This window comes from Stappia sp. WLB 29 (assembly GCF_023507705.1).
GTDB lineage: Bacteria > Pseudomonadota > Alphaproteobacteria > Rhizobiales > Stappiaceae > Stappia.
The window spans coordinates 112,828-337,827 of sequence record NZ_JALBGD010000001.1 but is presented as its reverse complement, the minus strand read 5'-3'; the positions used below and the strand labels follow the sequence as shown (position 1 = coordinate 337,827).

Genomic DNA, 225,000 nt, shown 5'->3' with positions numbered 1-225,000 from the left:
GCACCCGGCTGATCATCGACAATGCGCTGACCGTCGCGCAGGCCTATCTGCAGGAGCACGCCCGCGTGCTGCGCGGCGACCTGATCGCCATGGCCAACGACATCGACCGGGCCAAGACGGTCTATGATTTCGAACCGACCCGCTTCGACAGCTTCTTTCAGACGCAAACGACCCTGCGTGCGCTCGGCGGGGCCTATCTGATGAAGCCGGACGGTACGGTGATCACCCGGGTCGTTGTCAATCCGGACGTGGAGGTCATCCTGCCGCCGGTGGAGGCGTTCGGGCAGGCGGCGGCCGGCGAACCGGTGCTGATCGCGCCGGGCGTCTCCAACCTCGTCGGCGGCGTGATGAAACTCTCCGCCTATGACGACATGTATCTCTATGTCACCCGCGCGATGGACAAGCGCGTGGTCGACTACATGCGTCTGGCCGAGGACGGGGCCAGCCAGTACGGCCGGATGGAGCAAAGCCGGTTCGGCGTACAGGTGGCCTTCGCGCTCGTCTATACCGGCGTCACCCTGGTGCTGCTGCTGTCGTCGATCTGGATCGGCTTCGGCTTCGCCAATCAGCTGGTCTCGCCGATCCGCCGGCTCATCGGCGCAGCCGACCAGGTCTCCAAGGGCAATCTCTATGTTCAGGTGGAGACCGACAAGTCGGCAGGCGACCTTGCCAATCTCGGCACCACCTTCAACAACATGACGGCGCAGCTGCGCGGCCAGCGCGATGCGCTGCTGGCGGCGAACGACCAGATCGACCGTCGCCGCCGCTTCACCGAGGCGGTGCTGTCGGGCGTCACCGCCGGCGTCATCGGCATCGACGACACCGGGCGCATCACGCTGGTGAACCGCTCCGCCTTGTCGCTGCTCGACGTCAGCGAGAGCGCGCTTCTGGACGAGCCGCTCGGCCGCGTGGTGCCGGAGCTCGCCTCTGTCGTGGAGGACGTGCTGGCGCGCGCCGACGACCGGATGACCGAGACGCAGGTGTCGCTGCACCGGCACGGACGCGAGCGCAGCGTCAATGTGCGCGTCACCAGCGAGCAGTCGACCCGCAGCGAGCACGGCTTCGTGGTCACGTTGGACGACATCACCGATCTCGTCACTGCCCAGCGGACCTCGGCCTGGGCGGACGTTGCGCGCCGTATCGCCCACGAGATCAAGAACCCGCTGACGCCGATCCAGCTGTCGGCGGAGCGCATCCGCCGGCGTTACGGCAAGACGATCGTCGACGACGACCGCACCGTGTTCGACCAGTGCATCGATACGATCATCCGCCAAGTCGGCGACATCGGCCGCATGGTCGACGAGTTCTCGTCCTTCGCGCGCATGCCGAAGCCGACAATGAGCAGCAGCGATCTGCGCACCACCGTGCGCGAGGCCGCCTTCCTGCAGAGCGTCGCCAATCCGAACATTTCGATCCGCACCGATCTCCCGGAGACGGCGGTGAAGGCGCGGTTCGACCAGAGACTGGTCGGGCAGGCGCTGACCAACGTCATCAAGAACGCGACGGAATCGGTGTTGGCGGTGCCGGCCGACAGCGGCAGCAAGGGCCGCATCGACGTCACCGTACACCAGGACGGCGAGACCATCGCCATCGAGGTGGTGGACAATGGCATCGGCCTGCCGGTGGAGAACCGCCAGCGGTTGCTGGAGCCCTATATGACGACACGGGAGAAGGGCACCGGCCTCGGTCTCGCAATCGTCAAGAAGATCATGGAAGAGCATGGCGGCGGCATCGAACTTCTCGATGCGCCGGTGCGGGACGAGAGCGTCGGAGGCGGGCGAGGGGCCATGGTCCGCCTGACGATGGTAAGAAACACGGCGGATCTTCCGTCAGACACAGGCGAGGCGTCCGTGACCCCGGAGACGGTTGCTACAGATGGCGTATGATATCCTGATCGTCGACGACGAGGCCGACATTCGCGACCTCATCGCCGGCATCCTCGACGACGAGGGCTACAAGACGCGCACGGCCGGCGACAGCGACAGTGCGCTCGCTGCCATCCAGGAACGCCGTCCATCCATGGTCGTGCTGGACATCTGGCTCCAGGGCAGCCGGCTGGACGGGCTCGAACTGCTGGACGCGATCAAGGCGCAGGATCCCGAGCTGCCGGTGGTCATTATTTCCGGCCACGGCAATGTCGAGACGGCGGTTTCGGCCATCAAGCGCGGCGCCTACGACTATATCGAGAAGCCGTTCAAGGCCGATCGGCTGGTGCTGATCACCGAGCGCGCGCTGGAGGCGTCCTCGCTCAAGCGCGAGATCAAGCAGTTGCGTCAGCGCAGCGGCGATGCGCCGGAGCTGCTGGGCGCCAGCAGCGCGATGAACAACCTGCGCCACATGATCGAGCGCGTTGCGCCGACCAACAGCCGGGTGCTGATCATCGGCCCCTCAGGCGCCGGCAAGGAGCTGACCGCCCGCACCATCCATGCGATGTCGCAGCGCGCGCGCAATCCCTTCGTGGTGATCAACGCGGCGACGATTACGCCGGAGCGCATGGAGGAGGAGCTTTTCGGGATCGAGGATTCCGAGGGGCGCATCCGCAAGGTCGGCGCGATGGAAGAGGCCCATGGCGGCACGCTCTACATCGACGAAGTCGCCGATATGCCCTACGAGACCCAAGGCAAGATCCTGCGCGTGCTGGTCGACCAGACCTTCACTCGTGTCGGCGGCGTCGGCAAGGTCAGCGTCGACATCCGCATCCTGTCGTCGAGTGCCCGCAATCTCGAGGGCGAGATCTCCGAGGCGCGCTTCCGCGAGGATCTGTTCCACCGGCTCGGCGTGGTGCCGCTGCAGGTGCCGCCGCTGGCCGAGCGGCGCGACGACATTCCCGACCTGGTCCATTTCTTCATGGAGCAGATTTCGGCTGCGTCCGGCCTGCCGATCCGCAAGATCGGCGAGGATGCGATGGCGGTTTTGCAGGCACATGACTGGCCGGGCAACGTGCGTCAGCTGCGCAACAACGTGGAGCGGCTGATGATCCTCACCCGCGGCGATCCGGAAGCGGTGATCACCGCCGACCTGCTGCCGGGCGAGATCGGCGCGGACGTGCCGAGCCTGCCGACCAATGGCGGCGGCGAGCATCTGATGGCGCTGCCGCTGAGGGATGCGCGCGAGATGTTCGAGCGGGACTATCTGCAGGCCCAGATCAAGCGGTTCGGCGGCAACGTGTCCCGCACGGCGGAGTTCGTCGGCATGGAGCGTTCCGCCCTGCACCGGAAGCTGAAGTCGCTCGGACTTTCATAGGCGCGGCGACGTGATAGGTTCCAGGCAGACGGGACACCTTGAAGGGACTTCGATCCGATGAGAGTGGTGATTTGCGGCGCCGGCCAGGTGGGCTACGGCATTGCCGAGAAGCTTGCGGCCGAACAGAACGATGTCTCCGTCATCGATTCCTCGCCGCGGCTGATCAACGCGATCCGCGACACGCTCGACGTACGCGGTTTCGTCGGGCATGGCGCGCATCCGGACGTGCTGGCGCAGGCCGGCGCCGATCAGGCCGACATGCTGATCGCCGTCACGCTTTATGACGAGGTCAACATGGTCGCCTGCCAGGTGGCCCATTCCCTGTTCAAGGTGCCGACCAAGGTGGCGCGCGTGCGCGCGCAAAGCTATCTGAAGCCGCATTGGAGCGACCTCTTCTCCCGGGACAACATGCCCATCGACGTGATCATCTCGCCGGAGATTGAGGTGGGCGAGATGGTGCTGCGCCGTCTGGCGCTGCCGGGTGCGGTGGAGACCGTGCGCTTTGCCGATGATCAGGTGGTGGTGGTCGGCCTGATCTGCCGGGAGGATTGCCCGGTGGTCAACACGCCGCTGCGCCAGTTGACCGAGCTGTTTCCCGATCTTGGCGCCGTGGTCACCGGTGTCTTTCGGGGCAATCATCTCTTCGTGCCCAAGAGCTCAGACACGCTGTTCGTCGACGATCTCGTTTATGTGGTCGCGCGGCGCGACCAGGTGCGGCGCACGCTGGCGATCTTCGGTCATGAGGAGCCGGAGGCGACAAGGGTCGTCATCGCGGGCGGCGGCAATATCGGCCACTATGTGGCGCGCACGCTGGAGCAGCGCCAGTCAGCCGCCAAGGTCAAGATCATCGAGCATTCGCGCGAGCGGGCGCTCAGCATTGCCGACACCTTGAAGCGTGCCGTGATCCTGCATGGCAGCGCGCTCGACCAGACCATCCTCAAGGAAGCCGACATCCAGGACGCGGACACGCTGATCGCGCTGACCAATGAGGACGAGGTCAATATCCTCTCCTGCGTTATGGCCAAGAAGCTCGGCTGCAAGCGCAATCTGGCGCTGCTCAACAATCCGAGCTATCCGACCTTCGCCCATGCGCTCGGCATTGACGCCTTCGTCAATCCGAGGCAAGTGACGATCTCCAAGATCCTGCAGCATGTGCGGCGCGGCCGTATCCGCGGCGTCCATGCCCTGCAGAACGGCGCGGCCGAGGTCATCGAGGCCGAGGCGCTGGAAACTTCGCCGCTTGTCGGCAAGCCCTTGCGGGAGGTCGAACTGCCCGACGGCATTCGCGTCGGTGCAGTCTTCCGCGACGGGACCGTCATCACGCCGGACGGCTCGACCGTGATCCGCGCCCATGACCGCTGCGTGCTTTTCGCCATCGCGGAGCGGGTGCGGCAGGTGGAGCAGATGTTCCGCGTCAGCCTGGAATTCTTCTGATACGCGGCCGGGCTGCCGCGTTCCGCAATCGACTGGAGGAAGCATGAGCCGCATCGCATATGTGAACGGACGCTATGTCCGGCACGCGGAGGCCGCCATTCATATCGAGGACCGGGGCTACCAGTTCGCCGATGGCGTTTACGAGGTCTGCGAGATCTGGCACGGCCATCTCGTCGATGAGCGGCGTCATCTCGACCGCCTCGAGCGCTCCTTGAACGAACTCTCGATCCGCATGCCGATGGGCCGGGCGGCCCTGTCGCAGGTGCTGCACGAGGTGGTTCGCCGCAACAAGGTGCGCGATGGCCTCGTCTACATGCAGGTGACGCGCGGCGTGTCGCGCCGCGACCACGTCTTCCCGCCGGCCTCCGTCGAGCCCGCGCTGGTGGTGACGGCGCGTTCGTCTCAGCCGGCGGCGGCTTCTGCCCTCGCGGAAAAGGGCGTGTCGGTGATTTCCGTGCCCGAGAACCGCTGGGAGCGCGTCGACATCAAGACCGTTGGCCTGCTGCCGAACGTCTTGGCCAAGCAGAAGGCGAAAGAAGCCGGTGCCAAGGAAGCCTGGTTCGTCGATCGCGACGGCATGGTGACCGAGGGCGGCTCGACCAATGCCTGGATCGTCACCAAGGACAACTGCCTGGTGACGCGGCCGGCCACGAGCGGCATCCTGAAGGGCATCACCCGCCAGGTCGTGCTCGACATGATCGAGCGCAACGGCCTCACCTTCGAGGAGCGGGCCTTCAGCCTGGAAGAGGCGAAGCAGGCCAAGGAAGCCTTCATGACTGCGGCGACGACCGTGGTGATGCCGGTGGTGCGGATCGACGATCAGGCAATCGGCAATGGGCATCCCGGCGAGATGACGCGAGAGTTGCGGCGCATGTTCCATGAAACGGCCGAAGTCAGTGCGGTGTGACTTGAGGCAGGCTGTGTCATATAAACGGGCAGAAATGGCAACGAGGATGCGCTAGACTGGCATCGTGCGCCCGAGGGTCTTCCTCCGGGCTCTTGACGTCGGGTCTGCCGGGCGCAATGCTGCGGGCAGCAAGACTGCATGGCGGCAGTTTTTGTTTCCGGCTGGGCGCACCAATAAACGACAATGCGAATGCAGGAAAAAATAAAACATGGCTGACCGCGCTCAAAACCTTCAGGATACTTTCCTCAACCATGTACGTAAGCAGAAGACCCCACTGACGATCTTTCTGATCAACGGTGTGAAACTGCAAGGCGTCGTGACCTGGTTCGACAACTTCTGCGTTCTTCTGCGCCGTGACGGACATTCACAGCTTGTCTACAAGCACGCAATCTCCACCGTGATGCCGAACGCTCCGGTTCAGCTGTTCGAGCCGGATGAGACCGGCGAAAAGACGGCGGGCTGATTGAAGAACCAACCCCGCTCGAATCGGAAAGACAAACCCGCGCAGGAACCGGACAATCCGTTCGAGGGCCCGCGCGGGGCTGCCGGCGCGCGCGCAGCCGTGGTCGTTCCTGTGCTCACCGGCCGCCATCGCGATGAGAGCGGCGCCCAGCTTCGTCGCTCGCCCGAAGCGCGGCTTGAGGAGGCGATCGGCCTTGCCGCGGCCATCGACCTCGAGATCGTCTCCAGCGGCATCGTCACGGTCGCCACGCCCAAGCCGGGCACGCTGTTCGGCAGCGGCAAGGTCGAGGAACTCGCCGCCATCGTGAAGGCGGAGGAGATCGAGCTCGTCGTCGTCGACCATCCGCTGACGCCGATCCAGCAACGCAACCTGGAAAAGGCGCTGCATTGCAAGGTGCTCGACCGCACCGGCCTCATTCTCGAGATCTTCGGCGATCGCGCCAGCACGGCGGAAGGCACGCTGCAGGTGGAGCTTGCCCACCTCAAGTGGCAGAAAAGCCGTCTGGTGCGCTCCTGGACCCACCTGGAGCGCCAGCGCGGCGGCCTCGGTTTCGTCGGCGGTCCCGGCGAAACCCAGATCGAGGCCGACCGGCGCCTGATCCAGGAGCGGATCAATCGGCTGGAAAAGGATCTGGGACAGGTCACCCGAACCCGCGAGCTGCACCGGGCCAAGCGCAAGAAGGTGCCGCAGCCCGTCGTGGCGCTGGTCGGCTACACCAATGCCGGCAAATCGACCCTGTTCAATCGGCTGACCGAAGCCGAGGTCTTCGCCAAGGATCTCCTGTTCGCGACGCTCGATCCGACGCTGCGGCGCGTGACGCTGCCGCATGGGCGCGATGTCATTCTGTCGGATACGGTCGGCTTCATCTCCGACCTGCCGACCCACCTGATCGCTGCCTTCCGGGCGACGCTGGAGGAGGTGACGGAGGCCGACCTGATCCTGCATGTGCGCGACATTTCGCACGAGGATACAGAGGCCCAGGCCGCCGATGTCGCCGCCACGCTGAATGCCCTGGGCTTGGAACAGGCGCAAAGCAGCCGCCTGATCGAGGTCTGGAACAAGGTCGACAAGCTGTCCGACGAACACCGGCAGACGCTGCTTGCCGCCAACCGCATCGACGAGGGCCCTGTTGCCGTCTCCGCCGTGACCGGCGAGGGCGTTGCGGACCTTCTGGCGCGGGTGGAGCTACGGCTCGCCGAGGACAGTCTCGTCTACGAGATGACGCTGGCGCCGGAAGACGGAGAGGGTCTCGCCTGGCTCTATCGCAACACGGACGTGCTGCGGCGGACGGATGGCGAGGAGGGCATCTCCTTGCGCGTGCGCGTCGGCGAGCGTCGCAAGGGCGAGTTCACCACCCGCTATCGCGGCGCCTTTACCGAGATCGACGAGGACGCGGCGGGCTGAAGTCCGTCGCCGCGGCCTCAGGTGTCGTTCGTCTTCGCCGCCTGCCAGACCGTTTCCATCTCGTCGAGGTTCATGTCGGCCAGCGTGCGGCCTTCGCCTTCGGCGGCGTCCTCGATGGCCGCGAAACGGCGGCGGAACTTGCGGTTGGTGCGCTTCAGCGCTTCCTCCGGGTCGATGTCGAGATGCCGCGCAAGGTTCGCCACGGCGAAGATCAGGTCGCCGATTTCGCCGGCGATGCATTCGCGGTCGGGCGTCGTGCCGTCGTCCGCTGCGATTTCGCTCGCCAGTTCCTCGGTCTCTTCGCGGATCTTGTCGAGGACGGGACCGGCGCTGCCCCAGTCGAAGCCGACGCGCGCAGCGCGGCGCTGCAGCTTTTCCGCCTCGGTCAGGGCCGGGAAGATTGCCGGAACGTCGTCGAGGAATCGCCGGCGCTCTTCGCCAAGGCCTGCCGCCGCCCGGGCGCTGGCGCGCTCCAGCTTTTCCTGCTGCTTGATCTTCTCCCACATGCCCTTGGCGATGCCGGCCGAGCGGGCATCGTCGTCGCCGAAGACATGCGGATGCCGGCGGATCATCTTGGCGGTGATCGCCTCCACCACGTCGGGAAAGGCGAAAGCCCCCTGTTCCTCGGAAAGGCGGGCGTGATAGACCACCTGCAGGAGCAGGTCGCCCAGTTCTTCGCGCAGGTCGACCATGTCGCCGCGCTGGATCGCGTCGGCGACCTCGTAGGCTTCCTCGATCGTGTAAGGGGCGATCGTTGCGAAGTCCTGCTCCAGATCCCAGGGGCAGCCGGTACCGGGCGTGCGCAAGGCGGCCATGATCTCGATCAGTCGCTTGATGTCGCGGTCCGGTGTCACGCTGGCGCCCCTCATATCTGGTCCTGGCGACCGACATAGCATTGCACCGGGGGCGTTCCAAGCGCACGCCCCGCGGCGACAGACAAACGGAACGAAACGGCGATGGCGTCAGTGGCGGACATGGATCTGGAGGTGGCGCCGGGGGTGAGAATCCCGGCCGGCGACCTGTCGGAGAGCTTCGTGCGCGCTTCCGGACCGGGCGGGCAGAACGTCAACAAGGTCGCCACCGCCGTGCAGCTGCGTTTCGACCTTTCGGGCAACCGGACCCTCGCCGAGGACGTCAAGGAGCGGCTTGCCCGTCTTGCCGGCAGCCGGCTGACGCTGGCCGGCGAGATTCTCATCCAGGCCGACCGGTTCCGCACCCAGGAGCGCAACCGCCTGGATGCGCTGGAGCGTCTCGCCGCGCTGGTGCGCAAGGCGCTGGAGCGGCCGAAGCCGCGCAAGGCGACGCGGCCGACAAAGGCCTCCAAGGAGCGCCGGCTCGCGGCCAAGAAGCAGCGCTCGGCGATCAAGCGGATGCGTTCCGGCCCCGACGACTGATCACCCAGCCGGGGACTTCTCGGCAGAGCTTGCGGCAGGCGCCGCCATTGCTGCCGCGGTCGCCTCGTCGGCCGGAAAGAAGCACTCGATGGTCAGTTCCGACAGGAAGATGTCGAGCGCGGTGCCGAAGACCGTCGTCGTGCTCAGGAACGAAAGGACGGTATCGCCGACCAGCAGTTCCAGCGGCACGGCGATGCCTGCATGTCTGTCTCGTCCGGTCACCGGCTGCGGTTTTGCGCCCGTCGGCACCGGATAGGCTCCCAATTCCTCGACCAGGGCGGTAATCTCCGCATCGCCGGACATCTCGGCCTGCCGGCCTAGCCGCTCCAACAGATGGGCGCGCCATTCGCGGTAGTTGCGGATGCGCGGGGCAAGTCCGTCCGGGTGCAGGCTGACCTTCAGCACGTTGACCGGAGGGGCGAGCAGGTGCGGGGCGATACCGGTGAGCAGCGCCAGCGCCGGGGCATTGGCGAGGATCAGGTTCCAGTTGCGGTCGACGGCAAGCGCCGGGCGAGGGGCGTGACCATCGAGGATACGCCCGACCACCTCCATCGCGGCGGCAAGATCGGGATGGTCCGGCGCGCGTTCCTGTGTCTGCGGCGAGAAGCCGGCCGCCACCAGCATCGCGTTGCGTTCGCGCAGCGGCAGGGCGAGCTGGTCGGCCAGCCGCGACACCATTTCCCGGCTCGGCTGCGCCTTGCCGCATTCCAGGAAGCTGAGATGGCGCTGCGACAAGCCCGCCTCGGCGGCCAGCGCCAGTTGGCTCAGGCGCCGGCGGCCGCGCCACTGGCGCAGAAGATCGGGAAAGCTCGCGGACGGCATCTTCATCATGGTCTGATCGTGCCCGCGATCTTTTCTGACTTCAATGACCTTGGAGGTAATCGCCTCGATGACCTCATGCTGGTTCTCTCTCCTCATCCAGTCCGGCACCCGGCCGGCCTGCCAGCCAAGGAGAGTTCCCATGTTGCAAATCTTCGATCGCCTGTCCCTTCGCGCCATTCTCGGTCTCGATGCCGTCACCTGCCTGGCCATGGGCGGCCTGCTGCTTGCTGCGGGTGGCCTTCTGGCGTCGCCGCTCGGCCTTCCGGAGGCTCTCCTGTTTTATGCAGGGCTCGTGCTGCTGCCGGTCGCGCTCTGCATGCTGGCGGTCGCAGTCCCGTCGGCTCCGCCGGCGGCGGGCGTCTTCGTGGTCGTTGCGGGCAACTGGCTGTGGGTGGCGGCAAGTATCGCCCTGCCGCTGTTCGGTCTCGTCTCGCCGACGGCGCTCGGTTACGCTTTTCTCGCCGTGCAGGCGACCGCGGTGACCGTGCTTGCCCTTGCCGAGCAGCGGGCCATGGCGCGTGCGTCGGCATCGACCGCTGCTGCATGACCGTTCGTTCCAGACCCGGCATCAACGGCGGCGCGATCCAATCGCGCCGCCGCTTTTCATCGAGCCTCTTTATTTCCTCGCGCCATGGTATATTTTGGTATCGAAAATAATATGAACAGCCGCCATGAGGGGGCGCGGGAGGACGCGTGTATCTGGGAATCGACATCGGCACGTCCGGGGTCAAGACCGTGCTCATGGACGAGACGGACGCGATCCTTGCCTCCGCCTCCAGCGCGCTGACCGTCTCGCGGCCGCATCCCGGCTGGTCGGAGCAGGACCCGCATGCCTGGTGGGGCGCGGTTGTCGCAACGCTCGACGAGCTCTCCCGCAGCCATCCGTCCGAAATGTCGGCCGTCGCCGGCATCGGCCTTTCGGGACAGATGCACGGCGCGACCCTGCTGGACGCCGCGCACGAGGTGCTGCGTCCGGCGATCCTGTGGAACGACGGTCGCTCGGAAGCCGAATGCGCGGCGCTGGACGAGCGGGCGGACTTTCGCGGCATCGGCGGCAACCTCGTCATGCCCGGCTTCACCGCGCCGAAGCTCGAATGGGTCGCCCGCCACGAGCCCGAGATCTTCGCGAAAACTGCCTTGGTGCTGCTGCCGAAGGACTATGTCCGCCTGCGCCTGACCGGCACGGCCGCCTCGGACATGTCGGATGCCGCCGGCACCCTCTGGCTCGACGTTGCCCGCCGCGATTGGTCGGACGAACTGCTCGCCGCAACCGGCCTCACGCGCGCCAACATGCCGGCGCTTGCGGAAGGGACCGACGCTACCGGCACGGTGCTGCCGGAACTTTCTTCCCGCTGGGGCTTTGCCCGCCCGCCGGTGGTGGCGGGAGGTGCCGGCGACAACGCCGCCAGCGCCTGCGGCATCGGCGCGGTGCGGCCGGGCGAGGCCTTCCTGTCGCTCGGCACCTCCGGCGTGCTCTTCGTCGCGACCGACCGTTTCCGGCCGAACACCGCCGGTGCCGTCCATGCCTTCTGTCACGCGCTGCCCGACACCTGGCACCAGATGGGGGTCATCCTGTCGGCGACCGACAGCCTCAACTGGCTGGCGCGCGTGGCGGGCTGCGATGTCGCGACGCTTGAGGCGGAAGCCGCCGCGCGCCAGCGCTCCCGGCGCGACGGGCCCCCGGTGTTGTTCCTGCCGTATCTGTCCGGCGAGCGTACGCCGCACAACGATGCCTCGGCGCGCGGCAGCTTCGTCGGCCTGTCGCAGGCGCATGACCGGGCCGATCTCGCGCTCGCCGTGCTGGAAGGGGTCGCCTATGCCTTCCGCGATTGCCTCGACGTGCTGTCGGCCGCCGGCACCCGCGTGGAGCGGGCCACCGCCATCGGCGGCGGCGCCCGCTCGCGCAACTGGCTGGAGATCCTGGCGACAGTGCTGGGCATCGAGATCGACGTGCCCGGCAATGGGGATTTCGGTGCGGCCTTCGGCGCGGCGCGGCTCGGCCGGGCGGCGGCCACCGGCGCCTGCGGTGCGGACCGCTTCACCCCGCCGCCCACGGCGCATTCCATCGGCCCCGACGGGGCCTTGCGTTCCTTCCATGAGGAAGGGCTCGCCCGCTACCGGGCCCTTTATCCGGCACTGAAAGAGGTTCTGCGATGACTGCGTTTTTCGACGGCATTCCCGCCATCCGCTATGAGGGGCCGGAGAGCGAAAATCCCTTTGCCTATCGCTGGTACGATGCCGACCGACTCGTGCTGGGCAAGCGGATGGAGGATCATCTGCGCTTTGCCGTCGCCTACTGGCACAGCTTCTGCTGGCCGGGCGGCGATCCCTTCGGCGGTCAGACCTTCGAGCGGCCCTGGTTCGGCGAGACGATGGAGATGGCGCGCCTGAAGGCCGATGTCGCCTTCGAGATGTTCGACCTGCTCGGCGTGCCGTTCTTCTGTTTTCACGACCGGGACGCGGTGCCGGAGGGTGCGACGCTGGCCGAGAGCAACCGCAACCTGCAGGAGATCGCCGAGGTCTTCGCCCGCAAGATGGAGACCTCGAAGACGCGGCTCCTGTGGGGTACGGCCAATCTCTTCTCGCACCGCCGCTACATGGCGGGCGCGGCGACCAATCCGGATCCGGACGTTTTCGCCTATGCGGCGGGACAGGTGAAGGCCTGCATGGACGTGACGCACCAGCTCGGCGGCCAGAACTACGTGTTGTGGGGCGGACGCGAGGGCTACGAGACGCTGCTCAACACCGACCTGCGCCAGGAGCTCGACCAGATGGGCCGTTTCCTGTCGATGGTCGTCGACTACAAGCACAAGATCGGCTTTCCCGGCACGATCCTGATCGAGCCGAAGCCGCAGGAGCCGACCAAGCACCAGTACGACTACGATGTCGCCACCGTCTACGGCTTCCTCAAGGCCTATGGCCTGGAGAACGAGGTGAAGGTGAACATCGAGGTCGGCCACGCGGTGCTCGCCGGCCATTCCTTCGAGCACGAGGTGGCGCTCGCCTCCGCGCTGGGGATCTTCGGGTCCATCGACATGAACCGCAACGACTACCAGTCCGGCTGGGACACTGACCAGTTCCCGATGAACGTGCCGGAAGTGGCGCTGGCGCTCTACTACATCCTGAAGGCGGGCGGCTTCACCACCGGCGGCCTCAACTTCGATGCCAAGCTTCGCCGCCAGTCGCTGGACGCGGCCGACCTGATCCACGGCCATATCGGCGGCATGGACACCTGCGCCCGCGGGCTTCTGGCCGCGGCCGAGCTCATGGAAAAGGGCGACCTGTCGGACGAGGTGGCCAGGCGCTACGCCGGATGGCAGGCGCCGGAGGCGGCCGCCATGCTGAAGGGCGAGCGCACGCTGGAGGAGATCGCCGCGCGCGTCGAGCGCGATGGCCTCGACCCGCGTCCCGTGTCGGGCCGCCAGGAATATCTGGAGAACCTCGTCAACCGCCGCCTTTGAGCGGCAATCTCCGGGCTTCCCCGCACAAACGAAAACCGCCGAAGCGTGAGCTTCGGCGGTTTGTCGTTACAGCGGATCGATACGGTCGGTGGGCCGGCGGGGAGGCGTGCTCAGCGACCGTTCAGTCCGAGGCGGGCAGCGTTCGACGCACCGGGCTCGCCGGCGCGGAACGACTGGAAACGGGCCTGCTTCGCCGCATCGCCCGACATGCCGAGATCGGCAAGGGTGCGCGGGTCGGTGTCGGCGACCGAAAGCGCATGGACGCGCGTCGCGATGCCGAAAGTGTTGCCGAGTACCCGGGTCAGGTAGGACATGTCGCTCTCCATGTGCTCGAGTTGCGTGTGTCGTGGCGGCAGGGCGGTTCGCGCGCGGGCGAACTGTCATGCCGCTCTGACCGGGGATATGGTCGCATTCGTGCTATCAGGCAAACCAAAAGAAATCATGTATATGATCAATTTCATTGAACTGAACCACTAGGAGGCCGAGCCATGGACCTGGTGCCGGGAAAAGGCACGCCGCTGATCGAGACGGACCTGTACAGGACCTTCCTCGTCATCGCGGAAACCGGAAGTTTTTCAAAGGCTTCTGAGGTGATCGGCCGCACGCCGTCGGCGGTCTCCATGCAGGTGAAAAAGCTGGAGACGCTGCTCGGCACTGCGGTTTTTGCAAGGGAGGGGCGCAGTGTCCGCATGACTGCGGAGGGCGAGGCGCTGCTCGGTTACGCGCGGCGCATCCTGCTGCTCAACGAGGAGGCGGTGGCGATGTTTCGCTCGCCCTCCATCGAGGGCGAGGTGCGCTTCGGCGCGCCGTCCGATTTCGGCACGCGATTTCTTCCCAACATCCTGACGCGCTTCGCCCGCTCGCATCCGGCGGTCAATGTGGACGTGCATCTCGACGGTAGCCCGCCGCTGCTACAGAAGCTGAAGGACGGTCAGCTCGACCTGATCCTCTACACGGCGCGGCCCGATAGCGACCTCGCCCGCGGCGGGGAGATCGTCTACACCGAGCCGCTCGCCTGGGCCGGGCTGGAAGGGGGCGTTGCCTATAGCCGCAACCCATTGCCGCTGGCGCTGTCGGTGTCCGGCTGCCCCTGGCGCAAGGCCGCGCGCATCGCCCTCGACAAGGCCGAGCATCCCTACCGCATCGCCTATCAGAGCTTTCACAGCGCGGGGCAGGAGGCGGCGCTGCTGGCCGACCTCGCCGTTGCGCCGTTCCCGACCAGCGTCATCACGCCGCCGCTGCAGAAGCTGGACGCGCGCCACGGCCTGCCGGAAATCGGCGACTACCACCTGATCCTCAAGGAGGCGGGCAATGCCGGCAAGGCGAGCGATGCCTTCGCCAGCCATGTGATCGCCTGCTTCCGGGAGATGAATCCCGGAAGCTGATGCGCGCCGCGCGGCCTACATGCGCATGCGTTCGGCGCGCGGGTCGAACAGCGGTTCCGTTATGATGCGGGCCTTCACCCGCTCGCCGATGATCTCGATCTCGAAGGCGCCGTCGGGGCCAAGACTTGCGAGCTCCTTCGGCAGGTAGCCCTGCGCCAGCGAGGCGTCGACGAAGTGGCCGTAGCCGCCGGAGGTGACCCAGCCGACCACCTTTCCGTCATGCCAGATCGGTTCGTCGCCGATCACGTCGGCATCGCCGGCCTCGACGACGAAGCTCATCCGGCGCAGCGTGCCGCCGGTTTCCTTCTCCCGCAAGGCGGCCTCGCGGCCGATGAAGTCGCCCTTGTTCAGCGCGATGAAACGGCCGAGATCGGCCTCATAGGGCCCGTAGATCGGGCGGAACTCGCGGAACCAGGTGCCGAAATTCTTTTCCAGCCGCAGGCAGAGCAGGGCGCGCATACCGAAGTCGCGCAGGCCGAGATCGGCGCCCGCTTCCTTCAAGGCATCATAGACCCGGCGCTCGTAATGCGGCGCCATCCAGATCTCGTAGCCGAGATCGCCGGTATAGCTGATGCGGCTGACATGGCAGGGCGCCGCGGCGACGTCCATCGCCCGGCTGGCCATGAAGGGGAAGGCGGCGTTCGACACGTCGTCGCCGGTGACGCGCGCCAGCAGGTCGCGCGCCTTGGGACCTGCGATCGACAGGCCGACCCAACCGAGATTGATCGGCGTCACGCGCACCGAGCCGTCCTGCGGCAGATGCCGCTCGAACCAGCGCATGTGGTAGATCTCGGCCTGCGACGAGCCCCACATCAGGAAGCGGTCGTCGGCGATGCGGGCGATGGTGAAGTCGCCGATCAGCTTGCCGGTCTCGTTGAGCATCGGCGTCAGCACCATGCGGCCGAGTGCGGGCATGCGATTGGTCATCAGCCGGTCGAGGAAGGCCTCGGCGCCGGGGCCTGCGATCTCGTACTTGGCGAAATTGGCGATCTCGGTGATGCCGACGCCGTTGCGCACCGCCTGGCACTCGGCCTTGACGTGCTCGAAGTCGTTGGAGCGGCGGAAGGAGACGATGTCGCGCGGCTCGGTGCCCTCGGGCGCGAACCAGAGAGGGGTTTCCAGCGCCCAGCTGTCGCCCATCACGGCTCCTTGTGCGCGCATGCGGTCGTAGAGCGGCGTCGTCTGGTGCGGGCGGGCGGCCGGCAGCTCCTCGTTGGGATAGCGGATGCGGAAGCGGCGGGAATAGTTCTCGCGTACCTTGGCGTTGGTATAGGCGAGGGTGGCCCAGGGGCCGAAGCGGGCGACATCCATGCCCCAGATGTCGAAGCCGGGATCGCCGTCGACCATCCAGTTGGAGAGGGCAAGGCCGACGCCGCCGCCCTGGCTGAAGCCGGCCATCACTGCGCAGGCGCACCAGAAATTGGTGAGGCCGCGCACCGGGCCGACCAGCGGATTGCCGTCGGGGGCGAAGGTGAAGGGGCCGTTGACGAACTGCTTGATGCCGGTGTGCTTGAGCGCGGGGAAGTGCTCGAAACCGATCTCCAGCGAGGGGGCGATGCGCTCCAGGTTCGGGGCCAGCAGTTCCTGGCCGAAGTCCCAGGGCGTCTGGCGCGGACTCCAGGGCGTCGCCGCGCGCTCATAGGTGCCGAGCAGCATGCCGCCGCGCTCCTGGCGGGTATAGATCTCGCCGGAAAAGTCGATGGCGTGCACCATCTCCTTACCGGTCGAGGCGACGATCTCGGCGATCTCCGGCATGTCTTCGGTCAGCAGGTAGTGATGCTCCATGGCAAGGACAGGGAGTTCCAGCCCGACCATGCGCCCGACCTCGCGCGCCCAAAGGCCGCCGGCATTGACCACATGTTCGGCCTCCACCGTGCCCTGCTCGGTGACGACGAGCCAGGTGCCGTCCGGCTTCTGGGCGAGCTCCACAACGCGGTTGCGCAGCGAGATCTCGGCGCCGGCCTTGCGCGCCGCCTTGGCATAGGCATGGGTGGTACCGGAGGGGTCGAGATGGCCTTCGATCGGGTCCCAGATGGCGCCGACGAAATGCCGCTCGTCGATCAGCGGCAGCAGTTCCTTGGCCTCTTTCGCCGAGATGATTTCGGTTTCCATGCCGAGATAGCGGCCGCGGGCATGCGCCATCTTCAGCCAGTCGAGCCGTTCCGGCGTGTCGGCCAGCTGCAGGCCGCCGGTCAGGTGCAGGCCGCAGGACTGGCCGGAAATCTCCTCGATCTCCTTGTAGAGCGAGACGGTATAGGCCTGCAGCTTGGCGACGTTCGGATCGCCGTTCAGGGTGTGGAAGCCGCCGGCCGCATGCCAGGTCGAGCCGGAGGTGAGCTCCGAGCGCTCGATCAGCAGCACGTCGGTCCAGCCCCTCCGGGTCAGGTGATAAAGGACGCTGCAGCCGACGACGCCGCCGCCGATCACCACCACGCGAGCCTGGGATTTCATTCGTCTGCTTCCCTGCTTGTCTGGAAAAATGAGTTGGAATGCCGGCCGTCGCCGGCCGCGTCAGAAGTCGGTGGGTGCGCCGCCTTCGGCCTTTCGCCGGGCGACAAAATCCGCCAGTTCCTCGGCGATGGCCGCATCGAGGGGCGGAGCCTCGTATTCGGCGAGCGCCTTCCTGCAGACCACCTGCGCCTTGTCGTAGGCGGTCGGCGAGCCCGCGTCGCGCCAGGTCTCGAAGTTCCGCCAGTCGGAGATGATAGGCGGATAGAACGCGGTCTTGTAGCGGGCCTGCGTATGGGCGGTGCCGAAGAAGTGGCCGCCGGGTCCGACATCGCGGATAGCCTCGACCGCGAGCGCGTCCGGCGAAGTGTCGAGCGGCTGCAGGAAGGCGTCCATCATCTGCAGAAGGTCGATGTCGATGACGAATTTCTCGAAGCCGGCCGTCAGCCCGCCTTCGAGCCAACCGGCGGCATGCTTGATGTAGTTGGCGCCGCCCATCAAGGCGCCCCAGAGCGAGAACACCGTCTCCCAGGCGGCTTGGGCGTCGGGCGAGTTGGCCGCGCAGACGGCGGAGGAGCGGTAGGGCAGCCTATAGCGGCGCGCCAACTGGCCGCCGACAAGGGCCGCCTGCATGTATTCCGGCGTGCCGAAGGCGGGGGCGCCGGACTTCATGTCGACGTTGGAGGTGAAGCCGCCATAGACCACGGGCGCACCTGGGCGCACGATCTGGGCGAAGGCGAGCCCGGCCAGCGCCTCGGCATTCTGCTGCACCAGGGCGCCCGCGACCGTGACCGGTGCCATCGCGCCGGCGAGGGTGAACGGGGTGAGCACGATCGGCTGCCCGCGCCGCGACATCTCGATGATGCCCTGGAGCATGGGCGTGTCGAGGCGCAGCGGTGATGACGAGTTGATAATCGATATGACAGAAGGGGTTCTTTCGAATTCTTCATGCGTCAGTCCAAGTGCGATCCGGGCGATCTCCATGCCGTCCAGATTGCGCTCGCGGCCGAGCGAGTAGATGTGGAAGGCCTTGTCGGTCAGCGTCACGAAGTCCGAGACGCAGTCGAGATGGCGGACCGAGGCGTGGATGTCGACCGGCTCGACCGGGTAGCCGCCGTTCAGGTCGATGACGTTGAAGACCTGGCTGAGGCGGAGAAAATCGCGATAGTCCTGCTGGCTGCCGGGGCGCCGGCCGCGCTCAGCGTCGGCGCAATTGGGGGCGCTGGCGACGCCGCTCCAGATGACGCTGTCGCCGCCGACCTTCAGGTTCCGCTCCGGGTTGCGGGCGTGGAGGACGAACTCCTCCGGCGCGCTGGCGAGCGCCTCCAGAACCAGGCCGCGATCCAGCCTGATTCGGTCGGACGAGGCGGAAACATCGGCCCCGGCGGCCTTCAAAAGGGCCTTCGCCTCGCTATTGATAAAATCGACACCGATATTTTCCAGGACGTCGAGCGAAGCGGAATGGATCGCCTCAAGTTGATCTTCTGAGACCGCCTGGACCGGTGCGAAGGGATTGCGGCGAGCCCGGAAGGGCTTCTGCTCGATGGCATCCGAATGGCCCTGAACGTCGCGGCGGCCCCTGCGTCCGCGGCGGCGGCCGGCGGTCTCGTCGTCGCCAGGAGCGACACCCTCGATTTCGTCCGTTTCGGCCATGCGAACCCGGCTCCCCGCTGCGGTTGCGGACGTCTAGTTTCGTATACGTCTTAGTAAAGCCCAACCGTTTCCGAAAACGACAAGCACAGGGCCAGTTGTTTCGGAAGCGTTCGCGTTTCAATACGCGCGATATGTCAGGAGCCTAGCGCCGGCAACGAGGGAAAGGCGATATCGATTATGCGACGATCTGTTGTTCGATACCGACACGCCCGAGCCGGATCTCAAAAAAATGGCTTCAAGGCTTTGCCAAGGCACCATGATTGCATGTTAGGCTGACGCGATCCGATCCGCGGCAGCTGCCTTGCCGGACGCTGCGGCATCGGAAAAGACCATCGGTTCGCACATCCGGCGAGAGGCCGGAACGGCGACCGGCCGACACGGAGGATCTCCAGGGCAGGTCCGCAGTCGGACCTCGCGGGCGCGACAGCGCGGGTGAGGTGCGGCAAGGCCAGGAACGACATTCGACAGCGGGCTCCGGCCCGTATCGACAGCGAAAAACATCAAGCACAGCAATCGGTTGGAGGGGAGACAGGGTATGTCGACCAACGAAACGTCAAGCAAGATGCATCCGAAAGTCAGGGAAGCGCAGGAACAGATGGACAGCGGCCGGCTGAGCCGCCGCGAGTTCGTCCGCTACGCAGCGCTTCTGGGCGTCAGTGCCGGTGCGGCCTATGCGATGGCCGGCCTGCCGAGCCCGGCGGTCGCGCAGGACGCGGCCAACCTGCCGTTCCCGGCGGACGACCCGAACGCCAAGGCCGGCGGCATCCTGAAGGTGGCGATGCAGGTCCAGAAGATCGACGATCCGGCGACCTTCTCGTGGACGCAGGCCTCCAACCAGACGCGCCACATGCTGGAATACCTGGCGATGACCGGCCCGGACAACGTGACCCGGCCGATGCTGGCCGAGCGCTGGGAGGCGTCCGAGGATTTGAAGACCTGGACCTTCTACCTGCGTAAGGGCGTAAAGTGGCACAACGGCGACGATTTCACCGCCGAGGACGTCAAGTTCAACTTCGAGCGCTGGACCAATCCGGACCTCGGCTCGTCGAATATCGGCCTCTCGTCGGTCTCGGCGATGGTCGAGGATAAAGACGGCAAGAAGAGCCTCATCGACGGCGCCATCGAGATCGTCGACGATCACACGATCCGCTTCAACCTGACCAAGCCGGTGCTGTCCTTCCCCGAGGATATGTACAACTACCCGACCGCCATCGTGCATCGCGACTTCAAGCCGCCGCTCGACAACGCGATCAACGGCACGGGCGCCTATACGATCGTGGAGAACGTGGTCGGCGACCGCTGCATCCTGAAGAAGGTGACCGAGGCCGGCGGCCAGCCCTTCGAATATTGGGGCGGCACGGTGTTTCTCGACGAGATCCACTACTACAATTTCGACGCCGACAACCAGCTGACCGCCTTTGCCGGCCAGAGCGTCGATGCGATCTACGACTTCGGCGTCGAGCAGATGGAACTGGCCAAGGCCATCGACGGCAACATCATCGCCGCCCGCACGGCCCAGTGCCTGTGCTGCCGCATGCGCGTCGACGCCGAGCCGTTCACCGACGAGCGCGTGCGCAAGGCCGTGACCATGGCCATCGACAACGCCGCGATCAAGCCGCTGGTCTATCCGGAAGGCGGCGATGTGGGCGAGAACCACCACGTGGCCCCGGTGCATCCGGACTACCAGGCGCTGGCGCCGCTGACCCGCGACGTGGAGGGCGCCAAGGCGCTGCTCGCCGAGGCCGGGCACCCCAACGGCATCACGATCACGATCGATGTCGGCAACACGGACGGCCCGTGGCACCAGACGGCCGCCGAGGCCATGCGCGACCAGCTCAAGGATGCCGGCATCACGCTGAACATCAACGTCATTCCGGCCTCCAAATACTGGGAGATCTGGACCAAGACGCCGTTCGGCGCCACCGCGTGGACCCACCGCCCGCTCGGCACGATGGTGATGTCGCTCGGCTACCGCACGGGCGTGCCGTGGAACGAGTCCGGCTTCGCCTCGCCCGAGTTCGACGCGGCGCTGGATGCGGCCGAGGCGACGCTCGACGTGGAGGCCCGCAAGGGGCTGCTCGCCAAGGCCGCGCAGATCCTGCAGGATGCTTCGGTGATGGTCATGCCGATCTGGCGGCCGGTCTACTCGATGGCTTCCAAGTCGGTGAACGGCTATCCGGGCCACCCGACCCAGTACCACCAGTTCAACAAGGTCTGGATGAGCTGACGCCGACAACCGATTGCCGCGCCGGGATATTTCCGGCGCGGCGGTCTTTTGCCGAGGTCAGGGGGAGGGCCCGCATGCCGCGCTTGAGGCATGATCGAGGGGCCGACACGGTGGGCGCCACATGCTGAAACTGATCCTGAGACGCCTGGTTCAGATGGTTCTGATCATGGCGGTCTCCTCGTTGCTGCTGTTCGCTATCTTCGACACGCCGGAGTTCAAGAAACGGCTGGCGGTGCAGGAACTTGGCGGCTTCGCCGTCTCGGCCCTAACCGAGGAGAGCTACAAGAGCTGGCTCGCCGCACGCGGTCTCGACGTGCCATTCTACCAGCGCTATGCCAACTGGGTGGGCAACATCCTGAGCGGCGATCTCGGCTTCTCCTACGAAAAGAACCGTCCGGTCGGACCGCTGCTGGCGGATCGGCTGGCCAATACCGGGATCCTGGCCTTTTTCGTCTTCGCGCTGATGATCCCGCTGTCGCTGATCCTCGGGATCCTGGCCGGCATGAAGGAGGGGTCGCTGCAGGACCGGAGCATCTCGTTCATATCGGTCTTGACGACCAGCATCCCGGAGATCGCCAGCGCCATCCTGCTGACGGTCATCTTCGCCCTCGGCCTCGGCTGGCTGCCGGTGAAATCGGCGATGATCGGCGGGTTCAGCTTCCGCGAACTGATCCTGCCGGTGCTGACGCTGGTGATCTACGACTTCGGCTATGTGGCACGCATGACCCGTGCCTCGATGGCCGAGGTGATGACCTCGCAATACATCCGCACCGCGATCCTGAAGGGATTGCCGTACCGCCGGGTGGTGATGCGGCACGCGCTGCGCAACGCGCTGATCGCACCGTTCACGCTGATCGTGCTGCAGCTCAACTGGCTGCTGTCGGGCGTCGTCGTGGTGGAGGTCTTCTTCGAATACGACGGCTTCGGAAAACTGCTGCTCGAGGCGGCGCTGTTTCCCGACGTCGAGGTGGTGCAGGCCTGCACGCTGGTCGCCGTCGCCGTCGCCGTTCTGTCGCAGATCATCTCCGACATCGGCTACACCTTCCTGAACCCACGCATTCGTTTTGCGTAAGGACCGGAGACGCACTCAATGGCAGTGACCGAGATCCCGTCCGGCCCCTCCGCCCTCGACCGCCTGTCGCGGCCCAAGCCCGTCATCGTGCTGTTTTTGCTGATGTGGGTGCCGCTGACGGCCTATGTGATGTTCGGCCAGCGGATCGGGCCGAACGCCCAGACGCTGCTCCTGCCGGCGATTCCGGCGACGCTGGCGCTCTACGTGCTGGGCGTCCGCGCCTTCCGCGAAAGCCGGGTCGCGGTGATCGGGCTGACGCTGGTGTTCTTCTGGCTGCTGATGGCGGTGAGCGCGCCGTACCTGCCCCTGATGGATCCGAACAAGCCGGTCGCGCCCTTTGCGACACCCTTCAGCGAGCGGGGCGGCCTGTTCTTCTGGCTCGGCACCGACTTCAAGGGCCGGGACATGCTGTCGCGCATGATCTGGGGCTGCCAGCGGGTGCTGGTCTGGGGCGTCACGGCGACCATGGTCGCCTATGTGGTCGGCGCCATGTTCGGCCTGATCTCCGGCTATCTGGCCGGGTGGTGGGACGAGATCATTTCGTTCGTCGCCAACGTGCTGCTGTCGTTCCCGGTGATGGTGCTGTTCATCGTCATCCTGAACTATCTGGGTCCGTCGGGCTTCAACATCGTGGTGGCGGTGACCTTCGCCTCGGCACCGGCGATCATGCGCATCGTCCGGGGATTGGCGCTCGACATCAAGACGCGGGACTACGTCTACGCGGCGCAGACGCGCGGCGAGCATCCGCTCTACATCATGATCTTCGAGCTGCTGCCGAACGTGCGCGGGCCGATCATCGTCGATGCCTGCCTGCGGCTCGGCTACACGACGGTGGCGATCACCACGCTGACCTTCCTGGGCCTCGGCCTGCAGCCGCCCGACCCGGACTGGGGATTGATGATCCGCGAGAGCGCCAAGACGGCGATGCTGTGGAAGTTCTCCTACATGCTGCTCGTGCCGGCGCTGGCCGTTTCGAGCCTGATCCTCGGCTTCAACCTGATGGCCGACGGCCTTCGGGAAATGAGCCTGCGCGACTGAGGGGGACAGAATGAGCGATCACGCCGCCGAACAGGTTCCCGTTCTCGAATGCCGGAACCTTTGCATCTCCTACTACACGCGCGCCGGCGAGATCCCGGCGGTGGTGGACTTCAACCTGAAGCTCATGCCGGGCGAGGCGCACGGCATCGTCGGCGAAAGCGGTTGCGGCAAGTCGACCGTGGCGCTCGCCATCATGCAGTATATGGGCAAGAACGGCGCCATCGTCGGCGGGGAGATCCTGTTCGAGGGCCGCGACATGCGGCAGATGAGCGAGGAGGAGCTGCGGCAGATCCGCGGCTCGCGCATCGCCATGGTCTACCAGGAGCCGATGGCCTCGCTGAACCCGTCGATGACCATCGGCGACCAGCTGGTCGAGGTGCCGATCTATCATGACGGGTTGAGCGAACAGGAGGCATTGGCGCGGGCCGAGGAGATGCTGGCCAAGGTGCGCCTGCCGGACCCCAAGCGCATCCTGGCGTCCTACCCGCACCAGATTTCCGGCGGCCAGCAGCAGCGCGTGGTGATCGCCATGGCGCTGCTGTCGAACCCCAGGCTGCTGCTGCTCGACGAGCCGACGACGGCACTGGACGTGACGGTGGAGGCGGGCATCGTCGATCTGATCAACGAGATCGCCGAGGAGTTCGGCACCTCGATGATCTACATCTCGCACAATCTCGGGCTGATCCTGGAGACCTGCGACCGGCTGACCGTGATGTATTCCGGCGAGGCGGTGGAGGTCGGGGACATCCATGACGTCTTCGAGGAGATGCGCCATCCCTACACGCGGGGACTTTTCGGCTCGATTCCGTTGCCCGGCGCCGACAAGAACGCCCATCCGCTGGTGGCAATTCCGGGCCAGCTGCCGCTGCCGCACGAGCGCCCCGAGGGGTGCAACTTCGGGCCGCGCTGCACCTTCTTCCGCGACGGGCTGTGCAATGTCGGTCGTCTGCCGATGCATGCGGTGCCGGGCGACGACGATCACAAGGTGCGCTGCGAACGGTTCCAGGAGATCGACTGGGACCGCGACCTGCCGAAGGGCGAGGCGAAGCCGCCGGTCGAGGCCGGCGGCACCGTGCTGTCCGTCGAGGACATGACCAAGCATTATCTGATCGAGGACGGCGGGCTGTTCGTCCGGGGCGGCGAGCGGGTGGTGAAGGCCAACGAGAAGCTGAGCTTCACCGCGCGGGAGGCCGAGACGGTGGCCATCGTCGGCGAGAGCGGCTGCGGCAAGTCGACCTTCGCCAAAGTGCTGATGGGGCTGGAGGATGCGACCGACGGCAAAGTGATGCTGGGCAATGTCGAGCTCGGCGACCTGCCGGTGGAGCGGCGCAATGCCGAGACGATCTCGAAGCTGCAGATGGTGTTCCAGAACCCGTTCGACACGCTGAACCCGTCGCATTCGGTCGGCAGCCAGATCGCCCGGGTGATCCGCAAGTTCGGGGTCGCCAGCAAGGACGAGGAGGTGGAGGAGATCGTCTTCCGGCTGCTCGATACGGTGAAGCTGCCGCGCGATTTCGCAAGGCGGAAACCGCGCCAGCTGTCCGGCGGGCAGAAGCAGCGGGTGGGCATCGCCAGGGCCTTCGCCGGCAATCCGAAGGTGGTGATCGCCGACGAGCCGGTGTCGGCGCTGGACGTTTCCGTGCAGGCGGCGGTGACCGAACTGCTGATGGACATCCAGCGCCAGAACCGCACGACGATGCTGTTCATCAGCCACGATCTGTCGGTGGTGCGCTACCTGGCCGACCGGGTGGTGGTGATGTATCTCGGCCGGATCATGGAGCAGGGCACGACCGAGGATATCTTCGCGCCGCCCTACCATCCCTACACCGAGGCGCTGCTGGCCGCCGTGCCGATCGCGGATACGCGGATCGAGAAGCGGCATATCGTCTTGAAGGGGGAAATCCCGTCGCCGACCAACCCGCCGAAGGGTTGCCCGTTCTCCACGCGCTGCCCCTACATGATGCCGGGCACCTGCGATGTCGAGCTGCCGCCGCTGCGCAGCTTCGGCGGGGGGCACAGGATCCTGTGCCATCTCGATCCGGCCGAGCTGACCGCGATGGAGCCGGTGATAAAGCCGAAGACCGAGGCCGCCGAACGGCTTTGAAAATTTCGAGACGGATTTTGCAAAATTCCGTCTCGAAATCGCGAAATTTTGATGTTGGTCGTCTCAATCTCGCGAAATCGCCGGCGCTGCGGGGAGGTACGCCCTGCGGCACTTGTCCCCGTCCGTCCGCGGCGCTTATCCCCGCCGGCGCGCGCCCCGCACTTTCCGACTTGTCCCCGTGCCTGTCCGCTTGAGGTAGAGTGCGGTCATGAGATGCCGTCCGGGAGAGGCCGGGCGGCGAGAGGCGAAGGCAAGAATGGCCGGGCTCGATCCGTTTCCAAGGTCCTATGCGAAGGGCGTGCGGCTGCGCCGGCGCTCGCAACGCGTGCCGGGAGAGGCGACCGGAGCCGCAGGGACGCTCGCCGAGCTCGAGGCCTGGCTGCTCGGCGAGGCGCTGGCGGTCGGCGACGTGCTGGATTTCTTCGAGGCGTTCTGCTGGCGCATGGTGCGTGCGATGCCGGCCTTCGAGCGGGCGAGCCTGCATGTCGGCACGCTGCACCCGCAGATCTACGGCTTTGCCTGGAACTGGGAGGCGGGCGACGGGATCTGCGACGAGATCCAGGTGGCCGAGGAGATCCTGGCGACGGATGCCTATCGGCGCAGCCCGATCTTTGCGGTGATCGAGCGGGGCGAGGCGTTCGACCGGACGATCGACGAGGAGACCTCGGCGCACTACCCCTTGCTGCGGGACCTCGGGCGCCTCGGCTACAGCCATTACATGGCGCTGCCGCTGACGGCTGCCGGGAGCGGCGGGCAGCACAACCTGGTGTCGCTGGCGACGCGCCAGCCGGGCGGCTTCACCAGGAGCGAGCGGGCGGGCATCGACCGGCTGCTGTCGATCCTGGCGCTGCATGTCGCCCGGCACATCGACCGGCGGATCTCGGCGAACCTGCTCGACGCCTATCTGGGGCCGGCGGCAGGGGGCAAGGTGCTGCAGGGCAGCATCCGGCGCGGCGTCGGCGAGGAAATCGATGCCGTGATCTGGATGTCGGACCTGCGCGGCTTCACCGATCTGTCGGCGCGGCTGCCGGGGCCGGCGATGACGGCGCTGCTCAACGCCTATTTCGAGCGGCTGGCCGGGGCGGTGATCGCGGAAGGCGGCGAGATCCTGAAATTCATGGGCGACGGGGTGCTGGCAGTGTTTCCGCAAGGCAAGGGGGCGGCCAGCGCGGCCCTGCGCGCGGCGCGGGGGGCGCTGGCCGGGATCGCGGAACTGAACGAGGCACCGCCGGAGGCGGTCGCGAACCTGCGGGATGTGTGGGCGCCGCTGCGCACCGGCATCGCGCTGCACGAGGGCACGGTGTTCTTCGGCAATGTCGGCTCGGCCGGGCGGCTCGACTTCACGGTGATCGGCCGGGCGGTGAACGCGGCAAGCCGCATCGAAGCGCTGACCAAGGAGCTCGGCCGCGAGATCCTGATCTCGCAGGCGGCCGCGCGCGGGCTCGACATGCCGCTGGACGATCTCGGCGAGCACCGGCTGCGCGGCGTCGCCGAGCCGGTGCATCTGTTCAGCCCCAAGGGGTGAGGTGGGCGTGATGGGAAAGGGCGAACGCAACGTGCCATCGCTAATGCTCTGGGAACGAATGGGCCCCGGATCTCCGGCTTCGCCTTCGTCCGGGGTGACGTCGGAGGTTGGGCTGACGGCGGTGGGCTGACGGCCGAGGTGGGATCTCCGGTGGTGGGGTGCGAGATGGTGCCTCCCTCTCGGAGGTCATCCCGGCCGCAGGCGAAGCCGGAGAGCCGGGAACCATTGGCACCCTCGGGCAGGTGTGGGGCAGAGCGTCGTGCGGCTTGTGGAGGCGAGCCGGGGGCGGTTCGGTGCGCAATCGCTGGCGCTCTGGCAACGAATAGGCCCCGGATCTCCGGCTTCGCCTGCGGCCGGGGTGACGTCGGAGGTTGGGGTGACGGCGGTGGAGTGACGGCCGAGGTTGGGATGACGACAACGGGATGACGGCCGAGGGAAGGAGAGGAGGCTGCGCAAGCGAAGGCGCCCTCCTGCAAACAAAAGGGCCGCAGGAGTGTCCTGCGGCCCGTGATGGTGTCTTGAGGCGGTGAGGCGGGATCAGGCGTCGTCGCCGGGAGCCTCGTCCTCGCCACTCTCGCCGTCGCCGGCATCGCCCGACATGTCGGAGCCGGAGGCCGGGGTCTCGCCGTCGGACGCTGCTGCGGCCTCGTCGAGCACCGCGTCTTCGGCGTCCTCCTCGTCGGAGACGCGGCCGACCGAGACGACTTCCTCGCCTTCGGCGGTGTTGAAGACGATGACGCCCTGGGTGGCGCGGCCAGCGATGCGGATGCCGTCGACCGGGCAGCGGATCAGCTGGCCGCCATTGGTGACGAGCATGATCTGGTCGCTGTCTTCCACCGGGAAGGAGGCGACGAGCGGGCCGTTGCGCTTGGTCACCGCCATGGCGGTGATACCCTTGCCGCCGCGGCCCGTGACCCGGTACTCGAAGGACGAGGACCGCTTGCCGTAGCCGTTTTCCGAGATGGTGAGGATCACCTGCTCGGTGGCGCTCATGGCCGCGTAGCGCTCCTGCGTCAGCTCGCCCGCCGGCACGCCCTCGTCTTCGCCACCGGCTTCGCCGTTGGTCTCGTCGGCCTCGCCGCGCATCAGCCGGCGCAGGCGCAGATAGGCGCTGCGCTCGTCCGCCGTGCAGTCAAAGTGACGCAGGATCGACATGGAGATGACGCGGTCGTTGTCGGCAAGGTTGATGCCGCGCACGCCGACCGAGTTGCGGCCCGCGAAGACGCGCACATCGGTGACGGCGAAGCGGATGCACTGGCCGAGCGCCGTGGTCAGCATGACGTCGTCATGCTCGGTGCAGGTGAAGACGCCGACGATGCCGTCGCCATCCTCGAGCTTCATAGCGATCTTGCCGTTCTTGTTGATCTGCGTGAAGTCGGAGAGCTTGTTGCGGCGGACGGTGCCGCGCGTGGTGGCGAACATCACGTCGAGATCGCCCCAGGTCTCCTCGTTCTCCGGCAGCGGCATGATCGAGGTGATCTGCTCGCCCTGCTCGAGCGGCAGCATGTTGACCAGGGCCTTGCCGCGCGAGGTCGGGCCGCCGAGCGGCAGGCGCCAGACCTTCAGCTTGTAGGCGATGCCGCGCGAGGAGAAGAACAGCACCGGCGTGTGCGTGTTGGCCACGAACAGTCGGGTGACGAAATCCTCGTCCTTGGTCGACATGCCCGAGCGGCCCTTGCCGCCGCGCCGCTGCGCCCGGTAGGTGTCGAGCGGAACGCGCTTGATGTAGCCGGCATGGCTGACCGTGACGACCATCTCCTCGCGCTGGATGAGATCCTCGTCCTCGAGATCGGCGCCGCCGTCCATGATCTCGGTCCGGCGGGGCGTTGCGAACTCCTCGCGGATGTCCGTCAGCTCCTGGCGGATGATGTCGAGGATGCGGACGCGCGAGCGCAGGATGTCGAGATAGTCGCGGATCTCCTCGCCGATCTTGTTGAGCTCGTCGGCGATCTCGTCACGGCCGAGCGCGGTGAGGCGCTGCAGGCGCAGGTCGAGAATGGCGCGGGCCTGCTCCTCGGACAGCTTGTAGGTGCCGTCCTCGTTGACCATGTGGCGCGGATCGTCGATCAGGCGGATCAAAGGCTCCACGTCGTGGGCCGGCCAGTTGCGCTCCATCAGCTGGGCGCGGGCAGTGGCCGGATCCGGCGCGGTGCGGATCAGCGCGATGACCTCGTCGATATTGGCGACGGCAATGGCGAGGCCGACGAGGACATGGGCGCGGTCGCGCGCCTTCTTGAGCAGGAAGCGGGTGCGCCGGCCGATCACCTCCTCGCGGAAGGCGATGAAGGCGCTCAGCATGTCCTTGAGGCCGAGCTGCTCCGGCCGGCCGCCGTTCAGCGCCACCATGTTGGCGCCGAAGGTCGATTGCAGCGCCGAGTAGCGGTAGAGCTGGTTCAGCACCACGTCGCCGACCGCATCGCGCTTGAGCTCGACGACGACGCGCATGCCGGACCGGTCCGACTCGTCGCGGATGTCGGAAATGCCCTCGATGCGCTTTTCGCGCACATGCTCGGCGATCTTCTCGATCATCGCCGCCTTGTTCACCTGATACGGGATCTCGGTGATGACGATGGCGTAGCGGTCCTTGCGGATCTCCTCGATCTCGGCGCGGCCGCGCATGACGATGGAGCCGCGCGCGCTCTCATAGGCCGAGCGGATGCCCGAGCGGCCGAGGATGATGCCGCCGGTCGGGAAGTCGGGACCGGGGACGATCTCCATGAGCTCGGCCGTGGTCATCGCCGGATTTTCCATCAGGGCGATGGCGGCGTCGATGACCTCGCCGAGATTGTGCGGCGGGATGTTGGTGGCCATGCCGACGGCGATGCCGCCGGCGCCGTTGACCAGCAGGTTCGGGAACTTTGCCGGCAAAACGACCGGCTCGCTCTCCGAATTGTCGTAGTTTTCCTGGAAGTTGACGGTCTCCTTGTCGATGTCGTCAAGGAGGCGCGCCGAGACCTTCTGCAGCCGGCACTCGGTGTATCGCATGGCCGCGGCGGGATCGCCGTCGACCGAGCCGAAATTGCCCTGGCCGTCGATCAGCGGCAGGCGCAGCGAGAAATTCTGCGCCATGCGCACGAGCGCGTCGTAGATCGCGCTGTCGCCATGGGGGTGGTATTTACCCATCACGTCGCCGACCACGCGGGCGGACTTGCGGTAGGGCTTGTTCCACTCGTAGCCGTTCTCGTGCATCGAATAGAGGATGCGCCGGTGCACCGGCTTCAACCCGTCGCGCACATCCGGCAGGGCACGGCTGACGATCACGCTCATGGCGTAATCGAGGTAGCTGCGCTTCATCTCGTCGGTGATGGAAACGGGTCGTATATCGGACGGCAGGCCGCCCGTAGGTGCGTTCGTGTCCCGATCGGTCAAGGGATCTCTCACACTTGTTGAATCTGTCCCGATCTTATAGCCGATTCCGCGCCTCCAGCCAAATCGGCCAGGGCATTTTGCGGCGCGAAAACATAAGCCAAAACAGTAGTTTGTCAGTTTCCCAAGGGAAAGTTCGGACAAGGGGTGCCGCCCGCATGCCCACACGCCGTATTTTGGCTGATATAACGGGGTCGGACGAGTCGCGCGGGGGGCTTGCGCAATGCTGGCAGACTATTTCATCAACGCCTTCGCGACGCTGTTCGTGACCATCGATCCGGTGGGCCTTGCGCCCATGTTCCTGGCGGTCACGGCGGGCGCCACGGCCGCCACGCGCCGGCGCATCGCCGTGCGCGCGACGCTGATCGGCGGTGCGATCCTGTTCCTCTTCCTGGTCGCCGGGCGCGGCGTTCTGGGCGTGCTGGGCATCTCCGTGCCGGCCTTCCAGATCGCCGGCGGGCTGCTGCTGCTGATCATCGCCATCGAGATGGTGTTCGAAAAGCGCAACCGGCGCAAATCCGAGACGGCGGAAAAGGCGGTGTCGCAGCACGCGGCGCATCAGGAGGAACTGCACGACGTCGCCGTGTTTCCGCTGGCGATCCCGCTGATCGCGGGTCCGGCGGCGATCTCGGCCGTGATCCTGCTGTCCTCGCAGGCAAGAGACACGGTGTCCTATCTCGGCCTTGCGCTGGTGATCCTGGTGATCATCGGCGCCTGCTTCGTCTCGTTCCTGCTGGCCGACCGCATCGAGCGGATGATGGGCGACACCGCCGCAGTGGTGGTGACGCGGCTGCTCGGCGTGCTGCTGGCGGCGCTGTCGATCCAGTTCATCGCCGACGGCATCCGGGCAATGATCGCCGTCAGCTAGGCGCTCTCAGCCCGTCGGGGCCTGCTACGGCCTATTGCAGCAGGCGGTAGACGGTCGGATCGTCCGGGCAGCTGTCGAAGCCGCACTCGACGAGCGTGCTCGCCGTGTTGAGCGCGGCCATCGCCAGCACCAGCAGCACCGCAACGAGGGACAGGCCGGTGAGGCGGACGGCCGGGCGGGCCTCCTCGCCGGGCGCGCGCAGCACCAGCATCAGCCCACAGGCGGCGACGGCCGCGACGAAGACGACAAAGGCCCAGGTGTAGAAATGCAGGCCGAGGAAGGGCGCGCCGTAGCCCGCATCGCCCGGCTCGATATGCAGCAGCACCTGGCGCATGGCAAAACCCGCCCCCACGAGCCCTGCCAGGATCGTCACGCCGTAATGGGCGGGCCGGGGGCCGCGCGCCACGTTCAGCACCGGACCGATGGCCAGCAGCAGGAAGCCGGCGCGCTGCAGCAGACAGAGCGGGCAGGGCAGCTCGTCCTTGGCGAACTGGTCGAGGAAAGCGACGCCGAGCACGGCCGAGACGGCGAGGAGGGCAAGGGCGTTGAGGGTGGTCTCGAGAGATCTGGAGATCATGGCGCGCCCCTTCAGAACGACAGCGGCAGCGGATCGGTCGCGTGGTGCAGGTAGACCAGCACGGCGGCGAGGAAGCTGGCGACGATCAGGATGCCCGCGAGGCGCATGGGGCCGAAGGCGGCGGCGGCGAGAGCCGCAAGCAGCAGGGCGAAGAGGGCGGCGAGATACATCGGGCAGAGCCTTTGCGGATCCGGGTTGCGACGGAACGCAGAAGACTAAGCGATTCTGGGCGATGACGGAGCCGTGATTGTCGGCGAGGCGGGGTTGGTCGGCGCGGGAGGCGCGCCTGAAACGGCAAAGGCGACGCCTGCGGAATGCAGTGCGTCGCCTTTTGCAGCATCGGCTCGCCGGCATGCGGCGCCCGGATCAGGAGCTGGACGGAACGCGCTCCAGAACCGAGGTGTTGGCGGTCGGCTGGCGGGTCTCGACGGTGGTGAACTGCACCTGGCGCATGCCCTTGTTGCCGCTCAGCGCCGAGGCGCAGCTTGCCGTCCAGTGACCCCAGGTCTGGCCCTGGCACTCCGCGGGGAGGGCGGAAGCGCCGCGGTCGGTCTTGGGGGCTGCCATCTCGCTCTGCATCCCGCCGGCCGAAGCCGTCTGGACGGTGTGGGCGATGCTCACGATGCCGCCGAAGACGGCCAGGGCCGCAACGGTGGCAATCGCCAGATCCCGGATGCGATGAGCATGCTGTTCGCCATGATCGTGAATGAAGGTCATTGTCGTCACGTCCCTGCTTAGTACCGTTCTTCGATGGCCCCACATTGAGGCATAACGGGCAAGGAAACCGTGACGGGGATCACGATCCGGAGGGTTGCGTCGGCAGCGCCTGGTTGCCCGTCGCCGGCTCGGCGATCACCGGATGCGTCTGCGGCGGGGTGCCGGCGAAGCAATCGGGATCCTCTTCCCGGAAGATGATGCCGCCGCAGACCGCCTCGACGGTTTGCGCAACGGCACGTTTGTCCTTGCCTGGAAAGACAACGCGCTCATGGACGGAAGGTTGCAACTTGGCGGCGGTCTCCGCCGCGGCGTCGACGTCCGAGGCGGCCAATCCGGCCCCGAGCGTGGCGACAAGCAGCACGACGCCGGCGCCCCACAGGGCGATCGGAATCGACAGCTGATGAATTTTGTGAATCGTCATCATGCACCGCCATATGTAGTATCCCGAGGGGATTGGCAAGGCTTTGCCGGTTCAGTATTCCGTGAACGGCCTGTGCTGCTTTTGTGAACGATTGCAGCGAGTTGCGTATAAGCCGGGCATGCTTTCGCATGCCAGCCATGCATCAATCGCATGGCCTTTCGGCGGTTTCGGACGCTTCGCGGATGCGAGACGATCCTGCTTTCTGCCCACGACCGACATGGTGCCGGTCCAGCCGGGGGCGCGGTGCGCGCGTCCCCTGCAACCCTGAATAATCAGATGGGGAGCGCCCGGGCGCCGGCAAGAGGCGGGGGCGCGCAAACGACGAAGCTCGCGCGAAGGTGAAGGGCCGGTGAAAGGCCAGTGATCGGGCGCCGGGCCGGATCGTGGGAAACGGAATGAGGGAGAGTCGTGCGGCGGGGAGAGGTGACGGCGAGGCGGGGAACCCGCCGTCACGCTGCTGCGGGCAGGACGCGAGGCTTGCGCGCCGCGCCGTGCCGGGAGAGGTCCGAGGTCAGGAAGACCGGATCACTCCGAAACGCGACTGCGCGCGAGAACGGTGGTGGCGCCGTCGCTCGTGGCGATGGTGCGCCATGCGGGTGCGGCGGCCGGATCGACGCTGCGGGCAAGATCCGCGCAGCCCGGTGCCGCGTCCTGCATGGTGCCGGCGGCGCAGGCGACCTGCACCGTGCGCGCCATGCGGTCGCCCTTCTTCGCGGCGTTGACCTGATCCGCGGTGCCGAATGTGAGGCCGCCGACGGCGACGGATATGGCAATGGCGGCGAGGCCGCCAAGGCCCAAAGCTGCAAAGCCACGCATGTCCTGCGCCTCCTTTTGCTTATGAGCAACAGTCTAGCAGAAAAGCGGGGCGACTTAAACAAATTCGCAGATAGTGACTTTGCGGCAACAGTGGCAAAGCACTGGCGCCGGCAGGGAAACGACGTGCCTACGGGTTGAGAGAGTTCGAAGCCGCGATACCCTTCGTGCGTCAGGTGCCGTTGCAGGTAGCCTTTTCATTCTCGTTGCGGAGACTCGCCGGCTGACAGGACCGAGGCCGCGCGCTACTGTCGCTGCCGGCCGGAGGCAGCCGGCAGCCCGCACCCCGTCATGACCATGGCGGGGCATGGCGAATGCCTCCGAAGCGATGCGACCTGACCGTTCAACCGTCGGGCGAAGGCGTCGGTAATGCGGGTGCTGACGAGGACTTCGCCGTGACGAGGAAACGGACATGCGCGACCATCGCCATTCGAAGCTCATGGCCAAGGCCATGCGCGAGGCTCTTGCCGAGAAAAACCTGACCATCACCCACAGCGAGGCGCTGGAAATCGTCGCCCGCCAGTTTGGCCTTGCCAACTGGAACGTGCTGGCGGCGAAGATCGCCGAGGACGAGGGCGGGCCGGCCGAGAGCCGCGAGAGCATCCGCCTCGACCAGGCGGTGCCGATCGTTCGCATCTTCGACGTCGCCAAGGCGAGCGAGTTCTATTTCGGCTTTCTCGGCTTCTCCCTCGACTGGGAGCACCGCTACGGCGAGAACTTTCCGGTCTATATGCAGGTCTCGCGCTCCGGGCTGCGGCTGCACCTGTCGGAACATGCCGGCGATGCCACGCCCGGCGGCAACATGTGCGTCTACATGACCGGCATCCGCGATCTGCACCGGGAGCTGCAGGCCAAGGATTATCGCTACATGAAGCCGGGGCTGGAGGACCAGGGAGGGCGGCTCGAGCTGCAGGTCACCGACCCGTTCGGCAACCGCATTCGCTTCATGGAGCCGGTGGGGAACTGACGGAACGAGCCTCGTTCTGCTTGCAAGGCGCGGGACAGGCAGACGCCTGCCCCGCGCTTTTGCGTCGGGCCTTCCGCCCGTCAGGCGCCGAAGCCGCCGTCGATCGTGTGCATCGCCCCGGTGACGAAGCCCGCCTCCGGGCCGGCGAGCCAGGCGACCATGCCGGCGACCTCTTCCGGCCGGCCATGGCGCTTGATCGTCATGAAGCTGTGCAGCAGGTCCTTCATCGGCCCGTCGGCGGGGTTCGCGTCGGTGTCGATGGGGCCCGGCTGCACGATGTTCACGGTGATGCCGCGCGGCCCGAAGTCGCGCGCCAGCCCGCGGGCCAGGCCCTGCAGCGCCGATTTGCTGAGCGCATAGGAGGCCATGCCGGGAACGGGCATGCGGTCGCCGTTGACGGAGCCGATCACGATGATCCGGCCGCCTTCCGGCATCTGCCGCGCCGCCTCGACGGAGGCATGGTAGGGGGTCTGGACATTGATCCGGAACAGCCGGTCGATGGCGTCGGGATCCTGCTCCAGCGCATCGCCGAAGACGGCGATGCCGGCATTCACCACCAGCACGTCGAGCGGACCGCTGCCGCGGACCCGGCCGATCACCGCATCCCGGTCGGCGCTGTCGGTCATGACGGCCGTAGCGCCGGTCTCGGCCGCCAGCTTGTGCGCCGCCTCCTTCGACCCGGCATAGGTGAAGGTCACGTTCGCCCCGTCTGCGGCGAACCGTCTGACGATCGCTGCCCCGATCCCGCGGCTGCCGCCGAGCACGAGGACGGATTTTCCCTGAAAGTCGGCCATCTGGCCCTCCTTGAGTATTAACGTAATGAGCGCTACATAAAGGATAGGCAGCGCCGGTCAAGGATTTTGTAGTGGTCACTAAAAATATATCGCGGCCACGCGGCCGTCCGCGTCGGTTCGATCCCGAGGCGGCGGTCGCGACCGCCCAGAAGATGTTCCGCGCGCGCGGCTACGACGCGGTGAGCGTGGCGGACGTCACCGAGGCGCTCGGCATCAATCCGCCGAGCTTCTATGCCGCCTTCGGCAACAAGGCAGGCCTTTATGCGCGCGCGCTGGAGCGCTACTCGGCAACGGCCGCCATTCCCTTCGACGAGATCCTGAGGCCGGACCGCCCGGTCGGCGAGAGCCTTGCGATCCTCATGGAGGAAGCGGCACGCCGTTATGCCGCCGATCCGGCGGCTGCCGGGTGTCTGGTGCTGGAGGGGATCCGCTGCAACGACGAGGAGGCGCGCGAGGCGGCCCGCGTCTTCTATACTGCGGCGGAGGACATGGTGCGGCGCCTCATCGCCGAACATCACCCGGACAAGGCGGAGCAGGTGACCGACTTCGTCACGACCGTGATGGCCGGCCTGTCGGCCAAGGCGCGGGAAGGACAGGATGCGGAGCGGCTGCTCGCCGTCGCCCGGCTCGCCGGCCGGGCCATCATGCAAGACCTTGCCGGCTGAAGGCGCGCGCATGCGGTGTCGCCGTTTCGTCCCGCTTGCCTGAAAGCGGCGCGCCCTGTACATCGGCGGCATGACACGCACCGCGCTCTATCCCGGCTCTTTCGACCCCGTCACCAACGGGCATGTCGACATCCTGCGCCACGCGCTCGACCTTGCCGACAAGGTGGTCGTCGCCATCGGCGTCCATCCCGGCAAGTCGCCGATGTTCAGCTTCGAGGAGCGGGTGGCGATGATCGCCCGCGTCGCGCGCGATGCCTTCGGCGCGGCGGATGCGGGGCGCATCGAGGTGATTTCCTTCGACGACCTGGTCATCGAGACGGCCCGGCGCAACGGCGCCGCGTTCCTGGTGCGGGGCCTGCGCGACGGCACCGACCTCGACTACGAGATGCAGATGGCGGGCATGAACCGCTCGCTGGCGCCCGAAGTGCAGACGGTGTTCCTGCCGGCCTCTCCGGAAGTCCGCCACATCACCGCCACGCTGGTCAGGCAGATCGCCAAGATGGGCGGCGATGTCCGCCATTTCGTTCCGGCTCATGTCGCGGAACGCCTGGCCGAGCGGCTGGCGGACCCGCGCTGACAATTTCAACCCCCGTTGCGGGAGATTTTCCTCCATGGCACGTCTGCTTTCGTTTCTTTCCGCGCTCGTCCTTGCCGCCGCGATCGGCCTGTCGCCCGCCGGCGCCCAGTCGAACGATCCGGAAAACACGCTGCTGCTCGACCTGAAGGACGGGCAGGTGGTGATCCGCCTGCGGCCGGACCTTGCGCCCAATCACGTGGAGCGCATCAAGACGCTCGCGGCCCAGGGCTTTTACGACGGCATCGTCTTCCACCGGGTGATCGACGGGTTCATGGCCCAGACGGGCGACCCGACCGGCACCGGCATGGGCGGCTCCGACCTGCCGGACCTGAAGGCGGAGTTCTCGTCCGAACCGTTCCGCCGCGGCACGCTCGGCATGGCCCGCTCGCAGAGCCCGGACAGCGCCAATTCGCAGTTCTTCATCATGTTCGCCGACGGCGACTGGCTGAACGGCCAGTACACGGTGTTCGGCGAGGTGGTCGAGGGCATGGAGCACGTCGACAAGATCAAGCGCGGCGAGCCGGTGCAGAACCCGGACAAGATCGTGCGCATGCGCGTTGCCGCCGGCGCCAACTGACGCTACGAACACCTCGACACAGATTCCCCGAACACGAAGGAGACCAAGGGTGGCCGACTACAAGGATGCAGAAAACACGCTGGTGATGGAAACCACCCAGGGCCAGGTCGTGATCAACATGCGCCCGGACCTTGCGCCGAACCATGTCGCGCGCATCAAGGAGCTGGCGCGCGAGGGCTTTTACGACGGCATCGTCTTCCACCGCGTGATCGAGGGCTTCATGGCCCAGACCGGCTGCCCGCGCGGCACCGGCACCGGCGGTTCGGGCAAGAAGCTGCGCGCCGAGTTCAACGCCGAGCCGCATGTGCGCGGCACCTGCTCGATGGCCCGCGCCCAGGACCCGAATTCCGGCGACAGCCAGTTCTTCATCTGCTTCACCGACGCCCGCTTCCTCGACCGCCAGTACACGGTCTGGGGCGAGGTGATCGAGGGCATGGAGAATGTCGACAAGATCAAGCGCGGCGAGCCGGTGGTCAATCCGGACAAGATCGTCTCGATGAAGGTCGCGGCCGACATCGCGTAACGCGCAACAAGCGCGGCGGACATCGGGGGCAGGGGCCATGCGGCGCCTGCCCCTTTTTCGTTGCGCGGGGCGGCGTCGTTCGGGAGGACGAGGGGAGAGGGCTGCGCTCCATCGCGGGCGCTGCTTACCCCCTCTGTCGGCTTCGCCGACATCTCCCCCTCAGGGGGGAGAGAGTTCCGTGGGGCTCGGCCTGCCTGTCGTGGCCCGCGCCGTCCGGGAGGATGCAGGGAGAAGAGGGCGGGGCGGAAAGACGCGTGCCATCCTCTCTGCTGTCATACCTGCGAAGGCAGGTATCCAGTATCCGCTGGCGCATGTGTGTGGCGAGAGCGACGGCCATCTGCGGCGGGCGGGCGGCCTCGATCAGGAACGTTCGGGGTTACTGGTTCCCGGTCTTCGGCTTTGCCGAAACCGGGATGACAGCCTGAGGGTGGGCTGCCCGTATCCGTTACCAAGCTGCTCTTCCGCCCGCACAATCCCGCTGCTAGCGTGCGCGCGAACAGGGCCGGCCGGCGAGCAGAAGGAGCGGAGAGGCGCATGACGACGATCACCACGGTGGAGCAGCTGGAATCGCTCTACGGCACGCCGGGCGCCGCCTCCAAGGTCAAGGAAATCGACTGGATCAGCGACGAATATGCTGCCCTGATCAAGGCCTCGCCCTTCGTGGCGCTGGCGACCGCGGGGCCGGAGGGGCTGGACTGTTCGCCGCGCGGCGACCGGGGCGAGGTGGTGCGCATCCTGGACGCACGGCGCGTGGCGCTGCCCGACCGGCGCGGCAACGACCGGATCGATTCGCTGCGCAACATCGTGCGCGACCCGCGCGTGGCGCTGCTGTTCCTCATTCCCGGCAGCGGCACGACGCTGCGCCTCAACGGAAGGGCGACAATCAGCGCCGATCCGCAGCTGCTGGAGGACTTCGCCGTGGACGGCAAGGCGCCGCGCAGCGTGATCCTGATCGAGGTGGAGAGGGTCTACTTCCAGTGCGCCCGGGCCATCGTGCGTTCGCGGCTGTGGGAAAGGGACGCGCAGGAGGCGGCGAACGGGTTGCCGACGCCGGGCGCGATCCTGTCCGCGCTGAGCGAGGCCAAGGTCGGCGGCGAAGCCTACGACCGCGAATGGCCGGAGCGGGCGCGCAAGACGCTGTGGTGAGGCAAAGGCCTCACCTTCCTTACTCCGGGCGGCAGATCTCGTTGCGTCGCATCGCGGCGAAGGTCTTGGCGACCAGCATCGCGATCACCGCCCACAGAACGCCATAGGCGATATAGGCGAGGGTGCGCTGGAAGGCGGCGCCTGTCGATTCGGCAAATAGGGCCGAGGCGATGGTGAAGGCTGCGAGCGGGAAGGAATAGGCCCACCAGGCCATGGAGAAGGGCAGGCGCAGCAGGCGCCCGATCTGGGTCAGCGTCACCAGAACGAACATCAACGCGCTGTAGTAGAGGACGCGGGCGACCGCATCGACCTCGCCGCCGTTCAGCAGCATCCAAGAGACGAAGCCGACCGAGGGCGGCGCGATCAGGATGACCAGCGTCGGCAGCAGGCGCTCGGCGATCGGGTTGTGGAAGATCAGCCGGTTGAACACCAGCGTCAGGAAGATCAGCCAGAACAGCATGCCGACGGAGAAGAAGAACCACGAGGTCTCTAGATAGCCGAGCTCGACGCCGGCGACCGGCACCAGGACGTTGCCGACGGCGGGAATGAACCAGGCCGGCGTCAGATGCGCCTGCTCGAAGGTGCGGTGACTGATCCAGGCGGAAACGACGCCGAGAATGATGAGCAGATGCGCGGCCGTCGCGACCATCCACACCGCCTCGACGAGGCCGTGCGCGCGCGGCAGGATGCCGGAGCAGACCAGCAGCACGCCGATGGTGATCGCCGGGAAGAAGGCGATGCGCACGGGGTGGTTCCACTCCGCCTTCATCGCATCCGTGTGGCGCAGCGTCTTTGCGAGATAGATCGCGGCGATGACGCAGAAGGTGGCGGCGGTGACGAGGGTCAGCGCGAAGCTGGCCGTGCCGGGTGCGCCGAAAAGCGCGACCTCCATGCGGCGGGTCGCCAGCGACAGGCCCGCAAGGCCCATCACCACCGCGAAGAAGGTGATCGGGAAATGCTTCAGCCAGGGCTCGTCTGCCGCCTCGGCCCGGACTGCCGTCGTCGCTGTGTTCATGTTCCGCCCGCCCGAGTGTTCGAAAACCCATTCGGATCCCTGAATATCCGTCCGCGCCGGCTTTCGCCAACATCCGTTCTCGTGTTTCCTGCGACAAAGTGCCGGGCAGGTCGGCGCACCGACTTGACGGACGGGCGCCGGCTCCCGATGACAGGCCCGCCGGAATTCACGCGAGAGGTTTGCAATGCCGTCCACGTCCCGCCTTGCCATCGTCCTGGCCGCCGGCCTCGGCACAAGGATGAAGTCCGACCGGCCGAAGGTGATGCATCAGGTCGCCGGCCTGTCGCTGGTCGGCCATGTGCTGAAGGCGGTCGATGCGGCCGGGATCGGCCGGGTGGCCGTGGTGGTGGGGCCCGACATGCCGGAGCTGGTCGCCGAGGTGGCGCGCCGGGCGCCGGGGGCGCAGTGCCATGTGCAGCAGGAGCGGCTCGGCACCGCCCATGCGGCGCGCGCCGCCGAACCGGCCTGGCGCGACCTGCCCGACCAGGTGCTGGTGCTGTTCGGCGACACGCCGCTGGTCTCGCCGCAGACGCTGGCGCGGGTCTGCGCAAGGCTGGACGAGGGCGCCGACGTGGTGGTGCTCGGGTTCGAGGCGCAGGATCCGACCGGCTACGGCCGGCTGCTGACGGAGGGCGACCGGCTGCTGGCGATCCGCGAGGAGCGGGACGCGAGCGAGGCCGAGCGGGCCGTGCGCTTCTGCAATTCCGGCATCATGGGCTTTCGCGGTACGCGCTTTGCCGGGATCGTCCAGCGCATCGGCAATGCCAATGCCAAGGGCGAATACTACCTGACCGACGCGGTGGAGATCGCCGCCGAACTGGGCCTTTCGGTCGTCACCGAGCGGGCCGACGAGTGGGAGGTGCAGGGCATCAACACGCGGGTGCAGCTCGCCCGGGTCGAGGCCGACTACCAGCGCCAGGCGCGGATCGCCGCGATGGAGGGCGGGGCGACGCTGACGGCGCCGGAGACCGTGCATTTTTCCCACGACACGCGGCTCGGCCGCGACGTGGTGGTGGAGCCGAACGTGGTGTTCGGCCCCGGCGTCGAGATCGGCGACGGGGTGACGATCCGCGCCTTCTCGCATCTGGAGGACGCGCGGGTCGCGGAGGGCGCAACGCTCGGACCTTACGCGCGGCTGCGGCCGGGCGCGGAGATCGGCGCCGGCGCGCATATCGGCAATTTTGTCGAGATCAAGAATGCCCGCGTCGAGACCGGGGCCAAGGTCAACCACCTCACCTATATCGGCGATGCGCGGGTGGGGGCGGGCGCCAATATCGGCGCCGGCACCATCACCTGCAACTATGACGGCTTCCTGAAGCACCACACGGATATCGGCGCGGGCGCGTTCGTCGGGTCGAACTCGACCCTGGTGGCGCCTGTCACCATCGGCGACGGGGCGTATCTGGCGGCCGGCGGCGTCGTCACGGAGGATGTGCCGGCCGATGCGCTGTCGCTCGGCCGGGCGCGGCAGGTGGTGAAGGAAGGGCGCGGCGCGCAGCTGAAGGCCCGCTTCGCCCGCGCCAAGGCCGAGAAGACAGGCGCTTAAGGGGCGGTCGGATTTTCAAGGAACTGGCGTTCCGGCAACCGCGCCGAGACCTCACTCGAACCGTTCGGGGGTACTGGTTCCCGGTCTTCGGCTGCGCCGAAACCGGGACGACATCCGAGGGGAAGGGGGCGGCCTCGACGTGTCCAGCTGATGCGAAAGACGCATGCGCGACGCCGACTGCCGAAGAGCGGTGGTGCAATCGAAGAAATGCCGGGGGAAGGGCCAGGTCCAAAAACGAACGCCCACCGGTGGGAGGAGGATCCGGTGGGCGTCGTTTTGGAGGGCCGGTGAGGGAGGAGGAACACCGGCCTGAACGGGAGCGAAGCGTGGGAGGAGGATCGCTTGGCTCCGTTGCCTCTGATATGGGCGAGTCCCTCGTCTATTTAAAGAGACGATCTTGCATATCAGCCCCGCTTTTTGTGCAGAGCAGCATAAAAATTTGAAAACTCCGATATTTCAGCTGCTTAAATGAAAACGCCGCCCCGGATGGGACGGCGTTTTCTGCTGCGGTGCCCCCGCGAGGCGGAGCGAGCGCTTAGCGATGGTTGCTGCGGGCGATGAAATCAATATCGCCGCGGCCGATGCCCAGGTCGCTGAGCTCGCGATTGGAGAGGCGGGACAGCTCGTCATAGGTGCGACGGTACTGCTGCCAGGAATTGTACTTGCGGATGAGCGTGTCGATCATGGTCGTTGTCCTTGAGTGCGAAACCGGAGGTGATCGAACCGGACGGGCTGCCTGACGGACGCCGCGCGGTCTTGCGCTGGTCCGTTTGGTGCCTCTGCCCGGCGATTCGGTGTTGCATTGTGGCGGCTGTCGCCGGCCCGCTCCCTGCCGGTCCCCGTCCTGCGGGGGCCGCGTCCGCCCGCCGGTCGGGAGGAGGAAACCGGCGGGCGGCGCTTTTGCCTGACGGATCCGGGAGGAGAAGACCCGTCGGTGCACGATCTGGGGCGCGTGGGAGGAGGGTCGCGCCCCGGTCCGTGATTGGTTAGCCGATCACCGCACGGCGAGCGACGGCCGGGATCTCGCCACGCGAGATGCCGAGATCGTCGAGCTCGCGCGGGGTCAGGCGGGACAGCTCCGTGACGGTGCTGTTGTAGGCACGCCAGTTGCGGTACTTGCGAGCGAGGGTCGTGAACATTTCCAACTCCGTGATGTTCTTCTTATTGCTCCCGAAGCGGCCGCTCTTCGCTCTGTATGCTGCGCTGCGTCATCGTTCGGTGGCACTCATATGGAGTGCTTCGCGCCGTTTGTGAGGCGCTATTTTCGCATGCCCGCCTTGCGGCTTTCGCCGGGGTCGCCCGGCCTTGCGGCATGCACGCAAAAAAATGCGAACGCCCGCCGGTGGGAGGAGGTACCGGCGGGCGTCGCAATGTCCGAACGGGATTGGGAGGAGGATATCCCGTCGGCAACACGTCAGGAGACAGGGGAGGAGGTCTATCTCCTTGAACGTGAACTGTTAACGGCTTGCGCGACGGGCGACGAAACGAATGTCGCCGCGGGCGATGCCGAGATCGTTGAGCTCGCGGGTCGAGAGCCGCGACAGCTCGGAAACGGTGGTCTGGTACGTGCGCCAGTTGCGGTACTTGCGAGCGAGAGAGTCGAACATGGCATCCTCATATGCACGATCTGTGCGGGAGTTGGCTGGGCGGGTCATCCCGTGTCAGCGCTCCGATCCGATGACCAAGAGATAGTTTTTTCACCTCCCGAAAAAAAGCGCGGATTGTGCACGGCAGCCATGCAGATTGTGCATCGCAAAATAGTTGCACCCGCATCCGCCTTGCTGCAACCGCACTCCGAATCCGGATCTCCTGCAGAACGCGCCGGACGGCGTGCGGTTCCCGGCGGGAAAAGCGGCGTGGAGACAGGTTTGCGCGGCCGGGCGGAAAGGACGCGCGGTTGACCGGGCGGCAGGGGAGAGATAAGAGCCGAACCCCTGAACCAACGCCATCTTTCACCGGGTTTCAGCCAAGGCCATGCGCGTCGACGATTTCGACTTCGAGCTGCCGCCGGAGCGCATTGCGCTGCGTCCGGCCCGACCGCGCGATGCCGCGCGCCTGCTGGTGGTGCGCCCGAACGGCGAGCCGGTGCTGGACGATCGCGGCGTGCGCGACCTGCCCATGCTGCTGGAGCCGGGCGATGCGCTGGTCTTCAACGACACGCGGGTGATCCCGGCGCAGCTGGAAGGCACCCGCACGCGCGGCGAGGCGGTGGCGCGGATCGGCGCGACGCTGCATCTGCGCGCAGGCGAGGATCGCTGGTGGGCCTTCGTGCGCCCGGCCAAGAAGCTGGTCGTCGGCGACCGCGTGCGGTTCGGCGGCGAGGGCAGGGCCTGCCTGCTCGGCACGCTGGACGCCACGGTCGCGGAAAAGCGCGACACGGGCGAGGTGCTGCTCGCCTTCGATCTCGCCGGCCCGATGCTGGACGAGGCCATCGCCGCCGTCGGCCATATCCCGCTGCCGCCCTATATCGCGGCCAAGCGCGGAGAGGACGAGCAGGACCGGCAGGACTACCAGACGATCTTTGCGGAAAAGGACGGGGCCGTCGCCGCGCCGACCGCCGGGCTGCACTTCACGGACCAACTGCTGGCGGCGCTGGACGCGCGCGGCATCGAGCGGCACCGGGTGACGCTGCATGTGGGGGCGGGCACGTTCCTTCCCGTCAAGGCGGAGGACACCGACGAGCACCGCATGCATGCCGAATGGGGCGAGGTGAGCGACGAGACGGTCGCCGCCCTGCGCGCCGTGCGGGCCCGCGGCAACAAGGTCGTCGCCATCGGCACCACTTCGCTGCGCATCCTGGAAAGCGCGGCGCAGGGCGAGGAAGGGCTGGCGCCCTTTGCCGGCGAGACCTCGATCTTCATCACGCCGGGCTACCGGTTCCGCGCCATCGACGCGTTGATGACCAATTTCCACCTGCCGCGCTCGACCCTATTCATGCTGGTCTCGGCGCTGTCTGGCCTCGACACGATGCGCAAGGCCTATGCCCATGCCATCGCGACCGGCTATCGCTTCTATTCCTATGGCGATGGCTCGCTTCTCTTCCCCAAGGATCCTGCATGACCGCGCCGTTTTCCTTCCGCCTCCTCGCGACCGACGGCATGGCCCGGCGCGGCGAGATCGTCACGCCGCACGGGCGGGTGGCAACGCCCGCCTTCATGCCGGTGGGGACGCAGGCGACCGTCAAGGCGATGTATCCGGACCAGGTGCGCGAACTCGGCGCCGACGTGGTGCTGGGCAACACCTATCACCTGATGCTGAGGCCGGGCGCCGAGCGCATCGCCCGGCTCGGCGGGCTGCATACGTTCATGAACTGGCCGCACACGATCCTGACCGACTCGGGCGGCTTCCAGGTGATGTCGCTGGCGCAGCTGCGCAAGCTGACCGAGGACGGCGTCACCTTTCAGAGCCATATCGACGGCTCGCGCCATGTGATGACACCGGAGCGCTCGGTCGAGATCCAGCAGCTGCTCGGCTCCGACATCCAGATGCAGCTCGACGAGTGCATCGCGCTGCCCGCCCCGCGCGAGGACGTGGAGCGCGCCATGCGCCTGTCGCTCCGCTGGGCGGAACGCTCGCGCGCGCAGTTCGAGACGATGGGCGGGCCGGGGCGCGGACAGGCGCTCTACGGCATCGTCCAGGGCGGCGACGTGCCGGACCTGCGGATTGCCTCGGCGCAGGCGCTGGGGGAGATGCCGTTCGAGGGCTATTCCGTCGGCGGGCTGGCGGTCGGCGAGCCGCAGGAGGTGATGCTGGCGATGCTGGAGATCACCACCCCGGCGATGCCCGTGGACAAGCCGCGCTATCTGATGGGTGTCGGCACGCCGGAAGACATCCTGGAGAGCGTCGCGCGCGGCATCGACCAGTTCGACTGCGTGATGCCGACGCGGGCCGGCCGCCATGGCCTCGCCTATACGCGCTACGGCAAGGTGAACCTGAAGAACGCCCGCCATGCGGACGACCCGCGCCCGCTGGACGAGGCCTCGGACTGCCCGGCGGCGCGGGACTATTCGCGCGCCTATCTGCACCATCTGGTGAAGGCGGGCGAGGGGCTCGCCGCGATGCTGCTGACCTGGACCAATCTCGCCTATTACCAGACATTGATGCGCGAGATGCGCGCGGCGATCGAGGACGGCCGGTTCGAGGACTTCCGGGCGAAGACGCGCGAGGACTGGGCCCGCGGCGACCTGGCGCCGCTGGACTGAGAGTTCGGCGACCTGGTGCCGATTGGCCGGGACTGCGGCCGGGCCGGGCGGCGGGGCGGCGGGGCGGAAGAGCCTTTACCTCCCGTTCACTCGCGTGCCGCTAACAATCGTCGGACAATTGCCCGACTGCCGGAAATTGCTGCCGGCGTGCCCGCGAGTTGACCACATGCTCCACAAGCCGACTGTGCGCGGGGAAATCCGCTCCGCCCCGAGAGCCTCCTGCGCCATCCCGGCGATCATCGTCGACCGGGGCGTATCCGTCTCCTGCCTTGTCGAGGATCTCAGCATCGTCGGCTGCCGCGTGCGCATGAAGGGCCAGGCGGCGCTCAGCCGGCGGTTCGTCTTCGAGTTTCCCAAGCGCGCCATCAAGGTCGAGGCCGAGCTCGTTTGGGTGAACGGCGACGAGGCCGGCATCCGCTTCCTGCACAGGAAGTCGGGCGAGGCCCCGACCACCTCGCGGGTGGAGGTCGGTTAGAACCGCGACAGGAGGGCAGGCGTCGGCCAGCCGTCCGCCGGAACGCCGAGGCGCAGCTGTTCGGCCCGCACCGCCGCGCGGGTGCCGGCACCCAGGATGCCGTCGATCTTGCCGACGTCGTGGCCTCGTGCTGCAAGCTTTTCCTGCAACTGCCGCATCTGCGCGTCCGACAGCCCGGGCTCCGGATTGCCCGGATCGTAGCGGGGGGCGCCGGCGAGCCGCGTTGCCAGATAGGCGGCGGTCGTCGTGTAGATGAACGACTGGTTCCACTCCAGATAGACGCGGAAATTCGGGTAGGCGAGGAAGGCCGGGCCCTTGTGGCCCTGCGGCATGAGCAGCGCGGCCGGCAGGTTCGCCGAAGGCAGGCGGCCCTCGCGGGCCGTGACGCCGGCCCTGGCCCACTCGCCGACGGTGGTGTCGAAGTTGAGGCCGGTCTTTTCCCAGGGCAGGCTCGCGGGCAGCTTCACCTCGGTCAGCCAGGGTTCGCCGGCGCGCCAGCCGAGGCTCTTGATGAAACCGGCGGCGGTGAGGATCGTGTCCGGCGCGCTGTTCTTCAGGTCGACATGGTTGTCGCCGTCGCCGTCCTTGCCGAAGCGGATGATGTCCTCGGGCAGCATCTGCACCTGGCCGATCTCGCCGGCCCAGGCGCCGGTGGTGCGGGCCGGGTCGAGGTCGCCATGGGCGACCATCTCGATGGCGGCGATGAGTTGCGGGCGGAAGAGCTGCGGCCGGCGGCAGTCATGGGCAAGCGTCGCCAGTGCGTTCACCGTGTTGAAGTCGCCCTGGACGGCGCCGAAATCCGTTTCCAGCGCCCAGAAGGCGGTGATCACCGGCGCGGGCACGCCGTAGTCGGCCTCGGCGCGGGCGAAGATCCTGGCGTACTTCTTCATGTTGCCGGCGCCGTGCTTCAGCCGGTAGCCGCTGACCGAGCGCTTGGAGAAGGTGAGGAAATCCTGCTTGAAGACGCCCTGCGCGCGGTCGCGCGACAGCACCGTCCTGTCGATCTGCGCGCCGCCCAGCGTCTTCCGGATCGCCGCATCCGGCAGCCCCTTGGCGCGGGCCTCGTCGGCGACACCGTTCAAGAAGGCGCCGAAATCGCCGCCGCAGGGCGTATCGGCCATGACGGGCACGGCGGCGAGCTGCATGGCAGCGCAAGCGGCGGCGAGGGAGAGGCGGAGACGGCGGCAGATCATCGGCGGGCCCTTTCGGCTGGACGAGTCGCCCGGCGAGTTTGCGGGAACTGCCCGCGCACAAACAAGAGCGCGGCGGCGAAAATCCGCTCAGCCCGCGCAGGAATGCGGCTGCCGGTCCGCGAGATAGTCGACGGCTGCCTCGAAGGGCAGGGGGCGGCAGAACAGGAAGCCCTGGCCGAACTGGCAGCCGCGCTGGACGAGGTATCGCGCCTGGGCGCGGGTCTCGATCCCTTCCGCCACCACGACGGCGCCGAGACCGGAGGCGATCGCCAGGAAGCCGTCGATGATCACTTCGGCCGAGCGGTCGCGGCCGATGCCGTGGACGAACTCGCGGTCGATCTTCAGCTCGTGGATGGTGAATTCGCGCAAGTGCTTGAACGAGCCGTAGCCGGTGCCGAAATCGTCCATCGAGATGCGGATGCCGAGGGCGGCGAGCATGTCGACATTGTCGCGGATCGTCTCCGCGGCGCGGGCGATGAACACGTCCTCGGTGATCTCCAGCGTGATCCGCCGGGCGAGCGGCTGGTTCTCCATCACCAGCCGGCGCAACTCGTCCATGCCGCTGCGGGTGGCGAGCATGGATTCCTCCAGGTTCAGCGACACGCCGCCGCTGTCGAGCCCGAGCTCGGCAAAGCGCTTGAGATCGGCGACCGCCTGGCGGGCCATCTGCATGGTGAAGTCGGCCTGCAGACCGAAACTGTCGATCCGGGGTAGGAACTTGTCGGGCGTCAGCAGTCCGCGCTGGGGATGGCGCCAGCGGGCCAGCGCCTCGAAGCCGGCATGGACGTTGTCGGCGAGCGTGACCTTGGGCTGGTAATGCAGCACGAACTCGCCCTCGCGCAGGGCCCGTTCGATCTCCTCCTTGTCCTCCAGTCCGTAGCGCTGCGGCGCCATCTGCGGCGAATAGACCGCGTAGGAAGGGCGCTTTTCCTGCTTGGCGACATACATTGCCCGGTCGGCCGCGGCCATCAGCGCCTGAGGGCCGCCCGGCACAGACTGGCTGCCGGCCACGCCGATGCTGGCGCCGACGCGAAGCTCGCGCGGGCCGTGGCGCATCGGATTGACCGTCGTCTCCAGAACGCGCTTGGCGAATTGCTCCGGATCGCGGCTGCCCTCCTGCGACACGATGACGATGGCGAATTCGTCGCCGCCGAGGCGCGCGACCATGTCGCCGGGGCGCACCAGGTTGCGGTAACGCTGCGCCAGCACCTTCAGCACCGTGTCGCCGGCCTCGTGGCCGTAGGCGTCGTTGATCGGCTTGAAGCTGTCGAGGTCGACGAGGAGGAAGATCAGCTCGCCGTCCGGGCCGATCGCCCGTGCCGTCGTGTCGAGATAGGCATCGAATGCCTTGCGGTTGGCGACGCCGGTCAGCCCGTCATGGGCGGCGATGAATTCCAGCTCCGCCTGCTTCTGCTCGCGCTCCTGCGCCAGTTCGCGGTTGCTGACCAGCGCGCGCTGCAGCTCCTGCACGGAAACGGCAATGCTGCCGATCTCGTCGCGCCGGGCCGTGTGGGGGACAGGTGTCGACAGGTCCCCTTGCAGCAGCGCCCGGATGGTCCGCACCAGACCGGTCACCGGCCGGATGATCGCACGCGAGGCGGCGATGCTGGCGGCAACGGCGACGAAGGCTCCCAGCAGCGACAGGATGACGAAGTTGCGGATCAATCGATCGGACGTCGCCGCAGCCTCTTCGGTCGCCTGGCGAAACTGTTCCGACGCCCTGTGGCCGAGCGACTGGGCCTGGGCCTCCACCTCGGCATAGGTCTTGTGGCCGCCGCGGGTGGCGACCGCGCCGAGCGTGGCGTTACGCAGGATCAGCAGCACCGCCTGCGAGGTGTTCTGGCGATAGATACCGAAAGCCTCGCGGAGCTTGTCGACGCCCTCGAGCTCCGCGTCTTCCAGCATCGCGATGTCGGTCGCTGCCCGCTCGAGACCATAGTTGATGGACCGCAGCGTCGCTTCCAGCTCGGCCCCGCGCACGCCGATCTCGCTCCACATGGACAACTTGTAGAGATTGGCCTCGACGCTCGCCAGGTGGTGAGAGACCTCGTAGGCGCGGTCGAGCACCGCCTCCAGCCGGGACAGGTTGGTGATGATCGCCGCCCGCTGCGTGGTCAATGCCTGCCAGGCAAGCAACGTCATCGCGGCCAGCGCGATCAGGCTGACCAACGGCGCGGCCATCACCTTTGCCGTGACCGGCCAGTTGGAAAACCGCAGGCGCCCGATCAGGCTATCCGGTCGGCGCATCTTCGAATGCCCCTGCACACAGGATCCGCTCGTCGTCGTCCAGCATGAAGCACGTGTGATACCCAACGGCCGAGCGGGCGGTCCTGGGATGGGGGAAGAGAAGCAGGAACACCTTGTCTCCCGTGCCGCGTGCCGAAGCTTCGGCAAGCTGCGTCCAGAAGCGTCCCTCGATATCGGTAATGTTGGACACGTCGATGCCGACGAGCTCCGGATGGCCGGTGTCGAACCAGCTGACGCCGGCGGTGGTGACGCCCCAAAGATGCAGGCCGTTCGCCTCGCGCAGCCAGGGCGGAGACTGGAAATCCTTCAAGGCGGCATCGAGGCCGGCCTCGTCGATATGGCGGCGGGCGAGATCCGCCAGCTCCACGACATCGCCGCGGACCCGCTCCAGATCCGATCCCGCAGCCTGGCCGGCAAGAGCGGCGGCTGCGTCGAGCGTCGTCTGCTGCTGCGGGTCGCTGTCGGCCAGCGCCGCCCCGGGCAGGACGGCGGCAGCAGCCAGCATCGCAATCCGGACCGCATTGCGGGCAGCGGCAAGGGCACGACGGGATTCTGGCATCTTCATCTCCGGTCTCCCCCAAACAGAAACGGATACCCGCGAGTCGTGAAAGCGCCTTTAAGGCAATTGTTTCAATTTTTATGAGTTGCGGCCGACCGCCATCGTTCGTCCGGCATTCGGTCTCGGAATCTCGCGTCGGCAGCGTCAGTTTTCCTGATGGCAGGATTGTGGCAGATTCCGTTTGACTGTTCGCCCCTCAGCCTGCTTGCTGCCAGTCACTTCGGCAGACCCTTTCGTTCCGGTCCCCATGAGCAGTATCGACACATCAACCTCTCCGAGCGAGGCCTCATCGAGCGGCAACGGCCCGATCTCGCCGCAGTCGCGCCGCCATTTGCAGATGCGCAAGGACATCCTGCGCGCCCACCCGGAGCTGCGCACGCTGGCCGGGCCGGACTGGCGCACCGCACTGTGCGTACCGTTGCTCCTGGCGCTGCACTGGGGGATCGCCTGGGCGGTCTCGGACAGCAACCTGCTCGTGGTGTTCCTTGCGGCCTTCCTGGTCGGCCAGTTCGTCATCCATGCGGCCGGCGCCCTGGTGCACGAGACGGCGCACCGGCTGATCTTTCGCGGCGAGAAGGCGAAGCTCGCCTTCGACCTGGGGCTGGAGACGATCCTCGGCTCGTTCGGCAAGCAGCTGACCTATCAGCACGAGCATCTGTCGAGCCACCATCCCTATATCGGCGACTACGAGCGCGACTACGAACACGAGGACCTGTGCGCGTTCAAGGCGCGGGAAATGCTGGTGGAAGGGCGGCCGCGCCTGCAGCGGGTGCTGACGGTGGCGACGCTGGTCGTCCACCTGCTGCCGTTCGGCTTCATCATCTCGGACGAGATCTTCCCGCGGCTCTACGAGCGGCTGACGGGGCGGGTGTCGCGCGACCGCCAGCGCCGTATCGGCTCGACCCGCGCGCCGGCGTGGCAGCGGCGGCTGTTCGTCGGCTGGTCGCTCGGTGTCAACCTGGTGCTGCTCGCCGCCTTCGGCTGGCTCGGCTGGCTCTACCACAACTGGGCGCTGTCGATTTTTCTGGGCAAGTGCGGCATCTCGAACCTCGGCCAGTCCCTGAGCGAGCATCCGGGCGACGACGAGGAGGCGCCGACGCGCTCCACCTACGGCTGGGTCAACCGGCTGTTCTTCAACACCGGCTATCACAACGAGCACCACACGTTCCCGAACGTGCCCTGGACGCGGCTGCCGGAGCTGACGAAGACGGCGCCGGAGGCCTTCACGGCCCGCTCCGACCGCTCCTATCTCGGGTGCTGGTGGGACCATGTGCGGCGCGACTTCGCCACCTCGCGGCGCAATCCGCAGCAAGGCGAGAATCAGGACCTGCGTTGCCCGCGGGCGGGCGTATCCTGACCCGGTGGGCCTTTAGAAACGGAAGGTGACGCCGGCCAGCGGGCCACTCATGTCGACGTCGAGCTTCATGCCGCCGCGATCGTAGTCGAGGGCCATGTGCCGGTATCCGGCCGACAGGAAGACGCGATCGTTGATCCGGTAGTTGAGCGTGCCGACCGCCTGCCAGGTGACCTCGGAGCCGACGCCGAAGCCACCGACATCCGCGAGGGCAATGACAGACCAGTCGGGCGCGAACTGCCACCGCGCCCGTGCGGCCAGCACCGGATCGGCCCAGGTGTCGCTCTTGCTGGCGGCAAGGCCGGTGCCGCGGATATTGACGTTGGCATCGATATGCCACAGGCGGGCGCCGGCCAGCAGGTCGAGGGTGAATTCGGGCCGGTCGACCACGGAATAGCCGCCGGCGAGCGTCGCCGAGAGTTGGCGGACCTGGCCGTGCACATCGAAACCGAAGGGTGCGAAGGGCAGGGCGATGCGATCCTGCTCGGTCACGGCCGACCAGGTGAAATCGCCGAAGATCACGAAGCGGTCGTAGCGGGCTGTGCCATTGACGAAGAAGGCGCCGTCGAGATTTTCGAGAATGTCGCTGAACCGGCGATCGAAGGAGGCCGTCGGCAGGAACGGGCGCGGCCGGATGCTGCCCGACAGGGAAGGCGCCCAGGCATAGGGTGTAACCTGGAAGCGCCAGCCGTCCTCGGCATGGGCAGGACGCGCCAGCAACTGGGCCGAAAGGAGCAGCGCCGGCACAAGGGCGGCAAGGAACCGTGCCCAGCCGGCGATTCGTCGGCTCAATGTGGGCGGATAGCTCTCAGATCGGGCCATCATGGGTGCCGCTCCCTCCTTGCCATGCAACGCGCGCCATCCAGCCCGCAGCGCGGGCGGGCTGCGGAGGCGACATGAAAGCTACTGGCCCACAGCTCCACGCGTCAATTGCCTCCGCGGCGATTTAGGTCGTGGACTCATAGTTGTGCCGGAAACGGCGTCTGGCCCGGCAATGATATGCCAGGAGGAGCGTGATGGCCGGGGCAGGTCCCCCGGCCGAGCGGTCCGACGCCGCAGATCGAAGTCGGGCCGACGCCCTTCGGGTCTGGGCGAACCTGCCGGCAACAGCGTCGCAAGACCTTGAAAACCGGACGGTTTCCTGCGGACTTGCTCCTTGTATCCGATCAGGTTCGCGCAGACCGTTTCTCGCCAGAATTATGAGTTCACGACCTGGCGGCTTCTGTTGCCGTTTTGTCCACGAGAGCGGCAGTTTCCGTCCGGAGAAAGACTTGGAATAGAGCGGCTTCCTGCCCTCCGAATCCAGTTGTCATGCCGGTTTCACGAGGTACGGGCAACCTGAATATTTCGACATATCGGAGTGTCTATTTTTGAAACTAACGATAGTCTTTTCCGTGGTTTGACAGCCCTGTCGAACGAGACCCACTATGGCACGCGTTCCGGCATGTCCAGCGAGGTGTGTGATGCTTCTGTGCGCTTGTTGTTTCACGGGTACTCCCCATCAGGACGGGCTTCCGACGGCCTGCCGTTGCGGCGCGCCGCAGACACTCGCCGCCTATCGCCGGATCGAGTCGGATCTGTCGCGCCGGGAGATGATCGGTGGCGCCGCCGCGATCGTGGGCATGTTCGCCGGTTTCGGTCTTGCTCCCTCGCGCGCCCAGACGGGCGAGCCGGGCCGGCCGCTGCTTCTCACCAATCTGCGCCTTTTCGACGGACGGGAGCTGACCGTCCGCGACGACGTCGACATCCTGATCGAGAACGGTGTCGTCTCGGCCCTGCCGCCGAAAGGGCAGGGGCCGGCCGAGGCGACCCGGCTCGATTGCGGAGGCCGCGTCGCCATGCCCGGGCTGATCGACTGCCACTGGCATTCGACGCTGGTCAGCGTTTCGCAGGTCACGGCGCTCACCGGCGACATCGCCTATGTGCACCTTCTGGCCGCGCGCGAGGCCGGCGCCACGCTGTTGCGCGGCTTCACCACCGTACGCGATGTCGGCGGGCCCGCCTTCGCGCTCAAGCGGGCGATCGACGAAGGCGTGGTCGCCGGGCCGCGGATCTTTCCCTCCGGTGCCCTGGTCTCGCAGACCTCGGGACATGGCGATTTCCGCATGCTCAACGACCTGCCGAGAGCCGACCGCGATCCGCTGAGCTATCCCGACCGGGTCGGCGTCACCGCGATCGCCGACGGCGTCGACGAGGTGCTGCGCCGGGTTCGCGAGCAGCTGATGCGCGGTGCCAGCCAGATCAAGATGATGGCCGGCGGCGGCGTGTCGTCCGCCTACGATCCGCTCGACAGCACTCAGTTCACCGAGGCGGAGCTGCGCGCCGGCGTCGACGCCGCGTCCGATTGGGGGACCTATGTTTGCGTTCACGTCTACACGTCGAAGGGTATCCAGCGCGCCATCCGCGCCGGCGTGAGCTGCATCGAGCACGGCCAACTCGCCGACGAGGAGACCATCCGGATGATGGCCGACGAAGGCATCTGGTGGTCGTTGCAGCCCTTCCTGACCGACGAGGATGCCAATGTCTACGCCGATCCGCGCATGCGCGCCGACCAGCAGCGGGTCTCGGAAGGGACCGTGCGGGCCTATGCGATGGCGCGCGAACTGGGAGTGCGCTCCGTCTTCGGCACCGATGTGCTGATGAGCCCCGGAAACGCGGCCTCGCAGGGGCGCCAGCTGGCCAAGCTCACCCGGTTCATGAGCCCGCTGGAGGCGCTGCGTGCGGCGACCGGGCGCGCCGGCGAGCTGCTTGCCATGTCGGGCGAGCGCAATCCCTACCGCGCGCCGGTCGGCGTCGTGGCGCCGGGCGCGCTGGCAGACCTGCTGGTGGTCGACGGCGAACCCGAGACGGATCTGTCGTTCCTGGGAACGCCGGACACGTCGCTGCGGCTGATCATGAAGGGCGGCGAGGTGGTTCGCTCCAGCCTGTAGCGCGCGAAGAACGCATTCAGGTACGGAGGGTCTCAAGTGGCGGGCCAGGTGCAAGGACCTGCTGCGGGTTACTGTACATGCGCAGACCTGCTCCTAGGTGTTTCCCGGACTAGGCCCCAGCCGTTCGGAAGGCCAGATTGGGGCCGGATCGTCTTCCGGCCCCGCCCCCTTTTCCGAGATCACGGATGCATGACATGACCCCGACCAGCGAGCGCGACATTCCCGACGCCCATGCGCGCGAGGGGGGCGAGGTGCTGGCCGTGCTCGATGCGGCCACGTCCGGTCTTTCCGACGAGGAGGCTGTCCGCCGGCTGGCGATATATGGCGAAAACCGGCTTCCGGAAGCGCCGCGCCGAGGTCCGCTGATCCGGCTGCTCAGCCAGTTTCACAATGTTCTCATCTATGTGCTGATCGGGGCGGCGGCCGTCACCGCGCTGCTCGGCCATTATGTCGATACAGGCGTCATCGCGGCGGTCGTCATCGTCAATGCGGTGATCGGCTTCATCCAGGAAGGGCGCGCCGAGCAGGCGATGGACGCGATCCGCGACATGCTGGCGCCGCACAGTTCGGTGCTGCGGGACGGGAGGCGCAAGGGCATCGCCAGCGCTGAGATCGTGCCCGGCGACATCGTGCTGCTGGAGGCGGGCGAGCGGGTGCCGGCCGACCTGCGGCTGCTGGAGGCGGCGGGCCTGCGGATCGACGAGGCGCTGCTGACGGGCGAATCCGTGCCGGCGGAAAAGGAAACGCGGGCCGCGGCGGCCGACGCGCCGCTCGGCGACCGTCACGGCATGGCCTATAGCGGCACGCTGGTCACCGCCGGTACCGGGCGCGGCGTCGCAGTCGCCACCGGCCGGACCACGCAGATCGGCCGCATCAGCGGCTTGCTGTCCTCGGTGGAGACGCTGACGACGCCGCTGATCCGCCAGCTCGACAGTTTCGCCCGCTGGTTGACGCTGCTGATCCTGCTGATCGCCGGGCTGCTGCTCGCCTGGGGCTACTATGTGGTGCACATGCCCTTCGGCGAGCTGTTCATGGCCGTCGTCGGCCTGTCGGTCGCCGCGATTCCCGAAGGGCTGCCGGCGGTGCTGACCATCACGCTGGCGGTCGGGGTGCAGGCGATGGCCCGGCGCAACGCCATCGTCCGCCGCCTGCCGGCGATCGAGACGCTCGGCTCCGTCTCGGTGATCTGTTCCGACAAGACCGGCACGCTGACCCGCAACGAGATGCTGGCGGCGACCGTCGCCACCTCGCGGCACCTGTTTGCCGTGACCGGCGAGGGCTATTCGCCGGACGGTACGGTGCGGCTGGACGACCGGGATATCGCGGCGGGCGAGCATAACGTCCTGATGGAGATCGCCCGTGCGGCCGCGCTGTGCAACGACGCGGCGCTGCATCCGCACGACGAGGGCTGGCGCACCGAGGGCGACCCGATGGAAGGGGCGCTGATGGCGCTGGCCGCCAAGATCTCGGGCGAGGGCCACGCGCCTTTTGCCGATCACCAAAGGCTTGCCGAAATTCCCTTCGATGCGGCTCATCGCTACATGGCGGTGCGCCACCGCAGCCCCGACGGCCGAACGGAGCTGCACGTCAAGGGCGCGCCCGAACAGGTGCTGGCGATGTGCGCCGCCCAGCGGACCCCGCAAGGGGAGACCGAGCCGCTGGACAAGGCGTTCTGGACCCGGGAGATGGATGCGATCGCGCAGAAGGGCCAGCGGGTGCTGGCGCTCGCGACCCTCGACGGGGACTGGCAGCCGGCCAGCACTCAAGCGGGCGGGCCCGGCATGTTGCGCAAGGAGGACCTGACCGGGCGCCTCGTCATTCTCGGCCTTGTCGGGCTGATCGACCCGCCGCGCCCCGAGGCGGTCGCCGCCGTCGCCGAGTGCCACGGCGCCGGCATCCGGGTGAAGATGATCACCGGCGACCATGCCGGCACGGCTGCGGCCATCGGCCGGCAGATCGGCCTGAAGAACCCGGACCGGGTGCTGACCGGCAACGATCTCGACGCCATGGACGATGCCGAACTGTCGGCGCAGGTGGTGGAGACCGACATCTTCGCCCGCACCAGCCCGGAGCACAAGTTGCGGCTGGTCACCGCGCTGCAGGCGCACGGCCTGACCGTCGCGATGACCGGCGACGGCGTCAACGATGCGCCGGCCCTGAAGCGCGCGGACGCGGGCATCGCCATGGGTCGCAAGGGCAGCGAGGCGGCGAAGGAGGCAGCCGACCTGGTGCTGGCCGACGACAATTTCGCCTCCATCGCCGCCGCCGTGCGCGAGGGGCGGACCGTCTACGACAACATCAAGAAGGTGCTGAGCTGGACCCTGCCGACGAGCGGCGGCGAGGCGATGACCGTCGCCCTGGCGCTGCTGCTCGGCATGGCGCTGCCGATCACGGCGGTGCAGATCCTGTGGGTCAACCTGATCACCGCGGTCACGCTCGGCCTTGCGCTGGCCTTCGAGCCGACCGAGGAGGACACGATGCGCCGCCGCCCGCGGCCGCGCCACCAGCCGATCCTCGGCGGCGAGCTGCTGTGGCACATCCTGCTGGTCTCGGGACTGTTCCTGGCGGCCGTCTTCGGCATCTATTTCTACGCGGTGGACCGTGGCTACGCGCCGGAGCTGGCCCGCACCATGGCGGTGAACACGCTGGTGGTTCTGGAGATCTTCCACCTGTTCTTCATCCGCAACATCTACGGCACGTCGCTGACCTGGAAGGCGGTAAAGGGCACGCCGATGGTCTGGGCGAGCGTCGTCGTCATCACGCTGGCGCAGTTCGCCATCACCTATCTGCCGCCGCTGCAGGCGATCTTCGGCACCACGACCGTGCCCCTTTTCGAGGGCGTGCTGATCGTCGCGGTGGGAGCGGTGTTTTTCGCACTGATCGAGATCGAGAAGCAGCTGCGGCTGGTAGTCCGCCGCAGCAGCGGTGAGACTTGAGGAGCGCGGCGGGCGACCGCGCGTGGCCGCCCGCCGCAGCTTTGCCGTCTATTCGTAGACCGTCTGCAGGCCGGCGCGCTCGCGCAAGCCGTCGCGATAGATCGCCTTGAACAGCGACACGCACATCAGCACCATGACCAGCGAGAAGGGCAGGGCGCCGATCACCATCGCCGTCTGGATCGCCTTCAGGCCGCCGACCAGCAGCAGTGCGGCAACGACAAGGCCGAGCGTGATGCCCCAGAACAGGATGTGCGGCCGCGCCTTTGGGCCTTCGTCGCCGGCGGCATTGATGGTGTTGACGATCAGCACGGCGGAATCCGCCGAGGTGACGAGATAGGTCATCAGGAGCACCACGATCAGCACCGCCATCAGCCAGCCGAGCACGGGAGACAGCATGAGGCCGGTCATGGCGAAGATCTTGTCGCCATCCGGAACGGAGTTGATGGCGCCGCCCGCAACCCCGCTAAGCTCCATATCGATCGCCGTGCCGCCGGCGAAGGCGAACCAGACGAAACACATGATGGCAGGTGCGATCACCGCGCCGACCACGAACTCCCGGATCGTGCGGCCCTTGGAAATGCGCGCCAGGAACAGGCCGACGAACGGCGCGAACGCCACCCACCAAGCCCAGTAGAACACCGACCAGGCGCCCTGCCAGCCTTCCAGCGCCTTCGCAGTCTCGCCTTCGCCGGAATAGACGGTGAAGATCATCGAGGGCAGCGCAGTGACGTATTCCAGGCCTCCGGCGAACAGCGCGGTGAGGCCGAACCAGCTCGAGCCGAACAGCAGGAAGAAGCCGAGCAGGAACGTGCTCAGGACCATGTTGAGGTTGGAGAGCCACTTGATGCCCTTGCCGACGCCCGACAGGGCGGACAGGGTCGAGGCGCCCATGATGATCACGATGGCGACGATGATGCCGAGCGAGGAGGCGGTGCCTTCCTCGTTGAGCAGCCAGCTGCCGATGCCGATCCGGGCCATGCCGGCGACGAACTGCTCGACGCCGAAGCCGAGCATCTGGGCAACGCCGAGGATGGTGGCAATCACCGCGACGATGTCGATGGCGTGACCGATGGGGCCGGACAGGCTGCGACCGAACAGCGGTGCCAGCGATGAGCGGATGGTCAGCGGCAAGCCGCGGCGATAGGCGAAGAAGGCGAGCGCCAGACCGGCAACGGCATAGGACGACCAGGCCGAAAAGCCCCAGTGCAGATAGGACCACTTGAAGGCGTTGAGGACATTGTCCTCGCCGCCTGCGGTCGCAAGGCCCTGGATGACGTCCGGATTGCGATTGAAATGGTAGATCGGCTCGGCGACTGCCCAGGTCAGCATGCCGACGCCGATGCCGGCGCCGAACATCATCGAGAACCAGGAGAAGCGCGAGAATTCCGGCTCGTCGTCGGGACCGCCGAGCTTCATGCGGCCCGCCGTCGGCCAGGCCACCAGAGCGATGCAGGCCAGCACGAAGGCCGCCATCACATAGAAGTACCAGGTCGCGAAATTGGCCAGAATGAAACTGTTGAAACCGGCAAGGACGTCGCTCGCCTGCTGCGGAAAGGCGACGGCCCAGATCACCAGCGCCCCGACCGCCAGCTTGGACGTGATCGTCACGTCGATGATGAAGCCGTTGTAGAAGCCGCGTTGGGCGATCTTGATCGGCAGGTCGACCAGGGGTGGTTTGACGTTCATCCGTCCGTTCCTTTTCGTATCGTGCGGCGCGAAGGCTATTCGCCGCGGGGGAACCTCTGCCTCTCCTCCAGGACATTGAGGTCCATGTGATTGCGCATGTAGCGCTCGCTGGCTTTCTGCAGCGGTTGGTAATCCCAGGGAAAATGCGCGCCGTTGCGCAGTGCTTCGTAGACCACGAGCCGGCGCGCCTGCGACTGGCGCACCTCGGCGTCGAAGCGGGCAAGGTCCCAGCGGGCGGCGGCGAGCGCACGGAAACGCTTCAGCGTCGCCGCATGCCGGGGATCCCCGGCAAGGTTCGCCAGTTCGTCCGGGTCGGCTTCGAGGTCGAAAAGCTGCTCGGGATCGAGCGGGCAGGCGGCGTATTTCCACCGGCCCTCGCGCAAGGCCACCATCGGCGCATAGGACGCCTCGGCGGCATATTCCATCGGCACCGGCGCGCGTGCCGCATCTCCCCGCGCCACCGGAACCAGGCTTTCGCCGTCGGTCCAGGGCGCGATCTCGCCGAGCGGAATGCCCGCCAGGTCGCAAAGGGTCGGCGTGACGTCCAGCGTGGAGACCGGCGCGGCGACGAGGGCAGGCGCAAGGCCGGGGGCGCAGATCATCAGCGGCACCCGGGCGGAGCCCTCCAGGAAGCTCATCTTGAACCAGAGGCCGCGCTCGCCGAGCATGTCGCCATGGTCGGAGACGAAGAGAATAATCGCCTCCTGCCGGGTGCGCTCCAGCGCGTCTAAAATCTCCCCGATCTTCTCGTCGAGATAGGAGATGTTGGCGAAATAGGCCCGGCGGGCCCGGCGGATGTCCTTGTCCGTGATCGTGTAGGAGCGCCAGTCGTTGGCGTCGAAGATTCGCTGCGAATGCGGGTCGTGGTCTTCGTAGGCGAAGGCCGGCACGCGCGGCGAAAGCTGCGCGCAGTCCTCGTAAAGATCCCAGAAGCGCCGGCGCGCCACGTAAGGATCGTGAGGGTGGGTGAAGCTGACCGTCAGGCACCAGGGCCGGGCATCGTGGCCGCGCGAAAGGTCCAGCACCTTGCGGGTCGCATGATAGGCGACCTCGTCGTCGTATTCGAGCTGGTTGGTGATCTCGGCGACGCCCGCGCCGGTAACCGACCCCATGTTGTGGTACCACCAGTCGATCCGCTCGCCCGGCTTGCGATAGTCCGGCGTCCAGCCGAAGTCGGGCGGATAGACGTCCGTCGTCAACCGCTCCTCGAATCCATGCAACTGATCGGGGCCGACGAAATGCATCTTGCCCGACAGCGCGGTCTGGTAGCCGGCGCGGCGCAGATGGTGGGCAAAGGTGGGGATGTCGGAGGCGAATTCGGCGGCGTTGTCGTAGACCCCCGTGCGGGACGGCAACTGGCCCGACATGAAGGATGCGCGGCCGGGCGCGCAGAGCGGGGAGGCGGTGTAGGCATTGGCGAAGCGCACCGAGCGCGCGGCCAGCCGCTTGAGGTTCGGCAGATGCAGCCAGTCCGCCGGCCCGTCCGGGAACAGCGTGCCGTTCAACTGGTCGACCATGAAGATCAGGATGTTCGGCCGGCCGTCCGTGTCCGGACGGCCGTCGCCCGTGCGATGCGCCTGCATTGCCCCCGCCGCAGTTATGTGACTGAATGATTTTCTTAGCTTGACGCAAGGAAACCGTATCTTCCACAGAGACTTTTCTATGAATGACATAAGCCATGATTATATCTTTCTGAGCCGGCACGCTGCCGGGCTCTGCGCTTTCGTGCTGGTTGCCAAACACGGCCAGCTGTCGGCAGCCGCGCGCGAGCTGCGCATCTCGCAGCCCGGACTGAGCCAGCGGCTGAAGAACCTGGAGGAAAGCCTCGACCTTACCTTGTTCGAGCGCACCTGGCGCGGGGTGCGGCTGACGGCGGAAGGGGCGGACCTGCTGGCCGCCGTCGATCCCCTCATCGGCATGCTCGCGGCCGATTTCCGCCGCTTCGCCCATCGCAACCGCACGCCCTCGGTGCTGGTGTCTGTCGACTTCGCCTTTGCCTCGCTGTGGCTGCTGCCGCGCCTTGCCCGGCTGCGCGAGGCGGTGCGCCCGGTCGACCTGTCGATGCTCACCTCGCAGCAACCTGAATTGGCGGCCGGCCTCAGCGTCGACTTGGTCGTGCGTATGGCCGGGGAGGGGGATATCGAGGCGGGCGAGACGAAGCTGATGGACGAGCGCGTGTCCGCCGTGTGCAGCCCGGAGTTCCTCGCCCGCCATCCGGGGCTGGCCGAACCGGCCGATCTTGTCGACCTGCCGTTGCTCAGCCTGTCGACGCCGGTCACCTCGCACTGGCACGACTGGGAGAGCTGGTTCGCGCATTTCGGCGTCACCGCGCAGCCGGCCAGCGAACGCACGCAGTTCACCAGCTACGACATTGTGGTGCGCGCCGCCCAGGCCGGGCTCGGCATCGCCCTCGGCTGGCACGGGCTGATCGACGACATGCTGGCGCGCGGCGAACTGGTGCGGGTCCTGCCGCATGTCGCCACCAGCGACCGGGGCTACTACATCCAGGCAGTGCAGGAGACGCCCTCCGCCGCCGCCCGGCGCGTGCACGACTGGATCCTTGTCGAGGCGGTGCGGCCGGCCTGACAGTGGACGAGGTGAACCACGGCGCCGAGAGGGAAGAAACGCGATGCTGTTGAAACGCGAGGTGCTGGAGGGGATCAGGGCAGGGCGGGTCAGCTTGCAGTTCCGCCGCTGGAGGCGCCGTACGGTCAAGCCGGGAGGAACCCTGCGAACCGCCATCGGCGTCCTTGCCATCGGCGACATCTCGCCGGTCGAGGCGGGCGCTGTGACCGACGACGACGCCCGCGCGGCCGGCTTTACAGACGCGGCGGCGCTGCGCGACTGGCTGGATGACGGCAGGCCGGGGATGCTGGAGCGGATCGAGGTGTCCTGGGCCGGTGAGGACCCGCGCGCCGGGCTGCGCGAGGAGGAAAGCCTCGACCCGCTGGCGCTGGCGGAGATCGCCGGGCGGCTCGACGCCATGGACGGCCGGGCGCGCGAGGGGGCCTGGACCGCCCGGGCGATGGACCTGATCGCCCGCAACCCGGAGCGCCCGGCCGCAGAACTCGCCGCCGCGATGGGTCTGGAAAAGCTCTCCTTTAAAACCCGGATACGTCGCCTCAAGGCGCTCGGGCTGACCGAGAGCCTGGCGACCGGCTATCGACTATCGCCGCGCGGGGCCCGCGTCCACGCTTTCCGGTCGGCACGGACTTGACGGATCAATAACCGTTCAGTTATGGAATTACCCCATAGCCACGGAGTTATGGGTTCATGCCGAACGCTCAAGAAGCCGTACAGGGCATCCTGTTTCGTTCGCTCGCCGATCCGACGCGGCGGGCGCTCTTCGAGCGCCTGTGCCGCGACGGCGAGCAGACGGTGGGCGCGCTGACGGCGCAGGCCGGAGTGTCGCAACCGGCGGTCTCCAAGCATCTTTCCGTGCTGAAGCAGGCCGGACTGGTGCGCGACCGCCAGGCGGGGCGACAGACCCATTACAGCGCCGATGCCTCCGCCCTGGCCCCACTGGCCGACTGGACGCGGCGAATGACCGGCTTCTGGGAAGCCCGGTTCGACGCCCTGGAAGACCTGCTGGGAAGGATGGATCAGTGACGCAGACGCAGGACGACACGCTGTCGGTGGTGGTGGAACGCACCATCGCCCACCCGCCGGAGAAGATCTGGCGCGCCTTGACCGAGCCGCATCTGATCGAGGAGTGGCTGATGAAGGGCGATTTCCGCCCGGCCGTTGGCCACCGTTTCGGCTTTCGCGCCGACTGGGGCGCCGTCGACTGCGAGGTGCTGGACATCGAGCCGCCGCACCTGCTCGCCTATAGCTGGGGCGACCACGACCTGAAAAGCATCGTCACCTGGACGCTGACGCCGACGGGCAGCGGCACGCGGCTGCGGATGGAGCAGACCGGCTTCCGCCGCGACCAGCCGCGCTATTTCGGTGGGGCGAAGGCCGGCTGGCCGCATTTCCTCGACCGGCTGGAAGAGGTCGTCGGCAGGCTGGACGACGGTGCCGTCGCGGCGGAGCAGGCGTGATGACGGCCGGCAAGCGCGGGACGCCGAAGGAGCCCAGGCTGTTGTCCGGAGGCAATCCGCAGATCCCCAAGGGCGAGGGCGACGAGCCCGTGCAGGCCTATATCGCGGCGATGCCCGGCTGGAAGAGCGAGGCCGGCCGCCAGCTCGACGCGCTCATCGAGCGCACCGTGCCGGACGTGCGCAAGGCGGTGAAATGGAACTCGCCGCTCTACGGCGTGGAGGGGCAGGGCTGGTTCCTCGGCGTCCACTGCTTCACGAAATACATCAAGCTCGCCTTCTTCCGCGGTGCGCAGCTGGAGCCGCTGCCGCCGGTCGCCTCCAAGGACGAGAACACCCGCTATGTCCACCTGAACGAGGGCGAGGACCTGGACGAGGCGCAACTGGCGAGCTGGATCGCCCAGGCGGCGAAGCTGCCCGGCTGGAAGGTTTGAGAAAGGGCCTGCGATGACCAGGAGCGAGACGACGACCCCGGGCGAGGCCTCCGCGCTGATCGATGCGCGGATCCACGAGCTGGGCGACTGGCGCGGAGAGTTGCTGGCGCGGGCGCGCGCGCTGATCCTGAGGGCCGAGCCGGACGCGGTGGAGGAATGGAAGTGGCGCGGCGTGCCCGTGTGGTCGCGCGGCGGCATCCTGTGCACCGGCGAGACCTACAAGGACAAGGTGAAGCTGACCTTCGCCAAGGGCGCCGCGTTGGAGGACCCGGCCGGCCTCTTCAACGCGAGCCTCGACGGCAATGCCCGACGCGCGATTGATCTCTTCGAGGGCGAGGACCTGGACGAGGCCGCGTTCATGGCATTGATCGCTGCGGCAGCGCGGCTGAACGCCGGGAAGAAGACCCGCAAGCGCTGACGCGCGGCGCGGTCGCTCACGGATCTGGTGCGGAACCACTTTCCGTTCAGCCCGTTGGGGAAGGGAGGGCGGGCGTTCGTCTCGCCCGCCGACACCAAGGGGAGACCGCGCCATGACAGCCGCTGAGGAGCACAAAAGCGCCACGCTCTACCGAATGGTGATGCCGGACCACATCTGTCCCTACGGGCTGAAGTCCAAAGACCTGTTGGAGCGGCACGGCTTCACCGTCGAGGATCATCATCTCGCCTCGCGTGAGGAGACCGACCGGTTCAAGCGCGAGCACGGCGTCGAGACGACGCCGCAGACCTTCATCGACGGGCAGCGGATCGGTGGGCACGACGAGTTGCGCCGCTATTTCGGCGAGAGTGTTCCCGGCGAGGACGCGACCAGCTACCGCCCGGTGATTGCGATCTTCGCCATGGCGCTGCTGATGGCGCTGGCCGCCAGCTGGGCGGCCTTCGGCTCGATCCTCACGTTGCGCGCCTTCGAGTGGTTCGTGGCGATCAGCATGTGCATTCTCGCCGTGCAGAAGCTTCAGGATGTCGAGAGCTTCTCGACCATGTTCCTGAACTACGACCTGCTGGCCCGTCGCTGGGTGCGCTACGGCAAGCTCTATCCCTTCGGCGAGGCGCTGGCCGGCGTGCTGATGATCGCCGGCGCGCTGCTGTGGATCGCAGCACCCGTCGCGCTGTTCATCGGCACGGTCGGCGCGGTCTCGGTGTTCAAGGCGGTCTATATCGACCGGCGGGAGCTGAAATGCGCCTGCGTCGGCGGGTCCAGCAACGTGCCGCTCGGATTCGTCTCGCTGACCGAGAACCTGATGATGATCGCCATGGGCCTGTGGATGCCGCTCAAGGCACTCTGGCTGTGACCGGGCTCCTGATCGGAATGCTGTTCGTCGCCGTGCTCGGCATCGGCCACCACTACGGATTGATGGGCGTCCGAGCGCTCAAGCCGGATGGCGAACGGCGGCCGCAGACGGCGATCCTCGTGACCTTCATGGGGCTTTTGGCCCTGCACACGCTGGAGATCGTCGCCTTCGCCGCGGTCTATCGCGGCATGATCGCCTATGGCGGGTTGGGCGGCTTTGCCGACGCGGATGTCTCGTGGAGCAGCCTGATCTACTTCTCGGGCATCAACCTTGCCACGCTCGGCCATACCGACATGAGTGCGCACGGCGCAGTGCGGATGGTCAACATGATGCAGTCGCTCGGCGGCTTCATGGTGCTGACCTGGTCGGCGACGTTCCTTTATTCCGTCAGCGAACGCGCCTGGCGGACGTAGGCCGGCCGCTAGAAGCCGAATTTCACACGCCGGTTCTGCCGGCCCTTGTTGTCGACCTTCAACACGCGCAGGGGCCGGGCCAGCCCGGTCGATGCCAGATGCGTTCCACCGCAGCCCTGCCGGTCGAGGTCGCCGATCTCGACGATGCGGACGTTGCCGTCGTCCTGGCGGGGCGGCGAGACGGCCTTGCTGCGAAACAGGCCGGGAACGGCGTTGGCCTCGTCCCATGGCATCAGGAAGGCCCGCACCGGAAGATCGGCCCGGATCACGTCGTTGATGGGGTCCGCCAGGTCGCGAAGTCTGGCCGCATCCGAGCCCGGCAGATCGAAATCCAGCCGGAACGTTTCGTCGTCCGACAGCTGGGCGCCGGTCAGCAGCGCGCCGTTGAACTCGCGGAAGACGACGCTGTTGGCGATATGGGCGAGGGTGTGCAGCTCGCACATCAGACGGCGGAACTCCGGCTCGACCGAGACCTGCAAGGGGCCGTCCGGCTCGTCCTCGCCGTCGAAGGCGTGCCACCACCCGCGTTCATCGGGCATGACGGCGGTGATCGCCGCCTCGCCGCTGTTCCATCGGATGGTGGCGCGGTCCGGAAGCTGCCCGCCGCCGCCGGGAAAGACGATGGACCGGTCGAGCAGCACGCCCCCGGGGCGGACATCGAGTGCCGAGGTTTCCAGGACGAGCAGGCTTGCGTCCGTCTGATAAAGGGGCTGCGATCTCACGCGTCCGTCTCCGTGGGGGTGGTGGGGGTCTTGTATCGGATTCGAAGGCCAAAGCCGAAGAAGCAGAGAATTGCATCTTCGCGACAGCCTTAGAAAATTCACGCAAAAACATACGGGGGATCTATTTTGACTACGGCTGCAATTTTGCTTTCCGATCTCGCACCAGCGCGCTCATGGCGGCGAGGCCGATTGCCGCAAAGGGCAAACAGGACGCGAAGACCCAGCGAGCAACCTTTGCTGCGTCTTCCGTTGTGTCGATGGACAGCAGGCCCGAGGCATTCGCAACGATCCCGACATAGGCTGCGCCGAGAGCATAGCCGAGCCTCTGCACCGTGGGGATCGCGGCGGAAATTCGCTGAACCTCGTCGGCACAGGCGAGCCTCGTCGTTCGCCTGAGAACGAATGTCCATGCCATTCCGAAGCCACCACCCTCCATGGCCGCGCAGACAGCGATCAGCCATACAGGGCCATTGGGAACCGTATGGAAAAAGCCGAAGATACTGAGGGTCACAACCGCCATACCGAAGGCGATCATCAGACGATCGAACCGCTCCGGCAAGCCGCTGACTAGCACCGCCACGACAGTCCAACCGATGGACGAACAGGCAACGATGTATCCGGCTGTCAGTGCGGAGAGGCCATGGATGGTTGTCGCCAGAAGCGGCCCGTACGCCGTGATGGCGATGGTCGCCATGGACATGGACAAGATCATGAGCAGCGTGGCGCCTGACGGGTGCGAGGGATCGAACGGGCGAGGCGGAAGAAGGCGGTTGGAACCTGCGCGCTCGTCCAGCCACAGAAATCCGATCAGGCAGACAAAACCGGCGGCAACGGAAGGGACCGTTCGCAGGATCGAGACCTCGACGCCGCCAAAGGCGACCAGAACGACGCCGAGACACAGCAACGATAGACGCCCGACAGGGAAACCGGTAGCGGCGGTCGTGGATGGTGTCACGTTCGCCTCGCTTCGCAGCGCGATCCAGAGCGCGAGCGCAAACGCCTGGCAGGCGAAGAAGGCAAAGCCCCAGCGCCATGTTGCGTATTCCACGAAGACCCCGCCGACCAGAGGCCCGGCGAATGCCGAGACGCCCCAAAGGGTCGAGACGGCTGCCATCGCGCGTGCAATGTAGCGGCGCGGAAAGATCAGGCCGACCGCGACAAAGCCCATCGCCACCAGACCGCCGCCGCCGATGCCCTGGAGGGCACGCCCTGCCAGAAGCAAGGGCATGGTCGGGCTTACGGCACTAAGGATGCAGCCGAACCCGAACAGGTGCGCCGCCAGGCTCATCGGTCTGCGCAGGCCGAAGCGCATGGTCAGCAATGCGCTGGCCGTCCCTGCAATGATTGATCCGATTTCGTAGAGCGAGACAGACCAACCCACCAAAGCGGCCCCGCCGATCTCGGACACGATGGAGGGAAGCATGGTGGCGACGATCAGGCTGTCCGCCGCGTGCAGCCAGACAGCCAGGCAAACCAGAGCCAGCGAGGCCGCATAAGGGCTTCCGACAAACTCCCTCCATGACACGAATGTCTCCGTGTCAGACCCCGCCCCGGTATTCATGCTCGTCATCTCCGTCTCCTGTTGACGGATATGCTGCTACGACCTCAACATTGGTTGAGATCAAGGAGATTTCGCATGGCCAAGAAGGAATTGTCCGTTGGCGAGCTCTCGCGCCGCAGCGGGTTGCCCGTCTCCACGCTCCATTTCTATGAACGCAAGGGGCTGATCGCATCCGAAAGGACTTCGGCCAACCATCGAGTCTATCGGCGCGAAATCCTGAGACGCGTGACGGTCATAAAGATCGCCCAGAGCGCGGGCATACCGCTTGCCGAGATAGCCGAAGCGCTCTCTCAACTACCAAGGGATGCATCCCCCGACACACATGACTGGGAGCGTATCGCCAAGAATTGGCACGGAGGTCTTACTCGGCGGATCGCTCTTCTCACAGCACTACGCGACAAGATGGCGATGTGCATCGGCTGCGGGTGCCTCAGCGTGCAACGCTGCCCCTTGGTCAACGCGAATGATGAACTGGCGAAAGACGGCCCCGGTGCCCGACTGATTCAGGACGCGTGATCGGCAGGTCTCAACGTCGTTTCGCGGCGATGCGGTGATGGGAAGCTAGTGGCGGGCCGCGTCCGATAGTGATGATCACTACGTTTGCACTGTAGCCCCACGATAGGTGTGATCTGGCCTTCATTGACCTGCCTCCCGATTTTCGGATCGTTCGAAACTGGGTTTTCCGCGGTAACACCCCTTGGCTGGGAGGAGCGGAAGACGATGAAGGCATCGAAGTTTTCTGACACGCAGAAGGCGTTCATTTTGAAGCAGGGAGCCGACGGGTTTCCTGTGGCGAGGACCAGCCAGGCGACCGACTTCAAATGGAAGAAGAAATACGACGGGCTGCTGCCGACGCGCGAACGGGCACAAGGTGCCGACCTCGTTGCTCAATCCCGATGGCGCCACCAGCCCGCCATCGTGAAAAGGCCGGGAAACTCTACCTTCCGGCGGTCCAGAGAATGGGATCGGAGCAATGTGTCGGAAAATACCGGTTCTGGTGGAGGAGCAGAGCAGCCCGAGAATCGATTGAAGCCGGTTCATGCGGCATAGCCGGGGGCGGTTAATCATCAACGCGGAAGTCGGGGCGAATGCCCCTTGTTCAGATTTGGAACGGTTTGCAATATCAGTATAAAAGTGGGAACAGACGGCGCTCTGAATCGCGTGTTTCTCATGAGCGCCAAGGAGATACGGGTGACGCAATCGGTCTTGGTCATGGGCGGAGACGGTTTCTGCGGCTGGCCGACAGCGCTTCACCTCTCAGCGTTGGGCAACGAGGTCGCGATCCTCGACAACCTCTCGCGCCGACGGATCGACGCCGAACTGGGCATCGAAAGCCTCACCCCGATTGCCTCGATCGGGGAGCGTCTGGCGGTCTGGAAGCGGGTTTCCGGAAAGACCATCAATTTGCATCCCATCGACATCGCGCATGATTATGACGCTCTGAAAAACGTGCTGGAGGAGGTGCGGCCGGATGCGATCGTGCATTTTGCCGAACAGCGCGCCGCGCCCTATTCGATGCGCTCACCGGCGGCCAAGCGCTACACAGTCGACAACAACATCAACGGTACCCACAATATATTGGCCGCCATCGTCGAACTGGATCTCGATATCCATCTCGTGCATCTGGGGACGATGGGCGTCTATGGCTATGACGGGTCGGGGATCGAGATTCCCGAGGGCTATCTTGACGTCAAAATAACCGGCGCTGATGGGAACCTATTCCACAGGTCCATCGTTTTCCCCACGGCGCCAGGCAGCGTCTATCATCTGACCAAGTCGATGGATCATTTGATGTTCCAGTTCTACGCCCGCAATGACGGGCTGCGGATCACCGATCTTCATCAGGGGATCGTCTGGGGCACCCAGACCGAAGAGACGCGGCTCGATCCGCTTCTGATCAACCGGTTCGATTATGACGGCGACTACGGAACGGTGCTCAACCGATTCCTCATGCAGGCGGTCATCGGCCATCCCCTGACCGTGCACGGGACCGGCGGACAGACGCGCGCCTTCATCAACATTCAGGATACGGTGCGCTGTATCGCGATCGCTCTGGCCAATCCACCCGAACGCAATGAGCGCGTGAAGGTCTTTAACCAGGTCGCCGAGACGCACCGCGTGCGTGATCTGGCGGCACTGGTGGCGGGCATCGCCGGCGCAACCGTCGCCAAAGTGGACAATCCGCGCAAAGAGGCTGCGGAGAACGAGTTGACAGTTTCCAATGCGGCTTTCCGAACGCTTGGATACGATCCTATTCTGTTGCGGGATCAGCTCTTGAGCGAAATCATGGAGATCGTGCGTAAGTATGCCGACCGCTATCTGCCCGAAGCCATACCCGCGCGGTCGGTCTGGACCCGAAAGAACAAGCCAGGTGTCATAAAACAAGGCAGGGATCGCAGTTGAGCGAAATCGTCCGTGTAATCGCCCTCGCAATCGTCACCTTCTTTGTGACGGCAGTGGTTCTGGTGATATCGAACCAGGAACTGGCCCAAGCCGTGCTGAGCCGGTTCGGATTCGAGTCCCCCCAAGAGGAGGCCATCGACGATGGGCGCGCCGGCGTGGCACTTGTGCCCGGCGATACGGTTTTTGCCATCGGAAATCCTGATGGCGCGCGCTGGACGGGGCTCACGGGCTTTCCTTCCAGCGTAGAATTGCGTTTCCCACTGCCACGCGATCTTCCCGTCATCGGCGGGCAGCTCCGGCTCGTTCTCAACACACAGCTCGTCGATAATGGTGACGGGTTGGTGACCGTCGCGGTCAACGGCGTGCAGCGCGACGCGCTGGTGCTCGAGGCGGGCCAACGGACGCTGGAGCTCCTCTACGATCTTTCCCCGGCCGAGCTGGCGGGCGATGCAGTTGTCGTGAGCCTTACCGGGAACGGGACGACCAATCAGGGCCAGATCTGTCCCACCAATGTCACCAACCTCGGTGCGGCGATCGAGTTGGCTTCAACCAGCGCGCTGATGCTCAAGTTGTCGTCGCCGGCAGAAAGCGACGAGGCGGACCTGATCGCCCTACCAGAGCCGTTGTGGCTCGGATCACCGGAGCCGGCGGCGTCGATCTGGGCGGCGCAATATCTCAGCCGCATGGGGGTCAAGAGCGTGTTTGCAAGCAGCGAAACTGCGGGGCTGGTCATTGCTGCAAGCGAGGGCGAACCTCTAACGCGCGAGGAGACTGGGCAATTCGTCATCGGCGGAGTTCCAGGGGTTGAGCATCTTGCGGGTGTGCGTGGGGCGGCTTTGCCGGCGATCTATGGGGAAAGCTGGCCCGTGGCCGTTGAAGCCCTGGGCGCTGATCTTCACGCCAGTACGTTCCGGGGCAGCCGACGCTGGGAGATCAACTACAAGCTGGCGGATATGCCAGGGGGAAAGGCACCGGACGTGTTGAACCTCAATCTCGTCACGAGCACGCTCGGCGCGCCGTATGATTGGGTGGTCCGCGTGATGCTGAATGACCAGCTGGTTCATTCGGCCACATATGATGGCAGGTCCGAACGCATCTCGATCGAGGTGCAACTGCCTTCCCGGATGTCGGGACTCAACAACAGGATCGTTGTCGCGCTGACGGATCCCTCTCCCAATCAGGGGATATGTCGAGCAGGGCCCGAAGCGGCGGCACAGATGCTCGAAACGACGACGCTTGGCCATGTCGCCTCGGGTTCGGCCCCGGCCCGCGAGATCGTGACCAGCCGACTGGCCACGACAGAGAGCGTTTCGATAAGCGCAGCGACAAACTTGAATCACTCTCAGGCCATGCGGGCTACCGGCCTGCTCGCTCTGGTGCTGCCGCTTACGACGGCAATAGCGTTCGATACTGTGGAAGCTCCCGTCACTATCGATGCGGTGGGCCAGCATGAACTCGACTCAATGCTGGCAGAGGGCGTTGAGGACGAAGGTGCCTATATCGTTTATGCCGGCGATGCCTCGGACCCGGCGCGAGTGGAGATCGAGCCGCTGTCGAGGGAACGGGCGCCCCAATTGGGTACCTTTGGCAGCGCCCTGGTGGTGCGATGGCCGTAGCGACGCCGGACGTTCCACCCGAAGCCCACCAGCCGCTCGACCGCGTCCAGTTCTACTCGGTAGACAGCGCCCCGCGGCGGCTGGCCCGGCGCGTTCCGATATCGGCTGCGCCGCAGGTGCTGTCGGTAGCGCTCATTGGTTCGATCACGCTCACCTATCTGCTCCACGCCATCGAGCCGCTGGCAAGTATTTTCCCCGAGGGCGACTTCTATCTCACGCGCTACGAGGGCACATATACGGTGCCGATACGGCTGTTCATGGTCTCTTTTTATATTGGGTATGCCTCGGCGATCGCCGCCACGACAGGGGGTAAGATAAGGCACGGCCTCGATCTCATCCTGACCTTCTTCACAGTCTGCGCCGTCTTTGACCTGCTGACCGTGGTCATGCGCAATGTGATTGGCGTAGTCATGCCGCTGCATGTGGGAATGGTCCTGTCCGGGCTGTCCGGGCTCATGATCTTCTCGCTCAAGATCTTGCACAATGGCGATCTGCCCGAGCGCACGCGTGTGCCCCTGGCTGACCATATACGCACTCCACCGCTGTTGTTCGCGGTTCTGGTCGTAGGTTTGTCGGCATTTATCTCTATGTGGGTGGCGAGCATGGATCTGCCTGCAGTGCATGCGCTAAGGCAGGTCGCGCTGTTGGGCGGGATCGGTCCGGGGGTGTTCCTGTTTCTACCGCTGCTGCTCATCCTGCTCAATTGGACCGCGGCCTTCCAGTCGCTGCTGCATCCGTCGCGCCGCTTCAGCCCACCGGTCACGATCATCGTTCCAGCGTTCAATGAGGCTCACATCATTGCTCATACCATCAGCGCCGTGGACGAGGCGGCCAGACGTTATGAGGGTGAGTTGCAGTTGCTGTTGATCGACAACTATTCGGCCGACGACACGCGAGATGTGATTGAGGCCGCGCTGGCCGAAACCAAGTGGCTGCTCTCCGGTCGGCTGATCCTCGAGACAACGCGCGGCAAGGCTTTTGCGCTCAGTCGGGGCATTGCGGAAACGCAAACCGAGTTCGTTATCCGGATAGACGCCGACACACAAATTTCTCCAGGGGCGATATGGCGGATCATGCGTCATTTCAGGGACCCGCATGTGGGTGCCGCCGGAGGATTGGCGTTGTCGCCGGGCGGGGGATTGTTCGACAGCGCCCGGCAACTCGAGGTGAACCTTAAGGTGGGGCTGGATCAGGTTGCTTATGGCGCCGCTGATTGCATTTTCGGGATTCCGGGCATGTTTGCGGCCTATCGCACCGACGCAATTCGGAACGTCGGCGGCTTTGCGCATGGCATGAACGGTGAAGACACCGATGTTGCTGTAAGAATTGGTGAGTCGGGCTTTCGGCTGGTGATCGATCCAACGGCCATGTTTATCTCGGAAGTACCCCGCACGATCGCTCACATGCGCGAACAACGCCAGCGTTGGTTTCGCTCCATCTTCCATGTCAGCGCGCGCAATCACGATTATTTCAAACTCAGCGACTTCACGGTGCGCAGCAAGCTGATGATGCCCTACATGCTCCTCAATACCGCCAGGCGTGCCGTCGCGCTTCCGTTCTTCATCTTTGGAATCCTGTTTCTGGTGATGGCGCCCGATCCGCGCAGCGCCATCACCATGCAGGCAGTGCTCGCGTTCTTTCTAGGGGCTCCGCTCATCATGGTGGTCTTCGCGACCCTCGTGATGCTCCGCTTTAGAGACCTTCTGGGATTGCCGCGCTACCTGGTGTTCAGGCTTTTCCGGTCATACCTGACGTTGGAATCGATGTTGTCAATCACTTACGAACAATTCTCGCACCGATAGACATCAAGGTTCTGGGCATTTATCTCCGCTGGAACTTGACCTCGCCGCCTGAGTCGAACAAACTTTATGTGTTCCAAACACGCAACCTGACAAATTCTACCACATTCGCAACACGACCGTTCTGCCTGCTGCGTTCCTATTTCACCCTAGAACCCATGTGGTCCCTATCCGCTTTCGCTCATGGCCCTGGCACATCAACCCTTGGGACCAGCGACGTCAAGCGAACCAGCGAACCGAAGTGGACGGTCTGAGATGATACTCTTCCGCGCAATTTGCATTACCGTTCTGGCCACGGCGCAGCTATGGGCGGTCCCAGCCTTGGCACAGGACTGGACAATGAAGGCGACGGCCGGATTCGACCGCGCGCCGCTTGATTCGGAACTGGACGGCGGCGAGGGCCGCAGGCTGAAGCTGGAGAACCGGCTGACCCTTGGCCTTGAGGTCGATCGTGGCTTCGACCTTGGCAGCGGACGCGAGGCCCTGGTCGGCTTCGGGGTGCGGCGCGAAACCTATCCGGCCGTCAGCGAGGGCAACCGTTTGTTCTTCGATGCTCGGCTTGCCTACCACCACGACCTGCCCGGTGATCGGCGGCAGCTGCGTTTCAACCTTGATGCCACCACGGCGCTCGATCCCTCGGACGAAGTCTTTTCCCGCCTTCGGATCGGTGGCACCTACCGGATGGGCGTCGCACCGCGGCAGATGTTCTGGACCCGGCTGCGCTATAGCTATCGTGACCAGAACGAAGAGAACACCTTCTCCGGCTATGATCAATCCGAATGGCTGGGCGAGTTCAACTACGCATGGCAGTCTTCAGACTGGAACTGGTATGTCCTCGCCACTCTCTATCAGGAGCAGCGCTACGCGGATCGCGACCGATATTCCTATACCGAGAACGGTATCCGTATGCTCGCCCGCTATCGGCTCAACCCAGAGACCCGCATCGCCTTGCGGGCCTCGGGTTTTGCCCGAGATTATGTCGGCGGCGGACGCGAGGACCGGCGGCTGCGCAGCACTCTGGGCTTCGAAAAGTCGCTCAACGATGCCGTCACGCTTGAGGCCTACGCCGGCTACGTTCACAATCATTCCAACGACATTCAGAAAGCTTTCAGCGGCGCTCTTATTGGTGTGATGCTTAACTACACCTTCCCCTAGTGTCAGGACTCGCTCTCGTTTCAAAACCAAAACAAGACGGTTGCGACGAGAGCAATGGCGGACAGGAAGGCTTTGGGACATCTGTCATACCGAGTTGCCACCCGCCGCCAGTCTTTGAGGCGGACGAACATTGGACTGCACCTGAATTGGCAGACAATTCCCAGCCTCACGTCGCGGAGCTTTCGAACGCCTCAGGACTTACACCGCCGAGATGGGAGTGGTGGAGAGTTCGGTATGAAATTCGAACTCGAAGCCCAGCGGGCAACCGCCTGCCGGTCCGTCAGGCCACCCTATCGGAGCCGTGAGAGAAGCGAACTGGCGCGAGATCAAGGAAATGGCGGAAGAGGTGGGATTCGAACCCACGGTACGGTCTCCCGTACGGCGGTTTTCAAGACCGCTGCCTTAAACCACTCGGCCACTCTTCCGGTGCGCTTCGTTTCGCCCTCGCGGGCCGGCTTGTCAAGCGGCGAGGCGCGGGCGGTGCCGGACGTTTCCTCATGTGAAAGAGCCTGATGCGAAGTCTCGCGACCAGGGGCCTGCCGGTCGCCTTCTGTTGCTGCGCCGTGCACGGGCAGTGGTCAGGGCGGGGGCCGGTACGACAAGGTGTTTGAGTCTATGCGCGGCTGAGGCTGGGTGCCGGGCGCCTTTTGGAACCGGGCCGGGCCGGCCGGGGCTTTGGCCGAAAATAGAAAAGCCGCCGATCCGGAAGGTCGAGGCAGGGACCGGATCGGCGGCTGCGCCGTTGTTCGGCGTCCGGCGCGGGGGCACGCGCCATGGGTCTCTTGTAGTCCGGGGCCGTCTTCCGGGATGTGACCGGTATCACAAACCGTCGCATCGCCGTTTCCGGTGGTGGTGAGAGCGGCCCGACTGATCCGCCGGCCGATACCCCGCGTAACCCTTGCGTCATCAGCATGGCCCCTTTGCGGCCGCTTTCTCGCAAGGTTCGACCGGGAGACACTCAATGCAGCTACGCAAGGCAGGCGCGTTCGCCGCGCTGATCGCAAGTGTCGCCGTCGCCGCCACGCCGGCGCTGGCCAACGCGCAGCTTTCCGAAAAGGAAATCCGCAACACCGTCGCCGGCAAGCGCATCTATCTGAAGGTGCCGCTCGGCGGCGAGTTTCCGCTCTATTACCAGGCCAACGGCGAGGTCAGCGGATCGGGCGATGCCGTCGGGCTCGGCCGGTTCATGCAGCCGAAGGATCAGGGGCGCTGGTGGGTGCGCGGCAACCGGCTCTGCCAGAAGTGGCAGGCCTGGTACGACGGCAAGCAGTTCTGCTTCACCCTGTCCAGGGGCGACGGCGACACGCTCTACTGGCGCCGCGACGACGGCATGACCGGGCGCGCCCGCATCGGCCAATAGCCGCAAACGCTTTCGAAACCGCCGACCCGGGAAGGGCGCGCTCACGCGTCCTCCTAGTCCACACCTGCGACCTAGTCCACACCTGCGACCCTTTCGCCACAGCTTGTTGAAAAACGTGCGCCGCGACATGCCCGCACGTCGACCGCGTCTTCACCTTGCAGTAAGAGACGGCATGGTACACGTGTCGTGATGCGCCATTTGGGGGGCAGCATCGCAACGAGACGGGTCCGACCGGCAGGGCACGCAAGGCAGGCGAAACGCGACAGATTCCCCGGACTTCCAGTCCTCAAGCGGGTGTCGCCGCAACCCCACCTTGCAAGACCACTGTATGCGGCGGCAAAGGACCCCGAGCGGTCGACCGCCTGGCAACAGGATGTCGACCGAAGGAGCGGCAAGGCGGGCGGAAGGTCCGCACAAGCCGGAACCCCGGGCGAAAACCGCCGGTCAGGTATCGAGTTAGGGCGGCAGAATGAACGATGGCAAGGACCCGGCGGCACGCCGGCACCTGAGCACGGGCCCCAAGGGCGCAAACCCCATTTGCGCGACCGACGGCCTTCCCCGCAGCAGCGTGGCGCCGGCGAACGGTCGCCTGCTTTCCCCGCGCACTCTCGGCATCCTGGCGGTTTCCTCGCTGTGCCTGGCGCTGGCTGGATGCGGTTCGGCCCCGAAGGGCAAGAAGGTCAAGTTCAGCGAAGAGAAATACGGCGTGGCGGCGAGCCCGCGCGTCGTCTCGGGCAACCAGCCGGTGCCCAAGGGCGGCGGCCGCCAAATGGTCGGCAAGCCCTACAAGGTGGCCGGCAAGTGGTATTACCCGAAGCACGATCCGAATTACACGTCCGTCGGTCTGGCTTCCTGGTACGGGCCGACTTTCCACGGCCGGATGACCGCCAATGGCGAGGTCTTCGACCGCAACGCGCCGACGGCTGCGCACACCACGATGCCGCTTCCATCCTATGCGCGCGTGACCAACCTGAAGAACGGCCGTTCGATGATCGTCCGGGTCAACGACCGCGGGCCGTTCCACGGCAACCGCACCATCGACCTGTCCGAGAAGGTCGCGACCATGCTCGACTTCAAGAGCGCGGGCGTGGCCAAGGTGAAGGTGGAATATGTCGGCAGGGCCCGCATGGACGGGCAGGACCAGAGCTTCCTGATGGCGTCCTATCGCGGTCCGGGCTCGGTCGAGCCGGGCGCCACCATGCCGGGCACGATGCTGGCCCAAGCCGATATTCCGGCGGCCGCTCCGGCGACGAGTTCCGGCCCGGCGCCGCTGCCGCGCAACCGCCCATACGGCCCGGTCATCGCAGGTGCGGGCAGCTTCGGCCAGATGGTCGTCGCCGCCTTCGATCCGGCGGTCGCGTTCGAGGCGGGCGCCGCTTCGGTGCAGGTCGCCTCGCTCAACACGTTCGATAGCAACGCTTCTGCGACCGAGGCTGTTGGCGCTGCGTCCGCTCCGGTCATGAGCTATGACGGCGCCGCGCAGCCGGCCGCCGCGAGCGAACCGGTGCTGGCACCGGGGCCGGCCTATCTCGGCCAGCCGAGCACGTTTGCGCGCGGTTCCGCGATCTCGTCCTACCGGGCCGCCGCCCGGATCGAGGGCGCCTATGCCGCCTTCGACGCGATCGGCCAGGGCCTGTCGCCGCGCGAGCTCGCCGCCCGCCAGTCGGACTGAAATAGCTCAAGGCACAGGTAGGCTTGACCCGTCCGAGCCTGTATGTTCTCGCCATGGCGCGGACATCGGGCTGGGACGTGGAGAGCAGGGAATGACGGCTGTAGCCGCAATGCGGAGAGGGAATCGCACAGGTGCGCTTGGGCAGCACCTGATGCGCATCGCCGCAGCCGGGCTGCTGTCGCTCGGCCTGGCCCTTTCCTCTTCCCCGGGGACTTCCCTCGCGCAGGAGGTGGGCGCCCCCGACAACACCTCCGCACTGCTTCTCGACATCACCACAGGCACGCTGCTGTCCAGCCGCAACCCGACCGTGCGCTATCAGCCCGGCTCCTCGGCCAAACTGATGACGGCCGCGGTCGTCTTCGATGCGCTGGCGGCCGGAGAGCTGACCGAGGAAACGGTCTTCACCGTCAGCGAGCATGCCTGGCGCAGCGGCGGCGCACCGGCCCGAGTCACCACCATGTTCGCCCGTCTGGGCAGCGAGGTGCCGGTGATCGACCTGTTGCGCGGCCTGATCATCCAGAACGCCAACGATGCAGCCATCGTGCTTGCGGAAGGGCTTGCCGGCAGCGAGCAGGCCTTCGCCGCACGGATGAACGACAAGGCTGCGGAAATCGGCCTGACCGGCAGCAATTTCGCGAATCCGACCGGCTACGAGACGCAGGACACCTATGTGACGGCGCGCGACATGGCTCGGCTCGCCGACTATGTGCTGACCCGGCACGGCGACCGCTATGCCCTGTTCAGCGCGCCCGACTTCACCTGGAACGGCATCTTCCAGCGAAACAAGAACCCGCTCATCGGCGAGGTCGCCGGCGTCGACGGGCTGGTGGCCGGCTTTGCGGAAGGGGCGGGATACAATGCCGTCGCCTCGGCCGAGCGCAGCGGCCGGCGGCTGATCGGCGTCGTTGCCGGCCACGCGGATGCGGACAGGCGCGAGGAGGCGCTGCGCCGTCTGTTCGACAGCCTGGAGAAGGATTTCGAGGACGTGGTGCTGTTTTCCGCTGGGGACACGGTGACCGAGGCGCGGGTCTTCGGCGGCTCGGTCGGCGCGGTGCCGCTGGTGGTGCGCGAAAATGTGGAGATCCTGCTGCCGCGCGGCGACCGCCATGCCTACCGCCTGCGGGCGATCTATCGCGGGCCGCTGCCGGCGCCGGTGCAGCCGGGAACGGAAGTCGGCGAGTTGCGCGTGCTGAAGGACAGCGACATCGTCCATCGCGTACCGCTGCTTACCGGCGGCGCGGCCGAGGCCGGCACGGTGACGAGTCGGGCCGCGGACGTCGTCAAGGAGACCCTGTTCGGATGGTGGCTCGATGAGTGAGCCTTTGGAACGCGGGCATTTCGTCACCTTCGAGGGCGGCGAGGGGGCCGGCAAGTCGACGCAAATCGAGCGGCTGCGGAAACGGCTGGAAGCGGCGGGCGTCAAGGTGCTGGTGACGCGCGAACCGGGCGGCTCGCCCGGCGCGGAGACCATCCGCCGGCTGCTGCTCGGCGGCCGGATCAAGGATCTCGGCCCGGAGATGGAGGCGATGATGTTCGCCGCTGCCCGCGCCGACCATGTCGACACGACGATAGAGCCGGCGTTGTCGCGCGGCGACTGGGTGTTGTGCGACCGCTTTGCCGATTCCACGCGCGTCTACCAGGGGGAATCAGGCGTCGACACAGCCTTCCTCGACCGTCTCGAGGCATTGGCCGTCGCCGGATGCCGGCCGGACCTGACGGTGCTGGTCGACGTGCCGGCCGAGGTCGGTATGGCTCGCGTGACGGCGCGCAGTTCCACGGGGAGCGCCCCCCAGCCGGACCGGTTCGAAACCGAAGGGGCAAGCGTGCACGACCGGCGCCGGAAGCTGTTTCTCGAGCTGGCTGCCAGCCAGCCGGAGCGTTTCCTGGTGATCGACGGGACGCAGGAGCCGGACATGGTGGAACAGGAGATCTGGCAGGCGGTTTCTGCACGCCTGTTGCAGCCGGAAGAGGGGCGGCCATGAACGATCTTGCCGATCCGCTGCTGACGGAAGCCGATGCCATCGAGGACGTGCCGCTGCCGCGCGAGCGCGACCACCTGATCGGCCACCGCGAGGCGGAGGCGGAGCTGCTGTCGGCCTATCGCTCGCGCCGCATGCACCATGCCTGGATCCTCGCCGGGCCGAAGGGCATCGGCAAGGCGACGCTGGCCTTCCGCTTCGCCCGCTTCGCGCTGGCCCATCCCGATCCCGCGACAGCGGCCGTCGCCGAGGCGCCCGACTGCGCGATTCCGGCCAACCATCCGGACTTTCGCAAGGTCGCGGCAGGCGCTCATCCAGGCCTCCTGCACCTGCGCCGACCGTACGACCCCAAGCGCAAGGCCAAGGACAAGATCAAGCAGGACCTGACGGTGGACGAGATCCGCCGCACGGTGCCGTTCTTCGGGTCGACCGGATCGGAAGGGTCCTGGCGGATCTGCATTGTCGATGCGGCCGACGACATGAATGTCAATGCAGCCAATGCCTTGCTGAAGATTCTTGAAGAACCGCCTAAACGGTCTCTGTTTCTCGTTCTGTCCCATGCGCCGGGTCGGCTGCTGCCGACGATCCGTTCGCGTTGTCGCATGCTCCACCTGCGGGCGCTGTCGCGCGAGGAGGTATTGTCCGGGCTCGGCGAGCTGGGCGTGGCCGATCCGGCGGACCGGATCGCGGCACGGGCCGCGGATCTGGCGCAGGGAAGCCTGCGCAAGGCGATCAAGCTGGCCGAGGGCGATTCCATCGATCTGGCCGACAGTTTCGCGAAACTGGTGGCCGGCCTGCCGCGGCTGGATGCGGCGGCCGCGCACGACCTTGCCGACCAGGTGTCGCGCAGCGGCGCGGACGATGCCTGGAGCCTGTTCCAGGACCTGGTCGCCGACCACCTGCACACGCGGCTGGGCGAGGCCGGGCAGGGGAGCCTTCAGCGCCTTGTCAGGCTGAGCGAGGTATGGGAAAAGACCAGCCGCGCCGCGCGCGAGGCGGATGCCTATAATCTCGACAGGAAGCAGATCGTGCTCAACACCTTGCGCGATCTTGCCGAAACCGCGCGGACCTGACGTCCGCCGCCTCGCACTCGACTTCTGGAACGCCCACCCGGGCCGCCACCCGTAATCCGGATCCTCTGACAGGCCATGACCGATCGATCGCCCTTCTTCGTCACCACTGCCATCTCGTATCCCAACGGTGCGCCGCATATCGGCCACGCCTACGAGAGCATGGCGACGGATGCCATCGCGCGCTTCCAGCGCCTCGACGGCCGCGACGTGTTCTTCCTCACAGGCACCGACGAGCACGGCCAGAAGATGCTGCAGACCGCCCGTGCGGAAGGCGTCCCGGTCGAGGACCTGGCGGAGCGCAACGCCACCCGTTTCCGCGACATGGCGGCGGCGCTCGGCTGTTCCAACGACGATTTCATCCGCACCACCGAGCCGCGCCACCACGAGGCGAGCCGGGAGATCTGGCGCCGCATGGCGGCAAACGGCGACATCTACAAGGACAGTTATTCCGGCTGGTACTCGGTGCGCGACGAGGCCTACTACCAGGAAAGCGAGACGGAGCTGCGCGCCGACGGCGTGCGCTACGGCCCGCAGGGAACGCCGGTCGAGTGGGTGGAGGAAGAGAGCTACTTCTTTCGCCTGTCGGCCTATCAGGACCGCCTGCTCGCCCATTACGAGGCCAATCCGGACTTCATCGGTCCGGACGAGCGCCGCAACGAGGTGGTGAGCTTCGTCAGCCGCGGCCTGAAGGACCTGTCGATTTCGCGCACCACCTTCGACTGGGGCGTGCGCGTGCCGGACGACGAGCGGCACGTGATGTATGTGTGGGTCGACGCGCTCACCAACTACATCACCGGCGCCGGGTTTCCGGACGAGAACAACCCGCGGTGGCGCTACTGGCCGGCGGACCTGCACGTCATAGGCAAGGATATCGTGCGCTTCCACGCGGTCTACTGGCCGGCCTTCCTGATGTCGGCGGGGATCGAGCTCCCGAAGCGGGTTTTCGCCCACGGCTTCCTGTTCAACAAGGGCGAGAAGATGTCGAAGTCGGTCGGCAACGTGATCGACCCCTTCGCGCTGATCGACCATTACGGCCTCGACCAGGTGCGCTACTTCTTCCTGCGCGAAGTGCCGTTCGGTCAGGACGGCAACTACAGCCATGAGGCCATCGTCAACCGCATCAATGCCGACCTCGCCAACGATCTCGGCAACCTGGCGCAGCGCTCGCTGTCGATGATCGGTAAGAACTGCGAGGCGCGCCTGCCGCAGCCGGGCGCCTTCACGGCCGAGGACGAGGCCATTCTCGGCCAGGCCGACGCGATGCTGAAGGCCGCACGCGAGGCCATGTCGCGCCAGGCGATCCACCAGGCGCTGTCGGTGGTATGGGCCTGCGTTGCCGAGGCCAACCGCTATTTCGCCGCGCAGGAGCCTTGGGCGCTGAAGAAGACCGATCCGGAGCGCATGGCGACGGTGCTCTATGTCACCGCCGAAGTGATCCGTCAGGTGGCGATCCTGGCGCAGCCGGTCATTCCGACCAGCGCGGGCAAGCTGCTCGACCTGCTGGCGATCCCGGCGGATGCGCGCGGCTTCGACCGGCTGGGAGCGGGCGGGCGGCTTGCCGCAGGTGTCGAGCTGCCCAAGCCCGAGGGCGTCTTCCCGCGCTATGTCGAGGCCGAGGCGCCGGCCGGCGGGGCGGCGTGATGCTGGTCGACAGCCACTGCCATCTGGACTTTCCGGACTTCGACGCCGAGCGCGATGAGATCATCGCCCGTGCCGGCGAGGCCGGGGTGGGCGTGATGGTGACGATCTCCACGCGGGTCGCCCGGTTCGACACGATCCGCGCGCTCGCGGAGCGCTACGACAACGTGTTCTGCTCGGTCGGCACCCATCCCCACAATGCGGGGGAGGAGGCCGAGATGGCCGTGACGGCGGACCAGTTGGTACGCCTGTCGGCCCACGAGAAGGTGGTGGCCATCGGCGAGGCGGGGCTCGACTACTTCTACGACAAGGCACCGCGCGACGCGCAGGCCGCGGGTCTGCGCCGGCATATCGCTGCCGCGCGCCAGACCGGGTTGCCGCTGGTCATCCATTCGCGCGATGCGGACGACGATATGGCCGCGATCCTGCGGGACGAGACGGAGAAGGGGGCCTTTCCGGCCCTGCTGCACTGCTTCTCCTCCGGCCGCGACCTGGCGCTGACCGGCGTCGAGCTGGGGCTCTACGTGTCGTTCTCCGGCATCCTCACCTTCAAGCGCTCCGACGAGCTGCGGGCCATCGCGGCCGAGCTTCCGGCCGACCGGTTGCTGGTGGAGACGGACGCGCCCTATCTTGCGCCCCAACCCTGGCGCGGCAAGCGCAACGAGCCGGCCTATGTGGCGCATACCAACAAGGTGCTGGCGGAGACGCGCGGCGTGAGCGAGGCCGAGATGGCCCGCCAGACCACGGACAACTTCTTCCGTCTGTTCTCGCGGGTGCCGAGACACCTGCATCAGGAAAGCTGAGACCGATGTCGGACGGCGCCCGGCTCGACTTCACCATTCTCGGATGCGGTTCATCGGCCGGCGTGCCGCGCGTCGGCAATATCTGGGGCGACTGCGACCCGAACGAGCCGCGCAACCGACGCATGCGCTGCGCGCTGCTGGTGGAACGCAAGGGGCCGAACGGCACCACGCGCGTGCTGGTGGATGCTGGACCGGACCTGCGCCAGCAACTGCTGGATGCCCGCGTCACCGATCTGGATGCGGTGCTTCTGACTCACTCGCATGCCGACCACCTGCACGGCATCGACGACCTGCGGCCGCTGGCGATCACCCATCGCAAGCTGATCCCGGTCCACATGGACGCCATTACCTCGCGCCGGGCGCACGAGCTGTTCTATTACGGCTTCGCCACGCCGAAAGGGTCGAGCTACCCGCCGATCCTGCGCGATATGCGCATCACTGCCGGAGAACCGGGCCTGATCGAAGGGGCGGGCGGGCCGATCCCGTTCCTGCCGCTGGAGGTCGAGCACGGCGACATCGCAGCACTCGGGTTCCGCTTCGGAAATGTCGCGTATCTGCCTGATGTGAAAGACATTCCGGAGGCCGCCCGACCGGGCTTCGAGGGGCTGGACACCTGGGTGATCGACGCGCTGCGGCGCACGCCGCACCCCTCGCATTTCTCCCTGTCGGAAGCGCTGGAGTGGATCGGCCGCCTGCAACCGCGCAAGGCGATCCTGACCAACATGCATGTCGATCTCGACTATCGCACGCTGGAAGCGGAGCTGCCCGAGGGCGTGATCCCGGCCTATGACGGCCTGCGGTTTTCGGCAAGCCTCGACGGTCCGGCATGACACGCGCCGCCCGTCCGCCGACAGAGGAGCGGCTGATGAAGGCGGCGCTCCACTATCTCGACCGCTACGGCTCCAGCCGCGAAAACCTGAGACGGGTGCTCGAGCGCAAGGTGATGCGCGCGGCCCGCGAACTCGAACTCGATTCCGGCGATTTCGACGCGATGATCCAGGCGGTCGTTGCGCGCTGCGCCGCATCCGGCCTCGTCAACGACCGGCTCTTCGCGGAATCGCGCATTGCTTCGGAACGGCGCAAGGGCCGCTCGGCCCGGCGGATCGGCGCGGTGCTGGCGGCCAAGGGCATCGAGCAGGACCTTGCCGAAGAGCTGATGGCGCAAGAGGAAAGCGACGACCTCACGGCGGCCTGCATCGCCGCGCGCAAGCGCCGCTTCGGCCCCTGGCGCCGGGGCGAGGCGGATCCCGACCGGCTGCGCAAGGAGATGGCCGCGCTCTGCCGGCAGGGGTTCTCCTTGTCGGTGGCGCGCAAGGTGGTGGACGCGCGGGACGCCGCCGAGTTGGAAGAGGAATAGGCAGGGAAGGGGCTCTGCCCCCTTTGCCCCTCCCTCCTTCAACCTTGGCCGCAGGCCTGCAACAGGCTGCCGATTGCCTTCGAGGAGCCCTTCAGCGTGAAGCCACGCATATGCTCCAGCGATCCGCCGAGATGCAGGTCCAACCGGTTTCCCCGCATCATTGCAGCGAAGAACGGCTGGTTCGGCGCCAGGGTCGGCGATTGCAGGACGCGCGCGGTTTCCTCGACCATGAAGGGCACCGCCGTCGGCTGGCCGCGATCGACCTCGATTTCAATCTCGATGCGGCCTTGCGCTCCTGCTAGGTCGCGGGCGTGCTGGTCGACCGAGCCGTCCTCGCTCCACATCCATGTCGGGCCGTACTGGATGCGCAGGGCATTACCGTCGCAGACGAGGCGCAGGCTGTCGCCTTCCGAGGTGGCCAGCATGGCGGAGGGCGTGGGGGGCGCGGTATAGAACCAGCGGTCACGCGGCTCTTCCGGCAGGGTGGCGATCGTGTCGCCGGACAGCGCGTAGCGCTTGAAACAGGTTTCCACGCCGGCGCGCCCGCAGGACCCACCATGCAGGACGGCGAGGAACGTGCCTTCGGACGGACGGTCGAAGCGCAGTTCGTAGGCGAGGAATTCGCCGGCCATCACGTGCGATCCGTCGGCGCGGCCGAGATAGATCTTCTGGGTGCAGCCGGCCGAGCCGCAGAACATCATTTGCGTGCCGTTGCAGGACAACCGGCCGTAGTCGACGAGGATATCCGGCGTCGCATCGCCGTTGACATTCACCTCTCTCGCAAAGCCGTCGAGAAACTGCATGGTGTCGCTGCAGGTTTCGGCGAGGCTGGTCCGTTCCTCCTGCAGAACCGACTGAAGATCGGCGGCAGCGGGAAACGGGGCGAGGAGAACGGACAGGGCGGAAATCAGGCGCAGGAACGGCAACGACATTCTCGAAAACTCCGCAGAATAAACCGCGTCAGGGTAGCGGCCGGCAGAGGTACAGGGCAAGCCCGCAGAAGCACGCCCGGTCAAGGACCTCGACACGGCAGGCCGCCGGTCTATGGGACATCCTACGGATCGTCCCGACCGGCACGAGCTACTTTGTCGCAAGCGTTTGAAAGACTCTGGGTCTTCCTGCGGCCTTGCTTTGCGTACCTGCGCAATTCAGCAGGACCAATGCGGCTATAGTAATGGGTCCTGACCCTAGCCTTCCTGTGGAACCGCGACTGGAGCTCCGCCGAACACGGAGATGCGGCCGCGGCCTTGCGACTTGGCGAGGTAAAGCGCCTTGTCCGCCCGCCGCATGTGATCGTCCGCGGCGATATCACCGCCGGTGATCAGCGCCACGCCGACGCTGACGCCGATGACGATGTCCTGGCCATCGACCCGGTAAGGCGCGCAAATGGCAGCGACCAGCCGATCGGCGAGCGCCGTGGCGGCTTCCGGCTGTGACGCGCCGTGTTGCAGGATGGCGAACTCGTCGCCGCCGATGCGGGCCACCAGATCGACCTCGCGCACACAGGAGGAGAGGCGTCCGGCCACCTGACGCAAGACTTCGTCGCCGGCGGGATGGCCGAGCGTGTCGTTGACCTGCTTGAACAAGTCGAGATCGAGCGCGAGGAGGGCGCTCGTCACCCCGCGCCCGGCGGCAGTGGCCGCCATCTCCAGGCGGTCGCGCAGCAATACCCGGTTGCCCAGCCCGGTCAGCGCATCATGCGTCGCCATGTAGGCGATCTGGGCTTCGTCCTGCTTGCGCGCATCGATGTCCTCCAGAACGCCGGCCCACTGGATGACGTTGCCCTCATCGTCGAGGACCGGGCCGCCGCGGTCGCGGACCCAAAGCCAGCGACCGTCCGCGATTCGCAGGCGGAATTCGATGTCGAAATAATCGAGCGTGCCGCTCTTCTTCCGGCCGATGGCCAGCGCGACGCGTTCCTGGTCGTCGGGATGCACCTGATCGATCCAGGAGGTTCCCAGTGCCTCGCTGTCCGACCTTCCGGTCAGCTTTTCCCACCCTTCGGCGGACAGCAGGTCGCCATCGGTGGACCAGCGCCACAACACAAGCGCACCGGCATTCGCGACTGTGTGCAGCCGGCGCTCGTGCTCGCGCCGCGCGGCCTCCGCAGCCTCGAAACTGAGGCGCAGCATCTCGAACTCGCGGATCCTGGACGGCGGAATCGCCTCGTGCGTGCGAGCGCGCTCACTGTCGCCGCTGGCGATGGCTAGGCTGCGCAGGGCCAGAGCCTGTACCGGCCGCCGGATCAACTGGCCGATATGGATCGCCAGGACGGTGGCAAGGGCAGTCGCCAGCGCCGACCCGAGAAGCAGGCCTATCAGCGGTGTTTGCCAGCGGGCATTGAACACCTCGAGCGGCTCGGCGACGACCGCTGTCCAGCCCGGCGTCATCTCGATCTGCTGATACGCCATCACAGTGTCGAGCCCTTCGGTCGTTTTGGCCTCGAACAAACCGCTGCCGAGGGCATCGGATCGCAACCTGTCCCAGTCGGGCGCCTTCACCCCGACCGAGTTCTCCGCGTCCCGTGAGCGCGCGAGGATATGTCCGTTTCCGTCCGTGACGGCGATAAGAATGCCGGTGGTGCGTTCCCCGTCCGGTTGCAGGGTGCGGATCAATTGCAAGGGAGACAGGGAAAGGACGAAGACGCGAATCGGTGGCTTGCCGGCGTTCGACACCGGAAGCGCCAGATGAATGCGATGCTCCTGCGGTCCCACGCCAAGGGCGAGATTGGAAACCAGCGGCGCGTTGCGCTCGAAGGACTGGCGAGCGATGGTGAGCACCTGTTCGCCGAGTTGGGCATTCGGCTGGCCGTCTACAAACTCGATGACCTGGACCATTCCTTCCAGGCCGATGCCTTCGTAGCGGCTGCCTTGCAGCAACAGCTGATTGATAGATGTATCCGGCGACCAAAATGTCGCAAACGCCCTGAGGACCGTGAACCGACTTTCTATCTCGGCCTCGATGGCATTGCGGATGGTCAATGCCGTTTCGCTCAGGCGGGCGGTCGCAGTGTCCCGATAGGCCGCTCCCGTGCGCCAGGCCGCATATCCGGAGATCACGAGAATGGGCAGAAGACAGACCAGCACCAGCATGACGAGATGCGTGTTGATGCCGGCGCGTCTCGATACGACCTGTTTGTTCAACGGCAACGCATCAGACCCCCGCAAGACTGATCATTTCAATTGTACATAACTACAAGCGGTGGCCGATGTCTCGCCGTCGGCGCGAACATGGTGACGATTCTATCGATTTTGCTCCCGCCGTCGGCATTCGGGTGACACTGAGCGGGATCGGCAGAAGACGCGAGATCCAGGTCGCATTCCAGCTACGAATAAAAGTTCCATAATATATCTTATGCGAATTAGCGATGTGGTGGCGGGAGCGGGTCCCGAAGGTCGGTTCCAGTCGAAGGACGCCGCCTCGGTCCGGCTGCTCCCTTCCAGCTTCCGATGTTCGATGGTTCCCGGGCTACATCACTCTCCCGACGCAGCGCTTCGCGGAACGCCCGAACGGCATCGTCGACGCGTGCAAGGCTCAGGTCGCTGCTGCAGCCCCGATCCGGCGGTACATGTAGGTCGTGGCGTGCTTCGCCCGCCCGTCCGGGTCGAAAGCGAAATCCGGAATGATGCCGGCCACCTCGAACCCGACGGACGCGTATAGCGGTTCGGCGACGTCGCCGGTGCGGGTATCGAGCGTGACCAGCGTCTTGCCGAGTTCGCGGGCGCGCTCCAAGGCATGGCTCATCAGTGCGCGGCCGATGCCGAGGCGTCGTGCGTGCGGATGGACGATCATCTTGGCGATCTCGCAGCGATGCGGCTGATTGGGCGGCATCGCGGTGAGAAGCTGCACGGTGCCGAGGAGTTCGTCGTCATGCCTTGCGCCGAACGCCAGGCGCTGCCCGGCCTCGACAGCCTGCCGGACATCCTCCAGCCAGAACCTCTTCGCCTGCTGAGCGGATACGGGTGCCATGAAGCCGATGGCGGCCCCATCGGCGACGCTGTCGACGAGGATGCGCGAAAGCGCGGCAACGTTCGCCTCGATGGCGATGCTGTCGAGCTCCTGAATATGCGGTTCCATGCGGTTGCCCTCAGGCCAGTGCGATGAGATAGCGCGCCGGCTCGTCGCCGGTCTCGAAGGTCGAGGCCCCGAACAGACGGTAGCGGAGGCAGTCGCCCGGCCGCAGCTCGTACCGCTCCCCGTCGACGGTGAGCGTCAGTGCGCCCGCCAACAGGACAAGGTGATGCTCATGCGCCGGGACTGCCGGCCGTTCGTAGGAAATGCGCTGGTTCGGCCCGATCTCGCATTCGATCATCTCCAACTTCAAGCCGCTGGCTGGCGGCGACACCGACCGGCGGGTGAAGCCGCCGCCGGGATCCGTCCAGGAGCCCTGCTCCGCGCGGCGAAGCAGCGGCGGAAACTCCGGCTCCAGCGGGGCCAGAAGCTGGGACAGCGGCAGGCCAAAGGCAGATGCCAGGCGCCCCAGCGTTTCGGCAGTCGGGCTGACCTCCCCGTTCTCGATGCGCGAGAGCGTTGCCCGGCTGACCCCGCTGGTCTGCGCAAGCTCCTGCAAAGTAAGCTCGCGATCCGTCCTCAGCGAGCGGAGGTGATCGGCCAGCGCCGTGTTCCGTCGGGCGTTTTCATCCATATACGAGATATATTCTCACATATGGGAAACTGCAAGACCGTATTCCTAGATGCCCAGATTGGCTGGGTCAGGCCTCCCTGCCCTGTGCAAGGTCCTGTTGCAGGCCCTCGCGCAGTTCCAGTGCGACCTCGGCAAGCTCCGCATGCGGCGGGCTCGGAATTGCAACGAAACTCAGGGTCTCCTCGCGGATGTAGCGGCGCGAGGTGATGTCGGTCCCCTCCACCATCGGCACCAGATGCGCATGGGCATGGGCGATATCACCGCCGGAAAACAGGAAGGCGACGCGCGGGACATTGTACAGCCGCTTCTGCGCACGGGCGATCTTCTGGCCGAGCGCGAATATGTCGGTGGCAAGATCCGCCGGCAGCAACTCGAAATAGGCATGGTGGGCGCGTGGGATAATCTGGACATGGCCGCGGCGGATCGGGCCGATGTCGAGAAACGCCAACAGCCGGTCGTCCTCGTGGACGACATGCGGGCGGATGTCGCCGCGCGCGAACTTGCAGAACAGGCAATCAGGTTCACTTGTCATCCTTGGCCCGTCCCTTGCTGCCCGAGGCCTCGCCAGGCAGCGCCACCGGGCCCGAGCGATTGTGGCCGCAGCAGTGAAAATCTCAAGCCCTCGCAAGCGAGCTTGCGGACGAAAAAAGGCCGGGAGATTGCTCCCCCGGCCCGTTGCATCCCACCTGTGGCGGGACTGTGCCGCTTCTCAGTTCGGCAGCTTGTCGTCGATACCCTTGACGTACCAGTTCATGCCGAGGAGCGTGCCATCGTCGATGATGATGCCCTCGCCGACGGCCTCGCTGCCGTCCTGCTTGAAGATCGGGCCGGTAAAGGGGTGGAACTCGCCCGAGCGGATCTTCTCGGCCATCGCAGCAGCCTCCTTGGCCACATCCTCCGGAACGTTGGTGTACGGAGCCATCACCACCATGTCCTTGTCGAAGCCGCCCCACACGTCTTCGCTCTTCCAGGTGCCGTCAAGCACGGCCTGGACGCGGCGGATGTAATAGGCGCTCCAGTCGTCGACGATCGCGGTGAGCTGGGCCTTCGGCGCGAAGGCGATCATGTCGGATGCCTGGCCGAAGCCGACCGCGCCACGCTCCTCGGCAACCTGCAGCGGTGCCGGGCTGTCGGTGTGCTGGGAGATCACGTCGGCGCCCTGGTCGAGCAGGGCCTTGGCGGCGTCCGCTTCCTTGCCCGGATCATACCAGGAGTTCACCCAAACGACCTTGACCTTGAAGTCCGGATTGACCGATTGGGCACCCAGCATGAACGAGTTGATGCCGCGCACCACTTCCGGGATCGGCACGGACGCGACATAGCCGGCAGTGCCGGTCTTGGACATCTTCGCCGCCATCTGGCCGATGACGTAGCGGCCCTCGTAGAAGCGGGCAGAATAGGTGGAGAGGTTTTCGGAACGCTTGTAGCCGGTGGCGTGCTCGAACTTCACGTCCGGAAACTTCTGGGCGACCTTGAGTGTCGGGTTCATGAAGCCGAAGGACGTGGTGAAGATGAGCCCTGCCCCGTCGCGTGCCAGACGTTCGATGGCGCGTTCGGCATCCGGGCCTTCCGAGACGTTCTCGATATAGACGGTCTCTACTTTGTCGCCGAACTCTTTCTCGATGGCGAGACGGCCCTGGTTGTGCTGATAGGACCAACCATGGTCACCGATCGGACCGACATAAATGAAGCCGACCTTCAGCTTGTCGGCCGCCTCGGCGCCGATGACGCCGAAGCCGAGCAGCGCGGCGGCCGCCAACCCCATAATTTTCTTCATTTCCTGCTCCTGTGTCCCCTGTTTCAGCCCCCGCCGGAGATTCGCCGGCTTTCAAGATGGCAGGTGGCGGTTGGGGGCTGCCCCGTCCCGCGCCCGCTGGTCAGCGCATCACCGGTCCGGCACGAACGGCTTGCCTAGGCAGGCCGGCGTGTTGATACGGGTCAGGATACGGTTTCGCGAAATGATCACAAGCACTGCGATGGTCGCAGCATAGGGCAAGGCGGCCAAAAGCTGCGAGGGAACGCCGACCCCATGCGCCTGGGCATGGAACTGCAGGATACCGACCGCACCGAAGAGATAGGCGCCGGCCAGCACCCGCAGGGGGCGCCAGGTGGCGAAGACGACGAGCGCCAGCGCGATCCAGCCGCGACCCGCGGTCATGCCCTCGACCCATTGCGGGGTGTAGGCCAGCGACAGGTAGCCGCCGGCCAGACCGGCGCAGGCGCCGCCGAACAGCACCGCCAGATAGCGCACCTTGCGGACAGAAACGCCGAGCGCATGGGCCGAGCCGTGATTGTCGCCGACGGCCCGGATGATCAGTCCCGCACGGGTGCGGAACAGGACGTAGGAGACGGCGGCGACCAGCGCCAGCGACACGTAGACAACGAGGTCCTGGCCGAACAGCGCCCGCCCTACCACCGGCAGATCGCTCAGCACGGGAATCTCGATCGCCTGCAGCTTGACGCCCGGCCGGCCGACGAACGCCTCGCCGATCATGCCGGCAAGGCCGAGACCGAGCAGCGTCAAGGCGAGGCCGGTCGCAACCTGGTTGGCAACGAGATGGATCGTCAGGAAGCCGAAGAGCAGCGCCAGTACCATGCCGGCGAGCATGGCGCAGAGCACGCCGACATAAGGAGAGCCGGTCGCCTGGGCGGCGGCGAAGCCCATCACCGCGCCGAGGATCATCATGCCCTCGACACCGAGATTGAGAACGCCGGACCGCTCCACCACCAACTCGCCGATGGCGGCGAGCAGCAGCGGCGTCGCCGCGGTGATGACGGTCAGGAGGATCGCTTCGAACGCACCCATGTCAGGCCCCCTTCCCCGTGGCAGCAGGTCCGCCGAGCCGGATCCGGTAGAGGATCAGCGTGTCGCAGGCAAGGACGTAGAACAGCAGCATGCCCTGGAACACGCGGGTGGTCTTGTCGGAGATGCCGAGCGCCACCTGCGCCGCCTCGCCGCCGAGATAGGACAGCGCGAGAAGCAGGCCGGAAAACAGGATACCGATGGGGTTCAGCCGGCCGAGAAAGGCGACGATGATCGCCGTGAAGCCGTAGCCGGGCGAGATCACCGGCGTGAGCTGGTTGATCGAGCCGGACACCTCGCTGATGCCGGCAAGCCCTGCGAGCCCGCCCGACAACAGGAAGGCGAACCACACCATCTTGTTCTGCGAGAAGCCGGCAAAGCGCCCTGCCCGCGGCGCCTGGCCGAGAACACGGATCTCGAAGCCCTTGAGCGACTTCATCAGCACCACGGCGAGCGCTGCGACTGCAATCAGCGCGAAGATCGCGCCCACATGCATGCGCCCGTCGGCCAGGGCCGGCAGCGACGCTGCATCGGAAAAGATGCGGCTTTCGGGGAAGTTGTAGCCGTCCGGATCGCGCCAGGGGCCGCGCACCAGCCAGTCGAGCAGGAGCAGCGCGATATAGACCAGCATCAGGCTGGTCAGGATCTCGTTGGTGCCGAAGCGCACCTTCAGAAAGGCCGGGATCGCCGCCCAGGCCATGCCGCCGGCAATGCCCATCAGCAGCATCAGCGGCAGCGTAAAGGGGGTCTGGAAATCGGGAAACAGGATCGGCAGGACCGAGCCGGCAAGGGCACCTGCCGTGAACTGCCCCTCGCCGCCGATGTTCCAGGTGTTGGAGAGGTAGCAGACCGCAAGGCCGACGCCGATCAGGATCAGCGGCGTTGCCTTGACCACCAATTCCTGCAGCGACCAGGACGCGGTCAGGGGCTCGATGAAGAAGACATAGAGCGCCTCGGCCGGGTTCTCCCCCAGGGCCGCGAACAGGATGGCGCCGCTGACGAGCGTCAGGGCGAGCGCAATCACCGGCGACAGCAGGGCCATCGCAGTCGAGTGCTCGGCGCGTTTTTCCAGCTCAAGCCGCATGGGTCGCACCTCCCTGCCCTTCGTCCATCCCGCCCATCAGCAGGCCGATGCGCTCGCGGGTCATGGCTTCCGCCGGCTCGGCGTCCGACATCCGGCCGCGAGAGATGACGGCGATGCGGTCGGCGATCTCGAAGATCTCGTCGAGGTCCTGGCTGATCACCAAGACAGCCGACCCTTGCCGGCTGAGGTCGATCAGCTCCTGGCGGATGAGGGCGGCGGCGCCGGCATCGACGCCCCAGGTCGGCTGGTTCACGACCAGCACGCCGGGACGGCGGTCGAGCTCCCGACCGATGACGAATTTCTGCAGATTGCCGCCGGACAGCGCCCGCGCCTCGGCATCGTCATGCGACATGCGTACGTCGAAATTGTTCTTCAGCCGCTGTTCCAGCTGTCCTGCCCTGTCGCGGTCGACGAAGCCGCCGCGCACCAGCCCGTCGCCGGTGGAGTGGCGGGTCAGGACGATGTTCTCCGAGAGCCTGAGGCCGGGAACCGCGCCGTGACCGAGCCGTTCCTCAGGCACGAAGGCAGCGCCCGCACGCCGCCGCGCGGTGATGCTGCTGCGGCCGGCCGACTGGCCATCGATCTGCACGGCATCGGGGGCCGACAGCCGTTCGCCCGACAGGAGGTTGAAGAGCTCGCCCTGGCCGTTGCCGGCAATGCCGGCGATCGCCACGATTTCGCCGCCGCGCACCTTAAGATCGACATTGTCGATGGCAACGGAAAAGGGCCCGTCTGCCGGGGCGGACAGCCCGCGCAGCTCCAGCCGCACCGCGCCGGCCTCGGGGCGCGGGCCGCGGTCGAGATCGTGCACCGCGCTGCCCACCATCATCCGCGCCAGCGAGGCGGCGGTCTCCTGCGCCGGGTCGCATTCGGCGATAACCTTGCCGTGGCGCATGACGGTGGCATGGTGGCAGATGCGCTTCACCTCCTCCAGGCGGTGGGAGATGTAGAGGATCGCGCACCCCTCGGAAGTGAGCCGCTCCAGCGTCAGGAACAGCTGGTCGGCCTCCTGCGGCGTCAGGACCGATGTCGGCTCATCCATGATGATCAGCCGCGGCTCCTGCAGCAGACAGCGGACGATCTCGATGCGCTGGCGGATGCCGACGGGAAGGTCGGCGACGATGGCTTCGGGATCGAGCGTGAGGCCATAGTCGCGCGAGACCTCGCGGATGCGTGCGGACAATTCGCGCATCCCTGTCCCCTTGGGTAGGGCGAGCGCGATATTCTCCGCAACGGTCAGCGCCTCGAACAGCGAGAAATGCTGGAAGACCATGCCGATGCCGAGTTGTCGGGCCTCGGCCGGCGAGGCGATGGTCACCTCCCTGCCCTGCCAGTGCAGCGTTCCGCCGTTGGGCTCGAGCGCGCCGTAGAGGATCTTGACGAGTGTGGACTTGCCGGCACCGTTTTCGCCGAGGAGGGCATGGATCTCGCCGGCGCGCAGCGTCAGCGACACCGTATCGTTGGCGAGAACCTCGCCGAAGCGCTTGCTGATGCCGCGAGCCTCGAGCAGGATTTCGCCCTGTCTCTCACGGCCTGTCGCGGGCGGATCTGTCGGTGTCGTGGCTGTCATCGCTTCCCCCGCCGCGTTATCATACGAGCCTCATTCCCCCCGCAAGCCTGCCGCCGCGTTTGTTGTGGAAAGCTCCCGCCTGTTCGCGGCGAAGCATGAGTTCGGCCGCAACGGAGATAGCGATGGCCGCCGGCTCCTTCGAGGCGATGCCGGAGATGCCGATGGGACAACGGAAGAGCGCCAGCGTCTCCTCCCCGTGACCTGCGGCCCTCAATCGCGAGACCATGCGGGCGGCCTTGGTGGCGCTGCCGATCATGCCGACGCCGCCGATCCCCGGTGCCCGGAGCGCCGCATCGGCGATGGCGAGGTCGAGCGCATGATCATGGGTCATGATCAGCACCTCGGCCGGAACGGCCTGTGCAACAGCGCCCTCACCAAAGATCGCAGGCGGTTCTGCAATGTGGCGGGCCTCGACGCTGCGCGGCATGTGGGCGGGAAAGGCATTGGCGCGGCTGTCGACCCAGGTGACGCGGAAGGGCAGGCCCGCCAGCGCCAGGACGATGGCACGCCCGACATGGCCGGCGCCGAACAGCAACAGCCGGGTGTCACCGGCTGAGAACCGCTCCTCCAGCAGGCCGGCCGACAGCGCGAGGGGCGCATCCACCTTGCCCTCGCCGGCGACGATCTCGCGCGGGCCCACCTCCCCTTGCGCGCCAATCGCCGCGCGGGTCGCAAATCCGCCTCGCTCGGCAAGTTCGGCAAGACGCCGCGCCTCGTCGAGCCGGGCGGCCGAGAAGCTCTCGACCGCCAGCGTCACGCGACCGCCGCAGCACTGGCCGAGGTCGGGACCGAGCGTGAAGGTCCGCAGCTTCAGCATATCGGCCGAGGCCTTGTCCGCGACCTGCCCGGCCGCCATGGCGATGGCCTCGTATTCCAGCGAGCCGCCGCCGATGGTGCCGTGGAACGATCCGTCAGGCGCCACCACCATGCGCGCGCCGACTTCGCGCGGTGCCGAGCCCTGCAGCGCCAGCACGCTGACCATCGCGCAGCGGCCATGGCGCTCCAGCAGGTCACGAACGGCGCTCCAGGGATTGCGCATCAGCCGGCCCTGCTCCGCTTCATGGACAGGACGGCGTGCAGGATCGCTTCCGGGGTTGCCGGGGCATCGAGATCCGGGATCGTGCCGGGATTGAGGCTTGCGAGCGCGTCATAGATCGCGCTGAAGACGGAGATCGCCAGCATCACAGGCGGCTCGCCGACAGCCTTGGAGCGGTAGACCGTGGGGGACGGGTTGCCGGCCGAGGCATAAAGCGTCACCCGGAAATCCTCCGGTACGTCGGAGGCGGTCGGGATCTTGTAGGTGGAGGGAGCGTGCGTGCGCAGGCGTCCCCGGTCGTCCCAGACCAGTTCCTCTGTGGTCAGCCAGCCCATGCCTTGCACGAAGCCGCCCTCGATCTGGCCGATATCGATGGCCGGATTGAGCGAGCGGCCGACGTCGTGGAGGATGTCGACGCGGTCGACCCGCATTTCGCCAGTCATCGTGTCGACGGTGACCTCCGAACAGGCCGCACCGTAAGCGAAATAGAAGAAAGGCCGCCCGGAGGCACTGGGGCGATCCCAGGTGATGTTGGGCGTGGCGTAAAAGCCCGCCGCCGACAGTTGGATTCGCGCCAGATGCGCCTCGCGGGCGAGTTCGCCGAGCGTCATGGACCTCTCGCCGAGCTGCACGGAATTGTCTGCAAAGGAAATCGCGTCCGGCGGGACTTGGTAGCGCTCGGCGGCGAAGGCGACGAGGCGGTTCCGGATGGTTTCGGCGGCGATCTTGGCGGCCATGCCGTTGAGATCCGTGCCCGAGGAGGCGGCCGTCGGCCCGGTGTTGGGCACCTTGCCGGTATGGGTCGCGGTGATCTTCACCTTGTCGAGCGTGACGCCGAATTCCTCGGCGACGATCTGCGCCACCTTCTGGAATAGCCCCTGCCCCATCTCGGTACCGCCGTGGTTCAGGTGGATCGAGCCGTCGGTGTAGAGGTGCACCAGGGCGCCGGCCTGGTTCAGGTGCTTGAGCGTGAAGGAGATGCCGAACTTCACCGGCGTCAGCGCCAGACCCTTCTTCAGGATCGGACTGGATGCGTTGAAGGAGGCGATCTCTTGCCGCCGCCGGCGATAGTCCGAACTCTCCTCCAACTGATCGACGATAGCGTGCAGCGTCGCGTGCTCTTCCACCTTCATGCCGTAGGGCGTGACGTCGCGCCCCTCGCGGTAGAAGTTGCGCTTGCGCAGGTCCAGCGGGTCCACCCCGAGGCGGATCGCCAGCGCATCCATCATCCGCTCGGCAGCCAGCATGCCCTGCGGCCCGCCGAACCCGCGAAAGGCGGTGTTGGAGCAGGTATGGGTCTTCAGCCGGCGCGAATGGATCATCGCATCGGGATAGTAATAGCTGGAATCGGCGTGGAACATGGACCGGTCGACCACGCCGAGCGACAGGTCGGCCGAATAGCCGCAGCGGGCGAAGAGCCGCATGTCGACCACCCGCAACAGTCCTTCGGCATCGTGGCCGAGCTTCCAGTCGACGCGGAAGTCGTGCCGCTTGCCGGTCATGATCATGTCGTCGTCGCGGTCGAGCCGCAGCTTGCACGGACGTCCGGTCGCGCGCGCGGCGATGGCCGCAATCGCCGCCCAGTGGTTCGCCTGGGACTCCTTGCCGCCGAAGCCGCCGCCCATGCGGCGCACCTCCACCGTCACCGCAGCGTCCGGCACGGCGAGCACGCGGGCGATGATGTGCTGCGTCTCGCTCGGATGCTGCGAGGAGGTGTGGACGAACATGTCGCCGTCCTCTCCGGGCACCGCCAGCGACACCTGGCCTTCGAGATAGAAATGCTCCTGTCCGCCGATGCGCAGCGAACCTTCCATCAGGTGACTGGCGGTCGCAAGCCCGGTTTCAGGTGAACCCTTGCGGAACTGGTAGTCCGGCAGCACCGTCTCGTCCGCCGCCAGCGCGTCCTCGACGGTAAGAAGCGGCGGCAGGTCCTCCACCTCGATGCGGGCCTTGCGGGCGGCATGGCGCGCGGCCTCGCGCGTCGTCGCGACGACGGCAAAGAGCGGCTGCCCCCAGAACAGGATCTCCTCCTCCGCGAACATCGGCTCGTCGCCGAGCGCGGGAGAGACATCGTTCTTGCCCGGTATATCCGCCGGGCCGATCACCGCGACGACGCCCGGATGGGCGCGCACCGGATCGAGATCCAGCGAGACGATCCTGCCTCTTGTGGCATCACGCGCCCAACCGGGCACCACATGCAGCGTGCCGGCGGGCTCGCGGATATCGTCCACATAGACTGCGCTGCCGCTGACATGGCGGATGGCGCTGTCATGCGGCAGGGACTGGCCGACGCTGGCGAGCGCAGCGGCCGCGGGGGCTTCGCGTGTCCCGTCAGGCTGCATGGTCGACCTCCCCGCTGCGCAATCCGCTCACCCTCGTGCGTTCGTCCGGCGTTCCGCCGATCTCCACCAGGGCCTTGGCGAGCAAGGCGCGTGCCACCTCCTTGCGATAGGCGTCGCTGGCGCGCATGTCCGAGATCGGGGCGAAGTCGTCCGCCAGCGCCTTCAGCGCCGCCGCCCAGGTGGAAGGGCGGTCGGGCCGTGCGCCGATCAGGGCGAGTTCGGCGATCTCCGCGCGTTTCGGGGTCGCCGCCATACCGCCATAGGCGAGCCGCGCCTCGGTGATCGTGCCGTCGGCGAGCGTCACCCGCAGGGCGCACAGAACCGAAGAGATGTCCTGGTCGAAGCGCTTGGAGATCTTGAAGCAGCGGAAGGCGTGGTTCGGATCGAGCCGGGGCACATAGAGCCCGGTGACGATCTCGCCCGGTGCGCGGTCCTGCTTGCCGTAATCGATGAAAAAGGCTTCCAGCGGCAGTGTGCGGGAGTCCTCGCCCCGACGCAGCTCGATGGTCGCGCCGAGGGCGATGAGCGCCGGCGGGCTGTCGCCGATGGGGGAGCCGTTGGCGATGTTGCCGCAGACGGTGCCTGAGGCCCGCACCTGCCGCGAGCCGATCCGCCGCCAGAGTTCGCCGAGATCCGGATCGATCCGCGCCATGTAGGGATGGGCGGCGGCGAAGGTCGTGCCCGCCCCCATCAGCACGCCGCCCGGCGTCTCCTCGATGCGGTCGAGATCGCGAACCCGGCCGAGCCAGATGACCTGCGGCAGCTCGCGGAGCTGCTTGGTGACCCAGAGGCCGACATCGGTCGCCCCGGCGATAAGCGTTGCCTGCGGGTGTCGCTCGGCAAGCTCGGCAAGCGCATCCAGCGAGGCCGGTGCTGCGAAGAAGCCGCCCTCTGCCTGCGGGATGAACACATCGCGCGTGTCCTGCTCCATCGCCTGCAGCGCGGCGATGCTCTCGTCCGCGCGACGGGAGAATGCGTCGTCGATCTCGTTGAAACAGGCCTCCAGCGCCGCATCGACGATGGGCCGGTAGCCGGTGCAGCGGCAGAGGTTGCCGGCGAGCCAGTCGGTCACCGTCTTGCGCGTCGCTTGCCTTTCCGGCGCGTGGTAGAGCGTGAAGAGGCTCATCACGAAGCCTGGCGTGCAGAAGCCGCATTGCGAGCCGTGATGATCGACCATCGCCTGCTGCACCGGGTGAAGCTGTCCGTTCTCGGCTAGGTCCTCCACCGTCACCAGTTCGGCGCCGTCGAGCATGCCGAGAAACTGGATGCAGGAATTCACCGGCTGATAGACGAGGCGTCCCTCGACCAGCCGCCCGACCGCGACCGTGCACGCCCCGCAGTCGCCCTCCCCGCAGCCTTCCTTGGTGCCGACCAGACCACGCCGCAGACGCAGATAGTCGAGCACCGTCTCGGTCGGCCGCACGTCGGCCAGTTCGACGACACGGCCATTTTGCAGGAAACGGACGACCTCGCGCATTGCTCAACTCCCGCGATAGGTGGAATAGCCGAAGGCAGAGAGCAGCAGCGGTACGTGATAGTGGCCGGCCTCATCGGCGATCCCGAAGCGCAGCGGAATGATATCAAGAAACGGCGGATCCGGCAGGTTGGCGCCCGATGCCGCCAGGTAGGCGCCCGCCTCGAACCGCAGCTCATAGACGCCCGCGCGGAAGGCATCGCCCTCCAGCAGCGGCGCGTCGACCCGGCCATCAGCATTGGTGACCGCCGAACCGATCTGCTTCAACACGCCGCCTTCTTCGCGCCAGAGTGTCAGCGACAGGCCCGCCGCCGGCTTGCCGAGCGCGGTGTCCAGTACATGCGTCGTCAGTCGTCCCATGGTCCCCCTTCCACGCCTGCTGTTGCGCGACCGCTTGCTGCCTCCAAGTGATCACGCATTGTGCATGCCTTGAAAGGGTGCAGCAGCTTGAGCGCCGCGACCAGAAGATATTTTCGCCCTCTATGATGCCGAATTGGCATCGATCATGGCAAGGCGTGCTCGCAATGCGTCCATCGAATGCTCGAAGAACGCGCGTGCCGCATGACCGAGGCTTCGATGCGCCGAGGTCAGAATGGTGAAGCGGTCCCGCTTCAACGGCTGGTCCGCCAGCGGCAGGAAGACCAGCGACCCGTCGACCAGTTCCTGTTCCAGGCCGAGCGTGGTGAGGAAGGCGACGGTATCGTCGCTGCGGGTCAACTCCCGCATCAGCTTGAGCGAGTTCGCCTCCACGAAGGCGCCGGGCGGAAAGCCGCCATCCGACAGAGCGATGTCGAGGCGCTTTCTCAGCGAAAGGTCGGTGGAAGGAAAGCAGAACGGATACGACAGGCAGTCGCTGAGCGACACGCGCGCAAGCTGCGTCAGCGGGTGGCCGGGCCGCACCACGGCTCCGATCTCCAGATCCCGGTGGAAGGCAACGGAAAGGCGGGGGTCGTCCGGCGGCTCGAAGGCGAAGCCGACATCCGCCTCGCCGGCAATGATCGCCTCCACCACCTGCTCCGACCCGGTCAGCACTGTGTGCAGGTGAATACCGGGATAGTGGCGGCGAAAGGCGGCGACCACATCAGGCAGCAGGCTTTCGGTGACGCTCTCGACGCTGGCGATGCGCACGGTGCCCCGCTGCATGCCCGTCAGGGCGTCGAGGTCGCCGAGCGTTGCTTCCAGGTCGGCGAAGGTGCGGGCGACATGCGCCCGCAGGATCTCTCCTGCGGGCGTCAATTGCACCCCGCGCGCCAACCGGTCGAACAGGATGTGGCCGAGCGACTGCTCCAGCCACAGGATCTGCCGGTTGACGGCGCTCGAGGCGACGTTCAACTCACGCGCAGCCGAGCGGATCGACCCCGACCTGGCGACGGCCGCGAAATAGCGCAAAGCCGGGCCGTAGAGGGAGCGGGATCGGTCCATGGCTCGCGGTCAGGGCACGAGGACGGTGGTTCCGGTTGTCTTCCGCCCCTGCAGATCCTCATGCGCCTTCACGGCGTCGGCGAGCTTGTACTCCTGGTTCACCGCGATCTTCACGTCGCCCGAGCGCACCACGTCGAAGAGATCGTTGGCGGTCTCCTCCAGGTCGGCGCGCGAGGCGATGTAGGTGAAGAGCGTCGGCCGGGTGGCGAAGAGCGAGCCCTTCGGTCCGAGCAGGCCGAGATTGAAGTCGGTGATCGGGCCGGACGACTGGCCGAACGATACCCACATGCCGAGCGGGCGCAGGCAGTCGAGCGAACCGGGATAGGTGTCCTTGCCGACCGAATCGTAGACCACGTCGCACAGCTTGCCGCCGGTAATCTCGCGCACGCGCTCGACGAAATTCTCGGTCCGGTAGTTGATCACGTGAGTGTAGCCGTTGGCCCTGGCGAGCTCCGCCTTTTCCTCCGACCCGACCGTGCCGATCACCGTGGCGCCGAGCTTGGCTGCCCACTGGCCGGCAATCAGGCCGACGCCGCCCGCGGCCGCATGGAACAGCAGCGTGGTATCGGACGTCACCTTGTAGGTCTTGCGCAGCAGGTAGCGTGCCGTCATGCCCTTCAGCATCATGCCGGCAGCGGTCTTGTCGTCGATCCCGTCCGGGATCTTGACCAGACGGTCGGCCGGAATGAGGCGCTCTTCGGCGTAGGAGCCGAGCGGGCCGACATAAGCCACCCGGTCGCCCGGCGCCACGTGGGTCACGCCCTCGCCCACCGCGACGACGGTGCCCGCGCCTTCGTTGCCCGGAGTGAAGGGCAGGCCGGCCGGCGCCGGATAGAGGCCGGAGCGGAAATAGATGTCGATGAAGTTGAGGCCGACGGCGGTGTGGCGGATGAGCGCCTCGCCCTTGCCCGGGCTCCCTAACTCGATGTCTTCCCAGTGCATGACCTCCGGTCCACCGGTCTCATGCACCCTGATTGCTTTCACCATGTTTCGCTCCCATCGGGATGGTTCTCGATTGTGAGCCGGATGATGGGCGGCCCCGGCTGCGGCGGCAACCCCCTTTCGCATGATGGTGTTTTGCTTTTTCAGGCGTTTGCGCGCGGGAGGCGAAAAACCGTCAGCGCAGGCGCTCGAGCAGCTGGTGCAGGGCGGAAACGCCGAGGAGATAGATGCTGGTTGCGGCCAGCAGCCACTTCACCGGGCCGTCGGCCGACATGCCGTCGGCAATGGCAAAACCTGCGGCAACGAACCAGAGCAGCGTCACGGCCAGCGTCAGCGGACGCCAACGCACCACACGCACCGGATGGACGAAGCGGATCGGCGCGAAGGTCAGCGCGCACAGCGCGACGACGAAGAGCACGGTGAAGACCTGCGAGGACGACAGCACCATCAGGCCGAAGACGACCATGTTCCAGCCGGCCGGGAAGCCCTTGAAGGAGCCGTCCGGCTGCTTCATGCCGTTATCGGCGAAATAGAGCGCGCCGGTGAAGACCACCAGGCCGCCGCAGATCCAGTTCCACGGCGTCGACAGCATGCCGCTGGCTGCAAGCGCGAAGGCCGGCAGGAAGACGTAGGTCGCATAGTCGATGACGAAGTCGAGGGAGGCGCCGGACCATTGCGGCATGCGGCGCGCGATGTCGAAATGCCGGGCGAGCGGGCCGTCGATGCCGTCGATGACAAGCGCGATGCCGAGCCAGACGAACAGCATGGTCCAGTCGCCGCGCGAGCCGGCCAGCAGCGCCAGCAGCGCGATGGGGGCACCGAGCGCGGTCAGCACATGGATGAGGAACAGCGGATGCGCGCTTTTCAGCCTGTCCGCAACGCCAGCGTCGAGATCCGCCATCTTTCCCTTTGCCACAGGCTCAGCCTCGCAACCTGGTCCCGTTCCCCGCCGGAAGGGACGAGAGAATGCTTCCCCCTGCCCTTCCTATGCCCGCAAGAGGGCCGGACTGCAACAAGACTGACATGCTTTTGTCGTAAAAAGCGAGGCTAGATGCTCTCTCAGCCAGCCAACGATTGACGCCCGAAGGCTGCAAGCGACAATAGAAAGCTTCCCCACAGAAGCAGGAAGACGCCGATCACCTGCGGCAAGCGCTCGGAGAGGAACGTCTTTTCCAGGCCCATCAGGAGGCCCAGAAGCGCGATCCAGAGCACGTTCATGATGCCGACGGCGAACATCACCGTCATCAGCGCCCAGCAGCAGCCGAAGCAGAACAGGCCCTGCATGACGCCGAGGTGGAAAGTCTCGGCAAGCGAGGCCGGCCGATGGCTCGCGAAGAAGAGCTTCGGGTTGCGGCAGCGCCAGAGGCACGCCGCCTTGGCCGGCGTGAACTGGTAGATGCCGGCGGCGACCAGCGTCGTGCCAGCCAGCACCGTCGTCACCGGGGCCATCATCGGGGTCAAAGCGCCGGCCATCGTAAGCGCTGCCTGGGCCGCTGTCGCAACGACAGCATAGGCCATCCACACCGAGAGATAGCCGAGGGTCAGCACCAGCGTTGCCCGTCCGGCCGGCAGGCCGTAGCCGCCGGCCTGCGGATCCCGCCGGGCACGCTCTGCGAAACTCGCAATCACCAGCGCGGCCGTCGGCAGCATCATTGCCAGTGCCATCGCGACCCACATGACGAGCACGAGCAGCATGTCCTGCGCCGACCAGACGGCGGAAGCGGGCATGCCGAAAGTGGACGCCCCTTCCGGCAGGCAGATCGCGGCGAGCAGCGCGCGGGCCTCCGCCGGCAGCCCGGCAAAGATGTTGAAGGCATTGAACAGCGCCATGCCGGGGCCGAGCTCGCCCATGTCCATGACGGGAAGCATGGCCGCCACCATCGCCGCCAGATACATCCAGCCGGCCAGCGAAACGATGCCGATGCAGATCAGAACGACGGCACGCGGATGCCGGGCGGCAAGGCTCCAGATGCCTGGCTCCTCCTGCGGATCGCCGGCCCCGCCTGTTCCCTTTGCCGAAGTCTCGATGCCTGCCGACACGGTGCCGCTCCTTCGCTCCGAAACCTGCTCCGGAGGCTTTGCGGATGATAGACCGTTCAGGCCCACATGCCATCCGCGCCGTACCGGATGCGACCAAATGCGCTGCGCACGGGCTTGCATTACACCGCTGCCGCGTCATCTTTCCCGGCAAGGTTCCACCAATGATCGGAAGTTGGCCATGACACAGCGCAAAACCGCAACCGGCACCCCTTCGCGCGAGACCGATATCGCCGTCATTGGCGCCGGCCCCTCCGGCATGGCGATGGCGCTGCTGCTTGCGCGCCACGGCTTTCGCACTGCCCTTGTCGCCCCTGCCCTGCCGGCCTCCGACGACCGCACCACGGCGCTGCTGGAGTCCTCCGTGGAGATGCTGCGCTCGCTGAAGCTGTGGGATCGCATCGCGCCCCATACCGCGCCGCTGGAGCACATGCGCATCATCGACGCGACGGGTCGGCTGATTCGGGCGCCGGAAGTCGTTTTCGACGCGTCGGAGCTGAAACTGCCGGCCTTCGGCTACAACATCCGCAACGCCGAGCTCAACGCCGAGTTGGCCGAGGCTTGCAAGGCCGAGTCGCTGCTGGAGCGGATCGACGCCCGGGTCGACGGGCTGGAGACCGGCGAAAGCGGCGTTTCGCTCACGCTTTCCGATGGCAGCACGCTGAACGCCCGCCTGGTGGTAGGGGCGGATGGCCGCCGCTCGGCCGTGCGCGAGGCAGCCGGCATCGAGGTGCGCGAGTGGCGCTATCCGCAGTGCGCGCTGGTGCTCAATCTCGAGCACGACGCGCCGCATCACGATCACTCCAGCGAGTTCCACACCCCCACCGGGCCCTTCACGCTGGTGCCGCTCAAGGGCCGCCGTTCGTCGCTGGTCTGGGTGCAGGAGCCGGGCGAGGCCGAGCACCTGCATGCGCTCAACGACGAGACGCTGGCGCTGGAGATCGAGCGGCGTGCGTCCTCGATCCTCGGACGCATGCGGATCGTCGGAACGCGGCAGCTCTATCCGCTCGGCGGCTTGAGCGCGAAGACCGTGGCCTCCAATCGCTGCGCACTGATCGGCGAAGCGGCCCACGTTTTCCCGCCCATCGGGGCGCAGGGCCTCAATCTCGGCTTCCGCGATGTCGCAACGCTGGGCGAGGTGCTGGTGGCGGCCCGTCGCCGCGGCGAGGATATCGGCGCGCCGTCCGTGCTGGCGGCCTATGAGCGGGCCCGCCGGCCGGACATCGCCTCGCGCACGACCGCGGTCGACCTGCTCAACCGCTCGCTGCTGAGCGACCTGCTCCCCGTCCAGCTGCTGCGTGGACTGGGGCTTTATCTTGCCGGACGGGTGCCGCCGCTGCGCCGCTTCCTGATGCGCGAGGGCATCGCCCCCGCCATGGCGCGCCCGCGCCTGATGCGCGGGCTGACGCTCAGCTGAAACGTTGACCAAACGCCCCTAAATGGGCGCCTTGGCGCTGCGGCCGCCGCGGAAGACCGGGGCAATCGGCACCACCGTCGCCGGCAGGGCCACGTCGCCCGTCGTGACCTCGAAGTCGAACAGCCCGCGCTCGCGGAAATGCGGATCGCGGAAAGCCTCCGCGAGATCGGCGAGCGGGGCGGCGCAGCAATCCGCGGCGGCAAGCCGTGGCGCCCAATAGGCGGTGTCATGCGCGGCAAACGCCTCTGCCAGCGCCCGTCCCGACGCTTCAGGATCGCGGCGGTCGTCGCGCTCTTCCTGCGACAGGCCGAGCGTATCGCAGAGCGCGGTCCAGAATTTCTCCTCCAGAGCACCGACAGCGATCAGGCCGCCGTCGGCAGCGGTATAGATTCGGTAGCGCGGCGACGCCCCCGTCAGCAGGTCGGCGCCGTTGCCCGGTGCCTTGCCGGTCGCAGTGAGTTTCGCCTGGGCGAACAGGGCGAGCGTGAACATCGCGTCGCACATGGCGATATCGAGAACAGTGCCGTGCCCGTTGCGCTCGCGCGCGATCAGGGCGAGCAGGATGTTCATCACCGCCGGAAAACTGCCGCCGCCGATATCGGCGATCTGTGCCGGCGGCAGAACCGGCGCCTCGGCCGTGCCGCAGGACAGCGCGAGAAGACCGGTCAACGCCATGTAGGTGATGTCGTGCCCGGCATCGAGCGCGCGCGAACCTGTCTGCCCGAAGCCGGTGATCGAACAGTAGACGAGGCGCGGGTTGCGCTTCGTCAGCTCCTGCGGGCCGAGGCCGAGCCGCTCCATTACGCCCGGGCGGAACTGCTCCAGAACCACGTCGGCCGGATCGACAAGATCCAGCACCTTCTCGCGCGCGGCCGGGTCCTTGAGATCGAGCTCGATGCAGGTCTTGCCGCGATTAAGCATGGCATAGAGCGCGCTCGCCGGACCTGCCTTGGGCGGGAAAAAGCGCATATCCTCGCCGCCCGGCCGCTCGATCTTGATCACCGTGGCTCCGGCCTCGGCCAGCATCAGGCTGGCGAGCGGCCCGGGCAACAGTGTGCTGAAATCCAGCACGGTGATTCCGGCCAGCGGCTGTTGCGTCATTGGCATGGGTTTCCTCCCTCTCGCCCGTTCTTCTGCCGGGACGGACTTACTGAAGCGGCAGCAGGCCTTCCGTGATCAGATAGATGAAGACGGAAACGGTCACCGTCGAGGCGATGGTGCCGATCAGGATCGAGCTGGAGGCTCGCTGGATGTAGACATGATACTGCTGGGCGATCACGAAGACGTTCGCCGCAGGCGGAAGGCAGGCCATCAGGACGGCCGTCGCCACCCAGGCCGGCTCGACGCCGCCCATCCAGTTGAGCAGCAGCAGCACGATCAGCGGATGCACGATCAGCTTGACGGAGAGGATCACCGGCAGTTCCAGCGGCACCCGCCCCATCGGCTGCTGAGCGACCGTGACGCCCATGGCGAAGAGAGCGCAAGGAGCAGCCGCGTTGCTGAGGAAAGTCAGCAGCGTCTCGATCGCCTGCGGCGGCTGAAATTCGACCGCGGCCGCTAGAACACCGGCGATGGTGGCCAGAATGAACGGATGGGTGAAGATTCGCTTCACCACTGTGATCATGGTCTTCAGCGGCGGCTCGTTGTCGGTGCCGCCGATGGCCATCATCAGCGGCGTCAGCGTGAACAGCAGGATGTTGTCGAAACAGAAAACCAGCGCGGTCGGCACGGCAGCGGCCGGGCCAAGCACCGCCAGCGTCAGGCCCGGCCCCATGTAACCGACATTGGAGTAGGAGCCGGCCAGCGCCTGGATCGTCGCCTCGGGAATGTTGCCGCGCGAGGCCAGAACGCCGACGCAAAAGGCGATGGCGAAGGCGCAATAGGTGGCGAAGGTCGTCGCCGCCACATAGCCGATATTGGTGAGTTCCTCGATCGGCGTCTTGGCCAGAAGGCGGAAAAACAGCGCCGGCAGCGCGATGTAGATGATGAAGAACTGCATCCACGCCAGGCCGGACGCGGGAATGTCCTTCAGTTTTCCTGCGGCGACCCCGAGAAAGATCAGCCCGAAAAACGGAAGCGCCAGCGATATCACATTTTCCATCAGGGCCTCCGGCGGACGGGAGGGGCGCCCGCCAAACAGGGAGCGTGTTGCCAAGCCTCGACTGCTTGGGTAATCACCGCAGGCCTAGCGGGTTCGCACAGACCGGTCAACGGCAACGACCCTCCGCATAAATGAGTAGAGACGGCGACAGGCGATGACGCAGACCGATTCCCCCGGCGAAACCGGCAAACAGCCCGGCGAACGGCCCGGCGAGCGGGGCGGACTGCGCTACCGGCTGGAGTGGGGCCTGCTGAGTTTCGCCCTCTGGCTGCTGCGCCTGATGCCGCCGGACACGGCCTCCGCCGTCATGGGTAAGGCCTGGCGGCTGTTTGCACGCTTCAACAGCCGGCACCGGCGCGCACTCGGCAATCTCTCCAAGGCCATGCCGGACCTCTCTGCGGCCGAGCACCGGCTCATCCTGCTGGGAATGTGGGAAAATCTCGGTCGGATCGCCGCCGAGACGCTGCAGCTGGACCGGCTCGTCGCTGATCCCGACCGCTTCGAATATGATGTGGATGCCGTGCGCGACGCGGTGGGAGACAGCGGCGCGGTCGTCGTCTCCCTGCATGCTGGCAACTGGGAGGTCACGGCGATGGGCGGGCTTGCTGCCGGCTGGCAGCCGGTCGGCGTCTACCAGACCATCAAGAATCCGCTGGTCGACAAGCTGGTCTACGACCTGCGCGCCCGCATCTATCCCGGCGGCCTCTACGCCAAGAGCCACGAGACTGCGCGCCGCCTGCTGTCCATCGCCCGCTCAGGCGGCCGCACGGCGATGCTGGCCGACCTGCAGGACCGCCGCGGCGCGGTGATTCCCTTTTTCGGTCGCGACGCCTGGGCGACAGTCTATCCCGCCACCATCGCGCGCGCCGCCGGCGTCCCGCTGGTCGCCAGCCGGGTGGTGCGGCTGCCCGGCAACCGCTTCCGCATCGAGGCGCGCATCGTCGAGATGCCGCGCACCGGCGACCGCAAGGCCGATGCCCTCGCGGCTACGCAGCGCTATCATGCCCTGTTCGAGCAATGGATCCGCGAGAACCCGTCCCAGTGGATGTGGATCATGCGCAAGTGGCTGTGAGGTACCTGAGCGCCCAGCCTTCCCTCTCCTCACCGTTCGCCGAAGGTCCCGCTTGCGTGCCGCGCTGCGAAAGCCATTATATGCATCGCAACATAACAGGTGAGGAACCGCAACCAAGCGGACCGTCGGGGAGGACAATACCATGAAGACACCGCGCACCTTCTATCACCCGCTGGCCATCGGCGCACCGGCACCGCTGCGCGAACAGCCGGTCCGGCTCGAGCGCATGATCCATTTCGTGCCGCCGCATGTGGAAAAGATGCGCTCCAAGGTGCCGGACCTGATCCGCTCGGTCGATGTGGTGCTGGGCAATCTCGAGGATGCCATTCCCGCCGACGCCAAGACGGACGCGCGCCGCGGCTTCATCCGCATGGCGCAGGACAACGATTTCGGCAGCACGGGCCTGTGGTCACGCATCAACTGCCTGAACAGCCCCTGGGTGCTCGACGATCTGGTCGAGATCGTCACGGAGATCGGCGACAAGCTCGACGTTGTGATGCTGCCCAAGGTCGAGGGTCCTTGGGACATTCACTATATCGACCAGTTGCTGGCGCAACTGGAGGCGCGGGCAGGCGTGTCGAAGCCGATCCTCGTCCATGCGATCCTGGAGACCGCCGAGGGCGTGAAGAATGTCGAGGCGATCGCCACCGCGAGCCCGCGCATGCACGGCATGAGCCTGGGGCCGGCCGATCTTGCCGCCTCGCGGGGCATGAAGACCACCCGGGTCGGCGGCGGCCATCCGGACTACACGGTTCTCGCCGATGCGGGCGATGCCGGCGCACCGCGTCCGGCGTTCCAGCAGGACCTTTGGCACTACACCGTCGCCAAGATGGTGGATGCCTGCATGTCGGCAGGCATCAAGGCCTTTTACGGGCCGTTCGGCGACTTCTCCGATGCTGCTGCCTGCGAGGCCCAGTTCCGCAACGCGTTCCTGATGGGCTGTGTCGGCGCCTGGTCGCTGCATCCGAGCCAGATCGACATCGCCAAGCGCGTGTTCAGCCCGGAGCCGGCAGAGGTCTCCTTCGCGCTGCGCATCCTGGAAGCCATGCCCGACGGCACCGGAGCCGTGATGATCGACGGCAAAATGCAGGACGATGCCACTTGGAAGCAGGCAAAGGTGATCGTCGATCTTGCCCGTATCGTCGCGGCGAAAGATCCGGCTATGGCCGATCTCTACGGCCTATGAGCGGCTGAAGGAGCGAACAAGGACGAAGAGTGCGGGCTGCCGGCGGCTCGCGACTTGTAAACCGCCCGTTCAGAGCGTATGCGCTAATGTTGAATCGAGGGAGAACATCCCGACTTACGCTCAAACTGGCTGAAACCTGAACAGATGCGCACCGCGAAATTCATGATCGGTCAAGTCGTCAGGCACCGGGTGTACCCCTTCCGGGGGGTCATCTTCGACGTCGACCCGACATTTTCCAACACCGAAGAGTGGTGGGACGCGATTCCGGAAGACGTGCGCCCGGATCGCGACCAGCCGTTCTATCACCTGCTCGCCGAGAATGCGGAGACGGAATACGTCGCCTATGTTTCGGAGCAGAACCTGGTTCCGGACGACACTGGCGAGCCCGTGCGTCATCCCCAGGTGGACGAGATCTTCGAACAGCAGGACGACGGTACCTACCGTCCGCGCGACGTGGACCTGCACTAAGGGCGATGAGCCTCGCCTTTCCCTTTTTTACGGTTCCGACCGACGCCGGAACGAAAAAACGCCGCGGCCAGGGCCGCGGCGTTATCGTATCGAAGGCTGGGTATTCCGGCTCAGTTCGCGCCCGAGCCGGTCACTTCCTTCTGCTTCTCGATCAGGCGCTGGCGAGCCTCTTCGGCGCGCTTCTGCAGCTCGGACTGCAGCTGCTGCTGCTTCTGCTGCAGCTCTTCCGGGTTGATAGCCGGGCCGTCATAGACCTTGGTGAAGCCGGACAGGGTCAGCTGGAACGGCACCTGCTTGGCCTGCTGGTTCAGCGTGGTCAGCACAAGATTGCCTCCGGCCTTCATCGAGCCGACGAAGGCATCGTCGATCACGAGTTCCGAATAGCAAGCGTTGGGGAAGCAGATGCCGTACTTGGCTTCGGTCTGCTTGCCGGTGTCGACCTGCACGCGCAGGCCCGGCTGGATCAGCATGCCAGGGGGCACGGCCATCAGCAGGGTCTTGCGGGCTTCGCCGCCGATCTCGCGCACCGCGACGGAGGCCAAGAACTGGCCTGTATCCGTGCGCAGTTCCTGCGTCACCACGCAGATTTCCTTGTTGGACTGCGGGTCGGTGTTGCAGATCTTCACCCAGGGCGTGTCCGCCGGCGGCTGAATCGTCTGGGTCTGCGCAGCGGCGCCGCCGGCGAAGGCCATGGTCGCCGCAGCGGCGATGGTCAGGCCAGCCAGGTGGTTCTTCAGTCTTTCTGCCATGCAATGCGTCCCTAAAGTCCGTTGTTTCGCCACGGCGGACACGAAGCGCGTCGTCGCCGCGAACGGGAAATTCTGTCCCTCGCTCGCCAAACCTGTGCGCAACGAATGCGGCAAGACCTTGGCTCATGCGATTACGGGCGCATCTTTACAGTCTGCCGCACGGAATATCCAGTTTCTCGGGCGAGATGGCGGCGGCTACCGGCGTTCATTCGTGCGGGATCGCCACGCTGTTGCGAGAATGCCTCAGTCTCTCGCCCTTCCCCGTCATGCGCCGCTGCAGGGCTGTCGTTGAGACTGCGTTAACCATAACAAAGTGATTGGGAACTACGATCCAACCCCATGATCGAAATGCGACCAGTCCCGATTCTCTCCCGCGCGAAGATTTCCGCGCTGTTTGCCGCGGCCGTGCTTGCTTTTGCGCCGGTCGGCGGCGCGGCGCAGGAGGCCGATGTGCCGTGGAGCCATGGCATCGCCATGCATGGCGACCCTGCCCTGCCGGCCGATTTCACCCACCTGCCCTATGCCGATCCCGATGCGCCGCGCGGCGGCACGATCACCCACGGCGTCCAGGGCTCCTTCGACAGTCTCAACCAGTTCATCGTCCAGGGGGGTACCACCACGGCGCGCGGCATCCGCGACACCGATTTCGGCGCGCTGGTGATCGAGAGTCTGCTGGAGCGCAATCTCGACGAGCCCTTTTCCCTCTACGGCCTGCTCGCCGAATCGGTGCGGATGTCGGAAGAACGCGACTGGATCGAGTTCCGCATCAACGAAAAGGCCCGCTTCTCCGACGGCACGCCCGTGACCGTGGACGACGTGATCTTCTCCTTCGAGATCCTGCGCGACAGGGGCCGCCCGCATTTCCGCGCTCGCTACAGCCGCATCACCGCCATGGAGAAGACCGGCGATCGCAGCGTCCGCTTCACCTTCGCCGACGGGAGCGATCGCGAGCTGCCGTTGCTGGTCGGCATGTCGCCGATCTTCGCCAGGCATACGATCGATCCGCAGACCTTCGATCGCAGCACCCTCGTGCCGCCGGTCGGCTCGGGACCCTATGTCATCGACAGCGTCGATCCGAGCAACCGTATCGTCTATCGCCGCGATCCCGACTACTGGGCGAAGGACCTGCCGATCCGCCGCGGCCTCTACAATTTCGATGAGGTGCGCATCGAATATTATCGCGACGAGAACACGCTGTTCGAGGCCTTCAAGAAGGGGCTGGTGCAGGTGCTGCCGGTGGCCGACCCGGCGCGCTGGACCGCCTCACTCGACTTCCCGGCGGTGGCCGAGGGCAAGGTGGTCAAGGAGGGCTTTCGCCTCGGCACGCCGGCCGGCATGCATGGCTTTGTCTTCAATACCCGTCGGCCGGTCTTCGCCGACGTGCGGGTGCGCCGGGCGCTGGCCATGCTGTTCGACTTCGAGTGGGTCAACCGCACCCTCTATCACGGTCTTTATGCCCGCACCGGCGGCTATTTCGACAATTCCGTCCTCTCCTCGCTCGGCCGACCGGCCAGCGAGGCGGAGCGCGCGCTGCTTGCCCCGTTCACGAGCGAGATCGCCCCGGACGTGCTTGAAGGCACCTGGCAGCCGACCCATGCCGACGGATCGGGCCGCGACCGCAAGGTGCTGCGCGCGGCGGTGGAACAGTTCGGCGCGGCCGGCTACCGTATCGACGGGAGAACCCTGCGCGATCCCGGCGGGGTGCCGCTCTCCTTTGAGATCCTTGTCGCATCGCAGGACCAGGAGCGGCTGGCGCTCGCCTATCAGCGCGCGCTGAAGTTGATCGGCATCGAGGTGCGCATCCGTTCCGTCGATAGCGCGCAATACCAGCGCCGGCGCCAGACCTTCGACTACGACATGGTGATGAACACTTGGCTGGTCTCGCTCTCGCCGGGCAACGAGCAGCGCTATCGCTGGGGCAGCGAGGCGGCCGGACAGGACGGCTCGTTCAACTATGCCGGGGTGAAGAGCCCGGCGGTCGATGCGATGATCGATGCCATGCTGGCCGCGCGCGACGCCGAAGGCTTCACCGCCGCCGTGCGCGCCTTCGACCGCGCGCTGATTTCGGGTGCCTATGTGGTACCCCTGTTCCATCTTCCTGAAAAGTGGGTGGCGCGCTGGACCGCGATCGGCCGCCCCGAGGTACAGTCCATTACCGGACCGCGCTTCGAAACGTGGTGGTCCGCCGCCGAACGGCGTTGAGTGGATTGGGAATGACGAGATGATCCTGACCCCGCTGAAGACAATCGAGGCACACCGGCAGAGCGGCATCTGGGGCCGCGTCACGCTGGATGCGCTGTTCCGCAAGACGGCCGCCGCCCATCCCGACCGGCTGGCCCTGTGCGATCCGGACGAGGCCGCCGGCGGCTTTCGCGAGGCGCCGCGCCGCCTCACCTATGCCGAGGCCGATGCGGAGATCAGCCGGCTGGCCGCCTTTTTCGCCGCCGTCGGGCTGAAGCACGACAACGTCATCGGCCTGCAGAGCGCCGGCACGGTGGATGCGGTCGTCGCCCTGCTGGCGGCCCTGCGCGCCGGGCTGGTCGTCGCGCCGCTGCCTCTGCACTGGCGCCAGAAGAACGTGCTGGAGGCCTTGACGCGTGCCGGTGCCAAGGCGCTGGTCGCCGGCGAAAGCTTCGGTGGGCGCTCCATCGGGCTGGAGGCGCGCGATACCGCTGCCGATCTCTTCGCCCTGCGCTTCGTCTTCGGCCTGGGGCGCGATGTCGCCGACGGCCTGATGGAGGTGGAGCAGATCCTGAACGAGCTGCCCGAGGACATGGAGCCCGCGCCGATCCGCCGCGACCAGAACGCCGCCGACCATGTCGCGACGCTGACCTGGACCCGCTCCACCAGCGGCGAGCCGCTGCCCATCGCCCGCAGCCACAACCAGTGGGTCGCCTGCGGCCTGATGCCATATCTCGAGCTCTCCCTGCCGCAGGCACCGAGCTTCCTGCTCCCTTACGCGCTCACCGGCATGACCGGCATCGGCGCCGGCCTGGTGCCCTGGCTGCTGTCGGGCGGCACGCTGCACTTGCACCATCCCGGCTCGCTGCGCCGGCTCGCCGCCCATGCGGACGCGGTCGAGGCCGATATCGTGCTGTGCCCCGGCGCCTTGGTGCCGGCGCTGGACCGGCGGATCGAGCGGCCCGACTGCCGCATCGTGCCGGTCTGGCAGGCGCATTCGCCCGCACCCGCCCCCCATGCCAGCAACCGCGAGATGGTCGACCTGCATATCGCCGACGAATTCGCCATGGTCGCCCGCATGCGCGAGGGCAGCGCCCTGCCCCGCCCGCTGCCGAGCGGGCGCGTCGGCTCGCCCTCCTCCGCCCCGCAGGCGCCGGCGCTGCTGGAAATCGCCATCGACACCGAAGTCAGCCCGGCGACGCTGAAGGTGCGCGGCGCCATGGTGCCGGATTCGGCCTGGCCCGCCTGCAAGGTGCGCATGCCGACAGACAAGGCCGGTTTCGTCGACACCTTGCTGCCGCTGCGCCAGACCGAGCATGGCATCATCGGCTTCGGTATTCCGGGGCAGATGGCGCCGGGCGTCGGTTCGCTGCCGACGCTGGACGCGCTCTATGCCGCCTTCCCCGGCATCCGAGAGGCGGCCGCCTTCCTCGTGGAAGACGGCATTCTCGGCGCCCGGCTCTATGCCGCGATGGTGCCGCAGAAGGGCCTGCTCTTCGATGTGGAGGGCTTCTACGCCTATCTGGAGGCCGAGCATGCCGGCCTTGCCGAGATGCCGCACCGGGTACTGCCCGTCGCCGCGCTGCCGCGCAATGCCGCCGGCAAGGTCGACCGCGAGGCGCTGGCCACCCGTGCCGGCTTCGGCCACTCGCAGGTCGCATGAGCGGGGAGGCCACCCGCCGCCTGTCGGTGCTGCTGGACGGTCCGGGGACTCGCCCGGACAGCCTGCTCGCGCGCCTTGGCCGTGCCTGGGGCGACCATGTCGAGATCGCTTGGGCCGATACCCCGCCGGCACGCCTGCCCGATGTGGCGGTGAGCCTGCCCGGTAAAACCGCATGCGGGTTCCTGGCGGCGCGAGCGAAAGGCGTGCATATGCCGCGCGTCGTGCTGTGTACCGATCCCGTCTCCGCACCCGAAAGCGACGAGGCGTCCCTGCCGGATGCGTTCCTTTCCCCCGCCTGCCCGCCGGAACTGGCGCTGGAGCGGCTGGCCGAGACGGTACGCCAGGCGCGGCGCATGGAAGAAGCACGGCTGCGTCGGGCCGCCTTCGGCCCTCTGGCAGCGGTACAGACCCCTGATCTCTCTCAAGGCATTCCGGTGCTGGTCGCCGGCGACAGCGCCCGCATCGGCGTGGCGCTCGGTGCCCACCTTGCCGCGCTCGACCTGCGCGGCTGCCTTACGGCGGAGGCCGCGCTGCCTGCGCTGGAGGAGGCCCCTGCCCGGCTGATGGTGGTGGATCTGCCCGCCTCCCGCGCGGCCGAGCTGCTCGCCCGCCTGCGCGGCGATCCGCGGCATATTACCTTGCCCGTGCTGGCGCTTTGCGCCGACGAGGAGGAGGCGGCTGCCCTGCTGACGAGTGGCGCCAGCGACTGCATGCCCCGCGCGGCCGCGCCGAAGGTCCTCGCCCGGCACCTCCTGTGCCTGCTGCGGGCCGGCGCGCGCCGGGTTCTTGCCGACCGGGTGCTGGCCGGCTATCGCCCGCGTCATCGTTCGGGCAAGGGTTGGCCGGAGCTGCCGCGCGAGGCGTACGAGCGCTATCTGGCGGCCCTTGGCGAGGCGCTGGCCTTGCGCGGGGCGGAGCCGCTGACCCTGCAACTTGCGCAGATCGCGCCGCCGCCGTTCGCGTCCAGGGCCGCAAATGACGACCCCTTCGCAGGTTCCCTCGTCAACCCCGTCCTTTCGGCTACGCTTGCTGCATCGCGCGACGAGGATTTTGTTGCTAGGGTCGAGGGGCTGGGCGATATCGCCGTGCTGCGGGATGCGGAGGCGCAGGACCGCATCCGCCGGCGGATCGGCGCCATCGTCGCCAGCACCGCCTTCGCCTGACGCGCCCATTTCGCGCGACTTGCGCAACCCTTGAAAGGACTGCCCATGCCAGCCGAGACGGAGACCGCAAACGGGCAGCAGGCAGCCTCGCCCGAGCAGGCCGCAATGCCCATCGACGTCATTTCCGACGTGGTCTGCCCCTGGTGCTATATCGGCAAGCGGCGGCTGGAAAAGGCGCTAGCGAGCCTGCCGGACGTTCCGGTTGCCCTGCGCTGGCAGCCCTATCAGCTCGATGCGACCATTCCGCCGCAGGGCAAGGACCGCCAGCAGTACCTGATGGAGAAGTTCGGCAGCCAGGCGCGTATCGACGCGCTGCACGAGCAGATCGCCGCCGCCGGTCTGCAGGAGGGCATCCCCTTCGCCTTCGAGCGCATCCGCACCTCGCCCAACACGCTGGACTGCCACCGCCTGCTGCTGTGGTCGCGCGCCGACGGGCTGCAGAGCGAGATGGCCGAGCGCCTGTTCCGCCTGTATTTCCTGGAAGGCGCGGACCTCAGCGACCCGCAGACGCTGGTCTCGGCCGCCGCCGATGTCGGCATGATGTCGGATCTCGTCGCCGAGCTGCTGCCGACGGATTCCGACCGCAACAAGATCACCGCCGCCGTCGAGCAGGCCCACCGCATCGGCGTCACCGGCGTGCCCGCCTTCATCATCGACGAACGCTTCATCGTCATGGGCGCGGAAAAGCCGGAAACCCTCGCCGCTGCGATCAAGCACGCCTATGAGACGAAGGCGGGGTGAAACCAGCATTTTCACACGTTGAACGTTGTTCCACGCCGAACACTTGAGCCTCCCTCCGCCAAACAAAAACCCGGTGCGCGGGGAGCGCACCGGGTTGCGGTGTTTCAGACGTTGAGGAGTGAGGGGCCTCACCCCTTCAGGATGCTGCGGCCGGCGTAGCGGGCCTGCTCGCCCAGCTCTTCCTCAATGCGGATGAGCTGGTTGTACTTGGCCAGCCGGTCGGAGCGGGCCAGCGAGCCGGTCTTGATCTGCCCGCAATTGGTGGCGACCGCGAGGTCGGCGATGGTGCTGTCCTCGGTCTCGCCCGAGCGGTGCGACATGACGGCTGTGTAGGCCGCCTTGTGCGCGGTATCGACCGCGTCCAGCGTCTCCGTCAGGGTGCCGATCTGGTTGACCTTGACCAGGATCGAGTTGGCGACAGCCTTCCTGATGCCCTCGCGCAGGCGCACCGAATTGGTGACGAAGAGATCGTCGCCGACCAGCTGGCACTTCGAGCCGACCAGATCGGTCAGCGCTTTCCAGCCGGCCCAGTCGTCCTCGGCCATGCCGTCCTCGATGGAGATGATCGGGTAGCGGCCGACGAAATCGGCGAGATAGGCGGCCATCTCGTCCGGGCCGAGCACCTTGCCCTCGCCGTCGAGGTGATACTTGCCGTCCTTGAAGAACTCCGTGGAGGCGGCGTCGAGCGCGAGGCAGATGTCCTCGCCCGGGCGGTAGCCGGCCTTCTCGATGGACTTCATGATGAAGCCGAGTGCGTCCTCGGTCGAGGCAAGGTTCGGGGCGAAGCCGCCCTCGTCGCCGACATTGGTGTTGTGGCCGGCGTCCTTCAGGCCCTTCTTCAGGGTGTGGAAGACTTCTGCGCCCATGCGTACGGCCTCAGTCAGCGTCTCGGCGCCGACCGGCATGATCATGAATTCCTGCACGTCGATCGGGTTGTCCGCATGGGCGCCGCCGTTGATGATGTTCATCATCGGCACGGGCAGCAGGCGCGCGCCGGCGCCGCCCACATAGCGGTAGAGCGGCAGGCCGGCCGACTGGGCAGCCGCGCGGGCGACGGCCAGCGAGACGCCGAGGATGGCGTTGGCGCCGAGGCGCGCCTTGTTCGGCGTGCCGTCGAGGGCGATCATCGCCTCGTCGATCTTGATCTGGTCTTCCGCATCCAGGCCGCCGATAGCGTCGAAGATCTCGGTGTTGACCGCGTCGACCGCCTTCTGCACGCCCTTGCCGAGGTAGCGGGCGCCGCCGTCGCGCAACTCCACCGCCTCATGCGCGCCCGTCGAGGCGCCGGACGGCACCGCGGCCCGCCCGAAGGCGCCGTCTTCCAGATACACGTCGACCTCGACGGTCGGGTTGCCCCGGCTGTCGAGGATCTCGCGGGCGGTGATGTCGACAATTGCGGTCATTCTCGTCTCCCTGCGGGTGGGACTTTCCCAAAAAAAGGTGGTCAGATTTGTCCCCGTCCGGCTGTTCCTAGCCGAGCCGGGCGACAAGGAAAAGGCGGTGTCAGATGCCGCGCGGGCGCGACTTGGCGATGCGGTCGAAGGCCATCAGGTCGGACAGAAGATCCTTCAGGTCCTTGAGCGCGATCATGTTCGGCCCGTCGGAGGAGATGGTGTTGTCCGGGTCCGGGTGCGTCTCGATGAAGACGCCGGCAACGCCGACGGCGACGGCCGCGCGCGCCAGCACCGCCACCATGGTGCGGTCGCCGCCCGAGGAGGTGCCCTGCCCGCCCGGCTGCTGCACCGAGTGGGTCGCGTCGAACACGACCGGCGCGCCGGTCTGCGCCATGATCGGCAGCGCGCGCATGTCGGTCACCAGAGTGTTGTAGCCGAAGGAGGCGCCGCGCTCGGTCAGGAGCACGTTGGGATTGCCGGTCTCGACGATCTTGGCGAGCACGTTCTTCATGTCCCAGGGGGCGAGGAACTGGCCCTTCTTGACGTTGATGACCGCGCCGGTCTTCGCGGCGGCGACCAGCAGGTCGGTCTGGCGGCAGAGGAAGGCCGGGATCTGCAGCACGTCGACGACTTCGGCCACCGGGGCGCACTGGTCGGCGGAGTGGATGTCGGTCAGCACCGGCAGCCCAAAGGTCTCGCGGATCTCGGCGAAGACCGGCAGCGCCTCGTTGAGGCCGACGCCGCGCGAGGCGGCGATGGAGGTGCGGTTGGCCTTGTCGAAGGAGGCCTTGAAGACGACGGAAATGCCGAGGCTGTCGGCGATTTCCTTCACTGCGGCGGCGCATTCCAGCACATGCGCCCGGCTTTCCATCTGGCAGGGGCCGGCGATCAGCGACAGCGGCGCGTCCTGCGAGAAGGCGACATTCCCGACCGTCACGGTTCCATTGCACGTCTGGTTCATGGCAGCTCGTATCTCCTGCTGGACCTGGCCGATCTTCCGGCCCGCCCCGCCCGCTGGCGCGTTCCGCCCGTCAGTAGTCCGCATGGCGAGCCGGTGCAAGCACCTCGCGTGCAGGAGATGCCATCGCGGCTGCCCGATCCTTGCCGCAATCCTCGTGTCATCGTTCGGCGGGTATGACGCGAAGCCTTTGTGCCGCCATTCTTTTCGCCAACTTGGTTCCGTCATCCTTTCAGGTTACCTTGCGGCCCGTGCGGCCTCCCGATTCCACCAGACACGGAAAACGCGCTTCATGCAGAACAAGAAGATCCGCAAGGCAGTCCTTCCGGTGGCAGGCCTCGGCACCCGCTTCCTGCCCGCGACGAAGGCCCTCCCCAAGGAGATGCTGACCATCGTCGACCGGCCGATCATCCAGTATGTGGTCGACGAGGCGCGCAATGCCGGCATCGAGCACATCGTCTTCGTCACCGGGCGCAACAAGCACGTGATCGAGGATCATTTCGACATCGCCTACGAGCTGGAGGACACGCTGCGGTCCCGCTCCAAGCAGTCGGCGCTGAAGCTGCTCGAGGCGATCCGGCCGATGCCGGGCACCACCAGCTTCACCCGCCAGCAGGAGCCGCTGGGCCTTGGCCATGCCATCTGGTGCGCCCGCGACATCATCGGCAACGAGCCTTTCGCGATCCTGCTGCCCGACATGCTGATGAAGTCCGAGCCGGGCTGCCTGTCGCAGATGGTCGAGGTCTACAACCAGAGCGGGGGCAACGTGATCTCGGTCGAGGCCGTGCCGGAGGACCAGACGCAGAACTACGGCATCGTCGAAGTCGACGGCGACGCGAGCGGCCGCACCTTCACGATCACCGGAATGGTGGAGAAGCCGGCGCCGGGCACGGCTCCGACGAACCTATTCATCAACGGCCGCTACATCCTGCAGCCGGAGATCTTCCAGCTGCTCGGCAGCCAGGAGACGGGCGCCGGCGGCGAGATCCAGCTCACCGACGCGATGCTGTCGCTGATGGGCATGCAGCCGTTCACCGGCCTGCGCTTCGAGGGCGAGACCTACGATTGCGGCTCCAAGTCCGGCTTCCTTGCCGCCAACATCGCCTTCGCGCTGGAGGACGAGGAGCTGGCCCGAGAGCTGCGGCCGCTGCTCCGCTCGCTGCTCGACAGCTGAGCGGGACGCACATGCGCAAGGTTCTCGTCACCGGGTCGGCGGGCTTCATCGGCTTTCATCTGGCGAGCCGCCTGCTCGCCGACGGATGGCAAGTGATCGGCCTCGACTGCGTCAGCCCCTATTATGACCCCGCGCTGAAGGAAGCGCGGGTGGAGATCCTGCGCCAGCATCCGAACTTCATCGAGGCGCGCATCTCGCTGGAGGACCGCGACGCGGTGATGGCGCTGATGGCCGAGCATGCGCCGCAGCGCATCGTTCATCTCGCCGCTCAGCCGGGCGTGCGCTACTCGCTGGAGGCGCCGCAGGCCTATGTGGATGCCAATGTCACCGGCTTCCTGACCGTACTGGAGGCGGCGCGCGCCCATCCAGTCGACCATGTGGTCTTCGCCTCCACCTCGTCCATCTACGGTCTCGACGAGACGATGCCGCTGTCGCCCCATCGCGGCGGCAACCATCCGATCTCGCTCTATGCTGCGACGAAGAAGGCGAACGAGGCGATGGCGCACAGCTACGCCCACCTCTTCCGAATTCCGCTGACCGGCCTGCGCTTCTTCACCGTCTACGGCCCCTGGGCGCGGCCGGACATGGCGCTCTACAAGTTCACCCGGGCGATCCTGTCGGGCGAACCGATCGACATCTACAACAATGGCGAGATGCTGCGCGACTTCACCTATGTCGACGACATCGTCGAGGGCATCGTGCGCATCGCCGACCGGCCGCCGGCGGTCAACGAGGATTGGGATGCGGCGGCCTCCGATCCGGCGACAAGCTCCGCCCCCTATCGCATCCACAATATCGGCAATTCAGAGCCGGTGAAGCTGCTGCGCTACGTGGATGCCATCGAGGCGGCCTGCGGGGTGAAGGCGATCCGCAACCTGATGCCGCTGCAGCCGGGCGACGTGCTCGCCACCTGGGCCGATGTCGACGACCTGACACAGGCGACGGGCTTTCGTCCCCGGACGTCGGTGGAAGACGGCGTGCGCGCCTTCGTCGAGTGGTATCGCGACTTCTACAAGGTCTGAGGCAGGACGAAATGACCGGGGAACCGCTTCCCGCCTTTCGCGATGATCTCGATCTCACGCTGGCCGAATGCTGGCGGCTTCTGCAAGAGGGGGCGACCTCGCGGCACTCGGCCTTCCATGTGCCGACCGTCGCCACGCTGGACGAGCGCGGCCTGCCCGAGCTGCGCACGATGGTGCTGCGCGCTGCCGAACCAGAGCGGCAGCTGTTGCGTTTTCACACCGACCGCCGCAGCGCCAAGATCGCGCAAATCGCGCGAGTGCCTGCCGGCACCATCCATGTCTACGACAAGTCATCCGGCATCCAGCTGCGTCTCGCCGCGAACCTGTCCATCGAGACGGACGGCGAAGAGGTTGAGGCAGCCTGGGCCGCTTCGCGGTCGTTCAGCCGGATCTGCTACCGGGTCACGGAAGCGCCGGGCAGAGAGGTCGAGCATCCGGAAGCGGTGGCGTTCGATCATGGCGCGGCCGACGGGGGACGCAGCCGGTTCTGCATCCTGCTCGCCCGCATCCACCGCATCGAATGGCTGCACCTGGCCCATGCCGGCCACCGGCGGGCTGTCTTCGAGCTGATCGAGAAGAATGCGGCGAAACCTGAATGGACGGGCCGCTGGCTCGTCCCGTAAGCCGGTTCAGCGCTCGGGCCGCTCGGCCATCATGTCGAGATAGGCCTGCTGCATATCGCTGATGCGCCCTGCGACCCGGGCATTCGCCTTGAAGGCGTTTTCCGCCTGCATCATGTCGACCATCGCCCCCGCCATGTCGGGAGAAAAGCCGATCCCCGGCGCACCGGTCGCCGGCGGAGTTTCCTGTCCGCCCGCCTGCCCTGACCCGTTGCCGCTCGCCTCGACCAAGGCGTTGCCGGCCTGCGCCCCGGCCGCGACGATGCGGCGCGCGGAAGCTTCGAAACGCTCACCGGCGGCCTGAAGGCCGGAAAGGGAGATGGACAGGGCCGACATGATCTGCACAGTATCCGCGTCCCCTCTTAACGAATCCTGAGTCCAATCCCTCGCATTCGAGCCAAGGCGCGCCGGAGCCACCACTGTCATTTCAACCAAGGATTGCGCCGTCATGCTCCTGACGCTCTCGATCACGGGACCCTTTTTCGCCGTCATTGCCTTCGGTTTCTTTGCAGCGAAACGCGGCTGGATGCCGGACGGGGCGGTGCGCAGCCTGAACGTCTTCGTCTTCAACTTCGCGATGCCGGCGCTGGTGATCCGGGCGCTCGCCGGACAGGACATCATCGCCGCCCTGACCGGGCCGATGGTGCCGGTCTGGGTGCTGGCGGGCGGTGTCACTTTTGCCCTGGCCATGTTGGCGATGCGCGTCCTGTGCGGCGGCGGACTTGCCGAAATGGCGGTCAGCGGCCAGGCGGCGACCATCGGCAATATCGGCTTTCTCGGCCTGCCTTTGATGCTCGCAGCCTTCGGCGACCGGGCAGCGGCGCCCATGGCCGTCGTTCTGGTGCTGGATCTGACGATCTTCATCCCGCTCTGCATCGGGCTTCTGGAATGGGCGTCGGGAAAGGGAGCGAGCCTGAGGCTGGTCGCCACCGTGGCGAAGGGCGTCATCTTCAACCCGTTCGTGCTGGCGATCGTCGGCGGTACGCTGCTGTCGCTGGCGGGCGGCGAGCTGCCTCAGGCAGGCGACAATCTGCTGAACTTCCTCGGAGATGCCGCCGGCGCGACAGCGCTGTTCTCGCTCGGTGTGCAGTTGGCCGCCCGGCGGGTCGAAGGCGAAGCGCGCGCGATTTCGCTTATGATCGTGATGAAGCTGTTCGTGCATCCGCTTGCAGTTTTCATCGCGGCAACGCTGCTCGGTCTCGATGCTGCAAATACCGCCGTGCTGGTCGTTGTCGCCTCGCTCCCCATAGCCGGCAATGTCTTCGTCGTCGCAGAGCGTTACGGCATCTTTCTCCAGCAGCTTTCGGCCGCCATCCTGCTATCGACCACCGCCGGTGTGGTTACGGTCTCGCTGGCGTTGATGTGGGCTGGATTGTAGCCCCGACATCCCGCGGCAAGGGGCTGACAGGTGGCAGGAGCGGTCCCATATTGCAGGGCGAAGCTGCCTTATTCCACCGGCACTGCCCTCTCCTCGGACCATGCTTTCAAGGATCCAGTTCATGACCGACGCACCCGCCGCCGACCTCAATCCGTTGCTTGCCGAATGGACCGCTCCGTTCGGGCTGCCGCCCTTCGGCGAGATCGAGCCGTGGCACTACGAGGCGGCCTTCGAGACGGCGCTGCAGCTGGCGCGGCATGCGGTGGACGCGATCGCGGACGATCCTCAGGCCCCGAGCTTCGCCAATACGATCGAGGCGATGGAGCTGTCTGGTCGCGAGCTGACCCGCGTCGCGTCCGTATTCTTCAACCTGGCAGGCAGCCACACGTCCGAAGAGCTGCAGCGGATCGAGCGCGACATCGCCCCGAAGCTGGCCCGTCACTCCAGCGAGACGCTGCTCAACCAGGCTCTCCATGCCCGCATCGCGGCGCTGTGGGAGGCGCGCGACGGCCTCGGCCTTGACGAGGAACAGGCCCGCGTCCTGGAGCGGTACCACCGCATGTTCACCCGCGCCGGTGCGGCGCTGGATGAAGCGGGGCGAAGCCGGATGGCCGAGATCACCCAGCGACTTGCGGTGCTCGGCACGCAGTTCTCCCAGAATGTGCTGGCGGACGAGGCCGGATATCAGCTGCTGCTGGAAAGCGAGGAGGATCTGGCAGGCCTGCCCGGCTTCCTGCGGCAGGCGGCAGCCGAGGCCGCCAGCGAGCGCGGGCATCCGGGCAAGCATGTCATCACGCTCTCGCGCTCGTTGATCGAGCCGTTTTTGCAATTCTCGACGCGGCGCGACCTGCGCGAGACCGCGTTCAAGGCCTGGATCTCGCGCGGCGAGACCGGGGGCGACACCGACAATCGTACGATCATCGCCGAAATCCTGAAGCTGCGCGACGAGCGTGCGCGTCTGCTCGGTTTCGACAGTTTCGCCGCCTACAAGCTCGACGACACGATGGCCGGCACGCCGGAGGCGGTGCGCGAGTTGCTGGAGACCGTGTGGACCCCGGCCGTGGCGCAGGCGCGAACCGAGGCGGAAGCACTGCAAAAGCTTGCGGCCGAGGGTGGCGACAACATCGCAATCTCGCCCTGGGACTGGCGGTTCTATGCGGAAAAGCTGCGCCAACGCGACCATGCGCTCGATGAAGCCGAGCTCAAGCCGTATTTCCAGCTGGAAAAGATGATCGAGGCCGCCTTCCATACGGCTGGCCGGCTGTTCGGCCTGACTTTTCGCGAGGTCGAGGGCCTCAAGCTCTACCATCCGGACGTGCGCGCGTTCGAGGTGCTGGATGCCGACGGCGGGCATGTCGGCCTGTTTCTCGGCGACTACTTCAACCGCTCAACCAAGCGCAGCGGCGCCTGGATGAGCGCCTATCGCCGGCAGGAGAAGCTCGCCGGCAACATTCGTCCGATCATCGTCAACGTGATGAATTTTGCTAAGGCGCCGAAGGGCCAGCCGACGCTGCTGACCTTCGACGACGCGCGCACGCTGTTCCACGAGTTCGGCCACGCGCTGCACGGACTGCTCTCGGACGTCACCTATCCGATAATCTCCGGCACATCGGTGGCGCGCGACTTCGTCGAGCTGCCCTCCCAGCTTTACGAGCACTGGCTGTCCGAGCCCGAGGTTCTGGCCCGCTTTGCCGTGCATGTGGAGACGGGCGAGCCGATGCCGGCTGAGTTGATGGAGCGCGTGCTGGCCGCGCGCAATTTCAACCAGGGCTTCGCAACGGTGGAGTATCTCTCCTCCGCGCTTTTCGACCTCGACGTCCATACCCGCCGGACGGACGGCGAGGCGGACATCGCAGCTCTGGAGCACGAGACCCTGAGCCGTATCGGGATGCCGGCGGAGATCACCATGCGCCACCGGCCGACGCATTTCGCCCATGTGTTCTCGGGCGACGGCTATTCGGCCGGCTACTACAGCTACATGTGGTCGGAAGTGATGGACGCGGATGCCTTTACCGCGTTCGAGGAAACCGGCGACGTCTTCAATGCGGAGCTGGCTAGGCGCCTGCGCGAAGCGATCTATTCCGCCGGCGGGCGGCAGGATCCGAAAGACGCCTATGTGGCCTTCCGGGGGGCCCTGCCCGATGCCGGACCGCTGCTGAAGAAGCGCGGCTTCGCGTAGGCGCGACGGACCGAAGCGCCCCGGTCAATCGGGGCGCTTCGGCTTGCGGTTCTTGTGCTTTGGCGGCTTGCCGTGATCGGCCGCCGGGGCCTTGTGCTTGCGGGGCGGCTTGCCGTCCTGCTTGAATTTGGGCTTGGCATACCTCGGGGCGATACGCACCTCCTCGACCGGCGAGATCCGGATGCCCTTCTCAACGCTGCCGGGCTGCAGGATCTGCCAGGCGTAGGCACCGGCCTTGTCGGCAGAGATTTCGAAACGGGTTTCGCGGTCGTCGATCCGGATCGTTCCGACATCGCGTTTGGTCACGCCGCCGGCATTGCAGATCATCGGCAGCAAGAACTTCGGGTCGGCACGGTGCTTGCGCCCAAGCGAGATCGTGAACCAGACGCCATCCTCCATGCTCGGGCCGCGCGGCTCGCGGGTCCGCACATGATCCTCGCCGGGCCGGCGGGTGCGGCTGCTGGGGCCCCGGCTCTGCAGCGCCTCGGCAGGAAGCGGCAGGAGGTCCTCCGGAACCGGATGTGCGGCCAGATTCTGGCGGAGGAACGCGGCAGCGATGCGCTCCGGTCCGGCGCGCTCCAGAAGCTCCGCCACGAAGTCTGCCTCCAGATCATCGGGCAGACTTGCCGTGACAGCGGCGTCGAGAATCTGGCGGCGGTAACGCGCCTCGATCTCCGCGATGCCGGGAGCCGCGCGCATGGTCGCGCTCAACTGCGCCATCGTCAGAACGCGATGTGCTGCACCGCGCCGGTTTTCCGGAACGATCAGGACGCAGATACCCTTTCGGCCGGCGCGACCGGTGCGACCGGAGCGATGCAGCAGGGTTTCCGGCTTGCTGGGCAGGTCGGCGTGGACCACGAGGTCGAGATTCGGGAGGTCGATGCCGCGCGCCGCAACGTCGGTCGCCACGCAGACGCGCGCGCGTCCGTCGCGCATGGCCTGCAGCGCGTTCGAGCGCTCCGACTGCGCCATCTCGCCCGACAGGGACACCACCGAGAAGCCGCGATTGACGAGGCGCGCCGTGAGATGGCGAACCGCTTCGCGCGTGTGGCAGAACACCAGGGAACTCTTGCTGTCGGTCTCCAGCAGCGTGTTGATGATTGCGTGCTCGCGCTCGTCGCGCCGCACCAGCATCACTTGATATTCGATGTCGGCATGCTGTTCGGTGGTCGCGAGCGTCGCGACACGCACCGCATCGGTCTGCACCGTCTTGGCCAATTCGGCGATGCCGCGCCTGACGGTCGCCGAGAACAGCAGCGTGCGGCGTTCCCTGGGCGACGCGCCGAGGATGAATTCCAGGTCTTCGCGAAAGCCGAGGTCCAGCATCTCGTCTGCTTCATCGAGCACCACCGCGCGAATGCCGCCGAGATCCAGCGCGCCGCGCGTGATGTGGTCTCGCAGGCGGCCGGGCGTGCCGACGACGAGGTGGGCGCCGCGTTCGAGCGCTCGGCGTTCGGTGCGGATGTCCATGCCACCCACGCAGGTCGCGATCCGGATCTGCGTTTCCGCATAGAGCCAGGCGAGTTCCCGTTGAACTTGAATGGCGAGTTCGCGCGTCGGAGCGATGATCAGGCCAAGCGGCGCGCCAGCCGCGTCGAAGCGCGTCGCGTTGCCAAGCAAGGTCGAGGCGATTGCAATGCCGAAGGCGATCGTCTTTCCCGATCCGGTCTGTGCCGAGACGAGCAGGTCGGATTCGCCGTACGTCTCGTTCGTCATCTCCAGCTGGACCGGCGTCAACTGGGTGTACCCCTTCGTCGCGAGGGCGGACGCGAGGGCCGGATGTATCCCGGAGATCGGGGGCGTGGAACTGGGATCAATATTCGGCGTCATAGTCACCATCTTTGTATGCTGCCGCGTATCATAGCGCGTACGTGTTGGGCAGCGGTAGTTTGCGGAGATCATCGTTCGCTGGCGAACCGAGCCGATGACGACAATACTGGAAAGGCTTGGAGGGGCTGAGCCAGAAGGAAACCCGCGCGCTCCCGAGCCAACCTGCAGAATGCGGATCGCGTGTCCTGACCGGCGGCTACCCCTGGCGACAGCTTGCCGTTTCTCCGAGAGCCGGCCCGTCCCAGCGGTCGGGGCAGCGGCCCGCTCATTCACCACGACCGCCGCCGCGGCGCAAGGCCGCTTTCGAAACAAAACGGGCGGCACCGCCGGTACCGCCCATTGTCCCGCTCTTTTTGCGCGCGAGCCTTGGCCGGATCAGGCCTCGGCGAGGTGTCCCTCGACATAGGGGGCAAAACTCGACCAGCATTCGATGGCGAAATTCTGCTCACTCGTACGCCACAGCACGATTTCCGCCTTGGTGAAAAGCGTGCGAGTCACCATACCGACCGGAAAAGCGGCAGGGTCGAGATCCAGAAAGACATGCGCGTTGAGAAGATCGGCAGCGCCCGGCCCTTCCAGCAGCAGAGCGACATGGCGCTCCGACACGTCGACCAGAGAGTGCGGGGTTTCCCCGAGCGCCGCGGCGATCTCTCCGGCAAGACTGCGAGCCAACGCATCGACCGCCTGAGGCCCATCCATAGCCGGGCGGGCGAGCAGAAGCCACTCGTCCGGCCCCTGCCAGAGCGCGGCGCGCTCGCCTGTCCTTTCGGAGGCAAGCGGCGATTGCGGCAGGGCGACGCCGAACGCGGCTCCTACCTTCGCGGCTGCGGCGGCATCGCCCCGAAACACGAAGCGGACCAGCAGAGCAGCGCGGCGGAGCGAAGTTCCGGCGCCGACAAGTGGCGACAGTGCCAGCGTCTCGGCGGGCGTGTGAAACAGGACATCAGGCATTGAGCCGGCTTCCTTCCGGATCGACGAACAGCGGCGGGACCACCTCGACGGCAATCGCACCATTCGGCATTGGCACATGGAGGGTTTCGCCGTGGCGGGCACGGCCGTTTGCGATCATCGCCAATGCGATCGGGCGGCCCGCTGCGGCGGACATATAGGACGAGGTGACATGACCCAGCGCCGGCGTGCGCGGCGCCGGATCTGCCTCTGCGGTGACCTGCGCCCCCTCCTCCAGAAGCGCCTTGCCGTCTTTTGTCAGCAGGCCGACAAGCTGCTTGCGGCCCGTAGCCATGAGGTCCGGCCGAGCAAGCGACCGCTTTCCGACGAAGTCCGGCTTGTTCTTGCCGATGGCCCAGGACATGCCGACATCGTCCGGCGTCACCGTGCCGTCGGTCTCCTGGCCGACGATGATGTAGCCCTTCTCGGCGCGCAGGACGTGCATGGTCTCGGTGCCGTAGGCGCATCCGCCGAGCCGCTCGACATTGGCGAAGACCGCATCCCAGACTTGGCGTGCGCGTGATGGCGGCACGTTGATCTCGTAGCCCGCCTCGCCGGTGAAGCTCATCCGGAACAACCGGCAGGGAATACCGCCCATGACATGCCCCTGGCGTACCGACATGTGTGGCATCGCTTCGGTGGAAAGGTCGATGTCGTCAACGAGCGGCGCGATGGCCTCGCGCGCCTTCGGCCCCTGCACCGCGATCACCGCCCACTGCTCGGTGGTGGAGGTCAGCCAGACCTTGAGGTCCGCCCATTCGGTCTGGAGATAGTCCTCCATATGGGCGAGGACGCGCGGCGCGCCGCCGGTCGTGGTGGTGACGTGGAAACGGTCCTCGGCGATGCGACCGACGACGCCGTCATCCATGATGAAGCCCGCCTCGTTGAGCATCAGCCCGTAGCGCAGGCGTCCGATGCCGAGCTTCTTCCAAGGATTGGTGTAGATTCGCTCAAGGAATTCAGCCGCATCCGGTCCGACCACCTCGATCTTGCCGAGGGTGGAGGCGTCGAAGATGCCGACGCTTTCGCGCACCGTGCGGCATTCCCGCAGCACCGCCGCGTGCATGTCCTCTCCGCTTTTGGGGAAGTACCAGGCGCGCTTCCACAGGCTGACATCCTCGAAGGCCGCGCCTTGCGCCGCAGCCCAGTCGTGGATCGCCGTGCGGCGGACCGGATCGAACAGATCGCCGCGCGAGGTCGTCGCCAGCGTGCCGAAAGTCACCGGCGTATAAGGCTGGCGGAAGGTGGTGAGACCGACCTGTGGGATCTCGTTGGCGAGTGCCGTGGACGCGATGGAGAGCGCATTCATGTTGGACAGGCGGCCCTGATCGGTCGCCATGCCGGTCGTGGTGTATCGCTTGATGTGCTCGATGGAATGCATGCCCTCGCGTACCGCGAGCTTCACATCCTTTGCCGTCACATCGTTCTGGAAGTCGACGAAAGCGCGCACGCGAGACGCATCGCGGTCGTGCGGCACGGCCCCCAGCCACCAGCCCGACGAGACCTCGCTGCCGCTTGCGGAGAAGGCCGGTACGTCGACCGCGTTTCCGGTCGCGGCCTGCGCTGCTTCCGCGCCGGCGCGGGCACCGTCGGCCAGCACCTGCGCCAAACCGTCGATGCCTCGGCAGCTGCCTGCGGAGCGCTGAGCCTGGACCGGATCGCCGGGCAGGAAAGCTCCCTTGTCGGCGTGCCAGTCAAGCTTGCCGCGGGCTTGCGAGTGCAGGCTGACATTGGGCGTCCAGCCGCCGGACATCAGCAGACAGTCGCAAGCAAGGCTGCCGGCGGACGAGACCGTGTCGCCGGATATGCGGCCAAGCCGGACGCCTTCGATCCGCTTGGTGCCCTTCACGCCGGTGACCGTGCAGCCGGTTTCCACCCGGATGGAATGGGCGCGGGCCTTCTCCTTCAACGCCGGATCCACATCGGTCCGCATGTCGAGGATAGCGACCACATTGCCGCCGAGCGCCTTGATGTCGAAGGCAGCACGCCAGGCGCTGTCGCAGGACGTGGCGACCGCAATCGCCCGGCCTGGCAGGACACCGAAACGGTTGGCGTAGATGCGTCCCGCCTCGGCCATCATGACACCCGGACGGTCGTTTTCGGGGAAGACCAGCGGCCGCTCGATGGCGCCGGTGGCGAGCACCACCTGGCGTGCTCGCACCTGCCAGAGGCGCTCGCGCGGCAGAGAGGGATCCGGATCGGCAAGGTGGTCGGTGACGCGCTCGGCGAGGCCGATGAAGTTCTGGTTGAAGTAGCCGAAGACGGTGGTGCGCGGCAACAGGGTGACGCGGTCGTTGCCCGCAAGCTCGGCAATCACGGCAGACACCCACTCCGCGGCAGGTCGGCCGTCGATCTGCGCTCCCACATCATGCAGCAGCGAGCCTCCTGGCTCCCCCTGCTCGTAGGCAAGGATCACCCGTGCTCCGGAGCGCGTGGCGGTGAGCGCCGCCGCAAGCCCGGCCGGGCCGCTGCCGGCGACGAGCACGTCGCAATGGGCGTAGCGATTGGCATAGCGGTCTGGATCCGGCGCTGTCGGCGCCTTTCCGAGACCGGCGGCGGCACGGATGAACGGCTCGTAGACCCGGTTCCAGAAGCTCTTCGGCCACATGAAGGTCTTGTAGTAGAAGCCGGCGACGAAGAGCGGCGACAGGCGGTCGTTGACCGCGCCGATGTCGAAGCCGAGCGAAGGCCAGCGATTCTGGCTGACGATGACCATTCCCTCATGAATTTCGACCTGGGTGGCCCGCAGGTTCGGCACGCTCTGGCCGGCGGCGGCGGCCGCTGCGGATTTCGCCACCCCGACCAGCGCATTCGGCTCCTCGGAGCCTGCTGTCAGGATGCCGCGCGGACGGTGGTACTTGAACGAGCGGCCGACGAGATGGATGCCGTTGGCGAGCAGTGCGGAGGCCAGCGTATCGCCAGCCTGTCCGACCAGCGTCTTGCCGTCGAAGATGAACTTAACGGATTTCGCGCGGTCGATGCGCCCGCCTTTCGAGGTGCGGAAGGAAAGGGTCATCGGGCGCCCTCCCCGCTGGCGGTGGCACTATCTGGGCGCGGCTCGCCGGTCTTGTAGACAGCGATGAAGCGGTCGCTGACCGTGTCGCGCAGCGCGTTGAAGAAGCGGCCACAGCCGTGAACATGGCGCCAGCGCTCGGCCATCACGCCCTTGGGGTTAGTGCGCATGTAGAGAAACTCGGCCCATTGATGATCGTCGAGATCCGCCGGCTGCATCGGACGTGCGATATGCGCCTCGCCGCCGTAGCGGAACTCGATCTCCGGGCGTTCGACGCCGCAGCAGGGGCAGTGGATCAGAAGCATCGGCTTGCCCTAGATTTTGGTCTTCTGAGCCGCAGTCTCCGGATCGCCGGTGTTCGGCGTGCCGGAAGGCTCGATCAGCAACAGGTGGGTTTCGACCTCGGCGACCGGGCAATGTTCTACGCCTTTGGGAACGACAAACAGTTCGCCGGGCCCGAGCGTGACATCGCCATCGCGCATGCGGATGGTCAACCTGCCGGACAGGACTTGAAAGAAGTCATCCGTATCGGGATGCGAATGCCAGGTGAACTCTCCCTTGACCTTCACCACCATGAGATCGTGACCATTGAACGAGCCGACGATCTTCGGCGACCAATGGTCGGAGAACAGAGCGAGCTTCCCGGCAAGGTTCACTGGTTGATGCGTCATGTCGGGCCTCAATGCGCGACGGCGGCAGCCGCCGCCTCGTCGATGAGCCGGCCGGTGCGGAACCGGTCCAGCGTGAACGGTGCATTGACAGGATGCGGCTCGTCGCGCGCGATGGTGTGGGCAAACACATGGCCCGAACCGGGCGTTGCCTTGAACCCGCCCGTACCCCAGCCGCAATTGACGTAAAGGCCCGGCACCGGGGTCTTGCCGATGATCGGAGAGCGGTCCGGTGTGACGTCGACAATACCGCCCCAGTTGCGCAGCATGCGCATGCGGCGGAACATCGGGAACAGCTCGCAGATCGCATCGACCGTGTGCGTAGTGATCTGCAATCCGCCGGTCTGGCTGTAGGAAACATACTGGTCGGTGCCCGCACCGATCACCAGTTCGCCCTTGTCCGACTGCGAGATATAGGCATGCACCGTGTTGGACATGACCACGCAGGGGAAGCACGGCTTCACCGGCTCGGACACCAGCGCCTGCAGCGGATTGGATTCCAGCGGCATTCGGACGCCGGCCATGTCCATCACGACCGAAGTGTGGCCGGCCGCGACCACGCCGACCTTCTTCGCCCCGATGAAGCCGCGCGAGGTCTCGACGCCGGCAATCGATCCGTCGGCGTGGCGGCGGATGCCGGTCACCGCGCAGTTCTGGATGATGTCGACGCCGCGACGGTCGGCTCCGCGCGCATAGCCCCAGGCCACCGCATCGTGGCGGGCAACGCCACCCTTGCGCTGGAGCGCGGCCCCAAGCACGGGATAACGGATGTTGCGGCCGATATTGAGCGGCGGGCAGAACTCCTTGGCCTCCTCCGCGCTCAGCCACTCATTCTGCACGCCGGCCAGCCGGTTGGCATGGACGTGCCGCTTGAAGACCTGGATGTCGTGCACCGTATGGGCGAGCATCATCACGCCGCGGGCGGAATACATGACGTTGTAGTTCAGCTCCTGCGACAGATCCTGCCACAAGTCCATCGCGTGGTCGTAGAGCGCCTCGCTCTCCTCCCAGAGATAGTTGGATCGGACGATGGTGGTGTTTCGGCCCGTATTGCCGCCACCGAGCCAGCCCTTTTCCAGCACGGCGACATTGGTGATGCCGTGTTCGCAAGCGAGATAATAAGCCGTGGCGAGACCATGGCCGCCGGCACCGATGATGATCACATCATATTCGGGCTTCGGATCGGGCTTGCGCCATTGGTGACCCCAGTCCTGATGGGCGTTGAGGGCCTTCAAGGCGAGGTCCCAGAAGGAGAAACGTGTCATGCGATCCTCTTGCCGGCGGCGCTCTCGCGGGCGCGGGCAACACCGCACCAGCGGAGTTGCGTTGCGAACGCCCTCACTTCCGTTGTGCTACCGATCCGGCAGCCGGTCTTGCCGAAAAACGACATTCCGTCGAGGCTTTGCGTCGCATCCGCGACAGTGGCAAAGACCGCGGGTCAGGCCCTTCTCACCATCCGAACGGCTCCAGCCAGCAGGATGCCCGCCCAGCCGAGGATCATCAAGCTGCCGCCCGTCGGCGCCGCCATCGAGAACAGCCGATCGCCCAGCATCACCCGCGAGGTCAGATCCCCGGCAAACAGCGCAAGACCCACTGCAAGCGCGAGCGTTGCGACCGCAAGAACACCGCGCGGACCGGTGGCACGCAGCGCGGCCAGCGCCAGAAAGGCCGGCGCGTGGAAGAGCAGCATGTTGGCCGCGTTCGACAGCAAATCGCCGCCGGGAAGATGGGCTGCCATCGCCGAAAGTGCGACACCCAGCCCACCGCTGAGGCCGGCAAGCAGGACGACGGCACCATTGATGCGGTCCTCGCCAGAGACTTGCGAACTATCCGGGAAACTCATTGGCTCACTCGCTCGACAATGTGACGTGATCCGCCGACCAGTTGCCCGGCCAGACCTCGGCGCCACCTGCGCGCAAGGCTCGGATGGCCGCAACGGGGACATCGACGACCAGAAGCGGCTCCTCCCCCTTGGTCCCGTCGATCGGAGCGATCTCCGCCACGACACCGCGGTAGCCGAGGGAAGGTTCGCACGGAATATAGAGCGCAGCACCGGAGACATTCGTGTCGTTCTGGGTCGTGCCGGGCGAAGCACCCACCACACCGCAGACTGCAACCGAGCACATCAGCTCGACAGCCCGCGCCTTGGCACAGCCGAAGACGCGGTGATAGCCGGCAAGGCTGGACGTCATCGACGGCACGATCAGCAGGTCGGGCGCGTCGCGAGCGATGAGGCTGGAAAGTGCCGGCATCTCGATGTCGAGACAGATCAGCATCATCATCGACAGGCCGGCGAACTCGAAGCGGACCACCTTGTCGCCGGGAGTGAGAAACCAGCTTTCGCGGTCGCGCTCGAACGGCGTCAGGGCCAGTTTGTCATGGGCGATGCTGCGTCCGTCGGGCAGCATGGCGACGGCGCGGTTGACGAAACCACCCTTGCCGTCCGTCCACGGGACGGAGCCGGCAACGAGCGAGACCCCGTGTTCGGCGACGAGAGCCGCCATTTCCGGCAGCAAGGCTTCCGCCTCTGCCGCCATAAAGGCGAGTTCTTCTGTTGGTTTCAACGCCTTGGGCTTCCAGGCCAGAAACGCCTCGCTGAGATATTCGGGAAGCACCAGGAGCTCGGCGCCCTGGGCATGGGCACGGGCAAGGCGCTGCGAGATGCCGGCGAGGAATGCCTCGCGGCTGCGTCCACCCATGCCAAGGTTGAAGGCGCAAAGCGCCAAGCGGAAGGTCTCGGGAGAGGAAGAGGTGTTCATGAGGCCGGATGCTGGCCCCATCGTCCAAGACAATCAAGGCGACAAATCGCGCGACCAACCGAAAAGGGTCGCAGCGAAGCGAGATTCCGGCCGTGAACTGGTCAGTCGTTGGAGATCATGGCCTTGGCCGCCATCAGCAGGCTGGCAAGCACGAGCCCTGCCCGCAAGGGCGTCACGGCAGCCGCACGCTCGGGAACAGCGGTAGAAACGCCCTGCGCCTGCAGGCGGCGCAAGGCGCGCTCTGCATTGTCTGCAGCAGTGTCGACTTCGGCCATCAAATGACGCAACTGGGCCCGAGGAGTCATGATTCCATCCCGCAATTCCATCCGGAGACACAGTAGTGCGGGCGGAGTTTCGCCTTCCTTAACAGGGCAGGAAATGCCGATGGGCAGAAGATTCCGAGATAGCTGACCCGGTCTCAGAGGCGGGAGCGCTGCGGATCGGCAACGTCGATCACCCTCAGCTGCACGCGCTCCTGCCCCTGCCATGTGTCGAGGGACAGCGATCCGGCGACATGCAAAGCGCCGCCTCGGGCACCGAGGATCGCCAGGCCGAGCGGCGTATCGGCGGCCTTGAAGGCGATGGCCTTGAGCGTGCTGCCGCCGCCATCGGCCAGCGTCAGGCGCACATGTCCCTTGCCGACCGTATCGGCGAAGGTGACGCGGTGGCTGGGAAAGGCGAAGACAGGTTCCGGGTGGCCGGCGCCGAACGGGCCTGCCGTTTCCAGCATGTGCAGAAGATCGGCGCTGGCGGCTCCCGCCGTCATGGCGCCGTCGATCTTCAGTTCGGTCGCCGAGCGTGCGGCGGCAACGTCCTCGGCCAGCGCGTCCTGCAGGAAGGCAGCAAGGTCGGCAAGTTTCTCGCGGCGGACGGTCAGGCCTGCGGCCATCGCGTGTCCGCCGCCCTTTTCCAATATCTTCTCGTCGACGGCGCGCCGGACGGCAGCTCCAAGGTCGACACCGGGGATCGAGCGCCCGGAGCCTGTCCCCTTGCCGTCGACGTCATAAGCGATGGCGAAGGCCGGCCGGCGATAGCGTTCCTTGAGGCGGGCGGCGACGAGACCGACGACGCCGGGATGCCATCCGGGCGAGCCAGTGAGGAGAACGGCCGGGGCGTGTTGCTGGGTGGCGATCAACGCCTGGGCATCGCCCTCCAGAAGCATTTCGGCCTCGATGGCCTGGCGCTCGGCGTTAAGCCCATCGAGCCGCTCGGCGATGGCGCGCGCCTCGTCCATGTCGTCGGTGGTAAGGAGCCGTGCGCCAAGGGCGGCGTCGCCGATGCGGCCGCCTGCATTGATGCGCGGGCCGATCATGAAGCCGAGATGATAGGGCGTTGCCCGGCCGTGGACGCGCGACACGTCGCCGAGCGCAGCAAGGCCGGCATTGGCGCGGCCGTGCATGGCGAGCAGACCCTTCCGCACGAAAGCCCGGTTCAGCCCTTTCAACGGCACCACGTCGCAAACCGTTCCGACGGCAACGAGATCGAGCAGCGCCAGCAGGTCCGGCTCCCGCCTGCCGCGGAACAGCCCGCGGCGGCGAAGCTCTCGGTTCAGCCCGACGAGGAAGACAAAGGTAACGCCGACGGCAGCGAGATGGCCAAGACCGGAGAGATCGTCCTGCCGATTCGGATTGACCAGGGCAGCGGTGGCGGGCAGTTCCTCGCCCACCTGGTGATGGTCGAGCACCACGACGTCTAGGCCGACGGTGCGGGCCTCGGCGAAGGCCTCGAAGGAGACGCTGCCGCAATCGACGCAGACGAGGAGCCCTGCCCCCTCCTCCCGCAGCATGCGGATGGCCGGCCCGTTGGGCCCGTAGCCTTCGATGACGCGGTCGGGAATATGAATGCGGCTGGCGATGCCGAGGAAAGAAAGATAGCGCGACAGCAGCGCGGAGGACGTGGCGCCGTCCACGTCATAGTCGCCGAAGATCGCGATACGTGCGCCCGCGGCCACTGCATCGGCGACCCGCGCGACGGCCGGATCCATGTCGCAAAGCGACGAAGGATCCGGCATCAGATCCTTGATGGTGGGATCGAGAAACCGCTCGGCCGCTTCCAGCTGGACATCGCGAGCGGCCATCACCCGCGCGACGACCTCCGGCACGCCGAGACGCTGTGCCATCGCTAGCGCCGTTGCGGCCTGCGGCTGTGTCAGCCGCTCCCGCCAGGTCCGCTCGCCGGCGGAACGGACGACGCCGAGAACACGGCGGCGCCTGTCATCCGTCGAAGCGGTCTGGTCGATGCCGGTCATCTGGCGGGTACGGCCCTCTTCGTTCAGTCGAGGTGGAACTTGTCGAGTTGGGTGTGGCGCGCCTTGATGTAGCGCACCGTACCCGTCGCCGCGCGCATCACCACCGTGTGGGTGGTGATCTCGCCGCGCCCGAAGCGCACGCCCTGCAGGAAGTTGCCGTCGGTGACCCCGGTGGCGGCGAACAGGACATCCTCGCCGCGCGCCATCTCCTCCATCGTGTACTTGCGATGGATGTCGTCGATACCCATGCGGCCGGCCCGCTCGACCTGCTCGTCGCGGGTGATCACCAGCCGCCCCTGCATCTGGCCGCCGATGCAGCGCAGCGCCGCCGCCGCCAGTACGCCCTCCGGCGCACCGCCGATGCCCATATAGATGTCGATGCCGGTCTCGTCCGGATCGGTGGTGTGGATAATACCTGCCACGTCGCCATCGCCGATCAGACGCACCGCGACGCCGGTGGCGCGCAGGTCCTCGATCAGGCGAGCGTGGCGCGGACGGTCGAGCACGCAAGCGGTGATCTCGGCGACCGGAACGCCCTTGGCCTTGGCCAGCGCGTTGATGTTGTCGGCCACGGGGGCGTCGAGATCGACCAGGCCGGCCGGATAGCCCGGACCGATGGCGATCTTTTCCATGTAGCTGTCCGGCGCATTGAGCAGGCCGCCCTTCGGCGCCAATGCGATCACGGCCAGCGAATTGGGCAGGTTCTTGGCGCAGATCGTGGTACCCTCGAGCGGATCTAGGGCGATGTCGACCTCCGGCCCCTCGCCCGTGCCAACCTTCTCGCCGATATAGAGCATCGGCGCTTCGTCGCGCTCGCCCTCGCCGATGGTGACCGTGCCGTCGATCGGCAGGCGGTTCAGTTCCCGGCGCATAGCGTCGACTGCGGCCTGATCGGCAGCCTTCTCGTCGCCGCGGCCGCGCAGGCGGGCAGCGCCAACGGCGGCACGCTCGGTGACGCGGGCAAGCTCCAGGGTCAGAATACGGTCGAGTGCTTCGCTATGAAGGTCTGCATTGCTGGGCATCAGGGTTCCTCGAAGGGCGCGTGACAGGGGCGGATCGGTCAGCCGAGTTTCTCGATACGGATGAGTTGCGGGGTCCCGGCGACGACGTTCTGTGCGGAAATCGTCGCAAGGGCCCGCTTCACCGCAGCCTCGGTGGTTTCGTAGGTGATCAGGATCACCGGTTGCGGCGTGTCGCCATGCGGAGTCTGGTCGCCGACGCGGCGGGTCCGGTCGCGCTGGACGATGGATTCCAGCGAGATGCCCTCGCCGGCCATGATCCGCGCAATCTCGGCAAAGGCGCCAGGACGGTCGTAGACCGCGAGGCGGATATAGTAGCCGCCCTCATGCATGCGCATGCGCGCGGCCTTGTAAGGGGTGAGCTTGCCGACCGGACGGCCGAGAGCAGGAATGGCAAGGCCGCGCGCAATATCGGCGAGGTCTCCCAGAACGGCCGAGGCAGTGGCGTTGCCGCCGGCGCCGGGACCGACAAGCACGACCTCGCCGACCGCGTCACCGTCGATGGCAACCGCGTTCAGCACCCCATCGATCCGGGCGATCGCCGAGGCGCGGGGCACCATGGTCGGGTGCACGCGCTGTTCGATACCGCTGTCGGTCTTCTGGGCAACGCCCAGCAGCTTGATGCGGTAGCCGAGTTCGGTCGCCGCCTCGATATCGGCGCGGGTGATCGAGGAGATGCCCTCCATGTAGATCGCATCCGCGTCGATCTCATTGCCGAAGGCGAGCGACGTCAGCAACGCCAGCTTGTGGGCGGTGTCGAAGCCTTCGATGTCGAAGGTCGGGTCGGCCTCTGCATAGCCCAGCCGCTGGGCATCGGCGAGGCACTCGGAAAAGTCCAGCCCTTCCTGCTCCATCCTGGTCAGGATGTAATTGCAGGTGCCGTTGAGGATGCCGTAGATCCGCGAAATGTCGTTGCCAGCGAGGGACTCGCGCACCGCCTTGATCACGGGGATGCCGCCGGCGGCCGCTGCCTCGAAGGCGAGGCTGACGCCGTTTTCCTCGGCAAGGCGGACGAGTTCGACGCCGTGGCGGGCGAGCAGCGCCTTGTTGGCGGTGACCACATGCTTGCCGGCGGCCAGGGCTGCGCGCACGCTCGCCTCCGCCGGGCCGTTGTCTCCGCCGATCAGTTCGACGAAGACATCGATATCCGGAGATACGGCGAGGTCTTCGGCCCGGTCGTGCCAGATGATCTCCGAAAGATCGACGCCACGATCACGGGAGCGATCACGCGCCGAAACGCCGGTGACGGTGACGGGGCGGCCGCAGCGAGTGGCAAAAGTGTCCGCCTTGCGGCGAAGCAGGCGAACGAGAGAGGCACCAACCGTTCCGAGGCCGGCAACGCCGACGCGCAATTCAGATTTCATGAAGATCGCGATCCGTTTGAGGAGTGACGCGCCGCGCGAGGCGGCACGCCCTTAACCCGAGGCTCCGATGGGGATGACGTTGTGCAATTTTTCGTCCGCGGTTTCAAGGAAGCGGCGCAGGCTTCTCGCTGCCTGACGGATGCGCTGCTCGTTTTCCACCAGGGCGATGCGCACATGGGTGTCGCCATACTCGCCAAAGCCGAGGCCGGGAGCCACGGCGACGTCCGCATGCTCGATCAGGAGCTTGGAGAATTCCAGCGAGCCGAGATGACGGAACTTCTCCGGGATCGGCGCCCAGGCGAACATCGAGGCCTCCGGTGCCGGCACGTCCCAGCCGGCCCGCCCGAAGGACTCGACCAGGATGTCGCGCCGCTTGCGGTAGGTCTCGCGCGCCGCGACGATGCAGTCGTCCGGGCCGTTCAGCGCAGCGGAGGCGGCCACCTGGATCGGCGTGAAGGCACCATAGTCGAGGTAGGATTTCACCCGCGCCAACGCCGCGATAAGCCGCTCGTTGCCAACGGCGAAACCCATGCGCCAGCCGGGCATCGAGAAGGTCTTGGAGAGCGAGGTGAACTCGACCGCGACATCGATGGCGCCAGGCACCTGCAGCACGGAGGGCGGCGGCGTGGCGCCGAAATAGATCTCGGAATAGGCGAGATCAGACAACACGAAGATGTCGTGCTTCTTCGCGAAGGCGATGACGTCCCGGTAGAACTCGATGTCAGCGACATAGGCGGTCGGGTTGGCCGGATAGCACAGGATCATCGCGATCGGCTTCGGCACCGAATGGATGAGCGCACGCTCCAGCGCGTGAAACACCTCCGGTCCCGGCTCAGAGGGAATCGAGCGCAGCACTGCACCGGCCATCAGGAAGCCGAAAGCATGAATCGGGTAGCTGGGGTTGGGCACCAGCACCACGTCGCCCGGCGCCGAGATGGCCTGTGCCATGTTGGCGAAGCCTTCCTTGGAACCGAGGGTCGCAACGACCTGGGTCTCCGGGTTGAGCTTCACGCCGAACCGGCGCTCATAATAGGCCGCCTGCGCCCGGCGCAGGCCCGGAATGCCCTTGGACGCGGAATAGCGATGGGTCCTGGGGTTCTGGACGGTCTCCGTCAGCTTGTCGACGATATGCTTGGGGGTCGGCAGATCGGGATTACCCATGCCGAGATCGATGATGTCTGCGCCTGCCGCGCGTGCCTTTGCCTTGAGCCGGTTGACCTGTTCGAAGACATAGGGCGGCAAGCGCCGCGTCTGGTAGAACTCTTCCATGGTCCAATCCTCACCCGCAAAGCGTGGTCTGCGCGCGCCTCGTATCCAGGCGCATACAAGCATCGGCCGAGGCGCGATGCCAAACGGCGGCTACATACCAGTGGCCGGGCCGCCGCGCATCGGCAAAAAGGCTTTGGGGCCAAAATATCCGCGCCTGAAACGGCACAAGGACATCATTGGCTCGCGCCGTCCGCCTCGATCTCTGAAATGGCACGGGCGCCATGGCTCTCCCCGAGCTTCTTCAGCTGGGAAACGCTGCTGGCCACGGCAGGCCGTGTGCCGCCGCGCGAGCGTGCGATCTCCTGAAGACGGCTGCGCGTGGCCGCTGCCGCATCCTCGGTGAGCAACCCGTCGGGATCGCGCATAGAAGGCGTCGCCGCTATTCCCTGCTCTGCAACCGGCCCCGACCTGGCGGGCGCGCCGGTCGGCCCGTAGGCGACGGGCGGTGTCAGAGTTGGCATGGCCTCGGTCGCCGCGGAGGATGTAGTTGCCGGCTGAGCCGTCGCTAGGGGGGACGACGCTGCCGCGCGCGGAGAACCTTCCGGCTCCAGCGCGTCGATCAGCGTGCCGGAGGGCGCATAGGCGCACCCGGCGACCAGCGCCGAGACCAAAAAGGTGGTGAAGACCGTTGCACGCATGTAACCGTGGTCCTGCACGAATTTCCCGAACGTCACCGCTTGCAAGCTGATGGGGACGTACGACATTGTAAGCGCTTTGTCCAACTTGTCAGTTGGCCGTCATCAAGCCCTATTATGGCGTCAAGCGGACAAGGTGTGCAAACGGGGGTCGACAATGGTCGCCGCAAACGATCCGCGCAGGGTGCGGTCGCTGACGGCAACCGGGTACTAGAGTGGAGGATACGCCAGGGATGACTGACGAAAAAACCAGTCCGCTGTTGCAGTATATCGTCAAGAATCCAGAGGCGTTTGCTCAGAATTTCGGCCGCATCATCGAAAATGCCGGGCGCGCCATGGCGGCTTATGTGGAGCCGCGCGAGAAGGGCGAGATCAAGCCGGAGACCAGCGACGAGCTTACGGTGATCTTCAAGACGCTGGCTCAGGTCGGCGAGTACTGGATGTCCGACCCGCAGCGCGCGCTCGAAGCGCAGACGCGGCTCTGGGGTAAGTATATCGACCTGTGGAACTCGTCGCTGAAGCGCATGATGGGCGAGCAATCGCTTCCCGCTGCCAGCCCCGATCCGCGCGACAAGCGCTTCGGCGATCCGGAATGGAGCGAGAACCAGTTCTTCGACTTCGTGAAGCAGCTCTACCTCATCACTTCGCAATGGGCCGAGCAGATGGTGATAGAGGCCGCCGATCTCGACGAGCACACCCGCCACAAGGCGGACTTCTACGTCAAGCAGATCGCCAACGCGCTGTCGCCCTCCAACTTCGTGCTGACCAATCCCGAACTGCTGCGCGAGACGCTGGAATCCAACGGCGAGAACCTAGTGCGTGGCATGAAGCTGCTTGCCGAGGACATCGAGGCCGGCAAGGGCGACTTGAAGATCCGCCAGTCCGACCCGACCAAGTTCCGCGTGGGCACTAACCTCGCCCTGACCCCCGGCAAGGTGATCGCCCAGAACGACGTGCGCCAGTTGATCCAGTACGAGCCGACGACCGAAACCGTTCTGAAGCGGCCGCTGCTGATCGTCCCGCCCTGGATCAACAAGTATTATATCCTCGACCTGACGCCCGAGAAGTCGTTCATCAAATGGGCGGTGGACCAGGGACACACGGTCTTCGTCATCTCCTGGGTGAACCCGGACGAGCGGCAGGCGCAAAAGGGCTTCGAGCATTACATGCGCGAAGGCATTCTGGAATCGCTGGACATCATCCGGAAGGCAACGCGCGAGGAACAGGTCAATGCCATCGGCTATTGCGTCGGCGGAACGCTGCTGGGCGTGACGCTCGCCTACATGGCGGCGACGGGCGACGAGCGCATTGCCAGCGCGACCTTCTTCACCACTCAGGTCGACTTCACCCATGCGGGCGACCTGAAGGTCTTCGTGGACGAGGAGCAGATCCAGGCCATTGAGCGACGGATGGGCGAGAAAGGCTATCTCGACGGCTCGAAGATGGCCTCCGCCTTCAATCTGCTGCGCTCGAACGATCTCATCTGGCCCTATGTGGTCAACAATTACTTGAAGGGGCGCGAGCCGTTCCCCTTCGACCTCCTCTACTGGAACTCCGACTCCACCCGCATGCCTGCGGCGAACCACTCGTTCTATCTGCGGAATTGCTACCTGGAGAACCGGCTCAGCAAGGGGGCGATGGAAATCGGCGGCCACAAACTCGATCTCGGCAAGGTGAAGATCCCGGTCTACAACCTTGCGACCCGCGAAGATCACATCGCCCCGCCCCAGTCAGTGTTCCTTGGCTCGCAGTTCTTCGGCGGACCGGTCGACTACGTTCTGTCGGGGTCCGGCCACATCGCCGGTGTCGTCAATCCCCCGGCTCGGAACAAGTACCAATACTGGACCGGCCCGCGTCCCAAGGGGGAGTACGAAGCGTGGCTCGCCAAGGCGAAGGAGCATCCCGGATCCTGGTGGCCGCACTGGGACAGCTGGATCCGCAAGCACGAGAGCAGTACGGCGAAGCCGCGCAAGCCCGGTGCCAACCGGATGAAGATCGTAGAGGACGCACCGGGCAGCTACGTCAAGGCGACCTCCTGACCGCATACCGCCTGCAAACCATGTCAGGCATCTCGGGTGGCGAGGAACCGGTGGCTAGGCTAAACTCTCTGGCTTGAGGAAACGCCTACCGGATCGTGCCAACCCCCTGCAAGAGGGAGCATCGCCCGGAATTCGCAAGAGATGCGAGAGATGCAACAGCAAAAGGTCACGTCTCGGCCGAGACCTGCGCGCTATTCGGTCTACCGGCCGATGAATGCCGGCCGCTTGCGCATGCTCGGCATGGACGCGGATGTATGGCACCGCCATGCGAGCGGATGGAGCGTGTGGACACGCTTCGCCACGCTGCCCTTTCTCTATCTGGCTGTGTGGTCGCACGGGTGGTTCGGCTGGCCGCTAGCCGGCCTCTCCATTGCCACTGTGTGCCTGTGGCTCTGGCTCAATCCCCGCATCTTCCCTCCGCCCCGACGCCTGGACACGTGGCATGCGCGCGCCACCTTCGGCGAGCGTGTCTGGCTCAACCGTGCCGTCGTACCGATCCCCTCAGACGACAACCGCCGGGCCATCGCACTGTCTCTTGCCACGTCCGTCGGCTTTGCTCTGGGCATGTGGGGGGCGCTGACGCTGAACCTCTCGCTGGTGATCGTCGGCACGGTGGTCACCTACGCGGCCAAGATGGCGTTTCTGGCCGGCATGGTGGTGCTCTACGACCGGATGCGCGACGCACATCCTGTCTACCGCTCCTGGACCGTCGTTCCCGACAACGACAACACCTCCCGTCACGAACTCGACCGCCGTACGGCATCCTGATTTCCGGGTACCGAGCTAGCCAACCGCAAGCGGGGAGCCGATCAGCTCCCCCATTGCGACCCGCCGGTCAATGAGCCGTGCGCGTCAGCACCTTGTCGAAACGCTCGAGTGCCCAGTCGACCTCATCCGCCGTGATGACCAGCGGCGGGGCAATGCGGATCGTGTGGTCGTGAGTATCCTTCGCAAGGATCCCCTGCTCCCTGAGTGCTTCGCAATAGGCGCGGGCGCCGCCGGCTCCGGGATGCAGCTCGACAGCGAGCATCAAGCCGCGCCCGCGCACATCGCGCACGGCGTTCGAACGGATCGAACGCAGGCCCTCGATGAACCGCTGCCCCTGCCGTTCGGCATTTTCGATCATTCCCTCCTCGACCAGCGCCTTGAGCGCAGCCCGAGCCACCGCACAGGCCAGTGGGTTGCCGCCGAAGGTAGAGCCGTGCTCGCCGGGCTGCAGAACGCCCAGCACCTCAGAATTCGAGAGCACCGCGGAGACGGGATAGAAGCCACCCGACAGCGCCTTGCCGACCAGCGTGACATCGGCCTCGATGCCCTCGTGTTCCTCGGCGAGCAGCTTGCCGGTCCGCCCCAGGCCCGTCTGTATCTCGTCGAGGATCAGCGTGACGTTGTGCTGCGTGCAAAGCTCGCGGACCCGGGCGAAATAGCCGGCCGGCGGAATCAAGATGCCGGCCTCGCCCTGGATCGGCTCGACGAGGAAGGCGACGGTGTTCGGAGTGATGGCCTGTTCGAGCGCATCGATGTCGCCGAATGGGACTACCCGAAAGCCCGGAGCGAAGGGGCCGAACCCGGTCCGGGCAACGGGATCGGTCGAGAAGCCGACGATGCCGAGAGTACGGCCGTGGAAATTGTTGGAGCAGACGATGATCTCGGCCTTGCCGGCCGGCACGCCCTTGACCTCGTAGCCCCACTTGCGCACCGCCTTCACGGCGCTCTCCACCGCCTCGGCGCCGGAATTCATCGGCAAGATCTTGTGGGCACCGGTGAGCTTTGCCAGATCCTCATAGAGAAGCGCCAGCTGGTCGTTGCGGAAGGCGCGAGAAGTCAGTGTGAGCTTCGCTGCCTGCTCGGTCATCGCCGCGAGGATCTTCGGATGGCAGTGCCCCTGATTGACTGCCGAATAGGCCGCAAGGCAATCCATATAGCGGTTGCCGTCGACATCCCACAGCCAGACGCCCTCGCCGCGGGTCAGAACGACGTCGATCGGCTTGTAGTTGTGCGCGCCGAGCTCGTGTTCGGCGGCGATATAGTCTTCGGGCAGGCGGGTCACATCCATCTCCATTGATCGGGGCCCATCAGGCAAAGGCCTGGGTCGGGCGGTCCATGACATCCTGGCCGAAGAGGCTGGCAACCAGCTCGGCAAGAGCGATGGCGCTCCGGCCGCGTTCGTCCAGGAAGGGATTAAGCTCGACGATATCGAGCGACACGGTGACGCCGGCATCCTCCAGCAGTTCCATCACCAGATGGGCCTCGCGGTAGGTGGCCCCGCCAGGCACGGTGGTGCCCACGCCCGGCGCAATGCCGGGATCGAGGAAGTCCACATCAAGTGATACATGAAGAACGCCGCCGTTATTCCTGACTTTCTTTAGGAAATCGCGCATGAGTAGCGACACACCATTCTCATCGATCTGCCGCATGTCGCAGACTGTGACGCCGCGGCGGCGCAGAAGTTCGCGCTCCTGCGGGTCGATGGACCGGGCGCCGAAGACGCACATGCGAGACGGATCGATAACGGCGCGAGGCGCGTCCGCCGTCACGGGAAACAGCTCTTCTTCACCCGCGGCGAGCGCTAGCGACATGCCATGCAGGTTGCCGGACGGCGAGATGGACGGGGTGTTGAAGTCAGCATGGGCATCCAGCCAGAGCACATACACGGGACGGCCCTTCTCCTGCCAATGGCTGGCAACGCCGGAAAGCGATCCCATGGAGAGCGAATGGTCGCCGCCCATGAACACCGGCAGATAGCCCTCGTCGCACAGACGCCGTGCCTCGCGCGCCAGAGGGCGCACCCAGGAAGCGACGACCTCCGGCACATGCGCCCTGCCCGGCAGGTGCAGCGGGGCAATCGCCTCCAGAGGAATCTGCGTCACGTCGCCGAAGTCGCTGACCGACCAACCGAGAGCTTCCAGCCGTTCGGCAAGTCCCGCGACACGCAGTGCAGCCGGCCCCATGGCCGCGCCGCGTCGTCCAGTACCGGCCTCAAGCGGTACGCCGAGAAGTGCAATCGGTTGTGTCCTGTCCGTCGACATGCATCTGTCTCCTGCCTTGCTGTCTCATCCATCAACGATCCGCCGGGAAAATGGATCCGGCGGCCGCCGGCAACAGCGTAGCTCAGAACGGATGATGTCCGGATGAAGAGTGAGCGAACAGGTGATAATTCGTCAGATTGTCGGTATGATCAAACATACTGAAAAGCACCATTTAGCGAAGTGACAAGATGGACGATCTGGACCGCCGACTCATCGCCCTGCTGCGCCACGACGCGCGGCTGCCCGTCGCTTCGCTTGCGGCCGATCTCGGCGTGTCGCGGGCAACGGTGAAGGCGCGCATCGACCGACTGACGGAGATCGGCGTCATCCAAGGCTTCACCATACGCCTGCGCAGCCACGAGGCCGGCGGGCGGGTCCGTGCGATCATGATGATCGAGGTCGAGGGACACCGGGCGGAGACCGTGGTTCGGCGGCTTCAGGGTTTTCCGGAGGTGCGGGCCTTGCACACGACCAACGGCCGCTGGGATGTGGTCGCCGAACTGGAGACCGACACGCTGGAAGCGTTCGACCGCCTGCTCTCCACCGTTCGTCTGCTCGACGGCATCGCCGGTTCGGAAACCAGCATCCTGTTGTCGTCGCGCAAGGGCTGAAAACTAGACCAGCCGGATGCGACCCTGTCGAGGGGCGGCTCCGAAGGCAGAAGGAGACGACGATGGTGACCGAAACAGATATCCTGTTCTGGCAGCGTCTGGACCAGCCGGGACTGGAGCGCCTGGCGATCAACAGCCGCGAGGATGGCGTGCACGTGAGAGCCACTCTGCTCTGCCTGGACGACGGCGGTTTTCAGGTGAGCCACGTTTGGCGGCTTGATCCGAACTGGCGAACCCTGTCGCTCGACATAGTCAAACTGGATGCCGGCGGTGAACAGCGCCTCCTGATCGAGCGGACGACCAGCGGCTGGACGGTCGATGGCATCCGCCGGCCAGACCTGGGCGGAGTCGACGAGCCTGACCTTTCCGTCACTCCCTTCTGCAATACCCTTCCCATCCGGCAGCTACAGGCTGGAACTGCTTCAAGCCGCACCATTTCGACCTGTTACATCGACGCTGCCAACATGAGCGTCGTCCCGTCGACACAGAAATATGAGCGGATCTCGCAAGGTCGTTTCCGATATATAGATCTCGGCGTGTACAAAGGCTTCGAGGCCGATCTCGATGTTGATGGGCACGGATTCGTCGAACGCTACGAAGGTCTTTTCGAACGCATCCGACCAAGCTGGGGATAGCATCCGGTGAACGCAAAACGGCCCGCCAGAGGCGGGCCGTCGAATATCGCAAGGTGATCGGTAAAGATCAGCGCTTGGAGAACTGGAAGCTCCGGCGAGCCTTCCGGCGGCCGTACTTCTTGCGCTCCACGACGCGGCTGTCGCGCGTCAGGAAGCCTTCCTTCTTGAGGATACCGCGCAGCTCCGGCTCATAATGGGTCAGAGCCTTGGAGATGCCGTGGCGCAGCGCGCCGGCCTGGCCGGAGAGGCCGCCGCCGGAAACGGTGGCGATCACATCGTACTGGCCATCGCGGTCGGTCAGAACGATCGGCTGACGCAGGATCATCTGAAGGACCGGACGCGCGAAATACGCGGAGTAGTCCTTCTTGTTGATGGTGATCTTGCCGGTGCCCGGCTTGATCCAGACGCGCGCGATGGCGTCCTTGCGCTTGCCGGTGGCGTAGGCGCGGCCAAGGGAGTCCAGCTTCTGGACATGCACCGGGGCTTCGGCCTGGGCAGTGCCCATGGCGCCGCCGAGTTCTTCGAGGGACTGAAGCTCAGCCATGGATTAGGCCCTCTTTCCGTCGTTCTTCGCGTTGAAGGCCTTGAAGTCGACGGAAACCGGCGACTGGGCCTCATGCGGATGCGTGGCACCGGAATAGATCCGGAGATTCTTGAGCTGGGCGCGGCTCAGCGGGCCACCCGGCATCATGCGCTTCACGGCCTGCTCAAGCACACGCTCGGGGAAACGACCCTCGAGAATGGCACGGGCGGTGCGCTCCTTGATGCCGCCGGGGAAGCCGGTGTGCCAGTAGTACTTCTTGTCGTAGTACTTCTTGCCGGTCAGCACCGCCTTGTCGGCGTTGATCACGATGACGTTGTCACCGCAGTCGATGTGAGGCGTGAAGGTCGGCTTGGTCTTGCCGCGCAACGTGTTGGCGATGAAGGCGGCCAGGCGGCCGACGACAACACCTTCTGCGTCGATCAAGATCCACTTCTTCTCGACCTCGGCCGTCTTGGCAGAATAGGTCTTCATGGCTGTGGTCCGTTTTTGGTCGCGGGCGCCGCGAACATTGCGGAACACCCGAGGTCAAGCAAAACGGGCCCCGAAACGGGCCCGCTTCCTGTCGGCGCAGGATGTACGCGCCTTCGCACGCACTGTCAACGCATTTGAAAACCGCATTGTCGAAAATTATTCAGCAAAAACAATTCTCTAGAAAAACGGTATATAAATACCACAAACAAACAGGTATTTTTCCCCTCGTCAGCGGGGCGGGATCGAGTAGGTGGCGGTTGCATGGGCCACCAGATCGCCCCCTGCCCGGCCGGTAATACCGCATTCGGTTACGGCCAGACGCTTGCCGAGCTTGAGCAACCGGCATGTGCCGACGAGATCGCCCGGCTCGGGTTTGCGCAGGAAGTTCATATTGAGATTGGTGGTGACGGCCAGCGCCACCGGCCCGATATGCGCCAGGATTGCCGCGTAGGCGGCGAGATCTGCGAGCGCCATCATCGTCGGCCCGGAGATCGTCCCGCCAGGACGCAGGTGCTTCTCGGACGACTTGACCGACAGCACAGCCTCTCCCGGCGCAACCGACTCGATTTCGTAAATGCGTCCATCCGCGTGGATCTGCGGAAACTCGCGATCCAGAAATGCATTGAGCTCGGCGACGGTCATGATGGGCTGCACGGATCCGGTTCCTTCCCTAGTGGTCTTTCTCTTTTGACGCTTTCGTTAACGTAAGCTGGAAAAAGCGACAAGTCCCAAGGGGGAACGAAGGTCCGCTTTGTCGGGCCTGCGGCTTGCCCTATAACGAGGGCAAACAGGGAGAAAGCGCCATGACCGATGCAACAGCGGCAAAAGCCGCGGCGACCAGCGAGAGCGGGCCGATCGCCCAGGACCTGTCCTTTGGAGTGTTGCGACTGACGCTCAATCGCCCCGAGCGGCGCAACTCGCTCTCCGAAGAGATGATGGCCGCGCTACAGAACGCGCTGGACGCCGCAGCCGAGAATGCCGCGGTCCGGGTGATCGTGCTGCGGGCTGAAGGGAATGTGTTCTGCGCCGGGCACGATCTCAAGGAGATGACCGCAGCCCGCAGACATTCGGACCGCGGCCGCGTCTACTTCACCGAGGTGATGAACCGCTGCGCCCGATTGATGCAAACGATCGTCACATACCCCAAGCCGGTGATCGCCGAGGTCGACGGCATGGCGACCGCAGCCGGGCTCCAACTCGTCGCCTCGTGCGACCTGGCCATCGCCAGCGACCGCGCCCGCTTCTGCACCCCCGGCGTCAGTATCGGACTGTTCTGCTCGACGCCGATGGTGGCCCTGTCGCGCAATGTCTCGCGAAAGCAGGCGATGGAGATGCTGCTGACCGGCGAGATCATCGATGCCTCGACGGCGCGCGAGTTCGGCCTCGTCAATCGGGTCGTGCCGGCTGACTACCTTGCACAGGTGACGGCGAAATATGCCGAGACCATCGCCTCCAAGTCGCCGCTGACGCTGAAGATCGGCAAGGAGGCCTTCTACGCCCAGGCCGAGATGTCACTGGCCGATGCCTATCGCCATTGCGCCCAGGTAATGGTGGAGAACATGCTGGCGCGCGATGCGGAGGAAGGCATCGGCGCCTTCATCGAAAAGCGGACGCCCGAGTGGACCGGCGAGTGAGAAAACCGTGAGTGAGATCCAGCACGACACCTATCCGGATAGTTATATCCGCGCGATCCTAGACGACGTGAAGAGCATCGCCATGGTCGGCGCGAGCCCGAACGCCGTCCGCCCCTCCTATTTCGTCCTGAAATACATGCTGTCGAAGGGATACGAGGTCTTCCCGATCAACCCGGGTCATGCCGGCAAGGAGATCCTCGGCCAGAAGGTCTATGCCAGCCTCGCCGACGTGCCCTCGCCGATCGACATGGTCGATATCTTCCGTAATTCGGACGCCGCGCTCGCGGTGACGCAGGAGGCGCTGCAGCTTTCCCCGCTTCCCAAGGTCGTCTGGATGCAGCTTTCGGTGAGGAACGACGAAGCGGCCCGGCTCGCAGAGGCCGCCGGCGTGCGCGTCGTCATGAACCGCTGCCCGAAGATCGAATACGGCCGCCTGTCGGGCGAAATCGGCTGGACGGGCGTCAACTCGCGCACGCTTTCGGCCAAGCGCCCGGCGCTGAAAGGCGGCTTCCAGCACCGCGGATTGCGGAAGGGTTGAAGGGACGGGCGATCCAGGAAATGTCTCCTGTCCCTGGATAGGATCAGCGGATGGAAACGCTGCTCGATCCGCTTGCTTCTCCCTACAATCTTGCCGTCCTTGCGGCGATCGCAGTGCTCGTGGCCGCCGCGCTCGTCATGATCGCCCACGGCAAGCGAGAGGGTAATTATGGCAGCGAGCGCTTCTCCCGTGCAACCCATGACACCGGTGTCTTCGACAGCGACACAAGCGGCTGCGACGGCGACTGAAGCGCGACGCTGCGCGCTTCTTTCGACAAGACCGTTTCCCCCAGACACCTGAATTGAAATCGCTTTCCTTTGACCTGCCTGCGGGCATCGGCCAGTATGCCGCCGATTTGCAGTCCAGGAGGAGTTCATGAGCGACCGCATTCCCGGTTTTTCGACGCTGGCCATCCATGCCGGCGCGCAGCCCGATCCGTCCACCGGCGCTCGGGTGACGCCGATCTACCAGACCACGTCCTTCGTCTTCGACGACGTCGATCACGCGGCATCGCTGTTCGGGCTGCAGGCCTTCGGCAACATCTATACCCGCATCACCAACCCGACGACCGCGGTGCTCGAAGAGCGCGTTGCGGCCCTGGAAGGCGGCACCGCAGCGCTTGCCGTGGCGTCCGGCCACTCGGCGCAGCTTCTCACCTTCCACACGATGATGACGCCGGGCGACAACATCGTCGCCGCCAACAAACTCTATGGCGGCTCGATCAACCAGCTCAACCATTCGTTCAAGAGCTTCGGCTGGGAAGTGAAGTGGGCCGACGCGCAGGATCCGGAAAGCTTCGCCGCGCTGATCGACGACCGCACCCGTGCGATCTTTGTTGAGAGCCTGGCGAATCCGGGCGGTGTCGTGGTCGATCTCGAGGCGATCTCGAAGGTCGCCAAGGCCCATAATGTCCCGCTGGTCGTCGACAACACCCTGGCCACCCCATATCTGTGCCGTCCGATCGAGCACGGCGCAGACATTGTGCTGCACTCGCTGACCAAATTCATGGGCGGGCACGGCAATTCGATGGGCGGCGTCATCGTCGACGGAGGCAGCTACGACTGGTCATCGACCGACCGCTATCCGATGCTGTCGAAGCCGCGCCCGGAATATTCCGGCATGGTGCTGCACGAGACCTTCGGCAACTTCGCCTTCGCCATCGCTTGCCGCGTGCTGGGCCTGCGCGACCTCGGCCCGGCGATCTCGCCGATGAATTCGTTCATGATCCTGACCGGCATCGAAACGCTGCCGCTGCGCATGCAGCGCCACAGCGACAACGCGTTAAAGGTGGCACAGCACCTGGCCGGTCACGATAAGGTGGCGTGGGTGTCCTATGCTGGCCTTCCGGGTGATGCGAACCACGCCAAGCAGCAGAAATACATGCCGAAGGGTGCGGGCGCGGTCTTCACCTTCGGCGTAAAAGGCGGCTATGACGCCGGCGTTGCGCTCGTCTCGAACTGCCAGATCCTGTCGCATCTCGCCAATATCGGCGACACGCGTTCGCTGATCATCCACCCAGCCTCCACCACCCACCGCCAGCTCACCGACGAGCAGAAGACGGCGGCCGGCGCAGGTCCGGACGTGGTGCGCCTGTCGATCGGCCTGGAGGACGCGGAAGACATCATCGCCGACCTCGACCAGGCTCTGGCCTCGGTCTGATCGAACAGCGTTCCCTGGAAACGAGAAAGCCGGGCGAATTGCCCGGCTTTTTTGTTTCATCGTGATGTACGTCAGGCGCGAACGGGCTCGGCAAAGCGCGCCCGCGCCCAGAACTCCACGATCGCCATCATCACAATGACGATGAAGCCCTGATGGGAGAGCGCCAGCCAGAATGGCACGTGGCCGAGCAGCGTGCCGATGCCGATCACCATCTGCACGAAGAGAACAGCGACCACGGCATGGGCGGCTCCGCGCAGATGGCGCGCGGCCTCGCGCCGATAGACCGCCCACATCGCCCACAGCGCAAAGCCGACGATCAGATAGGCAGTCATACGGTGCTGGAACTGGACCGTCAGAACGTTCTCGAAGTGATTGATCCAGGCCGGCGCCATGGTCCACAGCCCGGACGGGATGAACTCCCCGTCCATCAACGGCCATGTGTTGAAAGACAGGCCCGCCTTGAGACCCGCGACCAGCCCTCCCAGGAAGATCTGCAGTACCAGCAGGGCGAGCAGAAGTTTCGCCGTCCCCGAGAATGGTCGCGAGGTTTGCGGGCTCGCCGAGGTCCGTTTCGCCGGGATCAGCGCGAGATGGCGCGCCAGGGCGAAGAGGTAGATGAAGATCAGGCAGGCGAGCGTCAGATGGGTTGCGAGCCGGTACTGGCTGACATCAACCCGCTCGGCTAGACCGGACACGACCATCCACCAGCCGACGACGCCCTGCATGCCGCCGAGCACGAACCCGCCGACGAGCCAGGGCAGCAGCCACTTTTCGATCCGCCCGCGCCACCAGAACCATACAAGCGGAACAAAGAAGGCAAGACCGATGATGCGGCCTAGCAGGCGGTGTCCCCACTCCCACCAGAAGATGAACTTGAACTCCTCCAGCGACATGCCCTTGTTGATGAGCTGGTATTCGGGGATCTGGCGGTATTTTTCCAGTTCCTCCTCCCACTCCGCAACGGAAAGTGGAGGGATGACGCCGTGGATCGGTTTCCACTCGGTGATGGAAAGGCCGCTGTCGGTCAGCCGCGTTGCGCCGCCGACGACGATCATGGCGAAGATCAGGACGCAGATGGCGTAGAGCCACAGGCGGATCGCCTTGCGGTCGGACGCGATGCGAGCGGTGGCGTCATCCAGCCGAGCGGAGAGCGAGGCTGCCGTCGTGTCGGACATGGGGAGTTACCGTGCCGTGATAGGTGAAAGCGGCACGGAGTGTGCCGCAAGCCTGAGCGGGGTTATAGGCACCTGCATCGGAAGACAAGGACTTGACGAGCGGGGGCGCTGTGACACATGCACACATGCGACCCTGGCAAGGGCCGGTTCCAGTTGCTCAGCTACAGTCAGCGGGCCGGATGCCCTGCCCCTACCGATCCGGAGACGAGATGCGAAATCCGCTGCGCAAATTCATCGGCATGTTGGTGCTGGTCATCTTCGTGATCTCCTACGCCTTTACGGCGATGGTCATCGGCGACATGACCTTGCAGCAGTCGTCCCGCTTGGTGCAGATGCTGTATTTCGGCATCGCAGGCATCGCCTGGACCATCCCGGCAGGCGCCATCATCTGGTGGATGGAGCACGGTTTCCGGATCAGCCGCAGGCAGGATGCGGATTGATCGTATCTCGCAGGCGGCGCGCCGCGTTGTAAACGGGAAACGGCGCGCCAGTGAGGTACTGCGAGACAATCGCCTCGTTCTGGAAATAGCCGTTCAGCGAGATGCGCGGCAGCGCCATCGGCTCCAGGCCGGATGACAGGACCCCTGGACGCGTCGTGACGGCGGCAGAAAAGCCAAGTTCGCGGATCACTTCCATCGACTGCACGTTGACGGCCGCCTCGTAGCCATATGGATAGGCGAAGACGCAGGGCCGAACACCGAGTTCCTGCTCCAACCGCTCCAGCCCTTTGGCGACATCCCGTCGCATACGGTCGCGCGTCAGGCGCGCCAGTGCATAGTGATCATGAGTGTGCGCCCCGACCGAAAACAGCGGATCGCGCAGCATTGCGCGCAATTCGTCCCAACTCAGGATCAGTTCTTCGGCAAGACCAGGCAGGTCGATCCCGTGGATGGTTGCCAGCCGGCGCAACTCGAGACGCTGCGAATCCTCGCCGAGATCCCGGGTAAACCAGTGCAGAAGATGGCAGAAGACCTTCTCCTTGTCCGCGTCGGTACGGGCAGGAAAGCGGCGCATGCTGGCGCCGACCGGAACCTCCACCTCATCCGCGGTCGCGACGATCCTTTCCAGCGCTTCCCACCAGATCTCCGAACTGCGATCGGCAAACCCGGACGTCACGAAGATGGTGAAGGGTGCCGAATGGCGTTTCAGCACCGGCAAGGCGTGGATGAGATTGTCGCGATACCCGTCATCGAACGTCAGCGCAGCGAAGCGTTTGCCGTCGTAATCCGGCTCGCGCATGCGCGCCACGGCCGTTTCCAGCGAGACGATTTCCAGTCCGGACGCGCGGATCTGCCGTATCGTGCGATCAAGGAATTCGGGCGTCACAGTGAGATGGGCGTTGGGAGCAAAGCCCCTCGGCGCCTCTGCCGGCCGCACGCTATGCAGAGTGAAGATGACGCCTCGACCGCCGGTCAATGGCGACAAAAGACGGCCCACCCCGCTCCAGTGCAGGAGCTTGCAGCCTCCAGCCAGCAGGTGACGCCGCAGATCCATCTTCGCCAAACGCCCCTTCCGGCGAACACTCACCGATTTTTCAACTGGCGGGAGCATATCGACGTTTTCTTTAGAACTCCTTGCTAGTCAGAGCGGTAATCGAACAAGTGGCAATCAAGTCAACAACGACGAGAACATGGCGGATGGGGAACGCAATGATCAGGTCGATCGGATTGTTCCAGTCTGGTGACTGGGATACGATGGACATTGAAGCGATGAGGCTGGATGCCATGCTCGAAAATGGCGAATTCGCCGTGCATACGCATCGAGATCCGGCGGACGCAGCTTGTGCCTGGCGCCATCTGGAGGAAAACGCCTTCGGCACGCTGTTCACCAGCTACGAGTGGCTCGCTTCCTGGTACGAACATGTAGGACGGCCCCGTGGTATCGAGGCGGTCATCGTCGTTGGAGAAATCGACGGCGAACCCGCGTTTTTACTGCCCCTTGCCGTGATGAAGGCATGCGGCGGCGCGCTGCGGCTCGGCCGGTTCCTGGGTGACTTTCACGGCAACCAGAACAGCGGCCTTTGGCGGCGGGACGTGTTCGCCGGCATCCATGGCACGAGCTTGCGCAAGGCCTTGCTGCGCATCGGGCGGGAACACCGGATCGACCTTTTCGACCTCAAATATGTTCCGGCAGCCATGGACGAGCGTGTGCATCCGCTGATCGACCGTCACGCCACAGAAAGCCTGAACGCGGTCCACGCATTTGCGCTCGGGCCTGATTTCGACGCCCTCTATAAGCAACGCCGCAGCGCCAGCGCCCGCAAGAAGCTGCGAGTGAAGGAAAAGAAGCTCGCAGAACTCGGCGGTCTCGTCTGGCGCAAGGCGGCGGACGAGGAAACGGCCATGCATTTCCTTGACACGCTCGTGACGCAGCGCAGCGCGCGGCAGGCCTCGCAGGGCATTCCCAACGTGTTCGAGCCGGCGGATGTACGCGGCTTTCTTGCCGACCAGTTGAAGGGGGCGATCCGCGATCACTCGGAGCACGTCACCATCCACGCGCTGGAAGCGGGAGGGCGGATCCGCGCGACCTACCTTTGCGGTGTGCAATACGGCCGCTACCACGCCTACACCAACAGCATCGACGAGGACGTCGCGGTCTGCAGCCCCGGCGATATCCTGCTCAATCATGTGATTGCGGATGCTTGCCGGCTTAGTGCCCATACGTTCGACTTCGGCCTTGGCGCGGAGCGCTACAAGACGGCCTGGGCCGACAAAGAAGTGCTGATGGATGTCGAGATTCCCGTGACGCTCAAGGGGCACCTTGCTCAGCGCGGGATCAAGCAGGTGCGAAATCTCAAGCGCCGGATCCGCAACACGCCGGCGCTCTGGCAGGTGGTTCGCGCCATGCGCAAGCTGAAGGGCTGAGCAGCCCCAAGCGATTGCCCAATAAAAAAAGGCCAGGCATTTCGCCTGGCCTTTTCGTTTCAGGTCAGCTTTCCTTCGGAAGGGTCAGGCGGCCATGTCGGTCCGTCCTGCCCTCGCCCTGGTCCCGTCGCTCACCGTCTCGACGATCACCGGCGCGCCGGTCTGGTCTTCGAGCATCCGCATGGCATCTTCCATCTCCGGATCGGCAGGCGCTCCACCCGACGCCACCACGACCTGGTCTGCCATGGCCAGGATCTGGGCGCTGATGAGGGAATCGTCGATCAGGCCGAGATCGAAGAACACCTGGTCATAGGTGTGGTCGATCGCTTCCATCAGCATCTCGAACCGCTCGTTCTGCGCAAGTTCGTCATCGATCGCACGACGCCCGGCCTCGATCACGTGAGCGCGAGACGCCGCGTCGCGGTAGATGACGCCGGCAAAGGAGGCCGTGCCGTCGAGCAGTTCGGCAAAGCCGGGAACGGCCTCCGGGTCGGCGAGATCGGGTCGTACCTCGAGAAACAGCGGCATCACGCCCTCCTCTGCCGCTGTGCGGACCAGACGGAAAGTGACGCTCTGCGAGATCTCGTCGCTATCGACGCTGAGCACGGCGACACGGCGCGGACGCGCGGAGGAAACAGGCGCGACAGGGCCGTCCAGCCCTGACACGGCTGGCGCCCCGACGGCTTCCTGCGGTGCCTCATCGACGTCGCCCTCTGCCGAGGCTGCGGCGGCCGGCTGTACCGAAGCAGGAGCAGACCAGCCATAGGAGAAGGTCGAGGCACCGGCCCCGTATGCCGGCACGGCACCAGTCCGGGCTGCCGCCTGTGTGTCGGCCCCTGCATATGGCGAACCGGTGCCTTCGCCCGGTTCTATGACGCGGGTGACGAATGCCCGGCCAGAGACGAACACGCCGAGAATGACGGCAATGGCGGAAAGCATGAGCGCTACGAATGCAGCGATGGCGACCGTCTGCGGCACCTTGGGGGAGAACGGCTCCACCGGCACCGTGGCGCGGGAGATAACACGAGCATCGGCGCCGATGGCCGTGGCATTGCGCCGCGTATCTGCTTCGCGATAGCGGGTCATCAACTGGTCCAACTGGGTCGTCTTGACCGCCGCTTCCCGCTCCAGATCCCGCAGCCGCACCTGGTCGTCATTGGACTGGGCTGCGCGTGTCTTCAGCTGTTCCAGGGTCGCCTGCAGAGAGGCGACCCGCTCCTGCTGAATGCCGGCCTCGTTTTCCAGGCCGGCAGCCACACGCCCCGCCTCCTGGCGGATCTGGCGCTCGAAATCGTCGAGCTGCGATCGCAGCGCACGAATCTGCGGGTGGTTGGGTAGCAGCGTCGTCGACAGTTCGGCGATGCGGGCCTGTAGCTCCACCTGACGCTCGCGCAGGCGCTGAATGAGCTGCGAATTCAGCACATCCTGCATTCCGTCGAGCGAGCCGCCGCCGGCAAGCTGGCTGCGGATCAGTTTGGCCCGCGCCTCGGCCTGCGACTGGGCAGCACGCGCGTCGGACAGCTGGGTGCCGATCTCGCCGAGTTGCTGGCGGTCGAGCGTCTGGTTGTCGGCACCGAGCAGGAGATCGTTCTGCGACCGGAACTCCTCCACGCGCTTCTGGGCCGCCTGAACCTCCTCGCGCAGCCGCTCGATCTGCGGCTCCAGAGAGGCGGCCGCAATGTCGGTCGTCTCGCGCTTCACCGACGACTGCAGGTCCAGATATTCCTCGACAACCGCATTTGCGATCCGGGCAGCGAGCTCCGGATCGCGGGAGACGTAGCGAACGGAGATGACACGCGAGCCGTCGACGCGGAAAACCTCGAGATTGTCGTAGAAGACCTTAAGCACCCGCTCCTCGCGGGTGTTGCTGCCCGTGTCACGCATGAGACCGAGCGCCACGAACATGTCGCGGACCAGGCTGCTGGAGCCGGCCTCGAACTCCGCAACGCTGGCAAGATCCAGTCGCTGGGCGACGCGTCGCATTAGGTCTCGAGACTGCAGCAGCTCGACCTGGCTGGCGACACCCTCGGTGTCGAGCAGCGCCCTTTCCTCTTCCGCGCCGCGCACGTCGCCGGGATAGACGATGTTCGAAGTCTCGATCAGCACCTTCGATTCGGCGCGATAGCGCGCAGGAACAAACTGGAGAATGAGAAAGGTGAGGATCACCACCGCAGCCACGAGCGGCACGATCCAGCGCAGAGAACGACGCAGTGCCGAAAGGATCGCCGAAAGGTCGATCTCGACGCGCTCGTCGACGCCGGGCGGGCGGGCGTCAGGTGCGTGCGGCTGATTCATGCTCGCTACTCCGGAAGGGTATCTGCGAGGATGATGACGATTCATGGTAAGCGGAGAGTTAACCTCCGATCGATATCGTGAACCTGCAAGACGATACCGACACCGCCGGGATTCACCGCAAGTTAACCACGTTGCGGAAAAGAATGGGGCAATCGCTTCAGGAGATCGGAATGTTCACGCGCCTCATCGCCGTCCTCTGCCTGGCTCTGACGGTCGCCGCCTGCAGCGGATACCGCCAGCCTCCCACGGCATTCCACGACATCCTCACAAAGCCGTATCGCCTCGATTCCAGCGATGTGCTGAGAGTCATCGTCTTCGGCCAGCAGGACCTCAACAACACCTATACGGTGGATCAGGCCGGTTATATCGCGATGCCGCTCATCGGCAGCGTCGCGGCGCGCGGCCTGACGGTCCGCGAACTCGAAGCGCAGATCACGAACCGCTTGAAAAACGGATATTTGCGCGACCCGGACGTTTCCGTGGAGGTTGCGACCTACCGTCCCGTTTTCGTCATGGGCGAGGTCGCGAATGCCGGACAATATCCGTACGTGGCGGGCATGACGGCCCAGAACGCAATCGCAACCGCCGGCGGCTTCACGCCTCGCGGGCAGCAGAACTCGGTCGACATCACGCGCCAGATCAACGGCGAAGTGATCAGCGGCCGCGTCCCGATCACCGACCCCGTTCGGCCGGGCGATACGATCTACGTTCGGGAGCGATTCTTCTAATCATCCCACGGCTTTCTCCCGGCCGGCGGATTAACCAGCGACTCATCCCTGTCTGCTAACGTTCTTCGAGCGTGACCTGGAAGATAATCCAGGCATGCTGAAGCGTTGAGCCAGGGAGTTTCCAGATGACCGCCGCGCCCTTGCGCATCGTTCACATCGTTCGCGCCCCGATCGGCGGCATCTTTCGTCATATCTCGGACCTGGCGCTGGCCCAGACCCGCGCCGGGCATCAGGTCGGGGTAATCTGTGACGCCTCGACCGGCGGCACCTTCGAAGCAGAAGCCATTGCACGCCTCGCACCGCAGCTGGCGCTCGGCATCGCACGCTTCCCGATGCGCCGGCATGTTACACCCGCAGACATTGGGGCCGCCCTCTCTCTCTTCCGTCATGTGCGCGACCTGCAGCCGGATGTCCTGCACGGCCACGGCGCCAAAGGCGGGGTATTTGCGCGTTCGATCGGAACTCTGCTGCGGCTGCGCGGACGAAAGGTCACGCGAATCTATTGCCCGCACGGCGGCAGCCTTCATTACGATCCGCAGCGACTCGAAGGGCGCATCTATTTCGTGCTGGAACGGCTGCAGGAGCGTTTCACTGACGGTCTCATCTTCGTATCCGATTACGAATATTCCGCATACGAATCGAAAGTCGCGCAGCCGAAGGTTGCCGCGCGCGTCGTCTATAACGGACTGGCACCGGAAGAATTCTCCGAAGTGCCGCCCCAGCCGAATGCGGCCGACTTCATGTTCATCGGCATGCTCAGAGACCTGAAGGGTCCGGATCTTTTCATTCAGGCGCTGGCACAGCTGGAAAGAACCTACGGAATGACCGCACGCGCATATATCGTCGGCGAAGGCGAGGATCGCCCACGTTACGAGGCGATGGTGCGCGAATTCGCTCTGGAGCAGCGCGTCACTTTCCTCGGAGCCATGCCCGCGCGTGACGCCTTCCGCAAGACACGCTGCGTCGTGGTACCTTCCCGCGCCGAAGCCATGCCGTATATCGTCCTGGAAACGGTGGCTGCGAAAGTGCCTCTGATCGCAACGCGAGTGGGAGGCATTCCCGAGATCTTCGGACGGTTTTCCGATAAGCTGGTGACGCCGGGCAATGCCGAAGAATTGGCCGCCGCCATGGCGGCGGCCTTCAGCGATCCGGACGCCATGCGCCGACGGGCGGAGGGGCAGCGCAAGTGCCTTTCGGAAACCTTCAATGTCGAACTGATGAACGACCGCATCACCTCGCTCTATCTGGAGACCCGAGGCGTGAAGCGGCCAGACAAGGCTGGGCGGAGCCCGGAGGCGCCGACGCTGGTTTCCGCCAGCGCTTTGGCGAACCGGGAAGCCGGCTCGCCGGGCAGGCATGAATGAAGGAGGCAAAGGACGTGCCGCCGCACCACACAGCACAACTGCTGCACAGCGTCATGCCCAGCAGCGCCGAGATGGAGGCTGAAAACGCTGCGCAGCACAACAACAGCAAGCTGTCGCCGCTGGCTATCAAAATCGCCAACGGCCTGCAGACCTCGGTCGTCTCGCCGAGCGTGCTTGGCGGCACCGTGCGCCTTGCCGACCTTGCCATCGTGACAGCTTTCGGCTTCGCCTCCATGCATTCCGGAGGCATACCGCTGGCGTCTTCGACGGCGCTGCTGCCGGTGGGCACTGCGCTGTTGCTGGCCTCGGCCTTCTTCCAAGCTTCGGACTGCTACCAGATACCCTTGATGCGCAACACGGTCGCGCAGGCGGCACGTATCACCATCGCCTGGACGCTGGTGTTCGTCACTCTGTTCATGGCCAAGACGTTCGGCAATGTCATGCGCGGGTTGCCGGGAGATCTGCTGATCATCTGGTACGGGTTTGGCCTCGCAACGCTGCTGACGACCCGCACGCTGGTCACGATCTTCGTGCGCAAATGGACGCGGGAGGGCAGGCTGGAGCGCCGTGCGGTGATCGTGGGCGGCGGTCAGGTGGCGGCAGACTTCATTCACGAGATCGAACGCCAGCCCAACAACGACATCCGCATCTGCGGCCTGTTCGACGACCGCAAGGGCGACCGCTCGCCCGAGATTGTCGCCGGCTATCCGAAGCTCGGCACCGTCAGCGACCTTGTCGAATTCGCCCGTATCGCGCGCATCGACATGCTGATCGTGACGATCCCGCTGCGGGCCGAAAAGCGGCTGCTCGAGTTCCTGAAGACCTTGTGGGTGCTGCCGGTGGATATCCGCCTGTCGGCCCATACCGACAAGCTCACCTTCCGTGATCGTGCTTCGTCCTTCATCGGCACTGTGCCGATCGTCGATGTGGTGCACAAGCCGCTGGCCGATTGGGACAGCATCGCCAAGCGCGCCTTCGATCTGGCTGTCGCCAGCCTGATGATCGTGCTGCTGTCGCCGGTGATGATCGCGACCGCGCTTGCAGTGAAGCTCGAAAGCAAAGGACCCGCCCTTTTCCGCCAGAAGCGCTACGGCTTCAACAACGAGGTGATCGAGGTCCTCAAGTTCCGTTCGATGTATCACGAGATGGCGGATCCGACGGCCAAAAAGGTCGTGACACGCAACGACCCGCGTGTCACCCGTGTCGGCCGATTCATCCGTCGTTCGTCGCTCGACGAACTGCCTCAACTCTTCAACGTGCTGAAGGGCGATCTGTCGCTTGTGGGGCCGCGTCCGCATGCAGTCAACGCCCACACCAACGAGAAACTCTGGGACGAGGTGGTCGACGGCTACTTCGCCCGCCACAAGGTCAAGCCGGGCGTGACCGGCTGGGCCCAGATCAACGGCTGGCGCGGCGAAGTGGACACGCCTGAGAAGATCCAGAAGCGCGTCGAGTACGACGTCTACTACATCGAGAACTGGTCGATCCTGTTCGATATCAAAATTCTGCTGGCCACGCCCCTCGCCCTGTTCAAGTCGGAGAACGCCTATTGAGCACGGCCGCCCATACCGGTCTTGCCGGCGGCGCGGGCCTGCGCATCGACGCGCGCGTCATCGGCACGATCGCGCTGTGGGTGGTGACGTTTCTCGGCGGCTTCGTGCTTCGCGAGCCGGCGCCGTATGAGCTGGCGATGGTGGTGGTGCTCTCCGGGTGGTTGCTCGCCAGTCCGAGATTCTCCCCGGCCGTCGGCCCGCTCCTTCTGCTGATCGTTTTGTTCATCTGCGGCGGACTGATGGCGACGCTGATGTCGGACGATTTCGGCGAAGCGATCATGTACATCGCCGTGACCGGCTTTCTGGCGCTTACCGCCGTGTTTTTCGCAGCTGTCACCGCCAGCGATCCCACGCGCCTCGTGACCATCGCCAACGCCTATACGGCGAGTGCTGTGATCGTCGCCATTCTCGGCATCGGCGGTTATTTCGGTGTGCTGCCCTCGAGCCTCTTCACGCTGTACGGCCGTGCCAAGGGCACCTTCCAGGACCCGAACGTCTTCGGCCCCTTTCTGGTGCTGCCCTGGGCCGTCGCCCTGCATGCGGTCCTGACTCGCCCGCTTGGTCGCGCACTCATCGCCATTACCATCCTTGCGGTGCTCAGCTTCGGCATCCTGCTCAGCTTTTCGCGCGCAGCCTGGGGCCTCGCCGCGTTTTCCGGAGCCGGGCTCTACGCCATCCTGTTCTGCATGACGCAGGATCGCGGCGAACGCAGCCGGCTCATCCTGTTCGGTATCGCAGGCACTCTTGCACTCCTTGCGATGATCGCCGTCGCGCTGTCGGTGGATTCGATCTCCGGCATGCTCCTGCAGCGCGCGAAGCTGGTGCAGGACTACGACACCGCGCGCCTCGGCCGCTTCGCGCGCTACTCTCTCGGCTTTCAGATGGTGCTCGACAATCCCTTCGGTCTCGGGCCTCTGCAGTTCCGCAATTTCTTTCCGGAAGACGAGCACAACACCTATCTGAAGGCCTTCACCACCTATGGCTGGCTCGGCGGCGTCGCCTATCTGTCGCTTGTCGTCTTCACCACCATCCGTCTGTTTCCGCTGGTTTTTCAACGGCGGCCCTGGACCTGGGCGGCCCAATGCGTGTTCGTCGTCCTGCTCGGCCACATGTTGATGTCGGCGATCATCGACACCGACCGCTGGCGTCACCTCTACTTGCTCTACGGCCTCGCCTGGGGACTTATCGCCTGCGAATATGCCTGGAGAAGCTCGGCCAGTCGGCGTCTCTCCACAACCGGCGCCAGGGTCGCGCATCAGCGATGAGTGCGTGGCCTTAAGCGCTTGCGCGCGTCTTGCGAAGCGGATAGAGAGAACGGGCTCGCGACAGCGGGCAGTCGGGCAGTAGCGCAGCCTGGTAGCGCACTTCACTGGGGGTGAAGGGGTCGTCGGTTCAAATCCGGCCTGCCCGACCATTTTTTGCAATCCAGCCGATTGCACGACATGCCTGCAGCGACCGGGACCCTGGCGAGCGCGCGGTGTGAAGCCAAATTTTCCAGGACCTCCCGACAATTCAGGGCCGCTCCGCGGCCGGACGGACGGGGCCGAAGCTCTCCCGGCGAGCGCTCTTGCGGACGCGGACAGCTCACCGGACAGCGGCTGGCATCCGGTCAGCCTAGCACTATCGCTGGCGCTTCACGTTGCAGCTGCGCTTATTCTGATCCTCTTCGCCGATCCGCCGGAGCCCTATGGCGTTGCCGGCGACGAGGCAATGGAGGTCGTCCTTGTCTCGCCAAACACGCGCCCTTTGCCACAGCAGCGCGCGCCCGAAGTGCCGCAAGAGCCCCTGCCCCAAACGGATGCTTCCATCAACGAACCATCTGCTCGCGCCCCTGGGTCGCCCCGTGCTCAGCCAGAGCAGGCGGCTCGCGCCGAGACCTTGTCCGAGCCCCGCGTGCCAGCCAGCCCGTCCGGCAAGGCGACTGACCGGCTGACTGAGGCTCCTTCACGCGAGCGTGCAATGGTCGCGGCACGCACGCTCTACACCTCGCGGCTTCGGGAGACTGCTCTCGGCCGCGCCTCGCTGGCCGACCTAGCCCTTGCCGATCCCGAGGAGCGGATCTTCCAGCTGTGCACCTACGAAGCCGTCGAGCAGTTGCGGCGGGAACACCCCAAGCTGCGATTCGAATACGCGATCGCCGAAGCGCGCGAAGAGGCAACGCTGTCCGGACGCGAGCTAGAAGCCAAAGGGGCCGCCATCCAGGGGCGCAGCCGCTGGTACGACTTGGTGTTCCGCTGCGAGGTCGCAAGCGACCTGACGGGGGTGACGGCCTTCTCTTATCTGCTCGGTGCGGAAATCACCCGCCCCGAGCGCGACGACCTCGATCTTCCCACGGACGGGCCGATCCACTAACGAGATATCGTACGTAGTCCATCAAGCCGGCGCACAGCTTGTCCTGAGGTCTACTTGTGCAAGACGCGAACGGCGCTACCATGCCTGCCAAGGACCGGGAACACTCAAGTCCGGCCGTCATGTGGGAGGACTGCACATGTGCCATCTCTTTGCCGGACAGGATCCCGGCGACTACGAGCCCGAAACCCGGCGCCTGCGACTCAACGGCCAAAGCACCAGCATCCGGCTCGAACGATCGTTCTGGGAAATCATTGACGAGATCGCGCAGAGCGAGGGCGTCAGCACGCCGGCCTTCATCTCGAAGCTTCATTCCGAGGTGCTGGAACTGCGCGGCGAAACGCGCAACTTCACCTCCCTGCTGCGCTGTGCCTGCCTTGTGCGGCTTCGGCAGACCTTGCCCCAGCTGCATCTGGAGGCGGCAGAGTAAAAAATCGCCTGTAGTAAAACTTTACTACCCGCGAAGTGAATCCCGGACGCATCCTTTCTCCATCGGAAGAACTGGGCACCAGCCTTCTGGCCGCGGTCTTGCGGCCTGAGCAGTCCGATTGAAGAAACCTGCCGGCACTGCCGTCAGGACTGATCCGGGAGAACACTCGTGGCGAAATGCATACACGCGATGATCCGCGTGATCGATGAAGCTCGTTCCACTGGCTTTTACAGAACCGCTTTCGGGCTCGACATTGCCGACCGGTTCGAGTTCGACGACTTCACTCTCATCTATCTCAGAAACGACGACGCGGATTTCGAGGTCGAGCTGACGGTCAACAAGGGACGCACCGAGCCTTACGACCTCGGGAACGGCTATGGGCACCTCGCCTTCTGTGTCGACGACCTCGATGCGGAACACGCCCGCTTCGAACAGGCGGGGCTCGCTCCGCGCAAGATCGTGGAGTTCAACCGCGACGGCGCGCTGCTGGCCCGTTTCTTCTTCGTTCAGGATCCGGACGGCTACCAGATCGAGGTGCTGCAGCGCCACGGCCGCTACCGCTGAACGGGGCAACCGTTTCGGGAGGGAGGAAAAATGACCGAAACACTGACCCATAGGAACATGACCAGACGGCAATTGCTGGCGCGCAGCGCGGCAGCAAGCGCGGCGTTCGTCATCGGACCAGGCTTCTTCGCCGCCAGCAATGCGGCATGGGCAATGGAGGTCGCCCATCTGAAGCCACAGACCCTGGCGACGCTCGTGCAGATGGCGCGCGACATCTATCCGCACGACCGCATTCCCGATGAGCACTACGTTGTCGCGGTCAAGGGATACGACACTGCGGAGAAGGCAGCGATGGTCGAGGCAGGCGTCGCCGCGCTCGACGCGGCCGCCCAGGGCAAGGGGCATGCCGGTTACCTCGCAATCGGCTGGGAACGCGAGCGCGTCGACCTGCTCCGGGGGATGGAAGACAGCGCCTTCTTCCAGGCCGTGCGCGGCGGGCTCGTGACCGGGCTCTACAACCAGAAGGCCGTCTGGCCGCTGTTCGGATACGAGGGAGAGAGCTACTCGCTGGGCGGTTACATCGACCGGGGCTTCGACGACATCAACTGGCTCTGAGGGAGGAGACTGTCATGGCCGCACCATTCGACTTGAACGACGACAGCGTCGTCGTGGTCATCGGGACAGGCGCCGGCGGCGGTGTCCTGGCCAACGAACTGGCCCAGAAGGGCGTCAGCGTTGTGGCACTGGAAGCCGGCGGGCGCTACCTGCCGGAAGACTACATCAACGACGAGTGGGAGAGCTTCGGGCAACTGGCCTGGCTCGATCCGCGCTCGACCTCCGGTGATTGGCGCGTGGCCAAGGACTTTTCCGGACTGCCGGCCTGGATCGTCAAGGCGGTCGGCGGCACCACCACCCACTGGGCAGGTGCCTCGCTGCGGTTCCAGCCGCACGAGTTCAAGACCCGCACCACCTACGGCAACGTGCAGGGCGCCAACCTCCTGGACTGGCCGATCGATCTCGCCGAAATGGAACCCTGGTACGAGAAGGCGGAGGAAAAGCTCGGCGTCACGCGCACAGGCGGACGCGAAGGCCTGCCGGGCAACAACAACTTCAAGGTGCTCGAGGCCGGCGCTCGGCAGCTTGGCTACAAGGAAGTCCATACCGGACGCATGGCCATCAACTCGGCCGAGCGCGACGACCGCTATGCCTGCCAGCAGACCGGCTTCTGCTTCCAGGGATGCAAGTGGGGCGCCAAGTGGTCCGCCGCGTATACGGACATCCCTCGCGGCGAGGCGACCGGAAACCTGGAGGTGCGCGAACGCGCGCATGTGCTGCGCATCGAGCATGATGCGGCCGGCAAGGTGACGGGCGTGCTTTACGCCGACAAGGACGGCAGCCAGCACCTGCAAAAGGCGCGCGTCGTCTGCGTGGCGGGCAACTCGATCGAGAGCCCCCGCCTACTGCTCAACTCCGCTTCCAACCTGTTCCCGGACGGGCTCGCCAACTCTTCCGGCCAAGTGGGACGCAACTACATGCGTCACATGACCGGATCGGTCTATGCGGTGTTCGACAAGCCGGTCCGCATGTGGCGAGGCACGACGATGGCCGGCATCGTACAGGACGAAGCACGTCACGATCCCTCGCGGGGATTCGTGGGCGGCTACGAGTTGGAGACCCTGTCCCTGGGGCTGCCGTTCATGGCGGCGTTCCTCGACCCCGGCGCATGGGGCCGCGAGTTCACCACGGCGCTGGACTCGTACGAGAACATGGCCGGCCTGTGGATCGTCGGCGAGGATATGCCCCAGGAGACCAACCGGATCACCCTGAACCACGACATCAAGGACCAGTACGGACTACCGGCGCCGAACGTGCATTTCACCGACCACCCAAACGACATCGCGATGCGCAACCATGCCTACAAGCAGGGCATCGCGATCTACGAGGCGGTCGGCGCAACGCGCACCTTCCCGACGCCACCCTATCCCTCCACCCACAACCTCGGTACCAACCGCATGTCGGAAAACCCGAGGGATGGCGTGGTCAACCGCTGGGGCCGGGCCCATGACGTGCCGAACCTTTATGTATCGGACGGCAGCCAGTTCACCACGGGTGCCGCGGAAAACCCGACGCTGACGATCGTGGCGCTGGCGATCCGGCAGGCGGACCATATCGCCTCGGAGATGTCGCGCGGCGTGCTCTAGCTCTTGCCCCCATGCTTCGGGAGGCGGCAAGACGTGCGTTTCTGGCCGCCTCCCGGAATAATTGCAATATTTGTCATATGTATGATTTTATATCCCCCCGCTCACCTGCCCGGATGCGGCTCTCCGTCCTCAAGGAGAGCCGCATCCGGGATCTTTGTGGGCACCAATCGGGACGAAGATCCCGAACCAGCGGCCGTGGAGGCGGTCGCTCATTCCGGAGGAAACGATGAAGACCTTTCTGCTTGCAAGCATCGGCCTGCTGGCCGCGACATCCCTCGCCGCCGCGCAAGCGCCGGTGCCGGACAACCTTGAGAAACTGTCGAATTTCCAGAGCACCGGCACCACGGAATTCACATTTGTGGAGCAAAGCGGCGCCTATGCCGATGGCATCCGCGAGACGCTGAAACGCATCAAGCTGCCGGCCGGGTTCAAGATCGATCTCTACGCCGTGGTTCCCGATGCCCGCCACATGGCCGTCGGGCCGCAGGGCATCGTCACCTTCGTCGGCACACGCAAGGACAAGGTCTGGGCCGTGACCGACCGCAACAAGGATCGCGTTGCGGACGAGGTGAAGGACTTCGCTCCCTCGCTGAAATTCGCGATCCCGAATGGCCCCTGCTTCTCGAAGGACGGCTTCCTCTATATCGCCGAGCAGAACCGCGTCCTGGTCTATCCGGCGGCCGAATTCTTCTACGAGAGCCCCGACGTTGCCGCCTTCAACGTCGTCAAGCAGGGCGACCTCGTGCCAGCAACGGAGGAGAGCTACAATCACACGGCGCGCGTGTGCAAGATCGGCCCCGACGGCAAGCTATACATCTCGCTCGGCCAACCGTTCAACGTGGCACCGGCGGAGAAGCTGGATCTCTACAACGAGCACGGCATCGGCGGCATGATCCGCATCAACACCGACGGCACGGGGCGCGAGGTCTACACCTACGGTATCCGCAATTCCGTCGGCCATGACTTCCACCCCGAGACCGGCGAATTGTGGTTCACCGATAATCAGGTGGACGGCATGGGCGACGATATCCCGCCGGGCGAGATCAATCGCCAGACCGCGGCGGGCCAGCATTTCGGGCACCCCTGGTACGGCGGCGGCAGTGTGCGCACCACCGAATATGCCGGGCAGGAAGTGCCCGTCGAGGTGGTGATGCCGGCGGTCGAAACCGTGGCTCACGCAGCAGATCTCGGAATGGCCTTCTATACGGGCCGGCAGTTCCCGGAGAAGTACAAGAACGCGATCTTCTCCGCCCAGCACGGGTCGTGGAACCGGACGGAACCGGTCGGCGCCCGCGTGATGGTGACCTTCGTCGACGGAGAGGGCAACGCCACCACCGAAGCCTTCGCCGAAGGCTGGATCGACGAGAACGGCGAGTATCTCGGCCGACCCGTCGATGTCGCACAGCTGCGGGACGGTTCGATCCTGGTCTCCGACGACCTCGCCGGAGCCCTCTATCGCATCTCCTACGAGGGGAACTGAGAATGAGACGATCGGCGATGGCGCTGGCCTGTGCAGCGCTTCTCGCAGGCCCGGGCCTGGGCGGGATAGTTCCCGCCCGGGTGCTCGGCTCCTCCCCTGCCCTTGCCGAAACCGTCAAGGGCGATCCGGCTGCGGGGCGCAAACGTGCCGGCATGTGCCGGACCTGCCATGGCCTCGACGGGATGGCGCGCATCCCGATCGCGCCGCATATCGGCGGAGAGCCTCCGACCTATCTGCGTGCGCAACTAAAAGCCTTCAGGGATGGCCAGCGCGTGCACGAAATGATGAGCGTCGTGGCCAAGTCACTGGACGATACGGCGATTGCCGACCTTGCCGCCTGGTATGGATCGCATCAGGCCAGCGCCACCCTGCCGCCCGGCATCTCGGCGAATGCAGCGCCGGCGCAGTGCAGCGCCTGTCATGGGGAAACGGGCATCGGACAGATGGACGATGTGCCGAACCTTGCGGGAGAAAGCGCGATCTATATCGACACGCAGTTGAAAGCCTTCCGGCTCGGCAAGCGCAAGCATGAGGTCATGTCGACGATTGCGGAGGATCTCACCGACGAGGACATACGCGCCTTCGCCGACTGGTATGCAGCGGTGAAACTGGAGATCGCTCCGCCAGTACAATAAGCGCAGCCGCACGACAGTCGAACGCTACCGCGCCTGATCGAGGATTCTCTTGCACTCCAGCAGCTCGAAGAGAGTCGCCTGAAGCCGGCGGATGTCATCCTTTGAGAGGTTGCCCGACAGGCTCTCGCCCCTATCGCCCAAAAGACGCTCCATAAGCCGAAGGCCGGCGCGGGCCTGCGGCATGTCTGCGGAGGCGGCGCTATCGGCGATGATGCCCCGCGGCAACGGCTCCGTGTCATCCTCATCCGCGGAAAATTGCGGCTCCGCCTTGTGGCGTGCCTGCGGCTCGGCCTGGCGAGGCGAGGCGTCCGAGGCCTCGATCTGTCGCCGGGCGGTCGGCGCAGCACGCGTTGGCATTGCGGCGTCGGCGTCGTCGTCGGCCACCTGCTGTGCGGCGAGCGCGGCCAGCGCAATACCGTCCTCGCGCCAGACCTGCATGACGAAGCGCGGCCCCTGCTCTTTCAGGATCCGCTGCACGCCCTTGATCGTGTACCCCTCGCCGTAGAGAAGATGGCGGATGCCGCGCAGCAGATCGATATCATCCGGCCGGTAATACCGTCTACCGCCGCCGCGCTTGAGCGGGCGGATCTGGGAGAAACGGGTTTCCCAGAAACGCAAGACGTGCTGAGGCAGATCGAGATCATCTGCGACCTCGCTGATCGTGCGAAAGGCGTCGGGGCTTTTTTCGACCGTCGCTGAAATGGTGCTTCATCGTCCTTTGGCGCTGTCTCAGTCGCCGTTTTCGGACGCTCCCATCATGGTCTCGTTGATGCGCTTCTTGAGCACGTTCGATGGCTTGAACACCATGACCCGGCGGGGGAGGATCGGCACCTCCTCACCGGTCTTCGGGTTCCTGCCGATGCGCTCGCCCTTGGACCGGACGACGAATGATCCGAAGGAGGAAAGCTTCACCGACTCCCCTGCTACGAGGCAGTCTGCGATTTCCGACAGGACCTTTTCGACGAGCTCCGAGGATTCCGATCTGGAAAGGCCCACTTTCTGGTAAACCGCCTCACAAAGATCGGCGCGCGTTACTGTCCTGCCGCTCATAGTCCCTCCTTGGCCGAACCTCGTGGCTCGACGGTGTCAGGGATTGTTTTCTTTGACCCTTCAGGGCCCACCGAACCCGGATAGCAGCCTATTGGCTCGCGCGCAGGCGGTCAACAGTCTGCCGGGGCTGCAGTTCGCAAAAAGTTCACAGGGCTCAAGCCTTTGCGCAGGCTACCAGCGCAGCAGCGACGCCCCCCAGGTGAAGCCTCCGCCCATCGCCTCGAGCATGATCAGGTCGCCGCGCTTGATGCGTTCGTCGCGCACAGCCTGATCCAGTGCAAGCGGGATCGAGGCCGCCGACGTGTTTCCGTGATCCTCAAGGGTCACGACGACCTTTTCCGGATCGATGCCGAGCTTCTTGGCGCTCGCGTCGATGATGCGGCGGTTGGCCTGATGTGGGATGAACCAGTCGAGCGCCTCGGCGTCCGTGCCGGTCGCCTCGAAGGCCGCCTCGACCACGTCGGTGATCATCGAGACCGCATGACGGAAGACTTCCTTGCCCTGCATACGCAGGTGGCCGACGGTCTGGGTGGAGGACGGCCCGCCGTCCACATACAGCTTGTCCCTGTGCGCGCCATCGGATCGCAGATGCGAGGTCAGCACGCCGCGGTCCGACGTGGTCCCCTCGCCTTCGGCGGTTTCCAGAACAATGGCACCGGCACCGTCGCCGAACAGAACGCAGGTCGTACGGTCCTCCCAGTCGAGAATTCGCGAGAAGGTCTCCGCGCCGATCACCAGCGCCCGCCGGGCCATACCTGCGCGCAGATAGGCATCGGCAGTGGCCAGTGCATATACGAAGCCCGAGCACACCGCATGGACGTCGAACGCAAACCCGCCGGAAATGCCGAGCTTGTGCTGAACGGTCACGGCCGTTGCGGGAAAGGTGTTGTCGGGCGTTGCGGTCGCGAGGATAATGAGATCAATGTCGGTCGGTTTGCACCCGGCCGCCTCAAGCGCCTTGCGTGCGGCAGCAACAGCGAGATCGGAGGTGAATTCGCCTTTGGCGGCGATATGGCGCGCATGAATGCCTGTTCGCTGCACAATCCACTCGTCCGAAGTATCCACCATCTTGGCCAGATCGTCGTTGGTGAGCCTGCGCGCAGGAAGATAGCTGCCAGTTCCCAGAACGATGGATCGCTTCACTGTCACTTATCACCTTCCGATCCGTCCCGCGGCTCGAACCGGCCGCGATGGTAATTCTTCAGATCCTGAGAAATCTTGTTCATCAGGTCGTTACGGGCCATGTCGTAAGCCAGTTCGACAGCGGCTGCAAAGCCTTCCGCATCGGTCCCGCCATGGCTCTTGATGACAATACCGTTCAGGCCGAGAAACACGCCGCCATTGACCTTGCCCGGGTCCATCTTCTCACGAAGACGGTCGAACGCGTCCTTGGCAAGCAGGTAGCCCAATTTTGCGCGCCAGGTCCGGTTCATCGCGGCGCGCAGGTAGCTGCCGATCTGACGGGCAGTTCCTTCTGCCGTCTTCAGCGCGATATTGCCGGCAAAGCCTTCCGTCACCACCACGTCGACGACGCCTTTGCCGAGATCGTCGCCCTCGACGAAACCGGCATAGGTGAGCGAACGCAGGTTGGCCTCTCGCAGGAGACGTCCGGCCGTGCGCACCTCTTCCAGACCCTTGACCTCCTCGACGCCGATATTCAACAGACCGACGGTCGGACGCTCGATCGAAAAGAGAATACGCGCCATGGCGCCGCCGAGCAGCGCGAAATCGATCAGTTGCTGGGCATCGGCACCGATGGTCGCGCCAACGTCGAGAACGATGGACTCGCCACGCATGGTCGGCCAGATGGCGGCAATGGCAGGCCGCTCGATATTCGCCATCGTGCGCAGGCAGAACTTCGACATGGCCATCAGCGCGCCGGTATTACCGGCGGAGACGGCGACATCCGCATGGCCGGTCTTCACCGCCTCGATGGAGCGCCACATGCTCGACTTCCAGCGCCCCTGGCGCAGGGCCTGACTTGGCTTGGCGTCCATGGCGACCGAGACCTCGCAATGATGCAGGGTCGACGCCTCGCGCAGACGCGGACGCGCCTGCAGCAGCGGCGCCACGATGTCCGAGTTGCCATAAATGGAGAAGCTGATGTCGGGGCGCCGCTCAAGCGCCAGGGCTGCGCCGGGTACGACGACTTCCGCCCCCCTGTCGCCGCCCATTGCATCCAGCGAGATTCGAACCGTTTGAGCCATTGTCCGTGTCTTCTGGATCGGCGCCCGCGTCTCGTTTACCCGAGCGAGGAACACTGCCGATCGGCACTGCTGTCCCGAATTTCCGATCCTTCACAAAGGGCCGGGACGACCGTTCCGCCGTCGTATTCTTCTGTCGCCTGTGCCGCCCTTCGGGTCGTCTCACAAGGTCCCGCACCTCACTGATGGAGTGTGCTGGTGGTGCGGTCGACAAGCAACGCTCAGCCCACCCCCATCATTTGAAGCGTTGGGAACATACCCGTTTACAACGGCGAGACAACAGCTTTCTGGCAATCCGTCCCGATGGCTGGATGGCCCAGCTTACTCGTCGCGCTTGTGAAACCGCTCCAGAACGGCGAAGGGCGACGGCGGCTTGTCGTCGGCTTCTTCTCCAGCGTCGTCCCCGAAGCCGTCCGGCAGTTCGGCGCCCGGGGCACGTGGAAACGGATCGAGCGCGAGTGCCAGCTGCTCGCACAGGATCGCCCCCAGGTCGATCCTGCTGCTCTCCAGCAGGTCCGGCGGATCCTCGGCGAAGGCATCCACATCGATCTCGCCGTCGTCGGCGACACCCGCGAGGGCTTGCGCATCCGGATCAAAGCGCAGAGAGAAACGCTCGTCGATCACCTGCTCCACCGGCGCCAGAGTGATGACGCAGGTCTGGCTGGCACGCGCCTTCAGGTTCCCTTCCACGGCGACGCCTTCGCGTCTCCATCTGCGAAGCTCGAACCGGGCGATAACGTCGGTGAGCGCGACCAGCGAATAGGCCTTGGCCATGCGCTGCAGGCCCGCCTTGTCCGGGCGCAACTCTATGGCGAGCGGCTTCGCGGTCAAGTGCTGGACGTCCTGCGGATGCGAAAATGGAAAATCTGATAGGGTCATAGCTGTCTCTGTCTGCCTCCTGCTTCAGCCGATATCCGTCGGCTCGTCAGGCCAGACCGGCCCGTTTGCGATAATAGCCGGGGCATCCTGGTTCGAAAGCCCGTCCGCAGCACCGCGCAGGTAGCGGGCAATGGCATGCGCGGCCACCGCATCGTGGGCATCGGCGAATAGATTGCGGTTCACGAGGCTCTCGAGATCCTGCAGGCCATCGGCAGCCAGCGCTTCGGCAAGGGCGGCAGCACGCCCGTAGAAGGCCTCGGCCATTTTCTTGACCTTCTTGGGCACGCCCAGATCGCCAACGCCCATCTCGCGAAGCGACCCATCCATGTCGGCAAAAAACGTGTCGAAAAGCCGCTGGGAAAAGTCGGACGCGACCTCTCCCTCGCCCCTGAGGCGATTGAGCACGAGAATCGTGTGCAGCATCACCATCTCGAAACGGCCGTCGATGGTATCGGGCACATTGTACCGTGCGTAGAGCCACGGCTGCCGCGCCTGTGCCACGATCGAGGTGTAAGCGGCGAGCACTTCCGGACGCTGACGCCGGCGAAAGAGACCGAAGACCATGTGTTGCCTCGCTTGGACGAAGGTTGCCAAGTGGCCTAACGCAGGTTAGGGACTTTGCCAAGGATGCGCGGAGCGACAAAAACGGCACGCGGCTGCCTTCCGGCCGGGACAGCCGCCAGAAAGCAACAGGATACGCTTCACATGAAGACATGGATTCGCGGAGCATTGCTGGTGAGCGTCCTGGCGCTGCCGCTGGCCGGTTGCTTCACCACCACCATCAATCACGGCCATGTCATCCGGCCCGAGCGGGTGCGCGACATCCAGGTGGGATCGAGTCGCGAACAGGTGGAGCTGTTGCTCGGCTCTCCCTCGACCTCCTCTCGGCTCGACGGCGAAGCCTATTACTACATCTCGCAGGTCAAGGAGACGACCGCGTTCCTGATGCCCGAAACGGTCGAGCAGCGCGTCGTCGCCATCTATTTCGATGAGGAAGGCTTCGTGCGCGACACGGCCTATTACAGCCTGGAAGACGGCAAGGTCGTCGACATCCTCAGCCGCAAGACCCGCACCGGCGGCGCCGACTACGGCTTCCTGTCGCAGATCCTGCGCGGCGCCCAGAACCCGAGCCTCAACCTGTAGCAGCTGGGGACCGAGCGGTCCCTGATCCTGCCGGGAGCAAAAAAACGCCCGCAGTCAAGGCTGCGGGCGTTTTGCATTCTCGCTGATGAGCGTGCCTGGATACCGTCTGACGGTACCCAGGCCGCAACGTCAGCCGTGGGCCAGCACTGCCAGCAGCAGCAACGCGATGATGTTGGTGATCTTGATCATCGGGTTGATTGCCGGACCGGCAGTGTCCTTGTAGGGATCGCCGACCGTGTCGCCGGTGACCGAGGCCTTGTGCGCCTCCGAGCCCTTCATGTGCTTGACGCCGTCCTTGTCGACAAAGCCGTCCTCGAAGGACTTCTTGGCGTTGTCCCACGCCCCGCCGCCGGCGGTCATGGAGATGGCGACGAAGAGACCGGTGACGATGACGCCGAGCAGCATCGCGCCGACGGCGGCAAAGCCCTGCGACTTGCCCGCAATGGCGGTGATCACGAAGAACACCACGATCGGGGACAGGACCGGCATCATCGACGGGATGATCATCTCGCGGATCGCCGCCTTGGTCAGCATGTCGACGGCGCGGCCGTAATCCGGCTTCTCCGTGCCTTCCATGATGCCCGGCTTCTCGCGGAACTGCCTGCGCACCTCCTCGACGACCGCGCCGGCGGCGCGACCGACAGCGGTCATCGAAATGCCGCCGAAGAGGTAGGGAAGCAGACCGCCGAAGAGCAAACCGACCACCACGTAGGGGTTGGACAGGGAGAAATCCACCACGACCCCGTCGAAATAGGACCCGGGCGCCGCGTTGGCCGCGAAGTACTTCAGGTCCTCGGTATAGGCGGCAAAGAGCACCAGCGCACCAAGACCGGCAGAGCCGATCGCATAGCCCTTGGTGACGGCCTTGGTGGTGTTTCCGACTGCGTCGAGTGCGTCGGTGGTCACACGCACTTCCTGGGGCAGGCCGGCCATCTCCGCAATGCCGCCGGCATTGTCGGTCACCGGGCCGAAGGCATCGAGCGCAACCACCATGCCGGCAAGCGCCAGCATCGTCGTCACCGCGATGGCGATGCCGAACAGGCCGGCAAGATTGAACGCGCCGAGAATGCCCGCAATGATAATGATAGCGGGCAGTGCGGTGGCTTCGAGCGAGATGGCGAGGCCCTGGATCACGTTGGTGCCGTGTCCCGTAACGGAGGCCTGGGCAATCGAACGCACCGGACGATAGTCGGTTCCGGTGTAGTATTCCGTCACCCAGATGATCAGGCCCGTGACCACCAAGCCGAGAAGGCCGCAGTAGAATAGGTGCCGGCCGGAGAAGGTCAGCCCCCCCGAAGTGGTGTACTCGGTGGAAAAGCCCAGCCAGAAGAACACGATGGCGAACAGTGCCACAGCCGACAGGAGAGCGGTGGCGACGAAGCCCTTATACAGGGCGCCCATGATCGAGTTGTTGCTGCCGAGCTTGACAAAGAACGTGCCGATGATGGACGTGACCACACAGGCACCGCCGATCACCAGCGGCAGGAGCATCAGCTCGAGTGCTGCGGCTCCGGTGAAGAAGATCGAGGCAAGAACCATCGTGGCGACGACGGTCACCGCGTAGGTCTCGAACAGATCGGCCGCCATGCCGGCGCAGTCGCCGACATTGTCGCCGACATTGTCGGCGATGGTCGCCGGGTTGCGCGGATCGTCCTCCGGAATACCGGCCTCGACCTTGCCGACGAGATCGCCGCCCACATCCGCACCCTTGGTGAAGATGCCGCCGCCGAGGCGGGCAAAGATGGAGATCAGGGAGGCGCCGAAGCCGAGGGCGACCAGTGCATCGATGACGGTGCGGCTCTGCGCATCGTAGTTGAGGATCTCAGTGAGGATGGTGAAATACACGGCAACGCCCAGCAGCGCGAGGCCCGCGACGAGCATTCCCGTAACAGCCCCCGCCTTGAAGGCGATCTCGAGACCGGCAGCCAGTGACGTGCTGGCGGCCTGGGCGGTGCGGACGTTGGCGCGCACCGAGACGTGCATGCCGATATAGCCCGCGGCCGCCGACAAGATCGCACCGATGGCAAAGCCAATGGCGACCAAGCTGCCGAGCAACCAGACAACCAGTGCGAAGATGACCACGCCGGCGATGGCAATGGTCGTGTACTGACGGTTGAGGTAAGCCTGCGCGCCTTCCTGGATCGCGCCGGCGATTTCCTGCATGCGGGCATTGCCCGCATCGGCTGCCATGACAGACTGAATGGCCCATACGCCGTAGGCAATGGACAGCAGGCCACACAAAATTACTATTACGAGCTCGAGCATTCTTCCCCCCAATGAAGGACGCGGAAGGACCTTTCCTTGATTGTTATGCGGTCCTGCGGGAAGAACGGTATCTGTCCTGTGCGTCCCGTCAAGGACGAGTTTCCACCGTGTCTGAACGGGTCGCGCTGCCTGCAGCTTCCGGCAATGGCCATTCTGTCAGGTCGCGACAACAAGACTTACGCTGCGGAAACAACGGCAAAAGCTCAGGTCAGGAAAGTCTCTTCCGTAAGGGAAAATCCCGCCGAAAATCAAAGAAAAAGCCACAGCGGATCGCCGTGGCTGCTTCAATTCATCAGCAAGGACGCAAGGGAGGGACTCAGGCGCCGTCTCCCGCCTGCTCCGACTTGGCCGGGTCGTCGAACTCGCTGCTGCGGAACTCGCGCGCCAGCTTGTCGAGCACGCCGTTCACCATGCGCGGCTCTTCCGCCTCGTAGAAGGCGCGGGCAACATCAATGTACTCGCTGATCACCACACGGGCCGGAACGTCCTTGCGACGCATCAGCTCGAACGCGCCGGCCCGAAGGATCGCCCGCAGCGTCGTATCGATGCGGCGGAGTGGCCAACCGGCGACCAGCGAGCGATGGATCACCGGATCCAGATAGCGCTGCTCCGCGACCACGCCCTTGACGAGATCGCGGAACCACGACGCATCCGCTTCGCGGTATTGCTCGCCGTCGAGCTCCGCCCCCAGGCGGAACGCCTCGAACTCGGCCAGCACGTCGGCAAGGCTCGAGCCGCCGACATCCATCTGGTACAGCGCCTGGACAGCAGACAGGCGCGCCGCGCCGCGCTTGTTGGCGGGGCGGACGGCCGGCTCTGTCCTGGCTTCGTTGTCTTCAGTCATTGTCAGATTCCGAAACGGTCCCTGACCGCGATCATGTCGAGGGCGGCCTGTGCCGCGGCGGCGCCCTTGTTCTTCTTCGCCGGGTCGGCGCGGGCCCAGGCTTGCTCGCCGTTCTCGACCGTCAGGATGCCGTTGCCGAGCGGCAACGCCGCGTCGATGGTGAGCTCCATCACTGCACGGGCCGACTCGTTGGCGACGATGTCGTAGTGCGAGGTCTCGCCGCGGATCACGCAGCCAAGGAGCACGAAACCGTCATAGTCCGCAGTGCCCGCCTCCATGGCAGCCAGTGCCATGGCAAGGGCAGCTGGAATCTCCAGGACGCCGGGGACGGACACGCGGGTGACGTCGGCGCCCTGCCCTTCGAGGACATCCATGGCGCCAGCGACCAGAGCGTCGGCGATATCGTCGTAGAAGCGGGCGTCGATGATCAAGATGCGAGGGGTCGTCATGTCGCTCTCTTCGCTTTCATGTCATGGCAAGCCGGGAGCCGGGCGCGCAAGAGACGTCAGAACGGACCGGCTGCACTGCCGGAGGAGCCGGCAACAAGGTGCCGGTAGGAACCATGCCGGGCCGGTTTTGTCCAGCGCGGATTGTCAAACCCGCCATGCCGCTAGCGGGCATCTGACGCGATGTCTCCGCCCGGTGGGGAGCGTCACCGGTACTCTGCAAGACGCGCTGCGTATCGCGCCATCATGTCGACTTCGAGGTTGATGCTGTCGCCGGCCTTGCGGTCTCCCCAGGTCGTCACAGCCAGGGTGTGCGGAATGAGAAACACCGTGAACGTGTCGCCGTCCACCTCGTTGACCGTCAGCGACGTGCCGTGCAGGGCGATGCCGCCCTTCCTGGCGATGAACGGAGCGCACTCTGCCGGGGCGCGGAAGCGGAAGAACACCGAGTCCGGATGGTCGATGCGCTCCAGGATCTCTGCCGTGCCGTCCACATGTCCCTGGACGATGTGACCGCCAAGCTCGTCGCCCATCTTCAGCGAGCGCTCCAGATTGACGCGATCTCCCGCCTTCCAGCCGCCGACGGTCGTCAGGCGCAAGGTCTCGGCCGCCGACTCGATCTCGAACCAGTTGTCGCTGCCATCCCTGCCCCTGGCCGTAACCGTATGGCAGACACCGTCACAGGCAATCGATGCGCCGATGTCGATGCCGTCGGGATCGTAGGCGGTGAGGATGCGCGTACGCAAACCCGCCGGAATGGCCTCGACCGAGGCAATGCGTCCCATGTCCGTGACGATACCGGTGAACATGTTAGCTCCTTTCGCGGACAAAATGGGTCATCGTGTCGGCACCGACCCGCCGGGTGCCGACATTGCGGAACCTGACGCTGGCGGTGACCATATCCGTACCACGCGAACCGAAGGGCAGGATGCCCCCTTGCCCGATCACGAGGCTGCTTTGCGAGATGATCACCTCGTCGGCAAGGTCCGTGTCCAGGAAGGCGCGCGCCACCGTCGAACCGCCCTCGACCATCAGCTTGGTAATGCCGCGCTGCCCCAGAGCCCGGACGGCCGTGCGCGGATCGATCGGCTCGCCCTTCGCCCGCGCCAGGCGGATCACGGTGCAGCCGGCAACCGTCAGCGCTTCTACCTTATCGGGATCGGCATCGGCGGCGACAAGCAGCCAGAGCGGAATCTCGCCGGCGGTCTGGACCAGCTTGCTGTCCAGCGGGAGCCGGGCATTCGTATCGAGAATGATGCGCACCGGAGACCGGTGCGAAAGCCCGGGCAAACGGCAATTGAGCGAAGGATCGTCGGCGAGCGCCGTGCCGATGCCGACGAGAATTCCGTCGCACTCAGCACGCAGGATATGGACACGCCGGAAAACATCCTCGCCGGTGATGGCGATCTGCCCCGCCCCGCGACGGCCGATGAACCCATCGCGCGAGACGGCAAGCTTGAGAACCACAAGCGGGCGACCGCGCGTCAGGCGGCTGACATGGCCAGCATGCAGAGCGCTGCAAAGTTCCTCGCGTACACCGGAACGTACCTCGACGCCGGCGGCCTCCAGCATCGCCACACCGCGGCCCGAAACGCGCGGGTTGGGGTCGAGCAACCCGATCACGACCCGGCGAATACCGGCCTGGGCCAACGCGACGCAGCACGGACCAGTGCGCCCCTGGTGGGAACAGGGCTCAAGGGTGACATAGCAGGTGGCGCCGCGCGCAGCTTCACCCGCCTGAGCGAGGGCGACGACTTCCGCATGCGGTCCGCCGGGCGGGCGGGTGTAGCCGCGGCCGACCACGACCGGGCCATCGCCGTCATCGCGCACGATCAGAGCGCCGACTGCGGGGTTGGGCCATACACGGCCGAGCGCACGCCGCGCATAGGATGCGGCGGCGGCCATGAAACGATCATCGTGCCAGCTGTCCGGCATTGTCAGGGATGTCCGAGGGTCAGGTCTCGTCGAAGGCCGCAGCGTCGGGCCCACTCATCTCGTCGAGAAGGGCCTCGAAGTCCTTGGCTTCCCGGAAATTCTTGTAGACGGAGGCGAAGCGCACATAGGCGACGTCGTCGATCACCTTCAACCCTTCCATGACCAGGTTGCCGATGTCGCTCGCCTTGATATCGCTCTCGCCCGAGCTCTCAAGTTGGCGCACGATGCCGCTCACCATCCGCTCCAGACGCTCCGGTTCGACGGGGCGCTTGCGGGTGGCGATACGGACCGACTGCATCAGCTTGTCGCGATCGAACGGCACGCGGCGACCGCTGCGCTTGATCACGGTCAACTCGCGCAGCTGGACGCGTTCGAAGGTGGTGAAGCGACCGCCACAGGCGGTGCAGATCCGGCGACGGCGGATTGCGGTGTTGTCCTCCGTGGGACGCGAGTCCTTCACCTGGGTATCGTCACAACCGCAATAGGGGCACTTCATGCGCTTTGGGCTCCGGACCAGTAAGCCGCCTTCGCGGCGGCCCACAAGACTGGTTGCCGGTGCGCATCCCACGCACCGGCCTGCAATCAAAGGTTCGGGTAGATCGGGAAGCGATCGGTCAGTGCGATCACCTTTTCCTTCACCCGAGCCTCGACCTCGGCATTTCCATCATCGCTGTTGGAGCTGCGCAGTCCGTCCAGCACCTCGACGATCAGCCGGCCGATCTCGCGGAACTCGCCCTGACCGAAGCCGCGGGTGGTGCCGGCCGGGGTACCCAGACGGATGCCCGAAGTAACGAACGGCTTTTCCGGGTCGAAGGGAATGCCGTTCTTGTTGCAAGTGATGTTGGCACGGCCGAGAGCCGCCTCGGCACGCTTGCCGGTGGCGTTCTTCGGGCGCAGGTCGACAAGCATCAGATGGTTGTCGGTACCGCCGGACACGATGTCGAGTCCCTGCTCCTGCAAGCTGGCGGCAAGCGCCTTGGCGTTGGCGACGACGGCCTGGGCGTAGGTCTTGAACTCCGGCTGCAGCGCCTCGCCGAGAGCAACGGCCTTGGCGGCGATGACATGCATCAGCGGACCGCCCTGCAGGCCCGGGAAGACTGCCGAGTTGATCTTCTTGGCGATGGCCTCGTCATTGGTCAGGATGAGACCGCCACGAGGACCGCGCAGAGACTTGTGGGTGGTGGTGGTGACCACATGCGCATGCGGCAGCGGAGACGGATGTGCGCCACCGGCGACGAGGCCGGCAATGTGCGCCATGTCGACCATAAAATACGCACCGACCGAGTCGGCGATCTCGCGCAGGCGCTTCCAGTCCCAGGTGCGGGAATAGGCCGTGCCGCCGCCGATGATCAGCTTCGGCTTGTGCTGTTCGGCAAGGCGCGCGATCTCGTCCATGTCGAGCATGTGATCGTCCGGACGCACCCCGTAGGACACGACGTTGAACCACTTGCCGGACATGTTGACCGGCGAGCCGTGGGTCAGGTGACCACCCGAATTGAGGTCGAGGCCCATGAATGTGTCGCCCGGCTGCAGCAGCGCCAGAAACACGGCCTGGTTCATCTGGCTGCCGGAGTTCGGCTGAACGTTGGCGAACTGGGCGCCGAACAGCTTCTTGGCGCGATCGATCGCCAGCTGTTCGACTACGTCGACATACTCGCAGCCGCCGTAGTAGCGCTTGCCCGGATAGCCTTCGGCATACTTGTTGGTGAGGATCGTGCCCTGCGCCTCGAGCACGGCCAGAGAGACGATGTTCTCCGACGCGATGAGTTCGATCTCGTGGCGCTGGCGGCCTAGTTCGCTGGTAATCGCAGTGTTGATCTCCGGATCCGCATCGGCAAGCGAGCGAGTGAAGAAGTTCGGATAAATCGCCGTGTCGAGCGAGGTGTCAGTCATCGACATCGTCGGTCCCCTCTAGCAGTCCTGAAGTGAGATCAATCGCGCATGGCGACCATTGGTACCGTCGGAACAATGCCGGATCGGCCAGACCAAAAGGTCACGCCAGATAGCACAGCCACTCGCGGGAACCAAGGCCCATTGCCCGGGCCGCGACATCTCGCCGGCTCAGTTCCCTGCAGCGGGATCAGCGGGCGGGCGCCCCTTCGGCAAGGCGCCTCATAAGCTTCCGCAGGGCAAGTTGCTGTAGGTCGGCCTGCGAGGCCTGAACAGGACCGATCACGACGACCTCGATACCGGTCGTGGCATCGATCGCAGTCACCTTGACCTGCCGGCCGACGGGGTAGAACTCGAAATAGACCTCGCCTTTCGGCTGCCTTCCAACGGTCACGACATCATCCGTCCAACACGAGCAAGACTGCCGCGCTCCGGCCGGACGAGACCGCCCCGGGGCGACCCGTCCTTGTCCGGATGCGACAGCCTGTCGATCACTGCAGGGAAGCGCTTCCGACCGCGGCCTCGCTCATGAGAACGCCGTCGCGATTGTAGATGTCCTCACGGAAGTGGATCACGCCTTCGGCGGTCGCCCATGCGGTTACGTAGGACATGTAGATCGGGATCTTGGTGCCGAGCTTCACATCTTCACGCGCGCCGGACCGGATCGTCTCGTCGACCCGGGCGCGGCTCCAGTCGGAGGTCGTGCTCTCGAGCAGCCAGGTGATTAGTTCGCGAACGTTCTGCACGCGCACGCAACCGGACGAATGGAAGCGATAGTCGGAGCCGAAGAGCGACTTGGACGGCGTATCGTGCAAATAGACCTGATGCGAGTTGTGGAAATTGATGCGCACCGACCCCAGCGAATTGATCTCGCCCGGCTCCTGGCGGAACTGATACTGAGTCGCCTCGTCGGTGTTCCAGTTGATCTGCTGCCAGGCGAGCTCGTTGCCCTTCCAGTCGAAAATCCGGATGCGATTCTTCTCGAGGTAAGCCGGATCCTCGTTCATCTTCGGAATCAGGTCCTTTCGGATGATCGAGACCGGAACCGTCCAGTACGGATTGAAGTTGAGCTCGTAGATCGACGAGTTGAGAATCGGCGTCTGGCGGTCGATCTTACCGACGACCGCAGTGTGGCGCGAACGCACGCGGCCGTTCTCCACCGCCTCGATCTCAGCCGCCGGAATGTTGACCATCACGTAGCGGTCGCCCAAAAAACCGGACATGGAGCGCAAGCGCACCAGATTGGTCTCCAACTGGCCCAGCCGCACGTCGGCCGAAACATTCATCGCTACCAGAGTGCTCTGGCCGACCACGCCATCCGGCGTCAGGCCATGGCGCAGCTGGAAGCGCCGCACAGCCGCATCGACGTAAGAGTCGAATGTGTCGGAGAGACCCGCGGTCTGCTCGAGATCACCTGAAACCATGAGGCGGCGGCGCAGCGACAGGACGTGCTCGTCACGCATACCCAGCCGCATCGCCTTTCGGCCGCTGGTCACCGGCTGCCAGCCCCCCTGCTGAACGATCATCGAGTAGCGCTGGATCGCCGTCTCTACATACGTCGCCGTGTCGGGAGACAGGGTCGGAAACGAGGATTCGACCGCCTGCAGGCTGCGCATCGTCGTATCGAACTGGTCGTTCCATTCGACGCTCTGTTGCTCGATCCTCATCTGCACGGGGGCCGGCTGCGCCAGCGCATCCCCCCCCATCGCGACGGAGGCGAAAACGCCTGTCAGTGCCAATGCGGCGCCCCGCGCGCCGGCCCGCAGGCCAAGAAGGCGCCCATCGAAAAGGTCGGTTGCTGCAAATCCCACCGTATCGACTCCAGTCCCAGGTCAAGCTCAGAAAGGTCTCGTCAGGGATACGCCGCCAGCATTAACAAATGCCCACAACCGTCGACAAAGGAGACCCGCCCCGGCCCGACGCGGCAAGAACTCTGCCCGGACCACACTACATCCGCATCGGATGATGCAATGGTTCCTAAGCCATCCCAATATGGCGCATTCATGTCGCGGCGCGAAAAAGCGTAAACCGGCCGCCACATGCGCCGAAGCCGCCTCGCACAATCTGCGCGAAGCGGCTTCGATGAGGACTGGCCGGAAAATGTCCGGCAATCAGAGACGATACAGGATCTGGTCGGTCCAGAAACGCTCCAGGCGGCGCAACGAACGGTTCAGGACCTTAAAGTCGTCGGGACCGATCTCGCCGACCTGCTCGACCGACAGCATGTGCCGCTCGTACAGGGCGCTCACCTTCCCGGCAACGTCCTTACCCTTCTCCGTCAGGCTGACACGGACCGAACGGCGGTCGGTGCGGGAGCGTTGGTGGTGGATGAAGCCCATGTCGACGAGCTTCTTGAGGTTGTAGGACACGTTCGAGCCGAGATAGTAGCCACGGGTCCGCAGTTCACCGGCGGTCAGTTCCGCGTCGCCGATGTTGAACAGCAGCAGCGCCTGCACGCTGTTCACGTCTGCGCGCCCTTCGCGGTCGAACTCATCCTTGATCACATCGAGCAGTCGCCGATGCAGACGCTCGACAAGCGTCAAAGCTTCCAGGTAGTGCGGCTTGATGTCATCGCTCTCTTCAGCCTGCAACGTGACGTCGACTGCCTTTTTTGCGGTCATCATTTGTTTGCGCCTCATGTATTGTTAGCGGTGCGTTTTTGTCACCTTGAGACAGACAATACGGGAGGGTCTCTAAAATCCGCTTAAAAAGGAGACTAAATCTCCGGTTAACGCGCAAATGCGATGCAGGGCGCAACGAAATACAGTCTGTTAATGATATTTTCCAGCGAACATCAGGATTTTCAGGGGCAACTCAAGCGAGCAAGGCGCGAAACGGTCTCCCGCTTCGCGCCCCTACCGTCGTTGGTGTCCAGCCTATGGACGGTTCAGGCGCCCGTCTTGCCGCGCAGGAACCGGACGATGCCGGAAAAGTCCGTATCGGCATCGCCGCCATTGCAGAAAAGATTGTAAAGGGCTGCCGCCTCGGCACCGAGCGGCGTGGATGCGCCGCTGGCATGCGCGGCTTCCTGAGCGAGCTTTAGGTCCTTGAGCATCATCGCTGCCGCAAAGCCCGGCTGATAATCGCGGTTGGCCGGGGATGTCGGCACCGGACCCGGCACCGGGCAATAGGTCGTCAACGACCAGCACTGGCCCGAGGCGGTGGAGGAAATGTCGAACAGCTTCTGCGCGTCGAGACCGAGGCGCTCGGCAAGGACGAACGCTTCGCACGTGCCGATCATCGAAATGCCCAGCAGCATGTTGTTGCAGATCTTCGCCGCCTGGCCGGTGCCGGCACCGCCCGCATGAACGATCGTCTTGCCCATCACGTCCAGATAGGGACGCGCCGCCTCGAAGGCGGCATCCGGACCGCCGACCATGAAGGTCAGCGTACCGGCCGCAGCGCCGCCGACACCGCCGGAGACCGGCGCGTCGACCATGGGCATGCCGGCCTTTTCAGCGGCCGCCGCAACCGCGCGTGCGCTCTCCACGTCGATGGTCGAGCTGTCGATAAGCAGCGTTCCGGGGCGGGCATGCGACAGGATGCCATCTTCGCCCGTATAGACCTTGCGCACATGTGCGCCGGCCGGAAGCATCGACACGATCACGTCGACGTCGGACGCCACCTCGGCGAGATTGTCCGCCGTCTTGCCGCCCGCCTCCACGAGGCGCGCCTTGGCCTCCGCCGACAGGTCGAGGCCGCGCACGTCGTGCCCTGCCTTGACCAGATTGGCAGCCATCGGACCGCCCATGTTCCCAAGCCCGATAAACCCGACCTTTGCCATAAGCACTTCTCCCTTTTCCGCCCCGACGGCGGCACTATCACTCCCGCCCGCGACGTCGCGCGAGCGTGTCAGTTCAGGCGAACCGGGGCCGGCCTCCCTGCCCCGGTTCGCAGCCTTGCGCGATCAGCGTCGCTGCTCTCTTTCACTGAGGTAGAGCAGGATGAGGTAGATCGCGATGGTCGTCAGATAAAAGGCGATCTCGTACGGACGCCGTCCGAAGATGTCCGCGAAGAGCGTGTGCATCACCACCTGGGTGAGCGCTCTGGTCAGCCACATTACCGTGCCCCAGGACACGGTGAGCCAAAGGCCGATGGCCGCAACCAGATCGAGAACGCCGAAGAAAACCGTCGCCGCCTGCCATTCGACGGGCATTTCCCAGAACCACTGGCCACGCCACGGCGAGAAGCCGACGATACGCGCCCAGTGAATCAGTCCGCTGAAGATCAGCAGGACGGCAATGGCGCGCAGATACCAGACAAGCGTCACGGACCAGGCCGGCCTGTGCTTCAGATAATCCAGAAACAGCGTGGTCATGGACAAGTCCTTCTGTTCCGCCCGGACGCCCTAACGGGCTGGGCAGATCACGTCACACATCGAGATCGCCGCCGACGGGCATCTCGAAATGCGCCAGGATGTCCGCTTCGGTCACATCGGCCAGTTCGGCCGGCGACCACTTCGGCGCGTTGTCCTTGTCGACGATGACCGCACGCACGCCCTCGTAGAAGTCGGCGCCCTGGAGAATGTGGCAGACGATGCGGTATTCGAGGCGCATGCAGTCTTCGAAGTCGAGCGCCGCGCCGCGGCGGAGCTGCTGGAACGCAAGCATCACGCTGGTCGGCGACTTGGACCGAATTACGGCCGCAAGATCGCCGGCCCATCCCGCATCCGGATCGCCCGCGCGTGCCGCATGCTCGTCCAGAGCCGACAGGATTTCGGCGACGGAACTGCGGCCAAAAATGTCGGCGATGATGGGTGCACGCGCGGCGAGCGGCGCCTCCCCGACATTGTGGCGTGCTGCGTAGCGGGCAATCGTTCCGTCGATATCGTCGGTTTCGGTCAGGTCTCGGGTCAGTGCTTCCATGTCGCCGGCGGCGATGCCATGGGTCAGGATGCCGGCCCACAGGGCGTCCGCCTGCTTGAACCTACCTGCGGAAAGGGCCGCCATCATCCCGGTCTCTTGCGGCATGCGCGGCAGGAACCAGGAGCCGCCGACATCGGGAAAGAAGCCGATGCCGGTCTCGGGCATGGCGAAGGTGGTACGCTCGGTGCCGACGCGGTGGCTGCCGTGGACGGATACGCCCACGCCGCCGCCCATGACGATCCCGTCGATCAACGCGACATAGGGCTTGGGAAAGCGCTTCACGCGCACGTTGAGGCGATACTCGTCGCCGAAGAACTGAGCCCGCGTCGGATCGCCCGACATGCCCTGGTCGTAGATCTTGCGGATGTCGCCGCCGGCGCAGAAGGCGCGGTCGCCCGCGCCGCGCACGATCACATGGCCGATTGCGTCCTCAGTCGCCCAACGTTCCAGCTGGTCGATCATCTCCAGAACCATTCCGTGCGTCAGCGCATTGAGCGCCTTGGGACGGTTCAGGGTGACAACACCGGCACGGCCGATCCGCTCAAACAGGATCTCGGGTTCGCTCATCAAGTATCCTCAACAAATTCGCCAGAACTCTCGTCTCATTCCAAACGGCGAAGGAAAATTTCGCGTAGCAATACGCTCGCCCCGTCAATCCTTCAGGAGTTCCCGGGCGATGATCACACGCATGATCTCGTTGGTACCTTCCAGAATCTGATGCACGCGAACGTCACGCAGATAACGCTCCACCGGATAGTCACGCAGATAGCCGTAACCGCCGTGCAATTGCAACGCCTCGTTGACGACGGAAAAACCCACATCGGTGGCCATGCGCTTGGCCATGGCCGCCATGCGGGTCGCGTCCGGCGTCTTTGCATCGACCAGCGTCGCGGCCTTGTGGAGCAGCAGCCGCGCGGCTTCCAGCTCCGTCGCCATGTCCGCAAGGCGGAACTGCAATGCCTGGAATTCTGCCAGCGGGCGTCCGAACTGCCGCCGCTCCTTGAGATAGGCTACAGAGCGGTCGAGGCAGCTCTGCGCCGCGCCGAGCGAGCAGGCGCCGATGTTGAGGCGGCCACCATCGAGACCGGCCATGGCGATGCGGAAGCCCTCGCCTTCCTCGCCGATGCGGTTCGCCACCGGAACGCGGCAGTCGGAGAAGTTCACCTGGGCGGTCGGCTGGCTCTTCCAGCCGAGCTTGACCTCCTGGGCACCGAAGCTGAGGCCGGGCGTGTCCTTTTCCACCACGAGGCAGGAGATGCCCTTCGGCCCCTCCCCGCCAGTGCGCACCATCACGACATAGACGTCCGACACGCCCCCGCCCGAGATGAAGGCCTTGGAGCCATTGAGCACATAGTGATCGCCGTCGAGAGCCGCGCGGGTGCGCAGGCTCGCCGCGTCCGATCCCGATCCGGGCTCGGTCAGGCAGTAGCTGGCAAACCGCGCCATGGAGCACAGGTCGGGAAGAAACCGCTCGCGCTGCTCCTGCGAGCCGAAGCGGTCGATCATCCAGGCGGCCATGTTATGGATGGAGATATAGGCGGCGGTCGACGTGCAGCCGGCAGCCAGTTCCTCGAAGATCACCGCTGCGTCCAGCCGGCCGAGCCCCGAGCCGCCGACGTCGTCGCCGACATAAATCCCGCCGAAGCCGAGCTCCGCCGCCTTGCGCAGCGTCTCCACCGGAAAGAACGACTTCTCGTCCCACTCCCTGGCATGGGGCTCCATCTCGTCTCGCGCGAACTGGCGAGCGACATCCTGAAACGCACGCTGGTCTTCCCCGAGCGCAAAATCCATTGCCTGCCTCCTCCCAGAGCCGTGTCACGACGCGAGGCTGCACGGCCTCGGTTCCCGACGGTAGACTGCTGGATTATCCAGCCCCCGGCCCTGCGTCAATCCGGCCAAGGGATGCAAGGTCGGACAGGCTTCCGGTAGGCACCGCCACAGTGCTAGGGTCCGTCCAACTCGATCAACACCCCTGCAGGGAAGTTCCGATGACCGCTCACCAGCGCCCCACCCTCAATGCCAAGGCCCACGATGTCGATAGTATCGTCGGGGGACGCCGCATGCGCCGCAACCGCCGCACCGACTGGTCACGCCGGATGGTGCGCGAGAACACGCTGACCGTCGACGACCTGATCTGGCCGCTGTTCCTGACCGACGGCACCGGCATCGAGCAGCCTGTTCCCTCCATGCCGGGCGTCATGCGCTACAGCGTGGACAATATCGCCCGCCAGATCGAGGAAGCCGCAGAGCTCGGCATTCCGGCGATCGCCCTCTTTCCCAATACCGATCCGTCGCTGCGCGATGCCGACGGCTCGGAAGCCCTCAACCCGGAAAACCTGATCTGCCGCGCGTGCCGCGCCATCAAGGACACTGGCCTGCCGATCGGCATCGTCACGGATGTGGCGCTCGACCCCTATACCAGCCACGGGCATGACGGCCTGATGAAGGGCGAGGTGATTCTGAACGACGAGACAGTCGCCCAGCTGGTGGCCCAGGCACTGCTGCAGGCCGAAGCCGGTGCCGACGTCATCGCCCCGTCCGACATGATGGACGGGCGCATCGGCGCGATCCGCGCCGGCCTCGATGCCGCCGGCTACCGGGACGTCCAGATCATGTCCTACGCGGCGAAGTATGCGTCTGCCTTCTACGGTCCTTTCCGCGACGCGGTTGGTACCAACGCGACGCTCGTCGGTGACAAGCGCACCTACCAGATGGATCCGGCCAACAGCGACGAGGCCCTGCACGAGGTCGCGCTGGATCTGGAGGAAGGCGCCGACATGATCATGGTCAAGCCGGGGATGCCCTATCTCGACATCATCCGCCGGGTGAAGGACACGTTCGAGCGGCCGACCTTCGCCTATCAGGTGTCCGGCGAATACGCGATGATCATGGCGGCCGCCGGGAACGGTTGGCTCGACGGCGAGCGGGCGATGATGGAGAGCCTGATGGCCTTCAAGCGCGCCGGGGCGGACGGCGTGCTGACCTATTTCGCGCCGCGTGCAGCAAGAAAGCTCAAGGGGCTCGACTGACCCGGCTGCGCCCCGGCACCAAGCGCCTCAAGGTAGAATCTGAGGCCCGCGCGGCGGGCGCGCCATGAGGCTCGCAAGATCCTCCAGCGCCCGCCGGCAGACGTCATCCTGCGCCACGCTTCCAAGGCACAGGCGCACCGCCTCCGGTGCGCCGCGCGGCTCGACCGCGAAGAAACGCGCCGGCGCCACTCGCACGCCGAGAGCCTCAGCTTCCGCCGAGAAGGCGTCGGCAGACCACCCACCCGCAAGCTCCAGCCATGCAAGACCGCCCTGCAACGCCTCCGGCTTCAGCTGCGGGAAGAGCTCGTGCGCGATTGTTGCGCGCTCAGCGATGCCACGGCGTATCCGCGCCAACCGGGCCTCGAACCCGCTATCTGAAAGGATGTGCACGGCAACCCGTGTTAGCAGCGGCGAGACCATCAGGCTGAGCGCGTTCTCCACCGCGAGGATTTGGCGGGCGAGCGGCTTCGGCGCAGCAACAAACCCGACGCGCAGGATCGGCGCCACGCATTTGGAAAGGCCCGTGACCAACACCGTGCTTTCGGGCAGAAATCCCGAGATCCCGGTGTCCGTGCTCTCGTCCGCCAGAAAATCGTAGATACGGTCCTCGACCACCACCACGCCGTGGCGGGCAGCGACTTCGGCCAGTTGCGCGCAGCGCCGTGCGGACATCCGGCGCCCGGTCGGATTCTGCGTCGAAGGCATGAGGAAGACGCAGGCGATCTTGGCACGCCGGCACAAGGCCTCGAACGCCTCCGGATCCATGCCCTCCTCATCCATGCGCACCGGATGAAGCCGCGCTCGCGCCACGCTCGCGGCGCTGATCACGCCCGGATAGGTGAGCGCATCGCAGGCGATGCCGCCGCCGTTTTCGGTCAGAGCCAGAAAGGTGGAGGCGATCGCCGCCTGGGCGCCGGCCGTCACCACGATCTCGTCGGCATCCAGTTCTCTGCCCTGCCGGCCGAGAAAGCGCGCGGCGATGGCCCTGATCTCTTCGTCCTCACCGGTCGCGAGATAGGCGAGCGGCAGATCCCCGGCCGCCAGGTCCGACTGCACCGCAGCCAGCGCGGTCCCGACAAGGCTCGAGGCATCCTCGATGAGAAAGCTGTTCACGGCCAGATCGGTCACATGCTGCGTCGTCCTGGTCGCTGCTTGAGGAAAGGCGAGCTTGCGGTCGCCGGAAGCGATGAAGGTTCCTCGCCCCACCTCTCCATGTGCAAGGCCGGCAAGTTCCAGCGCCCGATAGGCGCGCGCAACGGTTCCCGGCGCGCAGCCGAGTTTCCAGGCGGCCTCGCGAATCGGCGGCAGACGGTCGCCAGCCGCAAGGAGGCCTCGCTCGACGCAGGACCGCAGATGCGCTTCCAGCGAACGGACCGTGACCGGCTGATCGAGACCGACGGAGATATCAGGCAATATTGTCACAAGAACAATGTTACGATTGTATCAGAAGTTGTTTCAAGACAAATCTGCCGGCGAAACACAATCCGCGACCGCCGGTCGCCCTCATGAAGTCGCTGCCAGATGTCTTCCGATCTCCTGATGCCCCTCGCCCAGTTCGGGCTGCTTGCGCTCTTCGTCTGCGCGATGGTCGGCTCGCCCGGTCCTGCGAACATGTCGCTGATGGCGAACGGCATCTCCTTCGGCGCGCGCCCCGCCCTGCCGTTCATGCTGGGCACGATGTCGGGCTTCCAGGTGATCTACTGGCTGAATGTTGCCGGTCTTTTCGCCCTGCTGAAGAGTGCACCGCAGGTCTTCGAGGTGCTTCGCATCCTCTGCCTGTGTTACATCCTCTATCTCGCCTGGGTGATCGTCCGCAGTCCGGTGCGCGGTGGCGTCAAGGCCGACCGCATACCCGGCTATGGCCGCGGGTTCTGGGTGCATCCGCTGAATCCGAAAGCCTATGCCATGCAGATCGCCGGCATCAGCCAGTTCGTTTCTGCGGAACGCTATTTCGCGGATGCGCTGGTCCTGTCGCTGACCTTCCTGTGCCTCGGTGGTTTCCTGAACGGCCTCTGGCTGCTGGCGGGAAGCTGGCTGCGCAGCAATGCCGGAGGTACGCGGTTGCTCAACGCCTTGCGGATCGCACTGGCAGGCCTGATGGTCGGCTCCACTATCCTGAGCTTGCAAATGATCCCTGCTTGATGGCAGGTGGGCGGACCTTTTCCGCAGCTTCAGGCCCTCCAGATGCAGGTATCCCTCGAGACGATCACCCAGGCTGCAAGGCTCATCCAGGGGGCCGTGATGCGGACCCCGTGCCTGCCGGCGCCGAAACTGTCGCTGCTCACCGGGGCGGACGTCTTCGTCAAATACGAGAACCTGCAGGTCACCAATGCGTTCAAGGAGCGCGGCGCGCTGGTGAAGCTGTCGTCGCTCTCACCGAGCGAACGCAAGCGCGGCGTCATCGCCATGTCGGCCGGCAACCATGCCCAGGCCGTCGCCTATCACGCCGCCCGGCTTGGCATCCCGGCGACCATCGTCATGCCGGAGCCGACCCCCTTCGTGAAGGTCGCCGCAACGCGCGGCTATGGCGCACGCGTGGTGCTTGCCGGCGAGGTTCTGGCCGATGCACAAGCCGAGGCGGAGCGCATCGCCGACGAGGAAGGCCTCGTCTGGGTTCACCCCTACGACGACCCGGCGATCATTTCCGGTCAGGGAACGATCGCGCTCGAAATGCTGGAGGACCAGCCGGATCTCGACTGCCTCGTCGTTCCGGTCGGCGGCGGCGGGCTGATCTCCGGCATGGCCGTCGCGGCGAAAGCGCGGAAGCCGGGCATCGAGGTCGTCGGCGTGGAGGCGGCGCTTTACCCCTCGATGCTCGGCGCATTGCGCGGGGAGGCTGTGACCTGCGGCGGCGCAACGCTTGCCGAGGGCATCGCCGTCAAGAACGTCGGCCGCCTGACGCTGGAGATCGTCCGCCAGACGGTAGACGACATTCTGCTCGTCGACGAGGCAACATTGGAGCGCGCGGTCAACGCCTACCTGACGCGGCAAAAGACCATGGCGGAGGGCGCGGGCGCTGCAGGCCTTGCCGGCCTTCTCGCCTATCCGGAGCGCTTCAAGGGCAAGCGTGTCGGTCTTGTCCTGTGCGGCGGCAATATCGATCCCCGGCTGCTGTCGTCCATCATGGTGCGCGAACTGGCACGCGAAGGACGGCTTTTGTCGATCCGCATCACCACCGCCGACAGGCCAGGCATTCTCGGTGAGATCTCGACGCTGATCGGCCGCTTAGGCGGCAATATCCTGGAAGTCTCGCACCATCGCCTGTTCCTGAACGTCCCGGCGAAGGGGACCACTCTCGACGTCACCATGGAAACGCACGACCCGGAGCATGCGGCCCGTATCCTCTCCGCGTTGGAAAAGGCCGGACACTCGGTATGCCCGCTCGATCTGGGCGAATCGCGGATCTGAGGCGGCATTGGCCACGCCAAAGCGGGGGCATTTGACATGAACGGCCATCGTCACCACCTGCAAGGTCAGTAAGGAGCGGACCGCCAATGCAGGACCGCAACGCACAGGGCATCGATGACATGAACGACGAACGTGGAGCGAGCGGACTGGACCCGTGGCTGTTCGACAGCGTGCGGACCAATCGCATCATCGCCTTCCTGATCGATGCTGCGGTGATCATCGCGCTGACGCTTGCCGGCGGCCTGCTGCTGCTGTTTCTCGGCCTCTTCACGTTCGGGCTCGGCTGGCTGCTTTTCCCGGCGCTGGGGCCCGGCGTCGCGCTGGCCTATGTCGGCTTCACACTCGGCGGTCCGCACAGTGCCACTCCCGGCATGCGGGCAATGGGATTGACGATGCGGATGCTGGACGGCCGGCGACCGGATATCCTGATCGCCGCGATCCACGCACTGCTGTTCTGGTTCTCCGTCAGCCTGCTGACGCCGCTGATCCTTCTGGTCAGCTTCTTCAATGCAGAAAAGCGTCTGTTGCACGATATCGTCCTCGGAGTCGCGGTGATGAACCGCGGACGCGCAACGGATTGACCGGAATTTCCTGCCTGCAAGCAAAACCATTTCGGACAGCGAGCGGTGGATGAGCCCTTTGCCGCTTTGCTTAAGCCCCTCGGCCCGTTAAAAAAGCACATGGCGCGTGCTGCGCCGCACGCGCCCGCGTGCGTCCCGAACGAGGAGATGGGCCCGACGCATGCTGCCAGCCGATCCCGCGATGCTGCTGACCTTCGTGGTGATCGTGGTCACCGTTGTGCTGTATGCGATGGAGCGCCTTGCGCTGGAAGTCGTTGCGCTCGGCTCCGTCGTCGCCTTTCTGTTGATCTTCACCTTTTTCCAGCCGGCTGACGCCTCCGTGACGATCGGTGCGTCCGAGCTGCTGTCAGGCTTCGCCAACCCTGCCCTCGTTACCGTCATCTGCCTGCTGATCGTCGGTCAGGGCCTGTTCCAGACGGATGCACTGGAAAAGCCGGCAAAGATCATCGTCGACGCCACCCGCAAAAGGCCGGTGTTGGCAGCCATGCCGATCCTGGTCGCCGTGGCGGTAATCAGCGGCTTCCTGAACAACACTCCCGTCGTGGTGATGTTCCTGCCGATCCTGTCGGCCGTTGCCGCAGCCCAGGGCAAGCCTGCCGGCCGCTTGCTGATGCCGCTGTCATTCATCGCCATTCTCGGCGGCATGACGACACTGATCGGCTCGTCCACCAACCTTCTGGTGGCCGACGTCGCAGCCCGCACGAGCGATGTCCGGCTCGGATTCTTCAGCTTTACCGGGATCGGCGTCATCCTCGCCGGCGTCGGCATCCTCTATGTACTGTTCGTAATGCCGTTCCTGCTGAAACCCCGCCGGTCGATGGCCGAGGAAATGCAGGTCTCGTCCGGCAAGCAGTTCATTGCCCAGATCGCCATCACTGCCGGCCATCCGCTGGAGGGCGTCACCTCCGTCGCAGGCCTGTTTCCCGCCCTCAAGGACATGACCGTCCGGCTGGTGCAGCGTGGCGAGCGCCCGATCCTGCCGCCGTTCGAGAACGTCACCCTGATGCCCGGCGACACCGTGATCGTCGCGGCCACCCGGCACGCGCTGACCACTGCCCTGTCCCAGCGCCGTCCGCTGATGGCAACCGAAAGCGAGGAACCATCCGATCTCGAGGCATCGCTGCCGCAGCGCTCCCTCACCCTGGCGGAGGTGGTGGTGGCACCCGCGTCGCGGCTATCCGGACGCACCATCGCCCAGAGCGGGTTTCACACCGAGACGGATTGCGTGGTGATGGGAGTCCAGCGCCGTTCGCGGATGCCGCGCATGGCGATGACGGAAATCCGCCTGGAGCCTGGGGACGTACTGCTGGTCGCCGGTCACGCGACCAACATCCAGAGGCTGAGGACGAACCGTGACGTCCTGCTGCTCGACTGGTCGGCGGCCGAGCTGCCGCCGCGCCGGCTGGCGCCGCGCGCACTGGCCATCTTCGCCCTGATGGTGGCGGCCAGCGCCAGCGGCGTTGTGCCGATCGTCACGGCCTCGATCGCCGCAACCTTCGCCATGGTGCTGTCGGGCTGCCTCAACGTGCGCCAGGCGCTTCGCGCAGTCGATAGTCGCATTTTCATGCTTATCGGCGCCTCGATCGCCGCCGCCACCGCGCTCGAGGTCACCGGAGGCGCCAAGATGATCGCCGACGTCCTCGTGATGGTTCTAGAGGGGCAGCGTCCGATGGTGATGCTGTCCTCCCTCTTCCTGCTGGTGATGCTATTGACCAACGTCCTGTCGAACAACGCCACGGCGGTGCTCTTCACGCCGATTGCGGTCAACATGGCGATCCAGAGCGGCATGCCCGTCGAGGCCTTCGTGACCTGCGTGATCTTCGCCGCGAACTGTTCGTTCGCCACACCTATCGGCTACCAGACCAACCTGATCGTGATGGGCCCCGGCCACTACCGCTTTTCGGACTTCATCGTCGCGGGAACGCCGCTCGCCTTGCTGCTATGGCTGACTTTCACTTTCGTCGCGCCCATATATTATGGATTCTCGATGCTCTGAGACGCGCTGAGCGGGAAGGACGCACTTGACGCGACATCCGACCGACACACCGCAATTCTACCTGACGGCGCCCTCGCCCTGTCCCTACCTGCCCGGCAAGCAGGAGAGGAAGGTCTTCACGCATCTCGTGGGATCACGGGCGCAGGTGCTGAACGACGTGTTGACGCAGGGCGGGTTCCGGCGCAGCCAGAACATTGCCTACCGTCCTGCCTGCGAGAACTGCCGCGCCTGCATCTCGATCCGGGTCCGGGTCGACGACTTCCGCTGGACCCGCTCGTTCCGCCGTCTGTGGAAGCGCAACGCCGACCTCGTCGGCTCGACCAGCGAGCCCGCCCCCTCGTCGCAGCAATACGACCTCTTCCGCCGCTATCTGGATGCAAGGCATGCCAATGGCGGCATGTCGGACATGACCGTTCTCGATTACGCGATGATGATCGAGGATACGCATGTCGAGACGATGCTGGTGGAGTATCGCCGGCGCGGGCCGGATACGTTTCTCAACGGCAGGGGCACCGGGCCGCTGCTCGCCGTCGCCCTCACCGACCGGCTGAGCGATGGCCTGTCGATGGTCTATTCCTTCTTCGACCCCGAAGCACAAAGCCGCAGCCTCGGCACCCACCTCATTCTCGATCATATCGAGCGTGCGCGCGCGCTGGGTCTTCCCTACGTGTATCTCGGCTATTGGGTGAAGGGCTCGCCCAAGATGGACTACAAGGCCCGTTACCAGCCGCAGGACCATCTGGGGCCGCGAGGGTGGTTCCCCGCGCCCTCCTCTCCCGAAGCCGACCCGGCGGACTGATCGGCACCCGTCAGGATGCGCAGGCATCCACCTGCGCGCGCACGGCGGTGAAGACGTCGCGGAACATTTCTCGCGTCAACCTCCCCGTATTCGTGTTGTAGCGGGAGCAGTGATAGCTGTCGAAAAGCGTAAGGCCTGGGCGCAGCTCGTGCCGCACGTTGTGCCCGAAGGCATGGGCCGCGCGCCGAATGCCCAAGGCCGACAGCGTTGCATCATGAGCGATGCGACCGAGCGCCACCAACGCGACCAGCGACGGCAGCGCGTCGATCGTCTGCGTCAGAAATGGCAGGCAGGTCCGAATTTCGGGACCTGTCGGCTTGTTCTCCGGCGGCACGCAGCGCACGGCATTGGTGATGGCAGCATCAACGAGTTCGAGACTGTCATCCGGATGAGCCTCGTACCGCCCTCGCGCGAAGCCGAAATCGACAAGCGTCTCGTAAAGCAGGTCTCCGGCGTAATCGCCGGTGAAGGGGCGCCCGGTGCGGTTCGCCCCTCTCAGCCCCGGTGCCAGACCGACGATCAGCAGATGCGGATCAGGCGCCGAGAAAGTTCTCACAGGCGCGTTGTACCAGTCCGGTTGCGCCGCCCTGTGCGTCTCGCGAAACGCCACGAGCCGCGGACAGAAGGGACAATCCCTTGCCGGGTTGGGCAGATGAAGCACGCTCACCGGCCTCTCAATAATCGTCGTCTTCGTCTTCTTCCACGTCGTTGCGACGCGGAGCCGGACGCGGGGTGCGCTCCGCCGGATCGCGGCCGACCTTCTTGGTGAGCGTTGCCAGATCGATGAAGTGATCCGCCTGACGCCGCAGATCGTCGGCAATCATCGGCGGCTGGGTCTGCAGGGTGGACACGACACTTACCTTGCGCCCCTTGCGCTGCAGCGCCTCGACCAGAGGCCGGAAGTCGCCGTCACCGGAGAACAGCACGATATGATCGACATGCTCGACGATCTCCATGGCATCGACAGCCAGCTCGATGTCCATGTTGCCTTTGATCTTGCGGCGCCCGGCCGAGTCGACAAACTCCTTCACAGGCTTGGTCACAACCTTGTAACCATTGTAATCTAGCCAATCGATCAAGGGACGAATCGACGAATACTCCTGGTCCTCAATCAATGCCGTATAATAATACGCCCTCAGGAGATATCCGGTCTTCTGGAATTCCTGGAGAAGCATCTTGTAATCGATATCAAATCCGATGCTACGCGCGGTGGAGTACAAATTCGCGCCATCGATAAACAACGCCACCTTCTCTCGCGGGTCGAACATTTCGTAGAATACCTTTCGTTGCAATGCAGGACGATCTACGGGCCCGGAAAGAAAACGCTCCCGGAAAAAATATCCAGAGTTGCCTTTCGACGCGGGTTCGCCCACCGCGTCAGGAGAAAAGGCTACACTCCACACCGTTTTCGGATCGACCTGCAAGCCGGATTTCCATCCGGTTTCCGTGCCCGAGGGATGCAATCCTGCAAGCATCCCCCTGTTTTTGCTTTGGGCGGTATACTCGACCGCCTTTGAGTAGTTCCACCTACACCATTTTACCACGCAACGGCAACTGAGCTTCGGCAGCTTTCCCGAAGGAGTCTACAGAAAATCATGGCGAAATTAGAAACGTGATTAAAAAACAAAACTGTAGCGCGACATCGCGCAAGGCTTGCGTCTTGCGGTGCAACACAGTACATATCGCCGCTTGCTGATAACAGTTTAGATGGAGCATACCCATGGCGCGCGTGACAGTCGAAGACTGCATCGACAAGGTCGAGAACCGCTTCGAACTGGTGCTGCTTGCGAGCCATCGGGCGCGGATGATCTCGAACGGTTCGCCGCTGACCATCGATCGCGACAACGACAAGAATCCCGTCGTGGCGCTGCGCGAGGTCGCCGAACAGACCGTCAGCCCCGAGGATCTGAAGGAAGATCTGATCCACTCGCTGCAGAAATATGTGGAGGTGGACGAGCCGGAGGCCGATGCTGTGCCGATGGTTCCGAACACGTCCTCCCAGAATCAGGGCGGCACCGAAGTCAACGCAGTCGACGATAGCTCGGTCGAGTTCGATCGCATGTCCGAGGAAGATCTGCTGCGCGGTCTCGAAGGCCTTGTTCCGCCGGAGCGCAAAGACGATATCTGAACGGAGACGTCCGGCGGCATCCGGTCGCCGCACGACGTCGTGCGGTCGTCTGTCGCGGCGTCCCCCTGGGGGAGCGGTGCCGGCCGGCCGCGCCGATGTGTGAGGCGTTTCCGCAATGATGCGGCAATACGAGCTGGTCGAAAAGGTCCAGCGGTACAATCCGAACGCCGACGAGGCGCTGCTCAACAAGGCTTATGTCTATGCCATGCAGAAGCATGGCAGCCAGAAGCGCGCTTCGGGTGATCCCTATTTTTCCCATCCCCTGGAGGTGGCCGCGATCCTGACCGATCTGCGGCTCGATGACGCGACCGTCGCCGTTGCCCTGCTCCACGACACGATCGAGGACACGACGGCGACCCGCGACGAGATCGACCGCATGTTCGGGCCCGAGATCGGCAAGCTCGTCGACGGCCTGACCAAGATCAAGCGCCTCGATCTCGCCTCCAAGAAGGCCAAGCAGGCGGAAAACTTCCGCAAGCTGCTCCTCGCCATCGCCGACGACGTGCGTGTGCTGCTCGTCAAGCTGGCCGACCGTCTCCACAACATGCGCACGCTCCATCATATGCCGGAGCACAAGCGGGGTCGGATCGCCGAAGAGACGATGGAGATCTATGCCCCGCTTGCCGGGCGTATGGGCATGCACGACATGCGCGAGGAACTGGAGGACATCGCATTCAGGACCCTCAATCCGGATGCGTTCTCGACGATCACCGACCGGCTGACGGCCCTGCGCGAGAAGAACAAGAGCCTGATCACGGACATCGAGCACGACCTGATGTCGCGGCTGGAAGAGCGCGGGATCGCGGCCCTTGTCAAGGGACGCGAGAAGCGCCCCTACTCGATCTTCCGCAAGATGCAGTCGAAGTCGATCGCCTTCGAGCAGCTCTCCGACATTTATGGCTTCCGCGTCGTGGTCGGCACCGTCGAGGCCTGCTACCGGGTCCTCGGTGTTGTGCACACGACGTGGCCGGCCGTTCCGGGACGGTTCAAGGACTACCTGTCCACGCCCAAGCAGAACGACTATCGCTCGATCCATACGACGGTCGTCGGCCCGAGCCGCCAGCGCGTGGAACTGCAGATCCGAACAACGGCGATGGACCGAGTCGCCGAGTACGGCATTGCGGCACACGCGCTTTACAAGGATGGCGAGCTCGGCGGCAGAAACATCAACAAGCTCAATGACGAAAGCCGCGCCTACGAGTGGCTGCGCCGTACCATCGAGCTTCTGTCGCAGGGCGACACGCCGGAAGAATTTCTCGAGAACACCAAGCTGGAGCTCTTCCACGACCAGGTGTTCTGCTTCACGCCCAAGGGCCGGTTGATCGCGCTGCCGCGCGGTGCGACGCCCATCGATTTCGCCTATGCCGTTCACACGGATATCGGCAACACCTGCGTCGGGGCTAAGGTCAACGGCCAGATCATGCCGCTGGTCACCGAGCTGCGAAACGGCGATGAAGTCGACATCATCCGCAGCCAGGCGCAGACGCCGCCGCCGGCCTGGGAGACGATCGCCGTCACCGGCAAGGCGCGCGCGGCCATCCGCCGCGCCACACGCGAGAACGCTCGCCAGCAATACGGCTCGCTCGGCCAGCATATCCTGGAGCGGGCCTTCCGCCGGGCCGGACACGCCTTCGGCGAGGAACGGCTCGAGGGGGCATTGCCTTCGCTCGGCTACGGCAGCCTTGCGGACCTGCTTGCGGCGGTAGGCCGCGGCGAAATCCGCGCCCATGAGATCGTGTCGACGCTGCATCCGGACTATCAGGACGACCGCCTGCCCAACCAGCTTCAGGCGGGGGAGCCAGGCTGGTTCGACCTGGAATCCGGCAGCGGAATGAAGTTCCGGATTCCGGACGGAGAAGAACCGCGCAACGGGGCCATTCCGCTTCCCATTCGCGGCCTGTCGGGAGATCTTCCCGTTTCCTTCGCGCCCGATGGCGGCGCGGTGCCCGGCGATCGCATTGTCGGCATCCTTACACCGGGCGTCGGCGTCACCATATATCCGATACAGTCGCCTGCGCTGCAGGCTTTCGAGGACGAGACCGACCGCTGGCTGGATGTTCGCTGGGACATGGCTGGAGACAGGCGTGAGCGCTTCCCGGCCCGGATCAACGTCTCGGCGTTGAACGAGCCTGGGTCACTCGCGACCATTGCCGCGACCATCGCGGAACTGGGTGGCAATATCGACAATCTGAAAATGCTGAGGCGGGCGGCAGATTTTCACGAAATCCTTATCGATCTTGAGGTATGGGATTTGAAGCATCTGAACCGCATCATGAATCAGCTCAGGACGCAGGCGAATGTGTCCGGCGTGACGCGCGAGATCGGTTGACCTGATCCGCCCTTGCCGGCAGGCGCAACGAAGGATTTGAAGACCAGACATGCTTTTCAAACGTCGCGACAAGCCGACCCATCTCGAGCGTCTGCGCGTTGCCGTCTGGCCGCGCCACAGCTTCGCGCGCTCCGCCCGCTATTTCTCCAAGCGGGTGTTGCGGCTGACCGCGAGCCCCCACGCCATTGCCATGGGATTTGCTGCCGGCGCCTTCGCTTCGATCACGCCGTTCATCGGCCTGCACTTCCTGCTTAGTTTCGTCATCGCCTTCATCGTCGGCGGCAACATGGTGGCCGCCGCACTTGGCACCGTCGTCGGCAATCCGCTGACCTTCCCGTTCATCTGGGCCTCGACCTACAAGGTCGGGTCGATGATCATCTATGGCGAGGCGAAGGAACTGGACCATCGCGCCCTCGACAAGCATCTTGATGGCGGCTTCCTGGAAAAATCGCTCGACACGCTCCTGCCACTGATCAAGCCGATGCTTGTGGGAGCCGTGCCGCTTGGCCTGATCACGGCGACCTTTTTCTATTTTCTGGTGTTTTACAGCGTGCGCGCCTATCAGCGCACGCGGCGCCTGAAACTCTCCTCCCGCAAGCTTCCCGGAGCCGTGAAGGGAGCGGCTCACGACGTCGACGCATGAGGCCGCAACCTGGCTGCTGACGCGCAGCGGTTTACCGTTGAAGGCAGGGCGGCGAAGTCACATAGTGACGCTCCAACGCCCTCCTCCGGCTTCGCGAGCCGACCTTCCCGGGAGCTTCTCATGACCACCAAGCGCCTGCGTCTCGGCGTCAATATCGATCACGTCGCAACGATCCGCAACGCCCGCGGCGGCCGCTTCCCCGACCCTGTTCGCGCTGCACATCTTGCGGCCCAGGCGGGTGCAGACGGCATCACCGCGCATCTACGCGAAGATCGCCGTCACATCTCCGACCACGATATCGCGCGGCTCAGCCGCGAAATCGACCTGCCGCTCAACTTCGAGATGGCAGCGACCGAGGAGATGCTGAAAATCGCGCTTGAAGCACGCCCGCACGCCGCCTGCATCGTGCCGGAAAAGCGCGAGGAGCGCACGACGGAAGGCGGGCTGGATGCCCGTGGCCAGCACAACCACCTGAAACCGATTGTCGCTGCACTGGCCGACAACGGCACGCGTGTGTCGCTGTTCATCGAAGCGGACAGGATGCAACTCGACGCGGCCGTGGCTCTGGGGGCCCCGGTCGTCGAACTGCATACCGGACGCTATTGCGATCTGCACAATGACGGCGACACAGACGGTTCTCTACGTGAACTCGCCCGCATCAACGAAGCTGTGCGCTACGGCGCCTCGCTCGGGCTTGAGGTCCACGCCGGCCACGGTCTCGCCTTCGATACGGTGGAAGGCGTCGCTGCCATCCCAGAGCTTGCCGAACTCAACATCGGCCATTTTCTGGTCGGAGAGGCGATCTTCATCGGCCTGGAGGCTGCCATCCGGGAAATGCGCCGCCTGATGGATCGTGCAAGGGGCGACTGATCCGGCGGCAAACCGGCATATTCGCACCGCGCTCCTTGCCCCGCAACGCGAACGCCTTTGCATTGCGTCATTTCGGACGAGCCGGTACAAGCCTTGAAGACAAGGCGGAATCCCCTCCCCCCGAACCTTGACGGTCTTCAGTCGAAGCCCGACTCGGGCGAGGTTGTGTCCCACGAGTGCTGCCACCGTCCGGCCGGCCTCGAAAAGTGACCGTCACGAAGGAAAAAATGAGCGTGTCCGAGGAAAACAAGAGCAAGGAAGGCGGTCTCTACGAGACGGTGAAGGTGCTTGTACAGGCGCTGCTGCTGGCCCTCGTGGTGCGGACGCTGCTATTCCAGCCGTTCAACATCCCCTCCGGATCGATGATGGACACTCTGCTCGTCGGCGATTACCTGTTTGTATCGAAATACAGCTACGGCTATTCGCAGTATTCGTTCCCCTACGGCCTTGTTCCTATCGAGGGGCGCATCTGGGCAGCAGAGCCGGAGCGCGGCGACGTCGCTGTCTTCAAGCTGCCGAAAGATACGTCCGTCGACTATATCAAACGCGTAATCGGCCTGCCGGGCGATGAAATCCAGATGATCGACGGCGTGCTGCACATCAACGGCACGGCGGTCGAGCGCACCCAGATCGACGACTTCATCACCACGGACCAGTTCGGCAATGTCCGGCGCGTGCCGCGTTTCCGCGAGACGCTGCCGAACGGAGTCTCCTATGACACGCTGGACCTGACGCCCCGTGGAACCTGGGACAATACGGGCGTCTACAAGGTGCCGCCGGGCCACTATTTCATGATGGGCGACAACCGCGACAATTCGACCGACAGCCGCGTGCTGTCCGCGGTCGGCTACGTGCCGTTCGAGAATTTCGTCGGCCGCGCCGAGATGCTGTTCTTCTCGGTGGACGAGGACGCCTCCGCGTGGATGGTCTGGAAGTGGCCCTGGACCGTGCGCGGCAGCCGTCTGTTCAAGCTGCTTTGAGGCGGGCGGCCTAGAGATACCGACATGAGCTCCGATGTACAGAAAAAGGCCGAGGCGCAGTTGCAGAAGCGCCTCGGCCACGATTTTCGCGACGGCGACCTGCTGTCGCGTGCCCTCACCCACGGCAGCGCCACGGCGCGCAGCGGACCGGCCACAAGCTATCAGCGGCTGGAATTCCTCGGCGACCGGGTACTCGGCCTTGCCGTCGCCACGATGCTGCACAAGAGCTTTCCCAAGGCCGAGGAAGGCGAGTTGGCGCGGCGGCTGAACCAGCTGGTGCGCAAGGAAACCTGCGCAGAAGTCGCCAGGGACCTGAAGCTCGGCGATGCCATCCGCCTCGGCGAAAGCGAGGCGCAGACCGGCGGCAAGCGCAAGATGGCGATCCTGGCCGACGTCTGCGAGGCGGTGATTGCGGCCGTTTATCTGGACGGCGGGCTCGAGGCGGCGCAAACTCTGATCGAGCGGCACTGGGGGCCGCGCATGACCGGCTACAACGGCCCGCTGCGCGATGCCAAGACCATGCTGCAGGAATGGGCGCAGGGACGCGGCAAGGCCGCTCCGCGCTATGTCATGACGGAGCGCAGTGGCCCGGACCATGCGCCCAGCTTCACCGTGCAGGTGGAGATCGACGGATATCAGCCGGCGACAGGCACCGGCGGATCGAAACGGCTCGCGGAACAGCGGGCGGCAGAGACGGCTCTCCTGCGGGAAGGCGTTTGGACGGAGACGGATATCAAGTGAGCACCAGCGACCAGGCCCCGACCGAGGGCACCGGCATGCCCCCCGAGACGAACGAGACGGCCACCAGGGCCGGCTTCGTCGCGCTGATCGGGGCACCGAATGCCGGCAAGTCGACCCTGCTCAACGCGCTTGTCGGCGTGAAGGTCTCCATCGTGACCCACAAGGTCCAGACCACGCGCGCCCTCGTGCGCGGCATCGCCATGCACGAGGCCTCGCAGGTGATCTTCGTCGACACGCCGGGCATCTTCCGCCCGAAACGCCGGCTGGAGCGCGCCATGGTCGACACGGCCTGGGGCGGCGCACGCGAGGCGGATGTCGTTGCCCTGCTGATCGACGCACGCAAGGGCATCGACGATCAGGTCACCAGCATCCTGGAGCGGCTTGCGGATGTGAAGCTGCCGAAGCTGCTGATCCTCAACAAGATCGACGTCACCCGGCGCGAAAAGCTGCTCGAGCTGGCGCAGAAGGCAAACCAGATCGTCCAGTTCGACAAGACCTTCATGGTGTCGGCCGTCAACGGCTCCGGTCTCGACGATCTGATGGAGGACCTGGCCGAGCGCGTGCCACCGGGTCCCTGGCTCTATCCGGAAGACCAGGCGTCGGACCTGCCGATGCGGATGCTTGCGGCCGAGATCACCCGCGAGAAGATGTTCCTGCGTCTGCACCAGGAACTGCCCTACATGTCGACGGTGGAAACCGAGTCCTGGCAGCAGCGCAAGGACGGATCGGTCCGCATCGAGCAGACCATCTATGTTGAGCGCGACAGCCAGAAGATGATCGTGCTCGGCCAGGGCGGGCGCACCATCAAGGCGATCTCGCAGGCCGCACGGGGCGAAATCGCCGAGGCCGCCGGCTGCCCGGTTCACCTGTTCCTTTTCGTCAAGGTGCGCGAGAACTGGTCCGACGATCCCGAGCGCTACCGCGAAATGGGCCTGGAGTTCCCCCGGTAGTTCTTTTCGCAAAGCTGATCGCATACCCATGGAATGGAGCGCTGACGGCATCATCCTGGCGACGAGGAAACACGGCGAGAGCAGCCTGATCCTCGAGGCGATGACGCGCGAGCGCGGCCGGCATCTGGGCCTCGTACGCGGCGGGCGCAGCCGGCGCATGCAGGCGGCGCTGCAACCGGGAAATCGCGTCGGCCTCGTCTGGCGGGCGCGTCTCGACGATCACCTCGGCCTCTACGCCATCGAGCCTCTGGAGCTGCGCGCTGCCCAGTTGATGACCAGTTCGACCGGCGTTTATGGCATCCAGGCGCTTGCGGCCCTGCTGCACTTCCTTCCCGAGCGCGATCCGCATCCGCAGCTGCATGACGGGCTGGAGGCGATCATCGCCCATCTGCACGAGCCGCTGGTCGCCGGCGCACTGATGGTGCATTTCGAGCTGCAGGTCCTTGCCGAACTCGGTTTCGGGCTGGACCTGACGGAATGCGCCGCGACGGGACGCATTGATGATCTGATCTATGTGTCGCCGAAATCCGGCCGTGCGGTTTGCCGCGAGGCCGGGCTTCCCTACGCCCCTCGCCTGCTGCCCCTGCCGTCGTTTCTTGCACCAGAGGCCTCCCCCTCGCACGTGGGCGGCATGCCTTCCGAGCTTGCAGGACGGCTTCCGGACCGACAGGCGCTGGAGGATGCCTTCCGCCTCACCGGCTACTTTCTCGACCGGCATGTGCTAGCCCCGCGCCTGCTACAGATGTCGCCGGCGCGCGATGGGTTCGTGGACGCGATCAAGCGCCACCTTCAGGAGGCCGAAAGCGGCTGAAAACCGCCATCTGCGACGCCTCGCGCATTGCTTCGGGCGGCGAATGCCTGTAGCGAATGAAACATGGGAAAAGACCTGATTCCGCCAGGTGGCATCGAGCCTGTCGACCTTCGCTCGGCGCTCGAGGAGCGCTACCTCTCCTACGCGCTGTCGACCATCACCCATCGTGCGCTGCCGGATGTGCGTGACGGGCTGAAGCCGGTCCACCGCCGGCTCCTCTACGCGATGCGGCTGCTCAAGCTCGATCCGAATGCGGGCTTCAAGAAGTGCGCCCGTGTCGTCGGCGACGTCATGGGTAAGTATCACCCGCATGGCGACCAGGCGATCTACGACGCGCTCGTCCGCCTGGCGCAGGATTTCGCCGTCCGCTACCCGATGGTCGACGGCCAGGGCAACTTCGGCAATATCGACGGCGATAGCGCCGCGGCCATGCGCTACACCGAAGCGCGCCTTACCGACATCGCCGTGCGCACCCTCGATGGGCTGGACGAGGACGCGGTCGACTTCCGCGAGACCTATGACGGTCTCGACAAGGAGCCTATCGTCCTGCCGGGCGGGTTCCCCAATCTGCTCGCCAATGGCGCGGCCGGCATTGCCGTCGGCATGGCGACCTCCATTCCGCCGCACAATATCGGCGAGCTTTGCGCTGCCGCGCAGCATCTGATCAAGACGCCCGGCGCCTCGACCGAAGACCTGCTGCAGTTCATCCAGGGCCCGGATTTTCCGACCGGCGGCATTCTGGTCAAGAGCGATGCGGCGTTCCTGGAGGCCTATGAGACCGGCCGCGGCGGCTTTCGCGTGCGCGCCCGCTGGGAGGTCGAGGATCTCGGCCGCGGCACATGGCAGGTGGTGGTCACCGAGATCCCCTATCAGGTCCAGAAGTCGCGGCTGATCGAGAAGATCGCGGAACTGCTGCAGGCCCGCAAGCTGCCACTGCTTGACGACGTGCGCGACGAGTCCGCCGAGGATGTCCGCCTCGTCCTGGTCCCGCGCAGCAAGAACGTCGATGCGGCACTGCTGATGGAGTCGCTGTTCAAGCTGACCGACCTGGAAAGCCGCTTCTCGCTCAACATGAACGTCCTGTCGGGCGGCCGCATTCCCATGGTGATGGGGATCAAGCAGGCCCTGCAGGAATGGCTCGACCACCGCAAGGACGTTCTGGTCCGCCGTTCGCAGCACCGGCTGGCGCAGATCGAGCACCGGCTGGAGGTGCTGGGCGGCTATCTGATCGCCTATCTCAACCTCGACGAGGTGATCCGCATCATCCGCGAGGAGGATGACGCCAAGGCCTCGCTGAAGGCCGCATTCAAGCTCACCGACGTCCAGGCGGAAGCAATCCTCAACATGCGGCTGCGCTCGCTACGCAAGCTTGAGGAAATCGAGATCCGCAAGGAGCACGACAAGCTCACCGCCGAACGCGACGAGTTGCTGACGCTTCTTGGCTCCGAGGCGCGCCTGTGGACGAAGATCGGCAAGCAGATCGGGGAGATGGCCAAGGCCTACGGCCCCGAGACGCCGCTCGGCAAGCGCCGCACGACATTCGGCGATGCTCCCGAGCACGATCTCACCGACATTCATCAGGCGATGATCGAGAAGGAGCCGATTACCGTCGTCATCTCGCAGAAGGGCTGGATCCGCGCCCTCAAGGGGCATCAGAGCGACCTTTCGTCCCTGTCCTTCAAGCAGGATGACAGCCTCAAGCTGCACCTCCTGGCGGAGACCACAGACAAGCTCCTCGTCTTCACGACCGGCGGCAAGTTCTTCACCCTTGGTGCCGACAAGCTGCCAGGCGGGCGCGGTCACGGCGAACCCATCCGCCTGATGGTCGACATGGAGGAAGGCCAGGACGTCGTCGACGTCTTCGTCTATCGCGGCGACCGCAAGCTTCTCGTTGTCTCGGACGAAGCGCGCGGCTTCGTGGTCAACGAGGCCGACGTCATCGCCAACACCCGCAAGGGCAAGCAGGTCCTCAACGTCGCGACGCCTGTGGAAGCGCGGCTTTGCGTTGCCGCCGAGGGTGACCAAGTGGCGATCATCGGGCGCAACAGGAAGCTGCTCGTCTTCCCGCTGGCGCAGGTTGCAGAGATGTCACGCGGGCGCGGTGTGCGGCTGCAGCGCTACCGTGACGGCGGCGTGTCCGACGTGACGGTGTTCAAGGCCGAGGAAGGCCTCTCCTGGGTCGACTCGTCCGGGCGCAGCTTCAACCGCAAGATGGAAGAGCTGACGGACTGGCGCGGCGACAGGGCGCAAGCCGGACGTCTGCCGCCGAACGGTTTCCCGCGCACGAACACGTTCGGGCGCCGCACACTGTAAGGTCGGAGGGCCGCTCGCGAATGACCCGTACCGTACCGTTGACCCGCGACGACTTCCGCCTTTTCCGAGCCATACCCACGCGCTGGATGGACGTCGACATCTACGGCCACGTCAACAATGTCGAGTATCTGAGCTATTTCGACACAGCGGTGAACGGCTGGCTGATCGAGGAAGGTGTGCTCGACCCGCGCCACTCCGAGACCGTATTTCTCGTCGTCGAGACGCAATGCGCCTATTTTGCCGAGCTGACCTTTCCCGGCACGGTGACTGCCGGCATCCGGGTCAGTCGGCTGGGTGGCTCGTCTGTGTCCTACGAGATCGCGCTGTTCGAGCAGGAGAGCGAAACCGCCAGCGCACAAGGGCGTTTCGTGCACGTCCAGGTGGATCGATCCACAAGACGGCCGGTGCCGATAGAAGGGGAAAGACGGAATCTTTTGGCCACGATCCTGAAAGGATAATTGTTCAAACTTGCGAATCCGTTGAGAGAGTTTGTTCGCGCAGGACTTCAGGAACAAACCAAGAATCCGGATTTCGCCATCCACTGCTTATCCAGCAGTTTTCAACAGGCGCGCCTTCTCCCGGTTCCAGTCGCGCTTGCGCTCGGTCTCGCGCTTGTCGTGCAGCTTCTTGCCGCGCGCCAGGGCAAGCTCGACCTTCGCACGCCCCTTCTCGTTGAAATAGAGCTTCAACGGCACGATCGTCTTGCCGTCCTTGTCGACGGCAAGCGCAAGCCTCGCCATTTCCCGCTTGTGAAGGAGGAGCTTCCGCTTGCGCCTCGGCTCGTGGTTGAAGCGGTTCGCCTGCAGGTATTCGGGAATGTAGGAGTTAATCAGCCAGAATTCCCCGCCCTCGAAGCTGGCGTAGGACTCGGCGATCATCGACTTGCCTTCACGCAGCGCCTTGACCTCGGTTCCCTTGAGCTCGATCCCCGCCTCCAGCGTGTCCTCGATCTCGTAGTTGAACCGGGCCTTGCGGTTGTCGGCGATAAGCTTGCGATTGCTGTCGGCGGCGCTCTTGCTGGCCATCGTCATACCGGCGCCGGGCAGCGGATCACGCCGCCCGGCAAGCCGTCCTTGTCAGTTGAGCAAACCCGCATGCGTCATCGCATCGCGGATCGCGGTCTTGGTGGACTCGGAGACCGGGACCAACGGCAGGCGCAGCTCGTTCTCGAGCTTGCCCAGCAGCGACAGGGCATATTTCGCACCTGTCGGGTTCGGCTCGATGAACAGCGCGTTGTGCAGCGGCGCCAGCCGGTCCTGGATCGACAGGGCGGTGGCAAAATCGCCCGCCAGCGTCGCTTCCTGGAACTGGGAGCACAGGCGCGGCGCAACATTCGCCGTGACCGAGATGCAGCCCGTGCCGCCATGGGCGTTGAAGCCGAGCGCGGTGATGTCCTCGCCCGACAGCTGGACGAAGTCCGGCCCGCACAGCTCGCGCTGGCGGCTGGCGCGCGACATGTTCGCGGTTGCGTCCTTCACGCCCTTGATGTTGCGCGACGTCGCGAACAACTCCGCCATCGTCTCCGGCTGCATGTCGATCACCGACCGGCCGGGGATGTTGTAGATGTAGATGGGGATGTCAACGGCAGCATCGATTGCCCGGTAATGGGCGATCAGGCCGGGCTGGTTCGGCTTGTTGTAATAGGGGGTCACGATCAGCAGCGCATCCGCACCCGCCTTCTCGGCATGGGTCGCGAAGTCGATGGCCTCGACGGTGTTGTTGGAGCCTGCGCCCGCCATCACCGGCACGCGGCCGCCGGCGGCCTCGATGCACAGTTCGATGACGCGCTTGTGCTCGTCATGGCTCAGCGTCGGGCTCTCGCCGGTGGTGCCCACCGGGACGAGACCATGGCTGCCCTCTTTTATCTGCCAGTCCACAAACTCCTGGAACGCTTTCTCGTCGACCGCTCCATTGCGAAACGGCGTGACGAGTGCGGGGATGGATCCCTTGAACATGCTGGACCTCTTGGAGTGTGGCGTTTGGCCCGGACCGACCGTCCGGGAGGCGCACAATAGTCGTCACACGAGACCGACGCAACATCGACCCGGCGTTCGCACCGCATCCGCGACGGACTTCGCCGACAAAGCACTTTCCGCCGCTCCGTGACGATGCCTATGATCGTTCCGACCTGAGTGGGTCCTGGAAAAATCGTGGTGGCGGAAATGGATACAGCAGAAGCAACAGGCACGCAGCCGGGCTACCGCGCATGGCGCTCGGACGATGGCATCGACCTATCCGCAACGCTTTGGGAACCGCAGCACCAAACCGCTATCGACGTTCTGTGCCTGACCGGCCTGTCGCGCAATGCGCGCGACTTTGCGCCGCTCGCCCGCTATCTCGCCGGGTGCGGTCACCGCGTCATCGCCATGGACTATCGCGGACGTGGCCGCTCCGGGCGCCATCCGGACTGGCGGAGCTACTCCATCGAGCGCGAGGGGCTGGACATCGACGCCGGCCTTGGTGTCCTCTCGCTTGCCCGCGTTGCCGTTGTCGGCACGTCGCGCGGCGGCCTGCACGGCATGCTTCTCGCCTGGCGGGCACCGGACCGCATTGCGGGCCTGGTTCTCAACGATATCGGACCGGAGATCGAACGCAGCGGATTGAAGAGGATCTCCGGCGAGATCGGCCACCATATGCGCGTCGACACCTGGCAGGAGGCGGCAGAGCGGCTCCGCGCGGGCCTCGGCGGTCAGTTTCCCCGTGTCGATGCACAAGGCTGGCTGCAGATTGCCCGGCAGCTCTATGTCGAGACCGATGACGGCATCCAGCTCGACTACGATGCCCGCCTCGCCAACACCCTCGGTTCGTTCGACGAAGACGCGGAACTTCCAGACCTCTGGTCCGTCTTCGATGCCATCGCCAGCCTGCCGATGCTGGCGATCCGCGGCGCGCATTCGGATATTCTCAGCGCCGAGACCTTCTCGCAGATGAAGCAGCGCAGTCCAAGGCTCGAAAGGCACACGATTGCCGATGAAGGCCATGCTCCGCTGTTGTGGGATGCGGAAACCCAGGGTGTGATCGCCAGGTTCTTGTCGCGCCTGCGCTGACCGGCCGGGCCTGTTCTTACCTCAGATCCAGCGTCACGCGGGCGGAGTTCCCATCCGCATCGATGACCGAAATGGTCGAGGCGCCCGGCCCGTCTGGCTGCCACACAAGCGAGGTTGCGAAAGGACCGCTGGCAACGGGCGCACCATTCGCCAGCCACAGGAACGGCGCCCGGCCTCGCCGCAGCTTCACGACGAGCGCTGCCTCGCTGCCCTCTCCAAGGCCGAGATCGACGGTCGCGCCGTTCGGAGGATAGAAAATCTCCGGCCCCGTCTCCGTGTGCATGCCGTCCGGCCGCGTTGCGGTGCGGGCATAGTGCAAAGGCGCGGGCACTGCATCGGCTACGGGGTCGAAGTCCTTCGGAGGCTGCGGCAGCGGCATTCTGCGGGCAGCCACCCGCTGGAAGGCGTCGAACAGAAACGGTGCGGCAGACTTGTAGCCGGTGAGCCCTGGAACTGGCGTCCCGTCGGCACGACCGACCCAGACGCCGATGGTGTGGCGTCCGTCGAACCCGACGGCCCAGGCATCGCGATAGCCGTAGGACGTGCCGGTCTTGTAGGCGATGCCGGCGCCATTCGCCGTATCAGGAGGCGGCACTTCGGACAGGATATCGGAAATACGCCAGGCGGCCATTTCCGACAGGAACCGGCGATCCTCGTCGGGCAAGGCCTCCCCCACGCCCGCTTCAAGGCTCTCGTGCAGCGAGACGGCGACACCACCGCGCGCAATACCTGCGTAAAGGGCAACAAGCTCGCGCAGCGAGATGCCGAAACCGCCGAGAGCGGCGGCCAGACCCGGCGCCTCGCCCTGCGGGAAGCGCGGCGTCGCACCGGCCCGCTTCAGCCGCGAGATGAAGCGCGACACACCAACCGCATCCAGAAGCGTCACTGCCGGCACGTTGAGTGAGGCGGTCAAGGCCTCACGAACGCGAACCGTCCCCTGGAACGACAGATCGAAATTGGTCGGGCTATAGCCTGCGACCGTCGTCGGGCGATCCTCGATCAGGCTGTTTGGATGGGCAACGCCCTGCTCGAAGGCGAGCCCGTAGATCAGCGGCTTCAACGTGGAGCCCGGAGAGCGGATAGCACCGCTCATGTCGACATGGCCGCGGCGCGCCTGCGACAGCAAGCCGGCAGAGCCGACACGCGCCAGGATCTCGCCGCTGGCATTGTCGGCAAGGATTAGGGCAACGGAGACGTGGCTGCCCAGCCGACCGGCGCGCTCCGCCACCATCGCCTCCAGCCGCGCCTGCAGGTCCGCTTCGATGGTGAGGCGCTGATCTGTCGCCTCGCTTTGGGCGAGTGCCTGACGGGTCGCATGCGGGGCAAGCATCGGAATGGGACGGCGCCGCTCCGGAATTGCCTCGCGTTTCGCTGCCGTGACATCTTCCGGGGACAGCAGCCCCGCGTCCATCGCCGCCAGCAGGACGCGGTCCCGAGCTGTGCGCGCAGCCTGAGGAAATCGGTCGGGACGACGCCCCTCCGGCGATTGCGGCAGAGCCACCAGAAGCGCCGCCTGGGCCGGCGTCAACCGGGCCGGCTCCTTGCCGAACCAGGCGTGACTTGCCGCTCGCACGCCCTCGATGTTGCCACCGAAGGGTGCGCGCGCGAGGTAAAGCGACAAGATTTCCTGTTTGTCGAGATGGCGTTCGAGCGCAAGCGCCAGCACCATTTGGCGCCATTTCGACAGGGGCGAGCGGGTCGGCGCTTCTGTCAGAAGCCGGGCGGTCTGCATGGTAAGGGTCGAGGCGCCCGACACGATCCGCCCGTTGGACACAAGCTGAGCACCTGCTCGCAGGATCGCCAGCGGATCGACTCCGTAATGGTCGTTAAAGCGCCTGTCCTCATAGGCGAGTAGCATCGATAGGTAGAGCGGGTCCACCTCGTCGGGAGAAACCGGCATGCGCCACCGGTCGTCGCTGGTCTGGAACGCGCGCAACAGGCGCCCGTTTCGGTCGCTGACCGAGCGTGACATCTCCACAGTTCCGGGCAAATCCTCCCGCTTCAACGAGAAAACCTGGACGGCCAACGTCGTGCCGATGGCGAGAAGGCACAGGGCGGCGGCGCAGGAAAGGCCGATCGCCAGCCATCGCACGCGCCCGCCCCGTCCTGTCCGTGCCATAGGCCGCCCCTTCCGGTTACGGCGTCAACGCAGCGGGCCCAACACCTCGAGCCGCCCCGTATCGGTGCGGGCCGCAAGGTCGGGCCGATACATGTCCTCCACGGTCGCCGGCGGATGGGCGAAGCTGCCCGGCAGCGCCGCCCGCGCCAGATAGGCGAAGGTCATCACGTCGATGTTCTGCTGGGACTCATCCAGCGCGACGACGAAACGGTCGTCACGGAACTCGACATGGTCGGTGTTGTCGACCGTCGACAGCCAGTCGAGGCCGCCGAGATCGCCCGAGCGCACCAGCCGCGGATTGTCGATCACCAGCCCCGCCGGCAGCCGGTCGACGACCATGATCCGCCCCTTGCCCGGCCGGTCGCGCGTGACCGTCAGCACGACCGCCACCCGGGTGTTGAGCGGCACAGCCTCGGAGGTGAGCTCGTTTCCGTCGAGGTCGTAGAGCGCACGGGTGATGCTGTAGCCGGTTCCGCCTGCAGGCTCCGGCTCCACCGGGCGCCCGCTGACGGTGATCACCACATCGGCGGCCTTGTCGCTCCGGTTCTCGATCCGCATGGGCTGCCCAGAGACGGTATCGCCGGTCAGTCGCCGGTCCAGCCGCCCGCTGACGGCAGTGCCGTCGACCGCAAAGCTTGCGGCCTCCGCCTTCTGCTCCAGTTCATGACCGGCCACCAGCAGCCAGGCCATGTCCTGCGTAGACAGCGCAGGCGTTGCGTCCTGCCGGTTGGCGACATCGCGGGTCAGGCTGACCGTATCGACGGAGGCAGCGCTGGCGCGGGTCACATAGGCCAGCACGCCGGCCGAGTCGCGCAGGGCCGTCCCATAGTCGGCGCGATAGCTCGTGTTTTCCGGCTGCCCCGTCTCGCCGACCGCGGTCTTGAAGGCACGCTCCGCCCGCCCGCTTTCGCCGTACAGCGAAAGCGCCGCAGCGATCTGCGACTTGGCAAGCGGCGTCGCGAAATCATCGAGCTTCACATCCGCGTAGTAACGAAGGTCGCCGATGGACGCGCGTCCGGCACTGGCCAGAACGTAGAGCGCATAGGCGATCCCCTCGCCGCCGTCGTCGAAGTCCGAGGCATAAGCGATGCGGTTTTCCAGGTTCTCCAGGGCCGCCTCCAGCGCCTGGGTCGGGATGTTGTAGTCCCGGTCGCGGGCGCGCAGCAGGAAGTCGGTGACATAGGCATCGAGCCAGGTGTCCTGCGTGCCGAAGCTGGACCACAGGCCGAACGAACCATTCGAACTCTGGTTGCCCAGCACCCGCACGATCGCCTGTTCGATACGGCCGCGGATATCTCCGTCGGTCTTCAGGCCGCTCGCGACGGCCAACTCGTTGAGATAGAGCAACGGCAATGCACGGCTCGTCATCTGCTCAGTGCAGCCATAGGGATAGCGGTCGAGCGCTCCCAGAAGTCCCGGGATATCGATCCGCGCAGCCCCGCCGGCCGCCACGCTCACGCTGGCGCTCGCCGGAACGACCCCGGCCAGCGTGCCGTCGTCCAGCGTCAGGCCGGCACCGGCTGCCAGCGTCACGAAGGACCGGCGCGTCAGCGGCGGCATGGTGTCGCGAACGCCGAGCGACAGCACCTTTTCCGCAATCGGGCCGTCCGGCCCTTCCAGCGTCAGGGTCAGGGTCGCATCGCCCGTGCCGGTCTCCGCCATCAGCGGCATGCGCAGGGTCTGGCGCTCGCCGGCGGCGAGCGACAGGGTACGGGAGGCATCGTCCGCCGGCAGCCAGACCGGACCGTCGACGGCCGCCTGCAGCATGTAATCGCCTGCAGCGCCCTCGACATTGTCGATCTCCACCAGAAGACGCGACTGGTCCTCAGGCGCAAGGAAGCGCGGCAGCGTGGCGGTCACGACGACCGGGTCGCGCACCGTCACGTCGCGCTCAGCATGGCCGACGCCGCTCTCGCTCCAAGCGACGGCGGTGAGCCGGACGGTGCCGTTGAAGTCCGGCACCTCGAAAGTGACGGTCGCCTTTCCGTCCGCGTCAGTCTCGACGACGCCGGAGAACAGCGCCATCGGCTCTTCCTGGGGCGGTGGGGCAGCGAAGGACAGGCCGCCGCCGTCGCCGCCCGAACGCACCACGCCGAGATCGCCGACGGTCCGGTCGATGAGTTCGCCGTAATAATCACGGATCTCGACGCCGAGGCGCCGCTGACCGAAATACCAGCCGGCCGGATCCGGCGTCGGGAACCGGGTGAGGTTCAGAATGCCGACATCGACGGCCGCTACGGTCACGAAAGCCGGCCTGCCGGCGGGCTGGCCGGAGATCGTCAAACCGACCTCCATGGTCGAGCGCGGGCGCATCGTCTCCGGCGCATCGATCTTCACCGTATGCCGACGCTCGCCGGGATCGACGGAGAGCCACTGCAGGCCGAGCGCGCGCGAGGGCATGCGCTTCGCCTCCAGATCCATCGGGCGCAGCAGGGTCGCGGTGACATAGGCGCCGCTGCCCCAGTCGTCGGTCACGGTGAGATCGATCTCCGTCTCGCCTTCCGAAACCTCGACCACACGGCTTTCGATCAGCCGGTCGGACATCACGGAAACGAGGGCGATACCGTCGAAGCGCGGCTTCAGCCGTAGCTTTGCCGTATCGCCGGAGCGATAGGCCTTCTTGTCGAGGCCGACATCGAGCACGTCGGGCGTCTGCGAAGAGGCAGAAGAGACATACCATCCGGCGTTGAAGGTGATGCTGGTCGCAGCCGGCTCGGCCCCGTTCGCCGCAACCTCGAGGCGGTACTCGCCCCACTCGACCGGCACGGACAGACGTGCGGACTGATCCGTGGCAAGGTCGAGTTCACCATTCGCGACACGACGGCTGGTGGTCACCGGCTCGAAGGACCACCGTCCGTCGGCGCGATACCACTGGTAGCGCGTATCGATGCGCGAAAGCGTCCACTGGACGTCGGCCGCGATCCGCTCACCCTGCCGATCGAGCGCAACGAGCTCGAATTCAGCCGGCGCGCCCTCATCGACACCGCCCTCGAAGGCCGGCTTTATGCCGATCCTGCGGCCATCGGCCAGAACGGGGAGATCGAGACTACGCTCGACATAGCGCCCGCCGGCCTCGACGACGCGGGTGATCACCTTGGCGGTGTAGCCCGCCGTCGTCGGTTGCAGCTGCGGCACCGGCAGCGTGAAGCTGGCCTTGCCGTCCTCGTCCGTCGCGACGCCGTCCGGAAAGGCGGTCCGCTCGGGCCAGATCTGTTCGTCGGCAAGACCGAACGAGAAACCGGCATAGCCGGGGAACTGACGCGTGGGCGACACGACGACTTCGCCCTCGACCCGCTGGCCGGAGGCCGGGGCACCATAGAGGAAGCTCGCCTGCAGCGAGACCGTCGGCGGCGCCTCGAGATCGAAAGTCTTTGCCTCGGTCTGCGGAGTGAAGTCGACGCGTTCCGGCTGGTAATCCTCCACAAGGAAGGACAGACGCGCCAGCGCCTCGCCCTTGGGATCGGCATGGACGCTGACGGACCAGCTGCCCTGCTGAGCACTTGCGGAAAGCTCCAGCGCGTGTGCACGGCCACCGGCACCGGCCTCCGAGATCTGCACGCGGCTGTGTTCGACGCCGTCGGGGCGCTCATAAATGAAGGTCAACGGCAGGCCACCGACCGCCATGGCCGTACGATCGCGCGCCATCGCGCCGACATGAACCGTCTCGCCGGGGCGGAAGACGCCACGGTCGAGCCAGGCGAAGACATCGACCGGCCCGGGTGCTGCTCGTCCCTCCACGCCGCGGTCGGACAGATCGAACGCCGGCTTGGTCAGATCGAGGAACGCGTAGTCCCCGCCCTCCGCGGTCTCGACACTGACAAGGGCCGGGGCACGGCCGCCCGTTCCGCGCGACAGGCCGGGAGGAAAGGCCGCAAAACCGTCGGCGTCGCTTACGGTCTCGCCGAGAATATCGTTGTTGACCGCGACCAGCTTCACCTTCGCCCCTTCGACCGGACCGGCATCGGAGAGCTTGCGAACCGAGACGAGTGTTTCCTGAGATCCGGTATAGGAGCTGACACCGAGATCCGACACCAGGAACCACTGGGTCGCCCAGGGTCCCCACTCGTTCTGCTTGTCCTCTCGCGCCCGGGCGGTCATGGCGTAGATACCCGGCTGCATGGCAAGTCCGAAGTCGGCAACCGGAACCGCGGTCGTGACATCCTGGTTCAGTCGCTGCTCCGTTTCCACGGTGCCGGACCAGAGCTTTTCGCCGTACTCGTCGCGCACCTGCTCCGACTGATAGCTGTTCAGCTGCGAGAGGATGCGGCGGTCACGGAGCGCGGGCGAAAGACCGCGCTCGCCGATACGATAGATCTCCGTCTCGACGCTTGTGGTGTTCACCGTCACCAGCGGGATCGTCGCGCCGTCACCGGCCGGCAGGACATAGGCCCGGCCGAGGAACCGCACCGATGGCGCGCGGTCACGAACGTAGACGGTCAGGTTTGCGGACTTTTCGAGCTTTTCTCCGTCGGCCGACGGGATTCCGGAGCGCATCTGCAGCGCGTAACGCTCGCCGTGGCGGATACCGTCGATGCAGATCTGGGCACCCTCGCCCTCGACCGAATAGCTGCCCTCGCCCGTCACCTGGACGAAGGGAGCAAAGTCGGTGCCCCGCTGCAACGTGTCGGAAAACACGACGCAGATCCGTGGGCTTACCGCGTCTGAGTCCACCTGATGATCGAGGATGCGGAAGCCATGGGTCGCCACCATCTTGTCGTAGCGCTCCCGCCGTGCGGGCACTTCGTCAAGGGCGAGGCCGGCACGCAGAGCCTTGATCGCCGGCTTGTACAGCTGGCGTCGCTCGAGCGAAGACGCCAGCAGGTCGAGGGCGCGAACGCGCTCGTCCTCGCCGGCTGCCGTCAGATAAGTGTTGATCGCGGCCAGGGTGCCGTCGGTCTCGACCTGGTTGCGCCGCTGCCAGTCGGAGGGCTGCTGCGCCAACAGCGAGCCGACCAGCCCCGACCACAGATCGTTGCGCTCTGCGTCCAGCGTGAGCGCGCGGGCGAACTGGCGCTCCGCCTCGTCGAAATTGCGCGATCCGAAAGCCGTGCGCGCCTGGGCTTCGAGCTGGCCGGCGCTCTCCCCGCCTGACTTGAAGTTGCGCGGCAGGCGCCGAGCATAGGCCGCCGCATCGTCCATGAGCGAGCGCGAGAGGAAGGAAAGCTCTTCGTTGCGGGCCTTCCGGCTTGCGTCGTCCCGGCGCGCTACGGTGACGACACGGCCGGCAACCGCCCCGGCGAAGGACTGCAACTGCCCCACATCGGACTTCATGAAGCACCAGCGGGCCGACGTGTTGTAGGTAAAGGCCCGGCACTGGTCGCTGTCGAGGCAGGCGGTCTTGCAGGTGTCGAGATCGACATCCTTCAGCGTCCTGAAGTCCGCTCCGAAATAGTCGGCATCGTCGACCGTCACGATGCGGCGTTCGCTGCTCTCCTGCGCCAGCGCGTGCGGACCGGCTGCAAGGCCGAGAGCGAGCATCCCGGCCAGAACCGGGACAAGAATGCCGCCGAGACCGCATCTTCCGAACTTGCCGCGCATGACGTCCCCCCGGGGCTTCCCGGCCTGGCTTGCGGGCCAAATGTGGCTCGCCCCTCCCGAGGGCGCCATTTGCCGGTGCGGATCTCAACTTATCGAGCGCGGATCGGAGCATGCAATCGTGACAAGTCCAAGACCAAAATGCACTTTGCGTGTGATGGGCCGCAACAGTCGCCGGCGCCGCCCAAACATGCCGCGACAGGTCGGTGCGGATTTCCTAAGAAGGGCGCACCCACTCGCTTTCCGGGAGCAAAATCATGGTCTCACTCAACGATTTTCCGATCACGCATCGCTGGCCGGCCCAGCATCCCGACCGTCTCCAGCTCTATTCGCTGGCGACCCCCAACGGTATCAAGGTGTCCGCCGCACTGGAGGAACTCGGTCTCCCTTACGAGGCCCACAAGATCTCGTTCGACACGAACGACCAGATGACGCCGGAATTCCTGTCTCTGAACCCGAACAACAAGATCCCTGCGATCCTCGACCCCAACGGGCCGGGCGGCAAGCCTCTGACCCTGTTCGAGAGCGGCGCCATCCTGCTATATCTCGCCGAGAAGACCGGCAAGCTGATCCCCGCCGATCCGGCGGGACGCTACCACTGCATCCAGTGGCTGATGTGGCAGATGGGAGGACTCGGGCCGATGTTCGGACAGCTCGGCCACTTCCATTATTTCGTCGCCGACAAGGTCAAGGATCCCTATCCGCGCGAAAGGTATACGGCGGAGGCAAAGCGCCTGCTCGCCGTGCTGGAACAACGCCTGGAAGGACGCTCCTATATCTTGGGCGACGACTATACGATCGCCGACATCGCGGTCTGGCCCTGGATTCGCACGCTCGGCGGCTTCTACGGCGCGGGCGAGATCACCGGCCTGAACACGCTGGCGAATGTCCAGCGCTGGTTTGCCGACTGCTCTGAGCGGCTGGCCTCGCAGCGCGCCGTGTCCATTCCGTCCTGACGCGCGCCGCCCGCCCCATGCCGACCTCAGGCCGGCATGGGGATCCCGGCAGTAGCGCTCGGCACGTCGTAGCCGCGCTGGACGGCCGGCCGTGCCGCCACCTCCAGGTACCAGCGCCGCACATTGGGATAATTCGCCAGAGCGATCCCCTGCCACTCGAAACGGCTTGCCCAGGGCCAGATCGACATGTCGGCGATCGAATAGTCACCGGCGACGAACTGGTGCTCCGACAGCTGCCGATCCAGGACGCCGTAAAGCCGCTTGGCCTCGCTGGCATAGCGCTCCTCGGCATAGGGCGCCTTGCCGGGATTGAAATGCAGGAAATGATGGGCTTGGCCGAGCATGGGGCCAAAACCGCCCATCTGCCACATCAGCCATTCGATGACGCGCAGCCGCTCCGGCCCTTCCGGAGGGAGAAAGCGGCCGGTCTTCTCGGCGAGATATAGCAGGATCGCGCCGGACTCCATCAGGCTCACGCCCGCTTCGCGGTCGATGATCGCCGGGATCTTGCTGTTGGGAGAAATATGGACGAAAGCCGGCGCGTGCTGCTCCGAGTTCGTGATGTCGACCGGGAACACTTCATAGGGAAGCCCGCACTCCTCCAGCATGATCGAGACCTTGCGGCCGTTCGGCGTGCTCCATGTGTAAAGGTCGATCATATATCGCATCTCCATTTCCGATCCGGCCGGCCACTTTCGGACCTTGCGCCGCGCGGCTTCGCGTGGACCACGCGAAGGTGCCCGACCTGACGATTTCACGCAAGCGTCATACAGTGAGGCCTCACACCGTTTTATTGTTCACGCAGCGCGTACAGTGAATTCAGCAGGATGCGGTTGATGACGCAACGCCTTCATACGATCTCCACGACAGGCCGCAAGAGCGGTCCATGCCCCTACCGTCAACAGATATGCCAGGAGTTCCACATGATGCGTTTGTCCGCCGCCGCACTCGCGGTCGCCCTCGTCACGGCCCCCGCGATTGCCGAGCCGGTCGCCTATGAGTTCGACAAGTCCCACGCCAACCTGACCTTCTCCTATAACCATCTCGGCTACTCGACGACCCACGGCCGCTTCGGCGACTGGACTGGCGAGCTGGTGATCGACCAGGAAACGCCGGCCAATTCACGGATCTCGATGACCGTCAATGTCGACAGCCTCGACACCTTCTGGGGCGAGCGCGACACGCACTTCAAGAGCGCAGACTTCTTCGAAGTCGCAGCGCATCCGATCGCGACTTTCGTGTCGACCGGCGTCGAGAAGACTGGTGAGAACACTCTCGCCGTGGCCGGCGATCTGACGATCAAGGGCATCACCAAGCCGGTGACGTTCGATGTGACCATCAACTCGATCGGCGAGCACCCGATGGCCAAGACCCCGGCAGTCGGCCTCGATGCGACCACCGTCGTCAAGCGTTCGGACTTCGGCATGAACATGTTCGTGCCCTATGTCGGCGACGAAGTTACCATCTCGTTCAGCGCCGAAGCGCTGCAGGCGAAGTAAGCGGATGTGTGGGGCGGGCCTCCTCCCGCGGCCCGCTCCCGCTCCTGCCGGCAGCAAGGATTGGAGACGCCATGCACCTGCGCAACACCCGCTTTGGCTACGGCCTTGTTGCCATTGTTTTCCACTGGACGATGGCGCTGCTCATCATCGGGCTGTTCCTGTTCGGTAAGTACATGACCGGGCTCGACCCGTTGGCGCCCGACACCTTTGCGCTCTATCAGCTGCACAAGTCGTTGGGCTTCCTGGTGCTGGTGCTCGTGGTGGCGCGGCTCGCCTGGCGACTTGCCAATCCCTCTCCCGCCCTGCCGAAGACAATGCCGAGGATTGAGCGGCTGGCGGCCCATCTCGGGCATGCCGGGCTCTACGCCCTGATGCTGGCGATCCCGCTGTCCGGCTGGCTGATGGTTTCCGCCTCGCCCTGGGGAATCCCAACCGTGGTGTTCGACGTCCTGCCTGTCCCGCACCTGCCCGTTCCGGCGGCACTGGGCACCAAGGCAGAAGCCGAAAATGCACTCAAGGAGGTGCATGAACTGCTGGCCAACGGCTTGCTGCTGCTGGTGCTGCTGCATGTGGCCGCGGCGCTGAAACACCATTTCCTCAACCGCGATGATGTGTTGCGTCGCATGATCCGCACCGTACCGGCGCGCCGTATCGACTGACGAAACACCGCTCTGACAGACGCCCCTCACTCTGCGCCGCCCTCTCCTCCCGGAGGCGCGCTGCGACGGGTCCAGACACAAGGTTCCTCACGATGTTCGCATCCCGAAATTTCCGCTGCCGTCTCTTCGGCTTCGCGCTTGCAGGCCTTCTTGTCGCCGGCCCTGCTGAAGCCAGCGACTGGACCGTCGACACGGCCGAAAGCAGCCTTTCCTTCATTGCCATGCAAAACGGCAACCCGGTGGAAGGTCGCTTCCAAAACTGGTCGGCCGAAATCTCGCTCGATCCGGACAACATCGCAGATGCCCGTATCCGGGCCGTCGTCGAAACCGGCACGGCCGGCACCGGCCAGCCGCAGATCGACCAGACCCTGTCGAGCGCCTCGTGGTTCGATCCCTCCAGCCATCCGCAGGCGGTCTTCGAATCGTCGAAGATCACGGCGCTCGGCGACGGGCGCTACGAGGCTGCCGGCGAATTGTCGATCAAGGGCAAAGCAGTCCCGCTTACCCTGCCCTTCACGCTGGAGATCGACGGCGACACCGCCCGTGCCCAGGCCGAAGTACCGCTAATGCGGCTGGCCTTCGGCATCGGCTCGGACATCCCGGCCTCGACCGTCGGCGACGAGGTTTCCGTCAGGGTCGACATCACCGCCAAGCGGTAACGCCAAATGGCGCCAGAAGGGGAACGTGGTCGCCCGCGCTCCCCTTCCGCGCAGTCTCGGGCTCAAGTCGACTTGGCGGGCGGCAAGGTGATGGCGTAAAAGGCATCCAAATCTATCCACCTCAGCTTCCAGCCAAGGCAGACCGATGTCCGAGTCCACTCCTCCCGACTATCGCCACTCCACGCTGTTCCCCCTGGGCGCGGACCCCACGCCTTATCGCAAGCTCACGTCCGACTACGTCTCAACGGTGACGTTCCAGGGCGAGGAAGTGCTGGTGGTGGAGCCGGAAGGGCTGCGCATCCTCGCAGAGGAAGCCTTCGCAGACATCAACCACTACCTGCGGCCTGGTCACCTGGAGCAGCTGCGCAAGATCCTCGACGATCCGGAGGCGACCGAGAACGACAAGTTCGTGGCCTTCGACCTTCTGAAGAACGCCAACATCTCCGCTCACGGCGTGCTGCCAATGTGCCAGGACACCGGCACCGCCATCATCATGGGCAAGAAGGGCCGCCGCGTGTGGACCGACGGCAGCGACGAGGCGAAGCTGGCTGAGGGCGCGCGCGATGCGTATTTCAAGAAGAACCTGCGCTACTCGCAGCTGACACCGCTGTCGATGTTCGAGGAGAAGAACACCTCCAACAACATGCCGGCGCAGGTCGAGCTCTACAGCGAGGGCGACGACGCCTACAAGTTCCTGTTCATGGCCAAGGGCGGCGGTTCGGCCAACAAGACCTTCCTCTACCAGGGCACCCCGTCGCTGCTGACGCCGGACCGGCTCGTCGAGTTCATCAAGGAGAAGATCCTGACCCTCGGCACGGCCGCCTGCCCGCCCTATCACCTGGCTATCGTCATCGGCGGCACCTCGGCCGAGACCACTCTCAAGACGGTCAAGCTCGCCTCCGCCCGCTACCTCGACCAGTTGCCGACGACCGGCTCCGAACTGGGGCACGCCTTCCGCGACCTGGAGATGGAAGAACAGATCCACAAGCTGACCCAGGCGACCGGCGTCGGCGCGCAGTTCGGCGGCAAGTACTTCTGTCACGACGTGCGCGTCATCCGTCTGCCGCGCCACGGGGCTTCGCTGCCCATCGGCATCGGCGTGTCGTGCTCGGCCGACCGCCAGGCCCTCGGCAAGATCACCCGCGACGGCATCTATCTGGAGCAGCTCGAGCGCGAGCCGCACAAGTACATGCCGGAGGTCACAGACGACACCCTCTCAGATCACGTCGTCAAGATCGACCTGACCCGGCCCATGCCGGAGATCCTCGCCGAGCTGACCCGGCACCCGATCAAGACGCGGCTGTCGCTGAGCGGTCCCTTGATCGTTGCGCGCGATCTCGCCCATGCCAAGCTGCGGGAGCGGCTGGAAAAGGGCGAACCGCTGCCCGACTACTTTAAGAACCACCCGATCTATTATGCCGGCCCGGCCAAGACGCCGGAAGGCTATGCCTCCGGTTCCTTCGGCCCGACCACGGCCGGTCGCATGGATGCCTATGTCGACCAGTTCCAGGCGGCCGGCGGATCGATGGTGATGCTCGCCAAGGGCAATCGCTCCGCGCAGGTGCGCCGCGCCTGCCAGGCTCATGGCGGCTTCTATCTCGGCTCCATCGGCGGCCCGGCCGCCCGCCTTGCCCAGGATTGCATCAAGAAGGTCGAGGTCGTCGAGTTCGAGGAACTCGGCATGGAAGCGATCTGGCGTATCGAGGTCGAGGACTTCCCCGCGTTCATCGTCATCGACGACAAGGGCAACGACTTCTTCAAGGAGCTGAACCTCGGCTGACGGCCGAGGCCCACCTGTGGGCGTGACGGCGGCACTGCCGCCACCTTCGGGTAGCGAACTCACGATCATGTGACCGACGTCACGCCAACCATTTTCCGAATATGGCAGTTTCCTGTCTGTCGAGACCTTTGCATTAACCGCATTGCAAGGGACAGTAGGAAGTATCGTTTCGGAGCCAGATCGTCAGACAGCGCCACGCGAACCATGCACCGGAGTCTCCTCCGCAGCACCATCTCCGCCGAGACGTGTTGTCATCCGAGTTTCATCGCGTCGTCGCAAAGGTTCAG

206 protein-coding genes, 2 tRNA genes and 3 pseudogenes (1 of these 211 only partly in view) are annotated in these 225,000 nt (G+C 65.5%); 111 read left to right on the top strand and 100 right to left on the bottom strand.

Going from position 1 to position 225,000, the window contains the following annotated elements; all coding sequences use genetic code 11:
• The 6 genes from MNI96_RS01605 to hflX form a co-directional block, all read left to right on the top strand.
• A protein-coding gene (locus MNI96_RS01605) for a sensor histidine kinase NtrY-like (protein WP_283776278.1) crosses the window boundary here: on the top strand, positions 1-1,886 show its 3' portion. Its footprint begins 340 nt before the window's first position; the window shows 1,886 of its 2,226 coding nt (coding positions 341-2,226); its start codon lies beyond the left edge, outside the window; it ends in the stop codon at positions 1,884-1,886.
• Complete coding sequence (gene ntrX / locus MNI96_RS01600) at positions 1,876-3,243, top strand: nitrogen assimilation response regulator NtrX (protein WP_249689755.1); 1,368 nt, start codon at positions 1,876-1,878, stop codon at positions 3,241-3,243. Before MNI96_RS01605 ends, ntrX begins: the two co-directional genes overlap by 11 nt.
• Before the next feature lie 57 nt (positions 3,244-3,300).
• A complete protein-coding gene (trkA, locus tag MNI96_RS01595) occupies positions 3,301-4,677 on the top strand; it encodes a Trk system potassium transporter TrkA (RefSeq protein WP_158192301.1) in 1,377 nt (458 codons plus the stop codon).
• Positions 4,678-4,720: 43 nt separating this feature from the next.
• Positions 4,721-5,584 carry a D-amino-acid transaminase gene (gene dat / locus MNI96_RS01590; protein ID WP_249689753.1) on the top strand — a complete coding sequence of 288 codons (864 nt, stop codon included), beginning with the start codon at positions 4,721-4,723 and terminating at the stop codon, positions 5,582-5,584.
• 208 nt (positions 5,585-5,792) lie between these two features.
• Entirely contained in the window at positions 5,793-6,047 is a 255-nt protein-coding gene (gene hfq, locus MNI96_RS01585) for an RNA chaperone Hfq (protein WP_067215116.1), read from the top strand.
• Positions 6,048-7,451: a GTPase HflX gene (gene hflX, locus MNI96_RS01580; RefSeq protein WP_283776277.1), complete on the top strand. Its 1,404-nt coding sequence runs from the start codon at positions 6,048-6,050 to the stop codon at positions 7,449-7,451.
• Positions 7,452-7,468: 17 nt separating this feature from the next.
• On the opposite strand, the gene mazG is transcribed toward hflX, so the two are convergent.
• A complete protein-coding gene (gene mazG, locus MNI96_RS01575; protein ID WP_249690381.1) occupies positions 7,469-8,305 on the bottom strand; it encodes a nucleoside triphosphate pyrophosphohydrolase in 837 nt (278 codons plus the stop codon).
• Between the two features lie 102 nt (positions 8,306-8,407).
• Between mazG and arfB the strand changes: the two genes are divergently transcribed.
• The gene (arfB, locus tag MNI96_RS01570) at positions 8,408-8,845 is read left to right on the top strand and encodes an alternative ribosome rescue aminoacyl-tRNA hydrolase ArfB (RefSeq protein WP_249689749.1); all 438 of its coding nucleotides are present in this window, start codon (positions 8,408-8,410) and stop codon (positions 8,843-8,845) included.
• Here the strand turns inward: arfB and MNI96_RS01565 are convergent, their stop codons facing one another.
• Entirely contained in the window at positions 8,846-9,808 is a 963-nt protein-coding gene (locus MNI96_RS01565) for a helix-turn-helix domain-containing protein (protein ID WP_249689746.1), read from the bottom strand.
• Here MNI96_RS01565 and MNI96_RS01560 point away from each other — a divergent pair.
• From MNI96_RS01560 to xylA, 3 genes are all read left to right on the top strand, one after another.
• Positions 9,807-10,214 (top strand): hypothetical protein, encoded by a 408-nt coding sequence (locus MNI96_RS01560; protein ID WP_249689744.1) that lies wholly within the window; start codon positions 9,807-9,809, stop codon positions 10,212-10,214. The two genes, MNI96_RS01565 and MNI96_RS01560, sit on opposite strands and share 2 nt — an antisense overlap.
• Before the next feature lie 146 nt (positions 10,215-10,360).
• Positions 10,361-11,824, top strand: coding sequence for a xylulokinase (xylB, locus tag MNI96_RS01555; RefSeq protein WP_249689741.1), 1,464 nt, complete (start codon positions 10,361-10,363; stop codon positions 11,822-11,824).
• Positions 11,821-13,128 carry a xylose isomerase gene (gene xylA, locus MNI96_RS01550; RefSeq protein WP_249689739.1) on the top strand — a complete coding sequence of 436 codons (1,308 nt, stop codon included), beginning with the start codon at positions 11,821-11,823 and terminating at the stop codon, positions 13,126-13,128. The genes xylB and xylA overlap by 4 nt, the downstream gene beginning before the upstream one ends.
• Positions 13,129-13,238: 110 nt before the next feature.
• Here xylA and MNI96_RS01545 read toward each other — a convergent pair whose 3' ends face one another.
• On the bottom strand, positions 13,239-13,442 hold the full coding sequence (locus MNI96_RS01545; RefSeq protein WP_158192295.1) for a hypothetical protein: 204 nt from the start codon (positions 13,440-13,442) through the stop codon (positions 13,239-13,241).
• 174 nt (positions 13,443-13,616) lie between these two features.
• Here MNI96_RS01545 and MNI96_RS01540 point away from each other — a divergent pair, with 174 nt between their 5' ends.
• On the top strand, positions 13,617-14,513 hold the full coding sequence (locus MNI96_RS01540) for a LysR family transcriptional regulator (RefSeq protein ID WP_120267940.1): 897 nt from the start codon (positions 13,617-13,619) through the stop codon (positions 14,511-14,513).
• A gap of 15 nt (positions 14,514-14,528) precedes the next feature.
• On the opposite strand, the gene MNI96_RS01535 is transcribed toward MNI96_RS01540, so the two are convergent.
• Positions 14,529-16,964 carry a GcvT family protein gene (locus MNI96_RS01535; protein WP_249689737.1) on the bottom strand — a complete coding sequence of 812 codons (2,436 nt, stop codon included), beginning with the start codon at positions 16,962-16,964 and terminating at the stop codon, positions 14,529-14,531.
• A 60-nt stretch (positions 16,965-17,024) separates the two neighbouring features.
• Positions 17,025-18,614, bottom strand: a complete 1,590-nt coding sequence (locus MNI96_RS01530) for a trimethylamine methyltransferase family protein (protein ID WP_249689735.1) — start codon at positions 18,612-18,614, stop codon at positions 17,025-17,027.
• 535 nt (positions 18,615-19,149) lie between these two features.
• On the opposite strand from MNI96_RS01530, the gene MNI96_RS01525 reads away from it, so the two are divergent.
• From MNI96_RS01525 to MNI96_RS01505, 5 genes are all read left to right on the top strand, one after another.
• A complete protein-coding gene (locus MNI96_RS01525; RefSeq protein WP_249689733.1) occupies positions 19,150-20,841 on the top strand; it encodes an ABC transporter substrate-binding protein in 1,692 nt (563 codons plus the stop codon).
• A gap of 121 nt (positions 20,842-20,962) precedes the next feature.
• Positions 20,963-21,913: an ABC transporter permease gene (locus MNI96_RS01520; RefSeq protein WP_249689731.1), complete on the top strand. Its 951-nt coding sequence runs from the start codon at positions 20,963-20,965 to the stop codon at positions 21,911-21,913.
• An 18-nt stretch (positions 21,914-21,931) separates the two neighbouring features.
• A complete protein-coding gene (locus tag MNI96_RS01515) occupies positions 21,932-22,951 on the top strand; it encodes an ABC transporter permease (RefSeq protein WP_249689729.1) in 1,020 nt (339 codons plus the stop codon).
• A gap of 10 nt (positions 22,952-22,961) precedes the next feature.
• Positions 22,962-25,055, top strand: coding sequence for a dipeptide ABC transporter ATP-binding protein (locus MNI96_RS01510; RefSeq protein WP_249689727.1), 2,094 nt, complete (start codon positions 22,962-22,964; stop codon positions 25,053-25,055).
• A gap of 256 nt (positions 25,056-25,311) precedes the next feature.
• On the top strand, positions 25,312-26,580 hold the full coding sequence (locus MNI96_RS01505) for an adenylate/guanylate cyclase domain-containing protein (RefSeq protein ID WP_249689725.1): 1,269 nt from the start codon (positions 25,312-25,314) through the stop codon (positions 26,578-26,580).
• A 537-nt stretch (positions 26,581-27,117) separates the two neighbouring features.
• Here the strand turns inward: MNI96_RS01505 and gyrA are convergent.
• On the bottom strand, positions 27,118-29,874 hold the full coding sequence (gene gyrA, locus MNI96_RS01500) for a DNA gyrase subunit A (protein ID WP_249690379.1): 2,757 nt from the start codon (positions 29,872-29,874) through the stop codon (positions 27,118-27,120).
• A 295-nt stretch (positions 29,875-30,169) separates the two neighbouring features.
• On the opposite strand from gyrA, the gene MNI96_RS01495 reads away from it, so the two are divergent.
• On the top strand, positions 30,170-30,814 hold the full coding sequence (locus MNI96_RS01495) for a MarC family protein (protein ID WP_249689724.1): 645 nt from the start codon (positions 30,170-30,172) through the stop codon (positions 30,812-30,814).
• Positions 30,815-30,845: 31 nt separating this feature from the next.
• On the opposite strand, the gene MNI96_RS01490 is transcribed toward MNI96_RS01495, so the two are convergent.
• The 5 genes from MNI96_RS01490 to MNI96_RS01470 form a co-directional block, all read right to left on the bottom strand.
• Positions 30,846-31,391 (bottom strand): disulfide bond formation protein B, encoded by a 546-nt coding sequence (locus tag MNI96_RS01490; RefSeq protein WP_249689722.1) that lies wholly within the window; start codon positions 31,389-31,391, stop codon positions 30,846-30,848.
• An 11-nt stretch (positions 31,392-31,402) separates the two neighbouring features.
• Entirely contained in the window at positions 31,403-31,561 is a 159-nt protein-coding gene (locus MNI96_RS01485) for a DUF5993 family protein (protein ID WP_249689720.1), read from the bottom strand.
• Positions 31,562-31,757: 196 nt separating this feature from the next.
• Complete coding sequence (locus MNI96_RS01480) at positions 31,758-32,108, bottom strand: hypothetical protein (RefSeq protein ID WP_249689719.1); 351 nt, start codon at positions 32,106-32,108, stop codon at positions 31,758-31,760.
• Between the two features lie 79 nt (positions 32,109-32,187).
• Entirely contained in the window at positions 32,188-32,532 is a 345-nt protein-coding gene (locus tag MNI96_RS01475; RefSeq protein ID WP_249689717.1) for a hypothetical protein, read from the bottom strand.
• Positions 32,533-33,054: 522 nt separating this feature from the next.
• Positions 33,055-33,345 carry a hypothetical protein gene (locus MNI96_RS01470; protein ID WP_249689714.1) on the bottom strand — a complete coding sequence of 97 codons (291 nt, stop codon included), beginning with the start codon at positions 33,343-33,345 and terminating at the stop codon, positions 33,055-33,057.
• A gap of 409 nt (positions 33,346-33,754) precedes the next feature.
• Between MNI96_RS01470 and MNI96_RS01465 the strand changes: the two genes are divergently transcribed.
• Positions 33,755-34,309, top strand: a complete 555-nt coding sequence (locus MNI96_RS01465; protein ID WP_249689712.1) for a glyoxalase superfamily protein — start codon at positions 33,755-33,757, stop codon at positions 34,307-34,309.
• A gap of 80 nt (positions 34,310-34,389) precedes the next feature.
• On the opposite strand, the gene bdcA is transcribed toward MNI96_RS01465, so the two are convergent.
• Complete coding sequence (gene bdcA / locus MNI96_RS01460; RefSeq protein WP_249689711.1) at positions 34,390-35,103, bottom strand: SDR family oxidoreductase; 714 nt, start codon at positions 35,101-35,103, stop codon at positions 34,390-34,392.
• A gap of 71 nt (positions 35,104-35,174) precedes the next feature.
• Here bdcA and MNI96_RS01455 point away from each other — a divergent pair, with 71 nt between their 5' ends.
• The 5 genes from MNI96_RS01455 to MNI96_RS01435 all read left to right on the top strand — a co-directional run bounded on the left by MNI96_RS01455 (position 35,175) and on the right by MNI96_RS01435 (position 38,591).
• Positions 35,175-35,768, top strand: a complete 594-nt coding sequence (locus MNI96_RS01455) for a TetR/AcrR family transcriptional regulator (RefSeq protein WP_249689708.1) — start codon at positions 35,175-35,177, stop codon at positions 35,766-35,768.
• Positions 35,769-35,838: 70 nt separating this feature from the next.
• On the top strand, positions 35,839-36,345 hold the full coding sequence (gene coaD / locus MNI96_RS01450) for a pantetheine-phosphate adenylyltransferase (protein WP_249689706.1): 507 nt from the start codon (positions 35,839-35,841) through the stop codon (positions 36,343-36,345).
• Between the two features lie 34 nt (positions 36,346-36,379).
• The gene (locus MNI96_RS01445; protein WP_249689705.1) at positions 36,380-36,922 is read left to right on the top strand and encodes a peptidylprolyl isomerase; all 543 of its coding nucleotides are present in this window, start codon (positions 36,380-36,382) and stop codon (positions 36,920-36,922) included.
• A gap of 85 nt (positions 36,923-37,007) precedes the next feature.
• Complete coding sequence (locus MNI96_RS01440) at positions 37,008-37,445, top strand: peptidylprolyl isomerase (protein ID WP_283776309.1); 438 nt, start codon at positions 37,008-37,010, stop codon at positions 37,443-37,445.
• Between the two features lie 534 nt (positions 37,446-37,979).
• Positions 37,980-38,591, top strand: a complete 612-nt coding sequence (locus MNI96_RS01435) for a pyridoxamine 5'-phosphate oxidase family protein (RefSeq protein ID WP_249689701.1) — start codon at positions 37,980-37,982, stop codon at positions 38,589-38,591.
• Positions 38,592-38,610: 19 nt separating this feature from the next.
• Here the strand turns inward: MNI96_RS01435 and MNI96_RS01430 are convergent, their stop codons facing one another.
• A complete protein-coding gene (locus tag MNI96_RS01430) occupies positions 38,611-39,606 on the bottom strand; it encodes an SLAC1 anion channel family protein (RefSeq protein WP_249689698.1) in 996 nt (331 codons plus the stop codon).
• 184 nt (positions 39,607-39,790) lie between these two features.
• Between MNI96_RS01430 and glmU the strand changes: the two genes are divergently transcribed.
• Positions 39,791-41,152: a bifunctional UDP-N-acetylglucosamine diphosphorylase/glucosamine-1-phosphate N-acetyltransferase GlmU gene (glmU, locus tag MNI96_RS01425; RefSeq protein ID WP_249689696.1), complete on the top strand. Its 1,362-nt coding sequence runs from the start codon at positions 39,791-39,793 to the stop codon at positions 41,150-41,152.
• Between the two features lie 535 nt (positions 41,153-41,687).
• Here the strand turns inward: glmU and MNI96_RS01420 are convergent.
• The 3 genes from MNI96_RS01420 to MNI96_RS01410 form a co-directional block, all read right to left on the bottom strand.
• Positions 41,688-41,837: a DUF1127 domain-containing protein gene (locus MNI96_RS01420; RefSeq protein WP_249689695.1), complete on the bottom strand. Its 150-nt coding sequence runs from the start codon at positions 41,835-41,837 to the stop codon at positions 41,688-41,690.
• Between the two features lie 301 nt (positions 41,838-42,138).
• On the bottom strand, positions 42,139-42,291 hold the full coding sequence (locus MNI96_RS01415; protein ID WP_067333458.1) for a DUF1127 domain-containing protein: 153 nt from the start codon (positions 42,289-42,291) through the stop codon (positions 42,139-42,141).
• Positions 42,292-42,609: 318 nt separating this feature from the next.
• A complete protein-coding gene (locus tag MNI96_RS01410) occupies positions 42,610-42,759 on the bottom strand; it encodes a DUF1127 domain-containing protein (RefSeq protein ID WP_249689693.1) in 150 nt (49 codons plus the stop codon).
• Between the two features lie 367 nt (positions 42,760-43,126).
• Between MNI96_RS01410 and queA the strand changes: the two genes are divergently transcribed.
• The 3 genes from queA to MNI96_RS01395 all read left to right on the top strand — a co-directional run bounded on the left by queA (position 43,127) and on the right by MNI96_RS01395 (position 45,829).
• Entirely contained in the window at positions 43,127-44,212 is a 1,086-nt protein-coding gene (gene queA, locus MNI96_RS01405) for a tRNA preQ1(34) S-adenosylmethionine ribosyltransferase-isomerase QueA (protein ID WP_249689691.1), read from the top strand.
• Positions 44,209-45,354, top strand: a complete 1,146-nt coding sequence (tgt, locus tag MNI96_RS01400) for a tRNA guanosine(34) transglycosylase Tgt (protein WP_249689689.1) — start codon at positions 44,209-44,211, stop codon at positions 45,352-45,354. The genes queA and tgt overlap by 4 nt, the downstream gene beginning before the upstream one ends.
• Positions 45,355-45,520: 166 nt before the next feature.
• Positions 45,521-45,829 (top strand): PilZ domain-containing protein, encoded by a 309-nt coding sequence (locus MNI96_RS01395; protein ID WP_249689687.1) that lies wholly within the window; start codon positions 45,521-45,523, stop codon positions 45,827-45,829.
• Here the strand turns inward: MNI96_RS01395 and MNI96_RS01390 are convergent.
• From MNI96_RS01390 to MNI96_RS01380, 3 genes are all read right to left on the bottom strand, one after another.
• Positions 45,826-47,022 (bottom strand): lytic murein transglycosylase, encoded by a 1,197-nt coding sequence (locus MNI96_RS01390; RefSeq protein ID WP_502960287.1) that lies wholly within the window; start codon positions 47,020-47,022, stop codon positions 45,826-45,828. The genes MNI96_RS01395 and MNI96_RS01390 overlap by 4 nt on opposite strands.
• Before the next feature lie 87 nt (positions 47,023-47,109).
• Positions 47,110-49,269 (bottom strand): putative bifunctional diguanylate cyclase/phosphodiesterase, encoded by a 2,160-nt coding sequence (locus MNI96_RS01385; RefSeq protein ID WP_249689686.1) that lies wholly within the window; start codon positions 49,267-49,269, stop codon positions 47,110-47,112.
• Positions 49,253-49,828, bottom strand: coding sequence for a hypothetical protein (locus tag MNI96_RS01380; protein WP_249689684.1), 576 nt, complete (start codon positions 49,826-49,828; stop codon positions 49,253-49,255). The genes MNI96_RS01385 and MNI96_RS01380 overlap by 17 nt, the downstream gene beginning before the upstream one ends.
• Before the next feature lie 247 nt (positions 49,829-50,075).
• Between MNI96_RS01380 and MNI96_RS01375 the strand changes: the two genes are divergently transcribed.
• A complete protein-coding gene (locus MNI96_RS01375; protein WP_249689682.1) occupies positions 50,076-51,185 on the top strand; it encodes a fatty acid desaturase in 1,110 nt (369 codons plus the stop codon).
• 12 nt (positions 51,186-51,197) lie between these two features.
• On the opposite strand, the gene MNI96_RS01370 is transcribed toward MNI96_RS01375, so the two are convergent.
• Complete coding sequence (locus MNI96_RS01370; RefSeq protein ID WP_249689680.1) at positions 51,198-52,007, bottom strand: porin family protein; 810 nt, start codon at positions 52,005-52,007, stop codon at positions 51,198-51,200.
• A gap of 767 nt (positions 52,008-52,774) precedes the next feature.
• On the opposite strand from MNI96_RS01370, the gene MNI96_RS01365 reads away from it, so the two are divergent.
• Together MNI96_RS01365 and MNI96_RS01360 are read left to right on the top strand one after the other, a co-directional pair.
• Positions 52,775-54,112 carry a metal-dependent hydrolase family protein gene (locus tag MNI96_RS01365; protein ID WP_249689678.1) on the top strand — a complete coding sequence of 446 codons (1,338 nt, stop codon included), beginning with the start codon at positions 52,775-52,777 and terminating at the stop codon, positions 54,110-54,112.
• Positions 54,113-54,297: 185 nt separating this feature from the next.
• Positions 54,298-57,048, top strand: a complete 2,751-nt coding sequence (locus tag MNI96_RS01360; RefSeq protein ID WP_502960286.1) for a cation-transporting P-type ATPase — start codon at positions 54,298-54,300, stop codon at positions 57,046-57,048.
• Positions 57,049-57,096: 48 nt separating this feature from the next.
• Here MNI96_RS01360 and MNI96_RS01355 read toward each other — a convergent pair whose 3' ends face one another.
• Together MNI96_RS01355 and betC are read right to left on the bottom strand one after the other, a co-directional pair.
• Positions 57,097-58,734 (bottom strand): BCCT family transporter, encoded by a 1,638-nt coding sequence (locus tag MNI96_RS01355; RefSeq protein WP_249689674.1) that lies wholly within the window; start codon positions 58,732-58,734, stop codon positions 57,097-57,099.
• 35 nt (positions 58,735-58,769) lie between these two features.
• The gene (betC, locus tag MNI96_RS01350; RefSeq protein ID WP_249689672.1) at positions 58,770-60,317 is read right to left on the bottom strand and encodes a choline-sulfatase; all 1,548 of its coding nucleotides are present in this window, start codon (positions 60,315-60,317) and stop codon (positions 58,770-58,772) included.
• Positions 60,318-60,459: 142 nt separating this feature from the next.
• Here betC and MNI96_RS01345 point away from each other — a divergent pair, with 142 nt between their 5' ends.
• From MNI96_RS01345 to MNI96_RS01310, 8 genes are all read left to right on the top strand, one after another.
• Positions 60,460-61,320: a LysR substrate-binding domain-containing protein gene (locus MNI96_RS01345; RefSeq protein WP_249689670.1), complete on the top strand. Its 861-nt coding sequence runs from the start codon at positions 60,460-60,462 to the stop codon at positions 61,318-61,320.
• A gap of 43 nt (positions 61,321-61,363) precedes the next feature.
• Positions 61,364-61,951 (top strand): ASCH domain-containing protein, encoded by a 588-nt coding sequence (locus MNI96_RS01340; protein WP_249689668.1) that lies wholly within the window; start codon positions 61,364-61,366, stop codon positions 61,949-61,951.
• Between the two features lie 56 nt (positions 61,952-62,007).
• On the top strand, positions 62,008-62,343 hold the full coding sequence (locus tag MNI96_RS01335; RefSeq protein ID WP_249689666.1) for an ArsR/SmtB family transcription factor: 336 nt from the start codon (positions 62,008-62,010) through the stop codon (positions 62,341-62,343).
• Positions 62,340-62,777 (top strand): SRPBCC family protein, encoded by a 438-nt coding sequence (locus MNI96_RS01330; protein ID WP_249689663.1) that lies wholly within the window; start codon positions 62,340-62,342, stop codon positions 62,775-62,777. The genes MNI96_RS01335 and MNI96_RS01330 overlap by 4 nt, the downstream gene beginning before the upstream one ends.
• A complete protein-coding gene (locus MNI96_RS01325; protein ID WP_249689661.1) occupies positions 62,777-63,208 on the top strand; it encodes a DUF1801 domain-containing protein in 432 nt (143 codons plus the stop codon). The genes MNI96_RS01330 and MNI96_RS01325 overlap by 1 nt, the downstream gene beginning before the upstream one ends.
• Before the next feature lie 13 nt (positions 63,209-63,221).
• Positions 63,222-63,626 carry a DUF1801 domain-containing protein gene (locus MNI96_RS01320; protein ID WP_249689659.1) on the top strand — a complete coding sequence of 135 codons (405 nt, stop codon included), beginning with the start codon at positions 63,222-63,224 and terminating at the stop codon, positions 63,624-63,626.
• 112 nt (positions 63,627-63,738) lie between these two features.
• Positions 63,739-64,497 carry a glutaredoxin family protein gene (locus tag MNI96_RS01315; RefSeq protein WP_249689657.1) on the top strand — a complete coding sequence of 253 codons (759 nt, stop codon included), beginning with the start codon at positions 63,739-63,741 and terminating at the stop codon, positions 64,495-64,497.
• Entirely contained in the window at positions 64,494-64,910 is a 417-nt protein-coding gene (locus MNI96_RS01310) for an ion channel (protein ID WP_249689656.1), read from the top strand. Before MNI96_RS01315 ends, MNI96_RS01310 begins: the two co-directional genes overlap by 4 nt.
• A gap of 8 nt (positions 64,911-64,918) precedes the next feature.
• On the opposite strand, the gene MNI96_RS01305 is transcribed toward MNI96_RS01310, so the two are convergent.
• Together MNI96_RS01305 and MNI96_RS01300 are read right to left on the bottom strand one after the other, a co-directional pair.
• Positions 64,919-65,632 (bottom strand): alanyl-tRNA editing protein, encoded by a 714-nt coding sequence (locus tag MNI96_RS01305; protein ID WP_249689654.1) that lies wholly within the window; start codon positions 65,630-65,632, stop codon positions 64,919-64,921.
• 130 nt (positions 65,633-65,762) lie between these two features.
• Positions 65,763-67,202, bottom strand: a complete 1,440-nt coding sequence (locus tag MNI96_RS01300) for an MFS transporter (RefSeq protein WP_249689652.1) — start codon at positions 67,200-67,202, stop codon at positions 65,763-65,765.
• Between the two features lie 45 nt (positions 67,203-67,247).
• Here MNI96_RS01300 and soxR point away from each other — a divergent pair, with 45 nt between their 5' ends.
• The 6 genes and pseudogenes from soxR (at position 67,248) to MNI96_RS01270 (ending at position 74,166) form a co-directional block, all read left to right on the top strand.
• Positions 67,248-67,709, top strand: a complete 462-nt coding sequence (gene soxR / locus MNI96_RS01295; RefSeq protein WP_502960293.1) for a redox-sensitive transcriptional activator SoxR — start codon at positions 67,248-67,250, stop codon at positions 67,707-67,709.
• A 204-nt stretch (positions 67,710-67,913) separates the two neighbouring features.
• A pseudogene (locus MNI96_RS01290) lies at positions 67,914-68,048 on the top strand (IS3 family transposase); the annotation flags it as partial.
• Positions 68,049-68,363: 315 nt separating this feature from the next.
• Positions 68,364-69,596 carry an NAD-dependent epimerase/dehydratase family protein gene (locus tag MNI96_RS01285; protein WP_249689648.1) on the top strand — a complete coding sequence of 411 codons (1,233 nt, stop codon included), beginning with the start codon at positions 68,364-68,366 and terminating at the stop codon, positions 69,594-69,596.
• Positions 69,593-71,212, top strand: a complete 1,620-nt coding sequence (locus tag MNI96_RS01280; protein ID WP_249689646.1) for a hypothetical protein — start codon at positions 69,593-69,595, stop codon at positions 71,210-71,212. The genes MNI96_RS01285 and MNI96_RS01280 overlap by 4 nt, the downstream gene beginning before the upstream one ends.
• Positions 71,203-73,014, top strand: coding sequence for a glycosyltransferase family 2 protein (locus MNI96_RS01275; RefSeq protein WP_249689645.1), 1,812 nt, complete (start codon positions 71,203-71,205; stop codon positions 73,012-73,014). The genes MNI96_RS01280 and MNI96_RS01275 overlap by 10 nt, the downstream gene beginning before the upstream one ends.
• Before the next feature lie 336 nt (positions 73,015-73,350).
• Positions 73,351-74,166, top strand: coding sequence for a hypothetical protein (locus MNI96_RS01270; RefSeq protein ID WP_249689643.1), 816 nt, complete (start codon positions 73,351-73,353; stop codon positions 74,164-74,166).
• A gap of 20 nt (positions 74,167-74,186) precedes the next feature.
• Here the strand turns inward: MNI96_RS01270 and MNI96_RS01265 are convergent.
• Together MNI96_RS01265 and MNI96_RS01260 are read right to left on the bottom strand one after the other, a co-directional pair.
• A pseudogene (locus tag MNI96_RS01265) lies at positions 74,187-74,309 on the bottom strand (IS5/IS1182 family transposase); the annotation flags it as partial.
• Positions 74,310-74,501: 192 nt separating this feature from the next.
• Positions 74,502-74,591, bottom strand: a tRNA-Ser gene (locus tag MNI96_RS01260).
• A gap of 536 nt (positions 74,592-75,127) precedes the next feature.
• Between MNI96_RS01260 and MNI96_RS01255 the strand changes: the two genes are divergently transcribed.
• The 9 genes from MNI96_RS01255 (at position 75,128) to MNI96_RS01215 (ending at position 84,048) form a co-directional block, all read left to right on the top strand.
• Positions 75,128-75,526: a hypothetical protein gene (locus tag MNI96_RS01255; RefSeq protein ID WP_249689641.1), complete on the top strand. Its 399-nt coding sequence runs from the start codon at positions 75,128-75,130 to the stop codon at positions 75,524-75,526.
• Positions 75,527-75,995: 469 nt separating this feature from the next.
• Positions 75,996-77,198 carry a septal ring lytic transglycosylase RlpA family protein gene (locus MNI96_RS01250; protein WP_249689639.1) on the top strand — a complete coding sequence of 401 codons (1,203 nt, stop codon included), beginning with the start codon at positions 75,996-75,998 and terminating at the stop codon, positions 77,196-77,198.
• Between the two features lie 151 nt (positions 77,199-77,349).
• Positions 77,350-78,516 carry a D-alanyl-D-alanine carboxypeptidase family protein gene (locus MNI96_RS01245; RefSeq protein WP_249689637.1) on the top strand — a complete coding sequence of 389 codons (1,167 nt, stop codon included), beginning with the start codon at positions 77,350-77,352 and terminating at the stop codon, positions 78,514-78,516.
• Entirely contained in the window at positions 78,509-79,180 is a 672-nt protein-coding gene (gene tmk / locus MNI96_RS01240; RefSeq protein ID WP_249689635.1) for a dTMP kinase, read from the top strand. The genes MNI96_RS01245 and tmk overlap by 8 nt, the downstream gene beginning before the upstream one ends.
• Entirely contained in the window at positions 79,177-80,250 is a 1,074-nt protein-coding gene (locus tag MNI96_RS01235) for a DNA polymerase III subunit delta' (RefSeq protein WP_249689633.1), read from the top strand. Before tmk ends, MNI96_RS01235 begins: the two co-directional genes overlap by 4 nt.
• A gap of 75 nt (positions 80,251-80,325) precedes the next feature.
• On the top strand, positions 80,326-81,891 hold the full coding sequence (gene metG, locus MNI96_RS01230; RefSeq protein WP_249689631.1) for a methionine--tRNA ligase: 1,566 nt from the start codon (positions 80,326-80,328) through the stop codon (positions 81,889-81,891).
• Positions 81,891-82,691: a TatD family hydrolase gene (locus MNI96_RS01225; RefSeq protein ID WP_249689629.1), complete on the top strand. Its 801-nt coding sequence runs from the start codon at positions 81,891-81,893 to the stop codon at positions 82,689-82,691. The genes metG and MNI96_RS01225 overlap by 1 nt, the downstream gene beginning before the upstream one ends.
• A gap of 5 nt (positions 82,692-82,696) precedes the next feature.
• A complete protein-coding gene (locus MNI96_RS01220; protein ID WP_249689627.1) occupies positions 82,697-83,521 on the top strand; it encodes an MBL fold metallo-hydrolase in 825 nt (274 codons plus the stop codon).
• On the top strand, positions 83,518-84,048 hold the full coding sequence (locus MNI96_RS01215; RefSeq protein ID WP_249689625.1) for a regulatory protein RecX: 531 nt from the start codon (positions 83,518-83,520) through the stop codon (positions 84,046-84,048). The genes MNI96_RS01220 and MNI96_RS01215 overlap by 4 nt, the downstream gene beginning before the upstream one ends.
• A gap of 38 nt (positions 84,049-84,086) precedes the next feature.
• Here the strand turns inward: MNI96_RS01215 and MNI96_RS01210 are convergent, their stop codons facing one another.
• The 17 genes from MNI96_RS01210 to MNI96_RS01130 all read right to left on the bottom strand — a co-directional run bounded on the left by MNI96_RS01210 (position 84,087) and on the right by MNI96_RS01130 (position 103,406).
• Positions 84,087-84,980, bottom strand: coding sequence for a hypothetical protein (locus MNI96_RS01210; RefSeq protein WP_249689623.1), 894 nt, complete (start codon positions 84,978-84,980; stop codon positions 84,087-84,089).
• A 255-nt stretch (positions 84,981-85,235) separates the two neighbouring features.
• Positions 85,236-87,191, bottom strand: a complete 1,956-nt coding sequence (locus MNI96_RS01205) for a diguanylate cyclase domain-containing protein (protein WP_249689621.1) — start codon at positions 87,189-87,191, stop codon at positions 85,236-85,238.
• 391 nt (positions 87,192-87,582) lie between these two features.
• Positions 87,583-88,125 (bottom strand): GNAT family N-acetyltransferase, encoded by a 543-nt coding sequence (locus tag MNI96_RS01200; RefSeq protein WP_249689618.1) that lies wholly within the window; start codon positions 88,123-88,125, stop codon positions 87,583-87,585.
• 10 nt (positions 88,126-88,135) lie between these two features.
• Positions 88,136-88,693: a helix-turn-helix domain-containing protein gene (locus MNI96_RS01195; protein WP_249689616.1), complete on the bottom strand. Its 558-nt coding sequence runs from the start codon at positions 88,691-88,693 to the stop codon at positions 88,136-88,138.
• A gap of 67 nt (positions 88,694-88,760) precedes the next feature.
• Positions 88,761-89,225 (bottom strand): HIT family protein, encoded by a 465-nt coding sequence (locus MNI96_RS01190; protein WP_249689614.1) that lies wholly within the window; start codon positions 89,223-89,225, stop codon positions 88,761-88,763.
• A gap of 177 nt (positions 89,226-89,402) precedes the next feature.
• Positions 89,403-90,470, bottom strand: a complete 1,068-nt coding sequence (locus MNI96_RS01185; protein ID WP_249689613.1) for a BMP family ABC transporter substrate-binding protein — start codon at positions 90,468-90,470, stop codon at positions 89,403-89,405.
• 108 nt (positions 90,471-90,578) lie between these two features.
• Positions 90,579-91,499 carry an ABC transporter permease gene (locus MNI96_RS01180; protein ID WP_249689611.1) on the bottom strand — a complete coding sequence of 307 codons (921 nt, stop codon included), beginning with the start codon at positions 91,497-91,499 and terminating at the stop codon, positions 90,579-90,581.
• 1 nt (position 91,500) lies between these two features.
• Positions 91,501-92,580, bottom strand: a complete 1,080-nt coding sequence (locus tag MNI96_RS01175) for an ABC transporter permease (protein WP_249689609.1) — start codon at positions 92,578-92,580, stop codon at positions 91,501-91,503.
• Positions 92,570-94,150 (bottom strand): ABC transporter ATP-binding protein, encoded by a 1,581-nt coding sequence (locus MNI96_RS01170; RefSeq protein WP_249689606.1) that lies wholly within the window; start codon positions 94,148-94,150, stop codon positions 92,570-92,572. The genes MNI96_RS01175 and MNI96_RS01170 overlap by 11 nt, the downstream gene beginning before the upstream one ends.
• A gap of 19 nt (positions 94,151-94,169) precedes the next feature.
• Complete coding sequence (gene xdhC / locus MNI96_RS01165; RefSeq protein ID WP_249689604.1) at positions 94,170-95,189, bottom strand: xanthine dehydrogenase accessory protein XdhC; 1,020 nt, start codon at positions 95,187-95,189, stop codon at positions 94,170-94,172.
• Entirely contained in the window at positions 95,189-97,528 is a 2,340-nt protein-coding gene (gene xdhB / locus MNI96_RS01160) for a xanthine dehydrogenase molybdopterin binding subunit (RefSeq protein ID WP_249689602.1), read from the bottom strand. The genes xdhC and xdhB overlap by 1 nt, the downstream gene beginning before the upstream one ends.
• On the bottom strand, positions 97,518-99,005 hold the full coding sequence (gene xdhA, locus MNI96_RS01155) for a xanthine dehydrogenase small subunit (protein WP_249689601.1): 1,488 nt from the start codon (positions 99,003-99,005) through the stop codon (positions 97,518-97,520). Before xdhA ends, xdhB begins: the two co-directional genes overlap by 11 nt.
• A 3-nt stretch (positions 99,006-99,008) precedes the next feature.
• Complete coding sequence (gene uraH, locus MNI96_RS01150) at positions 99,009-99,362, bottom strand: hydroxyisourate hydrolase (protein ID WP_249689598.1); 354 nt, start codon at positions 99,360-99,362, stop codon at positions 99,009-99,011.
• A 120-nt stretch (positions 99,363-99,482) separates the two neighbouring features.
• The gene (locus MNI96_RS01145; RefSeq protein WP_249689596.1) at positions 99,483-100,424 is read right to left on the bottom strand and encodes a LysR family transcriptional regulator; all 942 of its coding nucleotides are present in this window, start codon (positions 100,422-100,424) and stop codon (positions 99,483-99,485) included.
• Between the two features lie 9 nt (positions 100,425-100,433).
• The gene (locus MNI96_RS01140) at positions 100,434-101,411 is read right to left on the bottom strand and encodes a quinone oxidoreductase family protein (RefSeq protein ID WP_249689594.1); all 978 of its coding nucleotides are present in this window, start codon (positions 101,409-101,411) and stop codon (positions 100,434-100,436) included.
• A gap of 130 nt (positions 101,412-101,541) precedes the next feature.
• The gene (locus MNI96_RS01135; RefSeq protein ID WP_249689591.1) at positions 101,542-102,267 is read right to left on the bottom strand and encodes a CDP-alcohol phosphatidyltransferase family protein; all 726 of its coding nucleotides are present in this window, start codon (positions 102,265-102,267) and stop codon (positions 101,542-101,544) included.
• A 158-nt stretch (positions 102,268-102,425) separates the two neighbouring features.
• Positions 102,426-103,406 carry a DUF2182 domain-containing protein gene (locus MNI96_RS01130; protein ID WP_249689585.1) on the bottom strand — a complete coding sequence of 327 codons (981 nt, stop codon included), beginning with the start codon at positions 103,404-103,406 and terminating at the stop codon, positions 102,426-102,428.
• A 178-nt stretch (positions 103,407-103,584) separates the two neighbouring features.
• Between MNI96_RS01130 and MNI96_RS01125 the strand changes: the two genes are divergently transcribed.
• Positions 103,585-104,820 (top strand): UbiH/UbiF family hydroxylase, encoded by a 1,236-nt coding sequence (locus MNI96_RS01125; protein ID WP_249689578.1) that lies wholly within the window; start codon positions 103,585-103,587, stop codon positions 104,818-104,820.
• 18 nt (positions 104,821-104,838) lie between these two features.
• Here the strand turns inward: MNI96_RS01125 and MNI96_RS01120 are convergent, their stop codons facing one another.
• A complete protein-coding gene (locus MNI96_RS01120) occupies positions 104,839-105,921 on the bottom strand; it encodes a CaiB/BaiF CoA transferase family protein (RefSeq protein WP_249689574.1) in 1,083 nt (360 codons plus the stop codon).
• A 46-nt stretch (positions 105,922-105,967) separates the two neighbouring features.
• A complete protein-coding gene (locus MNI96_RS01115) occupies positions 105,968-106,921 on the bottom strand; it encodes an AEC family transporter (RefSeq protein WP_249689571.1) in 954 nt (317 codons plus the stop codon).
• A gap of 154 nt (positions 106,922-107,075) precedes the next feature.
• On the opposite strand from MNI96_RS01115, the gene MNI96_RS01110 reads away from it, so the two are divergent.
• From MNI96_RS01110 to hspQ, 3 genes are all read left to right on the top strand, one after another.
• Positions 107,076-107,993 (top strand): lysophospholipid acyltransferase family protein, encoded by a 918-nt coding sequence (locus MNI96_RS01110; RefSeq protein ID WP_249689569.1) that lies wholly within the window; start codon positions 107,076-107,078, stop codon positions 107,991-107,993.
• Positions 107,994-108,135: 142 nt separating this feature from the next.
• Positions 108,136-109,179: an HpcH/HpaI aldolase/citrate lyase family protein gene (locus MNI96_RS01105; protein WP_249689567.1), complete on the top strand. Its 1,044-nt coding sequence runs from the start codon at positions 108,136-108,138 to the stop codon at positions 109,177-109,179.
• 144 nt (positions 109,180-109,323) lie between these two features.
• Entirely contained in the window at positions 109,324-109,647 is a 324-nt protein-coding gene (gene hspQ / locus MNI96_RS01100) for a heat shock protein HspQ (protein WP_158192202.1), read from the top strand.
• Between the two features lie 110 nt (positions 109,648-109,757).
• On the opposite strand, the gene MNI96_RS01095 is transcribed toward hspQ, so the two are convergent.
• Positions 109,758-110,396, bottom strand: a complete 639-nt coding sequence (locus tag MNI96_RS01095; RefSeq protein WP_249689565.1) for an invasion associated locus B family protein — start codon at positions 110,394-110,396, stop codon at positions 109,758-109,760.
• Between the two features lie 339 nt (positions 110,397-110,735).
• Between MNI96_RS01095 and MNI96_RS01090 the strand changes: the two genes are divergently transcribed.
• From MNI96_RS01090 to MNI96_RS01075, 4 genes are read left to right on the top strand one after another with little or no spacing between them, the layout of a single operon-like run.
• Positions 110,736-112,598 carry an extracellular solute-binding protein gene (locus tag MNI96_RS01090; protein WP_249689563.1) on the top strand — a complete coding sequence of 621 codons (1,863 nt, stop codon included), beginning with the start codon at positions 110,736-110,738 and terminating at the stop codon, positions 112,596-112,598.
• A gap of 19 nt (positions 112,599-112,617) precedes the next feature.
• A complete protein-coding gene (locus tag MNI96_RS01085) occupies positions 112,618-114,240 on the top strand; it encodes an AMP-binding protein (RefSeq protein ID WP_249689561.1) in 1,623 nt (540 codons plus the stop codon).
• A complete protein-coding gene (locus MNI96_RS01080; RefSeq protein ID WP_249689558.1) occupies positions 114,237-115,403 on the top strand; it encodes a response regulator transcription factor in 1,167 nt (388 codons plus the stop codon). Before MNI96_RS01085 ends, MNI96_RS01080 begins: the two co-directional genes overlap by 4 nt.
• Before the next feature lie 45 nt (positions 115,404-115,448).
• The gene (locus tag MNI96_RS01075; RefSeq protein WP_249689556.1) at positions 115,449-116,144 is read left to right on the top strand and encodes a DsbA family oxidoreductase; all 696 of its coding nucleotides are present in this window, start codon (positions 115,449-115,451) and stop codon (positions 116,142-116,144) included.
• Between the two features lie 128 nt (positions 116,145-116,272).
• Here MNI96_RS01075 and eno read toward each other — a convergent pair whose 3' ends face one another.
• Together eno and kdsA are read right to left on the bottom strand one after the other, a co-directional pair.
• Positions 116,273-117,547, bottom strand: coding sequence for a phosphopyruvate hydratase (eno, locus tag MNI96_RS01070; RefSeq protein ID WP_249689554.1), 1,275 nt, complete (start codon positions 117,545-117,547; stop codon positions 116,273-116,275).
• A 100-nt stretch (positions 117,548-117,647) separates the two neighbouring features.
• Positions 117,648-118,499 carry a 3-deoxy-8-phosphooctulonate synthase gene (kdsA, locus tag MNI96_RS01065; protein ID WP_249689552.1) on the bottom strand — a complete coding sequence of 284 codons (852 nt, stop codon included), beginning with the start codon at positions 118,497-118,499 and terminating at the stop codon, positions 117,648-117,650.
• Between the two features lie 289 nt (positions 118,500-118,788).
• Here kdsA and galU point away from each other — a divergent pair, with 289 nt between their 5' ends.
• Genes galU through MNI96_RS01050 form a run of 3 tightly spaced genes read left to right on the top strand, consistent with a single transcriptional unit; the run spans position 118,789 to position 121,315 of the window.
• Positions 118,789-119,670, top strand: a complete 882-nt coding sequence (galU, locus tag MNI96_RS01060; protein ID WP_249689550.1) for a UTP--glucose-1-phosphate uridylyltransferase GalU — start codon at positions 118,789-118,791, stop codon at positions 119,668-119,670.
• An 11-nt stretch (positions 119,671-119,681) separates the two neighbouring features.
• Positions 119,682-120,692, top strand: a complete 1,011-nt coding sequence (locus MNI96_RS01055; RefSeq protein WP_249689548.1) for an NAD-dependent epimerase — start codon at positions 119,682-119,684, stop codon at positions 120,690-120,692.
• Between the two features lie 11 nt (positions 120,693-120,703).
• Positions 120,704-121,315: a pyridoxamine 5'-phosphate oxidase family protein gene (locus MNI96_RS01050; RefSeq protein WP_249689546.1), complete on the top strand. Its 612-nt coding sequence runs from the start codon at positions 120,704-120,706 to the stop codon at positions 121,313-121,315.
• Positions 121,316-121,321: 6 nt separating this feature from the next.
• Here the strand turns inward: MNI96_RS01050 and MNI96_RS01045 are convergent, their stop codons facing one another.
• Entirely contained in the window at positions 121,322-121,762 is a 441-nt protein-coding gene (locus tag MNI96_RS01045; protein ID WP_249689544.1) for a hypothetical protein, read from the bottom strand.
• Between MNI96_RS01045 and MNI96_RS01040 the strand changes: the two genes are divergently transcribed.
• The gene (locus MNI96_RS01040; RefSeq protein WP_249689541.1) at positions 121,761-122,690 is read left to right on the top strand and encodes an AEC family transporter; all 930 of its coding nucleotides are present in this window, start codon (positions 121,761-121,763) and stop codon (positions 122,688-122,690) included. The two genes, MNI96_RS01045 and MNI96_RS01040, sit on opposite strands and share 2 nt — an antisense overlap.
• A 121-nt stretch (positions 122,691-122,811) precedes the next feature.
• Complete coding sequence (locus tag MNI96_RS01035) at positions 122,812-124,869, top strand: M3 family metallopeptidase (protein ID WP_249689539.1); 2,058 nt, start codon at positions 122,812-122,814, stop codon at positions 124,867-124,869.
• Positions 124,870-124,893: 24 nt separating this feature from the next.
• Here MNI96_RS01035 and MNI96_RS01030 read toward each other — a convergent pair whose 3' ends face one another.
• From MNI96_RS01030 to MNI96_RS00965, 14 genes are all read right to left on the bottom strand, one after another.
• Complete coding sequence (locus MNI96_RS01030) at positions 124,894-126,699, bottom strand: DEAD/DEAH box helicase (RefSeq protein ID WP_249689537.1); 1,806 nt, start codon at positions 126,697-126,699, stop codon at positions 124,894-124,896.
• Between the two features lie 375 nt (positions 126,700-127,074).
• Positions 127,075-127,650 carry a sarcosine oxidase subunit gamma gene (locus MNI96_RS01025; protein ID WP_249689535.1) on the bottom strand — a complete coding sequence of 192 codons (576 nt, stop codon included), beginning with the start codon at positions 127,648-127,650 and terminating at the stop codon, positions 127,075-127,077.
• Positions 127,643-130,663 carry a sarcosine oxidase subunit alpha gene (locus MNI96_RS01020; protein ID WP_249689533.1) on the bottom strand — a complete coding sequence of 1,007 codons (3,021 nt, stop codon included), beginning with the start codon at positions 130,661-130,663 and terminating at the stop codon, positions 127,643-127,645. Before MNI96_RS01020 ends, MNI96_RS01025 begins: the two co-directional genes overlap by 8 nt.
• Positions 130,660-130,965: a sarcosine oxidase subunit delta gene (locus tag MNI96_RS01015; protein ID WP_249689531.1), complete on the bottom strand. Its 306-nt coding sequence runs from the start codon at positions 130,963-130,965 to the stop codon at positions 130,660-130,662. Before MNI96_RS01015 ends, MNI96_RS01020 begins: the two co-directional genes overlap by 4 nt.
• A gap of 9 nt (positions 130,966-130,974) precedes the next feature.
• On the bottom strand, positions 130,975-131,331 hold the full coding sequence (locus MNI96_RS01010) for a cupin domain-containing protein (protein ID WP_249689529.1): 357 nt from the start codon (positions 131,329-131,331) through the stop codon (positions 130,975-130,977).
• 8 nt (positions 131,332-131,339) lie between these two features.
• The gene (locus MNI96_RS01005) at positions 131,340-132,593 is read right to left on the bottom strand and encodes a sarcosine oxidase subunit beta family protein (protein ID WP_249689527.1); all 1,254 of its coding nucleotides are present in this window, start codon (positions 132,591-132,593) and stop codon (positions 131,340-131,342) included.
• A 173-nt stretch (positions 132,594-132,766) separates the two neighbouring features.
• On the bottom strand, positions 132,767-133,171 hold the full coding sequence (locus tag MNI96_RS01000; RefSeq protein WP_249689524.1) for a DUF423 domain-containing protein: 405 nt from the start codon (positions 133,169-133,171) through the stop codon (positions 132,767-132,769).
• 4 nt (positions 133,172-133,175) lie between these two features.
• Positions 133,176-134,087: a nitrilase-related carbon-nitrogen hydrolase gene (locus MNI96_RS00995; RefSeq protein ID WP_249689522.1), complete on the bottom strand. Its 912-nt coding sequence runs from the start codon at positions 134,085-134,087 to the stop codon at positions 133,176-133,178.
• A gap of 101 nt (positions 134,088-134,188) precedes the next feature.
• Positions 134,189-134,392: a hypothetical protein gene (locus MNI96_RS00990; protein WP_249689520.1), complete on the bottom strand. Its 204-nt coding sequence runs from the start codon at positions 134,390-134,392 to the stop codon at positions 134,189-134,191.
• Positions 134,393-134,505: 113 nt separating this feature from the next.
• Entirely contained in the window at positions 134,506-136,335 is a 1,830-nt protein-coding gene (gene recJ, locus MNI96_RS00985) for a single-stranded-DNA-specific exonuclease RecJ (RefSeq protein WP_249689518.1), read from the bottom strand.
• 23 nt (positions 136,336-136,358) lie between these two features.
• Positions 136,359-137,357 carry a class II fructose-bisphosphatase gene (glpX, locus tag MNI96_RS00980; RefSeq protein ID WP_249689516.1) on the bottom strand — a complete coding sequence of 333 codons (999 nt, stop codon included), beginning with the start codon at positions 137,355-137,357 and terminating at the stop codon, positions 136,359-136,361.
• Between the two features lie 38 nt (positions 137,358-137,395).
• Positions 137,396-138,718, bottom strand: coding sequence for a homoserine dehydrogenase (locus MNI96_RS00975; RefSeq protein WP_249689514.1), 1,323 nt, complete (start codon positions 138,716-138,718; stop codon positions 137,396-137,398).
• Between the two features lie 51 nt (positions 138,719-138,769).
• Positions 138,770-139,987: an LL-diaminopimelate aminotransferase gene (locus MNI96_RS00970; protein WP_249689512.1), complete on the bottom strand. Its 1,218-nt coding sequence runs from the start codon at positions 139,985-139,987 to the stop codon at positions 138,770-138,772.
• Positions 139,988-140,160: 173 nt separating this feature from the next.
• A complete protein-coding gene (locus MNI96_RS00965) occupies positions 140,161-140,625 on the bottom strand; it encodes a hypothetical protein (protein WP_249689510.1) in 465 nt (154 codons plus the stop codon).
• Between the two features lie 230 nt (positions 140,626-140,855).
• Here MNI96_RS00965 and MNI96_RS00960 point away from each other — a divergent pair, with 230 nt between their 5' ends.
• Together MNI96_RS00960 and MNI96_RS00955 are read left to right on the top strand one after the other, a co-directional pair.
• On the top strand, positions 140,856-142,661 hold the full coding sequence (locus MNI96_RS00960) for a PHA/PHB synthase family protein (RefSeq protein ID WP_249689508.1): 1,806 nt from the start codon (positions 140,856-140,858) through the stop codon (positions 142,659-142,661).
• Positions 142,662-142,811: 150 nt separating this feature from the next.
• Positions 142,812-143,429, top strand: coding sequence for a DUF6653 family protein (locus MNI96_RS00955; protein WP_249689506.1), 618 nt, complete (start codon positions 142,812-142,814; stop codon positions 143,427-143,429).
• Positions 143,430-143,496: 67 nt separating this feature from the next.
• On the opposite strand, the gene rocD is transcribed toward MNI96_RS00955, so the two are convergent.
• Together rocD and rocF are read right to left on the bottom strand one after the other, a co-directional pair.
• Positions 143,497-144,711: an ornithine--oxo-acid transaminase gene (gene rocD / locus MNI96_RS00950; RefSeq protein WP_502960285.1), complete on the bottom strand. Its 1,215-nt coding sequence runs from the start codon at positions 144,709-144,711 to the stop codon at positions 143,497-143,499.
• A gap of 25 nt (positions 144,712-144,736) precedes the next feature.
• Positions 144,737-145,690 carry an arginase gene (rocF, locus tag MNI96_RS00945; RefSeq protein WP_249689504.1) on the bottom strand — a complete coding sequence of 318 codons (954 nt, stop codon included), beginning with the start codon at positions 145,688-145,690 and terminating at the stop codon, positions 144,737-144,739.
• A gap of 188 nt (positions 145,691-145,878) precedes the next feature.
• On the opposite strand from rocF, the gene MNI96_RS00940 reads away from it, so the two are divergent.
• Both MNI96_RS00940 and MNI96_RS00935 read left to right on the top strand, forming a co-directional pair.
• Positions 145,879-146,301, top strand: coding sequence for an Lrp/AsnC family transcriptional regulator (locus tag MNI96_RS00940; protein ID WP_249689501.1), 423 nt, complete (start codon positions 145,879-145,881; stop codon positions 146,299-146,301).
• Between the two features lie 62 nt (positions 146,302-146,363).
• Complete coding sequence (locus tag MNI96_RS00935; RefSeq protein ID WP_249689499.1) at positions 146,364-146,936, top strand: putative glycolipid-binding domain-containing protein; 573 nt, start codon at positions 146,364-146,366, stop codon at positions 146,934-146,936.
• Positions 146,937-147,003: 67 nt separating this feature from the next.
• Here MNI96_RS00935 and rpsI read toward each other — a convergent pair whose 3' ends face one another.
• The 3 genes from rpsI to MNI96_RS00920 all read right to left on the bottom strand — a co-directional run bounded on the left by rpsI (position 147,004) and on the right by MNI96_RS00920 (position 148,593).
• Entirely contained in the window at positions 147,004-147,480 is a 477-nt protein-coding gene (gene rpsI / locus MNI96_RS00930; RefSeq protein WP_120268038.1) for a 30S ribosomal protein S9, read from the bottom strand.
• Positions 147,481-147,483: 3 nt separating this feature from the next.
• On the bottom strand, positions 147,484-147,951 hold the full coding sequence (gene rplM, locus MNI96_RS00925; protein ID WP_067214860.1) for a 50S ribosomal protein L13: 468 nt from the start codon (positions 147,949-147,951) through the stop codon (positions 147,484-147,486).
• A gap of 228 nt (positions 147,952-148,179) precedes the next feature.
• On the bottom strand, positions 148,180-148,593 hold the full coding sequence (locus MNI96_RS00920) for a PaaI family thioesterase (RefSeq protein ID WP_249690374.1): 414 nt from the start codon (positions 148,591-148,593) through the stop codon (positions 148,180-148,182).
• A 161-nt stretch (positions 148,594-148,754) separates the two neighbouring features.
• Between MNI96_RS00920 and MNI96_RS00915 the strand changes: the two genes are divergently transcribed.
• The 4 genes from MNI96_RS00915 to MNI96_RS00900 all read left to right on the top strand — a co-directional run bounded on the left by MNI96_RS00915 (position 148,755) and on the right by MNI96_RS00900 (position 151,782).
• Positions 148,755-149,585, top strand: coding sequence for an enoyl-CoA hydratase (locus MNI96_RS00915; protein ID WP_249689496.1), 831 nt, complete (start codon positions 148,755-148,757; stop codon positions 149,583-149,585).
• 16 nt (positions 149,586-149,601) lie between these two features.
• Positions 149,602-150,123: a CoA-binding protein gene (locus tag MNI96_RS00910; RefSeq protein WP_249690372.1), complete on the top strand. Its 522-nt coding sequence runs from the start codon at positions 149,602-149,604 to the stop codon at positions 150,121-150,123.
• 50 nt (positions 150,124-150,173) lie between these two features.
• Complete coding sequence (locus tag MNI96_RS00905) at positions 150,174-150,371, top strand: hypothetical protein (RefSeq protein ID WP_249689494.1); 198 nt, start codon at positions 150,174-150,176, stop codon at positions 150,369-150,371.
• Positions 150,372-150,498: 127 nt separating this feature from the next.
• Positions 150,499-151,782, top strand: a complete 1,284-nt coding sequence (locus MNI96_RS00900; protein WP_158192168.1) for an O-acetylhomoserine aminocarboxypropyltransferase — start codon at positions 150,499-150,501, stop codon at positions 151,780-151,782.
• A 71-nt stretch (positions 151,783-151,853) separates the two neighbouring features.
• Here the strand turns inward: MNI96_RS00900 and MNI96_RS00895 are convergent, their stop codons facing one another.
• Positions 151,854-152,957, bottom strand: coding sequence for a COX15/CtaA family protein (locus tag MNI96_RS00895; RefSeq protein WP_249689492.1), 1,104 nt, complete (start codon positions 152,955-152,957; stop codon positions 151,854-151,856).
• Positions 152,958-153,166: 209 nt separating this feature from the next.
• Here MNI96_RS00895 and MNI96_RS00890 point away from each other — a divergent pair, with 209 nt between their 5' ends.
• On the top strand, positions 153,167-153,397 hold the full coding sequence (locus MNI96_RS00890; protein ID WP_249689490.1) for a DUF2842 domain-containing protein: 231 nt from the start codon (positions 153,167-153,169) through the stop codon (positions 153,395-153,397).
• Here the strand turns inward: MNI96_RS00890 and MNI96_RS00885 are convergent.
• The gene (locus tag MNI96_RS00885; RefSeq protein WP_249690370.1) at positions 153,372-154,451 is read right to left on the bottom strand and encodes a polysaccharide deacetylase family protein; all 1,080 of its coding nucleotides are present in this window, start codon (positions 154,449-154,451) and stop codon (positions 153,372-153,374) included. The genes MNI96_RS00890 and MNI96_RS00885 overlap by 26 nt on opposite strands.
• Before the next feature lie 155 nt (positions 154,452-154,606).
• On the opposite strand from MNI96_RS00885, the gene MNI96_RS00880 reads away from it, so the two are divergent.
• The gene (locus MNI96_RS00880; protein ID WP_249689489.1) at positions 154,607-155,821 is read left to right on the top strand and encodes a GNAT family N-acetyltransferase; all 1,215 of its coding nucleotides are present in this window, start codon (positions 154,607-154,609) and stop codon (positions 155,819-155,821) included.
• Between the two features lie 84 nt (positions 155,822-155,905).
• Here MNI96_RS00880 and MNI96_RS00875 read toward each other — a convergent pair whose 3' ends face one another.
• Positions 155,906-158,116: an exopolysaccharide transport family protein gene (locus MNI96_RS00875; RefSeq protein ID WP_249689487.1), complete on the bottom strand. Its 2,211-nt coding sequence runs from the start codon at positions 158,114-158,116 to the stop codon at positions 155,906-155,908.
• Between the two features lie 170 nt (positions 158,117-158,286).
• Here MNI96_RS00875 and MNI96_RS00870 point away from each other — a divergent pair, with 170 nt between their 5' ends.
• The 12 genes from MNI96_RS00870 to MNI96_RS00815 all read left to right on the top strand — a co-directional run bounded on the left by MNI96_RS00870 (position 158,287) and on the right by MNI96_RS00815 (position 169,360).
• On the top strand, positions 158,287-158,844 hold the full coding sequence (locus MNI96_RS00870; protein ID WP_249689485.1) for a polysaccharide biosynthesis/export family protein: 558 nt from the start codon (positions 158,287-158,289) through the stop codon (positions 158,842-158,844).
• Positions 158,845-158,969: 125 nt separating this feature from the next.
• Positions 158,970-160,208 carry a glycosyltransferase gene (locus MNI96_RS00865; protein ID WP_249689483.1) on the top strand — a complete coding sequence of 413 codons (1,239 nt, stop codon included), beginning with the start codon at positions 158,970-158,972 and terminating at the stop codon, positions 160,206-160,208.
• Positions 160,205-161,761 (top strand): undecaprenyl-phosphate glucose phosphotransferase, encoded by a 1,557-nt coding sequence (locus tag MNI96_RS00860; RefSeq protein WP_249689481.1) that lies wholly within the window; start codon positions 160,205-160,207, stop codon positions 161,759-161,761. Before MNI96_RS00865 ends, MNI96_RS00860 begins: the two co-directional genes overlap by 4 nt.
• Positions 161,758-163,026, top strand: coding sequence for an O-antigen ligase family protein (locus MNI96_RS00855; RefSeq protein ID WP_249689479.1), 1,269 nt, complete (start codon positions 161,758-161,760; stop codon positions 163,024-163,026). The genes MNI96_RS00860 and MNI96_RS00855 overlap by 4 nt, the downstream gene beginning before the upstream one ends.
• 72 nt (positions 163,027-163,098) lie before the next feature.
• A tRNA-Pro gene (locus MNI96_RS00850) sits at positions 163,099-163,175 on the top strand.
• Positions 163,176-163,720: 545 nt separating this feature from the next.
• Positions 163,721-164,113: a DUF930 domain-containing protein gene (locus MNI96_RS00845; protein WP_249689476.1), complete on the top strand. Its 393-nt coding sequence runs from the start codon at positions 163,721-163,723 to the stop codon at positions 164,111-164,113.
• Between the two features lie 136 nt (positions 164,114-164,249).
• Positions 164,250-164,540, top strand: coding sequence for a ribbon-helix-helix domain-containing protein (locus tag MNI96_RS00840; protein WP_120268050.1), 291 nt, complete (start codon positions 164,250-164,252; stop codon positions 164,538-164,540).
• A 168-nt stretch (positions 164,541-164,708) separates the two neighbouring features.
• Complete coding sequence (locus tag MNI96_RS00835; protein ID WP_249689474.1) at positions 164,709-165,104, top strand: VOC family protein; 396 nt, start codon at positions 164,709-164,711, stop codon at positions 165,102-165,104.
• A gap of 30 nt (positions 165,105-165,134) precedes the next feature.
• The gene (locus tag MNI96_RS00830; RefSeq protein WP_249689472.1) at positions 165,135-165,659 is read left to right on the top strand and encodes a Twin-arginine translocation pathway signal; all 525 of its coding nucleotides are present in this window, start codon (positions 165,135-165,137) and stop codon (positions 165,657-165,659) included.
• 14 nt (positions 165,660-165,673) lie between these two features.
• The gene (locus MNI96_RS00825) at positions 165,674-167,245 is read left to right on the top strand and encodes a GMC family oxidoreductase (RefSeq protein ID WP_249689469.1); all 1,572 of its coding nucleotides are present in this window, start codon (positions 165,674-165,676) and stop codon (positions 167,243-167,245) included.
• Positions 167,246-167,471: 226 nt separating this feature from the next.
• The gene (locus tag MNI96_RS00820) at positions 167,472-168,725 is read left to right on the top strand and encodes a PQQ-dependent sugar dehydrogenase (RefSeq protein ID WP_249689466.1); all 1,254 of its coding nucleotides are present in this window, start codon (positions 167,472-167,474) and stop codon (positions 168,723-168,725) included.
• A gap of 2 nt (positions 168,726-168,727) precedes the next feature.
• A complete protein-coding gene (locus MNI96_RS00815; RefSeq protein WP_249689464.1) occupies positions 168,728-169,360 on the top strand; it encodes a c-type cytochrome in 633 nt (210 codons plus the stop codon).
• A 24-nt stretch (positions 169,361-169,384) separates the two neighbouring features.
• Here the strand turns inward: MNI96_RS00815 and MNI96_RS00810 are convergent, their stop codons facing one another.
• From MNI96_RS00810 to MNI96_RS00785, 6 genes are all read right to left on the bottom strand, one after another.
• Positions 169,385-170,062: a MerR family transcriptional regulator gene (locus tag MNI96_RS00810; protein ID WP_249690368.1), complete on the bottom strand. Its 678-nt coding sequence runs from the start codon at positions 170,060-170,062 to the stop codon at positions 169,385-169,387.
• A gap of 27 nt (positions 170,063-170,089) precedes the next feature.
• On the bottom strand, positions 170,090-170,410 hold the full coding sequence (locus tag MNI96_RS00805; RefSeq protein ID WP_120268056.1) for an integration host factor subunit alpha: 321 nt from the start codon (positions 170,408-170,410) through the stop codon (positions 170,090-170,092).
• 171 nt (positions 170,411-170,581) lie between these two features.
• On the bottom strand, positions 170,582-171,553 hold the full coding sequence (locus MNI96_RS00800) for a beta-ketoacyl-ACP synthase III (protein WP_249689462.1): 972 nt from the start codon (positions 171,551-171,553) through the stop codon (positions 170,582-170,584).
• 2 nt (positions 171,554-171,555) lie between these two features.
• Entirely contained in the window at positions 171,556-172,617 is a 1,062-nt protein-coding gene (gene plsX, locus MNI96_RS00795; protein ID WP_249689460.1) for a phosphate acyltransferase PlsX, read from the bottom strand.
• A 318-nt stretch (positions 172,618-172,935) separates the two neighbouring features.
• Positions 172,936-173,445, bottom strand: a complete 510-nt coding sequence (locus tag MNI96_RS00790; protein WP_249689458.1) for a YceD family protein — start codon at positions 173,443-173,445, stop codon at positions 172,936-172,938.
• A 72-nt stretch (positions 173,446-173,517) separates the two neighbouring features.
• Complete coding sequence (locus tag MNI96_RS00785) at positions 173,518-174,057, bottom strand: ubiquinol-cytochrome C chaperone family protein (protein WP_249689456.1); 540 nt, start codon at positions 174,055-174,057, stop codon at positions 173,518-173,520.
• A gap of 141 nt (positions 174,058-174,198) precedes the next feature.
• Between MNI96_RS00785 and MNI96_RS00780 the strand changes: the two genes are divergently transcribed.
• A complete protein-coding gene (locus MNI96_RS00780; protein ID WP_249689454.1) occupies positions 174,199-174,636 on the top strand; it encodes an outer membrane protein assembly factor BamE in 438 nt (145 codons plus the stop codon).
• A 129-nt stretch (positions 174,637-174,765) separates the two neighbouring features.
• Here MNI96_RS00780 and MNI96_RS00775 read toward each other — a convergent pair whose 3' ends face one another.
• The 14 genes from MNI96_RS00775 to MNI96_RS00710 form a co-directional block, all read right to left on the bottom strand.
• Positions 174,766-176,901 (bottom strand): sodium-translocating pyrophosphatase, encoded by a 2,136-nt coding sequence (locus MNI96_RS00775; RefSeq protein WP_249689452.1) that lies wholly within the window; start codon positions 176,899-176,901, stop codon positions 174,766-174,768.
• Between the two features lie 316 nt (positions 176,902-177,217).
• Entirely contained in the window at positions 177,218-177,745 is a 528-nt protein-coding gene (gene nusB, locus MNI96_RS00770) for a transcription antitermination factor NusB (RefSeq protein ID WP_249689450.1), read from the bottom strand.
• 2 nt (positions 177,746-177,747) lie between these two features.
• Positions 177,748-178,194 (bottom strand): 6,7-dimethyl-8-ribityllumazine synthase, encoded by a 447-nt coding sequence (gene ribH / locus MNI96_RS00765; RefSeq protein ID WP_249689447.1) that lies wholly within the window; start codon positions 178,192-178,194, stop codon positions 177,748-177,750.
• A 203-nt stretch (positions 178,195-178,397) separates the two neighbouring features.
• Positions 178,398-179,000 (bottom strand): riboflavin synthase, encoded by a 603-nt coding sequence (locus MNI96_RS00760; RefSeq protein ID WP_249689445.1) that lies wholly within the window; start codon positions 178,998-179,000, stop codon positions 178,398-178,400.
• Between the two features lies 1 nt (position 179,001).
• Positions 179,002-180,096, bottom strand: coding sequence for a bifunctional diaminohydroxyphosphoribosylaminopyrimidine deaminase/5-amino-6-(5-phosphoribosylamino)uracil reductase RibD (gene ribD, locus MNI96_RS00755; protein WP_249689444.1), 1,095 nt, complete (start codon positions 180,094-180,096; stop codon positions 179,002-179,004).
• Between the two features lie 49 nt (positions 180,097-180,145).
• The gene (nrdR, locus tag MNI96_RS00750) at positions 180,146-180,622 is read right to left on the bottom strand and encodes a transcriptional regulator NrdR (RefSeq protein WP_067214791.1); all 477 of its coding nucleotides are present in this window, start codon (positions 180,620-180,622) and stop codon (positions 180,146-180,148) included.
• Between the two features lie 86 nt (positions 180,623-180,708).
• Positions 180,709-182,019: a serine hydroxymethyltransferase gene (gene glyA, locus MNI96_RS00745; RefSeq protein WP_249690366.1), complete on the bottom strand. Its 1,311-nt coding sequence runs from the start codon at positions 182,017-182,019 to the stop codon at positions 180,709-180,711.
• Between the two features lie 187 nt (positions 182,020-182,206).
• Positions 182,207-182,410, bottom strand: coding sequence for a DUF6898 family protein (locus tag MNI96_RS00740; RefSeq protein WP_249689442.1), 204 nt, complete (start codon positions 182,408-182,410; stop codon positions 182,207-182,209).
• A gap of 97 nt (positions 182,411-182,507) precedes the next feature.
• Entirely contained in the window at positions 182,508-183,722 is a 1,215-nt protein-coding gene (locus MNI96_RS00735) for a L,D-transpeptidase family protein (RefSeq protein ID WP_249690365.1), read from the bottom strand.
• 405 nt (positions 183,723-184,127) lie between these two features.
• On the bottom strand, positions 184,128-184,640 hold the full coding sequence (gene ldtR, locus MNI96_RS00730; RefSeq protein ID WP_249689440.1) for a transcriptional regulator LdtR: 513 nt from the start codon (positions 184,638-184,640) through the stop codon (positions 184,128-184,130).
• A 263-nt stretch (positions 184,641-184,903) separates the two neighbouring features.
• Positions 184,904-185,800, bottom strand: coding sequence for a 3-hydroxyisobutyrate dehydrogenase (mmsB, locus tag MNI96_RS00725; RefSeq protein ID WP_249689438.1), 897 nt, complete (start codon positions 185,798-185,800; stop codon positions 184,904-184,906).
• 123 nt (positions 185,801-185,923) lie between these two features.
• Entirely contained in the window at positions 185,924-186,334 is a 411-nt protein-coding gene (locus tag MNI96_RS00720; RefSeq protein WP_067214781.1) for a DUF6163 family protein, read from the bottom strand.
• Positions 186,335-186,386: 52 nt separating this feature from the next.
• Complete coding sequence (locus MNI96_RS00715; RefSeq protein ID WP_249689435.1) at positions 186,387-187,448, bottom strand: enoyl-CoA hydratase/isomerase family protein; 1,062 nt, start codon at positions 187,446-187,448, stop codon at positions 186,387-186,389.
• Positions 187,449-187,532: 84 nt separating this feature from the next.
• The gene (locus MNI96_RS00710) at positions 187,533-188,672 is read right to left on the bottom strand and encodes an isobutyryl-CoA dehydrogenase (protein WP_249689434.1); all 1,140 of its coding nucleotides are present in this window, start codon (positions 188,670-188,672) and stop codon (positions 187,533-187,535) included.
• Between the two features lie 269 nt (positions 188,673-188,941).
• On the opposite strand from MNI96_RS00710, the gene hemB reads away from it, so the two are divergent.
• Complete coding sequence (gene hemB / locus MNI96_RS00705) at positions 188,942-189,910, top strand: porphobilinogen synthase (protein ID WP_249690364.1); 969 nt, start codon at positions 188,942-188,944, stop codon at positions 189,908-189,910.
• 27 nt (positions 189,911-189,937) lie between these two features.
• On the opposite strand, the gene MNI96_RS00700 is transcribed toward hemB, so the two are convergent.
• Entirely contained in the window at positions 189,938-191,038 is a 1,101-nt protein-coding gene (locus MNI96_RS00700; RefSeq protein ID WP_249689433.1) for an aminotransferase-like domain-containing protein, read from the bottom strand.
• A 69-nt stretch (positions 191,039-191,107) separates the two neighbouring features.
• Positions 191,108-191,332: pseudogene (locus tag MNI96_RS22060) on the bottom strand (GntR family transcriptional regulator); the annotation flags it as partial.
• Between the two features lie 99 nt (positions 191,333-191,431).
• Between MNI96_RS22060 and MNI96_RS00695 the strand changes: the two are divergent.
• The 5 genes from MNI96_RS00695 (at position 191,432) to MNI96_RS00675 (ending at position 196,694) form a co-directional block, all read left to right on the top strand.
• A complete protein-coding gene (locus MNI96_RS00695) occupies positions 191,432-192,052 on the top strand; it encodes a LysE family translocator (protein WP_249689432.1) in 621 nt (206 codons plus the stop codon).
• 42 nt (positions 192,053-192,094) lie between these two features.
• Positions 192,095-193,318, top strand: coding sequence for a threonine ammonia-lyase (locus MNI96_RS00690; protein WP_249689431.1), 1,224 nt, complete (start codon positions 192,095-192,097; stop codon positions 193,316-193,318).
• Between the two features lie 86 nt (positions 193,319-193,404).
• Complete coding sequence (locus MNI96_RS00685) at positions 193,405-193,899, top strand: RDD family protein (protein WP_249689430.1); 495 nt, start codon at positions 193,405-193,407, stop codon at positions 193,897-193,899.
• Between the two features lie 160 nt (positions 193,900-194,059).
• Positions 194,060-195,895, top strand: coding sequence for an SLC13 family permease (locus tag MNI96_RS00680; protein WP_249689429.1), 1,836 nt, complete (start codon positions 194,060-194,062; stop codon positions 195,893-195,895).
• A gap of 25 nt (positions 195,896-195,920) precedes the next feature.
• The gene (locus MNI96_RS00675) at positions 195,921-196,694 is read left to right on the top strand and encodes an arginyltransferase (protein WP_249689428.1); all 774 of its coding nucleotides are present in this window, start codon (positions 195,921-195,923) and stop codon (positions 196,692-196,694) included.
• Between the two features lie 10 nt (positions 196,695-196,704).
• On the opposite strand, the gene MNI96_RS00670 is transcribed toward MNI96_RS00675, so the two are convergent.
• Positions 196,705-197,361 carry a uracil-DNA glycosylase gene (locus MNI96_RS00670; protein ID WP_249689427.1) on the bottom strand — a complete coding sequence of 219 codons (657 nt, stop codon included), beginning with the start codon at positions 197,359-197,361 and terminating at the stop codon, positions 196,705-196,707.
• Between the two features lie 7 nt (positions 197,362-197,368).
• Complete coding sequence (locus MNI96_RS00665) at positions 197,369-197,962, bottom strand: LabA-like NYN domain-containing protein (RefSeq protein ID WP_120268078.1); 594 nt, start codon at positions 197,960-197,962, stop codon at positions 197,369-197,371.
• Positions 197,963-198,414: 452 nt separating this feature from the next.
• Here MNI96_RS00665 and rpoZ point away from each other — a divergent pair, with 452 nt between their 5' ends.
• From rpoZ to MNI96_RS00615, 10 genes are all read left to right on the top strand, one after another.
• Complete coding sequence (gene rpoZ, locus MNI96_RS00660; protein WP_120268079.1) at positions 198,415-198,822, top strand: DNA-directed RNA polymerase subunit omega; 408 nt, start codon at positions 198,415-198,417, stop codon at positions 198,820-198,822.
• A 115-nt stretch (positions 198,823-198,937) separates the two neighbouring features.
• Positions 198,938-201,151 carry a RelA/SpoT family protein gene (locus MNI96_RS00655; RefSeq protein WP_249689426.1) on the top strand — a complete coding sequence of 738 codons (2,214 nt, stop codon included), beginning with the start codon at positions 198,938-198,940 and terminating at the stop codon, positions 201,149-201,151.
• A gap of 49 nt (positions 201,152-201,200) precedes the next feature.
• Positions 201,201-201,794, top strand: coding sequence for a DUF2062 domain-containing protein (locus MNI96_RS00650; RefSeq protein WP_249689425.1), 594 nt, complete (start codon positions 201,201-201,203; stop codon positions 201,792-201,794).
• A 120-nt stretch (positions 201,795-201,914) separates the two neighbouring features.
• The gene (locus MNI96_RS00645) at positions 201,915-202,664 is read left to right on the top strand and encodes a pyridoxine 5'-phosphate synthase (RefSeq protein ID WP_249689424.1); all 750 of its coding nucleotides are present in this window, start codon (positions 201,915-201,917) and stop codon (positions 202,662-202,664) included.
• A gap of 227 nt (positions 202,665-202,891) precedes the next feature.
• Positions 202,892-203,644: a signal peptidase I gene (gene lepB, locus MNI96_RS00640; RefSeq protein ID WP_249689423.1), complete on the top strand. Its 753-nt coding sequence runs from the start codon at positions 202,892-202,894 to the stop codon at positions 203,642-203,644.
• Between the two features lie 24 nt (positions 203,645-203,668).
• Positions 203,669-204,385 (top strand): ribonuclease III, encoded by a 717-nt coding sequence (rnc, locus tag MNI96_RS00635; RefSeq protein WP_249689422.1) that lies wholly within the window; start codon positions 203,669-203,671, stop codon positions 204,383-204,385.
• Between the two features lie 35 nt (positions 204,386-204,420).
• Positions 204,421-205,335, top strand: a complete 915-nt coding sequence (era, locus tag MNI96_RS00630) for a GTPase Era (RefSeq protein WP_249690363.1) — start codon at positions 204,421-204,423, stop codon at positions 205,333-205,335.
• Between the two features lie 28 nt (positions 205,336-205,363).
• A complete protein-coding gene (recO, locus tag MNI96_RS00625) occupies positions 205,364-206,146 on the top strand; it encodes a DNA repair protein RecO (RefSeq protein WP_249689421.1) in 783 nt (260 codons plus the stop codon).
• A 63-nt stretch (positions 206,147-206,209) separates the two neighbouring features.
• Positions 206,210-208,459 carry a DNA topoisomerase IV subunit A gene (gene parC, locus MNI96_RS00620; RefSeq protein ID WP_249689420.1) on the top strand — a complete coding sequence of 750 codons (2,250 nt, stop codon included), beginning with the start codon at positions 206,210-206,212 and terminating at the stop codon, positions 208,457-208,459.
• 20 nt (positions 208,460-208,479) lie between these two features.
• Positions 208,480-208,917 (top strand): acyl-CoA thioesterase, encoded by a 438-nt coding sequence (locus MNI96_RS00615; protein WP_249689419.1) that lies wholly within the window; start codon positions 208,480-208,482, stop codon positions 208,915-208,917.
• A gap of 87 nt (positions 208,918-209,004) precedes the next feature.
• Here the strand turns inward: MNI96_RS00615 and smpB are convergent, their stop codons facing one another.
• Entirely contained in the window at positions 209,005-209,484 is a 480-nt protein-coding gene (smpB, locus tag MNI96_RS00610) for an SsrA-binding protein SmpB (RefSeq protein ID WP_249689418.1), read from the bottom strand.
• A 51-nt stretch (positions 209,485-209,535) separates the two neighbouring features.
• Positions 209,536-210,414: a 4-hydroxy-tetrahydrodipicolinate synthase gene (gene dapA, locus MNI96_RS00605; RefSeq protein ID WP_249689417.1), complete on the bottom strand. Its 879-nt coding sequence runs from the start codon at positions 210,412-210,414 to the stop codon at positions 209,536-209,538.
• 207 nt (positions 210,415-210,621) lie between these two features.
• Here dapA and MNI96_RS00600 point away from each other — a divergent pair, with 207 nt between their 5' ends.
• Positions 210,622-211,506, top strand: a complete 885-nt coding sequence (locus tag MNI96_RS00600) for an alpha/beta fold hydrolase (RefSeq protein WP_249689416.1) — start codon at positions 210,622-210,624, stop codon at positions 211,504-211,506.
• Positions 211,507-211,522: 16 nt separating this feature from the next.
• On the opposite strand, the gene pbpC is transcribed toward MNI96_RS00600, so the two are convergent.
• Complete coding sequence (gene pbpC, locus MNI96_RS00595; RefSeq protein WP_249689415.1) at positions 211,523-213,625, bottom strand: penicillin-binding protein 1C; 2,103 nt, start codon at positions 213,623-213,625, stop codon at positions 211,523-211,525.
• A gap of 24 nt (positions 213,626-213,649) precedes the next feature.
• Entirely contained in the window at positions 213,650-219,163 is a 5,514-nt protein-coding gene (locus MNI96_RS00590; RefSeq protein ID WP_249689414.1) for an alpha-2-macroglobulin family protein, read from the bottom strand.
• A 254-nt stretch (positions 219,164-219,417) separates the two neighbouring features.
• Between MNI96_RS00590 and MNI96_RS00585 the strand changes: the two genes are divergently transcribed.
• Positions 219,418-220,116, top strand: a complete 699-nt coding sequence (locus tag MNI96_RS00585; protein WP_249689413.1) for a glutathione S-transferase N-terminal domain-containing protein — start codon at positions 219,418-219,420, stop codon at positions 220,114-220,116.
• 26 nt (positions 220,117-220,142) lie between these two features.
• On the opposite strand, the gene MNI96_RS00580 is transcribed toward MNI96_RS00585, so the two are convergent.
• The gene (locus MNI96_RS00580) at positions 220,143-220,775 is read right to left on the bottom strand and encodes a glutathione S-transferase N-terminal domain-containing protein (protein WP_249689412.1); all 633 of its coding nucleotides are present in this window, start codon (positions 220,773-220,775) and stop codon (positions 220,143-220,145) included.
• 264 nt (positions 220,776-221,039) lie between these two features.
• Between MNI96_RS00580 and MNI96_RS00575 the strand changes: the two genes are divergently transcribed.
• The 4 genes from MNI96_RS00575 to MNI96_RS00560 all read left to right on the top strand — a co-directional run bounded on the left by MNI96_RS00575 (position 221,040) and on the right by MNI96_RS00560 (position 224,713).
• Positions 221,040-221,615 carry a YceI family protein gene (locus tag MNI96_RS00575; RefSeq protein WP_249689411.1) on the top strand — a complete coding sequence of 192 codons (576 nt, stop codon included), beginning with the start codon at positions 221,040-221,042 and terminating at the stop codon, positions 221,613-221,615.
• A gap of 71 nt (positions 221,616-221,686) precedes the next feature.
• Positions 221,687-222,274 (top strand): cytochrome b, encoded by a 588-nt coding sequence (locus MNI96_RS00570; RefSeq protein WP_249689410.1) that lies wholly within the window; start codon positions 221,687-221,689, stop codon positions 222,272-222,274.
• Between the two features lie 92 nt (positions 222,275-222,366).
• On the top strand, positions 222,367-222,933 hold the full coding sequence (locus MNI96_RS00565) for a YceI family protein (protein WP_249689409.1): 567 nt from the start codon (positions 222,367-222,369) through the stop codon (positions 222,931-222,933).
• Between the two features lie 145 nt (positions 222,934-223,078).
• Complete coding sequence (locus MNI96_RS00560; RefSeq protein WP_249689408.1) at positions 223,079-224,713, top strand: fumarate hydratase; 1,635 nt, start codon at positions 223,079-223,081, stop codon at positions 224,711-224,713.
• The last annotated feature ends 287 nt before the right edge of the window (positions 224,714-225,000 follow it).

What these genes read in the sequence shown, in the direction of transcription:
- ntrX (WP_249689755.1), top strand. Translation starts at nt 1,876, where the DNA reads ATGGCGTATGATATCCTGATCGTCGACGACGAGGCCGACATTCGCGAC.
- trkA (WP_158192301.1), top strand. Translation starts at nt 3,301, where the DNA reads ATGAGAGTGGTGATTTGCGGCGCCGGCCAGGTGGGCTACGGCATTGCC.
- dat (WP_249689753.1), top strand. Translation starts at nt 4,721, where the DNA reads ATGAGCCGCATCGCATATGTGAACGGACGCTATGTCCGGCACGCGGAG.
- hfq (WP_067215116.1), top strand. Translation starts at nt 5,793, where the DNA reads ATGGCTGACCGCGCTCAAAACCTTCAGGATACTTTCCTCAACCATGTA.
- arfB (WP_249689749.1), top strand. Translation starts at nt 8,408, where the DNA reads ATGGCGTCAGTGGCGGACATGGATCTGGAGGTGGCGCCGGGGGTGAGA.
- MNI96_RS01560 (WP_249689744.1), top strand. Translation starts at nt 9,807, where the DNA reads ATGTTGCAAATCTTCGATCGCCTGTCCCTTCGCGCCATTCTCGGTCTC.
- MNI96_RS01565 (WP_249689746.1), bottom strand. Translation starts at nt 9,808, where the DNA reads ATGGGAACTCTCCTTGGCTGGCAGGCCGGCCGGGTGCCGGACTGGATG.
- xylA (WP_249689739.1), top strand. Translation starts at nt 11,821, where the DNA reads ATGACTGCGTTTTTCGACGGCATTCCCGCCATCCGCTATGAGGGGCCG.
- MNI96_RS01545 (WP_158192295.1), bottom strand. Translation starts at nt 13,442, where the DNA reads ATGTCCTACCTGACCCGGGTACTCGGCAACACTTTCGGCATCGCGACG.
- MNI96_RS01540 (WP_120267940.1), top strand. Translation starts at nt 13,617, where the DNA reads ATGGACCTGGTGCCGGGAAAAGGCACGCCGCTGATCGAGACGGACCTG.
- MNI96_RS01535 (WP_249689737.1), bottom strand. Translation starts at nt 16,964, where the DNA reads ATGAAATCCCAGGCTCGCGTGGTGGTGATCGGCGGCGGCGTCGTCGGC.
- MNI96_RS01530 (WP_249689735.1), bottom strand. Translation starts at nt 18,614, where the DNA reads ATGGCCGAAACGGACGAAATCGAGGGTGTCGCTCCTGGCGACGACGAG.
- MNI96_RS01525 (WP_249689733.1), top strand. Translation starts at nt 19,150, where the DNA reads ATGTCGACCAACGAAACGTCAAGCAAGATGCATCCGAAAGTCAGGGAA.
- MNI96_RS01520 (WP_249689731.1), top strand. Translation starts at nt 20,963, where the DNA reads ATGCTGAAACTGATCCTGAGACGCCTGGTTCAGATGGTTCTGATCATG.
- MNI96_RS01515 (WP_249689729.1), top strand. Translation starts at nt 21,932, where the DNA reads ATGGCAGTGACCGAGATCCCGTCCGGCCCCTCCGCCCTCGACCGCCTG.
- MNI96_RS01510 (WP_249689727.1), top strand. Translation starts at nt 22,962, where the DNA reads ATGAGCGATCACGCCGCCGAACAGGTTCCCGTTCTCGAATGCCGGAAC.
- MNI96_RS01505 (WP_249689725.1), top strand. Translation starts at nt 25,312, where the DNA reads ATGGCCGGGCTCGATCCGTTTCCAAGGTCCTATGCGAAGGGCGTGCGG.
- gyrA (WP_249690379.1), bottom strand. Translation starts at nt 29,874, where the DNA reads ATGAAGCGCAGCTACCTCGATTACGCCATGAGCGTGATCGTCAGCCGT.
- MNI96_RS01495 (WP_249689724.1), top strand. Translation starts at nt 30,170, where the DNA reads ATGCTGGCAGACTATTTCATCAACGCCTTCGCGACGCTGTTCGTGACC.
- MNI96_RS01490 (WP_249689722.1), bottom strand. Translation starts at nt 31,391, where the DNA reads ATGATCTCCAGATCTCTCGAGACCACCCTCAACGCCCTTGCCCTCCTC.
- MNI96_RS01485 (WP_249689720.1), bottom strand. Translation starts at nt 31,561, where the DNA reads ATGTATCTCGCCGCCCTCTTCGCCCTGCTGCTTGCGGCTCTCGCCGCC.
- MNI96_RS01480 (WP_249689719.1), bottom strand. Translation starts at nt 32,108, where the DNA reads ATGACCTTCATTCACGATCATGGCGAACAGCATGCTCATCGCATCCGG.
- MNI96_RS01475 (WP_249689717.1), bottom strand. Translation starts at nt 32,532, where the DNA reads ATGATGACGATTCACAAAATTCATCAGCTGTCGATTCCGATCGCCCTG.
- MNI96_RS01470 (WP_249689714.1), bottom strand. Translation starts at nt 33,345, where the DNA reads ATGCGTGGCTTTGCAGCTTTGGGCCTTGGCGGCCTCGCCGCCATTGCC.
- MNI96_RS01465 (WP_249689712.1), top strand. Translation starts at nt 33,755, where the DNA reads ATGCGCGACCATCGCCATTCGAAGCTCATGGCCAAGGCCATGCGCGAG.
- bdcA (WP_249689711.1), bottom strand. Translation starts at nt 35,103, where the DNA reads ATGGCCGACTTTCAGGGAAAATCCGTCCTCGTGCTCGGCGGCAGCCGC.
- coaD (WP_249689706.1), top strand. Translation starts at nt 35,839, where the DNA reads ATGACACGCACCGCGCTCTATCCCGGCTCTTTCGACCCCGTCACCAAC.
- MNI96_RS01445 (WP_249689705.1), top strand. Translation starts at nt 36,380, where the DNA reads ATGGCACGTCTGCTTTCGTTTCTTTCCGCGCTCGTCCTTGCCGCCGCG.
- MNI96_RS01440 (WP_283776309.1), top strand. Translation starts at nt 37,008, where the DNA reads ATGGAAACCACCCAGGGCCAGGTCGTGATCAACATGCGCCCGGACCTT.
- MNI96_RS01435 (WP_249689701.1), top strand. Translation starts at nt 37,980, where the DNA reads ATGACGACGATCACCACGGTGGAGCAGCTGGAATCGCTCTACGGCACG.
- MNI96_RS01430 (WP_249689698.1), bottom strand. Translation starts at nt 39,606, where the DNA reads ATGAACACAGCGACGACGGCAGTCCGGGCCGAGGCGGCAGACGAGCCC.
- glmU (WP_249689696.1), top strand. Translation starts at nt 39,791, where the DNA reads ATGCCGTCCACGTCCCGCCTTGCCATCGTCCTGGCCGCCGGCCTCGGC.
- MNI96_RS01420 (WP_249689695.1), bottom strand. Translation starts at nt 41,837, where the DNA reads ATGATCGACACGCTCATCCGCAAGTACAATTCCTGGCAGCAGTACCGT.
- MNI96_RS01415 (WP_067333458.1), bottom strand. Translation starts at nt 42,291, where the DNA reads ATGTTCACGACCCTCGCTCGCAAGTACCGCAACTGGCGTGCCTACAAC.
- MNI96_RS01410 (WP_249689693.1), bottom strand. Translation starts at nt 42,759, where the DNA reads ATGTTCGACTCTCTCGCTCGCAAGTACCGCAACTGGCGCACGTACCAG.
- queA (WP_249689691.1), top strand. Translation starts at nt 43,127, where the DNA reads ATGCGCGTCGACGATTTCGACTTCGAGCTGCCGCCGGAGCGCATTGCG.
- tgt (WP_249689689.1), top strand. Translation starts at nt 44,209, where the DNA reads ATGACCGCGCCGTTTTCCTTCCGCCTCCTCGCGACCGACGGCATGGCC.
- MNI96_RS01395 (WP_249689687.1), top strand. Translation starts at nt 45,521, where the DNA reads ATGCTCCACAAGCCGACTGTGCGCGGGGAAATCCGCTCCGCCCCGAGA.
- MNI96_RS01390 (WP_502960287.1), bottom strand. Translation starts at nt 47,022, where the DNA reads ATGATCTGCCGCCGTCTCCGCCTCTCCCTCGCCGCCGCTTGCGCTGCC.
- MNI96_RS01385 (WP_249689686.1), bottom strand. Translation starts at nt 49,269, where the DNA reads ATGCGCCGACCGGATAGCCTGATCGGGCGCCTGCGGTTTTCCAACTGG.
- MNI96_RS01380 (WP_249689684.1), bottom strand. Translation starts at nt 49,828, where the DNA reads ATGCCAGAATCCCGTCGTGCCCTTGCCGCTGCCCGCAATGCGGTCCGG.
- MNI96_RS01375 (WP_249689682.1), top strand. Translation starts at nt 50,076, where the DNA reads ATGAGCAGTATCGACACATCAACCTCTCCGAGCGAGGCCTCATCGAGC.
- MNI96_RS01370 (WP_249689680.1), bottom strand. Translation starts at nt 52,007, where the DNA reads ATGATGGCCCGATCTGAGAGCTATCCGCCCACATTGAGCCGACGAATC.
- MNI96_RS01365 (WP_249689678.1), top strand. Translation starts at nt 52,775, where the DNA reads ATGATCGGTGGCGCCGCCGCGATCGTGGGCATGTTCGCCGGTTTCGGT.
- MNI96_RS01360 (WP_502960286.1), top strand. Translation starts at nt 54,298, where the DNA reads ATGCATGACATGACCCCGACCAGCGAGCGCGACATTCCCGACGCCCAT.
- MNI96_RS01355 (WP_249689674.1), bottom strand. Translation starts at nt 58,734, where the DNA reads ATGAACGTCAAACCACCCCTGGTCGACCTGCCGATCAAGATCGCCCAA.
- betC (WP_249689672.1), bottom strand. Translation starts at nt 60,317, where the DNA reads ATGCAGGCGCATCGCACGGGCGACGGCCGTCCGGACACGGACGGCCGG.
- MNI96_RS01340 (WP_249689668.1), top strand. Translation starts at nt 61,364, where the DNA reads ATGCTGTTGAAACGCGAGGTGCTGGAGGGGATCAGGGCAGGGCGGGTC.
- MNI96_RS01335 (WP_249689666.1), top strand. Translation starts at nt 62,008, where the DNA reads ATGCCGAACGCTCAAGAAGCCGTACAGGGCATCCTGTTTCGTTCGCTC.
- MNI96_RS01325 (WP_249689661.1), top strand. Translation starts at nt 62,777, where the DNA reads ATGACGGCCGGCAAGCGCGGGACGCCGAAGGAGCCCAGGCTGTTGTCC.
- MNI96_RS01320 (WP_249689659.1), top strand. Translation starts at nt 63,222, where the DNA reads ATGACCAGGAGCGAGACGACGACCCCGGGCGAGGCCTCCGCGCTGATC.
- MNI96_RS01315 (WP_249689657.1), top strand. Translation starts at nt 63,739, where the DNA reads ATGACAGCCGCTGAGGAGCACAAAAGCGCCACGCTCTACCGAATGGTG.
- MNI96_RS01300 (WP_249689652.1), bottom strand. Translation starts at nt 67,202, where the DNA reads ATGACGAGCATGAATACCGGGGCGGGGTCTGACACGGAGACATTCGTG.
- MNI96_RS01285 (WP_249689648.1), top strand. Translation starts at nt 68,364, where the DNA reads ATGAGCGCCAAGGAGATACGGGTGACGCAATCGGTCTTGGTCATGGGC.
- MNI96_RS01275 (WP_249689645.1), top strand. Translation starts at nt 71,203, where the DNA reads ATGGCCGTAGCGACGCCGGACGTTCCACCCGAAGCCCACCAGCCGCTC.
- MNI96_RS01270 (WP_249689643.1), top strand. Translation starts at nt 73,351, where the DNA reads ATGAAGGCGACGGCCGGATTCGACCGCGCGCCGCTTGATTCGGAACTG.
- MNI96_RS01255 (WP_249689641.1), top strand. Translation starts at nt 75,128, where the DNA reads ATGCAGCTACGCAAGGCAGGCGCGTTCGCCGCGCTGATCGCAAGTGTC.
- MNI96_RS01250 (WP_249689639.1), top strand. Translation starts at nt 75,996, where the DNA reads ATGAACGATGGCAAGGACCCGGCGGCACGCCGGCACCTGAGCACGGGC.
- MNI96_RS01245 (WP_249689637.1), top strand. Translation starts at nt 77,350, where the DNA reads ATGCGCATCGCCGCAGCCGGGCTGCTGTCGCTCGGCCTGGCCCTTTCC.
- tmk (WP_249689635.1), top strand. Translation starts at nt 78,509, where the DNA reads ATGAGTGAGCCTTTGGAACGCGGGCATTTCGTCACCTTCGAGGGCGGC.
- MNI96_RS01235 (WP_249689633.1), top strand. Translation starts at nt 79,177, where the DNA reads ATGAACGATCTTGCCGATCCGCTGCTGACGGAAGCCGATGCCATCGAG.
- metG (WP_249689631.1), top strand. Translation starts at nt 80,326, where the DNA reads ATGACCGATCGATCGCCCTTCTTCGTCACCACTGCCATCTCGTATCCC.
- MNI96_RS01225 (WP_249689629.1), top strand. Translation starts at nt 81,891, where the DNA reads ATGCTGGTCGACAGCCACTGCCATCTGGACTTTCCGGACTTCGACGCC.
- MNI96_RS01220 (WP_249689627.1), top strand. Translation starts at nt 82,697, where the DNA reads ATGTCGGACGGCGCCCGGCTCGACTTCACCATTCTCGGATGCGGTTCA.
- MNI96_RS01215 (WP_249689625.1), top strand. Translation starts at nt 83,518, where the DNA reads ATGACACGCGCCGCCCGTCCGCCGACAGAGGAGCGGCTGATGAAGGCG.
- MNI96_RS01210 (WP_249689623.1), bottom strand. Translation starts at nt 84,980, where the DNA reads ATGTCGTTGCCGTTCCTGCGCCTGATTTCCGCCCTGTCCGTTCTCCTC.
- MNI96_RS01200 (WP_249689618.1), bottom strand. Translation starts at nt 88,125, where the DNA reads ATGGAACCGCATATTCAGGAGCTCGACAGCATCGCCATCGAGGCGAAC.
- MNI96_RS01195 (WP_249689616.1), bottom strand. Translation starts at nt 88,693, where the DNA reads ATGGATGAAAACGCCCGACGGAACACGGCGCTGGCCGATCACCTCCGC.
- MNI96_RS01190 (WP_249689614.1), bottom strand. Translation starts at nt 89,225, where the DNA reads ATGACAAGTGAACCTGATTGCCTGTTCTGCAAGTTCGCGCGCGGCGAC.
- MNI96_RS01185 (WP_249689613.1), bottom strand. Translation starts at nt 90,470, where the DNA reads ATGAAGAAAATTATGGGGTTGGCGGCCGCCGCGCTGCTCGGCTTCGGC.
- MNI96_RS01180 (WP_249689611.1), bottom strand. Translation starts at nt 91,499, where the DNA reads ATGGGTGCGTTCGAAGCGATCCTCCTGACCGTCATCACCGCGGCGACG.
- MNI96_RS01175 (WP_249689609.1), bottom strand. Translation starts at nt 92,580, where the DNA reads ATGCGGCTTGAGCTGGAAAAACGCGCCGAGCACTCGACTGCGATGGCC.
- MNI96_RS01170 (WP_249689606.1), bottom strand. Translation starts at nt 94,150, where the DNA reads ATGACAGCCACGACACCGACAGATCCGCCCGCGACAGGCCGTGAGAGA.
- xdhC (WP_249689604.1), bottom strand. Translation starts at nt 95,189, where the DNA reads ATGCGCAATCCCTGGAGCGCCGTTCGTGACCTGCTGGAGCGCCATGGC.
- xdhB (WP_249689602.1), bottom strand. Translation starts at nt 97,528, where the DNA reads ATGCAGCCTGACGGGACACGCGAAGCCCCCGCGGCCGCTGCGCTCGCC.
- xdhA (WP_249689601.1), bottom strand. Translation starts at nt 99,005, where the DNA reads ATGCGCGAGGTCGTCCGTTTCCTGCAAAATGGCCGTGTCGTCGAACTG.
- uraH (WP_249689598.1), bottom strand. Translation starts at nt 99,362, where the DNA reads ATGGGACGACTGACGACGCATGTACTGGACACCGCGCTCGGCAAGCCG.
- MNI96_RS01145 (WP_249689596.1), bottom strand. Translation starts at nt 100,424, where the DNA reads ATGGACCGATCCCGCTCCCTCTACGGCCCGGCTTTGCGCTATTTCGCG.
- MNI96_RS01140 (WP_249689594.1), bottom strand. Translation starts at nt 101,411, where the DNA reads ATGGTGAAAGCAATCAGGGTGCATGAGACCGGTGGACCGGAGGTCATG.
- MNI96_RS01135 (WP_249689591.1), bottom strand. Translation starts at nt 102,267, where the DNA reads ATGGCGGATCTCGACGCTGGCGTTGCGGACAGGCTGAAAAGCGCGCAT.
- MNI96_RS01125 (WP_249689578.1), top strand. Translation starts at nt 103,585, where the DNA reads ATGACACAGCGCAAAACCGCAACCGGCACCCCTTCGCGCGAGACCGAT.
- MNI96_RS01120 (WP_249689574.1), bottom strand. Translation starts at nt 105,921, where the DNA reads ATGACGCAACAGCCGCTGGCCGGAATCACCGTGCTGGATTTCAGCACA.
- MNI96_RS01115 (WP_249689571.1), bottom strand. Translation starts at nt 106,921, where the DNA reads ATGGAAAATGTGATATCGCTGGCGCTTCCGTTTTTCGGGCTGATCTTT.
- MNI96_RS01110 (WP_249689569.1), top strand. Translation starts at nt 107,076, where the DNA reads ATGACGCAGACCGATTCCCCCGGCGAAACCGGCAAACAGCCCGGCGAA.
- MNI96_RS01105 (WP_249689567.1), top strand. Translation starts at nt 108,136, where the DNA reads ATGAAGACACCGCGCACCTTCTATCACCCGCTGGCCATCGGCGCACCG.
- hspQ (WP_158192202.1), top strand. Translation starts at nt 109,324, where the DNA reads ATGCGCACCGCGAAATTCATGATCGGTCAAGTCGTCAGGCACCGGGTG.
- MNI96_RS01095 (WP_249689565.1), bottom strand. Translation starts at nt 110,396, where the DNA reads ATGGCAGAAAGACTGAAGAACCACCTGGCTGGCCTGACCATCGCCGCT.
- MNI96_RS01090 (WP_249689563.1), top strand. Translation starts at nt 110,736, where the DNA reads ATGATCGAAATGCGACCAGTCCCGATTCTCTCCCGCGCGAAGATTTCC.
- MNI96_RS01085 (WP_249689561.1), top strand. Translation starts at nt 112,618, where the DNA reads ATGATCCTGACCCCGCTGAAGACAATCGAGGCACACCGGCAGAGCGGC.
- MNI96_RS01080 (WP_249689558.1), top strand. Translation starts at nt 114,237, where the DNA reads ATGAGCGGGGAGGCCACCCGCCGCCTGTCGGTGCTGCTGGACGGTCCG.
- MNI96_RS01075 (WP_249689556.1), top strand. Translation starts at nt 115,449, where the DNA reads ATGCCAGCCGAGACGGAGACCGCAAACGGGCAGCAGGCAGCCTCGCCC.
- eno (WP_249689554.1), bottom strand. Translation starts at nt 117,547, where the DNA reads ATGACCGCAATTGTCGACATCACCGCCCGCGAGATCCTCGACAGCCGG.
- kdsA (WP_249689552.1), bottom strand. Translation starts at nt 118,499, where the DNA reads ATGAACCAGACGTGCAATGGAACCGTGACGGTCGGGAATGTCGCCTTC.
- galU (WP_249689550.1), top strand. Translation starts at nt 118,789, where the DNA reads ATGCAGAACAAGAAGATCCGCAAGGCAGTCCTTCCGGTGGCAGGCCTC.
- MNI96_RS01055 (WP_249689548.1), top strand. Translation starts at nt 119,682, where the DNA reads ATGCGCAAGGTTCTCGTCACCGGGTCGGCGGGCTTCATCGGCTTTCAT.
- MNI96_RS01050 (WP_249689546.1), top strand. Translation starts at nt 120,704, where the DNA reads ATGACCGGGGAACCGCTTCCCGCCTTTCGCGATGATCTCGATCTCACG.
- MNI96_RS01040 (WP_249689541.1), top strand. Translation starts at nt 121,761, where the DNA reads ATGCTCCTGACGCTCTCGATCACGGGACCCTTTTTCGCCGTCATTGCC.
- MNI96_RS01045 (WP_249689544.1), bottom strand. Translation starts at nt 121,762, where the DNA reads ATGACGGCGCAATCCTTGGTTGAAATGACAGTGGTGGCTCCGGCGCGC.
- MNI96_RS01035 (WP_249689539.1), top strand. Translation starts at nt 122,812, where the DNA reads ATGACCGACGCACCCGCCGCCGACCTCAATCCGTTGCTTGCCGAATGG.
- MNI96_RS01030 (WP_249689537.1), bottom strand. Translation starts at nt 126,699, where the DNA reads ATGACGCCGAATATTGATCCCAGTTCCACGCCCCCGATCTCCGGGATA.
- MNI96_RS01025 (WP_249689535.1), bottom strand. Translation starts at nt 127,650, where the DNA reads ATGCCTGATGTCCTGTTTCACACGCCCGCCGAGACGCTGGCACTGTCG.
- MNI96_RS01020 (WP_249689533.1), bottom strand. Translation starts at nt 130,663, where the DNA reads ATGACCCTTTCCTTCCGCACCTCGAAAGGCGGGCGCATCGACCGCGCG.
- MNI96_RS01015 (WP_249689531.1), bottom strand. Translation starts at nt 130,965, where the DNA reads ATGCTTCTGATCCACTGCCCCTGCTGCGGCGTCGAACGCCCGGAGATC.
- MNI96_RS01010 (WP_249689529.1), bottom strand. Translation starts at nt 131,331, where the DNA reads ATGACGCATCAACCAGTGAACCTTGCCGGGAAGCTCGCTCTGTTCTCC.
- MNI96_RS01005 (WP_249689527.1), bottom strand. Translation starts at nt 132,593, where the DNA reads ATGACACGTTTCTCCTTCTGGGACCTCGCCTTGAAGGCCCTCAACGCC.
- MNI96_RS01000 (WP_249689524.1), bottom strand. Translation starts at nt 133,171, where the DNA reads ATGAGTTTCCCGGATAGTTCGCAAGTCTCTGGCGAGGACCGCATCAAT.
- MNI96_RS00995 (WP_249689522.1), bottom strand. Translation starts at nt 134,087, where the DNA reads ATGAACACCTCTTCCTCTCCCGAGACCTTCCGCTTGGCGCTTTGCGCC.
- MNI96_RS00990 (WP_249689520.1), bottom strand. Translation starts at nt 134,392, where the DNA reads ATGACTCCTCGGGCCCAGTTGCGTCATTTGATGGCCGAAGTCGACACT.
- recJ (WP_249689518.1), bottom strand. Translation starts at nt 136,335, where the DNA reads ATGACCGGCATCGACCAGACCGCTTCGACGGATGACAGGCGCCGCCGT.
- glpX (WP_249689516.1), bottom strand. Translation starts at nt 137,357, where the DNA reads ATGCCCAGCAATGCAGACCTTCATAGCGAAGCACTCGACCGTATTCTG.
- MNI96_RS00975 (WP_249689514.1), bottom strand. Translation starts at nt 138,718, where the DNA reads ATGAAATCTGAATTGCGCGTCGGCGTTGCCGGCCTCGGAACGGTTGGT.
- MNI96_RS00970 (WP_249689512.1), bottom strand. Translation starts at nt 139,987, where the DNA reads ATGGAAGAGTTCTACCAGACGCGGCGCTTGCCGCCCTATGTCTTCGAA.
- MNI96_RS00965 (WP_249689510.1), bottom strand. Translation starts at nt 140,625, where the DNA reads ATGCGTGCAACGGTCTTCACCACCTTTTTGGTCTCGGCGCTGGTCGCC.
- MNI96_RS00960 (WP_249689508.1), top strand. Translation starts at nt 140,856, where the DNA reads ATGACTGACGAAAAAACCAGTCCGCTGTTGCAGTATATCGTCAAGAAT.
- MNI96_RS00955 (WP_249689506.1), top strand. Translation starts at nt 142,812, where the DNA reads ATGCAACAGCAAAAGGTCACGTCTCGGCCGAGACCTGCGCGCTATTCG.
- rocF (WP_249689504.1), bottom strand. Translation starts at nt 145,690, where the DNA reads ATGTCGACGGACAGGACACAACCGATTGCACTTCTCGGCGTACCGCTT.
- MNI96_RS00940 (WP_249689501.1), top strand. Translation starts at nt 145,879, where the DNA reads ATGGACGATCTGGACCGCCGACTCATCGCCCTGCTGCGCCACGACGCG.
- MNI96_RS00935 (WP_249689499.1), top strand. Translation starts at nt 146,364, where the DNA reads ATGGTGACCGAAACAGATATCCTGTTCTGGCAGCGTCTGGACCAGCCG.
- rpsI (WP_120268038.1), bottom strand. Translation starts at nt 147,480, where the DNA reads ATGGCTGAGCTTCAGTCCCTCGAAGAACTCGGCGGCGCCATGGGCACT.
- rplM (WP_067214860.1), bottom strand. Translation starts at nt 147,951, where the DNA reads ATGAAGACCTATTCTGCCAAGACGGCCGAGGTCGAGAAGAAGTGGATC.
- MNI96_RS00920 (WP_249690374.1), bottom strand. Translation starts at nt 148,593, where the DNA reads ATGACCGTCGCCGAGCTCAATGCATTTCTGGATCGCGAGTTTCCGCAG.
- MNI96_RS00915 (WP_249689496.1), top strand. Translation starts at nt 148,755, where the DNA reads ATGACCGATGCAACAGCGGCAAAAGCCGCGGCGACCAGCGAGAGCGGG.
- MNI96_RS00905 (WP_249689494.1), top strand. Translation starts at nt 150,174, where the DNA reads ATGGAAACGCTGCTCGATCCGCTTGCTTCTCCCTACAATCTTGCCGTC.
- MNI96_RS00900 (WP_158192168.1), top strand. Translation starts at nt 150,499, where the DNA reads ATGAGCGACCGCATTCCCGGTTTTTCGACGCTGGCCATCCATGCCGGC.
- MNI96_RS00895 (WP_249689492.1), bottom strand. Translation starts at nt 152,957, where the DNA reads ATGTCCGACACGACGGCAGCCTCGCTCTCCGCTCGGCTGGATGACGCC.
- MNI96_RS00890 (WP_249689490.1), top strand. Translation starts at nt 153,167, where the DNA reads ATGCGAAATCCGCTGCGCAAATTCATCGGCATGTTGGTGCTGGTCATC.
- MNI96_RS00885 (WP_249690370.1), bottom strand. Translation starts at nt 154,451, where the DNA reads ATGGATCTGCGGCGTCACCTGCTGGCTGGAGGCTGCAAGCTCCTGCAC.
- MNI96_RS00880 (WP_249689489.1), top strand. Translation starts at nt 154,607, where the DNA reads ATGATCAGGTCGATCGGATTGTTCCAGTCTGGTGACTGGGATACGATG.
- MNI96_RS00875 (WP_249689487.1), bottom strand. Translation starts at nt 158,116, where the DNA reads ATGAATCAGCCGCACGCACCTGACGCCCGCCCGCCCGGCGTCGACGAG.
- MNI96_RS00870 (WP_249689485.1), top strand. Translation starts at nt 158,287, where the DNA reads ATGTTCACGCGCCTCATCGCCGTCCTCTGCCTGGCTCTGACGGTCGCC.
- MNI96_RS00865 (WP_249689483.1), top strand. Translation starts at nt 158,970, where the DNA reads ATGACCGCCGCGCCCTTGCGCATCGTTCACATCGTTCGCGCCCCGATC.
- MNI96_RS00860 (WP_249689481.1), top strand. Translation starts at nt 160,205, where the DNA reads ATGAAGGAGGCAAAGGACGTGCCGCCGCACCACACAGCACAACTGCTG.
- MNI96_RS00845 (WP_249689476.1), top strand. Translation starts at nt 163,721, where the DNA reads ATGGTCGCGGCACGCACGCTCTACACCTCGCGGCTTCGGGAGACTGCT.
- MNI96_RS00840 (WP_120268050.1), top strand. Translation starts at nt 164,250, where the DNA reads ATGTGCCATCTCTTTGCCGGACAGGATCCCGGCGACTACGAGCCCGAA.
- MNI96_RS00830 (WP_249689472.1), top strand. Translation starts at nt 165,135, where the DNA reads ATGACCGAAACACTGACCCATAGGAACATGACCAGACGGCAATTGCTG.
- MNI96_RS00825 (WP_249689469.1), top strand. Translation starts at nt 165,674, where the DNA reads ATGGCCGCACCATTCGACTTGAACGACGACAGCGTCGTCGTGGTCATC.
- MNI96_RS00820 (WP_249689466.1), top strand. Translation starts at nt 167,472, where the DNA reads ATGAAGACCTTTCTGCTTGCAAGCATCGGCCTGCTGGCCGCGACATCC.
- MNI96_RS00815 (WP_249689464.1), top strand. Translation starts at nt 168,728, where the DNA reads ATGAGACGATCGGCGATGGCGCTGGCCTGTGCAGCGCTTCTCGCAGGC.
- MNI96_RS00805 (WP_120268056.1), bottom strand. Translation starts at nt 170,410, where the DNA reads ATGAGCGGCAGGACAGTAACGCGCGCCGATCTTTGTGAGGCGGTTTAC.
- plsX (WP_249689460.1), bottom strand. Translation starts at nt 172,617, where the DNA reads ATGGCTCAAACGGTTCGAATCTCGCTGGATGCAATGGGCGGCGACAGG.
- MNI96_RS00785 (WP_249689456.1), bottom strand. Translation starts at nt 174,057, where the DNA reads ATGGTCTTCGGTCTCTTTCGCCGGCGTCAGCGTCCGGAAGTGCTCGCC.
- MNI96_RS00780 (WP_249689454.1), top strand. Translation starts at nt 174,199, where the DNA reads ATGAAGACATGGATTCGCGGAGCATTGCTGGTGAGCGTCCTGGCGCTG.
- MNI96_RS00775 (WP_249689452.1), bottom strand. Translation starts at nt 176,901, where the DNA reads ATGCTCGAGCTCGTAATAGTAATTTTGTGTGGCCTGCTGTCCATTGCC.
- nusB (WP_249689450.1), bottom strand. Translation starts at nt 177,745, where the DNA reads ATGACTGAAGACAACGAAGCCAGGACAGAGCCGGCCGTCCGCCCCGCC.
- ribH (WP_249689447.1), bottom strand. Translation starts at nt 178,194, where the DNA reads ATGACGACCCCTCGCATCTTGATCATCGACGCCCGCTTCTACGACGAT.
- MNI96_RS00760 (WP_249689445.1), bottom strand. Translation starts at nt 179,000, where the DNA reads ATGTTCACCGGTATCGTCACGGACATGGGACGCATTGCCTCGGTCGAG.
- ribD (WP_249689444.1), bottom strand. Translation starts at nt 180,096, where the DNA reads ATGGCCGCCGCCGCATCCTATGCGCGGCGTGCGCTCGGCCGTGTATGG.
- nrdR (WP_067214791.1), bottom strand. Translation starts at nt 180,622, where the DNA reads ATGAAGTGCCCCTATTGCGGTTGTGACGATACCCAGGTGAAGGACTCG.
- glyA (WP_249690366.1), bottom strand. Translation starts at nt 182,019, where the DNA reads ATGACTGACACCTCGCTCGACACGGCGATTTATCCGAACTTCTTCACT.
- MNI96_RS00735 (WP_249690365.1), bottom strand. Translation starts at nt 183,722, where the DNA reads ATGGGGGGGGATGCGCTGGCGCAGCCGGCCCCCGTGCAGATGAGGATC.
- ldtR (WP_249689440.1), bottom strand. Translation starts at nt 184,640, where the DNA reads ATGATGACCGCAAAAAAGGCAGTCGACGTCACGTTGCAGGCTGAAGAG.
- mmsB (WP_249689438.1), bottom strand. Translation starts at nt 185,800, where the DNA reads ATGGCAAAGGTCGGGTTTATCGGGCTTGGGAACATGGGCGGTCCGATG.
- MNI96_RS00720 (WP_067214781.1), bottom strand. Translation starts at nt 186,334, where the DNA reads ATGACCACGCTGTTTCTGGATTATCTGAAGCACAGGCCGGCCTGGTCC.
- MNI96_RS00715 (WP_249689435.1), bottom strand. Translation starts at nt 187,448, where the DNA reads ATGAGCGAACCCGAGATCCTGTTTGAGCGGATCGGCCGTGCCGGTGTT.
- MNI96_RS00710 (WP_249689434.1), bottom strand. Translation starts at nt 188,672, where the DNA reads ATGGATTTTGCGCTCGGGGAAGACCAGCGTGCGTTTCAGGATGTCGCT.
- hemB (WP_249690364.1), top strand. Translation starts at nt 188,942, where the DNA reads ATGCGCCGCAACCGCCGCACCGACTGGTCACGCCGGATGGTGCGCGAG.
- MNI96_RS00695 (WP_249689432.1), top strand. Translation starts at nt 191,432, where the DNA reads ATGTCTTCCGATCTCCTGATGCCCCTCGCCCAGTTCGGGCTGCTTGCG.
- MNI96_RS00690 (WP_249689431.1), top strand. Translation starts at nt 192,095, where the DNA reads ATGCAGGTATCCCTCGAGACGATCACCCAGGCTGCAAGGCTCATCCAG.
- MNI96_RS00685 (WP_249689430.1), top strand. Translation starts at nt 193,405, where the DNA reads ATGCAGGACCGCAACGCACAGGGCATCGATGACATGAACGACGAACGT.
- MNI96_RS00680 (WP_249689429.1), top strand. Translation starts at nt 194,060, where the DNA reads ATGCTGCCAGCCGATCCCGCGATGCTGCTGACCTTCGTGGTGATCGTG.
- MNI96_RS00665 (WP_120268078.1), bottom strand. Translation starts at nt 197,962, where the DNA reads ATGTTCGACCCGCGAGAGAAGGTGGCGTTGTTTATCGATGGCGCGAAT.
- rpoZ (WP_120268079.1), top strand. Translation starts at nt 198,415, where the DNA reads ATGGCGCGCGTGACAGTCGAAGACTGCATCGACAAGGTCGAGAACCGC.
- MNI96_RS00655 (WP_249689426.1), top strand. Translation starts at nt 198,938, where the DNA reads ATGATGCGGCAATACGAGCTGGTCGAAAAGGTCCAGCGGTACAATCCG.
- MNI96_RS00650 (WP_249689425.1), top strand. Translation starts at nt 201,201, where the DNA reads ATGCTTTTCAAACGTCGCGACAAGCCGACCCATCTCGAGCGTCTGCGC.
- MNI96_RS00645 (WP_249689424.1), top strand. Translation starts at nt 201,915, where the DNA reads ATGACCACCAAGCGCCTGCGTCTCGGCGTCAATATCGATCACGTCGCA.
- lepB (WP_249689423.1), top strand. Translation starts at nt 202,892, where the DNA reads ATGAGCGTGTCCGAGGAAAACAAGAGCAAGGAAGGCGGTCTCTACGAG.
- rnc (WP_249689422.1), top strand. Translation starts at nt 203,669, where the DNA reads ATGAGCTCCGATGTACAGAAAAAGGCCGAGGCGCAGTTGCAGAAGCGC.
- era (WP_249690363.1), top strand. Translation starts at nt 204,421, where the DNA reads ATGCCCCCCGAGACGAACGAGACGGCCACCAGGGCCGGCTTCGTCGCG.
- recO (WP_249689421.1), top strand. Translation starts at nt 205,364, where the DNA reads ATGGAATGGAGCGCTGACGGCATCATCCTGGCGACGAGGAAACACGGC.
- parC (WP_249689420.1), top strand. Translation starts at nt 206,210, where the DNA reads ATGGGAAAAGACCTGATTCCGCCAGGTGGCATCGAGCCTGTCGACCTT.
- MNI96_RS00615 (WP_249689419.1), top strand. Translation starts at nt 208,480, where the DNA reads ATGACCCGTACCGTACCGTTGACCCGCGACGACTTCCGCCTTTTCCGA.
- smpB (WP_249689418.1), bottom strand. Translation starts at nt 209,484, where the DNA reads ATGGCCAGCAAGAGCGCCGCCGACAGCAATCGCAAGCTTATCGCCGAC.
- dapA (WP_249689417.1), bottom strand. Translation starts at nt 210,414, where the DNA reads ATGTTCAAGGGATCCATCCCCGCACTCGTCACGCCGTTTCGCAATGGA.
- MNI96_RS00600 (WP_249689416.1), top strand. Translation starts at nt 210,622, where the DNA reads ATGGATACAGCAGAAGCAACAGGCACGCAGCCGGGCTACCGCGCATGG.
- pbpC (WP_249689415.1), bottom strand. Translation starts at nt 213,625, where the DNA reads ATGGCACGGACAGGACGGGGCGGGCGCGTGCGATGGCTGGCGATCGGC.
- MNI96_RS00590 (WP_249689414.1), bottom strand. Translation starts at nt 219,163, where the DNA reads ATGCGCGGCAAGTTCGGAAGATGCGGTCTCGGCGGCATTCTTGTCCCG.
- MNI96_RS00585 (WP_249689413.1), top strand. Translation starts at nt 219,418, where the DNA reads ATGGTCTCACTCAACGATTTTCCGATCACGCATCGCTGGCCGGCCCAG.
- MNI96_RS00580 (WP_249689412.1), bottom strand. Translation starts at nt 220,775, where the DNA reads ATGATCGACCTTTACACATGGAGCACGCCGAACGGCCGCAAGGTCTCG.
- MNI96_RS00575 (WP_249689411.1), top strand. Translation starts at nt 221,040, where the DNA reads ATGATGCGTTTGTCCGCCGCCGCACTCGCGGTCGCCCTCGTCACGGCC.
- MNI96_RS00570 (WP_249689410.1), top strand. Translation starts at nt 221,687, where the DNA reads ATGCACCTGCGCAACACCCGCTTTGGCTACGGCCTTGTTGCCATTGTT.
- MNI96_RS00565 (WP_249689409.1), top strand. Translation starts at nt 222,367, where the DNA reads ATGTTCGCATCCCGAAATTTCCGCTGCCGTCTCTTCGGCTTCGCGCTT.
- MNI96_RS00560 (WP_249689408.1), top strand. Translation starts at nt 223,079, where the DNA reads ATGTCCGAGTCCACTCCTCCCGACTATCGCCACTCCACGCTGTTCCCC.